This is a genomic window from Fibrobacter sp. UBA2449 (genome assembly GCF_002342555.1).
Taxonomy (GTDB): Bacteria; Fibrobacterota; Fibrobacteria; order Fibrobacterales; family Fibrobacteraceae; genus Fibrobacter.
On sequence record NZ_DDQF01000020.1, the window covers coordinates 115344 to 319800 of the forward strand.

181 protein-coding genes, 3 tRNA genes, 1 other RNA gene and 1 pseudogene (1 of these 186 running past the window's edge) are annotated in these 204457 nt (G+C 52.9%); 113 read left to right on the forward strand and 73 right to left on the reverse strand.

Annotation, left to right across the window (positions count from 1 at the left end):
- Positions 1 to 864, forward strand: the final stretch of a protein-coding gene (locus tag B4B27_RS13315) for an efflux RND transporter permease subunit (protein ID WP_290727131.1). The gene continues 2196 nt to the left of window position 1, outside the view; 864 of the gene's 3060 nt are visible here — the last part of the coding sequence; the start codon falls outside the window, past its left edge; the stop codon is at positions 862 to 864.
- A gap of 6 nt (positions 865 to 870) precedes the next feature.
- Here B4B27_RS13315 and B4B27_RS13320 read toward each other — a convergent pair whose 3' ends face one another.
- Positions 871 to 1626: a TrmH family RNA methyltransferase gene (locus B4B27_RS13320; RefSeq protein WP_290727326.1), complete on the reverse strand. Its 756-nt coding sequence runs from the start codon at positions 1624 to 1626 to the stop codon at positions 871 to 873.
- Positions 1627 to 1696: 70 nt separating this feature from the next.
- Here B4B27_RS13320 and surE point away from each other — a divergent pair, with 70 nt between their 5' ends.
- The 7 genes from surE to B4B27_RS13355 all read left to right on the forward strand — a co-directional run bounded on the left by surE (position 1697) and on the right by B4B27_RS13355 (position 12696).
- Entirely contained in the window at positions 1697 to 2500 is an 804-nt protein-coding gene (surE, locus tag B4B27_RS13325) for a 5'/3'-nucleotidase SurE (RefSeq protein ID WP_290727132.1), read from the forward strand.
- Positions 2501 to 2521: 21 nt separating this feature from the next.
- On the forward strand, positions 2522 to 5206 hold the full coding sequence (gene gyrA, locus B4B27_RS13330) for a DNA gyrase subunit A (RefSeq protein ID WP_290727133.1): 2685 nt from the start codon (positions 2522 to 2524) through the stop codon (positions 5204 to 5206).
- A 204-nt stretch (positions 5207 to 5410) separates the two neighbouring features.
- Entirely contained in the window at positions 5411 to 7294 is a 1884-nt protein-coding gene (locus B4B27_RS13335; RefSeq protein WP_290727134.1) for a glycoside hydrolase family 11 protein, read from the forward strand.
- A 303-nt stretch (positions 7295 to 7597) separates the two neighbouring features.
- Positions 7598 to 9217 carry a glycoside hydrolase family 11 protein gene (locus B4B27_RS13340; RefSeq protein WP_290727328.1) on the forward strand — a complete coding sequence of 540 codons (1620 nt, stop codon included), beginning with the start codon at positions 7598 to 7600 and terminating at the stop codon, positions 9215 to 9217.
- Between the two features lie 161 nt (positions 9218 to 9378).
- Positions 9379 to 10404, forward strand: coding sequence for a hypothetical protein (locus B4B27_RS13345; protein ID WP_173381490.1), 1026 nt, complete (start codon positions 9379 to 9381; stop codon positions 10402 to 10404).
- 15 nt (positions 10405 to 10419) lie between these two features.
- The gene (locus tag B4B27_RS13350; protein ID WP_173381491.1) at positions 10420 to 11682 is read left to right on the forward strand and encodes a CsgG/HfaB family protein; all 1263 of its coding nucleotides are present in this window, start codon (positions 10420 to 10422) and stop codon (positions 11680 to 11682) included.
- Between the two features lie 72 nt (positions 11683 to 11754).
- Positions 11755 to 12696, forward strand: a complete 942-nt coding sequence (locus B4B27_RS13355) for an outer membrane beta-barrel protein (RefSeq protein WP_290727135.1) — start codon at positions 11755 to 11757, stop codon at positions 12694 to 12696.
- Between the two features lie 130 nt (positions 12697 to 12826).
- Here B4B27_RS13355 and B4B27_RS13360 read toward each other — a convergent pair whose 3' ends face one another.
- Both B4B27_RS13360 and dapA read right to left on the reverse strand, forming a co-directional pair.
- On the reverse strand, positions 12827 to 13495 hold the full coding sequence (locus tag B4B27_RS13360) for a hypothetical protein (RefSeq protein ID WP_290727136.1): 669 nt from the start codon (positions 13493 to 13495) through the stop codon (positions 12827 to 12829).
- An 8-nt stretch (positions 13496 to 13503) separates the two neighbouring features.
- Complete coding sequence (gene dapA, locus B4B27_RS13365; RefSeq protein ID WP_073114919.1) at positions 13504 to 14460, reverse strand: 4-hydroxy-tetrahydrodipicolinate synthase; 957 nt, start codon at positions 14458 to 14460, stop codon at positions 13504 to 13506.
- Between the two features lie 117 nt (positions 14461 to 14577).
- Here dapA and B4B27_RS13370 point away from each other — a divergent pair, with 117 nt between their 5' ends.
- The 11 genes from B4B27_RS13370 (at position 14578) to B4B27_RS13420 (ending at position 25594) form a co-directional block, all read left to right on the forward strand.
- Positions 14578 to 16143, forward strand: coding sequence for a peptide chain release factor 3 (locus B4B27_RS13370; protein WP_173381494.1), 1566 nt, complete (start codon positions 14578 to 14580; stop codon positions 16141 to 16143).
- A gap of 79 nt (positions 16144 to 16222) precedes the next feature.
- Positions 16223 to 16618: a hypothetical protein gene (locus B4B27_RS13375; protein ID WP_173381495.1), complete on the forward strand. Its 396-nt coding sequence runs from the start codon at positions 16223 to 16225 to the stop codon at positions 16616 to 16618.
- The gene (locus B4B27_RS13380) at positions 16618 to 17790 is read left to right on the forward strand and encodes an OmpA family protein (protein ID WP_290727137.1); all 1173 of its coding nucleotides are present in this window, start codon (positions 16618 to 16620) and stop codon (positions 17788 to 17790) included. Before B4B27_RS13375 ends, B4B27_RS13380 begins: the two co-directional genes overlap by 1 nt.
- Before the next feature lie 8 nt (positions 17791 to 17798).
- Positions 17799 to 18005, forward strand: a complete 207-nt coding sequence (locus tag B4B27_RS13385; protein ID WP_290727138.1) for a type II toxin-antitoxin system Phd/YefM family antitoxin — start codon at positions 17799 to 17801, stop codon at positions 18003 to 18005.
- 257 nt (positions 18006 to 18262) lie between these two features.
- The gene (leuA2, locus tag B4B27_RS13390; RefSeq protein ID WP_290727139.1) at positions 18263 to 19834 is read left to right on the forward strand and encodes a 2-isopropylmalate synthase LeuA2; all 1572 of its coding nucleotides are present in this window, start codon (positions 18263 to 18265) and stop codon (positions 19832 to 19834) included.
- 12 nt (positions 19835 to 19846) lie between these two features.
- Positions 19847 to 20185: a hypothetical protein gene (locus tag B4B27_RS13395; protein WP_072811330.1), complete on the forward strand. Its 339-nt coding sequence runs from the start codon at positions 19847 to 19849 to the stop codon at positions 20183 to 20185.
- Between the two features lie 26 nt (positions 20186 to 20211).
- Entirely contained in the window at positions 20212 to 21126 is a 915-nt protein-coding gene (locus tag B4B27_RS13400; RefSeq protein WP_290727140.1) for a fibrobacter succinogenes major paralogous domain-containing protein, read from the forward strand.
- 143 nt (positions 21127 to 21269) lie between these two features.
- A complete protein-coding gene (locus B4B27_RS13405) occupies positions 21270 to 22211 on the forward strand; it encodes a fibrobacter succinogenes major paralogous domain-containing protein (RefSeq protein ID WP_290727141.1) in 942 nt (313 codons plus the stop codon).
- Positions 22212 to 22227: 16 nt separating this feature from the next.
- Positions 22228 to 23553 (forward strand): pyridoxal phosphate-dependent aminotransferase, encoded by a 1326-nt coding sequence (locus tag B4B27_RS13410; RefSeq protein ID WP_290727142.1) that lies wholly within the window; start codon positions 22228 to 22230, stop codon positions 23551 to 23553.
- A gap of 47 nt (positions 23554 to 23600) precedes the next feature.
- Complete coding sequence (locus B4B27_RS13415; protein ID WP_290727143.1) at positions 23601 to 24704, forward strand: glycosyltransferase family 4 protein; 1104 nt, start codon at positions 23601 to 23603, stop codon at positions 24702 to 24704.
- Positions 24705 to 24955: 251 nt separating this feature from the next.
- Entirely contained in the window at positions 24956 to 25594 is a 639-nt protein-coding gene (locus B4B27_RS13420) for a hypothetical protein (RefSeq protein WP_290727144.1), read from the forward strand.
- 123 nt (positions 25595 to 25717) lie between these two features.
- On the opposite strand, the gene B4B27_RS13425 is transcribed toward B4B27_RS13420, so the two are convergent.
- Positions 25718 to 26311: an FKBP-type peptidyl-prolyl cis-trans isomerase gene (locus tag B4B27_RS13425; RefSeq protein ID WP_290727145.1), complete on the reverse strand. Its 594-nt coding sequence runs from the start codon at positions 26309 to 26311 to the stop codon at positions 25718 to 25720.
- 38 nt (positions 26312 to 26349) lie between these two features.
- Between B4B27_RS13425 and B4B27_RS13430 the strand changes: the two genes are divergently transcribed.
- From B4B27_RS13430 to B4B27_RS13500, 15 genes are all read left to right on the forward strand, one after another.
- Positions 26350 to 27078 carry a metallophosphoesterase family protein gene (locus B4B27_RS13430; protein ID WP_173365448.1) on the forward strand — a complete coding sequence of 243 codons (729 nt, stop codon included), beginning with the start codon at positions 26350 to 26352 and terminating at the stop codon, positions 27076 to 27078.
- Between the two features lie 4 nt (positions 27079 to 27082).
- A complete protein-coding gene (locus B4B27_RS13435; RefSeq protein ID WP_290727147.1) occupies positions 27083 to 27544 on the forward strand; it encodes a 23S rRNA (pseudouridine(1915)-N(3))-methyltransferase RlmH in 462 nt (153 codons plus the stop codon).
- Positions 27545 to 27679: 135 nt separating this feature from the next.
- A complete protein-coding gene (locus B4B27_RS13440) occupies positions 27680 to 29341 on the forward strand; it encodes an endo-1,4-beta-xylanase (RefSeq protein WP_173365450.1) in 1662 nt (553 codons plus the stop codon).
- Positions 29342 to 29377: 36 nt separating this feature from the next.
- A complete protein-coding gene (locus B4B27_RS13445) occupies positions 29378 to 29560 on the forward strand; it encodes a hypothetical protein (protein WP_290727148.1) in 183 nt (60 codons plus the stop codon).
- Positions 29561 to 29562: 2 nt separating this feature from the next.
- Positions 29563 to 29889: a stress response translation initiation inhibitor YciH gene (locus B4B27_RS13450; protein ID WP_290727149.1), complete on the forward strand. Its 327-nt coding sequence runs from the start codon at positions 29563 to 29565 to the stop codon at positions 29887 to 29889.
- A gap of 76 nt (positions 29890 to 29965) precedes the next feature.
- Positions 29966 to 31504, forward strand: a complete 1539-nt coding sequence (locus tag B4B27_RS13455; protein ID WP_173365453.1) for a hypothetical protein — start codon at positions 29966 to 29968, stop codon at positions 31502 to 31504.
- An 85-nt stretch (positions 31505 to 31589) separates the two neighbouring features.
- Positions 31590 to 31662: transfer RNA gene (locus tag B4B27_RS13460), tRNA-Arg, on the forward strand.
- Positions 31663 to 31851: 189 nt separating this feature from the next.
- Positions 31852 to 33357: an alginate O-acetyltransferase AlgX-related protein gene (locus B4B27_RS13465; RefSeq protein ID WP_290727150.1), complete on the forward strand. Its 1506-nt coding sequence runs from the start codon at positions 31852 to 31854 to the stop codon at positions 33355 to 33357.
- An 8-nt stretch (positions 33358 to 33365) separates the two neighbouring features.
- The gene (locus B4B27_RS13470) at positions 33366 to 33602 is read left to right on the forward strand and encodes a helix-turn-helix transcriptional regulator (RefSeq protein ID WP_173365455.1); all 237 of its coding nucleotides are present in this window, start codon (positions 33366 to 33368) and stop codon (positions 33600 to 33602) included.
- Positions 33602 to 34930: a TldD/PmbA family protein gene (locus B4B27_RS13475; RefSeq protein ID WP_290727153.1), complete on the forward strand. Its 1329-nt coding sequence runs from the start codon at positions 33602 to 33604 to the stop codon at positions 34928 to 34930. The genes B4B27_RS13470 and B4B27_RS13475 overlap by 1 nt, the downstream gene beginning before the upstream one ends.
- A gap of 157 nt (positions 34931 to 35087) precedes the next feature.
- Positions 35088 to 35537 carry a hypothetical protein gene (locus B4B27_RS13480; protein ID WP_173381509.1) on the forward strand — a complete coding sequence of 150 codons (450 nt, stop codon included), beginning with the start codon at positions 35088 to 35090 and terminating at the stop codon, positions 35535 to 35537.
- Positions 35530 to 36654, forward strand: coding sequence for a squalene/phytoene synthase family protein (locus tag B4B27_RS13485; RefSeq protein WP_290727156.1), 1125 nt, complete (start codon positions 35530 to 35532; stop codon positions 36652 to 36654). Before B4B27_RS13480 ends, B4B27_RS13485 begins: the two co-directional genes overlap by 8 nt.
- A gap of 15 nt (positions 36655 to 36669) precedes the next feature.
- Positions 36670 to 37299: a signal peptidase II gene (gene lspA / locus B4B27_RS13490; protein WP_290727157.1), complete on the forward strand. Its 630-nt coding sequence runs from the start codon at positions 36670 to 36672 to the stop codon at positions 37297 to 37299.
- Between the two features lie 2 nt (positions 37300 to 37301).
- Positions 37302 to 38579 carry an RluA family pseudouridine synthase gene (locus B4B27_RS13495; RefSeq protein ID WP_290727158.1) on the forward strand — a complete coding sequence of 426 codons (1278 nt, stop codon included), beginning with the start codon at positions 37302 to 37304 and terminating at the stop codon, positions 38577 to 38579.
- Positions 38580 to 38597: 18 nt separating this feature from the next.
- Entirely contained in the window at positions 38598 to 40025 is a 1428-nt protein-coding gene (locus B4B27_RS13500; protein ID WP_290727159.1) for a UDP-N-acetylmuramate--L-alanine ligase, read from the forward strand.
- Positions 40026 to 40138: 113 nt separating this feature from the next.
- Here the strand turns inward: B4B27_RS13500 and B4B27_RS13505 are convergent, their stop codons facing one another.
- Positions 40139 to 41134, reverse strand: a complete 996-nt coding sequence (locus tag B4B27_RS13505; RefSeq protein WP_290727160.1) for a diguanylate cyclase — start codon at positions 41132 to 41134, stop codon at positions 40139 to 40141.
- 78 nt (positions 41135 to 41212) lie between these two features.
- Here B4B27_RS13505 and B4B27_RS13510 point away from each other — a divergent pair, with 78 nt between their 5' ends.
- Complete coding sequence (locus B4B27_RS13510; protein WP_290727161.1) at positions 41213 to 42466, forward strand: amidohydrolase; 1254 nt, start codon at positions 41213 to 41215, stop codon at positions 42464 to 42466.
- 10 nt (positions 42467 to 42476) lie between these two features.
- Here B4B27_RS13510 and B4B27_RS13515 read toward each other — a convergent pair whose 3' ends face one another.
- Genes B4B27_RS13515 through nadB form a run of 3 tightly spaced genes read right to left on the reverse strand, consistent with a single transcriptional unit; the run spans position 42477 to position 45810 of the window.
- A complete protein-coding gene (locus B4B27_RS13515) occupies positions 42477 to 43169 on the reverse strand; it encodes a CvpA family protein (protein ID WP_173381512.1) in 693 nt (230 codons plus the stop codon).
- An 18-nt stretch (positions 43170 to 43187) separates the two neighbouring features.
- Positions 43188 to 44210 (reverse strand): serine/threonine-protein kinase, encoded by a 1023-nt coding sequence (locus tag B4B27_RS13520; protein ID WP_290727162.1) that lies wholly within the window; start codon positions 44208 to 44210, stop codon positions 43188 to 43190.
- Between the two features lie 16 nt (positions 44211 to 44226).
- Positions 44227 to 45810, reverse strand: coding sequence for an L-aspartate oxidase (gene nadB, locus B4B27_RS13525; protein ID WP_290727163.1), 1584 nt, complete (start codon positions 45808 to 45810; stop codon positions 44227 to 44229).
- Between the two features lie 119 nt (positions 45811 to 45929).
- Between nadB and B4B27_RS13530 the strand changes: the two genes are divergently transcribed.
- The 3 genes from B4B27_RS13530 to B4B27_RS13540 all read left to right on the forward strand — a co-directional run bounded on the left by B4B27_RS13530 (position 45930) and on the right by B4B27_RS13540 (position 50044).
- Positions 45930 to 47855 (forward strand): peptidylprolyl isomerase, encoded by a 1926-nt coding sequence (locus B4B27_RS13530; protein WP_290727164.1) that lies wholly within the window; start codon positions 45930 to 45932, stop codon positions 47853 to 47855.
- Positions 47856 to 47931: 76 nt separating this feature from the next.
- Positions 47932 to 48004, forward strand: a tRNA-Glu gene (locus B4B27_RS13535).
- A 72-nt stretch (positions 48005 to 48076) separates the two neighbouring features.
- Positions 48077 to 50044 (forward strand): FISUMP domain-containing protein, encoded by a 1968-nt coding sequence (locus tag B4B27_RS13540; protein WP_290727165.1) that lies wholly within the window; start codon positions 48077 to 48079, stop codon positions 50042 to 50044.
- An 18-nt stretch (positions 50045 to 50062) separates the two neighbouring features.
- Here the strand turns inward: B4B27_RS13540 and ligA are convergent, their stop codons facing one another.
- Positions 50063 to 52234 carry an NAD-dependent DNA ligase LigA gene (ligA, locus tag B4B27_RS13545; protein WP_290727166.1) on the reverse strand — a complete coding sequence of 724 codons (2172 nt, stop codon included), beginning with the start codon at positions 52232 to 52234 and terminating at the stop codon, positions 50063 to 50065.
- 67 nt (positions 52235 to 52301) lie between these two features.
- Here ligA and B4B27_RS13550 point away from each other — a divergent pair, with 67 nt between their 5' ends.
- The 6 genes from B4B27_RS13550 (at position 52302) to B4B27_RS13575 (ending at position 63477) form a co-directional block, all read left to right on the forward strand.
- Complete coding sequence (locus B4B27_RS13550; protein WP_290727167.1) at positions 52302 to 53177, forward strand: hypothetical protein; 876 nt, start codon at positions 52302 to 52304, stop codon at positions 53175 to 53177.
- Positions 53174 to 54499, forward strand: coding sequence for a hypothetical protein (locus B4B27_RS13555; RefSeq protein ID WP_290727168.1), 1326 nt, complete (start codon positions 53174 to 53176; stop codon positions 54497 to 54499). Before B4B27_RS13550 ends, B4B27_RS13555 begins: the two co-directional genes overlap by 4 nt.
- Positions 54496 to 55332 (forward strand): FISUMP domain-containing protein, encoded by an 837-nt coding sequence (locus tag B4B27_RS13560; protein ID WP_290727169.1) that lies wholly within the window; start codon positions 54496 to 54498, stop codon positions 55330 to 55332. Before B4B27_RS13555 ends, B4B27_RS13560 begins: the two co-directional genes overlap by 4 nt.
- A gap of 253 nt (positions 55333 to 55585) precedes the next feature.
- Complete coding sequence (gene gltB, locus B4B27_RS13565; protein ID WP_290727170.1) at positions 55586 to 60010, forward strand: glutamate synthase large subunit; 4425 nt, start codon at positions 55586 to 55588, stop codon at positions 60008 to 60010.
- A 15-nt stretch (positions 60011 to 60025) separates the two neighbouring features.
- Positions 60026 to 61390: a glutamate synthase subunit beta gene (locus tag B4B27_RS13570; protein ID WP_290727171.1), complete on the forward strand. Its 1365-nt coding sequence runs from the start codon at positions 60026 to 60028 to the stop codon at positions 61388 to 61390.
- 8 nt (positions 61391 to 61398) lie between these two features.
- On the forward strand, positions 61399 to 63477 hold the full coding sequence (locus tag B4B27_RS13575; protein ID WP_290727172.1) for an NAD(+) synthase: 2079 nt from the start codon (positions 61399 to 61401) through the stop codon (positions 63475 to 63477).
- A gap of 84 nt (positions 63478 to 63561) precedes the next feature.
- Here B4B27_RS13575 and B4B27_RS13580 read toward each other — a convergent pair whose 3' ends face one another.
- The gene (locus B4B27_RS13580) at positions 63562 to 64968 is read right to left on the reverse strand and encodes a cellulase family glycosylhydrolase (RefSeq protein ID WP_290727173.1); all 1407 of its coding nucleotides are present in this window, start codon (positions 64966 to 64968) and stop codon (positions 63562 to 63564) included.
- A gap of 515 nt (positions 64969 to 65483) precedes the next feature.
- On the opposite strand from B4B27_RS13580, the gene B4B27_RS13585 reads away from it, so the two are divergent.
- Positions 65484 to 66263 (forward strand): GGDEF domain-containing protein, encoded by a 780-nt coding sequence (locus B4B27_RS13585; protein WP_290727174.1) that lies wholly within the window; start codon positions 65484 to 65486, stop codon positions 66261 to 66263.
- 1 nt (position 66264) lies between these two features.
- On the forward strand, positions 66265 to 67410 hold the full coding sequence (locus tag B4B27_RS13590; RefSeq protein WP_290727175.1) for a GGDEF domain-containing protein: 1146 nt from the start codon (positions 66265 to 66267) through the stop codon (positions 67408 to 67410).
- 76 nt (positions 67411 to 67486) lie between these two features.
- On the opposite strand, the gene thiC is transcribed toward B4B27_RS13590, so the two are convergent.
- From thiC to B4B27_RS13610, 4 genes are all read right to left on the reverse strand, one after another.
- The gene (gene thiC, locus B4B27_RS13595; protein ID WP_290727176.1) at positions 67487 to 69199 is read right to left on the reverse strand and encodes a phosphomethylpyrimidine synthase ThiC; all 1713 of its coding nucleotides are present in this window, start codon (positions 69197 to 69199) and stop codon (positions 67487 to 67489) included.
- Positions 69200 to 69244: 45 nt separating this feature from the next.
- Entirely contained in the window at positions 69245 to 71104 is a 1860-nt protein-coding gene (gene ilvD, locus B4B27_RS13600; RefSeq protein WP_290727177.1) for a dihydroxy-acid dehydratase, read from the reverse strand.
- 116 nt (positions 71105 to 71220) lie between these two features.
- Positions 71221 to 72816 (reverse strand): glycosyl hydrolase family 5, encoded by a 1596-nt coding sequence (locus B4B27_RS13605; RefSeq protein ID WP_290727178.1) that lies wholly within the window; start codon positions 72814 to 72816, stop codon positions 71221 to 71223.
- A gap of 90 nt (positions 72817 to 72906) precedes the next feature.
- Complete coding sequence (locus tag B4B27_RS13610) at positions 72907 to 73101, reverse strand: hypothetical protein (protein WP_290727334.1); 195 nt, start codon at positions 73099 to 73101, stop codon at positions 72907 to 72909.
- On the opposite strand from B4B27_RS13610, the gene B4B27_RS13615 reads away from it, so the two are divergent.
- The gene (locus B4B27_RS13615) at positions 73030 to 73575 is read left to right on the forward strand and encodes a DUF5662 family protein (RefSeq protein ID WP_290734827.1); all 546 of its coding nucleotides are present in this window, start codon (positions 73030 to 73032) and stop codon (positions 73573 to 73575) included. The genes B4B27_RS13610 and B4B27_RS13615 overlap by 72 nt on opposite strands.
- On the opposite strand, the gene B4B27_RS13620 is transcribed toward B4B27_RS13615, so the two are convergent.
- Genes B4B27_RS13620 through hisS form a run of 5 tightly spaced genes read right to left on the reverse strand, consistent with a single transcriptional unit; the run spans position 73572 to position 81423 of the window.
- Positions 73572 to 74855 carry a THUMP domain-containing class I SAM-dependent RNA methyltransferase gene (locus B4B27_RS13620; protein ID WP_290727179.1) on the reverse strand — a complete coding sequence of 428 codons (1284 nt, stop codon included), beginning with the start codon at positions 74853 to 74855 and terminating at the stop codon, positions 73572 to 73574. The genes B4B27_RS13615 and B4B27_RS13620 overlap by 4 nt on opposite strands.
- A 29-nt stretch (positions 74856 to 74884) precedes the next feature.
- Positions 74885 to 76735 carry an MBOAT family O-acyltransferase gene (locus B4B27_RS13625; protein WP_290727180.1) on the reverse strand — a complete coding sequence of 617 codons (1851 nt, stop codon included), beginning with the start codon at positions 76733 to 76735 and terminating at the stop codon, positions 74885 to 74887.
- A gap of 9 nt (positions 76736 to 76744) precedes the next feature.
- Entirely contained in the window at positions 76745 to 78481 is a 1737-nt protein-coding gene (locus tag B4B27_RS13630) for a GDSL-type esterase/lipase family protein (protein ID WP_290727181.1), read from the reverse strand.
- Positions 78481 to 80109 (reverse strand): hypothetical protein, encoded by a 1629-nt coding sequence (locus B4B27_RS13635; RefSeq protein WP_290727182.1) that lies wholly within the window; start codon positions 80107 to 80109, stop codon positions 78481 to 78483. The genes B4B27_RS13630 and B4B27_RS13635 overlap by 1 nt, the downstream gene beginning before the upstream one ends.
- Positions 80110 to 81423 carry a histidine--tRNA ligase gene (gene hisS, locus B4B27_RS13640; protein ID WP_290727183.1) on the reverse strand — a complete coding sequence of 438 codons (1314 nt, stop codon included), beginning with the start codon at positions 81421 to 81423 and terminating at the stop codon, positions 80110 to 80112.
- Between the two features lie 92 nt (positions 81424 to 81515).
- On the opposite strand from hisS, the gene B4B27_RS13645 reads away from it, so the two are divergent.
- Entirely contained in the window at positions 81516 to 83417 is a 1902-nt protein-coding gene (locus B4B27_RS13645) for a CBM35 domain-containing protein (protein ID WP_290727184.1), read from the forward strand.
- 451 nt (positions 83418 to 83868) lie between these two features.
- Here the strand turns inward: B4B27_RS13645 and B4B27_RS13650 are convergent, their stop codons facing one another.
- Positions 83869 to 84393 carry a hypothetical protein gene (locus B4B27_RS13650; protein ID WP_290727185.1) on the reverse strand — a complete coding sequence of 175 codons (525 nt, stop codon included), beginning with the start codon at positions 84391 to 84393 and terminating at the stop codon, positions 83869 to 83871.
- Positions 84394 to 84470: 77 nt separating this feature from the next.
- Here B4B27_RS13650 and B4B27_RS13655 point away from each other — a divergent pair, with 77 nt between their 5' ends.
- The gene (locus tag B4B27_RS13655; protein ID WP_290727186.1) at positions 84471 to 85343 is read left to right on the forward strand and encodes a sugar phosphate nucleotidyltransferase; all 873 of its coding nucleotides are present in this window, start codon (positions 84471 to 84473) and stop codon (positions 85341 to 85343) included.
- A 2-nt stretch (positions 85344 to 85345) separates the two neighbouring features.
- Positions 85346 to 86140 (forward strand): RNA methyltransferase, encoded by a 795-nt coding sequence (locus B4B27_RS13660; protein WP_290727187.1) that lies wholly within the window; start codon positions 85346 to 85348, stop codon positions 86138 to 86140.
- Positions 86141 to 86143: 3 nt separating this feature from the next.
- On the opposite strand, the gene B4B27_RS13665 is transcribed toward B4B27_RS13660, so the two are convergent.
- Positions 86144 to 87388: a vWA domain-containing protein gene (locus B4B27_RS13665; RefSeq protein WP_290727188.1), complete on the reverse strand. Its 1245-nt coding sequence runs from the start codon at positions 87386 to 87388 to the stop codon at positions 86144 to 86146.
- A 209-nt stretch (positions 87389 to 87597) separates the two neighbouring features.
- Between B4B27_RS13665 and B4B27_RS13670 the strand changes: the two genes are divergently transcribed.
- From B4B27_RS13670 to B4B27_RS13680, 3 genes are read left to right on the forward strand one after another with little or no spacing between them, the layout of a single operon-like run.
- Complete coding sequence (locus B4B27_RS13670; protein WP_290727189.1) at positions 87598 to 88677, forward strand: ABC transporter permease; 1080 nt, start codon at positions 87598 to 87600, stop codon at positions 88675 to 88677.
- A complete protein-coding gene (locus B4B27_RS13675; protein ID WP_290727190.1) occupies positions 88670 to 89524 on the forward strand; it encodes a patatin-like phospholipase family protein in 855 nt (284 codons plus the stop codon). The genes B4B27_RS13670 and B4B27_RS13675 overlap by 8 nt, the downstream gene beginning before the upstream one ends.
- A gap of 1 nt (position 89525) precedes the next feature.
- The gene (locus tag B4B27_RS13680; protein WP_290727191.1) at positions 89526 to 90569 is read left to right on the forward strand and encodes an ABC transporter ATP-binding protein; all 1044 of its coding nucleotides are present in this window, start codon (positions 89526 to 89528) and stop codon (positions 90567 to 90569) included.
- A 23-nt stretch (positions 90570 to 90592) separates the two neighbouring features.
- Here B4B27_RS13680 and B4B27_RS13685 read toward each other — a convergent pair whose 3' ends face one another.
- The 3 genes from B4B27_RS13685 to B4B27_RS13695 all read right to left on the reverse strand — a co-directional run bounded on the left by B4B27_RS13685 (position 90593) and on the right by B4B27_RS13695 (position 95014).
- A complete protein-coding gene (locus B4B27_RS13685) occupies positions 90593 to 90763 on the reverse strand; it encodes a hypothetical protein (protein WP_173366685.1) in 171 nt (56 codons plus the stop codon).
- A 167-nt stretch (positions 90764 to 90930) separates the two neighbouring features.
- Positions 90931 to 92595, reverse strand: coding sequence for a diphosphate--fructose-6-phosphate 1-phosphotransferase (locus B4B27_RS13690; protein WP_290727193.1), 1665 nt, complete (start codon positions 92593 to 92595; stop codon positions 90931 to 90933).
- 202 nt (positions 92596 to 92797) lie between these two features.
- Positions 92798 to 95014: a CotH kinase family protein gene (locus B4B27_RS13695; protein ID WP_290727195.1), complete on the reverse strand. Its 2217-nt coding sequence runs from the start codon at positions 95012 to 95014 to the stop codon at positions 92798 to 92800.
- A 213-nt stretch (positions 95015 to 95227) separates the two neighbouring features.
- On the opposite strand from B4B27_RS13695, the gene B4B27_RS13700 reads away from it, so the two are divergent.
- The 17 genes from B4B27_RS13700 to B4B27_RS13780 all read left to right on the forward strand — a co-directional run bounded on the left by B4B27_RS13700 (position 95228) and on the right by B4B27_RS13780 (position 115060).
- Entirely contained in the window at positions 95228 to 97174 is a 1947-nt protein-coding gene (locus B4B27_RS13700) for a polysaccharide biosynthesis protein (RefSeq protein WP_290727200.1), read from the forward strand.
- Between the two features lie 10 nt (positions 97175 to 97184).
- The gene (locus B4B27_RS13705; RefSeq protein ID WP_290727201.1) at positions 97185 to 99083 is read left to right on the forward strand and encodes an OmpA family protein; all 1899 of its coding nucleotides are present in this window, start codon (positions 97185 to 97187) and stop codon (positions 99081 to 99083) included.
- Positions 99084 to 99093: 10 nt separating this feature from the next.
- Entirely contained in the window at positions 99094 to 100278 is a 1185-nt protein-coding gene (locus B4B27_RS13710; protein ID WP_290727203.1) for a DegT/DnrJ/EryC1/StrS family aminotransferase, read from the forward strand.
- A 56-nt stretch (positions 100279 to 100334) separates the two neighbouring features.
- On the forward strand, positions 100335 to 101021 hold the full coding sequence (locus tag B4B27_RS13715) for a sugar transferase (protein WP_290727204.1): 687 nt from the start codon (positions 100335 to 100337) through the stop codon (positions 101019 to 101021).
- A gap of 1 nt (position 101022) precedes the next feature.
- A complete protein-coding gene (locus B4B27_RS13720; protein WP_290727205.1) occupies positions 101023 to 101883 on the forward strand; it encodes a glycosyltransferase family 2 protein in 861 nt (286 codons plus the stop codon).
- Entirely contained in the window at positions 101850 to 102746 is an 897-nt protein-coding gene (locus B4B27_RS13725) for a hypothetical protein (protein ID WP_290727206.1), read from the forward strand. Before B4B27_RS13720 ends, B4B27_RS13725 begins: the two co-directional genes overlap by 34 nt.
- A 14-nt stretch (positions 102747 to 102760) precedes the next feature.
- A complete protein-coding gene (locus tag B4B27_RS13730; RefSeq protein ID WP_290727207.1) occupies positions 102761 to 103678 on the forward strand; it encodes a glycosyltransferase in 918 nt (305 codons plus the stop codon).
- Positions 103679 to 103689: 11 nt separating this feature from the next.
- Positions 103690 to 104616, forward strand: a complete 927-nt coding sequence (locus B4B27_RS13735) for a glycosyltransferase (protein WP_290727208.1) — start codon at positions 103690 to 103692, stop codon at positions 104614 to 104616.
- Positions 104617 to 104720: 104 nt separating this feature from the next.
- A complete protein-coding gene (locus tag B4B27_RS13740; protein WP_290727209.1) occupies positions 104721 to 105839 on the forward strand; it encodes an O-antigen ligase family protein in 1119 nt (372 codons plus the stop codon).
- A complete protein-coding gene (locus B4B27_RS13745) occupies positions 105832 to 106890 on the forward strand; it encodes a hypothetical protein (protein WP_290727210.1) in 1059 nt (352 codons plus the stop codon). Before B4B27_RS13740 ends, B4B27_RS13745 begins: the two co-directional genes overlap by 8 nt.
- Positions 106883 to 107836, forward strand: a complete 954-nt coding sequence (locus tag B4B27_RS13750; RefSeq protein WP_290727211.1) for a glycosyltransferase family 2 protein — start codon at positions 106883 to 106885, stop codon at positions 107834 to 107836. Before B4B27_RS13745 ends, B4B27_RS13750 begins: the two co-directional genes overlap by 8 nt.
- Before the next feature lie 17 nt (positions 107837 to 107853).
- The gene (locus B4B27_RS13755; protein ID WP_290727212.1) at positions 107854 to 109161 is read left to right on the forward strand and encodes a flippase; all 1308 of its coding nucleotides are present in this window, start codon (positions 107854 to 107856) and stop codon (positions 109159 to 109161) included.
- 57 nt (positions 109162 to 109218) lie between these two features.
- Positions 109219 to 111366 carry a polysaccharide biosynthesis tyrosine autokinase gene (locus tag B4B27_RS13760; protein ID WP_290727213.1) on the forward strand — a complete coding sequence of 716 codons (2148 nt, stop codon included), beginning with the start codon at positions 109219 to 109221 and terminating at the stop codon, positions 111364 to 111366.
- A 91-nt stretch (positions 111367 to 111457) separates the two neighbouring features.
- Positions 111458 to 112378 (forward strand): hypothetical protein, encoded by a 921-nt coding sequence (locus B4B27_RS13765; protein WP_290727214.1) that lies wholly within the window; start codon positions 111458 to 111460, stop codon positions 112376 to 112378.
- An 8-nt stretch (positions 112379 to 112386) separates the two neighbouring features.
- On the forward strand, positions 112387 to 112557 hold the full coding sequence (locus B4B27_RS13770; RefSeq protein WP_173382260.1) for a hypothetical protein: 171 nt from the start codon (positions 112387 to 112389) through the stop codon (positions 112555 to 112557).
- Between the two features lie 82 nt (positions 112558 to 112639).
- Complete coding sequence (locus B4B27_RS13775; protein ID WP_290727215.1) at positions 112640 to 113686, forward strand: nucleotidyltransferase domain-containing protein; 1047 nt, start codon at positions 112640 to 112642, stop codon at positions 113684 to 113686.
- 75 nt (positions 113687 to 113761) lie between these two features.
- On the forward strand, positions 113762 to 115060 hold the full coding sequence (locus tag B4B27_RS13780; RefSeq protein ID WP_290727216.1) for an ATP-binding protein: 1299 nt from the start codon (positions 113762 to 113764) through the stop codon (positions 115058 to 115060).
- A 141-nt stretch (positions 115061 to 115201) separates the two neighbouring features.
- On the opposite strand, the gene aqpZ is transcribed toward B4B27_RS13780, so the two are convergent.
- Both aqpZ and aspS read right to left on the reverse strand, forming a co-directional pair.
- Positions 115202 to 115942, reverse strand: a complete 741-nt coding sequence (gene aqpZ, locus B4B27_RS13785) for an aquaporin Z (RefSeq protein ID WP_290727217.1) — start codon at positions 115940 to 115942, stop codon at positions 115202 to 115204.
- A gap of 225 nt (positions 115943 to 116167) precedes the next feature.
- On the reverse strand, positions 116168 to 117955 hold the full coding sequence (aspS, locus tag B4B27_RS13790) for an aspartate--tRNA ligase (RefSeq protein ID WP_290727218.1): 1788 nt from the start codon (positions 117953 to 117955) through the stop codon (positions 116168 to 116170).
- Between the two features lie 211 nt (positions 117956 to 118166).
- On the opposite strand from aspS, the gene B4B27_RS13795 reads away from it, so the two are divergent.
- Complete coding sequence (locus tag B4B27_RS13795; RefSeq protein ID WP_290727219.1) at positions 118167 to 119345, forward strand: iron-containing alcohol dehydrogenase; 1179 nt, start codon at positions 118167 to 118169, stop codon at positions 119343 to 119345.
- A 62-nt stretch (positions 119346 to 119407) separates the two neighbouring features.
- On the opposite strand, the gene hisI is transcribed toward B4B27_RS13795, so the two are convergent.
- The 3 genes from hisI to B4B27_RS13810 form a co-directional block, all read right to left on the reverse strand.
- Complete coding sequence (gene hisI / locus B4B27_RS13800) at positions 119408 to 119755, reverse strand: phosphoribosyl-AMP cyclohydrolase (RefSeq protein ID WP_173365530.1); 348 nt, start codon at positions 119753 to 119755, stop codon at positions 119408 to 119410.
- 2 nt (positions 119756 to 119757) lie between these two features.
- Positions 119758 to 121029: a glutamate-5-semialdehyde dehydrogenase gene (locus B4B27_RS13805; RefSeq protein WP_290727220.1), complete on the reverse strand. Its 1272-nt coding sequence runs from the start codon at positions 121027 to 121029 to the stop codon at positions 119758 to 119760.
- A 164-nt stretch (positions 121030 to 121193) separates the two neighbouring features.
- The gene (locus B4B27_RS13810; RefSeq protein ID WP_290727221.1) at positions 121194 to 124025 is read right to left on the reverse strand and encodes a glycoside hydrolase family 2 protein; all 2832 of its coding nucleotides are present in this window, start codon (positions 124023 to 124025) and stop codon (positions 121194 to 121196) included.
- Between the two features lie 130 nt (positions 124026 to 124155).
- On the opposite strand from B4B27_RS13810, the gene rplU reads away from it, so the two are divergent.
- A complete protein-coding gene (gene rplU, locus B4B27_RS13815; RefSeq protein WP_290727222.1) occupies positions 124156 to 124641 on the forward strand; it encodes a 50S ribosomal protein L21 in 486 nt (161 codons plus the stop codon).
- A gap of 3 nt (positions 124642 to 124644) precedes the next feature.
- Entirely contained in the window at positions 124645 to 124905 is a 261-nt protein-coding gene (rpmA, locus tag B4B27_RS13820; protein WP_163441840.1) for a 50S ribosomal protein L27, read from the forward strand.
- Between the two features lie 57 nt (positions 124906 to 124962).
- Here rpmA and ssrA read toward each other — a convergent pair.
- Positions 124963 to 125322: a transfer-messenger RNA gene (gene ssrA / locus B4B27_RS13825) on the reverse strand.
- Between the two features lie 130 nt (positions 125323 to 125452).
- On the opposite strand from ssrA, the gene B4B27_RS13830 reads away from it, so the two are divergent.
- The 4 genes from B4B27_RS13830 to B4B27_RS13845 all read left to right on the forward strand — a co-directional run bounded on the left by B4B27_RS13830 (position 125453) and on the right by B4B27_RS13845 (position 130137).
- Positions 125453 to 127075: a cellulase family glycosylhydrolase gene (locus tag B4B27_RS13830; RefSeq protein WP_173382820.1), complete on the forward strand. Its 1623-nt coding sequence runs from the start codon at positions 125453 to 125455 to the stop codon at positions 127073 to 127075.
- A gap of 218 nt (positions 127076 to 127293) precedes the next feature.
- A complete protein-coding gene (locus tag B4B27_RS13835) occupies positions 127294 to 128133 on the forward strand; it encodes a TIGR02147 family protein (RefSeq protein ID WP_173365535.1) in 840 nt (279 codons plus the stop codon).
- Positions 128126 to 129628: a LamG-like jellyroll fold domain-containing protein gene (locus B4B27_RS13840; protein ID WP_290727223.1), complete on the forward strand. Its 1503-nt coding sequence runs from the start codon at positions 128126 to 128128 to the stop codon at positions 129626 to 129628. Before B4B27_RS13835 ends, B4B27_RS13840 begins: the two co-directional genes overlap by 8 nt.
- Positions 129625 to 130137: a PAS domain-containing protein gene (locus B4B27_RS13845; protein WP_173365537.1), complete on the forward strand. Its 513-nt coding sequence runs from the start codon at positions 129625 to 129627 to the stop codon at positions 130135 to 130137. The genes B4B27_RS13840 and B4B27_RS13845 overlap by 4 nt, the downstream gene beginning before the upstream one ends.
- Before the next feature lie 113 nt (positions 130138 to 130250).
- Here the strand turns inward: B4B27_RS13845 and B4B27_RS13850 are convergent, their stop codons facing one another.
- Complete coding sequence (locus tag B4B27_RS13850; protein ID WP_290727224.1) at positions 130251 to 132371, reverse strand: glutamine synthetase III; 2121 nt, start codon at positions 132369 to 132371, stop codon at positions 130251 to 130253.
- 197 nt (positions 132372 to 132568) lie between these two features.
- Positions 132569 to 133459 (reverse strand): FKBP-type peptidyl-prolyl cis-trans isomerase, encoded by an 891-nt coding sequence (locus tag B4B27_RS13855; protein ID WP_290727226.1) that lies wholly within the window; start codon positions 133457 to 133459, stop codon positions 132569 to 132571.
- A gap of 262 nt (positions 133460 to 133721) precedes the next feature.
- On the opposite strand from B4B27_RS13855, the gene dapF reads away from it, so the two are divergent.
- The 3 genes from dapF to B4B27_RS13870 are packed head-to-tail and all read left to right on the forward strand — an operon-like array spanning position 133722 to position 137347.
- Positions 133722 to 134591 carry a diaminopimelate epimerase gene (dapF, locus tag B4B27_RS13860; protein ID WP_290727228.1) on the forward strand — a complete coding sequence of 290 codons (870 nt, stop codon included), beginning with the start codon at positions 133722 to 133724 and terminating at the stop codon, positions 134589 to 134591.
- Positions 134591 to 135799 carry an LL-diaminopimelate aminotransferase gene (locus B4B27_RS13865; protein ID WP_290727229.1) on the forward strand — a complete coding sequence of 403 codons (1209 nt, stop codon included), beginning with the start codon at positions 134591 to 134593 and terminating at the stop codon, positions 135797 to 135799. The genes dapF and B4B27_RS13865 overlap by 1 nt, the downstream gene beginning before the upstream one ends.
- A 27-nt stretch (positions 135800 to 135826) precedes the next feature.
- On the forward strand, positions 135827 to 137347 hold the full coding sequence (locus B4B27_RS13870) for a sigma 54-interacting transcriptional regulator (RefSeq protein WP_290727230.1): 1521 nt from the start codon (positions 135827 to 135829) through the stop codon (positions 137345 to 137347).
- Here the strand turns inward: B4B27_RS13870 and B4B27_RS13875 are convergent.
- The gene (locus B4B27_RS13875; protein ID WP_290727231.1) at positions 137344 to 137907 is read right to left on the reverse strand and encodes a manganese efflux pump MntP family protein; all 564 of its coding nucleotides are present in this window, start codon (positions 137905 to 137907) and stop codon (positions 137344 to 137346) included. The genes B4B27_RS13870 and B4B27_RS13875 overlap by 4 nt on opposite strands.
- A gap of 150 nt (positions 137908 to 138057) precedes the next feature.
- Between B4B27_RS13875 and B4B27_RS13880 the strand changes: the two genes are divergently transcribed.
- The gene (locus tag B4B27_RS13880; RefSeq protein ID WP_290727233.1) at positions 138058 to 138759 is read left to right on the forward strand and encodes a hypothetical protein; all 702 of its coding nucleotides are present in this window, start codon (positions 138058 to 138060) and stop codon (positions 138757 to 138759) included.
- On the opposite strand, the gene tsaE is transcribed toward B4B27_RS13880, so the two are convergent.
- Both tsaE and nspC read right to left on the reverse strand, forming a co-directional pair.
- Positions 138756 to 139178 (reverse strand): tRNA (adenosine(37)-N6)-threonylcarbamoyltransferase complex ATPase subunit type 1 TsaE, encoded by a 423-nt coding sequence (tsaE, locus tag B4B27_RS13885; RefSeq protein WP_173382667.1) that lies wholly within the window; start codon positions 139176 to 139178, stop codon positions 138756 to 138758. The genes B4B27_RS13880 and tsaE overlap by 4 nt on opposite strands.
- Complete coding sequence (gene nspC, locus B4B27_RS13890; protein ID WP_290727234.1) at positions 139179 to 140306, reverse strand: carboxynorspermidine decarboxylase; 1128 nt, start codon at positions 140304 to 140306, stop codon at positions 139179 to 139181.
- A gap of 105 nt (positions 140307 to 140411) precedes the next feature.
- Between nspC and B4B27_RS13895 the strand changes: the two genes are divergently transcribed.
- From B4B27_RS13895 to B4B27_RS13910, 4 genes are read left to right on the forward strand one after another with little or no spacing between them, the layout of a single operon-like run.
- A complete protein-coding gene (locus B4B27_RS13895) occupies positions 140412 to 141173 on the forward strand; it encodes a hypothetical protein (RefSeq protein WP_290727235.1) in 762 nt (253 codons plus the stop codon).
- A gap of 9 nt (positions 141174 to 141182) precedes the next feature.
- Entirely contained in the window at positions 141183 to 142160 is a 978-nt protein-coding gene (locus tag B4B27_RS13900; RefSeq protein WP_290727236.1) for a FecCD family ABC transporter permease, read from the forward strand.
- Entirely contained in the window at positions 142157 to 142906 is a 750-nt protein-coding gene (locus B4B27_RS13905) for an ABC transporter ATP-binding protein (RefSeq protein ID WP_290727237.1), read from the forward strand. The genes B4B27_RS13900 and B4B27_RS13905 overlap by 4 nt, the downstream gene beginning before the upstream one ends.
- Before the next feature lie 9 nt (positions 142907 to 142915).
- A complete protein-coding gene (locus B4B27_RS13910) occupies positions 142916 to 143830 on the forward strand; it encodes a TraB/GumN family protein (RefSeq protein ID WP_290727239.1) in 915 nt (304 codons plus the stop codon).
- On the opposite strand, the gene argH is transcribed toward B4B27_RS13910, so the two are convergent.
- Entirely contained in the window at positions 143831 to 145255 is a 1425-nt protein-coding gene (argH, locus tag B4B27_RS13915; RefSeq protein ID WP_290727240.1) for an argininosuccinate lyase, read from the reverse strand.
- Between the two features lie 137 nt (positions 145256 to 145392).
- Here argH and bioA point away from each other — a divergent pair, with 137 nt between their 5' ends.
- The 4 genes from bioA (at position 145393) to bioD (ending at position 149339) form a co-directional block, all read left to right on the forward strand.
- Positions 145393 to 146703 (forward strand): adenosylmethionine--8-amino-7-oxononanoate transaminase, encoded by a 1311-nt coding sequence (gene bioA / locus B4B27_RS13920; protein WP_290727241.1) that lies wholly within the window; start codon positions 145393 to 145395, stop codon positions 146701 to 146703.
- A 1-nt stretch (position 146704) separates the two neighbouring features.
- Positions 146705 to 147478: a 6-carboxyhexanoate--CoA ligase gene (locus B4B27_RS13925; RefSeq protein ID WP_290727332.1), complete on the forward strand. Its 774-nt coding sequence runs from the start codon at positions 146705 to 146707 to the stop codon at positions 147476 to 147478.
- Between the two features lie 68 nt (positions 147479 to 147546).
- Positions 147547 to 148677, forward strand: a complete 1131-nt coding sequence (bioF, locus tag B4B27_RS13930) for an 8-amino-7-oxononanoate synthase (protein ID WP_290727242.1) — start codon at positions 147547 to 147549, stop codon at positions 148675 to 148677.
- Complete coding sequence (gene bioD / locus B4B27_RS13935; RefSeq protein WP_290727243.1) at positions 148674 to 149339, forward strand: dethiobiotin synthase; 666 nt, start codon at positions 148674 to 148676, stop codon at positions 149337 to 149339. The genes bioF and bioD overlap by 4 nt, the downstream gene beginning before the upstream one ends.
- A 9-nt stretch (positions 149340 to 149348) precedes the next feature.
- On the opposite strand, the gene B4B27_RS13940 is transcribed toward bioD, so the two are convergent.
- Both B4B27_RS13940 and B4B27_RS13945 read right to left on the reverse strand, forming a co-directional pair.
- Positions 149349 to 150734 (reverse strand): SGNH/GDSL hydrolase family protein, encoded by a 1386-nt coding sequence (locus B4B27_RS13940; protein ID WP_290727244.1) that lies wholly within the window; start codon positions 150732 to 150734, stop codon positions 149349 to 149351.
- A gap of 25 nt (positions 150735 to 150759) precedes the next feature.
- Complete coding sequence (locus tag B4B27_RS13945) at positions 150760 to 152436, reverse strand: glycosyl hydrolase (protein WP_290727245.1); 1677 nt, start codon at positions 152434 to 152436, stop codon at positions 150760 to 150762.
- A 169-nt stretch (positions 152437 to 152605) separates the two neighbouring features.
- Here B4B27_RS13945 and B4B27_RS13950 point away from each other — a divergent pair, with 169 nt between their 5' ends.
- Entirely contained in the window at positions 152606 to 153454 is an 849-nt protein-coding gene (locus tag B4B27_RS13950; RefSeq protein ID WP_072809215.1) for a TIGR02147 family protein, read from the forward strand.
- Complete coding sequence (locus B4B27_RS13955) at positions 153451 to 154677, forward strand: hypothetical protein (protein ID WP_290727246.1); 1227 nt, start codon at positions 153451 to 153453, stop codon at positions 154675 to 154677. Before B4B27_RS13950 ends, B4B27_RS13955 begins: the two co-directional genes overlap by 4 nt.
- A 7-nt stretch (positions 154678 to 154684) precedes the next feature.
- On the opposite strand, the gene B4B27_RS13960 is transcribed toward B4B27_RS13955, so the two are convergent.
- Complete coding sequence (locus tag B4B27_RS13960; RefSeq protein WP_290727247.1) at positions 154685 to 155566, reverse strand: LysR family transcriptional regulator; 882 nt, start codon at positions 155564 to 155566, stop codon at positions 154685 to 154687.
- A 162-nt stretch (positions 155567 to 155728) separates the two neighbouring features.
- On the opposite strand from B4B27_RS13960, the gene B4B27_RS13965 reads away from it, so the two are divergent.
- The 5 genes from B4B27_RS13965 to B4B27_RS13985 all read left to right on the forward strand — a co-directional run bounded on the left by B4B27_RS13965 (position 155729) and on the right by B4B27_RS13985 (position 160754).
- Entirely contained in the window at positions 155729 to 157963 is a 2235-nt protein-coding gene (locus B4B27_RS13965; RefSeq protein WP_290727248.1) for a DUF4419 domain-containing protein, read from the forward strand.
- Between the two features lie 135 nt (positions 157964 to 158098).
- Positions 158099 to 158638 (forward strand): flavodoxin family protein, encoded by a 540-nt coding sequence (locus B4B27_RS13970; protein WP_290727249.1) that lies wholly within the window; start codon positions 158099 to 158101, stop codon positions 158636 to 158638.
- Between the two features lie 17 nt (positions 158639 to 158655).
- Positions 158656 to 159810, forward strand: coding sequence for an alpha/beta hydrolase (locus B4B27_RS13975; RefSeq protein ID WP_290727250.1), 1155 nt, complete (start codon positions 158656 to 158658; stop codon positions 159808 to 159810).
- Positions 159811 to 159984: 174 nt separating this feature from the next.
- Positions 159985 to 160140 (forward strand): hypothetical protein, encoded by a 156-nt coding sequence (locus tag B4B27_RS13980; RefSeq protein WP_173352310.1) that lies wholly within the window; start codon positions 159985 to 159987, stop codon positions 160138 to 160140.
- A gap of 2 nt (positions 160141 to 160142) precedes the next feature.
- Complete coding sequence (locus B4B27_RS13985; RefSeq protein ID WP_290727251.1) at positions 160143 to 160754, forward strand: hypothetical protein; 612 nt, start codon at positions 160143 to 160145, stop codon at positions 160752 to 160754.
- A 22-nt stretch (positions 160755 to 160776) separates the two neighbouring features.
- Here B4B27_RS13985 and B4B27_RS13990 read toward each other — a convergent pair whose 3' ends face one another.
- From B4B27_RS13990 to B4B27_RS14020, 7 genes are all read right to left on the reverse strand, one after another.
- Positions 160777 to 161391: a hypothetical protein gene (locus B4B27_RS13990; protein WP_290727252.1), complete on the reverse strand. Its 615-nt coding sequence runs from the start codon at positions 161389 to 161391 to the stop codon at positions 160777 to 160779.
- Positions 161392 to 161994 (reverse strand): hypothetical protein, encoded by a 603-nt coding sequence (locus B4B27_RS13995; RefSeq protein WP_290727253.1) that lies wholly within the window; start codon positions 161992 to 161994, stop codon positions 161392 to 161394.
- 56 nt (positions 161995 to 162050) lie between these two features.
- Positions 162051 to 162467, reverse strand: coding sequence for a hypothetical protein (locus B4B27_RS14000; RefSeq protein ID WP_290727254.1), 417 nt, complete (start codon positions 162465 to 162467; stop codon positions 162051 to 162053).
- 15 nt (positions 162468 to 162482) lie between these two features.
- On the reverse strand, positions 162483 to 162629 hold the full coding sequence (locus B4B27_RS14005) for a hypothetical protein (RefSeq protein ID WP_290727255.1): 147 nt from the start codon (positions 162627 to 162629) through the stop codon (positions 162483 to 162485).
- A gap of 130 nt (positions 162630 to 162759) precedes the next feature.
- Entirely contained in the window at positions 162760 to 164097 is a 1338-nt protein-coding gene (locus B4B27_RS14010; protein WP_290727256.1) for a BspA family leucine-rich repeat surface protein, read from the reverse strand.
- Positions 164098 to 164179: 82 nt separating this feature from the next.
- Positions 164180 to 165268, reverse strand: a complete 1089-nt coding sequence (locus B4B27_RS14015) for a M16 family metallopeptidase (RefSeq protein ID WP_290727258.1) — start codon at positions 165266 to 165268, stop codon at positions 164180 to 164182.
- 41 nt (positions 165269 to 165309) lie between these two features.
- Entirely contained in the window at positions 165310 to 165474 is a 165-nt protein-coding gene (locus B4B27_RS14020) for a hypothetical protein (protein ID WP_173381149.1), read from the reverse strand.
- Here B4B27_RS14020 and B4B27_RS14025 point away from each other — a divergent pair.
- Positions 165473 to 166348 carry a hypothetical protein gene (locus B4B27_RS14025; RefSeq protein ID WP_290727261.1) on the forward strand — a complete coding sequence of 292 codons (876 nt, stop codon included), beginning with the start codon at positions 165473 to 165475 and terminating at the stop codon, positions 166346 to 166348. The genes B4B27_RS14020 and B4B27_RS14025 overlap by 2 nt on opposite strands.
- A gap of 169 nt (positions 166349 to 166517) precedes the next feature.
- On the opposite strand, the gene B4B27_RS14030 is transcribed toward B4B27_RS14025, so the two are convergent.
- The 12 genes from B4B27_RS14030 to B4B27_RS14085 all read right to left on the reverse strand — a co-directional run bounded on the left by B4B27_RS14030 (position 166518) and on the right by B4B27_RS14085 (position 175435).
- A complete protein-coding gene (locus tag B4B27_RS14030; protein ID WP_290727263.1) occupies positions 166518 to 168371 on the reverse strand; it encodes a hypothetical protein in 1854 nt (617 codons plus the stop codon).
- Between the two features lie 206 nt (positions 168372 to 168577).
- Positions 168578 to 169036: a hypothetical protein gene (locus B4B27_RS14035; protein WP_290727265.1), complete on the reverse strand. Its 459-nt coding sequence runs from the start codon at positions 169034 to 169036 to the stop codon at positions 168578 to 168580.
- Positions 169014 to 169634 carry a hypothetical protein gene (locus B4B27_RS14040; protein ID WP_290727267.1) on the reverse strand — a complete coding sequence of 207 codons (621 nt, stop codon included), beginning with the start codon at positions 169632 to 169634 and terminating at the stop codon, positions 169014 to 169016. Before B4B27_RS14040 ends, B4B27_RS14035 begins: the two co-directional genes overlap by 23 nt.
- Positions 169635 to 169642: 8 nt before the next feature.
- Positions 169643 to 169912: a hypothetical protein gene (locus B4B27_RS14045; protein ID WP_290727269.1), complete on the reverse strand. Its 270-nt coding sequence runs from the start codon at positions 169910 to 169912 to the stop codon at positions 169643 to 169645.
- An 86-nt stretch (positions 169913 to 169998) separates the two neighbouring features.
- Entirely contained in the window at positions 169999 to 170784 is a 786-nt protein-coding gene (locus tag B4B27_RS14050) for an amidohydrolase family protein (RefSeq protein WP_290727271.1), read from the reverse strand.
- Positions 170781 to 172229, reverse strand: coding sequence for a radical SAM/SPASM domain-containing protein (locus B4B27_RS14055; RefSeq protein ID WP_290727273.1), 1449 nt, complete (start codon positions 172227 to 172229; stop codon positions 170781 to 170783). Before B4B27_RS14055 ends, B4B27_RS14050 begins: the two co-directional genes overlap by 4 nt.
- A 3-nt stretch (positions 172230 to 172232) precedes the next feature.
- Positions 172233 to 172685: a hypothetical protein gene (locus B4B27_RS14060; RefSeq protein ID WP_290727275.1), complete on the reverse strand. Its 453-nt coding sequence runs from the start codon at positions 172683 to 172685 to the stop codon at positions 172233 to 172235.
- A 13-nt stretch (positions 172686 to 172698) separates the two neighbouring features.
- A complete protein-coding gene (locus B4B27_RS14065; RefSeq protein WP_290727276.1) occupies positions 172699 to 172893 on the reverse strand; it encodes a hypothetical protein in 195 nt (64 codons plus the stop codon).
- A gap of 86 nt (positions 172894 to 172979) precedes the next feature.
- The gene (locus tag B4B27_RS14070) at positions 172980 to 173123 is read right to left on the reverse strand and encodes a hypothetical protein (RefSeq protein WP_290727277.1); all 144 of its coding nucleotides are present in this window, start codon (positions 173121 to 173123) and stop codon (positions 172980 to 172982) included.
- Positions 173124 to 173247: 124 nt separating this feature from the next.
- The gene (locus B4B27_RS14075) at positions 173248 to 173871 is read right to left on the reverse strand and encodes a hypothetical protein (protein ID WP_290727278.1); all 624 of its coding nucleotides are present in this window, start codon (positions 173869 to 173871) and stop codon (positions 173248 to 173250) included.
- A gap of 43 nt (positions 173872 to 173914) precedes the next feature.
- Positions 173915 to 174298: a hypothetical protein gene (locus B4B27_RS14080; RefSeq protein WP_290727279.1), complete on the reverse strand. Its 384-nt coding sequence runs from the start codon at positions 174296 to 174298 to the stop codon at positions 173915 to 173917.
- Between the two features lie 471 nt (positions 174299 to 174769).
- Positions 174770 to 175435: an MmcQ/YjbR family DNA-binding protein gene (locus B4B27_RS14085; RefSeq protein ID WP_173348403.1), complete on the reverse strand. Its 666-nt coding sequence runs from the start codon at positions 175433 to 175435 to the stop codon at positions 174770 to 174772.
- 154 nt (positions 175436 to 175589) lie between these two features.
- Here B4B27_RS14085 and B4B27_RS14090 point away from each other — a divergent pair, with 154 nt between their 5' ends.
- The 8 genes and pseudogenes from B4B27_RS14090 to B4B27_RS14125 all read left to right on the forward strand — a co-directional run bounded on the left by B4B27_RS14090 (position 175590) and on the right by B4B27_RS14125 (position 182099).
- Complete coding sequence (locus B4B27_RS14090) at positions 175590 to 176780, forward strand: Bcr/CflA family efflux MFS transporter (RefSeq protein WP_290727280.1); 1191 nt, start codon at positions 175590 to 175592, stop codon at positions 176778 to 176780.
- Positions 176781 to 176819: 39 nt separating this feature from the next.
- Positions 176820 to 177302, forward strand: coding sequence for a cyclophilin-like fold protein (locus B4B27_RS14095; RefSeq protein ID WP_290727281.1), 483 nt, complete (start codon positions 176820 to 176822; stop codon positions 177300 to 177302).
- Between the two features lie 162 nt (positions 177303 to 177464).
- Positions 177465 to 178262, forward strand: coding sequence for a hypothetical protein (locus B4B27_RS14100; protein ID WP_290727282.1), 798 nt, complete (start codon positions 177465 to 177467; stop codon positions 178260 to 178262).
- Positions 178263 to 178308: 46 nt separating this feature from the next.
- Positions 178309 to 178725: pseudogene (locus tag B4B27_RS14105) on the forward strand (Rrf2 family transcriptional regulator); the annotation flags it as partial.
- Positions 178726 to 178756: 31 nt separating this feature from the next.
- Positions 178757 to 179578 carry a protein-ADP-ribose hydrolase gene (locus B4B27_RS14110; RefSeq protein ID WP_349678261.1) on the forward strand — a complete coding sequence of 274 codons (822 nt, stop codon included), beginning with the start codon at positions 178757 to 178759 and terminating at the stop codon, positions 179576 to 179578.
- Positions 179547 to 180446, forward strand: a complete 900-nt coding sequence (locus B4B27_RS14115) for an SIR2 family NAD-dependent protein deacylase (protein ID WP_290727285.1) — start codon at positions 179547 to 179549, stop codon at positions 180444 to 180446. The genes B4B27_RS14110 and B4B27_RS14115 overlap by 32 nt, the downstream gene beginning before the upstream one ends.
- A 149-nt stretch (positions 180447 to 180595) precedes the next feature.
- Positions 180596 to 181213, forward strand: coding sequence for a flavodoxin family protein (locus B4B27_RS14120; RefSeq protein WP_290727286.1), 618 nt, complete (start codon positions 180596 to 180598; stop codon positions 181211 to 181213).
- Positions 181214 to 181229: 16 nt separating this feature from the next.
- The gene (locus B4B27_RS14125; RefSeq protein WP_290727288.1) at positions 181230 to 182099 is read left to right on the forward strand and encodes a phosphatase PAP2 family protein; all 870 of its coding nucleotides are present in this window, start codon (positions 181230 to 181232) and stop codon (positions 182097 to 182099) included.
- A gap of 20 nt (positions 182100 to 182119) precedes the next feature.
- Here the strand turns inward: B4B27_RS14125 and B4B27_RS14130 are convergent, their stop codons facing one another.
- Both B4B27_RS14130 and B4B27_RS14135 read right to left on the reverse strand, forming a co-directional pair.
- Positions 182120 to 183331, reverse strand: a complete 1212-nt coding sequence (locus tag B4B27_RS14130) for a carboxylate-amine ligase (protein WP_290727289.1) — start codon at positions 183329 to 183331, stop codon at positions 182120 to 182122.
- Between the two features lie 48 nt (positions 183332 to 183379).
- Positions 183380 to 184885 (reverse strand): RimK family protein, encoded by a 1506-nt coding sequence (locus B4B27_RS14135; protein ID WP_290727290.1) that lies wholly within the window; start codon positions 184883 to 184885, stop codon positions 183380 to 183382.
- Positions 184886 to 184959: 74 nt separating this feature from the next.
- On the opposite strand from B4B27_RS14135, the gene B4B27_RS14140 reads away from it, so the two are divergent.
- Both B4B27_RS14140 and B4B27_RS14145 read left to right on the forward strand, forming a co-directional pair.
- Positions 184960 to 185033: transfer RNA gene (locus tag B4B27_RS14140), tRNA-Pro, on the forward strand.
- Between the two features lie 277 nt (positions 185034 to 185310).
- Positions 185311 to 185769 (forward strand): hypothetical protein, encoded by a 459-nt coding sequence (locus B4B27_RS14145; protein WP_290727291.1) that lies wholly within the window; start codon positions 185311 to 185313, stop codon positions 185767 to 185769.
- Between the two features lie 13 nt (positions 185770 to 185782).
- Here the strand turns inward: B4B27_RS14145 and trmFO are convergent, their stop codons facing one another.
- The 10 genes from trmFO to B4B27_RS14195 form a co-directional block, all read right to left on the reverse strand.
- A complete protein-coding gene (trmFO, locus tag B4B27_RS14150) occupies positions 185783 to 187114 on the reverse strand; it encodes a methylenetetrahydrofolate--tRNA-(uracil(54)-C(5))-methyltransferase (FADH(2)-oxidizing) TrmFO (protein ID WP_290727292.1) in 1332 nt (443 codons plus the stop codon).
- Between the two features lie 57 nt (positions 187115 to 187171).
- Positions 187172 to 187627 carry a hypothetical protein gene (locus B4B27_RS14155; RefSeq protein WP_072812152.1) on the reverse strand — a complete coding sequence of 152 codons (456 nt, stop codon included), beginning with the start codon at positions 187625 to 187627 and terminating at the stop codon, positions 187172 to 187174.
- A 10-nt stretch (positions 187628 to 187637) separates the two neighbouring features.
- Positions 187638 to 188690, reverse strand: coding sequence for an IMP cyclohydrolase (locus tag B4B27_RS14160; protein WP_073113878.1), 1053 nt, complete (start codon positions 188688 to 188690; stop codon positions 187638 to 187640).
- 120 nt (positions 188691 to 188810) lie between these two features.
- The gene (locus B4B27_RS14165; RefSeq protein WP_290727295.1) at positions 188811 to 191540 is read right to left on the reverse strand and encodes a CIA30 family protein; all 2730 of its coding nucleotides are present in this window, start codon (positions 191538 to 191540) and stop codon (positions 188811 to 188813) included.
- Positions 191541 to 191693: 153 nt separating this feature from the next.
- Complete coding sequence (locus B4B27_RS14170) at positions 191694 to 192515, reverse strand: NifU family protein (RefSeq protein WP_290727297.1); 822 nt, start codon at positions 192513 to 192515, stop codon at positions 191694 to 191696.
- A 42-nt stretch (positions 192516 to 192557) separates the two neighbouring features.
- On the reverse strand, positions 192558 to 194876 hold the full coding sequence (locus B4B27_RS14175) for a DUF748 domain-containing protein (protein WP_290727299.1): 2319 nt from the start codon (positions 194874 to 194876) through the stop codon (positions 192558 to 192560).
- Between the two features lie 42 nt (positions 194877 to 194918).
- Positions 194919 to 195773, reverse strand: coding sequence for a YdcF family protein (locus B4B27_RS14180; RefSeq protein ID WP_290727300.1), 855 nt, complete (start codon positions 195771 to 195773; stop codon positions 194919 to 194921).
- Positions 195774 to 195784: 11 nt separating this feature from the next.
- Complete coding sequence (gene rimI / locus B4B27_RS14185; RefSeq protein WP_173381184.1) at positions 195785 to 196225, reverse strand: ribosomal protein S18-alanine N-acetyltransferase; 441 nt, start codon at positions 196223 to 196225, stop codon at positions 195785 to 195787.
- A gap of 26 nt (positions 196226 to 196251) precedes the next feature.
- Positions 196252 to 196938: a tRNA (adenosine(37)-N6)-threonylcarbamoyltransferase complex dimerization subunit type 1 TsaB gene (tsaB, locus tag B4B27_RS14190; protein WP_290727302.1), complete on the reverse strand. Its 687-nt coding sequence runs from the start codon at positions 196936 to 196938 to the stop codon at positions 196252 to 196254.
- Positions 196935 to 197969, reverse strand: coding sequence for a D-alanine--D-alanine ligase family protein (locus tag B4B27_RS14195; protein ID WP_290727304.1), 1035 nt, complete (start codon positions 197967 to 197969; stop codon positions 196935 to 196937). The genes tsaB and B4B27_RS14195 overlap by 4 nt, the downstream gene beginning before the upstream one ends.
- Before the next feature lie 165 nt (positions 197970 to 198134).
- Between B4B27_RS14195 and B4B27_RS14200 the strand changes: the two genes are divergently transcribed.
- Genes B4B27_RS14200 through B4B27_RS14225 form a run of 6 tightly spaced genes read left to right on the forward strand, consistent with a single transcriptional unit; the run spans position 198135 to position 201964 of the window.
- Positions 198135 to 198464, forward strand: a complete 330-nt coding sequence (locus B4B27_RS14200) for a hypothetical protein (protein WP_290727305.1) — start codon at positions 198135 to 198137, stop codon at positions 198462 to 198464.
- 11 nt (positions 198465 to 198475) lie between these two features.
- Positions 198476 to 198826 carry a hypothetical protein gene (locus B4B27_RS14205; protein ID WP_290727307.1) on the forward strand — a complete coding sequence of 117 codons (351 nt, stop codon included), beginning with the start codon at positions 198476 to 198478 and terminating at the stop codon, positions 198824 to 198826.
- A gap of 24 nt (positions 198827 to 198850) precedes the next feature.
- Positions 198851 to 199996: a tRNA guanosine(34) transglycosylase Tgt gene (gene tgt / locus B4B27_RS14210; protein ID WP_349678264.1), complete on the forward strand. Its 1146-nt coding sequence runs from the start codon at positions 198851 to 198853 to the stop codon at positions 199994 to 199996.
- 8 nt (positions 199997 to 200004) lie between these two features.
- Positions 200005 to 200334, forward strand: coding sequence for a hypothetical protein (locus B4B27_RS14215; protein WP_290727312.1), 330 nt, complete (start codon positions 200005 to 200007; stop codon positions 200332 to 200334).
- 44 nt (positions 200335 to 200378) lie between these two features.
- Complete coding sequence (locus tag B4B27_RS14220; protein WP_290727314.1) at positions 200379 to 201485, forward strand: DUF2156 domain-containing protein; 1107 nt, start codon at positions 200379 to 200381, stop codon at positions 201483 to 201485.
- Between the two features lie 2 nt (positions 201486 to 201487).
- On the forward strand, positions 201488 to 201964 hold the full coding sequence (locus tag B4B27_RS14225) for a hypothetical protein (protein ID WP_290727318.1): 477 nt from the start codon (positions 201488 to 201490) through the stop codon (positions 201962 to 201964).
- Positions 201965 to 201985: 21 nt separating this feature from the next.
- Here the strand turns inward: B4B27_RS14225 and B4B27_RS14230 are convergent, their stop codons facing one another.
- From B4B27_RS14230 to B4B27_RS14240, 3 genes are all read right to left on the reverse strand, one after another.
- On the reverse strand, positions 201986 to 202570 hold the full coding sequence (locus tag B4B27_RS14230) for a flavodoxin family protein (RefSeq protein WP_290727320.1): 585 nt from the start codon (positions 202568 to 202570) through the stop codon (positions 201986 to 201988).
- Positions 202571 to 202709: 139 nt separating this feature from the next.
- Positions 202710 to 202922, reverse strand: coding sequence for a hypothetical protein (locus B4B27_RS14235; protein ID WP_290727322.1), 213 nt, complete (start codon positions 202920 to 202922; stop codon positions 202710 to 202712).
- A 99-nt stretch (positions 202923 to 203021) separates the two neighbouring features.
- Complete coding sequence (locus B4B27_RS14240) at positions 203022 to 204434, reverse strand: AAA family ATPase (protein WP_290727324.1); 1413 nt, start codon at positions 204432 to 204434, stop codon at positions 203022 to 203024.
- Positions 204435 to 204457: the final 23 nt, after the last annotated feature.

Below are 204457 nucleotides of genomic sequence, written 5' to 3' on the forward strand. Positions count from 1 at the left end.
TATGGCGAATTTTACAAGGACGGACGCCAGTACGATATTATCGGTGCGGTGGGTTACCAGTACAGGAGCATGCCCGAGAACATCGCGATGCTCACGGTCAAGAACGCGAAGGGCGAACTTGTGAGTCTCGATAACTTCATCACGTTCAGCGAGCAGTCCGCATCGCCGTCGCTCCCGCGATTCAACCGATTCAGCGCTGCCACCATCCAGGCGGGCCTTGTGCCCGGCAAGACGATTGGCGACGGCGTGGAAGAGATGCGCCGGATTGCGAAGCACTTGCTGAAGGATTACCCGAGCGTGAGTACCGCATTGAGCGGCTCCTCCAAGGAGTTCGAGGAAAGTTCCAGCGGTCTCTATATCGTGTTCCTGCTTGCGCTTGCGCTTGTGTTCCTGGTGCTTGCGGGGCAATTCGAAAGTTTCCGCGCTCCCTTCGTGATTTTCTTTACGGTGCCTCTCGCACTTGCGGGCGCGCTCGCCTGCCTGTTCATTACCGGCCAGACGCTCAATATCTTTAGCGAGATTGCGCTCATCTTGCTTATCGCGCTCGTGACGAAGAACGGCATATTGATTGTGGAATTTGCAAACCAGATTGCGGCGAATACCGGGTGCTCTAAGCTCGAGGCGGCTCGGCTAGCGGCAGAACGCCGCTTCCGCCCAATCCTGATGACAAGCCTGTCAACAGTATTGGGCGCGGTGCCGCTCATCATGACCGGCACGCCCAGCCGCATCGCGATGGGCATCGCCATTGCGGGTGGCCTCACGTTTGCCACGTTCCTCTCGCTGTTTATTGTGCCTGCGGCCTACAGCTTCTTTGCGGGCAAGGTCGATGCGTCGAATGCAACCGACGCATCGAAGATGGCTTAGGGAAAGCTATTCCTTACAGTCGGTCCTGATCTTGAATGCCATGATGGCGAATGCGCCCGCGACGTTCATGCTCGCCTTGCGGCCTGCCATCGGGATGGTCACCTTCATCGTCGCTTCGGCCATGAGCTCGGGGGCGATTCCCAGTTCTTCGTTTCCGAGGAGGATGAGTCCCTTTTTGGGCCACTTCACATCGTTGATGCTCGGGATGTCTTCGCCGGTTTCGAGCGCGATGATTTCGTAGCCGTTGTCCTTGTGCCACTTGACGCAGTCGAAGGGGGAGTCCCAGCGCTTGATGGGAATCCATGCCTGGCATCCGCGGGCGGCGCTTTTTACCGTCACGTGGTCGGGTCCGCAGCTGTAACCGCTCAGGTGGACTCCTTCGAGCCCAAAACAGTCGGTGCTCCGGATGATGGATCCCACGTTAAAGGCGCTGCGCAAGTTGTGGACGAGCACCGCGAAGGGGAGGGGCTTTTCGTTCGGGGTTTCGCGGTCCCCCGGTTCCTGTTCCAGGTAGACGTCGCGTTCGAATCCGAGGCCTGCCCTTGTGCGGAACGTCTTGTACAGGTCAATCATCTGGGCCTGGTTTTTGCCTACGAGACGCTCTGTTTCGGGGAGCTTCATCCATCCGGCGTAGGTCTCGAATTCGCGCCTTGCGCGGGCCACGTCGTCGCCCAGTTGGAGTATGATGACGCGCAGGAGTTCCGCCATGCGTTTTGCCTTGGAGGTCTCCTTCATTGCGAGGAATTTCGGTTTGGTATACATCACGTAAAAAGCTAGAAAAATATGCTGATTTTTCCTTAAAATTTCCTGTTTTTTCTATATTTCCGATGACATGCAGAACACGCAAAAACCACGCGTCCTCATCTCGAACGATGACGGGATAAAAAGCGGCTATATGCTTGCTTTGGCGAATGCTCTTGTGCCCATAGCGGAGGTTTACGTGTTTGCTCCCGAAGAAGAACAGAGCGGTGTCTCGCATGCCTTTACGGTACGTCGCGGGCTCTCGGTAAAAAAGGTGAACCTGGGGAAGGATTGTTCCTCTGTTGAAGCCTATTCGATGTCCGGGACTCCTGCTGATTGTGTGAAATTTGCCCTCGGGCATTTTGCCTCCCATGGTCTTTCTACCGAGGGGGCCGGTCCGGGGCCCTTTGACGTGTGTTTTTCGGGTGTGAACCAGGGTGAAAATTCCGGAGTCTCCTCGCTTTACTCGGGGACGGTTGCCGGTGCGCGCGAGGCTGCTCTCTGGGGGGTTCCTGGCATTGCGCTTTCGCTGCACGGGGTGACGCCGAACATGCTTGAATTTGCAAAGGTGTTTGCGGAGCGGGTCGTCCAAAATCGCCTGTTTGAAAAAATCCCCGCAGGAGTCTTCTGGAACGTGAATTTTCCAAAGGCCACTGCCGAAACATTCAGGGGTTTCAGGGAAGCAAGAATGGCCCTTGGAATGTTTACGGACCACTACTCGCATGAGGGTGGACTTTGGCAACTGGATGGCGACAAGTTGTGGGAAAAACAGCCCGAGGATAGCGACGATTACTTGCTCCATCAGGGCTACGCGACGATTACGCCGCATCGCATCGACCAGACCGATGAAAAAAGTTTAGAAGTGATAAATAAAATGCTTGCCGGGAACGGCTAGGCAATAACTAGAGGATAGAGAATGTCAGAAGAATTGGTTCCAGGATCGCAGTTCAAGAGCCTGATTGAACAGGACATGCAGGATAGCTATCTGCGCTATTCCATGAGCGTGATTGTCGCGCGTGCGCTTCCCGATGCACGAGACGGCTTCAAGCCGGTGCATCGCCGCGTGATGTTCAGCATGCACAAGCTGGGCGTGGTCCCGAACAAGTCGACGGTGAAGAGCGCCCGTATCGTGGGTGATGTCATCGGCAAATACCACCCGCATGGCGACTCGGCTGTCTACGAAACCTTGGTCCGCATGGCCCAGGACTTCTCGCTGCGCTACCCGCTGGTGTTCGGCCAGGGAAACTTCGGCAACATCGACGGTGATGGCGCAGCCGCCATGCGTTACACCGAAGCGAAGATGAACAACGTGGGTGCCCTGATGCTCGAGGATCTCGAAAAGGATACCGTCGACATGGGCCCGAACTTCGACGAAACCCTCGAAGAACCGCTGGTGCTGCCTTCCGCGCTTCCGAACATGCTCGTGAACGGAACGACGGGTATCGCCGTGGGTATGGCGACCTCGATGGCTCCGCACAACCTGCGCGAAATCGCCGCTGCAATCCATGCGGTTGCCGAAAATCCCGAAATCCCGGGCGAAGATCTGCTCCAGTACGTGAAGGGTCCGGACTTCCCGACGGGCGCCATCATCTGCGGTCGTTCCGGTTTCCGCGAAGCTTACCTCACGGGTCATGGCCGCGTGCGCGTGCGCGCCCGTACCGAAATCGAAACCGATTCCAAGGGCAAGCCGCGCATCATTGTGACCGAAATCCCGTACATGGTGAACAAGTCCGAACTCTGCAAGAAGATTGCGGACCTCGTTCGCGAAAAGCGCGTGGACGGCATTACCGACATCCGTGATGAATCGGCGAAGGATGTGCGCATCGTGATTGAACTCAGGCGCGACGCGGTGGGTGAGGTTGTCCTGAATAATTTGTTCAAATACACGCAGTTGCAGACGACCTTCAGCATCTACAACCTCGCGCTCGTGAATAACCTGCCGAAGCTTTTGACCCTCAAGGATCTCGTCCAGATTTATATCGATCACCGCATGGACGTGGTGACCCGTGCTACGCAGTTCGATTTGAACAAGGCGAAGGCTCGCCTGCACATCATCGAGGGACTTCGCATCGCGACCCAGAATATCGACGAGGTCGTGCAGATTATCAAGTCGAGCAAGACGACCGAAATCGCGAAGCAGAGCTTGCAGGATCGCTTTAATCTCGACGAAATCCAGTCGCAGGCGATTGTCGATATGCGACTCTCCCAGCTTACGGGCCTCAACCTCGAAAAGTTGGAAGCGGAATACAACGAACTCATCGCGACGGTTGCCGACTTGGAAGATATCCTTGCCAAGCGCGAACGCCGCATTGCGATTATCCTCAAGCGCCTCGATGAAATTGTCGACAAGTACGGTGACGAACGCCGCACCACGATTGGCGAATCTGTGGACGATAGCGACTACGAAGACCTGATTGCCGAAGAGGAACAGGTGATTACCCTGAGCAAGGAAGGCTACATCAAGCGTCTTCCGATCGATACGTTCAAGGCCCAGAACCGCGGCGGCAAGGGCATCATCGGTGCCACCCTCAAGGAAGAAGACAACGTGGATCAGATTTTCACGGCGTCTACCCACAGCTACCTGCTTGTATTCACCAACAAGGGGCGCGCCTACTGGACCAAGGTTTATCGCCTGCCCGAAGGCACGCGTAACGGCAAGGGCCGCCCGATAGTTAACTTCGTGGGACTTGTCGAGGGCGAGAAGGTACAGGCGATTGTTCCGGTGCGCAAGTTCGGAGGCTATTTCTGCCTCGTGTTTGCGACCAAGAAGGGCGTTATCAACAAGATGGATTTGACGCTGTTCAGCCGTCCGCGCAAGGCGGGCGTGAACGCCATCAGCCTCGACGAAGGCGACGAACTCGTGAAGGTTCAGCTCGTTGGCATGTCCGAAGAAGAATATAAGGCTTCCTTGAATGCCGGTGAAGGCGACGATAACGCGCCCGAAGCCGAAGTCACCGATGCGCCGGAAGTCGAAGGCGACGACGCCGACGATTTGGAAGCCCGACCGATTCCTAAGGACTTGCTGATGCTTGCGACCCGCAATGGTCAGGCCGTTACATTCCCGATTAGCTGCTTCCGCGCCATGGGCCGCGGCACGCACGGCGTGAAGGGCATTACTTTGGCCGAAGGCGACGAAGTGATTTCTCTCCTGTGGCTCAAGGCCGGCAACAAGATTGTGACCATCACCGAAAATGGCTACGGCAAGCGCAGCGAACCTTCGACCTACCGCATTACCCGTCGCGGTAGCAAGGGTGTGCGCAACTTGAACGTGACCGACAAGGTGGGCGCCGCCGTGTTCGTTGAAAGCGTTGCAGACGACTACGACTTGATCATTACCAGCCGCGAAGGCCAGGTGATTCGAATCAAGGCTGCCGATATCCGCCTCACGGGCCGTAACGCCCAGGGCGTCAAGGCGATTAGCCTCCGCGATGGTGACGTGGTGCAAGATGCGACTGCGCTCCCGAGCGTGGAAGACATCGAGCAGGATAGCGCCGAGGCGAAGGAAACCTTCGATCACGTGGAGGGTGTCGAAGTCGACGACGACTCCGTCGAGAAGGTTGACCCCGCCGATGCCGCTCCCGAAGTTCCCGTCGAAGAATAACTCCGGCAATACATGTAACATATATTAACAAAGGCGCCTCCGGGCGCCTTTTGTCGTGAAATAAGTTTACAAAAACTGCCCGAATTTTGACAAATTCGGCGTTGAAATTTACAACAACGCTTTGTATATCTTGTGTAAAAGAAAAGAACGTTTTCAATATAAATTACAGATAAGGGATCGCGTCGATTCTTTATAGGAGTAATTATGAAGAAATGTTCTTTGGCCGGTATCGGCCTTGCCATGACGCTGGGGTTAGCGGTATCGGCTTTCGCTGCTGATGCCTGCAACGACAACATGGGTCATACAGGAAACGGCTCACAAGTGAGCGGCAACAGGGTGGGTTCTATCAATGGGACCCCTTGGGGCTTTGAACAGTGGTATCAGGGTGGCAACGCCTCGATGACCTACTACAGCAATGGTACGTTCAAGGCCAACTGGAGTGGTTCTAGCGACTACCTGACTCGCGTGGGCTACCAGTACAACGGCAACGGCATCAGCCACAAAACAAAGAACTTTGCGGTCGACTACAAGTACACCAAGAGCGGTAACGCCCAGTACGGTTACATCGGCGTTTACGGCTGGACCAAGAACCCGGAAACGGAATACTACATCGTGGACGACTGGTTCAGTAAGCCGAGCGAACAGTATGTGGGTGAAAAGTTCGGCGAAATCACGGTGGATGGCGCCAAGTACTCCATCCACGCGTTCCTCCGCCAGCAGGAACCCTCCAAGTCGGGCACTTCTACGTTCGTGCAGTTCTTCAGCATTCGCGAGACTCCGCGTCAGTGTGGCCATATCGACATTTCTGCCCACTTCAAGAAGTGGGATGAACTCTTCACCGGCCAGCAGAAGCAGCTTCGCGGTTCGAAGGGCGGTGGATCTGCTTCGCTCAAGTTCGGTAACGTGACCGAAGTGATGCTCATGACCGAAGCGGGTGGCAATGCTACGGGTTCCGTGGACTACACATACTTTAATATGGTCGACAATGCTACGCCGTCGCCGACTTCTAGCGCCTCGTCGAAGTCTAGTTCCTCCGTGGCAAAGTCTAGCTCTTCTAAGGGTGGGACTGCAGTTTCGGGCACCATCGACGCCTGCAAGGACGCTATGGGCCATGAAGGCCAGAGCAAGACGGACAATGGCCGCAATAACTCAAGCTCTACGGGCAATATCGGCTCCACTGGTTACCATTACGAAATCTGGTACCAGGGTGGCAACAACTCCATGACCTATTACGACAACGGAACCTACACCGCCAAATGGAGCGGCACAAACGATTTCCTTGCCCGCGTAGGCTTCAAGTATGATGAAAAGCAGACTTATGAACAAGTTGGTCCCATCGATGCTTACTACAAGTGGAGCCACCAGGGCAGCGCAGGCGGTTACAACTACATCGGTATCTACGGCTGGACAGTTGACCCGCTCGTAGAATACTACATCGTGGACGACTGGTTCAACAAGCCGGGCGCAAACCTCCTCGGCCAGAGAAAGGGTGAATTCACGGTTGACGGCGATACCTACGAAATTTACCAGAATACCCGCTACAACGCCCCCTCTATCAAGGGCGACCAGACCTTCCCGCAGTACTTCAGCGTGCGTAAGAGTGCCCGTCAGTGTGGCCATATCGACATTACGGCTCACTTCAAGAAGTGGGAATCCCTCGGCATGAAGATGGGCAAGATGTACGAAGCCAAGGTACTCGTAGAAGCGGGTGGTGGAACGGGTTCGTTCGACGTGACCTACTTCAAGATGACCGACGCCAAGCATCCGCTCCCGCAGCCGGAACCGGAATCTAGCTCCAACGTGGCCAAGTCCAGCTCCAGCGGTAGCGCAAAATCCAGTTCTAGCCGTGGCGGGTGGAACTGGGGCCGCAGCAGTAGCTCTACGGATGCTATCCCGTTCATGACCCAGGCTCTCGCGACTATGGATGGCCAGTTCATGGTGTTCGACATGCAGGGCCGCTCTCTTGGCGCAATCGACGTGCCGGCCGGTTCTACGGTTGCTTCTGCCATCAAGGCGAAGTTCAAGAATACGGGCATCTACCTCGTGAAGCAGGGCAAGACCTTCCTCCGCGTGAAGGTGACTCCGTAAAAAACGCTTAATCTTCAGATACTCCTGAACGAGATTCCCTGCGAAAGTGGGGAATTTTCGCTAAAAACGGCAATTTTTTGCACGTTGCGCGTTGTTTTTTGCAACAACGCCTTTTTGTTGGTTGTATTCCAGTTTGGAGTGTTCCGATATATCTTTAGGGCAGAAACCTAAACATTCAGGAGTTAGAAAATGAATAGGAGTATTGCAAAAATTGCAAAGATGGGGATTGCCATAGCCGCAATTTCGTCATCCATTTCTTGGGGGCAGACCACCCTTAACTGCTCTAATGGCCAATCCCAGAAAATGGGTAGCGGCGCTGGCTATGATTACGAACTCTGGAGCCAGAATGGTGCCGGCAACGCAACTATGACGCTTAACCCGAGCACCGAAAATGGTGGTGCATTCTCCGTTGAATGGAGTGGTACTATCAACATGTTGGCCCGTTCCGGAAAGCGTTGGGGGTCTAACTCCACTGTTACCGTACAGAATGTGGGTAATATTACCTCCGAATTTGAAGTGGAATGGAGCTCCACCGACAACGTGAAGTATGTCAGTGTCTATGGCTGGGGCTATTACGACCAGCAGGACATTCCCAGTGGTTTCAGCAACGAAATTGAATACTACATTGTCCAGGATCGCGGAAGCTACAATCCTACCCAGGGCGGTAAAAAGTTCGGTTCTGCAGTTATCGATGGTATTAGCTACGATTTCTATACGACCGACCGTATTCAGCAACCTTCTCTTTCGGGTACCAGCACCTTTAAGCAGTATTGGTCCATCCCGTCGAATACGAGCCAGCATCGCACCAAGGGCACCATTTCTATTTCCAAGCACTTCAGCGAATGGGCTAAAGTGGGTATGAAGATGGGTAGACTGTATGAAGTTGCTTCCATGAAAATTGAATCCTACACTGGAAATACGGGCACTGCAAAAGGTCATGCTACCGTTAAGAAGAACCTGCTGAAAATCGGTGGCAGTGCCGATGAACTTGCCCTCAATGTAACTGCATCTCCGGCTGCTGCAGGTACTGTGACAAAGAGCCCGAACGCTAACTATTATGCTCCCAAGACAACTGTTCAGCTCACCGCCAAAGCCAACGAAGGCTGGAAATTTGTGGGTTGGGAAGGTGCTGTTACCGGCTCTACCGAAACCATTTCTGTAACCATGGACAAGGAAAAGGATGTGGTCGCCAAGTTTGAATTGGTCGGCGAAACCACAGTGAACCTTCTTAAGGATGGTGATTTCCCGAGCAGCAGCGTGATTTCTACAAACCAAGATGCATCTTGGTTCCTGGGTCAGGGTTCAAACTGGGGTAACTCTGCTGCTAAGACTTCTGTTTCTGGTGGCACGGCTACGGTTAACGTTACCACTATTGGTTCAGAACCTTACCAGCCGCAGCTTGTTCAGTACAATCTGGCTCTTGATAAGGACATGACGTACAAGCTGTCCTTTAAGGCTAGCGCTGATGTAGATCGCAAGATTGAAGCTACTTTCCAGCAATCCGTAGACCCCTGGGGTGCATACGCCACTAAGGAATTTGACATCACCACTACGGAAAAGGAATACTCATTCATCTTTACTATGGAAGAAGCTTCTGATGATGCCGCTCAGTTTGCCTTCAACTTGGGACAAGCTACAGGTTCGGTCAAGTTTAGTGACGTCAAGCTGGTCTTCACCACTGCTAAACCGGGTTCCGAAAACGGTCCGGGAGACGATACGACGACTGTTATTGCCCAGCAGCTCCGCATGGACTATGCGCAGACGGTCAGTGTCTTTGACATGCAGGGCAAGTTCATGGGCAAGGTGGAACTCTCTGCGGGCACGTCGCTCAAGGATGCCGTCGCTGCAAAGTTCCAGAAGTCCGGCATCTACATGGTGAAGGGCGCCATGGGCGTCCAGAAGGTCCGTGTGGTGAACCGCTAGTTTATAGCATACTCCCTCTTTCTTTTGAAAATCCCTGCCTTCGGGCGGGGATTTTTAAGATTATGGGGGATGCCTTTTATTTTCAATGATTAGCTATTGACGGCAAGTAAAAAAAAACTTAAATTCAGAATAGCTTTATACCCTTTTCGAAAGAGGCGTGTATGAAAAAAATATCGACTTGTTTCCTGGCGTTGCTGGTGACGCTCGTTTTCGCTGTTGCAGGCTTTGCCTACGATCTCACGGGCGGCGGATACGGCCAGGTCCAGAAGAATCGTCCTTCCATTGCGTTCGTTCTCACCACGTGGGAAAAGAAGGGAATCGCCATTTCCAAGACGACAACCCAGGATACCAAGGTCCAGGGCTCCCGCGAGGAAGCTTCCGAGGAGGGATTCGACGGCTCCAGGACCGATATCGAGACGAACAATCGTACCCAGACCGATGTCACGATTGGAGTCTTTACCGAAGATATCTGGAAGAAGATTCCTGATGCTCAGATTGTCGACAAGTTCCAGCAGCAGTTCGTGAAGCAGCAGTTCAACGTGAAGGCTTCCGATCTCGCTCGCAACATCGCGCTTGCGCCCTCGCTTGCCAAGACGGGGGTGGATCCTTCGGACCGAGCCGCCGTTCGCAAGCTTGCCGAGAAGGAAGGTGTGAATTTCGTGGCCCGTGGCGAAGTGGCGGTCATCAGCTACCAGCGCGCATCGGGCAACAAGATCAAGGCATCGCTCCAGATTGGCGTCGAAGTGGTCAATGTGAATTCCGGTGAAATCGTGGCCACGTTCTCCAATGCGGTGCACACGGTCGCATCTACCATGGAAGTTGCCCGTAACGGCGGCATCAACAAGGCGGCAGTCGTCGCTGCCCGCACTCTTTCCGAACAGGTCCTGGAGGCCTGGATTAGTGCCGCGGACAATGGCTCGCAGTACACGGTCGAACTTCGCAACATGAAGTCGGCCCGCAGCCAGAGGATGCCGTTTGAAAAGGCTCTCAAGGGTATCGCGACGCTCAACTCGCAGACGCAGCCTCAAAAGGATATCGTGACCTACGCCGTGACGTTCAGGGGCTCCAAGAGCGACCTCGGCATGGCGATTCTTGAAGCGATTGGCGACAAGCCCGGCTTCGACGAAAAGTCCTTCGAGGGTCCGAACGACGACGAAGGCAAGATTGTATTTGAATTCCTAAAATAACGGAGTATCCTCAGAATGAAAAAGACATGGCTAGCCCTGCTCTCTGCAGCCACATTTGCTCTCATATCTTGCGCCGCGACAGGTCCGCACGTAGATGCTTTCAACCGTGCCCAGAAGGCGTATAATGATGGCAAGGACGACAAGGCTATCGAAGAGGCTCTCAAGTCCTTGAAAATCAAGCCCGACTATCAGCCTGCTATTGACTTCCTCAACAAGACGTTTGACGATGTGGTTTCTGCGAAGAACGACACGATTGCGATGTTCAAGAAGCGCGATGACCCGAACCCGAAGCGCTGGGACAAGATTGTTCACATGGAAGAGCAGAAGGCGGAATACGCAAAGCAGATCAAGCTGATTGCCCGCCGCAACGAGAAAATCAAGTTGAGCGTGGACTTCAACCCGAGGGATCTTAAGGTTGCAAAGGATAGTGCCGCTGCTTCGCACTATGCTGCGGGTCTCGAAAAGATGAACGGCCGTAACAAGTCCGACCAGCAGCAGGCCGCCATCCATTTCCGCAAGGCGTTTACCTACCACGATGATTACGAGGATTCCAAGAGGCTCTATGCGGAATGCAAGAAGCGCGGAACCGTACGTGTGGTCGTGGACCCGTTCAAGAACGACTACAGCGGCCGCATGGACGCAGCCCTTATTTCGGAACTCCAGAAGAACAAGGAAGCTTCCGAGTTCCTGCTGTTCCTCACGCGAGCCGACCTCGATCGCCTGCTCGACGAACAGAACCTGAGTTCTTCGGCAGATTTCCAGGATAGCGAAGGCGAGGAGATGATGGGCAAGCTCCGCAGTGCCGAATACCTCATCGCGGGTTCCATTGAGAAACACGTCTGTTCCGATGATGAACGCGACGTGGAACGCGACCGCGAAGAGAAAGAAAACACCGCGCGCGTCCAGTATGGCAGCCACCAGGAATGTGAAACTCTGAAGAGCGGCAAGCGCCGTTGCTACAACGTGCCCGACTACAAGACGGTCTATGCGCACATCGTTATCGACTCCCTGACCAAGAAGGCTTCGACCTCCGGCTTTATCCAGATTCTCGATTTCGCGACGGGTGAAATCAAGAAAAAGTCAGACATTCGCGTGGGCGTGCTCTCGTCGGGAATCGTTGCCGGTTGCACGGGTGCGCCTGAAGCGTACAAGCCGGTGTGCAAGCATACGACGATTACGCTCCGCGCTTGCAGCGAGATGAACGACCAGATGACAATCGACTTCGCGCGCAAGTCCGTGAACGAGATTGCGAAATTTACGAAAGAATTCAAAAAGTAACATTGGTTCCGAACAACCTTTTTCTAAATTTTACATTCAACAACAATACCCCCCCTTTAAGGAGAGATCATTATGAAGAAGATGTTCCTGTTCCTTGCTGCCGCAAGCCTTGTTAGCGCGACGGCATTTGCTCAGGATGACTATGACTACGGCGAGGACTACGGTTCTTCTGAATCCGCACCGGCGTCTGAAGACGGCTATACTGACATGGGTAGCAGCGACGAATCGACCTCCGACAATTCCGGTTCTGACGTCGAATACAAGAGCATGGACGACGAGAGCAAGAAGACCAGCCGCACCGAAGGCGAAGGCGGCTCCGTTTTCGATAAGCCCTACAACCTCGGCTGGAATGTCGGTGTCGGTTTTAGCGGCTTCTTCAGCACGGAAGTTTGCATTCCCAATATTCCGGGCTCCTGCGATGACTACGGTGGAGACCTCTTCGGTGGCGCTATGGAGTTCGGTGGATCTTTGAACTACCACTTCAACAACAACCTCAGCTTGATTGCCGAAGCGAACATCGACATTCGCTTCTACATGGCCAACCTCGGTCAGTTCCGCATCTCTGGCTATGACGATTACGGATATTATGGCTCCTACTACAGCGACGTGACTGTGGATGCCTTTGTCTTTGGTCTCCAGGTCCCGGTGCTTGCCCGCTACAATTTCACCCCGACCATCTATGCCGAAGCCGGTCTGCAGTTGGAACTCAACCTCGGCACGAGCATCAGCTTCTCCGACGAAGACGGCACGGAAGTGACTGGCATGACGGAAGAGATGATGGGTGACAAGTGGATCTACAATTACTTCGATGCCCAGTCCTTCGTGGCTTCGATTGTCATCGGTGGCGGTACCACGATCGATATCGGCAAGTTCTATACCGATGTTGGCGTCCGCGTCATCATCGACTTCCTGCCTTACATCAAGCTTGATGACATGTTCATTAACGCTGGTTACGAAGAAAGCTCCGCCAAGTCCTGGCAGATCCAGTTCTACATGAACCCCTGGTTCAAGTAATCGGCTGACGATTCAGGAATTCGGCCCCGCTTCGGCGGGGCCTTTTCGTTTGCTGTTGCGATGGTTATTGCTGCAATAAAAAACACCCTCGCGAGGGCGAGGGTGTAAATATTTGCCTTGAAGCGGCCGCTTACTTCTTGTTCTTCTTGGGCGGGTGCGCGGCAATCTTCTTTGTGCCCTTGGCCTTGGCTGCCTTTTCGCCGGCTTCGTAAACGGCCTGAGCCTGACGGAGAGCGTCGGTCGGGTCGATTTCGATAGCTTCGGAAGCCTCGTCCACGAGTTCGGCGAATTCGTCGTACCAGTCGGCGAAGATTTCCACTTCGAGGTGGTCGACGCCCGGAACCGTGAGGCGTGCGCCGCAGGCTTCGCCGATGCGGTCGAGGAACTTGGCCATCTGCGGCTTCAACAGCGTGAGGTCAAGACCGTCGAGGTCCTCGGGTTCAAAGTACACAGCATCGACATCGCTGTCGTCGTCCTTGGCCTTCTTTTTGCCCTTGCCGCACTTGCAGTTTTCGCCGCACTGGCATTCCACGTTCTCGTTGCCGTAGAGTGCCATGTATTCGTCGTCGTCCATGCCGCTGTCGTAGTAGAACTCGTCGTCTTCGAGGTAGAGTTCTTCAACGAACACGCCCTTGGCGCCAAGCAGTTTTGCGGCTGCGATGAATTCCTTGAGGTCGCCGCCGAAGTAGCGGGTCGTTTCCGCTTCCTCGTTCAGGGTCTGGACGGGAATGGGGGAGAGCTTCTGCTTCTTGAGGTAGTCGCAGATTTCGTCAGTAATGGATTTCTGAATCTTAGCCATGGGGCCTCCTATACGTGATACTTCTTCAGGCTTTCGGCCTTTTCGTTGATGAGCTTCATGATGCGGGCCACGGCTTCGTCACCGCGGGCGGTATCCTTCACGCTGGTCATCGGCTGGAAGAGCGGGCTGTTGAACATCGTTCCTAGCGGAATCGGGTTCTTGCGGCAGAAGGTCGCTTCCACGTAGTCGCGGGCGGCGTCCTGCAGGTCGTCGCACTTCTGGAACTCGCCCTTCTGGAAGGCCTTGTACAGGTCTACGAAAATCTTTGCCGCTTCGGGGATGTTCGCCGTTGCGCTCACGAGGCCCGTGCCGCCCATTTCGAGCATGTCGATGAAGAATCCGTCTTCACCGCTGAGCACTGCGAAGTCGTTGTTCTTCGTCTCGTTAATCACGCGCTTCGTGTCTTCATGGAACTTTTCGCCAATGCGGAAATCGACCGCCTGCTTGAGTCCGATGATGTTCTTGTCTTCGGAAAGGGCGATGAGGGTGTCGGGGTGGACGTAGCTGGCGGTACGGCCCGGCACGTTGTAGATGATAATCTTCGCGCCCGTTTCGGAGCTCAGCGTCTTGAAGTGCTTCTCGATGCCTTCCTGCGAGGGGTTGTTGTAGTAACCCGTGACGCAGAGGACCGGGACTTCCGCAATCTTCAACACTTCTTCGATCATCTCGACGGATTCGCGGGTGCAGTTGCTGCCTGCGCCTGCGATCACGGGAACACGGCCGTCCACGTAGTCGAGCGTGAACTTGATGATGTCGAGGTGCTGCTTGTGGGTGACTGTCGCACTCTGACCCGTGGTACCCACAGGGAGAATGCCGGAAACGCCGGAAGCGATAAGGTCGTCAATCATCTTTTCCATCTTCTTGTAGTCGACGGAGTTGCGGAGACACTTGGGATCGTCGTCCATCAGCGGGGTGAACAACGCGGGGAAAACACCAGTAAGTTGAGAAGCTTTTGTAATCTGCATAGTGTCATAAATATACTAAAAGGCGAGAGTCGCGGCAAAAGCTATTTTGTTTTTGATATGGATGGCCGCGAAAAAAACTATATTTGTCGCCTGATTACAATAACGGGCTTTTGAACCATGAACGCAGAAATTGAGAAACGCCGCACCTTCGCCATTGTCAGCCACCCGGACGCGGGTAAGACCACCATCACCGAGAAGTTCCTGTGGTACGGGAACGTGATTCGCGAGGCGGGCCACGTTCGCGCGAAGGCCAACCGCAGCTACACCGTGAGTGACTGGATGAAGATCGAACAGCAGCGCGGTATTTCGGTCTCGAGTTCCGTTTTGAATTTCCCGTTCGAAGGTTGCATGTTCAACCTCGTCGATACCCCGGGGCACCAGGACTTCTGTGAAGACACCTACCGCGCCCTGACCGCTGTGGATGCGGCCCTCGTGCTTATCGATAGCGTGAACGGCGTGGAAAAGCAGACCATCAAGCTCATGGACGTGTGTCGCATGCGCCACACCCCGATTATCACGTTCATCAACAAGATGGACCTCGACGGTCGCCATGTGCTCGACCTGCTCGACCAGATTGAAAATGTCTTGCACATCAAGACGGCCCCGTTTACGCTCCCGATTGGCGTGGGCAAGCTTTTCAAGGGCGTGTATTCCATTGCCGAGAATACGTTCCATACCTTCAACAAGGAAGAAGGCCACCAGGAAATCATCCAGATGGAAGGCCCGGACGATCCGCGCCTCGTGGAAATGTGCGGCGAGAACTGGGTGAACCAGTTCAAGGAAGAATACGAGATGGTCACGGGCGGTATGGATCCGTTCGACCACGAGAAGTTCCTGAAGGGCGAGATGTGCCCCGTGTTCTTCGGTTCTGCGGTGAACAACTTCGGTGTGCGTCAGCTTTTGAACGCTTTCGCAAAGCTTGCGCCGCCCCCGATGGTGCGCGAGACCGACAAGCGCCCGGTGAGCCCCGACGAGGATGCCTTCAGCGCATTTGTGTTCAAGATTCAGGCCAACATGGACCCCAAGCACCGCGACCGTACGGCCTTCCTGCGAATTTGTTCGGGAAGCTTTACCCGCGGGGAGAAGGTTTTCCATGTGCGCACGGGCCGCGAAATCCGCCTGGCCGCCCCGACGGCGTTCCTCGCGAAGGACAAGGAAGTCATCGACCACGCCTGGGCGGGCGATATCGTGGGTATCAACGACCCGGGACTGTTCCGCATCGGCGACACGCTCACGGACGGCGAAAAGATGAACTTCACGGGCATTCCTGACTTCGCTCCGGAACACTTTGCCCGCGTTACTTTGTTGAACCCGCTCAAGTCGAAGCAGATGGCGAAGGGCCTTGCCGAACTTAGCGAAGAAGGCGCAACTCAGTTGTATGAACCGCTCAAGTCCGCGATTCCGGTTATCGGCGTGGTGGGCGAGCTGCAGTTCGACGTGCTCAAGTTCCGCCTGCAGAGCGAATACGGCGCCGACGTTTCGCTCGACCGCGTCCCGGCCCACGGCATCCGCTGGGTGTCGGGCCCCGAGAAGGATGTCGGCAAGTTTGCCGAGGAATACGCGATGGACTGCATGATGGACAAGGAAAGGAACCTCGTGTGCCTTTTCCCGAACGAGTATCGTCTGAACCTCGCGATGAAGAATTACGAGAATTTGAAGTTTGCCGAGACGTCGCAGGGTTAACCCTTGCGGGTTCCGGTGGTCTAGAGCCGCTGTTCTTTACTATATTGTTGGGTGATTGGTTTAAATAAAGGAGTTCTCTATGAAATTGAGATTTTTTGCAGCGGGCGTAGCCGTTACGGCGGTTGCCCTGCTGTCTGGTTGTGCCGGAAGCGTAAATGCGACACGGTCGATTGAATATGCATCTGCCAATAAGGCGATTGCCGAGGAGGCGAAAGCGGATCCCGCACAGGTCGAATCGACAAATGCGAAACTCGATTCCGCAAAGGCCTTGCAGGCAAGTGGAGAAGACGAGCAGGCTGCCGCCCTTGCCGAACAGAGTGCCCTTGAATACAGGCTTGCCGTTGCGACGGCCGAGCGCGATGCGGCAAAGAAGGAAGATGAACGCGTCGAGAAGGAACTTCGTGGCGATGTCGAACGCAAGCTCATCTACCAGAACATTCTTGACCAGGAAACGAAAAAGGCGGAGGCGAAGTAATGAAGACAAGGAATCTGTTTGTTATTACGGCCCTGGTGGCATCCGCTTGCTTTGCTGCCGAAGAAGCCAAGGCCGAAGCTCCTGCTGTTGAAGCCCCTGCAGCCGAAGCCCCCGCTGCAGAACCGAATGCCGTTGAGGCGTGCAAGGCGTCTATCGATGCGGCGTCCAAGGATGTTCCCGCAAATGCCGTTTCTGCAAAGTATTCTCTCGCAGCCGCAAAGGCTACTCTCGCCGACCTGGAAGCGGCGTTCAATGATGACCCCGAATCCGATGGCGTAAAGGCTCTTGCGAACAAATGCGACATGACGGCGAAAATTGCTGCGGTCCAGGCCGAAACGCAGGCTCTTCGCAACCATACCGCCGAGAACTGGGAAAAGCGTGCAGCGACAGCGCGCTCCATTGAAGCCATTCAGGAACAGATTGGCCAGGCCCGTAGCGGTAAGGTAAACGACCTTGAGGCTGAAAAGGCCAAGATGAAGGACCAGGAAGCCCGCCTCCAGGCCGAAATGCAGCAGAATCAGGAAAAGTTCCAGGCTGAAGCAGCCGCCAAGGAAGCGGCTCTTAAGGCCGCCAGCGAGCGCGAAGCCAACCTCCAGAAGCAGCAGGCTGCCTTGCAGCAACAGCTTGAAGCTGAGAAGAAGGCCCTTGCCGAGGAGCGCGCGAAGGCCGAAGCCCGCCAGGCCGAAGCCATGAACAAGCTGAACGAACTCCAGTCCAAGCTCATCCAGGTGACGAAGGACGCCCGCGGTATTATCCTTTCCATGTCCGACATCCTGTTCGACGTGAACAAGGCATCCCTCAAGGCCGACCTCAAGACGAGCCTCGCGAAGGTTGCGGGAATCCTCTCCGTGTACCAGCAGTTCAACGTGTCTATCGAGGGGAACACGGATAACACGGGTTCTGCCGAGCATAACATGAAGCTCTCGCAGCAGCGTGCCGACAACGTGAAGAACTTCCTCGTGGAACAGGGCATTGACGCTGGCCGCCTTACTGCCAAGGGGCTCGGGATGACCATGCCCATTGCCGACAACAAGACGAAGGAAGGTCGCCAGAAGAATCGCCGCGTGGACCTCGTCATTCAGGACAAGGCCCTGCAGAATGCTGAACCTGTGGCTGAACCCGCCGCTCCTGCCGAAGGTGCCGCTCCGGCCGCTGAACCTGCAAAGAAGTAAGGTTCCGTATGGCAAAGACAGTCACCGCCATGGAGGCGAGGCAAAACTTCGGCAACTTGCTGAACCAGGTCTCGCTCTCGCAAGAAGAAATCGTGATTGAACGTGCGGGCAAGCCGCTTGCGCGCCTCGTGAACGTTTCATCTTCGCGTTCCGGCGGTGAACTGGACTTTCGCGATATCGGCAAGCTCCCGAACGGCATCTGGGAGGAACGCTAGATTGCGGGCGTCTCGAAACAGCCCCTTGCCACGTAGCCTAAAACTTTGTATATTCTATAGCATGAGAAAGATCCTTAACCTTCGACTTCTACTTGGCATCGCCCACGGAGCGAGGTTTTAGGCTATTTCGTTTTAAATAGGAATTAACTTAAAGGGCCCGCTTCCGTGACGAAGCGGGTTCTTTTTTATGGCAAAATGCTATTTTTGAACAGGAAAAAGAACTTTGCGGCGCATGGAAGCCGGCAAGGAGATGAAAAATGAGCAATGTAAGTGCCGATATGGCGAACAGACAACCCTTCTTTTACGATGTCACCCTGCGTGACGGCAACCAGGCTCTTCCGAAGCCCTGGAACAACGCCCAGAAAAAGGACGTATACCTGCAGCTCTTGAAGCTCGGCGTGCAGGGTGCTGAAGTCGGCTTCCCGGCTTCGAGCGAGATGGATTTTGAATCGTGCAAGGAACTGGCGCAGCTCACCGCGAAGATGGCCGAAGAAGGCGACGAGGTGGCAAAGCGCGTGGTTGTCTCGGGCCTGGCCCGCTGTGTGGAAAGCGATATCCAGCGTTGCTGGGAGGCGGTTCAGTTTGCGCCGCACCCGCGCATCCATACCTTCCTTGCGACAAGCCCGCTCTCGATGGAGCACGTGCTGCACCTGACCCCCGAACAGGTCAAGGAGAAAGCGGTTCATTGCGTGAAGTTTGCCAAGTCGCTCGTTGGCGACAAGGGCGATGTGGAGTTCAGCGCCGAGCATTTCGGTGACTGTCTCGAAAACATGGATTTCGTGATTGACGTGCTGAAGGCCGTGGTCGAAGCCGGTGCGACGACCATCAATCTGCCGAATACGGTGGAACGCTACCGTCCGTTCCTGTATGTGAACCAGATCAAGCAGGTGTACGAGGCGCTCCCGAAGGACGTCACGATTTCGGTGCACTGCCATAATGACCTTGGCATGGCGACGGCTGCGACGGTCGAAAGCTTCTTCGTGGGAGCAACCCAGCTGGAAGTCGCACTGAACGGCCTGGGCGAACGCTGCGGCAACACGAATTTCTACGAAGTCGCGGTCGCGCTGCACAACTCCGGCGTGAATACGGGCCTGCACATGGAGCGCATTTACGAAACGGCCATCCTGATTTCCCAGTGGTCGGGTATCAGTATTTACAGCCGCGCCCCGCTGATTGGCGCCGAAGCCATCGTGCACCGTAGCGGCATCCACCAGGATGGCGCCTCCAAGACGAAGGACATGAAGAAGGGCGCCTACCGCCCGATTGACTACTCCATCATCGGCCGCCACCAGAACGACGCCCTGAGTTTCACGAGCCAGAGCGGCCGCACCGCCGTGTACGAGATTATCACGAAGTTCGGTTACAAGATGACGCTCGCCGAAGCCGCCGAACTGCAACCGATCCTGAAGGCCTACAGCGAAAAGGAAGGCGAACTCAGCGCCGAGCGCGTGCTGGACGTGTTCCGCGAGCAGCGCGTGAACGTGAACGGCCGCCTGGTGTTCAACAACATCGAGGTCATCCCCGACGAGAACCGCTTCATTTTCCACTTCAAGAAGGATGGTGAACCGCTGGTGAGGTCCATTACGGCAGAAGGCCCGATCGAGGCCGCCCTCATGCTCATGCGCGAAATCGGCATGCCGGTAGAACTCGTCAAATACCGCCAGCTCGTCGTTCCCGAGAAGGACAAGTTGTGGGCGGGCCGCGGGCTTAGCCGCATGCTCCTGAAGGCGGGCGATGTCGAGGTCGAAGGCCGCGGCGTCTCTAGCGATACGCTCAAGGCCAACATGCGTGCCCTCTTCGGCGGCGTGAACCTGCTGTATAAGAAGTAATTCGGAGGCCCCATGCTCGAACAACTCAAGCGCCCTTTCAAGAGACACTACGAAAAGTACCGCTCCAAGCTGGACGGCTTTGTAGGCCCGGTTAAGGAATCGGCGTCTAAGTTGCTCGCGATGCTCCCGAAGATGGAAGCCTTTGCGGGTTCCGAGGACTTGGGCCAGGAATCCGACGGCTCCACCTCGGGCGGCAAGCCCGGCCTGCTAGCCAAACTCAAGGATTTCAAGAAGTCCATCAAGGGTCTCTCCGACTTCCAAAAGCTCATCCTGTTGACCATCGCCGTCGTGCTCCCCGCGGGTATCCTCATCGCGGTGGCGTTGGCTGGCATCCTGCGCCGTAAGAAGTAGTTTTTTTGTAAAGAGGAGGAGAAAAAATGAAGTCGGTTTCAAGGTTGTCTTTGTGGAAGTTGCTGGCCCCAGTCGGGGCTTTTGCTTGCACAATGCTTGTCGCTTGCGGAGACGATGGAAGCGATGTCTTCCTGACGCGCTCTGACACGGAGTCTTCGGATGTTTCGTCATCTTCCGCCCAATCATCCTCGTCTTCGGACAGGTATTCTTCGAGCGTGAGGTCTAGCAGCGCTCGCTCCAGCAGTAGTATAAGCGTGGCTTACGCGGAACCTTGTAGAGACGAGTACTTTGATGATTGCGAATACGGAACCCTGGTTGACGAACGTGATGGGCAATCCTACAAGACCGTAAAAATCGGTGACCAGTGGTGGATGGCCGAGAATTTGAATTTTGCCTACCTGCAGCCGACCGAAACTCGAGATTCCTCCAGTTTTTGCTACGATGACGATGCTTTGAATTGTGAAAAATATGGTCGCTTGTATTTATGGGGCGCAGCGATGGACAGTGCCGCTATTTATAGCGATGACGGCATAGGATGCGGGTATATTCACGATTGCAATCCCGCTGAGAGGGTGCAGGGTGTTTGCCCTCAGGGTTGGCATGTGCCTACAAGGGCTGAATTCATGGTTCTTTATGAATCCGTAGGCGGTTATGACGATAATGTTGTTGCAAAGAAAAAATTGATGGCGGTCGATGAATGGCGCGACTGCGGTGCTGGGTGTACAGACTCCTACGGGTTCACTGTTCTGCCCGTAGGCTATTTCGATGAAAAGTATGAGGACTTGGGCAGCAATGCGCTTTTCTGGAGTTCTACTCCATATGATGAGGGGTCTTCTACTGATAACGCCTACTATATGTATGTCAATTTTTATATGGGTTTTGGTACTGCTGACAAAGATGATGCCAACTCTGCGAAATCGGTCCGTTGCTTAAAGGACTAAACTTGATGCTCTCTTCCCGTTTGCCTAAAGATCTTTCTCCGTCGCCGTTTTTTGTGTTCTGTCTAGCTATTTGTTCCATTGTCGGAATAAAGTAACGCTCAGTAGTGAACTTATTGTATATTTACGGAAAAAAGGAGGATTTTGTGAAAAAAAGTCTTTTGCTACTTGGAACCGGCATCTTCTTGACGGCGCTTTTCTCCGCTTGCGGCGATAACGGTTCGTCTACGGATGTTGACGATTCGTCTTCCAGTGTCGCAGACGACAACGGATATTCGTCATCTTCCGTTTGGGCATGGGATACCCTTCCAGCGGCACTGCAATATATGGCAGATTCGCTACCCGAAATGAATCCGACGACGCCACCTTGCAAGACGGATAGCACGGATACTTGCGAATATGGATCCTTGACTGACGATCGTGATGGTCAAATTTACAAGACCGTAAAAATTGGTGACCAGGTCTGGATGGCGCAAAACCTGAACTTCGAAACGGGGAACAGCGTTTGCTTTGGAGACGCCGATTCCAATTGCGTTGAGTACGGGCGCTTCTATACATGGGCGGAGGCGATGGATAGCGCCGCCGTTTTCAGTACGAATGGTGAGGGTTGCGGGCATGAGCATGAATGTTCGCCGACTTACCCCGTACAGGGCATTTGCCCCGAAGGTTGGCATTTGCCTACAAGGGATGAATGGTGGATTTTGCTTCGAGCTGTGGTTGACACGAGTTTTAGAGGTAATCAGTTGGATACCGCTGGTTCCATGGCAGGAATGGTGTTAAAATCAACGAGTGGCTGGAACGCTAGCGAATATGGCGGATGGTACATCCCCTGTAATGATTCGATTTTTTGTTTTGTTCCTAGTGGAAACGGAACGGATGAATATGGGTTCACGGCATTGCCTGTAAGCAAACAGTCTTTGTTGGGGGAATGGGAATATGGTGATGATGCCTCCTTCTGGAGTTCTTCGGAGTCTGATGAAATTCCTGGTTGTGCTGGTGTAATGGGGCTGACAGGTGCGTATTTTAAGGCTTCGCTGTTCGACTCTAGAATGTATAATCGAAAGAGTATTCGTTGCCTTAAGGACTAGCTATTAATCACTTCCTATGCTTTCTTCCCGCTTGCCTAAAGATCTTTCCCCATCGCCGTTCTTTGCCGAATTGGAACGCGCGAAGGCCGATGTGTGTGCGGAATGTGCAGGCTCAAACGCGCTCCCGTTTATCGACATGACGGTAAGCAGCCCGGTCAAGGCTGGCTTGCCGATTGACTTGGATGCAGCGGTGGAGGAGACGCGCAAGGATTTCGGTTGCTGGAATCCGGATGCGGCGGGGTGGAAGTCTGCACGCGAGGCGGTGGTGGAGTACTATCGCGAACGCGGCGGTAACTTTACCGCAGGCCAGATTATTCTGACTGCTAGTACGAGCGAAGCATACTCTGTTTTGTTCAAGACATTCTGCGATCCGGGCGATGTAATCCTCACGCCGATGCCGGGCTATCCGCTGCTCGATACGCTTGCCCAGCTGGAACATCTGGAATGTGCACCGTACTTTTTAAAATTGCAACGGGAGAAGAAAAAAAAGATCCCCGCCTGCGCGGGGATGACATCGGGCGTGGATTTTCGATTCATACTCGATACCGACAGCCTGTTGGCAGCTCCTGAGAAAGCGAAAATCCTGCTGCTGGTCTCTCCGCACAACCCGACGGGGCATTGCGTGTCGCGCGAGGAATGGAATGCGGCGGTTCGTTTTTGCGAAGAGAACGACATGATTCTCGTGGTGGACGAGGTTTTCGGCGATTACGGTTTTTCGCCGGAGGTCCGCCGTAGTTGGGAATACCTGATGGGCGGAAAGAGAGATTCCCGCCTGCGCGGGAATGACTGTGGGCGAGAGTCTCTTTGGGATGCGGGCGGCGGCGATTTCATCAACCTTCCCGAAGACGGCCCCAAGTGCCCCATATTCTGGCTGAACGGCTTAAGCAAGGCTGTAGGTTCCCCGCAGCTCAAGCTCGGTTGGATGGTTTTCTACGCGCCCCGCGAACGCTTTGAAGAAATCCGCGCGGCACTCGAATTCGTGGAAGACGCCTACCTGAGCGTGTCCGCCCCGGCGCAGGCTCTCGGCACCGCGCTCCTCAAGCAGTCCGCCGCCTACGAATCGCGCGTCAAGGGACGCCTTTTGCAGAACTGGCAGACCCTTCGTGAAGCCTTCCCGTCCAAGTACTGCCCCGAGGTCCTCGGCGGCTGGTATGCGGTTATCCGCCTGGGCGAAGACGACGAGGAACTCACACTCCGTTTACTCCGCGAAAAGCACGTGCTGGTGCAGCCCGGGTTCTTCTTCGACTTTGACGAAGATGGCTGGGTGGTTATCTCGCTCCTGCAGGAACCGGCGCTGTTTAAGGAAGCAGTAGCGAGGATGCGCTCGCTTGCGGATTCCTAGTACCTGAAAATTTGTATATTACACGCGGAAATTGAACAGGTCGTAACGTGGAAAAGAAAAAGATTTTGCTTATCAACTGGCGCGATATCAAGAACCCGGAAGCGGGTGGCGCCGAACTGTACTTTCACGAGATTTTCAAGCGCATCAACGCCCGCAACTACGAGGTGACAGTCCTTTCGCATAGCGTGAAGGGCCTGCCCGACGAAGAGGTGGTCGACGGCATGCGCACCATCCGCACGGGCAACAAGTTCCTGTTCAACTACACGGCGCACCGCTACGCCCGCAAGCACCAGCACGAATACGACCTCATCGTGGAGGACTTGAACAAGATTCCGTTCTTCACGCCGTGCAACACGAAAGTCAAGCGCCTTCACATGGTGATGCACTTTTTCCGCAAGTCGATTTTCCGCGAGGCGTTCTTCCCGATGGCGCTTTACGTGTACCTGATGGAACGTGCGGTGGCGCTCTTCTACAAGAACGAGAACTTCCTCGCCATTTCGCAGAGCACTGCCGACGAGATTGCCGACATGGGTATCAAGGCCAAGTGGATCGAGGTGGTGGAGCCGGGCATCGATACGGAATACTTCCACCCGACCGAGAAGAAGGCCGACCCTCCGGTGATTTCTTACGTGGGTCGCCTCATGAAGTACAAGAACGCGCAGTTCGTGATCAACGCCATGCCGCGCCTCCGCGAACTGGTGCCGGGCGTCGTACTTGAGGTCGCGGGTGGCGGGGACTACCGCGCCGAACTCGAAAAGTTGGTGGACAAGCTTGGCGTGCGCGATTCCGTGAAGTTCCTCGGGCGCGTCTCCGAAGACGAGAAACGCGACCTCCTGAGCCGCTCCTCCCTGTTCATCAACCCCTCGTTCAAGGAAGGCTGGGGCATCAACAACATCGAGGCGAACCTCTGCGGCACGATCTCGATGAGCAACAACGTCGCTGGCCTCAAGGATTCCGTGGTGGACGGTGTGACCGGCCTCTTGTACGAGAATGACGACCCCGAGGGCTTCTGCGAGAAGGCCGCGGCCGTTCTGCATGACAAGGCCCGCCTTGCCGAACTCGAAAAGAACGCCCGCGAGCGTGCCCTGACCATGAGTTGGGACGCAATGGCCGAAAAAATGGAAAAAGTTGTTGAAAAAGCGTTTGTATAACGTTTTTTGACACAAAATTTTGTTAAATTTCCGCCCGTGATTGCCCCCTGCGGTTCATCGCTGCGGCGAAAACCGCCCTGCTCCAGATTCCTGAGCCGGACTCAAGTCCGCTGGATAGGAGCCCCTGGCCGTCAAGCTTCCCTAGAAGCGCTATTAAGATGGCCCTAAACTACACACACTCGCAATCACCCCTGCGGCGGGTCTTTTCCAGCCTTCCGTTGTGGCTTAACCCTTATTTATGAGGTGCCCAGATGGAAACATACATCGCAATTGCTCTGTCGCTCGTCGCAGTGATTCTGAGCATCGTTATCCTGACTAAGGTTAACAAGGTTCTCGACAATCTCCATACTCCGATTGTTAAAAAGCTCACCCCGGACATGAACTTGAAGCCGAATTCCCGTCGCCCCGTAAGCGCACAGGACATGGCTCAGCGCGGTGACCGCAACAACAAGGACCATGGCAAGGATCGTCAGAACAACAAGGAAGCTCGCGGTGACAAGCAGGCCCAGCCCGCCCAGAACCGTGACCGCAACGAACAGCGCTCCGACCGTGGCCCGCGCCGTGACCGCCGTGAAGGCCGTCCCGACCGTCCGCGTCGTGAATTCAACAAGCCGGCTGCCGAAGTCGCAGCTCCTGCCGAGGCCGTCCAGGCTCCGGCCGCCGAAGCTGCCGCTCCCGTTGCAACCGAAGCCCGCCGTCCGCTCGCTCCGCGCATCCCGGTTGAAACTCCGGCTGCCCCTGCCGCTCCGGCTGTCGAAGCTCCTGTGGCCGCTCCCGCAGCCGCCGAAGCTCCGGTGATTGCCACTCCGACCGAGTTCGACCCGAACAAGGTCCGCTATGGCCGTCGCAACGTGATTAAGAAGCTCCCTGAGCTCGCTGACGAAGCATAATCGCGGTAGCCAAGCGCACAACAGGCGAAAAGCTTGAAAAAAGTCCCCTGGTCCTAGACCGGGGGACTTTTAGTTTGTGCGAAATACGGTGGTGTAGGCTACAGGCGCCTGCAGGCCTGCGCGTTAGAATTTTTCGTCGTAGCGGTCGCTGTAGCCGTCGTCGTAGCCGTCTTCATAATCGTCGTCGTCCGGGAATCCCGATTCGAGTTCCGTGAAGCTCGGTTCTTCGATGGAGACGACCTCCACCTCGAAGGTGAGGTCCTTGCCCGCAAAGGGGTGGTTCCCGTCTACGAGTACGGAATCGCGGTAGATTTCCTTGACGATGAAGATGCCGTCGCTTTCGTCGCTGTCGAGGTTGAGGTCTTCAACGAATTCGTCGGCGGTATCGGGCAACTGGAATTCGCGGATGTCGTTGTCCATGAACATCTCGAGCTCCATCCCGAGCCAGAGTTCACCCACGTCCTGGAGTTCTGCCTTGGGCACCTTCATGATGAGGTCGTCGCGGTAGGGGCCGTACCCGAGGTTTGCGGGAATGTCGACAGAAAACCTTTCGCCGAGCTTTCGACCGGCAAGAGCGGATTCGAGCCCCGGGATGATGTTGTTGTACCCGTGAATGTAGACAAAGGGGTAGGAGGCGGGAATTTCTTCGAGAATACGTCCCTTTTCCTTGAGTACATAGGCGATACTGACCTTTGTCCTGTCTTCGATAACTTCCATACGCGCGCAAATATAGATTTTTTTGCTACATTGCTGCCATGCTTTACGGAATTTGCTCTGACATTCATTCCAACGCGACGGCGTTCGAGGCGGTGCTTCAGTCCATGGAAGAAAACGGGGTCGAAAGGCGCGTCTGCCTGGGCGACCTGGTGGGCTACGGTGCAGACCCTGACGAATGTGTAAAACTCGCTCGCGAAAACATGGATATCTGCCTTATCGGAAATCACGATAGCGTGGCCATCAAGTACGAATCGAGCGTCGGGTTCAACCCTTATGCGAAACAGGCAATCGACTGGACACAGGCGCACCTGAGCGAAGAATCGGCGGATTACTTGAAGGCGCTTCCTTATATCCGTGAAGAAAATGACATCACGTTTGTGCACGCCTCTCCGCTTTCGCCTGCGGACTGGGTCTACGTGACCGACCTCGAGGAGGCGCTTGAGGCGTTTGACCATTTCCGTGGCACCTACTGCTTTATTGGCCACACGCACAGCCCTGTGATTGTCGCGAGCCGCCCGATGGCCATCCCCAAGATTTTGGACGAGTACGAATACACCATCGTGAATACGGAGCGTCTGCTCGTAAACGTGGGAAGTGTCGGGCAACCGCGCGACCGCGACTGCCGCGCCTGCTGGTGCCTTCTCGATACCGAGACCAAGTGCGTGAGGCTCATCCGCGTAGAATACGATGTGTTCCAGACGCAGGAACGCATGCGCAAGGCGGGAATGCCGAGCTTCCTCATCGACCGCCTGAGCGTGGGCCGCTAGCGCCATGAAATGGGTCCTCGCTGTTTTCGGTAAGGCCGGTTCGCCGTTTATCGCGGACGAGGTGGACAAGTACGTGAAGCGCTTGCGGGGCGGCATGTTTCCGCTCGAGGTCGTGGAACTCAAGGAATCAAAACTCGATGACCGCGTGCAGTCGCTTGCGCAGGAGGCCGCGCTATTCGAGAAAAAGTTCCCGAAGTCGGAATACCGCCGCGTCATCCTTTCCGAAGAGGGCAAACTCATGGATACGGTAAAGCTTTCGGACACGCTCCGTGACCGCTTCTCGGGCAATATCGTGTTCTTGATTGGGTCCGCCTACGGGATCGACGAGAGCCTGAAAAAGACGGCGGACCTGCTGCTGTCGCTTTCGCCTCTGACGTTCACGCACGACCATGCCCGTGTGATTATGGCAGAACAGCTCTACCGCGTGCAGATGGTGATGCAGAACCACCCGTACCATCACCGATGATACGGGCTTGATACACTTGCTACACTTTGATATTTTTATAAAACACTTCTGTTTTTTCTTGTAAACGAAAAAAGGCATTTTATAGGGTGAACGTTGGTTTCCACAATCTATATTGTGCTAAAAAAGAGGTTTACTATGGATTTTTCGAAGACTGCGACTGCCCTGGCTCTCTCTGCCGCTTTTCTTGCTGCGCCCTCGATGGCGAAGAACGTGCTGAGCAACGGCGATATGGAATATGGAGACGGGGGCTGGTACCTGTGGAACAATCCCGACGGTCCGGCGAAGGTTGAGATGCAGCTTGCCAAGCCCGGCCTTGGATTCGACGGCTCGCAGGGCGTTAAGGTGGTGGTGAAGGATCTTCCTAAAATTTGGTGGGGACTCCAGCTGCAGCCGCCCCAGTGGCTGGCCGATTCAGCCTATTACACGCTCACCTTCAAGGCGAAGGGCAACATGCCTATCAATGCGGTGGTGCAGGGCGGGCCGCCCGACTATCGTCAAAAAGAAAGCGGGAGCTTCCAGCTTACCGACAAGTGGCAGACGTTCTCGATGACCTTCCTTGCCGACCAGAAGGGTTATGGCCTCAACAATGTGACGTTCCATGTAGGCCTGCAAAAGGGCTGGCTGCAGATGGACGATGTGGAAATCGAGAAGTCCGAGGCCATGGATACGGCCTGGTACAATAATGCGGAAACCCGCATCGATAGCCTGCGCAAGGCGGACTTCACGGTGAAGGCGGCTCCCGGTTCCCAGGTGTCCGTAAAGCTTGTCGAACATGCGTTCCCGTTCGGAACCGCCCTCAACATTACCACGAGCGACAAGAGTGACAGCATCGAGAACTGGTACAAGGGCGAAGCGAAAAAGCTCTTTTGGCATGCGGTGAGCGAGAACCAGTTCAAGTGGCCGGAATACGAACCCAAGAAGGGCAAGATTCTGAAGGACGAGATGTACCGCTACGTGGATTTCACCAGGGAAAACGGCTGGAAGCTGCGTGGACATGCGCTCATGTGGGGCCACCAGGGCTATGGTTTCGACAAGCACTACTCCAACCCCAAGAATGCGAAACAGTGCAAGGATTTCGCGAAGTTCCTCAAGGCCCGTATCGAGCGCGACCTCAAGGAATACAAGGGGAAAATTACGGAATATGACGTGTGGAACGAACCTCTGCATGAATCTTACACGTTCAATACTTGCGGCTGGGGCATCCTTGACAGTGCGTTTGTCTGGGCGCACCGTGCCGACCCGGACGCGAAACTCTACATCAACGAGTATAATGTCGTCGCGGCAGGGGAGACGGACCGCTACGTGAGCCTCATCAAGGGAATGCTCGCCCGTAAGGTCCCTGTCCATGGAATCGGCGTGCAGTGCCATTTTGGCCTGCGTCCGGTTGTGCCGGGTCTCATCAAGGAACGTCTCGACAAGCTTGCGAGCCTCGGGCTTCCGATCAAGGTGACCGAATTTGACGTTGGCGACTGGCAGGTAGGCATGAATGACCCCGAAGAAGTGCAGGCAGAAAAGTTCGAGACCTTCATCCGTACTGCGTTTAGCCACCCCGCTATCAACGGAATTGTGCTCTGGGGATTCTGGGACAACCGCCACTGGGTCAAGAACGGAGGCATCGTCGCCGCTGACGGCCGCGAAAAACCAGCCGCCAAGCGTGTCTACGACCTGTGGCACAAGGTGTGGACTACCGAGGCGACGGTGAAGGCCGGTGCGGACGGTGTCGCGAAGTTTCGCGGGTTCAAGGGCAGGTACAAGGTAACTGCCGACGGCAAGACGTTCGATTTGGAAGTGAAGTGACATCGCTTCATTTGCGGAAAAACTATATTGTGGGGCATGAAGCATCTTCCCGGCATTCTCTTTCTGCTCGCCATGCCCTGCTCGGTTTTCCTGTTTATCAAGGTTTCCGACAAGACTGGTTCCGATATCCTGGCCCTTGTTTCGGCGGTGGCGTTCTACGTTCTTGTCGGGCTCCTGGTTGCATTGGTCATGAACCGTAAATCTTCGGACAAGGAGTAGCCATGTCTATCGAAGAACGTTCCACGCTCGTTTTTGCGACCGGGGTCGGCCGCGTCAAGGAAGAAAAGCCGAAGGTCGAGCGCCCGCAGGGCGACGGCGTCGTGCGCATTCAGTTAAAGCGCCTCGGGGGCGGCAAGATGGCAAGCGTCGTCTCCGGAATTCCGCTCGATGAAGACGAACTCAAGGATCTGGCTCGCGGTCTCAAGCAAAAATGCGGTGTCGGAGGCTCCGTGAAGGACTTCAACATCGAAATCCAGGGCGACAAACGTAATATTTTGAAAACAGAACTGGAGAAAAAGGGCTTTACGGTCAAGCTCTCCGGTGGCTAAACACGCTGTTTTTGCTCTGCTTTGCTCTTTTTCGGGGAAAGTTGTCTATATTTTATTCCTGTAAAGGAATTAAAAGATGACAAAGACCTTTTTAAAAGTTTGTGTTGCCCTGGCTGCGGTTGTCGCTGCGGCACAGGCACAACAATTCAGCTCGAAGTATTTTGACTGCTGGATGGAGAATGTCGCGCACGTGAATGCGGACGAAATCCAGCGCCTTGGAATCAAGACCTATGGCGATGCGTGGATTTGCGGTTGCTTCAATGTCGAGGACACCGAAGGCGAGGACTGGCAGGAGGGCGAAGTGCTCACGAAGGTGAACAAGGTCTGGGACCTGCCGCCGTTCGAAATTTATCCCTGCCGCGCGAAGGACTGCAGCGATACGAGCGAGACCTACAACAAGAGTCTCGACCTCTGCGTCGACCACCTGAACAACAGCAGCTTCAAGCTGTCCGATTTCAAGGAGGGCGGCAAGGTTCATGATGCAATCGCTCAAAAATTCCCCGAGTCCAAGAAAAAGGCGAAGAAGGGGGAGGATTCCAATCTTACCGATTTCGGCAAGTATCTCGATGAACGCAAGGACCGTTCCGATAGCGTCCTCTGCTTTTTCCAGTATCATGAACGTCCGGGGACGGAACGTTTTCTGGACTGGGACAAGAAGGGGGTGTTCAGCATCTCCGGGCTCCCCGAAAAGCTGCTGCCCGAATCCATCGGGAGTTTCCCGGACTACAGCGATGTGCGCTGCAAGGACGGAAACGAATGGTCGGGATTCCTCGTGAACGGCTACATTGAGAACGTGATGCACGTGGATGCCGAAGGCAAGTTCCACGGTCGCGAGACGGGTTACGGCAACGACCTTACGCTCCCGGCGCGTCAGGGCAAGGATTTTGGCAAGGTCCTCTATACGGTGGACTATGTCCACGGAGTCAAGAACGGTACGGCCAAGTTCTACCGCTACAGCGCGATGGACAATCTTAGCGTGACTGACAAGAAACTCCATAAGAAGCTTGAAAAGTATTACTTCCTCCATCTCGAAGTGCCTTACCGCAAGGGCGCTGTACATGGCGTAGTCAACATGTTTTCGCACAAGGGCTTCCTCATGGCCGAAATCCCCTACTGGGATAACACGATTCATGGCAGGGTCGTGGTCCACTACCCGTTTGTCGAAGACGTGAAGGCGATTGAAGCTGCCGACAAGAAGGAACTGAAGCGCATTTCCAAGATCAAGAAGAAGAAAGACAAGGAAGAGGCCATGGAAGCCTTCAACAAGATGAAGGAAGAGCGCGAGAAGAACAAGCCCAAGGACAAGGTGACCATCGATTACAAGAAGGGCAAGCTCAATGGCCCGAACGACCTCGGATACTCCTTCGGCAACTACCGCGACGGTAAACTCGATGGCAAGTACATGACCTTTACCGTCAAGGAAACTTGCTATGAATGGATTCCGGTAAACGGGGTTGAGGGAATCGACCCCGAAACGACCAACAAGGTTTGCTTGACTGAGAAACAGGACAAAAAGAGCTGGGGCACGTTCCGCAACGGCGAACTCCAGGGCCTTATCGAATGTGCGAACGGAATCAAGGGCAAGGAGAACGTCGACTGCGACCACGCGTACTAGGCGAACTTTCGCCCCGATGACAAATCTGGCTCTTTTAGTTATATTTGTCGCGAACTTGAAGAACCGCATGGTTCTAAGGTTGCATGCCTGGTTAGTTTAACAGGATAAAACGCGTCCCTCCTAAGGATGAGCTCCGCGTTCGAGTCGCGGACCGGGTATTACGCTGGTGGTTGATTCCACCAGCGTTTTTGTTGTCATCCCCGCTATACGATACTTGGCAACTTGTTGCCATAGTAGAGTTATCCTCTTTGGGGAGAAGGCGGGCGGACAGCACTTAGAGCTATGCTCTTTAGTGCGCGTGGCCACCATGGTGGGGATCTCGCAAATTTTTTTTCTAACTTTACATCGTGAAGAAAGTTTATCTCGTTATCGTAGTTCTATTTGCTTTGTTGTTGCTGCTGCCGTTTACGGTGCAGACCGTTGCGGATTTGCGTGGCGATAAACGGTTTGTTTCTCTCGATATTTTCAAAGATGTTCTTTATACGCCGTTCGTGCGCGAGTCGCGCATGGAGATGCTTTCGGCAAGGCTCGATAGCACCTGGAGGACCGCCCGTGAATCCATTGCTGCTGGTTCGGAAACCGCGGACGCTTTGGAACCGGTCATCGGTGCGCTTTCGGACTTGGAGGCGGTCGCGCTGACCGTCAACGCGTATGCGTCGCTCGATACCGCGGAGGCGGGCTACAAGTTGCTCAAGCAGGCGGACACGCTGCTGGCAAGCCTCGAGGATGAGCCCGAAAGTTTCAAGGTCGTCGATTCGACTCTCAAGGCGGTGGTGGGCGAGTTCGGGCATTTCTCGGTTGTGCGGGCAATTTCGGGTGTCAAGCATTACGGCGTATGGACGAGCCGCTACCTGCGGGCTTTCGAGAAGAAGGTTGAAGACGAGAATGCGCTGGTGCTTGCGGTGCGCCCGCGTTACCAGCTCGCGGTGTGGAATATCTTTAACGATCCGGGCGAGAAGGTGGTTCTCGGTGCGGGGGAAGACCGCTGGCTATTCTACCGGCAGGACGTGGAATTCCTGGTGCAGCCGTCCCCGCTGGATGTGCGCAGTGCAAAACTGGATAACCCGATTGCAGCGATTGAAAAATTCCGCGACCAGCTGAAGGCGAAGGGCGTGGAACTCCTGGTGGTGATTACTCCGGGCAAGCCGAGCATCTATCCCGAAAGGCTGACCGGCGCATCCCCGGTCGCAGGCTTTAACAGCACAGGCCACGGCAAGGCGATTCTCGATTCGCTCGCACGGCTCGGGCTCCATACGGTGGATTTGTACACGCCGCTCCTTGCCGCGAAGGCTGACGATGCTAAATTTGGACCGCTCTACCTGAACGACGACACGCACTGGACTCCGCGCGGAGCTGAACTTGCGGCAGGCGTGATTGCGGGCAAGGTGAGCGAGATGGCGGACGCGGGCATCGTAGATATTGGCGAACCGTCTATGGAATACGTCGCATCTGATTCCGTTGCCGACCGCATGGGCGATATCGGCGAGATGAGCGGACTCAACAAGTTCGGCGTGTTCAAAGTGCAGAAGGTAATCGGGCATGTGGTTTCCGATTCTTCACATATCCCCTTCAAGGACGATTTCCGCAAGGCAAAGATTTTGATTCTCGGAGACAGTTTCAGCCGCATTTACCAGACCGATTCGCCGGTGAACGCCGGATGGATTGCGCACTTTGCGAAGAATATGAACCGCCCGGTAGCGAGCATTGTGAGTGATGGCGGCGCTTCGACCTTGGTGCGCGAGAAACTTGCCCGCAAGGCCGGCGTACTCAAGGGCAAGAAATTGTTAATTTGGGAATTCGTGGAACGCGACCTCCGCTTCGGTGCGGAAGGTTGGAAAGACGTGGAATTATAGAGGTCTTTATGGCAAGGCATGGAACCCCCACTCCGGGGCAGGCTATTCTGGAAGGTATCGAGTGGCTCAAGATGGACAAGGCCGAATTCGCGCGCCGCATCGGGGTGCCGATGGAAACGCTTGAAGGCTTGATTGCGGGAACGGTGGAAATCACCCGCGAACTTGCCGAATCGCTCGAATCCGTGACGGGTAGCCCTGCGGCCTACTGGCGCATGCTTGCGTCTAAAGCAAAGAGGAATGCATAATGAATATTACCGATGCCGTTTCTTGTATGTGCGATCTCGCGATGGGCGAGGCGGAACAGTTTGACATTATCGCTTCGAATTCGCATTCCGAAGGCTTGTCCGTTTTCCAGGGGCAGGTGCAGAATACCGAAATTTCCGATTCCGTAGGGCTTGGCCTCCGCGTGATTAAGGATGGTCGCCCCGGCTACGCGCATACCGAACGCCTCACGAAAGAGGCAATTGCGCAGACCATCAGGGATGCCGTATGCCATACGCAATGGACCGAGCCCGTGAATATCAAGCTTCCTTCGCCCGCCAAGATTCCGGAAGGAAACCCAAACTACAATCCTGCGCTCGAAAAGCTTTCGCTTGCAGAGCTCAAGGATTTTTGCATTGAGCTGGAAAAGGAAACATTTGCACGTTCCAAGGAAATCGTGAACATCCCTTATCTGGGGGCGGACTTGAACCGCGAAATCTCGATAGTGGCGAACAGCAACGGGCTTTTCTACACCGACAGGGATAATTCGGTTTCGGTCGGGGCGGGGGCCGTAGCCATACGCGACGGCATAAGCAAACTTGGCAATTTCGTAAAGAGCAGCCGCGACTGGAACGAAATCTCGATGAAGGAAATCGCCGACAGGGCTGCGACGTATGCAACGGAACTTTTCGGGGCAAAAAAGATAGAAGGCGGCAAGATTCCGGTAGTGTTCTCGGAACGTATTGCGGGACGCTTTATGAACATGTATGCGTCTCCGTTTATTGCGGAATCCATGCAGAAGGGAACTTCGCGCCTTGCGGACAAGGAAGGCTTGAAAATTGCTTCGGACAAGTTTTCTCTGTGGAGCGATCCGAATTCCGAAAACTTCTGCAACAAGGTCTACTTCGATTCCGAAGGCTCGCTCACGCGCCGTGTGGAAGTCGTGAAGAACGGTATTTTTAACGAGGCCCTCTACAATCTTGAAACCGCAGCCAAGGCGGGTCGGTCTTCGAGCGGGAACGCTGCGCGCGGTTTTGGTTCCAAGATGGGCACGACTTTTTGGAACATGTTTGTCCCTGCGGGTGAGGCCTCGACGGCGGAACTCCTCAAGATGTTCCCGAAGTGCCTTCTGGTCGTGCGTCTCGAAGGTGGATCCGGCTGCAGCGCCGTTTCCGGCGAGCTCAGCATCGGGGCGCACGGGTTCTGGTGCGAAAATGGCGTCGTTCAGCACCCGGTTGATGGGGTGACGCTTTCCGGGAACTTCTTCGACATTATCCAGAATGTCGTTGGAGTCGGGAACGAGTATTATGACCGTTTCTCCGGAATCAAGGTCCCCGCTCTCGCCATTTCGGAACTGGCGGTTAGCTGCTAGATTGTCGTTTTTGACTGTCGGTTTAATTTTTTAAATTTACTCTCGTATGCAAATTCTTGAAAGTATGGATTATTGGTTTTGGTCCCCGCTTCTTTTTTGGGTCGGGCTTTATTTCTGGTTTTATCGAGTTTCCTACCCGACTTATCTCAAAAAGCAGATGAAAAAGGGTCACAAGTGGGCGTTCGTGCCCGAATGGAAGGGCTATTGGTTTGTCTTGGATGTCGTGTGGACATTGCTTGCTGCGCTAGCGTCTGTCCTTCCGGTCGCATGGGGACTGGTGAAACTGGGCGATTTGCCGTGGTTCTACGGCTTTGCTTCCGTCCCCCTGTTTTTGCTCTTGGGCTTAGTCCTTTGCGGCATGGCAAAACGCCGGACGGGGGAGCTTTTCCAGTCTGCATATTTCCTTGAATACCGCAAGGTGCGCTACGAGACCGAAATCAAGGGCAATTTCCGCAGCGAGGCCGATGTCCACAACCGTACCATCTGGAGCTTTACCAAGAAGCTCAAGAATGCGGAAGCGCACGGACGTCTTTGGAAATATGTGAACGCCATGGCGAAAACCAAAAAGATTCCGCCCGACGTATATGCGGAGACCACCTATGTCTAAGAATATTTTGGACACGCTCGGAATGGGCGAGGAAGTTTTGGACGGGAAAAAGGCCTGGCAATATGCCGAGGAAATTTTGCTTCTCGTATCGAGGACGTTTGCGCTCAACATCAACGTGTTGAAGGGAAAACTCCACAAGAGCATCCTGCTTGCCTACCTTTACCTCCGCATTGCCGATACGGTGGAAGACGACCCCGACATGAACGCATCCGAGAAGGAAGAATTGCTCGGGCTGTTTGCCGACATTTTCCGCACTCCCGACTTGAAGGAGGAGGCTGTTATCGCATTCGAGGCGGCGCTCCCCGAAAGCTGGCGCAAGTCCGAACACCCCTACATGAACCTCTGTCTGCATACGCATGTGGTGGTGCCTCTGTTGAAGGAATTGCCGGAGGTCTATGCGGCTCCGGTCCGCGATGTCACTATCGAGATGTGCCGCGGCATGGCGAAGTTTGCCTTGCGTCAGGAGGCGGCGCTGAGCTCGGGATGGTTTACGCTCGAAAGCGTCGCCGATCTGGACGAATACTGCTACTATGTGGCGGGTATCGTCGGAAAGCTGCTCACGAACTTGTTCGCTGCGGATACGTGCCTGATTGGAGACGCCCGCAAGGCTCGAATGCAAAAGCTCGATGTGAGCTTCGGGCTTGCGCTCCAGGTCGCAAACATCGTGAAGGACTGCGTGGAGGATTCTGCACGTCGCGTGTGCTTTGTTCCCGAAGAAATCTGCCGCCGTCATGGCTTTGCGCATTCATACGAGATGTTTGTTGCTCCGGCCGGTGTTTCTGAGGAAGTGAGGGCCGATTTTGATGCACGCCGCGCTGCCGTGATGGGCGAACTTGTCAAGAAGGCGTGGAAGCATCTGGACGATGCGATTGCCTATACGAAACTTGTGCCGAACTTGAAGATGCGCACGAGGCTCTTCTGCCTTTGGCCGCTGTTCATGGCTGCCGAAAACATGAAGCTCATTGGTGACGGCTCGGGGCTTTTCGTTTCTGACAAGAAGATGAAGATTTCGCGAGATACGGTGAAGAAGATTATCAAGTCTACTTCGACGCATTTTTATTCGGACGGGTGGATTGAAAAATCCTACAGCAACTTGAAGAAGGAGGCGGGCGTCTAGTCGCCCGGTGTATTGATGAAGTTCTATAACAAGTGGCCGTTCCATATTGGTGTAATCGTTTTTAGCATTGTTGCCGACCAGTTGACAAAACTCTGGACTCTCGCTCGCTTTACGAACGAGACGGGCGCACCGAACCACGACATCATCAACGTGATTGGCGAATTCGTGCGCTTCCAGCTGGTCTTTAACAAGGGTGCCGCATTCAGCAGCCGCCCGCAGGACCTGATGCCGTTCTTGCCTCCTTGGCTGTTCTTCTTGCTGATTTCGGTTGTCGCGACTGTTGTACTTTTATGGTTTTACAAGTCCATCGACAAGCGCGACTGGATGAGTCGCTTGGGCGTGGTGATGATTCTCGGCGGAGCCGTCGGAAACTTCATCGACCGCATGCGCCTCGGCATGGTTGTCGATTTTATCGATTGCGACTTGCCCGACTTTATCATGACACGTTTCCCGACGTTCAACGTCGCGGATTCCTTCGTTACGGTAGGTGTTGCCATCGTGATTCTGTCGCCTGTTGTTTTGAAGAAACTGCATAAGCAGATCAAGGAAGAAAAGGAAATAGAGAAACAGAAACTTGCCGATTCCAAGGCGCCCGAAGCTAACCAGGAATCGCAGGAGTCTGATGCAACCGAGCCGAAGGATTAGGCATGAACTACCTCGTACAAGAAAAACATTCCGGAGAACGTATCGACAAGTTCCTTGTCGGCGTCATGGAGAACGTTTCCCGTACCGACGTGCAGAAGTTGATTGCCGCGGGGGAGGTGAAAGTCGGCGGTGCTCCGGCTTCCAAGAATTTCCGCGTGGAGACCGGCATGGTCGTCGTCGTGGAAAAACTTATCGAGAAGCCTTCGAGTACGCTCGAACCCGAGGATATCCCGCTAGACATCGTGTACGAGGACGAGGACATTGTCGTGCTGAACAAGCCGCGCAACCTGGTGGTGCATCCGGGGAGCGGTGTGAGCAAGGGAACGCTTGCCGCAGGGCTCCTGCATCATTTCAAGGACAATCTTTCGGCAGTCAACGGCCCGCTTCGTCCAGGTATCGTGCACCGCCTGGACAAGGATACGCCGGGCCTCATGGTGGTGGCTAAAAACGACGCCGCCCACAGGCATTTGGCGCACCAGCTCGAAACCCGCACGCTGCACCGCACCTACAATGCGCTTGTGTGGGGCTGCCCGCGCGATTTGGAAGGCTGCATTGATGCCCCTATCGGTCGCAACCCGAAAAATCGCCTGAAGATGGCTGTGGTGAAGGGTGGCAAGGAAAGCCGTACGCATTTTGTTGCAAAGCAGTTCTTTGCGATTGCTACTTTGCTCGAACTGCAGCTCGAATCGGGCCGCACGCACCAGATTCGCGTGCATACCCGCTATACGGGCCACCCGGTGGTGGGCGACCCGCTGTATGACGGCCGCGAGGAAAGCTTGAATCGTGTGCCGCCCCTGATGAAGGAAATCGCGGAGAAAATGTTGGAAATAGCTCCGGCGCAGCTCCTGCAGGCGGTGAAGATTGAACTCATCCACCCGCGCACGGGCAAGAAGATGAAGTTTAAGGTTCCGATGGAAGAACCTTTCGCGAAGGTGCTGAAACTCCTGAAAAAGGAATGCCCGGCAGATGCGCCCGTGTTCGACGAGGAAGAAGGATTCCATGAGTTTGATGCGGACATCCGCTTTGACGAAGGTTTCGATGACGAACTCGATGAGGAATCGCTCGACAAGTTCGATGAATGCGTCTTCCCGGAACTGAAGGAGCGTAAAACCCGCGCCCAGCGTCACGCAGAGAAGGCTGCCACGGCCGCGCACCGCAGGGCGAAAGCGGCTGAACGCAAACTCATCAGGCAGATGAAGTCCGCGCGTCGTAAAGGGATTTCTGCCGAGGACTTCGTGGAACCCGGTTACGAACCCACGATTGACCCGGATTTGCTTTAGTTTTTAAGGTCTTGGACGATGACTGATTCATATTTCTTTATCGGTGTTGCGGGCGTGGGCATGAGTGCCATCGCGCAGTACTTGGCGGGCAAGGGAGTCGCGGTGAGCGGGTCCGACCGTCAGTTCGGTGAATTCCTTGCGGGCAAGTGCGAAAAGCCGCTCGTGATGGGTCAGCTCGAAGATTGCGGAATCAAGTGCTTTGCGCAGGATGGCTCGGGCATTGTCGCGGGCCTCTCTGCCGTGGTGGTGAGTACCGCCATCGAGGATACGAACCCCGACTTGAAGCGCGCGAAGGAACTCGGCGTTCCTGTTATGCACCGTAGTGAAATGCTCGCGAAGATTTCGAAGGAAGCCCGCACGATTGCGGTGAGCGGGACGAGCGGTAAAAGCACCGTGACCGCGATGATTTACCACATCCTGGAATACGCCGGATTGCAGCCTTCCGTGATGACGGGCGCTGGTCTCGTGAACCTGCAGGCGCAGGGGAAGATTGGCAATGCCGTCAGTGGCAAGGGCGAATGGCTTGTGGTGGAAGCTGACGAGAGCGATGGAACGCTCGTGCGCTATGAGCCGGAAATCGGCTTGATTTTGAATGTGGACAAGGACCACAAGGAAATGGATGAACTGCAGGAAATCTTCCTCAAGTTCAGCCACAATATTCTGGACAATGGAAAGATTTTGATTGTGAACGATGCGCACCCGCTGGCAAAGAAGTTCAGCGCGGGCCGCGAATTCGATTTCGGGTTCGAGAACTACGTGGGCGTGCAGGGCACGGACTTCAAGACCGCGGGTACGCATATCAAGTTCCGCGTGCGCCACAAGGCGGAACTCGTGAATTTCGAGGTACCGCTCCCGGGCAAGCACAACATGGAAAATGCGCTTGCGGCGACCGCCGCCGCGCTTCGCGCCGGAGTGTCGCTCCATACGTGTGCCGATGCGCTGGCAACTTTCCCGGGCGTGTTCCGCCGCCACCAGATATTGGGAACGTTCAATGGCGTTACCCTCGTGGATGACTTCGCGCATAACCCGGCAAAGATTGCGGCAAGCATCAGGAGTGCGCAGGACTTTACCGAGGGCCGCGTGATTGCCTGGTTCCAGCCGCATGGCTTTGGGCCCACGCGCTTCTTGCGGCATGACCTCGTGGAATTTATCGCGAAGACGCTCCGCCCGAAGGATTTTGACTTCGACCGCGACAACGACATGATGTTCTTCAGCGAAATCTACTATGCGGGCGGTACCGTCACGCGCGATATAAGTGCGGGCGACCTTGCAGACGACCTGTTGCTGAAGGGCTGCGAAGCAATCTACATCGAGAACCGCGACGAGTGCGCGAAAAAGATGGTGGAATGCGCCCAGCCCGGCGATACCATCTTGCTGATGGGCGCGCGTGACCCGAGCTTGCAGGCGTATGCGCAATCGGTACAGAAACTCCTTGAAAACAAATAAAGATCTCCGCCTTGGTGGCCACGCGCACTAAGCAACAAGTTGCCAAGTGCTGTCCGCCCGCTTGCGCGGGGATGACATTCAATGAACTGAAGCTTTGGCGGCTCTTTTTTCGATTACAGTAAATTGAACTTGCCGCCGCCGAGATTCTGACAGACGCGGTTCCTTCCGTTTTCTTTTGCCTGGTAGACGGCCTGGTCGGCGCGTTCGATGAGGCTTGCGACGGTGTCCCCGTCAACGCGTTCGGCAAAGCCGATGCTCACCGTAACAGGGATGACGTTTCCGTCGGGGAGCACCACGCTCATGTTTTCCATGTTGCTGCGGATGCGTTCGGCGATAACCTTCGCGTTTTTGGTCGTGGTTCCGGGGAGGAATACGGTAAATTCTTCGCCGCCGTAGCGCACGGGCATGTCGGAGGGGCGGAGGCTGTGCACTAGGGTCCTTGCTACAGAGATAAGCACCTGGTCACCGGCGAGGTGGCCGTAGGTGTCGTTCACGTTCTTGAAGTGGTCGACATCGATCATGAACGCGGTGAGCGAGAAGTTGCCAATGTTGCTGCGGTTGATTTCGCGCGTGTACATCTCTTCGAGCCAGCGGCGGTTGTGGAGCCCGGTCATGGGGTCGATCTTCGCGAATTCTTCCATGCAGCGGATGTGGTACTGTTCCTCGCAGACGACCTTGTTGTTGTTGCGGAGCCTCTGGCTCAGGATATGCAGGAAGTTCAGGCAAAGTTGGTGTGATGCGTGGACCATGACCGTTGCCACGTCTGCCGGGATGATAAGGAGCTTGCTTTTTTCCTTGGCGCTTACGGTTGCGCTAGGCTTGATGTCGTCGAAGATGGACATTTCCCCGGCGCAGTGTCCGGGTTTGATGGTGTCGGTGAATTCTCCGCCCTGGGATTCGAGCTTGACTTCGAGAAGGCCTTCCAGGAGGATAATCAGGCGTTGATTCTCGAGTTCCGGGTAGATGAGCTTGGTTCCCGGTTCGACAATTTCAGTCGAGCAGGAAAGGAGAAAGCCCGCCAGTTTTTCGAACTGCACGTTCTTGAAGATATCCAGATTGTAGAAGGTATTTCTGGAAATGGGTAGTGTTTCGAGTTCGTCGTAGTTCATAGGATTATTATATATTTTATTTTGCGATATAGAATAGCATGGTATATAAAAATAGGCTTTAAATTGAAAAAAATACTTTTGAAATCGGCCCTGGTCGAGACGGAATGCGATAAAACGTCGCGAAAGGACATTGTTATAGGGGACGGGCGGTTCCTGAAAATAGCGGATGCGGCTGCTCCGGCAGATGCCGATGGGGCCGAAATTGTCGATTGCTCGCATTTTGCCGTGCTCCCGGCGTTTTACAACGGGCACACGCATGCGGCCATGACCCTTTTGCGCGGGTATGCCGACGATATGCCGCTCCAGAAGTGGCTGCAGGAATACATCTGGCCGTTCGAGGCCAAACTTACGGGTGACGATATCGACGTGGCTTGTCGACTTGCCCTTCTCGAGATGATTAAGTCGGGTACGGTTTTCTTTGCCGACATGTACTGGCATCGCGAACGTACCATCAAGGTTGTCGGGGAGATGGGCATACGCGCGGCGGTGGGCGTGACGTTTGCGGAATCGCTCATGACGGCAGAACAGATAGAGGGCAATTTTAAGTTCTTGGCTGCCCATACGGGTGAATCGGATCGCATAAGCCTTACGGTTGCTCCGCATTCCGTTTATACGGTGGGCGAGACGCTGCTGAAGCGCTGTGCCGACTTTGCCCGTTCCGAAAATTTCATAGTCCATACGCACCTCTCCGAAACGAAAAAGGAACTGGAAGATTGCGAAAGACAGTACGGGTGCAGTCCGGTCCGCCTGTTGGAACGTGCGGGAATGCTCGGTTCGAACCTCGCTGCGGCGCATTGCGTTCATCTCTCGGATGACGACATGAAGGCTTTCGTGGATTCGGGCGCGACGGCGGTATTGAACCCGAATTCGAACTTGAAACTTGCAAGCGGTATCCCGCCGATTGACCGCCTGTTGCGTGCCGGTGCAAATGTCGCCCTCGGTACGGACGGCGATTCTTCGAACAACAACCTCGACATGCACGAGGAGATGAAGCTTGCGGCGTTGCTTGCGAAGGTGCAGGGTGGCGCGGAAACTTTGCCTGCGCACGACGCGCTTAGAATGGCGACGGTGAACTCTGCGCGCGCCTACGGGCTAATGGATGCCGGCGAAATCAAGGAAGGCTACCTCGCGGATTGCCTGCTGGTCGACCTGAAGAACGAGCGGATGGTGCCCGGCCACAACCTGGTAAGTAACTGGGTGTACGCTGCCGACAGCAGTTGCATCGATTCGGTTGTCTGTAACGGAAAGTTCGTAATGCGTGGCCGCCACGTGGATGGCGAAGAAGAAATTGTGCGTGAAGCCGAAGCCTGTGCGAAACGGCTAGCCTATTAAGGCATGCCGCTTACTTGTCCGCCTTTTCCTTGACCTTGGAAACGGCGGAGTCTTTTTTTGCGTCAATCTTCTTGACTAGGGAATCCTTCTTTTCTTCGATTGCTTTTACGGCGGCTTCCTTGGCCTGCTCTGCGGCCTGGACGGAGGATTCCTTGACCTTTTCGACGGCTTTGTTCGTTAATTCGTTGCTGAGCTTCTTTGCCCTTTCTTCGGCCATTCCCACGAGGTCAACTTCCTTGGACGAGAATCCGAACAATTCGATGTTCCTTTTGTAAAGGCTGTAGGCGATAGCGTCGTTGCGAGCCTCGCGCAGGTCGCCGGAAACGGGCAGGATGTGGAGGATGGTCAGCAATACGAAACAGATGAGCCATCCCTTGCATAAACCCAGGATGCCGCCAAGGATGCGGTTTGCTTTTCCGAGCGAGGTGTCCTTGATTTTTTTTTCGAAGAAATGCCCGACGACGAACAAGGTGAGAAACGGGATGAGGAACCCGAGGCAGATGCAGACAATCCTGACGGTGAAACTGCCGATTTGCAGGTTGGACGCAATGGTGTTTCCCAGGAGGTCGTACGAGAAATATGCGCCGGCGATGGCGGTGGCCCAGGCGAGCACGCGGAACAACCCTTTCAGGAAACCGCGCCACACACCGATGAGTGTCAAGACGAGAATGCAAATGAGGCTGAATATGTCAATCCAATTCATAGTGACCTTTAAGTTCTTTTAGATGCTTGAAATGAGCAAGAATGCGCCTGCTGTAACTGCGATGGAGGACAGTGCGGTAATCGCGATAATCAGTTTGGACCTGTTTGCATATGTTTCTGGCTCGATGGTTGTTTTTTCGCCCTTCATGGTGGAGTTGACCCAGTCGGCGAGGTAGGGGGTAAGGTCGCGCGGGTAAATTCGCATGATGCGGCTGAGCTCTGCGGCTGCGTCGGCTGCCGAAAGAGGCCTCTTGGAGGGCTTCTTTTCAAGAAGACGCGTGATGAGCTTTACCAGTTCCTTTGGTGTGTTCGGCGGAAAAGCCTTTTTGCCAATGACCATCCTGCGGATATTCTGGAATGTCTCGTTTAGCGACTGTCCGCGGAATACGTTTTCGCCAAGGAGCATCTCGCTTGCGATGATGCCCATGCTGAAAAGGTCAGAAGCGGGCGTGGCATCGTCTCCGACGGTCTGTTCGGGACTCATGTAGGCGCCGGTGCCGATTTGCGAGCCTGCCATGGTGAGCGTCATGTCGTCTTCGTAGCGTTTGTCGACGTGTGCGACGCCGAAATCGAGCAGGCGGATTCGGCCGTCGCGGTCAATCATCATGTTCGCGGGTTTCAGGTCGCGGTGGACGATGCCCGCACGGTGCACGGCGCTCAATGCGAGGAATATCTCGTGGAGGATCGCCATCACGACCCATACGGGCGGACGCTTGCACACATCGAGGATTTCGCGCAGGTTCTTTCCCATCACGAATTCCATCGAAAGCGAAAGCTGGCCGTCGGCTTCTTTCCAGAGGGCGTAAGGAACGACGATGGCGGGGTGGTTGAGGTGGGCGAGGATGGTCGCCTCCTGCTGGAAGCGGTAGATGAAGGAATCCTGGTCCAGAAGCTTCGGGACCATCTGCTTCACGATGACCATGCGGTCGAGCGACTCGTCGTGACAGAGCCATACGTTTCCCATGGCTCCGTGCCCGAGCATCTGCGTCGGCGTGTAGCCTCCGATTCGCTTCGGCAATGCGTCCTTTGTTTTTTTTGCCACAGCCATCTTGTCTGCCCTACTTCTTGTCGTTCAGGTAAATCGTGTGGTGTTTCGTTTTCGGGTCGGGATTCGGGTAATCGAGGATGTAGTGCAGTCCGCGAGATTCCTTGCGGTGGAGCGCCGCAATCAGGATCATCTTCGAAACCTGGAGAGCGTTCAGGAATTCGATGAAGTAGAAGTTGTCCGTCTCCTTGTTCTTGACGGCGGCGTCCACGTCCTTTTCAAGCCCTTCGATAATTTTGAGTCCCTGGTTGAGTCCTGCGACGGTGCGGACGATTCCGCAGTGTGTCCACATTGTATCCTGGAGGATTTTTTTGCGCTTGTGCCAGTAGGCGCCCTTCGTGAAGGTGACGTGCTCTTTCTTGTTGGATTTTTTCACGTCGATCTTCGCATTGAGAAGTCCGCTTTCGAGGATGTTGTCGACGGCGCGGATGGCAAAGACGACGCTTTCGAGAAGCGAATTTGAGGCGAGGCGGTTTGCGCCGTGGACGCCCGTCGCGGCGACTTCGCCGCAGGCGTACAGGCCCTTGATCTCGGTCCTCGACCAAGTATCGACCAGTACGCCTCCGCACATGTAATGTGCGGCGGGCACCACGGGAATCCACTCCTTCGTGATGTCGATTCCTGCATCGAGGCACTTCGCGTAGATGTTCGGGAAGTGGCTCTTGATATCCTTCGGGGTGCGGCCGGAGAGGTCGATAAACATGTTGGGCTTGCCGAGCCGCTGCATTTCGCTGTGGATGGCGCGGGCCACGATGTCGCGGGGCGCGAGCGAATGGAGCGGGTGCACCTGGTTCATGAATTCTTCGCCCTTGTAGTTCTTGAGGATGCCGCCGAATCCGCGCACCGCTTCCGAAATCAGGAAGGGCTTCTTGAGGCTCGGGGCGTAAAGGCTTGTGGGGTGGAACTGCATGAATTCGATATCCTGGAGGGCAGCGCCAGCGCGTGCTGCAATCGCCATGCCGTCGCCACAGCTGTCGGGCGGGCACACGGTGTACTGCCAGATACGGCCAGCACCGCCGGTCGAAAGGATGGAAGCCTTTGCAAGCAGGTCTTCGACAAGGCCCGTCTTCTGGTGGATAATCTTTGCACCCACGCAGCGCTTGTTCTTGCCTTCGCCCTTGCAGATGAGGTCCTTGATATAGCAGTTCTCGATGTAATGGATGTTCTTGTGCTTGTGGAGCTCGGCGAGGAGCGCCCGCATGATTTCTTTGCCGGTGAGGTCCGCCGCATGCAAGATGCGGTGGTGGCTGTGGCCGCCTTCGAGGTGCAGGTCGAACTGTGTCTTGTCGGCGGGCGAGGGGGTGAACTGCACGCCCCACTTGACGAGCTGCTTGATGGTCGCGGGCCCGCTCTTGGTGAGGATGTTCACCGGCTCTTTTTTGCAGAGGCCGGCTCCCGCTTCGAGCGTGTCGTCAATATGGAACTTGAACTTGTCTGTCTTTTCGGTGACGGTCGCGATGCCGCCCTGTGCGTAGTTCGATGAACCATCCGGCTTTGCGCCCTTTGTTAAAATAACGACCGAGAGGCCTTTTTCTGCCGCGTGAATGGCGGCGGAGAGGCCGGAAATGCCGGCCCCGAGGACTAGAATATCGTACATGACCAAACTCCGTTGGTTGGTTTTATGTCCCAACGATAGAAAAAAAGAGCCTTCTTGATTATATATCGCATTTATTTGTTATATTTTGCCCCGACAAAAATTTCTATGGAGTCTAATCTATGTTAACGTGGATTAATGAAAAAGCTAAATGGGTCATCGTCATTTTCGCGGTGGGTATCGCTGTCGGTCTTCTTGCCATGGACCGCGTCCCCAAGACGGCGCAGAGCTATCCGATTGTGGAAGTGAACGGCCACAAGGTGTCTTCTGTCGAATTTGATACCCGTATCAAGATGATTCAGCAGAACCAGAATGGCGAACAGCACCTCGATGACGAACAGTATGCCCAGCTTCGTAACGACGTCCTTCGCTCATTCGTCCGTCAGATCCTGCAGGACGAACAGATTGAAAAAGCCGGACTGGCAGCCTCGGTTGTTGAACTCAAGGCCGAATTCAAGAACAATTCCAATGCTGTCCGTAGCCGCTTGGTGCAGGAAGCCCAGTACCGTCTTGCCGCTATCCAGCAGCAGGCGACTTCCCAGGAAGACTTGATGCAGCGCAGCCAGGCCTACATCGCCAGTCTTCCCAAGTTCATGGTCGATACCGCGGCCACCAAGGAAGATTACGAAGCTTGGCTCGAAACTCCCGAAGCTTTCAAGTGGGGCTCGATGCTCCAGATTGAAGAAGAACTCAAGACCAAGAGCGTTCCGATGCGTCAACTTCAAGTGCTGGTCGGGGCTTCCGTCCATCCGACTTCGCTCGAAGCCAAGTGGTCGGCCAACCGCCGCCTGACCGATTTCGATGTTGATATCGCTTTCGCTTCCAATAGCGATTTTGCCGTTGCCGACGATGTCGTCGATACCGCCATGGTGAAGGGCTACTTCAACGCTCACCAGGATAGCTTCTTTGTCGAAAACGATGCAGTGAAGTTCAATTACGTCGTGCTTCCTGTTGCGGCGACTGCCGGCGACGAGGAACGCATCCGCGAATACGCGATGACGATTTACTTCCAGCTTGCCGACACGTCCTCGACGGCTGATTTCGAAGAAATGGCCCGCATCTCTTCCGAGGACCCGGGCAGCGCTGCCAACGGCGGCATCCTGGAACAGCCCGCAGGCAAGGGTCTTTTCGTGCCTGAATTCGAGAAGGCCGCTCTCGCCCTTGATTCCGGTGCCATTTCCGAACCGGTTCGTTCCCAGTATGGCTACCATATCATCAAGAGCTTCGGCAAGACGACGGATTCTACCGGTGCCGTGACGGCCAAGGTCGGCCACATCCTGCTTGTCGTGAACGCATCCTCCGAAACGATTGACAGTCTCGAACGCATCCTGACGGGGATTAAGACCGAAGTCGATGCCGGAAAGGATTTTGCCGCTGCCGCCAAGGAACGCGGACTTGAAGTCAAGGAATCTGAATGGATTGGCCACAACGGAAGCATTTCCGCTGTCGGATACCTGAGGGGCCTTGTCTCGTATGCTTGGCCCAACGAAAACCTCCCGGACGAAAGCGGAATCGCTTCTCCGGTTCTCAAGAACAGCAAGTATGTCGCTTTGGCTGTGAAGGCTAAGGAACTCAAGGCTGGTGCCCGCGACCTGGATATGCATTTCGATGCTATCAAGAACAACCTGAAGGCCAAGAAGTCTGCCGCTGCCGCTGCCGCCTATCTCAACTCCGTCGCCGCCAAGGTGAAGGAATGGAAGGGCGCTGCCGATTCTACAAAGATCGAGAAGGTTAGCCTCCAGAACCAGAAGTCTTCTGCTGAAGGTTTCGTTCCCGGATTCGGTTATGCGAGCACGAACCTCTACAAGGTGCTCAATGGCCAGAAGGTTGGCGAATGGGGCCCGGTCATCGAAACGGAACTCGGTGCTGTCATGGTCCGCGTGAACAACAAGATCGAACCGGAAGCCTCCGCTGTCGAAACGGCCGTCAAGGACGAAGTTGAAAACAGCAGCCGTTTCGTCGGCATGACCGTGTTCAACGAGTTTGTCGGCAATCTCGAAAAGGGAACGCCTGTAGAGAGCAACCTGGACCTCTTCTACAAGGAATAAAAAAATTGCGTCGGCAGGTTCAAACCTGTTGACGCGGGTGTAGATTTTTTCTATACTTGTGCCGCTCGGCACACTTGCCCCTATCGTCTAGTGGCCCAGGACTCGGGATTCTCATTCCCGCAACAGCGGTTCGAGTCCGCTTGGGGGTACTAAAGAACTCATTTCGGTGAGTTCTTTATTTTTTTTGTGAAAATGGTGCTTTATTAAGTTATTTTATTTGCATGAAGAAGAAAGTGATAATTTTTGTGCTCTTGATGTCGACTGTGCTTTTTGCGGTTGAACCGATGCCGGACCTGGTGGACTCGCGAGACAAGCAGGTCTACAAGACGGTGCAGATAGGCGAACAGCGCTGGATGGCCGAGAATTTGCGCTTCAAGCTCAAGGGAACCGAATGCTACAACAAGCAGGAAGTGAATTGTGTGGAATATGGCCGCCTTTATACATGGGCGGCGGCGATGAGGCTTGTCGATTATTACAATTCCACATCCATTACCAAGCTTAAAAAGCGCGTGCACGACGTTTGCCCCGCGGGTTGGCATGTCCCGACCAACAAGGAATGGAAGAAGATGAAGTATTTTGTGGGCAAGACGGGAAAGAGCGACGGTGTGGGCATCAGCCTCAAGTCCAAGGATGGCTGGGACCGGGAATTGCGCCTGCCTTTCGGAAGCGACGAGTTTGGCTTCAATGCCCTGCCTGCCGGCGAAAAGTATTTCATCGGCGAGTTCATGGACAAGGGGGCGTCGGCCCAGTTCTGGGCGGCAACCGAGTACGATGCGGGCGGAGCTTATTTTTGGCGCTTGACATACGACTCCAAGTCATTCGACAAGGTTCTCGATACCAAGGACAACGCTGTTTCCGTCCGCTGCGTCGAAGACAAACTCTACAAGATCAAGGAGCCGCCTCCGCCTCCGGTTGTCGTGCAACCCGAGGTCATGAAGGTGCAGAACAGGGAAATTTACGCGATACATATCGGTGACCAGGTGTGGATGGCCAAGAATCTGGATGTGGATGTTCCGGGAAGCTTCTGCTATGGAGGCGATTCGGCGAACTGTGCGAAGTACGGCAGGCTCTACACCTGGGCTGCGGCGATGAAACTCCCGAACGACTACTCGGAATTGACTGCTCGCGATTCTGTCAAGCGCGTTCATCGAGGCGTGTGCCCTGTCGGCTGGCATGTGCCGAGCATCTATGATTTTGAGCGCCTGAATGCGTATATTCAGGACATAGATGACGCGGTGGCCGTGGGAACAAACCTCAAGGCGCGCGGTGTGTGGCCGGAAACGGAAAATTCGATGCCCGGTGAAAACGGGTTCGGTTTCAACGCGTTGCCGTCCGGTTTCTTGCCCGCTGTCTCTGCGTTTACCGGAAGGGATTCTGCAACCGGATTCTGGAGTACGGCCGAGAAGGATTCCGTGTCGGCCTTCTTCTGGTCGCTACGCTATGATGGCGACGACCTGTTGCGCGACAGTTCAGGAAAGGCAGCTGCCTTCCCGGTGCGCTGCGTGATGGATCCGCCCGGTATCGATGAAATTTACGACAGCACGGCGATTTACGATTCCCGCGACGAAAACCACTACAAGACGGTTCTCATCGGGAACAAGAGGTGGATGGCCGAAAACCTGCGCTTTGCCGCTCCCGGAAGCTTCTGCTACGAGGACAAGGATATTCGGTGCCGTAGCTACGGTAGGCTTTATCCGTGGCATGTGGCGATGAGACTTCCTGCCGACTTTATTGTTAATCCGGTCGAGGGCGCAATCCTGGAAGAACATCAGGGAATTTGCCCGGTTGGCTGGCATGTGCCTTCGCAGAAGGAATGGGACGAACTTGTCTCCAGTATCGCTCAGATTGGGAAGGGGAGTGTCGCTTCCGCGATGAAGATGCGCGAAGGCTGGGTCCGTGGCGGTGCGCCCATTACAGAAGTTTCTGGCTTTAACGCGATTCCTGCGGGGGCGCGCTACAGCGACGGCGAATTCATGGAACTCGGCTCCAGCGCCTATTTCTGGGAAGCGTCCGGCGGTGGGGACGTAGGCGCTGCCTACTGGAATCTCATCAACAGCAAGGATGAGCTGATGCGTGCGGAAGATTTTGAAAGCACGTCGTTTTCCCTGCGCTGCGTCCAGGATACACCTAGAGAAGCCGTGAATGATTCTCTGTTGCAGATGATGTCGCCGGAGCCTAACAAGCCTTGATGAAATAGCGAATCGGGCTTAGAATAAACTTAATTGACCGTTGGCGTCGGCGGCGGTTTTTTTGCTACCATCTTTTTCGACATTGGCGGAATCGGGGGGTTCGCCGCTATCGCCGCTATCGCCGCTATCGCTGTTCGCGATTTGTGCGAGGAGCCACGCCTCGTCGTGTACGGGAATCCCGAGTTCATTCGCCTTGGTGAGCTTAGATCCGGCGGCTTCGCCCGCGAGGACCCAGCTCGTCTTCTTGCTTACGGAACCCGATACCTTGCCACCGTTCTCTTCGATTAGCTTGCGGGCCTCATCGCGGTCCATGCTCGGGAGCGTTCCGGTGATGACAGCTGTCTGCCCCTGGAACAGCGTCTTCACGATGCCCTTGAATTCGGTGGGACAGCCGAGCGCAATGAGTTCTTCGACCTCGTTGCGGTAGCGTTCGGTGTGGAAGAAGTCGTAGACGGATTTCCCGATGCGTTCGCCCACGTCCGTTACGTTTTGCAGGTCTTCGACGGTGGCGGCGCGGATTTTATCGAGCGTGCGGAAGTGCTTGGCGAGATTCCTGGCGCTGGTGCGGCCCACGAAGCGGATGCCGAGGCCGTGCAACAGGTTTTCGAGGCTACGCTCCTTGGAGGCTGCGATGGCGTCGTAGACATTCTTCGCACTCTTCTTGGCCATGCGTTCCTGCGATTCAAGGTCTTCGAGCGTGAGGCGGTACAGGTCCGGAATGCGCTTGATTTTGCCCGTGGCAATCAGGCTTGCGATGAGGGCGGGGCCGAGGTTTTCGATGTTCATGGCCTCGCGGCTCACGAAATGTTCGAACAGGCATTGCACCTGCGCTGCACAGTGCATGTTTTCGCAGCGCAAAATCACTTCGTCGTCGATGTGGGTGAGCGGTTCTCCGCAAACCGGGCATTTTTCGGGTGCCTTTACGGGTTCGGCTCCGATAGGGCGGAGTTCCTTCTTGACGTCGGTGATTTTTGGGATGATTTCGCCGCCCTTCTCGACGCCGACGGTGTCGCCGTAATGCAGGTCCAGGCGTGAGACTTCGTCAAAGTTGTGGAGGGTGGCGCGTTTGACGGTGGTGCCCGCGAGGCGCACGGGGGCAAGGTTCGCGACCGGCGTCACGGCCCCGGTGCGGCCCACCTGGAATTCTACGGAGAGGAGCGGTGTGTAAGCGCGCTCGGCCTTGAACTTGTAGGCGATGGCCCAGCGCGGGCTCTTGCTTGTGGTACCGAGGGCACGCTGCATGGCAAGGTCGTTCAGCTTTACGACCATGCCGTCGATTTCGAAGGGGAGGCTGTCGCGGCTCGCTCCAATCTGCTCCGAAATCTTCATGATTTCATCGGTGGTGTCGGCAGTCCAGTAGTCGTTGGTGTGGAATCCGAGGCGCTTGAGCTGCAGCAGGTTTTCTTCGTGGGTCTTGTTGTTGCTCTGCGGAATGTGGTAGGCAAAGAAGCGCATCGGGCGCGTCTTGCATTCGGCGACACTCTTGAGCTTGAGCGAGCCCGAAACCGTATTGCGCGGGTTCTGGAAAATCTTCTTGCCTTCCAAGATAAACTGCTCGTTCAGGCGTTCGAAAGCTTCGCGCTCCATGTAGACTTCGCCGCGTACCTCGAATGTGCCCTGCGGGATTTCGCTCGGGTCAATCTTCAGCTTCTTCGCGTCAAAGTATTCGGGAATGTCCGCAATCGTAAGCGCATTTAAAGTCACGTCGTCGCCCTGGGCGCCGTCGCCGCGGGTGGCCGCCTGCTTCAAACGTCCATTCTCGTACACGATGGAGAGCGAAACGCCGTCGATTTTCCGCTCGCAGATCCAAGTGTGAGGTGCGAGGTCGCGACCTTCGGTCGCTTTGGGGTTTGAGGTTTGGGGTTCAAGGGCTGAAATTCCGTCCTCTGCTGCTTTCACGAATTCCGCCATCTCTTCGGCGCTGTACACGTTCGCGATGCTCAGCATCGGCACGGCGTGCGCGACCTTCGCAAAGTCGTTCGTCAAGTCGCTTCCAACCCGCTGCGTGAGCGAACCCTGCCCGCGCAGTTCCGGGTATTTCGCCTCGAGCGCTTCCATCTCCTTGAGCCCGAAGTCGAAATCCTGGTCGCTCATAGGGGAGACGCCTTCCTTGTAGTAAAGGCGGCTTGCTTCTTCTAGCTGTTTTTTCAGCTCGAAATACCGGGTGAGGTCAATCTCTTTCTGGTCCATTTTTATTGTCTCTTTTCGTTTTAAATATAAAAAAGATAGGGGAAAAATTATATTTTTTAAACAAACTATGCGAAAGATTTGCCTGCTGATTGTATTTCTTTGCGCTTTTGCCGCATGGGCGGACGATTATGTTGTTCTGTCGCCCAGTTTTGTACCGCAGGCGCTTTTGGCAAGGCAAATTGCTCCAGGAAGTTCGCGCATCTTTTCGTTCTCGACTTCTATTGGATCTTGTGATTACTGTAATATAACGGGGAATATCGTTAGCACTAGCGAGGATTTGCAAAGTCATTACTCGCGTGACAAGGTTGATGGGTCGAGCTTCCGCTTCGAAATGAACCTGGTCGATTTCAAATGGCCCAGAACAAAAAATACCGCGGGTGCGGAACATTGGGCAGGCCATCGTCTTGGTGGCGGATTGTTTTTGAATGCCTATTATTCTGCCCTTTTGAAAGTGGGTCTTTATCCCATGGTGGTTCAGTGGTTGGGCCCCCTTTATCTGGCGGCGACGTACGATCTGTCATACGGATGTTATTTTGGTTATGACGAAGATAATGCCATGACGACCGATGTCCATGAGAGTTTGCTTACGGGTAGCCTTAATGTCGGCGGCGGAACCATGGTGTTCATGAACAACCACGGCCTGGGCGTTGGACTCCATGGAGGACTCCGTCAGATGCACATTATCAATCCCGGTTCCCGCGTCTATACCGGTACCGACTACCGTACGGGGAATCGTATAGATCCGGCCCTTCAGGATGGCTACCATGTCGAGGACTGGATTTATTATTATGGTATTGATTTTGTTGGCTATACAAACATCCCGTTGTTAAAAGAGTCTAACACCAAAAATCATCAGGGGTATATATTCTCTTTCGAAATGGGAACGCGTCCGGACGATAACCCGCTTATTTATTGGGCTTTTTCAATGAGTCTGCTCTTATGACGGTCGGATTGAAAAATAAGGCGGCCCTGTTGTTGCTCCTTTTGGTTGCTGCATGTCTTGCTGGTTGCAGTTCCGTGATGCGTCCGCCTCCCGCGGCGGCCTATATGGATAGCTATGCGAAAGATGGTGCGGTCGGAAGTTTCGGATTGTCATATTATGCGGGCGACCTGGAAAATGGCAGACACGAGAACAATTCCTACAGCCATTACAGCTATGCCGAGTGGTGGGGCGACGTGAACCTTGCCAGCTATATTAGCGGAGGCTATTTTACATTTGGGCTGGGTTACCAGACATTTTCTCCGTTCATGCAGATGGGTTTTGTCTCTCCCTATTTGGGGCTTACGGCTTGGAGCAACATGAACGCGATTGTCATACCCGCAATAAAATCCGATGAGCGCGGTGCGCTGTGGCGTTATTCCGGCGGCGGAATGGCGATAGAACAGATTCCGTTGAACGACAACTGGAAAATCGGTTTTACGGAACACGTTTCTAGGAACGGCCGCGAAGTTTATTTTGTCGATGAAGACTGCTATTCGTTTGATTGCGGCATCCCGGTTCCGCGGCACCGCTTTTACACGGAAGTTGGCGGCGGATTCTATGTGTCAAAGAAAATTGGGAACGACAGCAGGGTTTCGCTGGAATTCCGGTATGGCCGCGACTTGGATGAAGACCGGAACCGCTTTGCTCTGACTTTGGATATCTGGTCATCCACCACGGCAACACTCGGCGGAAACGACGTGATGCGTTCGATGGCAAAAAAGAATGCCAAGAAAATGAGGGAAATTGATGCAGTATATGCCGACAGCTTGCGGGATGAAAATGGGAAAATCGATTCGCTGCATACCATCAAGCGTCAGTGGTTCCAGATTCCGGATTCCTTGAAAACCATGTCGCTTGCGGAACATCCGAGCGATTCCGTGACTGCGGTTACGTCCAAGGGGATCTGTTATGACGAAGGTTCCAGGAGTGTATGGCTCAAGCAGGATTACGGGAATACGGCCTACAGGGTGCCCGTCGATTCTTTCGATTATTGTCAACAGATGGAACGCAAGGTTCTTTTCTGGCCATCTTTGTTGGTCGGGACGTTGTCCTTCTTGCCTGGGGCTCTGGCGACCAATAGTGGTGTAGGGGGACTCATGATTGGCCTTGGAGTTTCTGTGGCTTATTGGGCCGTTTCGAATTTTGCGCTTGATCCCGAAGACCTCGTGCCGAAGGTCTATCCGGAATTGTGTTCCGAAAAACATTCTAGGGAAAATGTTCTCGCTTGGCTGAAACAGTACCCTTGCCGAAGCGAAATGCAATCGCAGGAGGCGGGAAAATGAGAGTGAATGCGAAATTCCTCTTGCTGGCCTTGTGCGTCTTGATGCTTGCCGCATGTCTCGACGAAGGTGTTGCGCCCAGGGATATCCGCGGGGATAAAAGGTACGATATCCCGGCCTCCAGTTCGAGCGTTGCCTCGAGTTCTTTTGTGCCCCAGTCGTCGAGTTCCAAAGAATCCTTATCGAGCTCCGAAGGAACTTCATCGAGTTCCCTTGAATCGTCTAGTTCTCAGCAATATACCGTCGGATATATTGCCCATGACGGTGATGCGGATTACAAGTTCACGTCCTTTATGGGGTTCACCTGGATTGCGAAAAACGAGGTCTCGGATTGCTACGATTTCTGGAGGTCCGACTGCGCGGATTCTTTGGGGGTCTGCTACGACATGGATGAGGAGAATTGCGCAGAGTACGGAAGGCTTTACACCTGGGCCGAGGCGATGCACCTGCCGGATTCGTGCAATTACACGCAGTGCGAATATTCGGAGAAGCAACGGAGCGTATGCACCGCTGGCTACCATGTTGCGACCTACCAGGATTGGCAGAATCTGGACTTTGTATTGGAAGAATCATGGGACTTTGAGAAGATGTCCTATTATCTGAAATCTTCTGACGAGTGGAACGGCGTAAATCAGTTCGAGTTTAACATATTGCCCGGCGGCTACCTGCAAGACGACGGATCGTTCGAGGGGCTAGGGGAGGCGACCCGGTTCTGGGCTCCGCATGATGGTGGGTTGTCGAACTTTATGTTATTTGACAATTCGGATAGCGCGACTTTCGTAACCAAAACACCGCCGGGACTTATTCGTGCCTATATCCGCTGCGTGCATGACTAGGAAAACGAGGGGGTATTCTCTCTTTTTCTTGTTTATTACGGAAATTGTAATAAACGCTATTTCTTTTACGTTTTTTGAAATTGAAAATTTGACTGAATTATAGAATTTGGTTTCTATTTTACATTTTATTTCCGCTTTTTCAATAATTGGCGGGTTGTACCGAGATTTGGCACGGTTTTTGCAAAGTCCTTTCGCAAAAATAGGATTAATGTGCGAATTTGAGAATGATTCGCAAATTTAGAAAAGGACGAGTATGAACGCTCAAGCTCTTTACGACCCGATGAACGAACACGACGCCTGCGGTGTCGGCCTGGTCGCCAATATTAATAATGTAGCCTCGCACCAGATTGTGCTGCAGGGCATTACTGTTTTGAAGAGGCTCATGCACCGCGGTGCAGCAGGTGGAGACCCGGAAACCGGCGACGGTGCGGGTCTCTTGCTTTCGATGCCCCACAAGTTTTTCCGCAAGGTGAACTCGGAACTGCCTGCCCGCTATGGTGTGGCGATGTTCTTTGTGGAGAATACGCTTGCGGCGGATGCCTTTGACGTAAAGATCAAGGAGATTGCCGCTGCCGAGAGCATGCCGGTGCTGAACTTCCGCGAGGTGCCGGTGAATGCCGACAAGATCGGTCGCACGGCCCGCGAGACTTTGCCTCATATCCGCCAGGTGTTCTTCGACGGTTCCGCTTTCGAATCCGACAGCGCGTTCGATATTAAGTTGTATGTTGCTCGCCGCCTGATGGAAAAGGCCTGCAAGGGCTTGTATGTTTGCAGCTGCAGCCGCCGTAGCATCGTGTACAAGGGCCTGCTTTTGGCAAGCCAGATCGAGGGCTTCTACAAGGACTTGAACGATCTTGATTTCGAGAGCCCGATTGCGCTTGTTCACCAGCGCTACTCCACGAACACGTTCCCCACATGGCCCTTGGCGCATCCGTTCCGCTACCTCGCTCATAACGGCGAAATCAATACCCTGCGCGGAAACCTCAACAGCCTGCGCGCCCGCGAGCCGCACCTGAAGAGCGATATTATCGGCGATGACCTGCAGAAGCTTTTGCCGCTCGTTCCGGCGGGGCAGAGTGACTCGGCCAGCCTTGACAACATGTTTGAGCTCCTCGTCGCTGCGGGTCGTAGCCTTCCGCATGCGATGATGATGCTCATGCCGCAGGCCTGGGGCAAAAAACATTACCTGGGTCGCGACGTGCGTGGGTTCTTCGAATACGAATCTATGCTCATGGAGCCGTGGGATGGCCCTGCTGCCGTGGCGTTCAGCGATGGCGTGAATGCGGGTGCGATTCTCGACCGCAACGGTCTTCGTCCGGCACGTTACACTCTGTGTAAAGACGGTCTTTTCGTGATGGCGTCCGAGACGGGCGTGCTTGACCTCCGCGATGACGAGGTGGAAGAAAAGGGCCGCCTCAAGCCCGGCGAAATCATTTATCTGGATTTGGAAAATCACCGCATCTTGAAGAATGCGGAAATGAAGGCGCAGGTGGCGAGAGCCAAGCCTTACCGCCGCTGGGTTGCCGAGAACAAGATGAGCGTTCGCGGGCTCTTTAGCGAAATCAATCCGTCCGACGTTCCCGAAGATATTCTGGTGCAGCAGAAGCGCTTTGGCTATTCTGCCGAAGACCTGAGCGTCATCTTGCAGCCTATGGCCAAGAACGGAGCAGAGCCGATTGGCTCCATGGGTAATGATGCCGCGCTTGCCGTGCTTTCGGACAAACCGCAGCCGCTGTTCAACTACTTCAAGCAACTGTTCGCTCAGGTGACTAACCCGCCTATCGACCCGATTCGCGAAGAGCTGGTGATGAGCCTTACGACATACATCGGGAACCACGGCAACATTCTGGAAGAAACTCCGGAACAGGCTCACCTGATTAAGATTCCGCGCCCGATTGTGACGGAAGATGAAATCCGCCGCTTTGAAAATATCGGCGACAAGGCGTTCAAGGCGAAGGTGCTCAAGATGCAGTTCCCGCTGGGCGGTGACGGTTCCGTGCTGGAAGCGGCGCTCCAGAACCTCGCCGGCGATGCCGTGCGTGCCGTGCAGGACAACTACGACATCATCGTGCTTTCGGACAAGAACATTGACTGGGGCTACGTGCCCATGCCTTCGCTCCTCGCGACGGCTTGCGTGAACCGTGCCCTGGTGGAAGCGGGTGTTCGCCCCGAAATCGGCTTGATCGTGCAGAGCGGTGAAGTGCGTGAGGTGATGCACTTTGCCCTGCTCCTCGGTTACGGTGCAACGGTCATCAACCCGTATCTTGCCTTCGAAAGCATTACTAACATGTGCCACAACGGCGACCTGGATGTGGACCCGGTGACGGCTGCTGCAAATTATGTAAAGGCTGTTGATAAGGGACTGCTCAAGATTATGAGCAAGATGGGTATCTCCACGCTCCGCAGCTACCGCAGCGCCCAGATTTTTGAAGCCGTGGGCTTGAATCACGAGCTCATCGAGAAGTTTTTGCCGGGTACCGCAAGCCGTATTGAAGGTATCGGCCTCGAGGAAATTGCCCGCGAAGTGGGCGAGCGTCAGAAGATTGCCTTTGCCGATGCAAGCAAGGTTCTGCAGTCGGGCGGCCAGTATGCATTCCGCAAGGAAGGCGAAAAACACCTGTGGACTCCGCAGTCTCTTGCCGCGTTCCGCCAGGCGGTGCAGGGAGGCGATTACGAGAAGTTCAAGGTCTATAGCAAGCTGATTAATGACCAGTCCGAACGTCAGGCAACGTTGCGCGGTCTATTCAAGTTCAAGAATGCGACCCCGATTGACATTAGCGAAGTCGAAACTCGAGAATCTATAGTGAAGCATTTTGTGGCGGGCGCCATGAGCCTTGGCTCCTTGAGCCCCGAAGCCCACGAGACCATCGCCATTGCCATGAACCGCATCGGTGCCATGAGCAACTGCGGTGAAGGTGGCGAGGACCCTGACCGCGATACTCCGGCCGCTAACGGCGATATCCGCAGTTCTGCCATTCGCCAGGTTGCTTCGGGCCGCTTTGGCGTGACCATCGACTACCTGCGTCATGCGAAGGATTTGCAAATCAAGATGGCTCAGGGCGCAAAGCCCGGTGAAGGTGGCCAGTTGCCGGCCCACAAGGTGAACGAGTTCGTGGCACGTATCCGTCACTCCATCCCGAATGTGTCGCTGATTTCTCCTCCGCCGCACCATGATATTTACTCCATCGAAGACTTGGCGCAGTTGATTTACGACTTGCGCAATGCCAACCCGAAGGCCCGTGTTTCCGTGAAGCTCGTATCCGAAGTAGGTGTGGGTACGATTGCCGCGGGTGTCGCGAAGGCTCATGCCGACGTGGTGCTGATTTCCGGCCACGATGGCGGTACGGGTGCATCTCCGCTGACCTCCATCAAGCATGCCGGCCTCCCCTGGGAACTGGGCATAGCCGAAGCAGAACAGACGCTGGTGCTGAACGATTTGCGTGGACGCATCAAGCTCCAGGTGGATGGCCAGCTCAAGACGGGCCGCGATGTGGTGGTGGCCGCCCTCCTCGGTGCCGAAGAATTTGGCTTTGCAACGAACCTGTTGGTCAGCCTTGGTTGCGTGATGGACCGTAAGTGCCATACGAACCAGTGCCCCATGGGTATCGCCACGCAGGATGCGGACTACCGCAAGCGCTTTGCGGGCAAGCCCGAGTACGTAGAAAACTTCCTCTTCTTCATTGCTGATGAAGTCCGCGAGATTCTTGCAAGCCTTGGCCTGCGCTCGTTGGCAGAAGCCTGCGGCCGTAGCGATTTGCTGGAACGCGACGAGGCGATTGCCTTCTACAAGGCTCACAACCTCGACTTCTCCAAGATTTTCGAGACCGTGGGTGGCGGCATCAAGTCCTTCGACAAGAACTTCGTGAAGGAAGAACTGGTGAACTTCGACCGCCGTGAACTTCTGCCGTTCGTGGCCGATACGCTTAAGAGTGGCAAGGCTGTAGAACTCTGCACGGTGGTGCACAACGTTGACCGTACGGTGGGTACGGAACTTTCCGGCGAGGTGGATGAACGCTTTGGCGTGAAGGGCCTTCCCGAAGATACCATCAAGATTCACCTGCAGGGTGTCGCGGGCCAGAGCTTCGGTGCGTTCCTCGCTCCGGGTATCACCCTCGATTTGCAGGGTGAAGCCAACGACTTTATGGGCAAGGGCCTTTCGGGCGGTAAGATTATCGTTCGCCCGCCCAGCAATGCAAGCTTCAAGGCCGAAGACAACGTGATTGCGGGTAACGTCATCGGTTACGGCGGAACTTCGGGCAAGATCTTCATCAACGGTCTCGCTGGCGAACGCTTTGGCATCCGTAACTCGGGTATGCTCTTGGTAAGCGAAGGCGTGGGCGATCACGGCTGCGAATACATGACTGGCGGTCGCGTGGTTGTGCTCGGTCGCGTGGGCGTGAATTTCGCCGCGGGTATGACGGGTGGCTTTGCCTACGTCTACGATGAGACGGGCCACTTTGACCTGAGCTGCAACGTGGATTCCGCCGATTTGGAAAGCGTACTTCCGGGCACCGAGAGCGAAAGCGAACTGCTCGATATCATCAAGCAGCACGTTGAAGCGACGGGCAGCGAGAAGGGCAAGCGCATTCTCGAGAACTGGAATAGCGAACGTCCGAAGTTCGTGAAGATATTCCCGGTGGATTACAGGAACGCTCTTTTGAAGGCCCAAAAGGCATAGGGATTTGAGGTTAATATGCAGGAAATCAACCGAATTGCAGACATCTACCGCCCTGTCGAAGAGCGTGTCAAGGACAACAACGAAGTCGAGCGCAAGCTCACCTCGATCGAGGTCATCAATCAGGCGGGCCGCTGCCACACATGCGGAATCCCGTTCTGCCATGGTGCGGGTTGCCCCCTCGGTAACCTCGTCCCCGAATTCAATGCGGCTGTTGCCGTGGGGAATGCGGAACGCGCTTACGATATCATCAGCAAGACGGCGTTCTTCCCGGAGTTCACGGGCCGCGTTTGCCCGGCGCTTTGCGAATCCGCCTGTACCGGCAACGTACATAACGATCCGGTGATGGTGCGCCAGATCGAGAAGTTCATCATCGAGACCGCCTTTGAGGAAGGTCGCGTGGTGCTCCCGACTGCAGAACCCAACGGCAAGTCTGCCGCGGTCATCGGCTCGGGTCCTGCAGGCTTGTTTGCTGCCGAGGCGCTCCGCCGTAAGGGCTATGCTGTCACTGTTTTCGAGAAGCAAGCGAAGGCGGGTGGCCTGCTGCGTTACGGCATCCCGAACTGGAAGCTTGACAAGTCCATTATCGACCGCCGTATCGCCTTGCTCGAAGCTGCCGGAATCAAGTTTGTCTACAATACCGAAATCGGTAAGGACATCGCGGCGGAATACATCCATAAGAATTATGACGAAGTGTTCCTTGCAATTGGAACGCCGAATGCCCGCGACTTGAAAATCCCGGGCCGCGAAGCCGAAGGTATTTTCCTTGCTCTCGACTTTCTGCACGGTGCCGAAATGCCGGGTGAAAAGAATCCCGAAAAGTTCAGCGCCAAGGGCCGCAAGGTCTTGGTGATTGGCGGTGGCGATACGGGTAACGACTGCGTGGGTAAGGCCATCCGTGAAGGCTGTGAAAGCGTGCTCCAGGTGGAATTCATGCCCAAGCCTCCCGAGGAACGTTCCCCGTCCACGCCGTGGCCCGATTGGCCGTACATGCTGCGCACCAGCTATGCCCAGCATGAAGGCGGTGAGCGCCGTTGGAATGTTTCTTCCAAGCAGTTCATCGTGAAGGACGGTCGCGTGGCTGGCGTGGAAGCGGTTCGCGTGGAATGGGAAATGTCCCCGCAGGGTCGCCCGCTCAAGCCGAACGAGGTCCCGAATTCTACCGAAGTCATCGATACCGACCTGGTGGTGCTCGCCATGGGATTCACCGGCGTGCCTGCCGAAGGCATCGTGAACGACCTGGGCCTGCAACTCACCCCGCGTACGGCGATTATCGCAGATCCTGCCCGACACATCCATGCGGTGGGCGACTGTGCGAATGGCGCCTCCCTCGTGGTACGCGCCATGGCCGACGCGAAGGCGAAAGTCGCGGCGCTCAGGTAACGGTTTATATGTTCGGATTTTACCGGTTCGCATGTGTTTCTCCGGTGTTGAAGGTGGCCGATACCGCCTACAATACCGAAGAAATTATCAGGAGCGCGAAAATTGCTGCCTCTAACGGGGCGGCTTTTGTCGTTTTCCCGGAACTTTGCATTACGGGCTATACTTGCGGCGACTTGTTCCACCAGGAACTGCTTTTGCAGAACAGCACCCGTAGCTTGCTGAAAATCGCGGAAGATTTAAAAGATTGTGACTCCGTGGTTGCTGTGGGGCTGCCTCTCCGGATTTTTGGTCGCCTATATAACTGCGCCGCCTTTGTGCAGCGCGGCAAGGTGATTGCGGTAACGCCCAAGATACACTTGCCGAACCAGCGTGAATTCTACGAGAAACGTCATTTTTCCAGCGGGCGCGATTTGTTGCGCGGGGCATGTGGCGCTTCGGCAGGGAGTGTTGCGGGCACCGTGACGTGCTTTATAGAAGGCGCAAGCGAAGTACCTATCACAAATTTCATCACCGTGAGCGGCCGCGCATCTGGCGGTCTGAATTGTACATCTAATAATCTGAATTGCGCTTCTTGTAGCGATGGTTCCGAGGTCCGCGTAGGTGTGGAACTTTGCGAAGACTTGTGGACACCTGCGCCACCCAGCGGGGAGCTCGCCCTTGCGGGTGCGAACGTCATCGTGAATCTCTCTGCAAGTGATGCGCTGGTAGGCAAGCGCGATTACCGCAGGAACTTGGTGATGAACCAGTCGGCGCGTTGCATGGCGGCTTACGTGTATGCCTCTGCCGGAGTGCACGAATCTACGACGGACATGGTCTTTAGCGGTCATTTGATGATAGCAGAAAACGGTAGCATGCTCGCCGAAAGCAAGCCGTTCTCGCGGGAAACCGAAATCGTGTATGCCGATGTGGACGTGGAGCGTCTGAATATGCAGCGCCTGAGTGAAGGCAGCTTCCAGGATTTTGACAGCCGTGCCATTATTGCGCGGGCGGCGACTCTTGAAGGCTTGCGTGGTTGCGATACGCTCCAGTACCGTTGTGTTTCGCCGACGCCTTTCGTTCCCGGCTCACTTGAAACCCGCGATACATCTTGCACCGAAATTTTCAACATACAGTGCGCGGGGCTTGCCAAGCGCCTAGAGGCGACCCGAAGCAAGCGTGCTGTAATTGGCCTGAGTGGCGGGCTCGATTCTACGCTTGCGCTTCTTGTGGTTGCGGAAACATTCAAACTGCTGAACCGCCCTGCAAAAGAAATTCTTGCGCTCACGATGCCCGGATTCGGGACAACACATCGCACCAGAAACAATGCGGTTGAACTTGCGAAACTCCTGGGCGTGGAACTCCGCACCGTCGATATCCGGAAGGCATGCCTCCAGCACTTTGTCGACATCGGGCACGACCCGCAAAAGTTTGACGTGACTTACGAGAACGTACAGGCCCGCGAACGCACGCAAATCCTGATGGATATTGCGAACAGCGAAGGCGGGATTGTCATTGGTACGGGAGACCTCTCCGAAATTGCGCTTGGCTGGAGCACCTACAATGCCGATCACATGTCCATGTATGCGGTGAACTGCGATATTCCCAAGACCCTCGTGCGCCATATCGTAAGCTGGTATGCCGACCGCTCAGTTCAAAACCTGAATCAAACCGGCGCGGAACTTTCCCCCAGCGAAACCGGCGCGCATCTTGAAACCCGCGAAAAAGGCGCAGAACTTGCCGCAGTCCTCCGTGACATCCTCGACACGCCCGTCTCTCCGGAACTCTTGCCCGCCGATTCAAACGGCCAGATTGCGCAAAAGACGGAGAGCATTCTCGGTGCTTACGAACTCCATGACTTTTTCCTTTACCATTTTGCGAAATACGGCGCCTCTCCCGAAAAGCTCCGCTACCTTGCGAAATACGCCTTCAAGGGCAAGCATACTGACGAAGAAATCGACAAGGCGCTCGCCATCTTTATCAGGCGTTTCTTTACGCAGCAGTTCAAGCGCAGTTGCATTCCCGACGGCCCGAAGGTCGGTACCATCTCGCTATCGCCTCGTGCCGACTGGCGCATGCCCAGCGACGCGAGCGCTTCTGACTGGCTTTAATACGGTGCTCCTTGCTTAAAAAACATAGAAAATCCCGGAGGCCGTAGCCTCCGGGACTTCTCTCTCTTTGGTGTAAACAATGTCTTAGCGGACCTGGAAACGGACCTGCTTCATGTTTGCGCCCTGGCGTACACGCACCAGGTAGGTTCCTGCCGGGAGCGTCTCGAGGGCAATCCCGTTGATACCCGATGCGAGCAGCATCTTCTTCTGCAGGCGGGAATTGCCGAGGATGTCGAATACGTCGATGCTCGTCTCGCCGCTGGCGGTCGACTGAAGCATGAGCGTGCGGTTTACGACGGACACGTTGAAGCGGTCGCTGTTCATGTCGAACGAGATGGCCGAAACGGAGGAAGAGCTTTCGGGAACATTGGCCTTGCAGGCGGTGTAGCTTGTGGGGTTGGAGGCAAGGTAGCCCTTGACCATATTGCCGGAAGTGGTGTACTGGAGCGAGTTTTTGGAGGAAGAACCTTCAAAGGCGGCGGTTCCTTCGCTTACTTTTGAAGCACTCCAGTTTGCCCATGAAAGCTGGTTCCCGTCCATCCAGTTTTGCCAGCTTGTATTGCGGCTCTGGTCCGGGTTGCCACCGCCGTCGGCATTGGCGGTACCCCATTCCGAAACGAATACGGAAAGACCGGCATCGATTGCCTGCTGTGCGTTGGCGCCTTCGCAAGGAGTGTTCCAGGACGTCTGCCCGCTCCAGCAGTGGGAATTGGCGTAATAGTGGAAGGTGTAGGCGATGTTTTCGCCGGAGACGGTATTGCCGATGGCCTCCTGCGGATTCTGGTCGTACTGCCTGTTGCCCACGAGAATCAGGTTGTCGGAATACTGACGGATAACGGGCACAATCTTTTCGGCGTAAGACTTAATCGTGCTCCAGGAAATGTCCTTGGGCTCGTTGAAAAGTTCAAAGATGACGTGGTCGTACTTGCCCCACTTCTGGGCCATTTCGGTAAAGAACTTGGTGGCGTTGCTCACCTCTTCGTTGGCCTGGTGCGAATGCCAGTCGATAATGACGTAGATGTCGTTTTCGATAGCGGCTTGCACGACGGTGTTCATGATGTTCGTCTGGAATTCGGGGTTGCTTGCGTAGCCGGTGATGTGCTTCGACTTGTCATCGCCGCAGCTTTCCGTGCCGTCGAGACAGCCCCACCAGTCGTCGCTGGTCGTTCCCATGGCGGCGCGCACAATCTGGATGTTCATGTCGCGAACCATGGTGGATATGCCTTCGGGAGTCCAAAATTCGGTCGCCTTGGGAACCATGCTCCAGTAAAGGCTCATGCCGCGTACCTGCACTTCCGCTCCGTCCTTCACGCCATCACAGCTGCCGTAGATACGGCCCTTGCCCTGGGAGTTCTTGCCGGTCATCAACTGACCGTACTGGCTAACGGGCCCCACGCGGGTCGGGGCAATAGTCTGTGCGAGGGCCGAAGCGGCGAGCGCAGATGCCATTGCGGAAACGAGTGCGATGCTTTTGAAAATAGAATGCGACATGCAAACCTCCATACATTGTCTATAATATATCTGCATTTGCAGAATTTGGACCAAAAAAACCAAAAAAAGGTGTTTACGCAAGAAAACGAGTGATTTTCCGCATATTTCTCAAAAAAAGATGTTTTTTTTAATAAAAACTTTTTATTATTAAAATGTTATTTGGGTCTGTGATGACTTTTTACGTGACGATAAATGTCCTCTGCTCCATCATAATCGTAATCATGATCGTTATGATGAAGTTTGGGGTTATGCATGAGACTGAGCAGAAGATATTCTTCAATCTCTGCGTCCAATGCCTATTGTTCTTTTTCCTGGATGTTTTCTGGGTCCTGCTGGACGGTGCTGGTTTTGCTGGGGCTAGAACGTTAAACCTGTGCGTGAATGCGGCCTATTTTTCACAGCTAGGAATATTGTGTTTCTTTTGGAGTCGGTATTCCTTCTTCCTTGCCGAGTATAGGATTCGTTCGACCGATCTGCGCATCCTTTATTGTTCTCCACTGTTTATCAATGTCGCGATGTCTGTCGCCTCTATTTGGACGGGCTGGTTTTTCAATGTCGATGCGGATGGGCGCTACCATCGCGGCGACATCCTCTTTATCAATGTCCTGCTGGTATTCCTCTACCTCCTGACATCGTTCTTTGTGGCCTTTTTCATGGTCAAGCGCAAGAAGAACGTGGTAAAGAAAAACCGCCTTTATGCAGTGTCTGCGCTCGGCGTCATCCCTTTTTTGACCGAAATCCTTCAAATACAGCTTCCTGGTCTCTCCATCATCTGTGCGGGAACGACGATTGGCCTTATTGTGGTCTTTGTCGAAATCCAGAAGGAGATGATTTCCATCGATCCTCTTACGAAGCTTAATAACCGTAACCAGGCGAGCCTCTATTTGGATGCCCGTTTCAAACAGACGGTGCCCGGCAAGCGGCTTTACCAGTTCGTGATGGACCTTGACAAGTTTAAGCAGATCAACGACCATTATGGCCACATAGAAGGTGACCGGGCCCTTTTGGCGGTTGCCAATGTTCTTAAAGAAGTTTGCGGCCCGAGGGGGCATTTTATATCGAGATTTGGCGGTGACGAATTTGTCGTTTTCGCGAATCTTTCTACGGACACGGCGGCGAAGGCACTTTGCGAAACTATTTCGGCAAGGCTTGCCGAGGAGTCTAGCGGTTTCCCCTTTAAGCTGTCGATGAGTTTTGGTTTTGCTTTCCGGAATCCGGGCGAAAGCGAGCAGGAACTGTTTGCCAGGGCGGATTCTGCCCTCTACGAAGCCAAGACGGCGAGGGAGGCCGGCTAGTATGTTCCTGATGGGTTATGCCGAAATCATCCTCTTCTGCATCGCGGTTGTGTTGGTGATGCTCCTGGCGCTTCGCTCCAGCATGAGCCGATTGGCAAACCGGAATATTCTCTCGCGCCTTTTTTTGCTGGTAATCTTTTCTCTCGTCCTGAATCTTGTAACGAAATGCCTTGCCGGAACCGATTTCCGGTGGGGCAATGCTTTGAATTCGATACTCAGCTGCGTCTACCTGGTATCCTGCCTCTGGGTGATTTTCATGAGCTGGAGGTTCGTTGGATACACGATGGAACTGGACTTTTGGAACAATCGTCGAAAGCTTCTTCTGTACGCAATTCCGAGTCTCGTCGGGTCCGCCTTCTCGATTGTTAGCATCTGGACAGGATGGGTATTCTACATCGGGAATGGGACTATCTATACGCGCGGCCCGCTGTTCGTTGTGTATGTCATTTGTTGTTACCTGTACTTGGTGTGGATGAGCCTCGTTGCGGGGCGTCGCATCTTCATGAAACGCTATTACGCAGACAGGTTGCTCTATTTGTCCCTTTCGTCCTTTGGGGCGTTCCCGATAATCGGTGTGCTGGTGCAGGTCCTCTATCCCGACATTCCAGGGGCGGCATCAGCCATGGTGCTTTCCATGCTTCTTGCGTTCCTTACGACGCAGTCGCGCATGATTTCTACGGATCCGCTTACAAAGCTCAACAACAGGAACCAGCTGAATGCGTTCCTGGATGCTAAGCTCAGGCAGCCAACTTCGGACAAGGGACTCTACTTCTTTGTGCTGGACATTGACAATTTCAAGTCGATCAACGACAATTTTGGTCACATGGAAGGTGACCGAGCTCTTAATTTAGTTGCAAAAATTTTAAAAAAGACGTGCGGCCCGAAGGGGTGCTTCATCTCCCGTTTTGGTGGCGATGAGTTTAACCTCGTGGCTACGCTCGGTGGTCGCGAAACTCCGGCAGATATCTATGCCCCGATTCGAGAGGCGCTTGCCTTGGAATCTGAATCTCTGCCCTACAATCTTTCGATGAGCATCGGTTATGCCGAATGCCTCGGCAATGGCGAGATGCTTCCCGACCTTTTCGCCCGAGCCGACGATATGCTTTACGCCGAGAAGAAGGCGAAGAAGCAAAAGAAGGAAGAGTAGGCTTTCTTGCGAATAAATAAAACCCTTTGACGGATGTCTAAGGGTTTTGGGTAAAAGGGTGAAGTGTCCCGGGTGTCTAGACGTCGCCCACTTCGCCGGTCTTGACGAAATTCCGCACGGCACGTGTAATACGCATTGAACAGAAATTCGGCCCGCACATGCTGCAGAAGTGGCTGGCCTTGGCCTGGCTGCCGGGGAGCGTCTTGTCGTGGAATTCCATCGCCTTCTCGGGGTCGAGCGATAGCGCGAACTGGTCGTTCCAGCGGAAGTCGAAGCGGGCGCGCGAAAGGGCGTCGTCGCGGAACTGTGCTGCGAAATGGCCCTTTGCAAGGTCGGCCGCATGGGCGGCGAGCTTGTAGGTGACCACACCTGCGCGCACGTCGTCGCGGTCGGGGAGCCCGAGGTGTTCCTTGGGCGTCACGTAGCAGAGCATCGCTGTGCCGTACCAGCCGATTTGTGCCGCGCCGATGGCCGATGTGATGTGGTCGTAGCCGGGTGCGATATCGGTGGTGAGGGGGCCGAGCGTGTAGAACGGGGCCCCGTGGCACTTTTCGAGCTGGCGAGCCATGTTGTCCTGAATCTTGTGCATGGGCACGTGACCCGGGCCTTCGATAATCACCTGCACGCCGTATTCCCAGGCAATCTTCGTGAGTTCGCCGAGCGTGTCCAGTTCACCGAACTGGGCCGCGTCGTTGGCGTCCGCGAGGCTTCCCGGACGCAGACCATCTCCCAAAGAAACGGCAACGTCGTAGGCGGCGAGAATCTCGCAGATTTCGCGGAAATGCGTGTACAAGAAGTTCTGCTGGTGGTGGCGCATCTGCCAGAGGGCAAGGATGGAGCCTCCGCGGCTCACGATACCCGTGGTACGCTTGGCCGTGAGCGGAATATGTTCCAGCAAGAGGCCCGCGTGAATCGTGAAGTAGTCCACGCCCTGTTCCGCCTGCTCAATGAGCGTGTCGCGGTACAGTTCCCACGTGAGTTCTTCGGCTTTGCCGTTTACCTTCTCAAGCGCCTGGTAAATAGGCACCGTTCCGATAGGTACGGGGCTATTGCGGATAATCCATTCGCGTGTTTCGTGGATGTGCTTTCCGGTGGAAAGATCCATCACGGTGTCGGCGCCCCAGCGCACGGACCAGGCCATCTTTTCGACTTCTTCTTCAATAGAAGAGGTGATGGCGGAGTTGCCGATGTTGCTGTTGATTTTCGTGAGGAAGCGGTTGCCGATAATCATCGGTTCGCATTCCGGGTGGTTGATGTTCCCCGGCAGAATCGCACGGCCCGCGGCGATTTCGTCGCGCACGAACTCGGCGGTAATGGGGGAGCCTTCAATATTGATTTTACCCTGAGCTTGTAACTCGTCAAGGCGCTGGTTTTCACGTATTGCTACGTATTCCATTTCCTTGGTGACAATACCCTTGCGGGCGTAGTCGAGCTGCGTCAAGTGGTGCCCGGCCTTCGCGCGGAGCGGGTGGTGTTCCGCGTTAAAGCGCAAATGGTCGAGTTCGTGGTTTGCACGGCGGGCGCGGCCATAAGCCGACGTCATGTCGTCCAGCTGTTCGGCGTCGCCACGTTCCATAATCCACGATTCGCGGAAACGTTCGATGCCCTTCGTCACGTCGAGCTTGGCATCTACATCGCTGTAAGGGCCACTCGTGTCGTACACGGGAACCACCGGCGTTTCGGGGTCCTCGGTCAAAATTTCGCGCATTCCCACGCGGATGTCCGGGTACATCTTGCCCGGAACATACACCTTGCGGGAATTCATAAAAGGCTTAAGGAGAGAATCCATTACTTTTCCTTAATGTCATCCCCGCGTAGGCGGGGATCTTTTAACTTACTTCACACCAATCAGAGACAGGTCACGCACGGCACCCTTGTCGGCAGACGATGCCATGGCGGCGTATGCCTGCAGGGCCTTGGACACAACGCGGTCGCGGTGTTCCGGCTGCCAAGCCTTGGCGCCGCGGGCTTCCATTTCCTTGCGGCGTTCGGCCAGCTCTTCGTCGGTGAGCTGCACGTTGATGCTGCGGTTCGGGATGTCGATTTCGATGACGTCGCCCGTGTGCACGAGACCGATGTTACCCTTGTTGGCCGCTTCCGGAGAAGCGTGACCGATGGAGAGACCGCTCGTACCGCCGGAGAAGCGTCCGTCGGTAAGGAGGGCGCAGGACTTGCCGAGGTGACGGCTCTTGAGGTAGCTGGTCGGGTAGAGCATTTCCTGCATGCCAGGACCGCCCTTCGGGCCTTCGTAGCGGATGACGACCACGTCGCCAGCCTTCACCACGTTCGGGTCGAGAATGCCCTTCACGGCATCTTCCTGGCTTTCGAACACCACGGCGGGGCCGGTGAACTTGAAGATGGATTCATCGACGCCGGCGGTCTTCACGATGCAGCCGTCGATTGCGAGGTTACCGTACAGAACAGCGAGGCCGCCGTCCTTGGTGTAGGCGTGTTCGCCGTCGCGGATAGCACCCGTGGCGCGGTCGAGATCGTGGTCGGGGTACATGAAATTCTGAGAGAAGGCGACCAGGTTGTACTTGCGACCGGGGCCTGCGAGGTAGCGCTGCTTGGCTTCGGCTGTGGGGTTGCGCTTTAGGTCGTTCACTTCGAGAGCTTCGCCCATGGTCTTCGCGTGGACGGTCTTTGCGTCCTTGTGGAGGAGTCCCATGCGGTCGAGTTCACCGAGAATGCCCATGATGCCACCGGCGCGGTTCACGTTTTCGATGTGGATGTTGTGAACGGTCGGGGCCACCTTGCAGATGCACGGCGTGTTGCGGGAGAGGCGGTCGATGTCCTTCATGGTGAAGTCCACGCCTGCTTCCTGGGCCACGGCGAGCAAGTGGAGCACCGTGTTGGAGGAACCGCCCATGGCGATGTCCAAGCGCATGGCGTTTTCGAAGGCGTCCTTCGTGGCGATGCTACGCGGGAGAATGCTGTCGTCGTTCAAGTCGTAATACTGGTGGCAGAGTTCCACGATGCGCTTACCGGCGGCTTCGAACAGCTTCTTGCGTTCGGCGTGGGTCGCGACGATGGTGCCGTTGCCGGGCAAGCTGAGGCCCAAGGCTTCGGTGAGGGAGTTCATGGAGTTTGCGGTGAACATGCCGGAGCAGGAACCGCAAGTGGGGCAGGAGTTCGCTTCGATGGCGGCCACTTCTTCGTCGCTGATGGTGCTGTCGGCGGAATCGATCATGGCGTCAATCAGGTCGAGGGCGCGGTCCTTGCCGTCCTTCGTGGTCACGTGGCCAGCTTCCATCGGGCCGCCAGAGACGAAGATTGCCGGAATGTTGAGGCGCATGGCGGCCATGAGCATGCCCGGAGTCACCTTGTCGCAGTTGGAGATGCACACGAGGGCGTCGGCGCGGTGGGCGTTAGCCATGTATTCGGTGGAGTCTGCAATCAGGTCGCGGCTCGGGAGGCTGTAGAGCATGCCGTCGTGGCCCATGGCGATACCGTCATCGACTGCGATGGTGTTCATTTCCTTGGCGACACCGCCGGCGGCTTCAATCGCGCGGGCGACCACCTGGCCCAAGTCCTTCAGGTGAACGTGGCCCGGAACAAACTGGGTATAGCTGTTCACCACGCAAATAACGGGCTTACCAAAGTCTTCCACCTTGGTTCCTGTTGCGTGCCAAAGGGCGCGTGCACCGGCCATTTCACGGCCTTCCATAGTCTTGAGCGAACGAAGTTTCGGCATAATTATTCCTTTTGTATTTTGCGGGTTTCATTATCCCGCGACCATTATAAAATATGCATAAATATAAAAAAAGACACCCGATGGGCGGGTGTCTCAGAGGTAAAAACGTTAATAGATTAGAACCTATTCTTCAATTCCTGCGGACATTCAACTTCCCTGTAATTGTGGAGCGGGTTACCTGCAGCTTCCATCCAGTTGGCCATGAACAGGCAGCCTTCCTTGGCTTCAGGATCGTTTGCGAACGAAGAGTTGCACTTGTTGGTAAGGCAGCTCTTGTAGGTGGATGCCTTGTAGCCCGAAGATTCTTCGCATTCTGTCAAAAGTCCACCGTATTGGGCGCCCTGGGAACCCCATCCCATTTTCTGGGAGCAGCCGTTAAAGATTCCGTAGCCGCCGCCCGGGATCATCACGTCGAACTGGCCGCCGGCCACGTCGTAGCCAACGTTGTTAGACATGACGATAAGGTGCTTACCCTTGAGTTTCGAGTGGTTGTCCGTGGCGTATTTGCCCTGGCCAGTAAAGGCGAGATCGAAGCATTTGCCGCAGTTGCTCTCGCCACCCGGGGTGGCTGCAAAGGCGAATGCCAAGGTGTCGTTAATGACAACGGGGAACTGGCTTCTACAAATGCCTGCATCGCCACCGTCACACATGCTTCTTGCCGATTTGTCGCTAATCTTGTTTCCCCTGGCGTCGCAGGTGCTTGCTGTTCCGCCATGTTCAGGCCATGCGCAGTGGGGCTTGCAGCAGTCCCAGTAGCGCGACGCGTAGCCGGAGCCGCTCTTTCCGCCATTTATATATTTGATTTGGTACGTGCCATTGTTGCCGCCCTGAGAGCTGCTCGAAGACTTCGCGCTGGAACTCGAGGATTTTGCACTGCTAGAGCTGGACTTTGCCGAAGAACTCGATTTGGCGCTGCTCGAAGACTTTGCGCTGGAGCTGGACTTCGGCTGCTGAGTCGAAACGCCCATATTCTTGCAATCCTTGCCGGTCGGATCCCAATAGCATGTAATAGTGCAGGACTTGTCGTAGGCGTACTGTTCGTCCTTGGGACCCTTGAGGCTAGCGTAGTGCTCGACGCACTTGTTGGAAACGGCGTCGAAGCATTGCTTTTCGCTGCACTGGCCGCTCGGGGTAGCAGCGGAGGAGGTCGGCTGCTGCTGTTGCTGGCTGGAGCTGGAGGATTTGGGCTGTTCCGGGTTGGTTGTCGCGGAAGAAACAGGATTAACCTGAGTCGCCGAGCTGGAAACGACAGGATTCTGTCCACCTTGGTTCGGATCCTGGCCCTGGTTCGGATCGGTTCCCTGGTTTGGGTCGGAACCCTGGTTCGGGTCAGTGGTCGGAACAATGGGGTTGCCGGCAAGGTCGTAAATCGAGCCGTCGGGGTAGATAATGGTCTGTTCCGGGGTAATTACCGGGAGCTGAGAGAGGTCCGGGATAGTCGCAATGGTTGCTCCTGTGGCATCGATAACCGCACCTGATGCCGGGTCGTACGAGCCGACGGGGGATCCCGAAGCGGTCGACACGACAAACCCAGCCTCGGTGGGCGTAATGATGTAATTTTGGTCGCTGGAGAGAATCCAACTGGGGATTGTGACAGCAGCGAATTGATCTCCTCCTTGCGGGGTGGGAGTCGTAATCTGGTCGTCAGTGCAGTTCCACGTGCACACCAAGGCGCATGCAACTAGCAGAGATTTGAAAAAAGGAGATTTCATTTTTTTACCTCATGTTTGCCCAAACATTCCCGCCAAAAATACATATATAAAGTGTAAAGAGATGTAAAAAAAAGATTAGCGTGACACATGTCAAATCAAAGTGTTCTCCAGGTGTTCCTGCGGGGTGAATTTTCCCATTTTTTTTACATTTTTTTGCTGAAAAAAGCTATTCTTTGCCCCGTGAGTTTTCATCCGTTTAGGCATTTTGTTACGATTACCAGGCACCGGCACGAGGTCATACGTCTGTGTTTCCAGGCGGGCATCGGTTTCCAGGGCTTGTTTCACGATCTGTCCAAATATAGCCCGACGGAATTCATTCCCGGTGCAAAATATTATACGGGTAACCAGTCGCCTAATAATGGCGAAAGGAATGACAAGGGCTACAGCCTCGCCTGGATGCATCACAAGGGTCGCAACAAGCACCATTTCGAGTTCTGGTACGACTACGAGATGGCGACCAAGAAGATTGTGCCGATGGACATGCCCGACCGCTACATCAAGGAAATGTTTTGCGACCGTGTGGCGGCTTCCAAGACCTACAACAGGGCTGCCTACACGCAGGAATCCCCGCTGCTCTATCTGACGCGCAGTTCCGCTCACGAGAAAATGACCAGAAAGACCTATCGCAAGTTGCTCTATCTGCTGCAGATGCTTGCGGAGAAGGGCGAAAGGGAGACGCTTCGGTTTATGCGCCGGACGCAGGTGCTTCCGGAAGCGGATGTTGCCGAGCCACTTGGAACGGAACCCGCGAAACTTTAAATCCTTGCAATTATCGCATTCAGGGCGAAGCCGCCATGGCTTGTGGCGATGCTCTTGGCCTCGGTGTTCTTGTCGGGGTCTAGCGCAGGGCATTCGCGCAGCAGGTTTGCGGTGCAGGTGTATCTTGAACCCGGCCGTGTGTCGTCCTTGGGGGCAAGGATGGCGACGGTAAGCGCTTTGTTGAACGGGGCCAGGTCGCGGGCGAGCTCGGCGAGTCGGCGGCCGATGTGCGTGTAGAGTCTAGGAGCGTCAAAGTCGAGCCGTTTGCCGTAGGGCGGGTTCAGCAAGATGACGGGCTGCGATGAGCTTGAAGCAGCATCGGCGATTTCTGCGGCTGTGTAGCTGAAAAAGTCGCGGATTTGTGGGTCGAGGACCGGTGCAGGGCCGCTCGGAGCGACCGTTGCGAGCGGGCTGCATTCCACATTGTGGCGGATGATTTCGACGGCCTTTCCGGAGATGTCGCTAGTGACGATATTGACGAACTGGAAAAGCCTGCTCGCAGGTGGCTCATGGCTTGTGATGAATTTCCACGTCGTTTCCTTGAATGCGGGCTGGTGCTTCAGGGCAAAATCGCGGCAGAGGCCCGGTATAAGGTCGTTTGCCTGGTAGGCGGCTTCGAGGCTGAACGTCCCGCTTCCGGCCATCGGGTCGATGAGCGTGATTGCGCCGGATTGTGCGGGGGCGACTGCCATTCTTGTCGCCTCGAAGAGCATGGCGGCGGCGATGGTCTCCTTGAGCGGGGCGTCGTTCACGAAGCGCTCGTGACCGCGTTTGTAAAGTTCTTCGCCCGCGAGGTCGAGCCATAGCGTGCAACGGTCGTCTACAAGCGAGACAAAGAGACTTTGCGGGGTGCTCGAGGCGGGGAGAATCTTGTCGATGCGTTCCGCGACGGCATCGCTGTGGTACAGGCGCGAATGTTTGCAGGAGACGTGGATATCGACGCGTGCCGGGCCCTTGTTGTCTAGGAAAAGCTCCCACGGAATTTCGTTGGCCTTCTTTTCGAGGTCGCGGAAGTTTTCTGCCTTGAAGTCGGCGATGTGCATCAGGATGCGGTTGGCGATGCGGCAGTAAGCCACGATTTTCCATGCGTCGACGAGTTTAGCTGTAAATTCGACCTTGCCGTCCCCGACGACGTGGAAAGTAACAGAATTTTGCATCTCGCGGACAAACGTCTGCTCGAACCCAAGCGGGACAACGGCCAAAAAGCGGTGAGGTTTTCCGATAACCTGCCGCTTGAGCCTTTTTTCGAATGCGCGATTCTCTTGATATAGTTCTTCCACGTCGCTACACTCGAAAACTATCGTCTAAACTAGAACTGGAAGTAGATGAACGGGCAGCTATCCGCGCTCATGAACTGGTAAATCAGGAAGATGATGAACGCTGTCGAAAGCACCATCAGGGGGATGGGCTGCGATGCGAACGCGATGCGGTAGCGGCTCTTCCACTTCTTGGGAACCCAGTGGATGAGCATGCCCGCGATAAACACGAGGATGATGTTGATGTGCTGCCAGGCGATGGTTCCGATTGTGTCCCACCTCCAGGCGGTACCCATCTGCTGCACCATGTTCTTCGCGGTGTTCCAGGCGACCTCGTTTGCCTCGGCGGGGTCGAGGTTGGAGCCCGCGCGGAAGAAGAGTCGCGTGAAGGTGATGAACACGAAGGTGAGCGTCACGTTCCATGCCACATAGAGCCAGTGGTACGTCTTCTGGCTAAAGAGGCGGAAGATGAGTACGGAATAGATGCCGAAGAACAGCACGCCGAAATATACCGCGGTAATCGCGAAGATGGCGATGTGGTAGTTCTTGAAGATGATGGCGCTAGCCGCGAACAGGATGAATGCGGCGCTTGCACGGAAGGTGAGGCTGCGCTTGCACCAGATCTTGTTGAACACCTGGCCAAATCCGTTGAGGCCGCCCCAGATGATGAAGTTCCAGCTTGCTCCGTGCCACCAGCCGCCCACGATTTGTGTGGCCATGGCGTTCATGTTGGTGGTGATGAACTTGCGGGAATCGGGCTTGAAGTACGCGTAAATAGAAATGTAGAGGAACAGTGCGACAAGGGCGATTGCGACCCACACGCTGCCCGAAAGCATGATGGCCACAAGGCTCAGAAAGCCCATCCAGAAGAAGGTGCCGAGAGTCGCGTTGCGGTTGCCGCCCAGCGGGATATACAGGTAATCGCGCCACCAGCTGGATAGGCTGATGTGCCAACGGCGCCAGAATTCTGTGGGGGAGAGCGCCTTGTAGGGGCTATTGAAGTTTTGCGGCAGGCGGAAACCCATCAGGAGGGCGACGCCGATGGCGATGTCGGTATAGCCCGAGAAGTCGGCGTACACCTGCAGGGAGTATGCGAAGAGCGCGATGAGGTTCTCGAGGCCCGTATAAAGTAACGGCTGATCGAACACGCGGTCCACGAAGTTTGTCGCGAGGTAGTCGCTCAGGATAATCTTCTTGCCGAGGCCGTTCAGAATCCAGAATACGGCGATGCCGAAGGTGCGACGCGGGAGAAAGTACGGCTTGTAGAGCTGCGGGACGAACTTGTCGGCGCGCACAATGGGGCCCGCGACGAGCTGCGGGAAGAACGAGAGGTAGAAACCGAAGTTGAGGATGTTCGTGACGGGCTTGATTTTACCGCGGTAGATGTCGATGCAGTAGCTCATCGCTTGGAACGTGAAGAACGAGATGCCCACTGGCAAGATGATTGTATCGACGAGCGAGTGCGTGCCGAACATCTTGTTGCTTGCGGCGGCAAAGAAGTTGTATACATGCAACTCGATGCCGGTAAAGTCGCGGAGTGCGTCGAGGAAGAAGTAGGAATACTTGTAGTAGCAGAGAACGAGCAGGTCGATGATGACGACGATAATCATCAGGAACTTCTTTTTCCAATGCGCCTGCGCCTTCTCGATCCATTTGCCGATAAAGAAGTTCGCGACCACGCAGAAGAGGAGAATGCAGACGTAGCTGCCGCTTGTCTTGTAGTAGAAGAAGAGGCTTGTCGCAAACAGGAATGCGTTACGGAGCAGGAGTTTGCGGTGGACGAGCGAGAAGACGGCGAAAACGACCGCGAAGAAACCCCAGAAGTAGAACTGCGTAAAGAGTAGCGGGCTGTTCGGGTCGAAAGCAAACGTGCGTGTGAGATAGGGGATTATGTAATCGAGCATGTTGAATCGTTATTTCTGGGTAGAATCGGCCGGGGCTGCTGTAGTCGTGTCTGCCTGGACTTTGGTTGTGTCTGGGGTAGCCTTCGAGGTGTCGGCTTGAGCCTGCGTCGAATCGGTAGCCGGGACCTCGGGGACGATGGGCTCCAGTGCGGGAAGTTCGGCGATATGCTGCTGGTAGGCATCGATGAGAGCCTTGTAGAACATGTCGCCGAGCAGGTGGTATCCTGCCATCGTAAAGTGGACTTTATCTTTTTTGGCGAGACTTGCCTTTTCCCATTTAGCCATGGAACCCAGGCCGCCCATCAGCGAAAATTTGTCCCAAACGCCAGCTTGGTATTTTTCGGCGAGCTGGAAGAATGCCTTGCGGGCCTGTTCGCCAACCGGATGTTGCACGTAACGGCGACGGCGCACCTTGCGGTACATGTCGTTGTTGGTTTCGAATATGAATGCGACGTTCGGGTTCACGCGCTTGATGCGTTCAATGAGCGTTTCGTAGTTGTTGCGGAATGCCTTTTCATCGAATTTTTCGACATTCGCGTCATTGATGCCAATCGCAAAAATGACAAGGTCGGGCTTTAGGAATGAGAGCTCCTTTTCGAAAAGAGGGCAGACGTTCTCGAAATAATGCGGCAGGCGGGCGCCGTTGATACCGACATTCGTGTAGATAATTCCCGGATAGTCGGATTCGGAGATGACGCCTGTCAACGTAAAACGCGGGCGCACCGCAGACATTGTTTTTGATAAAGTAATCAAAGAATCACATACGACAACCTGCATGGAATCGGCCTGCGTTTTCTTGGTCGAGTCGAGAATGTCCGCACAGGCGGCAAGCATGCTCTTCTGGGATTCTTCGCGTTCTAGACAGAGGGTGTCCATGATGTCGCAACCACCCTGGAACATGGAGTCTGCGGAGGCTTCGGCTGGTTCCTGGGCGACTTTTTTGTCGTTCTTGGCTGCGCTTGAATCGGTTGCCGTCGTATCGAGGTTCGCACGGAAAATGGAATCCTGAATAAGTGAATCGACGACGTATTGCGTGACGTTCGCTTGCATTGCCGAATCTGCCCAGCGGAAGGCGAAGTTCAATGTGTCGATAGGGCGGGGGCTCTTGAATACATAGCTCTGGGTGAGCGTGTCAAGTTCTCCGTAGATGTCTGTCGAGTCGACCACGAGGACCGGAACGACGTTGTTGCTGTCACTGTAGCCGAAGAGGCGGAATTTAGTTTCTGCGTAAATCGGAGCCGAGTTGTACTTGTCGAGCAACAGCGTGAATTCGGCACGGGGATCCGAGGTGCTGACTGCAATTCCGAGAAGTCCGAGCGGCTTTTTTACTTCACGGAGCACGTTCTTGCTCATGTCCCAGATGCCCTTGTACTGCGAACCGTAGCTCGAGGGCGTGTTTGTACGTGCTGCGGAATATGGGAAAATGAATCCACGTCCGGCAGAAGAACCAGGATATTCCTTGACGAGCCTATCGCGAATGCGACCGGAAATGACATCGGCTTGCAGATGCGATCCGCCAATGTGCATAATCTTGACTTTACCCTTGTTTTCGAATACGAGCGAGTCCATTTTTTTGAAGAATGTCTCGAATGCATCCTTTCCCTTGGGGAATTGGATGTAGTTCAAGGTAGAGTCGATAAAGTCGTATTTCGTGTATTCGATGGCGTATTTAGCGGGTGTCGAAACTGGCGGTGCTGCAAGGAGCGCTGTTGCGAATGCTGCGAGGAACAGAATAACCTGTTTCATTATTTGCCCTCCGCGGTCGATTCGACTTTTTCTTCGATTGAAGATGTGTCGGCTGGTTTTGCTGCAACGGCGGCTTCCTTTGCCTTGTCGAGGCTGTCTGCATAGCCTCGAATGTCCTTCAGCTTCGCATCGTCAATCTTGTGCTTGTCGCGGAACTTGAAGTAGTCGTAATGCATGCGCAGCGCGTTGCAGAAGAGTTCGCCCATGTAGGCAGCCCCCCTGCGGCTGAAATGGATGTAGTCGGCGCCGGCGAGCGGGGGCGACTGCTTGACCCAGCTTCTCATGGAGCCTTCTCCGCCCATCACGCGGTACATGTCCCAGTAGGCGGCGCCATTCTCGAGAGCGACTTCGCGGAGGGTCGCAATGGTGAGGGCCAATCCGGGGTAACTCTTGATTTTTCCGTCTATCTGCTTGGCCATGTCGGCAGGGCCGATAAAGACGATGTCTGCATCGGGATTCGCTTTTTGGATGGCTTGAATTTGACGGGCGATGAGCTTCTTCGTGTAGTCGACATTGTTCTTGTTGAGGCTCGGAACAAGGTTTCCGCCGTATTCCATGATGATGAGACGTGCGTTCATGACCTTGTACGATTCGGCAAGGAGCTGTTGGTCCATCCTGTGGAAGATTGTTCCCGAGCTACCGCGCATGGCAACGTTGTCCACGGCGACACCATAGGGACCATCTACGGAGATGGCGTAGATTTCGGCATTTCCGCCGAGGTAAATCTTCGCGTTCGATGTTGTGTCGGGGAGCTTCCAACTGAACACGCGGAGCTTTTCGTACTTATCGTCCGTGGGAGCCGGAGCATCTACGAATTTCTTCTTGCGTTTTTCCTTGTCGGTTCCTTCGTTCTCGATGACGGTTGTTTCGTAGGCGAGGCGCACCTTGAGGCTTCCGCGCTTGCTTGCGAGCACCTTGATGTTGGAGTAGCCGCCAACGTGTGGGAAATCATCCTTCTTGTTTTCGCGCTTCTTGATGCCGATGACGGCGCTGCCTTCGAGTTTGCTGACCTGGGCGAGCGGGCCGTAGCGGTTGTGGTTGGCGCGGTCTTCTTCGGGACCAAAAAGCAGGAAGCGGGTAAGGTCTCCGTTGTTCCAGACGCTTGTCGATTGCGATGGAATGTTCAGCACGGCAGGGAGCATGCCCGGACCGCCACCGCCGAATTCTGTTTGCAGTGCTTCGCGGATGGTGGCTGAAATACGGTCTTCTTCTAGCTGAGAATCGCCGTAGTGCATGATGTGAACCACGTTCGAATCGATTTTCGCAAGCTCAAGATGCAGGAAGAACCGATCAAACCACGTGGGGTCGTCGCCGGGAACGTCGAAGCGGGTGCGCCCGTTCTTGAAAAAGTCCTCGTAGAATTTCAGCGAGTCGGAAAACTCGGCAAATTCCTTCGCCTGCGTGGCGGCCATCATTTCTTCGATTGCCTTCTGCGGGTCGTTTTCGACGGCAGCTTCCGGATGGTCCTTCTTTTCGGAAGGGTCCTGCTTTTCGAAGATGTCCGTAAGGGCAGGGAACCGGAATGTTGTGTCGGCGATGGTTATCCCGCTTGCCGGGTAGAGCCACGCCATGAGGCCTAGCACGATGAACAGGCTTAAAATGCTGAGGAATGTTTTGAAAGGCGTCATTTATGCTTTTTTCGGTTCAATGTTCATCTTGCTGCGTTCGACAATCGCGTCGGGACTGCCCACGAGCATTTCGCCCACGCGCATGTCCTTGTACTCGAATTCGCCTGCGCCGGCCTTGGAACCGTCCACGTAGACGACAATCTTTGCGCCCTGGTAGTTCGCCTGGTCGAGCTGCTTGCCCATCTTCATGGGGGCGAGCGGGTGGCTTACGGAGCAGTTTCCGTACTTCGCGTCGCGGAACATCTGGGCGGTCTCGAAGACCTTCTTCATGTCATTCGTGAAACTTGCGATGTAGAAGTCCACGCTCTGCTTGGGGCTGGGGAGCAGGTTGTGCTCGGCGAGCAGGTCGGCCAAGACCACGTCGCCCATGCCGAATCCCACGCCCGGGATGCGTTCGCCGCCGAGCTTTTCGGTGAGGCTGTCGTAACGGCCACCGCCAGCGATAGCACGCATGGATTTGCCCTTGTCGAACACCTCGAACACGATGCCCGTGTAGTAGGCGAGGCCGCGCACGATGGAGAGGTCGAGGTTCACGCATTCACCGTAACCGGCTGCAGTCAGCGTGGCGAATAGGTCCTCGATTTCGGCGAGGGCGGCGGTCGCGTTTTCGCTGTGCACCTTGGTCTTGACTTCTTCGATGCTCTTGCAGCTCATGAAGTCATCGAGCTGTTTGATCTGCGTTTCGCTGAGGCCTGCTTCGGTGAGGGCCTTTGCGAATGCTTCGGGCCCGATTTTCAGGCGGCGGTCAAGCACCGGGTAAACGAGCGCCGGGTTCGGAGCGCCAATCTCTTCGAGGTAGGTGGCCAACAGCTTGCGGCTAGAGACTCCAATCGCAAATTCGCCGTCCTTGAGGCCGAACTTGCGGAGCATCGTCGCGATGGAGGCCAGCAGGTCGGCTTCGGCGTAGATGCTCTCGGTGCCGATGATGTCCATGTTCAGCTGGAAGAACTCGCGCAGGCGGCCCTTCTGAGCCTTCTCGTAGCGGAAAAGGCGCGGCATGCTGAACCACTTGAAGGGTTTCTTGAGTTCGCGGGCCTTCTGGATCACGAGGCGGGCTAGTGTCGGGGTCATTTCGGGGCGGAGCGCGATTTCGCGGTCGCCCTTGTCCTTGAAGTTGTAGAGCTGGCTTACGATTTCTTCGCCGGACTTGCCGGTGTAAAGCTCCAGATGCTCAAACATCGGGCCTTCATACTCTTCGTAGGCAAAACTTTCGGCGACACTGCGCCAGGTATCGAAAATGTAGTTCTGGATGCGTTGCGCTTCCGGGTAAAAATCGCGCGTGCCCTTGGGCAGCTGGGGGATAGAAATGCTCATAGTGTCACACAATTTAGAAATTTTTGCGCAATGTTTGCGCAAACGCGGTCAAGGATATATATTCATAGGTTGAAAAGAAAGGGAAGGTGTTTATGGAAAAATCTTTCGTTAGGGCAATGCGCATTATCTGCGCTTCTGCACTTGTTTCGTCTACGGCGGTAATCGCCAAGCAGGTGAATGTTTCTACCGTCGCCGACTTGACTTCGGCTACTTTGAATGCCAAGGCGGGGGATACCATCTGGGTTGCCCCGGGCAAGTACGAACTGCCAACCTCCAACTGCAAGAACGACAAGTTCGTGAACGAGACTGGTCGCGATTGTGGCCTCATCTGGCTCGGTGCCGACGGCACGAAGGCCAATCCCGTTGTCCTTGCCGGTTCGGATCCTGCACATCCGTCAGAGATTTTCAGCTCCGATTACAAGCACAACTACGGCGTTCACGTAACGGGAAATTATGTTGTTCTTAAAAACCTCAAGATCCATACCTTCAGCAAGGGCGTGGTATTCGACAATTCCGTCGGGGCCCTGATGGAAGACTGCGAGGTGTACCACACGGGAAATGAGATTGTCCATGTTCGCGATTCCAGCCAACAGGTGACACTGAACCGCAACTTTATCCACGGTTCTGGCTATGAAATTGCCAAGTACGGTGAAGGCATCTATGTCGGAACCTACAATACGGGGTGGGCCTCTTCCCAGCAGGCCGACAGGGATGCTGGCTTTTGGGGGACTGACGCCTCACAACATCGCTATAGCGGCTATGACTGGCGCGTGAACGATACGAAAATCACATGCAACATCGTCAGCGGGACTACTGCCGAGAACATCGACGTGAAGGAAGGAACGGTCAGGGGATTTGTCCAGGGCAATATGTTCATTGGGGACAGTCTTGATTACAACGGCGAGGTGTCCTATGACGACGCAAATATCGACATGAAGGGCGCTTCTTGGACTGTTACCGGAAACTACTTCTATAATTCCCAAAAACAGGGGCTGCCTTATTACAATCCCCATTTCAACTATTTTGTGGAAGAAGTGGTGATGCCGTCAAACGGGAATAAGGCTGGGAGTAATATTGAAAAATACGAGAAAGCTGTTGGCTACGTGGTCAGCGTCGACAAATACGCGCAGAACGGCTGGTGCGACAACAGCGCAATCGATTCGAATGACTGCGTAGAAAGCAAAAATACCGTGGTAGAGGAAATACGGGAAGTTCGCAACGACTGCGAGGAACTTTTCAGAATTCCGACGTCCGAGATCGTATATTCGTCGAGCTTTACGCCGCCATCCAGCGCGTCGGTCAATCAATCCAGTTCCTCGGTCAGCCCGTCCAGTTCTTCGGCGGGGAATGAATCCTATGAGGCCGTGCGCTACGAGGCGGAGGCCGCGACTTGCACCGGGTGCACCGAGAAGACGAATGATGCTGCGTCGGGTGGCAAGTATATGCGTACCGAAACGACGGGCAACATCACGTTCAATATCAGTGTCCCTGCGGCCGGGAAGTATGAGGTTGTAATCCGCTTCAGCAACACCGCTTCAAACGCCAAGACTCAGGATATCCATGTAAACGGGACGAAGGTCAAATCCCAGGAATTCCCGGTAACGCTTGAAGGGAACTTGGGTGGGGCCGCAGCTGCCTTTGAGGATATGCCGGTGCAGGTGTCGCTCAACGCGGGGGCCAATACCTTCGCCATCATCAAGAACTGGGGCCATGTGGATGTGGACTATATCGAGGTGAAAGTGCCTGGTGGGTCTACGCGGGTTGCGGGCTTTACGCCTGTGGCGGGTGTAAAATTCCATGTGCAGGTGTCGGGTCGCAACGTTCACGTATCGGGAACGGACGGCGCTCCTGTCGCCATCATGGATATGCAGGGCAGGGTGCTGCGTTCCGGCTATTTGCAGGGACGGCGCGGGCTCGATTTCCAGGTGGAACGGGCCGGCTCGTATCTTGTGCGCGTAGGCTCTGCGGTGCATCGCGTGAATATCGCCCGGTAGGGGAAGGTTCCTCGGGCGAACTGCTGTGCTCTAGGCGCGGTTTTGGGTGCGTCTCGGGGAGTTTTTGCGCGAAAATAGAACTAAACTACGCAAAAATGACCTTTTAGTCCTATCTATGGGCGCTTCAAATGCGTCGAATTCAAAAAATGTAGGACTAAATGCGCCAAAAGTGGCGATTTAGTCCTATCTTTGCGACGGTTTGACTCTCTTGGAGAATACTTTTTGTGCGAAAGTGACCTGTTTGATAGGACTAAAAAGGGTGAAAAGTGGGTTTTGGTACTATCTAAGGGCGTTTCAAAGGCGTCTAATTCAAAAAATGTAGGACTAAATGGATAAAAAGAGGTGGTTTAGTCCTATCTGGGGGCCTTTCGGGCGCATTTCGGACTTTCGGTGTGCATTTCAGGGCGCATTTCGTGCGCAGTTCGTGAGGCGTCGGCGCCTTGCTCTATAGCTACCAGGCAAATAAAAATGCAAGTGCTGAAATGAATGTTGCAAAAAGGACTAGGCCTTTGTAGTTTCGTTCTTTTATACAACGGTAGCCGTACTTGAATGGGGCCAGATAATAGAATTGCAACTGCGTTTTGAACATAGAAACAAGGTCGTTTTTAGAGTCATCCCGAGGATTATTCTTTTGCTCACTGTCGTACATAAATCCCAAGACCCCTAAAAAGGGAATGCATATTAAAAAAACGAATGCAACAAAATAAGTGGAGTTGAAGTTTATTATGTCCGGATATTCAGCAATAAATGCGTCTCTCGTTATCACGGTAAGACATGTAATTCCTATTGTGAATAAAATAAGCGCTGCGACATAGCGCTTGGAATACAGTCGTGTCTTGAGCGGGAGTTTTTTTTCGTCGATCTCGACTGTCTCATCTTTTTCGTTAGAAGATTCTTTATGAGGCTTTGACGCTCCGCACCAGGGACAGCGGGGCTCAGAGAAATTGTAATGCTCACCACAGTTCGGACAGAACATTACAGGGAATCCTTATTTAGGTTGAGTCTTCTCACAGTTTTGAATATACATTTTTTTATTTTTCTACATTTGAGGCAATGGAAAACTGTTCCCTGAATGTCTTGATTCTGGCGGCGGGACTCGGGACGCGGCTCCGCCCGCTCACGAACGATGTGCCCAAGCCGCTCGTGCCCGTGGTGGACGCTTCGATTCTCGATTTGCAGGCCCGCAAGGCGCGTGCGATTGGCGATGTGCGCCTGCATGCGAATGCGCATTACCTGGCGGAACAGGTGGTCGCGGCGGGCGAGACTCTCGGATTTGAGAAAGTTTGGGTGGAACAGCCCGAAATTCTCGGGACGGCGGGGCCGCTGCATCGCATTTATGCTGCAGGTTACCGCGGTGGCCTGCTCGTGATGAACGGCGACGCCTACTGCAGTTTTGATTTGAAGGCTTTCGTGAGCAACGCGCAGACATTGGCCGCGCAGCCGGACGGCCCGCAGGTAGCGCTCCTTGCGGTGGACTTCCCGCAGGTGAACACCTTCCGGGTGGGCGCTGACGGTCGCTTGGCGGGCATTGCCGGGCGGTTCGGCGCTACGGAAGGCACCCCTGCGACGTTTTCCGGCGTATCGTGGTACAGCGACGCTGCCCTCTCGCGCATACGGGAAGGCGAGTTTGATATACGCGAATTCTGGAAGCAGGAAATTGCCGCAGGCCGCGCGCCCTTCGTGGACATGAGCCAGCTGAATGCCACCTGGATTGACATGGGGTCGCCCGAGGGCTTGATGCATGCGGTGGAGGCGCGCCTTGAGGAACTGGGCCGTAACCCGAACGAAGCCGTCGTCGTACCCGGCGTGGAACTGCCCGCGGGCGTGAAAATCAGGCACTCCGTGATTTATGCCGGCGCACAAATTGCCGAAGGCGAAACAATTGAGAACGAAATCCGCGGGAAAGGGTTTACCTGGAAGGTTTAGTTATGCGTAAATTTAGAGTTGTCCTAGTAGAACCGGAACATCCCCATAACGTGGGCTTTGTCGCGCGCGCCATGCACTGCTACGCCCTCGACGAACTTTATATCGTCTATCCGAAGCGTGACAAGGTGATTGAAAATTCCTATCACACGGCACCGAACAGCCACGAGGTCCTGGACAAGGCGACCATCGTGCACAAGTTCGAGGACGCTATCGGCGACTGTTCCTGCGCGGTCGCGTACAGCCGCCGCATTTTCGCAAGTTCCATCAAGCACACGATGGTGCAGAACCTTTCGGAATTGCTCCCCGAAGACGGTACGATTGCGCTCGTGTTCGGGCGCGAATCCTGTGGGCTTGCGCTCGAGGAAGTGAACGCCTGCACGTACCAGTGCGAAATTCCGGTGCCGGGGCTCATGAGCCTGAACCTGGGGCAGGCGGTTTCCATTGGCCTGTATGAACTCTGCCGCAGCGGTGCGCTTGCGAACGGGGAAGGCCGTGCAAAGCGCGGGACGAAGGGCGCGTGCGAGACGGCTCCCGCGACTATCCAGCAGATTGACGGATTCAAGAAGTTCCTCGACCGCTACCTGACGGGGCAGTACCACGACCAGGCGTGGCGCGACAACTTCCTCAATACGCTTGTGCAGCGCCTGCACCCCACGCGCAACGAACTTTCGGCTCTCTTCGGGCTGTTGCGTAACTTGGCGGGAAAGCCTGCGCGTCTCGAACGTGCTGCAGATAAAGCCGCTGCCGAAAAGGCTGCGGCGGGATCTGTCAAGTTTGCCGAAAAAATCGAAAAATAATGTTTATTCGATGTACTTCTTTATGAGTCTTGCCATCAGGTCGGCGAGAATTTCCACTTCGAAGTCACCAACGGAAGCTTCCATGTGATGGTTTCCGATGCCGCTGTCGTCCGTGAGGAACACGTAGGTGCCGCCAGTCGCGAGGTCAAAGAACCTCAGCATGAATTCTGTAGGCTTGTCTACGCCGCTTGCCGCCACGGGGATTAGCTTGATGCCATTCTTGGCGAAGAGCTTGATCGATTTCTGGAGGCTCTTGATAATCTTATCTTCGTGGTGGGCTGGAGCGTCGAGGATGAAGAAGGCGATGCGTGCGCGTGCCGATTCGTTCCAGGAAAGATTCTGCAGCGCAGTTTCGAGAGCGGAGTGTACCGCTTCGGGGGTGTCGCCGCCGCCACCTGCATTTTGCTTGCTTATGAATGCCTGCGTCTTGGAGAGATCGCTGGAGAAATTGTCGTAGCGCGTGAGGTAGTCGTCCCCTTCGTCACGGTAGACTACCGCCGCCGTACGCATGTCCACATTGTTTCCCGATTTGGCGTTCTCAATGATGTTGTCGAGGTCTGATTTGAGAAAGTCGATTTCGTCGCCCATGGAGCCCGTGGCGTCCACGATGAAGGCGATGTCGGCCTTGGCTTCGGCCTGCTTGGCTTCGCTTACGACAAAGTTGATGTTGAGCTCTTCGTCGCCCTTGGCCGTAATTGCGAGCGGTTCCGTGTAGTCGACTCCGTCAACGCTGAGCGAATATTCGGCGGTGGAATCGTTCGTGGCTCCGCCAAACAAGTTAATCCAGCAGTATGCAAAGCCTGCGTTATCGGTCTTGGCCGCAAATTCTACATCGCCATCCTTGAGAAGTTCGATGGAAACGTTCGCGATGCCGACGCTGTCTTCATCGATAACTTTTACTGCAACGAGTTTCTTCGGGTAAAATTCCCAGTATTCCGTATGTTTGTAGAACTCGTTCTCGTTGAGAAGGTCGGTCCAGAATTTCCAATTGTCAAGGTCGTTCCATTCGCCGGCCGTGAGCAGGCCCGAATAGGTTTGATTGCCTTGTTCGACTTCCGCACCGCCACCTTCGCCAATGGCCCCACCTTCGCCGGGGGCTTCGCCACTGAAGCCATCCTTGGCGATGGCATCCCCGGAGAATTCGGTTGCGCCGGCCATATCCCCACAGCAATCGTCCGAGTTGTCACTGCAGGACATGCAGAGCGATGCAAGTCCCGCCATTAATAAATACCCGAATCCTTTTTTCATGTCGATTCCTCCTATTTATACGGTTCCCGAGGGAAGTCTATGTTAATTTTATGTTTTTTATGAAACAAATTCAAGATATTTTTTTGGCAAAAACGAATGTTTTTATAAAAATTTGTGGTCAAGTCTTTTTTATGAAACGTATTGTTTCTTATGTCGATAATGCTTCTTTTTGAAAAAAAAAGATTGAACTTTTTTTATATTGTTGTATCGTGAAAATTCGCTTATCCACAGAGACTTTGAACCGGCTGAAGCGCTTCCGCAAGAACAAGCGGGCGTTCTGGTCGCTGGTGGTGCTTGTGGTGGCGTACTTCTTGTCGCTCACGAGCCCGTGGACAGTGAACGACGAGCCGCTCGTGTTGCGTTACGAGGGCAAGACGTATTTCCCGGCGTTCGTGCGGTACAGCGATGCGGATTTTGGCGGGGAATACCAGACGGAAGCCGATTACGGCAAGCTTTTCGAGGCGGCTCGCGAGTGCGAGGAAGATGCCGCCGAGGGCTTTACCCGCGCGGGCGGATGCCCCGAGGTTTGGGCGGTTATGCCGCCTATTGCGCATGACCCGCTGAAGGCGGACCTGAGCGAGGACGGAGCGCCCCCGTTTGCGCCGAGTGCAAGGCATTGGCTCGGCACAGATAGCAATGGTCGTGATGTTTTGGCGCGCCTGATTCACGGGTTCAGGATTTGCATTAGTTTTAGTTTGTTGTTGACTGTCCTCGGGACGTTCCTCGGGATTGTCATCGGCGGTATCCAGGGCTACCTCGGCAAGTTCTGGGATATCGGCATGCAGCGTATGATTGAAATCTGGTCGTCGCTCCCGATGCTCTACGTGGTGATTTTGATTGGAAGCATCTACGGGCGCAGTTTCTGGCTCTTGATTCTAATTATGGCGGCGTTCAACTGGATTTCGCTCAGCTACTACATGCGCGCGGAGTTCCTCAAGTTGCGTGGGATGACTTACGTGCAGTCCGCGAAGGTTCTGGGCATGGGGCACAGGCATATCTTTTTCAAGGAAATTCTGCCGAATGCGATGACGCCCGTGGTGACGCTGTTCCCGTTCACGCTCATTGGCGGTATCGGGAGCCTTACTTCGCTTGACTTTCTGGGATTCGGCCTGCAGCCGCCCACGCCCAGCTGGGGCGAACTCATGAGCCAGGGCCTCAACAACCTTTACGCACCGTGGATTTCGGTGAGCACGGTCGCCGCCCTCTTTGTGACGCTGCTCCTCACCACGTTTGTGGGCGAGGGCGTGCGGGATGCCATGGATCCAAAATCGGGAGATAGGTATGTCTAAAAAAGGATTGGTTCTCGAAGGTGGCGCGATGCGCGGCCTTTTTACCTGCGGCATTCTCGATACGTTCATGGAAGAGGGAATTGACTTTGATGGTGCTGTGGGAATTTCGGCAGGAGCCTGCTTCGGATGTAATCTCAAGTCAAGACAACCTGGCCGTGCCTTGCGCTATAATTTGCGTTTCGCTGGAGACAAGCGCTATTGCAGCTTCCGCTCGCTATTCCAGACGGGCGATATCTACAATGCGGACTTTTGCTATCACAAGATTCCTCAGGAACTGGACCCGTTCGATTTCGAAACCCTTAAGAAGAATCCGATGGAATTCTACATGGGGGCAACCGATATCGAGACTGGCAAGGCGGTTTTCCCGAAACTCATAGATGGAAGCGACAAGGATTTGGAATGGATGCGTGCTTCGGCCTCGATGCCGCTTGCCGCGAAAATCGTAGAAATTGACGACGGTAAGTACATGGATGGCGGAATTGCCGATTCTATTCCGCTCCAGTTCATGCAGTCTGTTGGCTATGACCGTAACATAGTCATTCTCACGCAGCCCCGGAATTACGTGAAGGGTCCGAACAAGCTGATGCCACTAATGCGATTTATCTATCGCAAGTATCCAAAGTTTATTGAAGCGATGGCTCATCGCCACGAGATGTATAATGCCGAGACACGATTTGTATTCGAACAGGAAAAGTTGGGGAATACGCTTGTCCTTTGTCCCGAAGCCCCACTTGGTATAAGCCGTATCGAAAAAAACCGTTCAGAACTCCAGCGTGTGTATGACATGGGTAAAAGGATTGCGTCGGAACGGATGAATGAAATCAAGAATTTCATTTCGAGGGATTGACATGGCTGAATCCTCAAGGAAGGTTGTTCTCTCGGTTGACGGTCTTTCCGTTGCGTTCGGTTTTGACAAGAAAGGAGCCCCGCGTGATGGGATTCCTCCGCTTCAGGTGACTGACAAGATATCGTTCGATATTCAGGAGGGCGAATTTTTTGCTTTGGTGGGCGAGTCGGGTTGCGGCAAAAGCGTGACCGCCATGAGCATCTTGAGGTTGCTTCCGCAGCCGAGCGCACGGATAGTAGAGGGGGCTGTCTTTTACAACGATGTCGGCGCCGATGCGACTCCTGTAGACCTTGCAAAAATTCCGCTGAATGAATTGCAAAAAGTTCGAGGTGCGGGCATTGCATGCATTTTTCAAGAACCGATGCAAGCGCTGAATCCTGTTCTGACCATCAAGAAGCAACTGCTAGAAGCGTTTTCTTTTGGAGCAAAATCGGAATCTCCTCTTGCCGAAATCAAGGAACAGCTTGCTGCAGCTGGTTTCAGCGATCCGGATCGTGTGCTGGAAGCCTATCCGCATGAGCTTTCGGGCGGCATGCTCCAACGCGTATGCATCGTGATGGCGCTGCTTCCGAAACCGAAGCTGATTATTGCCGATGAACCTACGACTGCGCTTGACGTGACGGTCCAGGCGCAGGTGCTTGCGGTTTTGAAAGACATGGCGAATCGCACGGGAACAGCGGTCCTGCTGATTACGCACAACATGGGAATCGTCTCGCAATATGCAGACCGTGTAGCCGTGATGTATGCTGGCCGCATTGTGGAGTGTGGGCCTGTTCGTGAAGTAATCGATAACCCGCTGCACCCGTATACGCAGGGGCTATTGTCTGCGATTCCTGAGAACCATAACGACATGTGCAATCTGCGCTCCATCCCGGGCTCCGTGCCGCATCCGCGCGATTTTGTGAAGGGCTGCCGTTTTGCAGACCGCTGTGAAAAATGTGCTGGATTGTCTGCCGAAATTCAGGAGAAATGCCAATCGCAGGAACAGCCTCCGCAAGTGGGCTCAGAACATTTTGCCTATTGTTATTCCTTGGAACATACCTAAAGGCGCAGTAAAAAATTCCTGCACTATTTGAGGTTGTATTTTTCCTTGATTGCAATACGGTCTTCTTCGGAGAGATTTTTCAGATAACTTCTCCAGCCGGGGCAGAAGTTGATGTGGAACCGCCAAAAACGCCCGATGAGGGACTTGGGGTTCTTGTCATACTGGGCTCGGATTTTACAATTTGCACAGGCCATAGTGTAGCTCCTTTTTTATAAACATAAAAAATCCCTGCAGAGAACTGCAGAGATAAAAAATCAAGACGAAGTTTATCGGAGGATGGATGCAAGGCGTCCGTGCCCCGTAGCGTATAATAATACGTGAGGGGCGCGGCAACGAAGCAGACGCCTCCGAGAAACGAGTCTTACTTCACCTTGAGGGCGCCGCGTTCCAACTTAATCGTGAAGTTGGTAACGTCGCACACTTCGCTCGGACCCCAGTACTGGATCGGACCCGGGTAGGTGTAGCTTTCTGTCTTGGCCCAGACTTCGCGGTTCTTGGCGAAGAACTTGAACGGAGCACCGTCGAGTTCCACGAGAGCCTTCTGGATCACCGGCTTGTCGGCACCGTGACGACGTTCGATGTTCATCATCATAGTGATAGGAATGCCACCGGCAGTCCACTTTTCGATACCCTTCGTGAGGTCACGCACAGAGCTCATGTAGCCGTTCATCTTGTTGAAGGCGAGCACAGAAGCGGTGAAGCCGAGGCTGTAGCAGTAGTCGGCGTCGAAGTTCGACGGTGCGGCGCAGCGTCCTTCGTAACCGAAGAAGTGGTTGAGAGCGCTGAACTTGCCCTTGAAGTTCTTGCGGCTCTTGAGTTCCTTCTTGACCATCTCGATGATGAGCTTTTCGGTTTCGATGAGGGAAACCTGCACGTTGCCGTGGCTGTCGCGGTCGAGCATCAGCTGGCCCTGAGTGGTAGAGGGGAGGCTCTTGAGGACTTCGGCAGAAGCCTTGGAAATCCACTTGCAGAGCAGTTCCACCTTGGCGGCGGTGTCGAGGCCTTCGACTTCCTTCTCGTGGTGGGCGAGGGCTTCAGAGAGTTCGGAAATGAGCACGCCGACATCCGGGATGAATTCGAGGAGGCCTTCTGGAATCAGGCAGACGCCGAAGTTCTTGCCGTCAGCAGCACGGGCAGCGACGATGTCGGCCACGTACTTGATGACCTGCTTGAGCTTCATCTTCTTGGCCTTGACTTCTTCAGAAATCAGGCAGATGTTCGGGTGGGTCTGGAGAGCGGCTTCGAGAGCAATGTGAGAAGCGCTGCGGCCCATGAGCTTGATGAAGTGCCAGTACTTCTGGGCGGAGTTGGCATCGCGCATGATGTTGCCGATGAGTTCGGAGTAGGTCTTCACGGCGGTGTCGAAACCGAAGGAGGTTTCGATGTATTCGTTCTTGAGGTCGCCGTCGATGGTCTTCGGGCAGCCGCAAACCACGCAGGTAGCGCCGTTGGCCTGGAAGTATTCACCGAGGACAGCAGCGTTGGTGTTGGAGTCGTCACCACCGATGATCACGATAGCGTCGAGCTTCTGGGCCTTGGCAACGGCCATGCACTTCTTGAACTGTTCTTCAGTTTCGAGCTTGGTACGGCCGGACTGGATGATGTCGAATCCGCCAGTGTTGCGGTAGGCGTCCATGATCTTTTCGTTGATCACGATGAACTTGCCGTTCTCGAGGCCGGAGGGGCCGCCGAGGAAGCCGAGGAGCTTGGAATTCTTGCTGATGCTCTTGATACCGTCGAAGATACCCGCAATCACGTTGTGTCCACCAGGAGCCTGGCCACCGGAAAGGACAACGCCCACGTTGAGAGCCTTGCCGGCCTGGGCCTTGGCGGCCTTCTTCATGCCGATGTACGGAGCGCCGTAGGTGTTCGGGAACAGGGCCTTGATCTTGGCCTGGTCACGGACGGACTGGGTGGGCTTGCCCTTCACGAGAGCAACTTTGAGAGCGCCGTCGCGGAGAGCGGCGGGGAGTTTCGGCTGGTAGGCCTTGCGAGCCTTGCCGAGGACGGACAGATTGTCAGCCATTGTTTCTTCCTTTTGAATTTTCGCACAGTTAGAAAACCGCGCGGTTTCGGGTTAAAAAATTTTGCGATTAAAATATAGAAAAAAAAGACAAGGGAGGGCTGTGCCCTCCCTAAAACCCTCCCGACACTCAATACTCCGTCCGATTCTCGGGCGGAGTATTTTCGTGAGCACCTGGCGGTGCGAGAATACGAGAATGTGCTGGTTACTTGAACTGTGCGGTAATGGGCTGGCCGTTCGGAGTGAACTTGCGCGGGTTTTCTGTCGAACCGTCGCTCCAGCCGGTAAACACGGAGCCGTTGCTCGGCACTGCCTGCAAGAGCAGTTCGTTACCCGCGTAGAACTTGCCCTGGTAATTGCTCTTCGGGAGTTTCATGCCGTCAACCGTCACGCTGCCGCTCCCGCTCACGTTGATGCTCACGTTAACTGCATTCTGCAGGCCAAAGTACTGCTCCATTTCCTGGCGTACGGTCTGGGTGCGGTTCTGGGCATACTGAATAAGGTCGCTACCGTCGGGAGACCAGCGGAAATTGCCCTGGTTGCGCGGCCATCTCTGCTGGTCACGCTGCTGCTCGCTCGCGGGAATTGCAGCCATCATCTCCTGCACCTTCTTCTGCACATTTTCGTAGGTCAGGTAGTTGTCGAGCAATATACATGCGTTGTTGATGAACAGGCGCTTGAAATCGTTGTTGTCGAGAAGCTTGTTGAGCATCTGCGCGGGGCCCTGCTTTGCGCCGCCGAAGCCCCATCCGCCGCCGATATCCCAGCCTCCCATGCCGGGGAACTGGCCCTGACCAGGCTGTTGCTGGCCGGGGTTCTGCTGGCCGCCCTGCTGGCTGTTGTCCCTCGTGGCAGAGCCCAGCGCCCACTGGAACATGTTCTGGCTCGCTACGTCAAACCCGCTGATACCCGGCGAGAAACCGAACCCGTGGTCGGTATCGAACGCGACAAACTTGAACGGATTGCCGTTGCCACCCCAGGCGCGGATGTTGTTTTCGGGCCAGTCGCCGTTGTGGAAGTAGAATTCGGCGAGCATGTACTGCGCGAAGCTGTTCATGTTGACCTTCTGCTTCATTTGTTCGTAATTCTGGTTGTTGTCGCCGGCAAAGTTGCCGTTGATAATCTGGTTCGCAATGTTCTTGTATTCGTCGGCGGAGGCCCCCTTGGTGCCGCTAGCCTCGGCGCTGTTGCCCTTGATGTTAATCATGTTGATGGACTTGCTGTCGATACCGTAGTTCGTCTCGACAAAGCTCCTGTTCAGGCGTTCGCGCAGGTCGTGAATTCCGAAGTATTCGCCGTTGTAGAACACCACCACCTGCAGGCTGCGCTGGTAATCCACGTCGGTGCCTTCCATGAGGCTCGTCAACATGGCGTCGCCGATGTAGTCCGTCCAGAAACGGTTGCCGTTGTTGCGCAGGTTGAAGCTCTTCATCTTCTTTGCTTCGGGGCGCGTCTTGAAGAACGAGTATTTGAGCACCTTGTCGCCCCATTCGTCGTTGTCCATCTTGATGGCGACGCTCTTCTTGGGCTTGTAGCGGCTCCAGTTACCGATAAGCGAAATGCCTGCATCGATTTCCCACGTCTTTTCGGTGGTGGAACTGCCCTTCTCGAAGTATTCTACGTGCACGGGAAGCGAATCTTCGCACCAGAAGTTCGCCTTGAAGCAGGGCTCGGAGCACTTGGAATTGTTGTTGTCGCTAAGGTTTACACCCATGCTCATCTGGTTGAAGTTCGGGTTGTTGCAACGGAGCTGGTTCATGGGGCCGGTCGCGTAAAGGCCGTCGGTCGAGTCGAACATGTCGTGGTGATTCACGGTGAGTGCTACCACCGGCATCGAGACGTTTTCGCCGATAAAGTATGTCTGAGTCGTGGTGTCGGCGGGCTGGCCGTTCACAAATTCGCTACAGCGCACTACCGTATTCTTGGTAATCGCCATCGCCGAGGTAATCGCCTGCGAACCCTGCGTGGGGAACGATCCGTCGAACGTGCACTTGATTTCGCCACCCTTCGTGGGGGTCGGCGGGTCGATGGTCAGGTTAGAGTAGAAACCCGCCTTGGGGAGGAACGTCGCTTTTGCCTTGTGGTTGTCGTCGTATTCCTTGAGGCCGACGGAAGAAGACATGGCGATTATCTGGGCCGACGAACTCGAAATACCGGGCTGGGTCGCGCTGGAAATGCCGGGCTGGGCGGTGCTTGATTGCGGATTGACAGGGCCCGTAGCAGAACTGAGCGGGTTTTGTTGTCCCTGGCCCTGGTTCGGGTCGCCCTGCTGGTTGAGCGGGTCTTCCGGATTTATCACGGGGATGGAGTCCTGGATGCCTCCGTTCGGGTCGATGGGATTTGCGTTTGTGGGCTCGTCTGAACATGCTGCGAAGAATGTGGCTGCGGTTACAAACGAGAGAAGAGCGAGTTTTCTTTGCATAATTGACCTTGACGCTAAGACGCCCTAAGTCCACACACCATCCCTTAAATTAAAAAGATTTCGCCAATTTTGACGATTGTTAACGGATTCTTTACAGTTTTTGAAAGGCAAAAAATGGGGTGTTTTGACGCAAATCACACTCATTTCCAAAATGGCGTAACATATCTTCCCGATAATCGAAAATGTTTATATCTTGGAGGGGCCCAAAACACGATGAAGAAAGATATATCCGAGCTGTTTACCAATTTCAGGCTCCGGAAGCGACTGCTCGCGCTTGCGGACGGTTTCATCGTCGTTATTGCGGGACTGCTCGCGAATTTCCCGATTCCCATATATGCATCGCGAATCGGACGCCCTGAGCTTTTCTCGTTCATGTCGACGTGCGTGGTATGCTGCCTTGCCGCCCTCCTCCTGGTAGGTGCATACAACAAGCTTTGGCGCTACTTCTCGCAAAAGGACTACCTGGGTTGCATTATCGGTGTCGTGCTCGGTTATTCCGTCGCTATTGGCCTCTACTATATTATTACCGGGGTCTCGTATCTGCGTTTCTCGGCACTTTCGTGCCTGCTTACCATTGTGGGCATCTGCCTGTTCCGTTTCATGTTTCGCGATGCCTTCTTGACGATTGCTGAAGTCGGCCGCAAGGATGCCGAACGCAAGCGCACCATGATTATCGGCGCGGGCGAGGCGGGGAAGCTCCTGATTACCGAAATCAACAGGCTCTCTACGGGTGCCGCGAGCAGTGTCGAATCGAAAATAGAGCCCGTGTGCCTTATTGACGATGACAGGAACAAGATAGGATCCACGGTCTGCGGCATACTTGTTGCGGGCGGATCGCGCGATATTGTGAAGGTCGCGAAAGCAGAGAAAGTGGAGCAGATTATTTTTGCGATTCCCAGTTGCCCCTCCAAGGACCGCCAGGCGATTCTCGCGATATGCAGCAAGACGGGGCTCCCGGTGAAGGTGCTGCCGTTTATCGGTAGCCTGCTCGATACTTCAAGCATTGGCGACGGCTCTACAAGCTTTGTGGAGCAGATTCGAGATATCAAGTTCGAAGACCTCCTGGGGCGCGACCCCGTTACCTTCGACAACAAGGATGTGCGCGGCTTTATCGAGGGCAAGGTCTGCATGGTTACGGGCGGAGGCGGCTCCATCGGGAGCGAACTCGTGCGCCAGATTGCGAAATACGACCCGAAGCGGATTGTGCTTGTGGATATCTACGAGAACAACGCCTACGAAATCCAGCAGGAACTCCTCATGGAATACGGGAGTGCGCTTGACCTGGTGACGCTTATTGCGAGCGTGCGCGACTACAACCGCATGAACCAGATTTTCAAGAAGTACACGCCCGATGTGGTGTTCCATGCGGCGGCCCACAAGCATGTACCCTTGATGGAAAATAGCCCGATGGAGGCGATTAAGAACAACGTTGCGGGGACTTTCAACGTGGCGTTCCTTTCGCTGTTCAACAAGGTCAAGAAGTTCGTGATGATCAGTACCGACAAGGCGGTAAACCCCACGAACGTGATGGGGGCGTCCAAGCGCTGCTGCGAGATGATCGTGCAGTATCTTGCCCAGCACAAGAGGAGCGGAACGGAATTTGTATGTACGCGGTTCGGAAATGTGCTCGGCAGCAACGGGAGCGTGATCCCGCTGTTCAAGCGCCAGATTGAGCAGGGAAGGCCCGTGACGGTAACGCATCCCGATATCATCCGCTACTTCATGACGATTCCCGAAGCAGTGAGCCTTGTGCTCGAGGCGGCCAGTATCGCGCACGGCGGCGAGATTTTCGTGCTCGACATGGGTGAACCCGTCAAGATTGTGACGCTTGCCGAGAACCTCATCCGCATGTACGGGAAGGTGCCTTACAAGGATGTCCCGATAAAGTTTGTTGGGCTCCGGCCTGGCGAAAAGATTAAGGAAGAACTCCTGATGGACGAGGAAGGCCTGCAAAAAACCGGCAACAAGCTCATCTTTATTGGAAAACAGCTTGAAATTGACAATGGCAAGTTTATTCCGCAGCTTCGCAAGCTCAGGGATGCGGCCTTTGCGAACGACGAGGCTGGAACCGTGCGTGCTTTGCACGAGATCGTGCCTACTTTTGTCACCCCGGAACAGTACAACGCGGCAGAAAAAGCTAAATTTGGTCAGTCTTTTTAACCTGAATGTTATGAAATTACGTTTTTTTTCTGTTTTGGTTTTGGGGGTTGCAGCGGCTTGCCTTGCCCAGACTGGCCTTATGGGTGGTTCCGACGGTGTTCACCAGATTAATACCCAGACGCTCGGTAGGGGGCAGGTCATTGTTGGTACGGGTGGAAATTTTGCGATTGACCCGTGGGCGCTTTCGCGTGGGGGAGTCTTCTATGACGATGGCGAAAGGAAAAAGCTCCAGCACCTGAAGGTTTCGGCGACAGGTAACTTCTTCGGCGCGGTCGGGCTCACCCGGTTCATCGATATCGGTGCCGCGCTCAACATCAACTACGACAGGTCGTATGCGGGCAGCTACTGGGAAGCGGCAGGCAACATCAGGCAGGGAGACCTGGACCTTTGGGCCAAGGCGCGTGCACCCTTCTTTAGCGATTCGAGCGTGTTCAGCCTGGCCGGACAGTTTGAACTGTACCTTCCGATAGGCGTCCGTTCCATTGGTATCCGCCCACGTCATGCGTGGTATATCCACGGGAAGGGCGAGACGCACCCCTATACGGCGGGCGAAGTGGTCGTCGGGATGAGCGCCGTGACGACTGTCGACTTGACGAAGGTGAACGTTCCCTTGCGCTGGAACGCGAATATCGGGTTTGTCTATGCGAACGAGGGCTCGAATACGCTGGTTTATGGCACCGGTATCGACTGGGACATGTTCAAGTGGATGACCTCCTTTGTCGAATATAGCGGCGAATTCCGCGTAGAAAACAATGGGCTCCCGATTGATTTCTGGGAAGACCCGATGACCTTGACTCCGGGTCTCAGGTTCCATCTGCCGTGGAACTTGGAGCTTTCTGGCGGCATCGATTTCTCGGTGCGCATGCTCCGGACGCTCTATGACCGCGACAAGGAAATGAAGGATGTCGATAAGTGGACTATCGGCTACACCGACCAGAAGGGATATAAAAAGACGTATGGCTACACGCCGGCCCCGACGTATGCCCTGACAGGACTCCTGACGTGGAAGTTCGGCATTGCGGACAAGGCTTCCGAACGCCAGTGCCCGCAGGGACTCCCGCCCGAAGAGCCGCGCGACACGGTGACCGTGGCCCGCACGGATACGATTGTGCATGTGGACACCGTATACACGGTCGATACGGTGGTGCAGAAGCAGTCTTACGTGAAGGTGGATTCGCTGCCGGATAGCGACAACGACGGCGTTTCGGATGACCGCGACAAGTGCCCGGATACGCCTGCGGGAATTACGGTGGATACGACGGGTTGCCCGCGCGACTTCGATGGCGACGGCGTCCCCGATCACAAGGACATGTGCCCGAACACGCAGCCGAACATCGGCGTCGATTCGACGGGTTGCGCCATGGACGAGGACCGCGACGGTGTTGCGGACACGAAGGACCTGTGCCCCGCGACTCCGAAGAACGCTCCGGTGGATACGACCGGATGTCCGATGGATTCTGACCGCGATGGCATTCCCGACTATCAGGACAAGTGCCCGAACACCCTACGTGGCGTGAAAATCGACAAGAAGGGTTGCCCTGTCAACAAGCGTGAAGACCTGGAAAGGCTCAAGAAGGGAATCAACTTCAAGAGCGGCTCCACCGTGCTGACCAAGGCGAGCTACAGGACTCTCGATGACATTGTGAAACTGCTGACCAAGTTCGACGACGTGAGCCTTGAAATCCAGGGCCACACCGATAACGTTGGCGGCGACGAATATAACGAGAACCTTTCGCAGGGCCGCGCCCAGTCGGCGGTTGATTATCTTATCCGCAAGGGAATCCCGGTCGAGCGTCTCCGTGCGGTTGGCTTTGGACCGCGCAAGCCCATTGCCGACAACAAGACCAAGAAGGGCCGTGCCAAGAACCGCCGCGTGGAACTGATTCCGTTCTATAAGGATGATCCTTAAAGGAGAGTCGATGCGTTTCGAGAAGAGAGTCTGGCTTGCTAGCCCCACCATGCATGGCGATGAACTCCGCTACATGCAGGAGGCCTATGAGACCAACTGGATGAGCACCGTCGGGAAGAATATCGACGAGGTGGAATGCCAGGTGGCCGAGAAGGTGGGCGTGAAGTATGCCGTAGCGCTCTCGGCGGGGACGGCGGCGTTGCATTTGGCTACACGGCTTGCGGGAGTCCGTTTGTTCGGAATGCCCAAGGCGGGCGAGGGTACGCTGCGCGGGCAGAAGGTCTTCTGCAGCGACATGACGTTTGCTGCGACGCTCAACCCGGTGGCCTACGAGAACGGCGAGGCCGTTTTTATCGACAGCGAACGCGATACCTGGAATATGGATCCCGTGGCTCTGGAAAAGGCCTTCGAAATTTATCCGGACGTGAAGCTGGTCGTGCTTGTTCACTTGTATGGAACGCCCGCGAAGGTTGACGAGATTCGCGCAATATGCAAGCGTCACGACGCCCTGCTCATCGAAGATGCCGCCGAAAGCTTCGGGGCTAGCTACAAGGGAGTGCAGACCGGAAGTTTCGGCGACTTCAACGCCATCAGCTTTAACGGGAACAAGATTATCACCGGTTCCAGCGGCGGCATGTACCTTACCGACAGCAGGGAAGATGCCGACCGTGTGCGCAAGTGGAGCACGCAGAGCCGTGAACCCGCGCCGTGGTACCAGCACGAGGAAATCGGCTACAATTACCGCATGAGCAACGTGATTGCGGGCGTGGTGCGCGGGCAGTTGCCGCACCTCGAGGAACACATTGCGCAGAAGCGTGCCATTTACGAGCGATACAAGGCGGGCCTTGCCGGGCTCCCCGTGCAGATGAACCCCTATGACGCGGCGAATTCCGTGCCGAACTTCTGGCTGAGCTGCATGATTATCGACGAGAATGCGATAGGCGAGGGTAGAGGCAAGGCGACGCCCGCGAAAATCCTGGAAAGCATTTCTGCGATGAATGCCGAAGGACGCCCGATATGGAAACCCATGCACATGCAGCCTTTGTATGCGGGCCATGCCTTCGTGACCGCCTCGGGAGATGACGTCGGTGCCGATATTTTCGCCCGCGGGCTCTGCCTCCCCAGCGACAACAAGATGACCCCCGACCAGCAGGATGCCATTATCGCTACGATCAGGGAGTGTTTTGAGGGGTAGCTGTCATCCCCGCGAAGGCGGGGATCTCCCAGAAAAACTTGTTATATTGAATTAAAATGTACTCCCGCTTCCTTAAACGCCCGATTGACTTTTGCTGTGCCCTGGCGGCAATCTGCTGCCTGAGCCCGCTGCTTGTGGCCCTAACGATCCTCGGTGCAGTCAAGATGAAGGGGAATCCGTTCTTCACGCAGCCCCGTCCCGGGAAAGACGAAAAGATTTTCAAGCTCGTCAAGTTCCGCACCATGACAAACGAGAAGGATGCAAACGGCAAGTTGCTCCCCGATGACGTGCGCCTTACCGCGTACGGAAAGTTCCTGCGCAGTACCAGCCTCGACGAACTCCCCGAACTCTTCAACATTTTAAAAGGCGACATGGCAGTAATCGGCCCGAGGCCGCAGCTCGTGCGCGATATGGTCTTTATGACCCCCGAACAGCGCAAGCGCCACACCGTACGGCAGGGCCTGAGCGGGCTTGCCCAAATCAACGGCAGGAACGCCGTGACTTGGGAAAAGAAAATCGAGTATGACCTCGAGTACATCAAGAAAATCACCTTCCTGGGTGACGTGAAGATAATACTCACTACGCTGAACAAGGCCTTTATCAAGCGTTCCGACATCACCGAAGAGAACTGCGATACCGCCACCGATTTGGGCGACTATTTGCTGGCAAACGGACGCATCACCCGCGAGGAATACGACCGCGGCCAGGAAGAAGCGAAAAGGCTTATTGCGGAGGCCGGGTAGCATGTCATCCCTCGTCTCCATAATCATGCCCAGCTATAACACGGCTCCGTACATTGCCGAGTCCATCAACTCGGTAATCGCGCAGACCTATGCCGACTGGGAACTGATTATCGTTGATGATGCTAGCACCGACAACACCGACGAAGTTGTCGCTTCCTGTCATCCCCGCGAAGGCGGGGATCTTTCATCGCGAATCCGCTACCTCAAAAACGACCGCAATCGCGGTGCCGCCTACAGTCGCAACCGAGCCCTCCGCGAAGCCAAAGGCAAGTGGATTGCCTTCCTCGATAGCGATGACCTGTGGGCACCCGACAAGCTCGAAAAGCAGATAGCCTTCATGGAAAAGAACGGCTATGCATTCAGCTACACGCGCTATGGGGAAATGGATGAGGACGGCAAGCCCACGGGAACGATTGTTGGAGGCCCGAAACGCATCACCAAGACCGGAATGTATAACTACTGCTGGCCCGGCTGCCTCACCGTGATGTACGACCGCGAGGTGGTGGGCGATATCCAGATTGCCGAAATCCAGAAGAACAACGATTACGCCATGTGGCTCAAGATATGCCGTAAGGTCGATTGCTACTTGTTGGATGAAAACTTGGCCCATTACCGTAAACGCGGCGGCTCGATAACACACTCCTGTCATCCTGGAGCCGAAGGCGATAGGATCCATAAGGCCCCTGAGCTTGCCGAAGGGACGAAGTCAAAGGATCTACTTCGTCACTTATCTCTTATCAAGTGGCACTACAAGCTTTACCGCGAAGCCGAAGGAATGAACCCGGTCGTATCCCTGTTTAATACAGGCCGCAACCTCTTCTTTGGCGTATGGAAGAAGATAAAGTACGTGGGGAGGGGATGATGACTGCTGAAAACAATCATATTCCCGGTTGGAAATACTATAATCATGCGGCGATTCCGACAACGGCTCCGCATGAAAATCCCGATTTGACTCCGCTTAAAGATGGACGTATCTGGCGTATTGAAGACAAAAAGCCCCTGCTAGTTCGTTATACGACTGACTGGGATTGTGGATATGATACGGGATGGTGGTATTTGATAAAGGACGCCCCATTTGATATCAGTACTTTGTCGAGTAACTCCCGAAAGCATATTAAGGAAGCTTTTCGAAAAGTAAGAGTTGAAAAGATTGACCCAAAAGAATATGTCGATGCTCTTTATGAATGCTATCATCAGGCGTATTTGGGGTATAAGCAGGCTGACAACGAGGATTCGTACGATTCTTTCAAACTGCGGTGTGAAAAATCCGCGTTGCTGGGGCTTGAGTTTTGGGCGGGATTTTCGCAAGATTCAGGGAAACTTGTCGGATATCTGATGCTCGGGCCTCATGAGGATTGGGCTGAAATTTACACATCAAAATTCCATCCCGATTACTTAAAACTCCGTGTTTCGGATGCACTATATGCGTTTGTTTTAGATTATTACCTGAATGGTCAGAAAAAAAAATATGTTTCTTCGGGATCGCGTTCCATAAACCACGTGACCAATACGCAGGAATACAAGGAACAACATTTCGGCTATAGGAAGTGCTATTGTCGTTTGCACGTTCTTTACAGGCCTTTTTATAAGTTGATTTTTAAGGTATTGTTCATGTTTCGTGGTCTTATTTCTGTTTTGGGTGGTAGATTTACTTTAGCTCATCGTATAGTTGCTGTTCTTAAGATGGAAGAAATCGCAAGGAAATCTTGCCGGCGCGATAGTTAAATGGTTGGCTGTATATGAATATCTGGGATAGATTGAAAAATGCATATGCATCCGGTGGATTTAAGGAGATTGTCCGTAAATCTTTTTTCCATTACATCTATCGTTTTAACAGTCGCATAACAAAGGCTTCCGTAAATCGCAAAAAATTACAGTTTGGCCTGAATCAGTCTGATAAGCGAATGGGAAAAGTGGTTGTTTCGCTGACTTCTTTTCCGCCTCGTTTCGCAAATATCCATTTAACTTTAAAAAGCCTCTTGTTGCAAACTGAAAAACCCGATAAGATTATTGTTTATCTAGGTTCCGATTCTTCGCGGGAGCAGTTCACGAAGGAAATGTTGGTTTTGGAACAATATGGTGTTGAATACCATATTGATAGTAAGCGAAACCTAAAATCTCACAAGAAGTACTTCTATGCAATGCAGGAATTTCCCAATGACGTGGTGGTAACTGCAGATGATGATGTTTACTATCCGTCAAATTGGCTCTCTAGCTTGTTGAAATCCTACAGGAAATTCCCGAAAGCGGTGAGTGCCCGCCGGGTACACCTTATGAAGAAAAATGGGAAAGAATTGGCTTTTTACAATTATTGGGAAGACCAGTGTCGTCGGGTAAAATTACCGAGCTTCTCGCTCATTGCTACAGGTTGCAGTGGAATTCTTTATCCGCCGCATTGCCTCAAGTCTGAGGCGTTTGATGAAAAGATCTTTATGGAATTGTGCTTTGAGGCGGATGATATCTGGCTCAAATGTATGGAAGTTTTGAACGAAATTCCTGTTGTATGGGCTAAAAATTGGGAGGTGGATCCGATTGATGTTGCCGATTCTACAAACGGAACACTTTCGAGCTTGAATGTAGACTATCGTAAGAATGATGCGTATTTGCACAATGTGATGGATTATTTTAAGATTCCTGTAGAGAAATTTTTTCGATGATGGGGGTGCTTGTGAAGAATATTGCTATCGTGATACTGAATTACAACACCTTTACCGATACTGTTATATGTGTAGATTCTATCAAAAAGTTTACTAGACAGAATTTATACAAAATTTATATCGTAGATAATGCCTCTCCGGATAAATCTGGCGAACTGTTGTTGGCGAAATACGATGGCGATTCGGAAGTGATAGTTCTTTTGTCCGAAGTCAATAAGGGCTTCTCCGGTGGCAATAATATCGGAATTCGAGCTGCATTAAATGATGGCTATGAGTATGTTTATCTTTTGAATAGCGATATCATTTTGGAAAACGATGCATTTGCTATGATGCAAGAGGCATTTGAACCAAAAGACGATATTGTTGTTGTTGGACCTTCTATAGTCAACAGTTTAGGAAATTACGCCCAGTTTGCTAGGCATGGCGTTACGTTGACAACATATTGTACAGGCCGCCGAATTCTCTTCAAACTTTGTCCTCGATTGGGGAGGCGCTTGCGCCATTATGAATTTTCGCATGATGAAGATTTTGTGTTTGATGGTATGCTGAATGGCTGCTGCTTTGGCATGAAGGCTGATTTTATTCGGGAAAATAACTGTTTGGATGAGAATATCTTCATGTATTATGAAGAAGATATTTTGGCTCATGTGATGCATAAGGCTGGTAAACGTGCTATTATCGCTTCCAAAGCAAGAATTATTCATAATGAAGGAGTTTCCACAAAGAAGAGCAGCGTTGATCGCTTGCTTTTTACTAGGTTTTACAGGTGGACTTCGGTTTTATATGTTTTGAAGAATTATGCGAATACAGCCCCTTTGATTTGCAAGATGATTTCGTTCTTGAATGTGGTGGAATGGCGTCTGCTTGCAAAGCGAAACCAAGCCTACAAAGAAAAATTACAAGCTTTTATTGATGAAAATGGAAGAGTTTTGAAATAGTTATGCGACTATACCAAGTGGCTACATATGTCTATTTCTTGGTCTGGATTGTGCTAGCGGTTTTTTCGTATATCTATAATTCTAACTTTATTTATGAGCCCTTGTTGATATTCCTTACTGGAACGGCTTTGTATTATACTTATGTAGCTGTAACGAATTACAAATTGCCTCTCTATTTTAAAGGGGCCCTATTATTTGTTTTTATTCTTTCACTTTATGGCATATTCCTTATCATTGTTGGCGATGAGATATATTGGCAAGCGACTGGGCGATTTTTAAGAAAATACCTCTATATATTATGGCTTATTCCCGCCATGTTGTCGTTTGTTCCTGTATATATTTTTACAAGTAGAGGGTTGATTACGGAGCGTGAAATGAAAATCCTTTTCCTGATTTTCTTTGTATGCGGAATCAATTCCTACTATGGCGGCCTTGAACAGCAAATTGCTTACGCTGCATTGATGATGGAAGAGGAACAGGAAGAATTTACCGTTTCGAGCGTGTATCAATTATTGAGTCTGCTGCCTCTAGTGATATTATTTAAGAAACATCAGATTTTGCAATTTATTTTCTTGGGGGTGATCTTTATTTTTTTAGTGTTGAGTGCGAAAAGAGGTGCGATTATACTTGGTGGTATTTCTGCGTCTTTGCTTATTTTGAGCATGTTTGTTGAAAGTTCGCTTACGAAGAAAATTTCCATTTTCTTTGTATCGATTGCTCTGTTTGTTGCGATTTACTTATTCATCAATCATCAGATGGAATCTAGCTCCTATTTTGCATCAAAGGTGCAACGTACTTTTGAAGGTTATACCAGTGGCCGTGATGAATATGCCAAGCATATTTTGGATTATTACAGGAATAAGTCAACAACTTTCCAAATGTTTTTCGGGATAGGTGCGCAAGGTACGCTTGTGGCCAATGAGTCTTTTGCACACAATGATTGGCTTGCTATTCTATTGGAACAAGGAATTTTTGGTGTGTGTATATATTTGCTCTATTGGATTGCTTTTGCTATTACCTGGATTAAATCTCGGGTGAATTTCGAAGCCTTTGTTGTGATTGGCTTGCTGTTGTTGATTGGTCTTGGTAAATCTGTATTTTCAATGTACTACTTGCCCATTTCTTCCGAAATGATGGCTTCGTCTTGTTTCTTTGCAATGGCTTTGGGCTTTTATATGGCGAAGGCCTTCCCGCAAGAAGAGGAGGAGGCTTCTGATGAGTAGTTCCAAGAAAATATATGTTTTTTGCCCGAATGACTTTGTAACTGGTGGCCCTGATGCGCTCCACCAGATTGTCTACTACTTGAATCAAATCGGGCTTGAGGCGATTATTGTTTATTACGCATTTACCTCAAAGCATGTTTACGCCATTCCCGATGCCTATAAGGCTTACGTTTCTGGTTTTATAACTGAAGACGATTTTGTTGATAGTTCCGAAAATATTGTGATTTTGCCAGAACATGCCGTAGATAAGCTTAAATTCCTTAAAAAATCAAGAGTGCTTATCTGGTGGTTGAGTGTCGATAACAATACCAATAGGAGTTCGTTCCTTTGGAAGGTGTTTTTCTTTGCGACATTGCCTGCAAGGGTGGTCAAGAACTGGCATTACTACAAAAAGCGCTTTGGCGAGGCCATTGTAAAGACCCTGCAAATGAAGAAGTATGATTTCAATGCGGAGCCGGAGAATGTAGAACACCTTTGCGCATCTCATTACGCCTATGATTTCGTCTCCAAGAGGTCCAAACATAAGACTTCTCTTTGTATTGAGCCGATAAGCAAGATTTTTCTGGAAAAATTTGATGAACAGAAGGGGCTCCTTGATTCTACCCAGCGCTCGGATATAATCCTCTATAACCCGCGTAAAAGCGGTGCGTTTGTCCAGAGGCTAGTTGAACTGGCTCCGGACCTGAATTTTGTGCCGTTGAAGGGCTTTAGCCAAGACCAGCTCATTGAAAAGTACGTGACCTCCAAGTTGTATGTCGACTTTGGCCCGTTCCCTGGTGCAGAACGCATCCCCAAGGAGGCGGCCCTGTTCGGTTGCTGTGTTATTACGGGGCGTAACGGTGCTTCGAACTTCTATGGGGATGTTCCTATACCCGATGAATACAAGTTTGCGGACTATGCTGGGCAAGCAGATTTGATTGTTGCGAAAATTAGGGATGTTCTGAAAAACTACGAGACCAAAAAGCCTGACTTTGAAGAATACCGCAAGACTGTCTTAGCCCTTGAAGGTAACTTCAAAAATTCTCTGAAAGGATGCTTGCAAAATGGTTAAGGGTCTTGTGTCTATCATTGTGCCGGTGTACAATGTCGAAAAATATTTAAGGGCTTGCCTGGATAGCATTCTTGCGCAGACCTTCTCTAATTTTGAACTTATCTTGATTGATGACGGCTCTAAAGATGGCTCGGGGGCGATATGCGATGAATATGCATCAAAAAATTCCCGGATCAGAGTCCTGCATAAAGAAAACGGGGGTGTCTCAAGGGCCCGAAATACGGGGCTGGACATGGCGCAGGGTGAATTCGTCACGTTTATCGATGGCGATGATACCGTCGACGCGGACTATATCGGGCTGATGTACCGTGAAATGGTTGATAACGGCTACGATGTGGTTCGGCTCTCATGGGAACGTGGTGGGGTTAACTATACATACCACATAAAGTTCAATAGTGAAGGGTGCTGCCTTGTAGATGGTGACACAATCCAAACCTTGCTTTTGTGTACCAATATATGGGGACTTTTTAGGGCAAACCCGCAAATCCGTTTCAATGAGACTCTCAAGAACGGGGAAGATTCCTTGTTTGTGATAGAAAACTTCGTGAAGTCGAATCGAAGGATGCTCCTGGTCAACAAGCCTTACTACCATTATACCATTGTGGAAAAGTCTGCGTCAGATATGTCTCCGACAGAACGCCTTGTTGCCCATAAAAAGCTATTGAATGAAGTCCTCAAGATGAAGGACATATATCCACGAATAGAATTCCTTGTAAAAAGGCATGCGCTTTCGGATTATTTCTCGGTAATGCGTTTTATGATGGATAACTCGATTCAATCAGATAACGGCTTTACGTTTAAGGAAATAGAGTCCGAAGTTAAGGCATTAAGGAAGGATGGCATTACTTTTACCAATGTAAAGGCTGAATTGAGGTTTTTCCTGTACCGTTACAGGTTGATTTGGCTCTTTAAGTTGTTGTCGCGTGTTAGAAAATTGTTTAGGTAATAGAGATTTTTAGGTATATGTTCACGCATAAGGTCGCAAAGAATGCTTCTTGGATAATAGGCTGTCGTATAGCACAGGCTGTTATCGGCCTTGTTGTGGGAATGTTGACGGCTCGGTACCTTGGTCCTTCAAATTTCGGTGTGATTAACTATGCTGCTTCGCTGGTTATGTTTGTGACGCCGATTATGCAACTCGGCTTGAACGATGTGATGGTTCAGGAATTGGTCAACAATCCCGAAAAAGACGGGGAAATTCTCGGAACCTCGATATTGATGAGTTCGCTGTCGGCGATATTCTGCGCTGCAGGCCTGTTCGTTACGGTTTCGTTCCTTAATGCGGGCGAAACCGAGACAATCATTGTATGTTGCCTGTATAGTACAATCCTCATATTCCAGGCGGCAGAATTGACTCAGTACTGGTTCCAGGCCAAGTACCTCTCCAAGTATACCTCCTTGGCGGCCTTTGCCGCATATATGGCCGTTGCGGCCTATAGGGTGTACTTGCTTGTTTCGGGGAAGAGCGTCTATTGGTTTGCCGTGTCAAATTCTTTTGCGGCAATCCTCATTGCGGGCTCTTATTTCGTGCTATACAAAAAGAATGGTGGAGGTTTGTTCAAAATATCCCTGTCGACAGCCAAGAGGCTTTTTACCAAGAGTTATTTCTACATCTTTGCTGCTTTGATGGTAGTTGTTTTTGCACAGACTGATCGCATTATGATTAAGAATATGTTGGGGAACGCAGAAACTGGTTTCTATTCTGCCGCTATTACTTGTGCGGGGATGACGACCTTTGTTTTTGCTGCGCTAATTGATTCGTTCCGGCCGCTTATTTTTGAGAAAAAAAAGATAGGCGGCGAAGGTTACGAGAATAGTGTCACGTCCCTCTATTCCGTGATAATTTACCTTGCCTTGGCGCAAAGTGTAGTCATGACTGTTTTTGCTCCGTTTATTATTAAAATTTTGTATGGCGCGGCCTATGCTCCGTCAGTCGGGGTGTTGCAAATTATTGTTTGGTATACCACCTTCTCTTATTTAGGCTCTGCCAGAAGTATCTGGATTTTGGCAGAATCTAAACAGAAATACCTTTGGTTAATCCATCTTTTAGGGGTTGTTGCAAATGTCGCGCTTAATTTCGCCCTGATCCCTCTATGGGGCATTAATGGTGCGGCTGTAGCCTCTGTAATTACCCAGTTTATTGTAAATATCGGCTCTGGGTGGATTGTCAAGCCGATTCGCTTTAACAACGTCCTTATTTTTAGGGCTCTAAATCCGAAATACCTAAAGTTGATTGCGTCTCGGTTGAGAAAAGGGTCACAAGTTGGCTAAGAAGAATCCTTTTATTGACTTTCTTTGTTATTTTTATCTTAAAAGTGTGAGTTTGCTATGACTACTGAAAAATCATCAAAAGCGGATTCAGTCAAAAATCCTTTATCTCAAGAATCTGTTACGATAATGGATTTTTTCGCTCTTCTTTGGAAAGAAAAGTTTAAAATTATTATTATCGCGATTGTGTCGACCTTGTTGGGTGGCGTCTATGCTATGTGGGTGCGCCCTTCGTACACGAGTGACGCTTTGCTTCAGGTAAATGTTAAGGGAGCGAGCAGTAAATCGACAAAGGCCTTAGGTGAGATGGGGGCGGTTTTGGATTTGGCTAGCCCAGCCGATGCTGAAATTGAGCTTATCAAGAGCCGTATGGTTTTGAGCTACGTGGTGGCTGCCGAGCATGTTCATTTATGGACTATTCCTGTTGGCTCTTGGGATCGGTTGATGCATAGGGAAGGCCGCATGGACTTGGATTCTCTCCGGATTCCTCCGAAAGTTCGTGCCAAAAAGTGGATGGCCGAGGTAAAGGGTGATGATTCCTATTCTGTTTTTTCTCCGGATGGGAAAAAGGTTCTTGATGGTAAGGTGGGTGAAGTATTTACGACTCCGTATGCCGGCGATACACTTGCCATTCGTGTGAATTTTTTGGAAGCTCGTGTGGGGCAGAAGTTTATCTTGGTGCAGGGGTCCCCGTTGGCTGCTGAACGTGCGTTGGCCAGTGGCTTGAATGTCCATGAAAAGGGTAAGCAGACGGGCATTATCTCGGTCCGCTATAGCCATCGTTATCCAGATCGTGCTGCATCTATTTTGAATACAATTGCGAAAACATATCTGCGTCAAAATGTAGAAATGCGCAGTGCTGAGGCAGAAAAGACACTGGAATTCCTTGAAGGGCAGTTGCCGGGGGTTAAGACCAAGTTGGATAGCGCCGAGAAGGTTTTGGCGGACTATCGGCATAAGGTCGGTTCCGTTGATATTGGCGGTGAGACCAAGGCGCATCTTGACAAGGAAGGCCAGCTGCAACGCCAGATTATGCAGTTGGAACAGGATCGCCAAGCAGCGATGCGCTTATTCAAGGCGGAACACCCAAATGTGCAGACTATTGTCAAGCAGCAGAGCAAGTTACGAGCGGAATTGGCTGTGCTTAAGAAGGATGCTGAAAAGATGCCGCTTACGCAGCAAGAGGTTAAGCGCCTGCAAGAAGAAGTTGCGGTAAACAATGAAGTGTATACAAATATGCTTAACAACATTCAACAGTTGCGTGTGGTTCGCGCTGGTGAAGTGGGAAATGTCCGTATTGTCGATTTCGCCCAGGTGGAACAAAGCCAAAGCAAACCGAATAAGTCGCGTATTTTGATTGCAGCCTTTGTGGCTGGTTTGATTTTGGGATTACTTCTTGTTATCGTTATTCGTGTGTTTAAAAACGGCGTTCGCAGTGCTTCCGAAATCGAACGCGAAACTGGTCTCAGCGTGTTTGCAAAGATTCCGCAGTCTCCGAATAAGTTATTGCGTGGTCACAAGCACCTGCACCACGGTGCTCCGTTCGTGCTCCAAAATACTGAAGATAAAGTAAGCGAGTCGTTCCGTTCGCTGCAGACGGCCTTGATGTTTCTGATGCCGAAACCGGAACATAGCGTTGTGCTTGTAATGGGGCTGATTCCTGGTGTGGGAAAGAGTTTTGTTTCGCTGAACCTGGCGGCGACGGTTGCCGCTAGTGGCAAGAAGGTGCTCCTGATAGATGCCGACATGCGCCGTGGCGTAATCCATAGCGGGGCAAAGTTTGGCCTGGCCGATGTGCTCCTGGGCCTTGCTACGCTCGAAACGGCGATAGTCCAGAAGCATGCCGATAATTTGTTTGTAATGAACGCGGGCAAGACAAAGCTTGCCGCTTGCGAACTACTCCGTAGCGATGCCATGGACAAACTCCTTAAGGAAGCCCGTGAAAAGTTCGACCTGGTAATCGTCGACACTCCACCGTTGAACTTGGTAACCGATGCTGAGTTGATTTGTCCCTTGGTGGATTTCTCGCTTTTCGTGCTCCATTATGGTCGCCATAGCATGGATGAAATCAAGGAAACTGTCGAACGCGTACGTCGCTATTCGGACAAGCCCGCCGCTATCGTGATGAACCACTGCGAACGCGAACCTGGCCACTATGGATACGGCTACGGGTACTACGGTAAGGGCTATTACGGCAAAAAAGCGTGATTTTTGTGTGATGCTCGACACTTTACGGAAATATTACATTTTTCTATATTTGGCCTAAATCTATAGGTTGAATATGAATTTTTCCCAAAAAATGGCCGTTTTGGCACTTTCGTTCGCTGTCGTGGGCGTTTTTGCCCAGGAAGAGGGCGCTATTCTTGGCGAATATGGCGCAATTACCGTTAAGATGCTTAATGGCAAGAAGACGGCACTCATTAGCGGTACCTCGACGGAAACGGTCGAGATTGCGGAAGATGTCGAGGTGGATTCCATCTATTACGATCGTGATTATTCGGGTGAATGGGGCAAGCCTGGTACCTTGATGCTGCCTTTTGATTTCCCGAATGGCTGTCTTTCTGAATTCGGTCAGATTTACGAAATGACGGGGATTGCATTTAATGGTTCCTCGGAAACTTGGCAGATTGATACGAAAAACATGGGCAGTAACGGGGATTTTTCCGCCAATAGGCCTTATTTCGTGCGTCCCAATAAAAACCAGGTTGTTTTTCCTGCATGGTGTGCTGGTAAAACAACCATGAAGAAGACGGTCGGTGCCGATACAAAGTTCTCTTTCGATAACTGGGAATTTCGGGGCATGTATTCCTATAAGACTTGGGATGAGGGAGACTCTGATATTGGTCGTGTTTATGGCTTTGCTGCAAAGGAAAAGGAAGTTGATGGCAAGACCATTAAGCAGGGCCAGTTCGTGAGGGTCAAGGCGGGTGCCTATATCCGTCCGTTCCGCGGCTATCTGATTTACAACAATAGCGCCGTTCTTACCAAGAGCGCTACGAATTCTGCAACCGCCTCTATCGATGTAGAAGATCTGCCTTCCACGATCGAGGTTGTTTTCCATGATGAAGATGAAACCACTGCAATTTACATGCTGAACCCGCACACGGGCGAGTTCTCAACGGCGACCGGCTGGTTTGACATGAAGGGCCGCAAGCTTGACAAGAAGCCGACCATCAAGGGTACCTATTTCCACAACGGCAACAAGGTTATCATCAAGTAGGGGTGGATATGAATTTGAAGTTTGAAAAGAAAGAATACGTTGCCCCGAAGCTCACTTTTATCGATATGCGCGGTGACATGTACCTGCTCGCTGGTTCCGGTGGTGACGGTCCCGATGCCGATGACTACGACGACGAACTCGGATTCAACCTGAACGAAGGTGCAGACCGTATCGCATAACGATTCTACGAGGCGTACGCGTCTCTTCTTTACACTCCTGCGATTTGCCATAGGGGCTTCGCGGGAGTTTCCTGTTTTTGGGGTGGGCGATATTTCTGCCGAAGACTGGGAATGGCTATACAGGCTGTGCGGTCGGCAGTCGCTTTTGGGTGTTGCCTTTTATGCGATTCAAAAGCTTTCATCAGGGAAGCCCGAAACTCTCGGGATGCCGCGCCAGCTTTATCTCAAATGGTATTACCAGGCTGAGGGCATCCGGTCGCTGAACGAGCGGCATTATGCGTGTTCTAGCGAGTTGACTCAGAAGTTTGCTGCGGAAGGCTGCCAGACGTTTATCCTCAAGGGGCAGGCGAACTCCCTGCTTTACCCGGACAAGTTTATCCGCCAGACGGGAGATATCGACATCTGGGTTTCCGGCGGGCGAGAACGTGTTCTTGAGCTGTTCCGGAAGATGGACTTGCTAGAAGATACAAAGATCTCTAGCCACGACGTCCTTCTTCCCAAGAACGTGTTCGGGGAAGAGGTCGAGGTTCATTTCGGGTTCGGGGTCGACCGCTGCAGCCCTTTTGCGAACAAGCGCATGCTCGCATTCCTTGACGCGGAATCGCATAACTTGACGCCTGTGCCCGAGGGCTTTTACGTCCCTTCCAAAAAGTTCGCGCTGGTCATGCAGCTCTCGCATATCTACAAGCACATGCTGGGCCTCGGGGTAGGGATGCGCCAGCTGGTAGATTACTTCATGCTGCTTCAAGCATCGTCGAGTGAGGAACGTGCCGAGATTGCCTCGTTGCTCGGGTCCATGAACCTGCGGCGATTTGCGGGGGCGCTCATGTGGGTGCTTTCGGAATGTCTCGGGCTAGAAAGCGAGTTTTTGCTCTGTGCGCCCGATGCCCGCCGCGGTCGCGTTCTCCTTCGTGAAATCATGCGTGACGGCAACTTTGGGAAATTCGCGGATCGGCGTCGCGGTTCTGTCTGGCGCTGGTGGCTCAAGAACCGCCTGCGTCTGCTGACGTTCCTCCCGTTCGATTTCTCCGAAGTTTCGTGGTTCCTGCTGCGCTACTGGGCTTCGTTCGTGTTCCTGACGCCCCAGCGCATTCTGGCCCTCCGCCAGTATAAAGAACGTCACAAATAGATATGGCGTAAAAAATATGCCAATTTTTTATAAAATTGGCTTGATTTTTATGCCAATTTTGTGTATATTGTTGATATGGAAAAAGTAATTGCCGAAATTTTGCGTGAATTTTATGAGAATGGCGTGCCGACAGATGTTTGCCGTCGCCCTGTAGAATTTCTCGAAAAAAAAAGAAATGCCACTTCTATTATCGGTATGCGTCGCACTGGGAAAACCTATATAACGTACCAGCGTATGCACGAACTTATTGATGCCGGTTTGCCTCTGAATCGAATTGTTTATGTCAACTTTGATGATGAGCGTTTAAGGGGTATCAAGGTGGACGATCTCCATCTTATCGGTGATGTGCATGCGACAATGTTTCCTGAGGCGGCTCGGGAAAAATGCTGGTATTTTTTGGATGAGTTACAGGATGTTGATGGCTGGGAATTTTATGCTCGACGTCTAATAGATTCTGCGTTGGTTCAACTATGTGTGACCGGATCTTCATCTAAGTTGCTTTCATCAGAGGTGGCGACTCAACTTCGTGGTCGATCTTTGGATATGGAGGTCTTTCCTCTGTCTTTTTCGGAATTTCTGCAATTTAATGGGATTTTTAAGAATGTTCCTGAAAAACCATTTTCGTCTAGGACTAGTGGTTTATTGCGTAATGCCATGGCTCGATATTTGGACGAGGGTGGTTTCCCTGATATACAAGGGGAGAATGTTCGTGTCCGGAACAAGTTGTTGCAGGAGTATGTGAATGCCGTTGTATTTAGGGATGTTATAGAACGGCATGAAATTTCGAGTGTGCAGGCGCTTCGGTATACTTTAGATTATGTTATCCATAATTATGCGCGGAAAGTTTCGACTCGTGCCATCTCTGGCACGTTGAAGGCAATGGGGATTTCGGACAATCGTGAATATATTTCTAATTATCTTCGCTATTTAGCCGATGCGTATCTCATTTATCCTGTATCTATAAGGACGGATTCTGTTTCGGTGCGTAGAACAAATCCTGATAAATATTATATGGTTGATACCGGGGTTGTTCGTGCAATGACTCCAAAGAATGATGCTGAAAAAGGGTGGCTTCTAGAGAACCTTGTTTTTATGCATTTCCGGCGTGGAAATAATAAAATTGAGTATTATATCAATCGTGCTGGCGGCGAAGTTGATTTCCTTGTTACGAATCTTGATACGAAATCTAGGCGACTCGTTCAGGTTGCTTGGGATATGGAACAGCAGGACACGTTCAAGAGAGAGATAGATGCGATTCGTTTGGCGAAAGAAGAAATTAAAGTGAAAAATTGCTGCATCGTTACATGGAATTCGGAAGCCATATTAGAAAATGGCATTAATGTGATTCCAATTTGGAAATTCTGTCTCGAATAATTATGTAATAAAAATGGCGGCCCAACTGTTGCCAGATGGGGCCGCGCTTTTTTTAGAAAGATGCTCGCCTTCTCCCCAAAGAGGATAACTCTACTATGGCAACAAGTTGCCAAGTATCGTATAGCGAGCATGACGATCGCCTTACTTCTTTTCGCCCTTGCAGCACTTGCATTCGGCCAAGCACTTGTATGCAACGCCGCCGATGACGCCGCCCAAAATCGGGGCGACCCAGAAGAGCCAGAGCTGCTTGATGGCGGCCCCGCCAACGAACACTGCCATTGCGGTAGAGCGGGCCGGGTTCACGGAGGTGTTGGTCACCGGGATAGAGATGAGGTGGATGAGCGTGAGGCAGAGGCCGATGGCAATCGGGGCGAAGCCTGCCGGAGCTCGGCCGTCGGTAGCGCCCATAATCACGAACAGGAAGATGGCGGTGAGCACGGTTTCTATCAGGAACGCGCCGCACATGCCGGTGGTCTTGCCGCCGAAGGCGTTCACGCCGTTGGTGAGCGTGTCGGACCAGCCGTTGGTGGCGAATGCGCCAATGCCTGCGTTGGTGAGGTCGGGCTGTGCAATGCAGTAGAGCACTGCCGCAGCGACGATACCGCCGATGACCTGGGCCACGATGTAGGCCGGAGCTTCCTTAGCGGGGAAGCGGCCGCCGGCAACCTGGCCCAGCGTGACAGCCGGGTTCAGGTGGCACCCCGAAATGTGACCGATGGCGTATGCCATAGTGAGAACGGTGAGGCCGAATGCGAGCGACACGCCCACGTAGCCGATACCGGTGGTCGGAACGCCGCAAGCAAGCACGGCGGCACCGCAGCCGCCAAACACAAGCCAGAAGGTGCCGATAGCTTCGGCAATGGCACGAGTAGTAAGTTTCATAAACATCTCCATAGTTTGGGGTTAAAAGTTGTGCCTTAATTTAGCAAAGCGAATTGCATGAATTCAGCAAAAAAATGAGAAAAAAAGTTTTCGTGAGAAATCGCACAAAAAAGCCCCGCGTGGTTCGCGGGGCCTTGGCATACGTTGTTTGGCGAAAAAATATTTGCTTCCATCGCATCTTTGCATGGCAAAGATGCGCCTTTGGCAAACTGTGTTTGCCAAAGATTATTTCGCCTGTTTCGGCATCTGCACGGAAATGTGGATGTCCTGCAGCTGCTGGAGGTCCACTTCGCTCGGGCACTGGTCCATCGGGCTCGAAGCACTGGTGTTCTTCGGGAATGCGATGTAGTCACGGATAGACTCTTCACCTTCCATAGTAGCAACAACGCGGTCGAGACCGAAGGCGAGACCACCGTGCGGAGGAGCGCCGTACTTGAAGGCATCGACGAAGAAGCCGAACTTGGTCTTCACCTGTTCTTCGGAGAGACCGAGCAGGCGGAACACCTTTTCCTGGACTTCAGGGTTGTGAATACGGATAGAACCACCGCCGATTTCCACACCGTTAAGAACAAGGTCATAAGCTTCGGCGTTGCAATCCTTGAGGTTGCCGCTGAGCATCATGTCCAAATGTTCCGGAAGCGGGTTGGTGAACGGGTGGTGCATGGCCATGTAGCGGCCTTCGGTGTCGCTGTATTCGAACATCGGGAATTCGGTAATCCACACAAATTCACGCTTCTTCGGGTCGCGGAGACCCTTGATGCGGGCGACTTCCAGGCGGAGCTGACCCATAGCGGTTGCTGCAACCTTTTCGGGGCCTGCGATGAAGAACATCATGTCGCCGCACTTGGCACCGACGGCGTCGCGCAGTTCGTTGAGCTGTTCGGTCGTAAAGAACTTGCCGACCTGCGTTTCCACTTCGTCATTTTCCTTGACGCGCATCCACACGAGGCCCTTGGAACCGTACTTGCCCACGTAGGCGGTGAGTTCGTCTATCTGCTTGCGGGTGAAGTCAACGCAACCCTTGGCGGCGATACCGCGAATCTTGCCACCGGCGGCAACGCAGTTCTTGAACACGCCAAAGTTGGACTTTGCACCGATTTCAGACACATCGTGGATTTCGAGGTCGAAGCGGAGGTCCGGCTTGTCGCTCCCGTACTTGAGCATGGCTTCGTGCCACTTCATGCGGCGGATCTTCTTGGGCGGTTCAAAGTCCCAAACCTTGCCGAGAACTTCGGTCACGAACTTGTCGAACATTTCCATCACGTCGTCCTGGTCCACGAAGGACATCTCGACGTCAATCTGCGTGAATTCCGGCTGACGGTCGGCGCGGAGGTCTTCGTCGCGGAAGCACTTGGCAATCTGGAAGTAGCGGTCCATGCCGGCAATCATCAAAAGCTGCTTGTACTGCTGCGGAGACTGCGGGAGGGCGTAGAACTTGCCCGGGTTCACGCGGCTCGGCACCAGGTAGTCGCGGGCGCCTTCCGGAGTGGACTTGCAGAGCACCGGAGTCTCGATGTTTTCGAAACCGTTGGCGTAGAAGAAGTCGTACACGGCCTTGAGGAAGCGGCTCTTGAGGAGGAGCTTCTTCTGGATCCACGGACGGCGGAGGTCCAGGTAACGGTACTGCAGGCGCAGGTCGTCGTTTTCCTTGCACTCTTCGTTAGGGTCGTTGATGGCCAAGGGGGAGGTGAGGGCCGCGTTCAGGATTTCGATGGAGTCAATCTTGACTTCGATTTCGCCCGTGGCGAGCTTCTCGTTAGCGTTGCCTTCTTCGCGGGCGTAAACCTTGCCGGTCACCGTAATCACGTATTCGTTGCGGAGCTGTTCGGCGGTCTTCATCACGTCGGCATTGTAGTCCGGGTTGAAGACGATCTGAGTCTTGCCATACTTGTCGCGGAGGTCAACGAAAATCACACCACCATGGTCGCGGCGGCGGTCCACCCAACCGGCGAGTGTTACGGTCTGGCCAACATCTGCCTTGCGCAGCTGGCCGCAGTTATGAGTACGTTTCATGTTAGTATCCTTGGATAGTTTTTTTTTCGGGTGTAAATATAGCAAAAGAGTTTGGGGCGAGTGAGGCGTAAAAACAAGGAAAAAGTGTAGAAAAAGTGGGTCCGATATGATGAAATCAGGATGTTTCCCCCTGTGAACAGAAAAATGGGAGAAACTCCCGCTTTTGTCGTCAAAATCTTGTATTTTTAAGCAAAAAACATAAGGATGGAACATGGATAATTTCAACTTCTACAGCCCCACAGAATTCGTATTCGGCATGAACCGCGAAAACGAGTGCGGTGCGCTTGTCAAGAAGTATGGCGGCACGAAGGTGCTGATTCATTACGGTGGTGGCTCTGCGGTACGCTCCGGCTTGATTGACCGAGTGAAGGCGAGCCTTGACGCTGCAGGAATTCCGCATGTGGAACTGGGTGGCGTGAAGCCGAATCCGCATGATTCGCTTGTGTACAAGGGCATTGAGATTGTCCGCCAGAACGGTATTGACTTTATCCTTGCGGTGGGTGGCGGCTCTACGATTGATAGTTCCAAGGCCATTGCGATGGGTGCTGTTTACGATGGCGATTTCTGGGACTTTTACGATGGCAAGGCCTCGGCGGCGGCAGCGCTCCCGATTGGCGTGGTGCAGACGATTGCGGCTGCCGGTTCCGAAGGTAGCGGCGACTCCGTGATCACCAAGGAAGATGGCATGCTCAAGCGCGGTGCAAGCAGCGAACATATTCGCCCGAAATTCGCGGTGCAGAATCCGGCGCTCCTTTGCACGTTGCCTGCTTACCAGACGGCTTGCGGCATTACCGATATCATGGCTCACGTTTTTGAACGTTACTTCACGAACACGCTGGAAGTGGAAATTACCGACCGCCTGTGCGAAGCGGTGCTCCTCACGATGGTGAAGGAGGGCCCGCGCGCCATTGCCGACCCCGCCAACTATCAGGTGCGTGCGAACATCATGTGGGCGGGGACGGTAGCCCACAACGGTGTTGTGGGCTGCGGGCGCAGTCAGGACTGGAACAGCCACGCCATCGAGCACGAACTTTCGGCACTTTACGACTGCGCCCATGGCGCGGGCCTTGCAGTCATCATGCCCGCCTGGATGGAATACGTGGTGGACCACAACGTGATGCGTTTTGCGCAGATGGCGACGCGCGTGTTCGGCTGCGAGATGAATTTTGAAAACCCGAAGGCCACCGCCCTCGAAGGCATCAAGGCATTCCGTCGCTTCCTGCATTCCATCGGCATGCCGATTAACTTTGCAGAACTCGGCGCGAAGGAAGAGGATATCCCGAAGATGGTCGAAAAACTGAACCCGGGCGACGGCTGGGGCTTTGTTCCGCTCAAGGCGAAGGACGTCACCGCGATTTACACCATTGCCGCCCACGCCTCTCTTGATTGACCCGCAAAGAAAAATATTTAGTCGCTACTTTTAATATTTAGGACGAAAATTTTAAGCGAAAGTTAATCGCATTTCTTGAAGAAGCAGCTTCTCGCTCCCGTGTGGCAAGCCACTTGCGGACCCTGCATGCGGACTTTGAAGAGCAATGCGTCAGAGTCGCAGTCGGCGGCCCATTCAACGACCGTCATCACGTTTCCGCTCGTGTCGCCCTTGTGCCAGTATTCCTTGCGGCTGCGGCTCCAGAATACCATCTCGCCGCATTCGTGTGTGCGGCGGAGCGCTTCCTCGTTCATCCAGGCCATCATCAGCACATCGCCCTTGTCGGCGTCCTGCACGATTGCCGGAGCAAGTGCAACACCGTCCACTTCGACTTCGAACTTGATTTCTTTAATCAGGTCTTCGAATTTCATGATTACGCCCTCACCTGGCCGTTGCCGCGCAGAACCCACTTGTAGGTGCAGAGGCTTTCTACGCCCATCGGGCCACGGGCATGCAGCTTGTCGGTAGAAATGCCCACTTCGGCGCCCAGGCCGTATTCGCCACCGTCTGCAAAGCGGGTGCTGGCGTTCACCATCACGCTGCTGCTGTCCACGTTGGCGACAAAGTAATCCTGCACGCTAGCGTCTTCGGCGACGACCGCTTCGGTGTGGCGGCTGCTGTTCGCTTCGATGTGGTCGCAGGCCTCGGCCACGTTGTCCACGAACTTGACGCTTGCCTTGAGGGCCAGGTATTCGTGGTGGTAATTGCTGTCATCGCCGATGTCCTTGATACGGCTGTCGTGGCTCTGGGCGTCCTTGTTGCCGAAGAGTTCCACGCCACGGTCGGCGAGGCAGTCGAGCAACTTTTTCACGTTGGCTGCATCAATGTGGCGGTCGATAATCACGCATTCCATGGCGTTGCACACGCCGGTGCGCTGCGTCTTCGCGTTGATGAGGATGTTCACCGCCTTTTCGATGTCGGCGGACTTGTCCACGTACACGTGGCAGATGCCGTTGAAGTGCTTGATCACGGGAATCTTGCTCTGTTCCACCACGGCGCGGATCAGGCGTTCGCCGCCGCGGGGAATCACGAGGTCAATACAGTCGCTACGCTGCAACAGCATGCCCACCAAATCGTGGCTCGTTTCGGTCACGAGCTGCACGGCGTCTTGGTCGATGCCTTCTTCGGCGAGAGCTTCGTGGAAAATGCCCGCGAGGCACTTGGCGGAATTCAGCGATTCCTTGCCACCGCGGAGGATTACGGCATTACCCGCCTTGAAGCAGAGGCATGCGCCGTCGATGGTCACGTTCGGGCGGCTTTCGAAAATGAAAAATACGGAGCCGATAGGCACGGCCACGCGGCTAATCTTGATTCCGTTCTTGAGTTCGCGGCTCTCGAGCACGCGGTTCAGCGGGTCGGTAAACGCGGCGATTTCTTCGGCGCCCTTGGCCATCGCTTCGATGCGGGCGTCGTTCAAAGTCAGACGGTCCATCTTGGCGTCATCGAGCTTGCCGGCGGCAGCTTCGAGGTCAAGTTTGTTTGCCGCAAGGATTTCCGGCTTTTTCTCGCGGAGCATTTTTGCCACGAGGTTGAGCACGGTACTCCGCTTTTCTCCGGAGAGCGTGCGCAGGTTCTTGCTTGCTTTCTTGGCGTTCTGGGCCAGAAGATTTGAATATTCGTCCAAGTTGGAATAATTTTTCAGCATATTTTTAATATAGAAACTTGATTTTAGTCACGCTTTTGTGTATTTTACTAATACAGGTTTGTTTTTACCCGCGACAAGGTCTTGTAGTCGCCGGTATCGGACTTGGGTGTATAGACCCAGTGCGTTTCTCTCCGCACTGGGTCCTTTTTTGATACTTTTTACGACTAGAGCTGGCTTACGATGGCCGTGAACAAGGCGTCGGCGAGGGCATTCGTCTCGAGGCCTTCGAACACGCTGAACTGATTGAAAACAATCTGTCCTGCACCGAACGGCAATTTCTGCAGGTCGACTCCCGTCTTGATTTCGCCATCCTTGATGCTTACGGAACGAGCGTATACGGTTGCACCCGGCAGTTCGTTCAGCGAAAGTCCCGGCATCACGGCTGCAGCATTGTGGTCTAGCACGCTCTTGTTCCCGAAAACGGGGAGGAGCGCCGAATCCTTGGGGAGGTAGTGCAGACTCGTGCCGTTGGCTCCCGTGCTCCAGTGCGCTTCCACCGTAAAGTCGAAGTTGTGGCTCTGGTTCAAGAAGTCGATATCTTCCTGCGTCATGTCCGAAAGCAGGAGCGTCTTTCCGCCGTTCTTGGTGACATCGACAATCTTGTTCAGGATTTCATCGGGCCAGGAACTGAGGTTCGCTGTGAAGATGATCTTTTCCGGACCGCTGAGGGCTGCGAGAGCGTCGCTGGATTCTTCACTGTTGTCGAGGAAGCAAACCTTGCTCATGGCGCTCTTCACGTCGGCCTGCTCAATGACAATGAGGTCTTCGGCAGAGGTGTTGATTTCTTTGCCGTTGTCCTTGAGCGAAATGCGGATTTCGTATTTACCGGTCTTGCGCGGAACCATCAGCGTGCAGATGCCAAGCTGGGTGAGGCTTGTCTTGCCGGCGGGTTCCTCCGGTGTCAGGCTCTGCGAGGCTAGCGACTTGCCGCTCTCGTCCACGAGGTTCACGTCGACGGAGACATTCTCGAAGCGGTCGTTGTTCAGGAGTGTGAGCTGGAAGCTGACCTCGCTCTGCGGTGCGACCACGTGTTCCAGTTCGCTGACCAGGACACGGCTCCTTGTCGTAATCGCCTTGCAGAAGGATTCGATGCCCTTGCTCTTGCGGTTTTCGTCGCAGATGCCGCTGAAATCGACTCCGTAGTCGGCCCACTGGCTAAGGAAGAATCCTGAAATTTGAGGATTGCTCTGGAATGCGGTAATCTGGTCGAGCTTGCTCTTGGTTGCGATGCTGTTTGCGTCCTTGATGAATGAATCGACGCTATCCCAAACGGAAAGACCGGATTCCTTGACGAAAGACTCGAGCAGCTTGTAGAAGTTCTTGACTGCCTTCTGGTTCTTGATGCCACGGGGACCCTTGATATTGGTCGCGCTCTTCGGGAGGAGAGTGTGGTTCTTGAGTGTCACGAGCATCTTGTTTTCGATTTCCGTGGCGTTTTCGTCTTCGTCCTGGAAGTGGCTGTCGCCGAGTCCAGAATCCGGAACCATCAGTTCTTCCTCGTCCTTGTTGAAGCAGTGGGCGAGGTAGTGCGAGTAAGCGGCGTTCGGGTTCATCTTCGGATTTACGGCAAGTGTCGCAAACTGCGAGATGCGGTCGACGGAAACAGGAAGCAGCTTGCCGATGTCCTTGTGGAAATTACCTTCGTTGTCGATGTAGATGCTGTCCAGGTTGCTGATGGCCGGACGCGTCATGTCGATGGGGCTGATGGCGTTCAGCAATTTGTTGCCGTTCTGCAGCATGAAGGTCCCGTTTTCGGAGCCCATGACCCATGCGACGATACACGGATGGTGGTGCTGTTCCTTGACAATGTCGCTGATAAGCTTCTTGGCGTATTCAAGTCCGCTGGGGGTCGACTTCATGGTGTGGATGGGGAATTCCTGGAACACCAGAAGGCCGATGGTATCGCATATGTCGAGGGCTTCCGTGCTGAGAGGCGCGCCGCAGCTGCGGATGGTGTTGAAGCCTGCGTCTTTTACGGCCTGAAGGTCCTTCTTGAGGTTCGGGTTGTCGGTCGTCCAGAGCCCGCCTTCGCTCCACTGCTGGTTGTAGCAGACGCCCTGGATTTTCACGATGGAATCATTCAGGTAGAAGTCGCCCTTGAGGCAGTCAAACTTACGGAAGCTGAAGGTGCGCATGACGGGGAAAGAGTATTCCGGGTCCTTGCCCTTGCCGCCCTTGATTTCCATCTGGACTTCGACGGCGAACATGTTGGGGTGGTCCGGGCTCCAGACGCACTTGCTGCGGTTGAAGTCCTTGATGCCGAGCACGATGCGCAGCGTCGCGTTTTCCTTGTCGAGCTTGGGACTGTCCTTGAACCATTCGTAGACGTCGCCGTTCGGGTTCCTCATGAGGATGCGGAGGCGTGTGTTGAAACCGCGGGGGTTGTTGAAGCTGATTTCAAGCGCTACGCGTTCCTGGTCCATGTCGGGCTCGACATGGAGGTCGGAAATGAAAGCGGCGTTTCCGAGGATGAGGTCCACGTGTCCGAAGATACCGCCGAAGGGGTACTGGTTCCAGGGGAGGCCGACGGGCATTTCGCCGGGGTGGGCAAAGCGGTCGTTCGCGCCTTCGTGGGTTTCTCGGCCGAAGTCAATACGGCTGTTGGCTGCACCCATGTTCGCGACGCGGATGCAGAGGATGTTTTCTTCGCCGAGCTTGATGGCCTTTTGCGTTTCGAGGACAAAGGGGGTGTAGGCGCCGAAGTGGTCGCCGAGGAGCTTGCCGTTGAGCCATACGGTCGCGTGAGTCGCGATGCGTTCGAACCTAAGGAATATGCGCTTGGTGACCTGTTTTTCGTCGTCAATAGTGAATCTCTTGAAATAGAAAGCGCAGTCCTGCGACATCAGAAGCTTTTCGAATGACCTTTCCCAGATATGCGGAACGGTTACGGTCTCCGTGTCTTCGGGATAGGTGGCGTACCAGCGGTTGGAAATACCGGAATCTTCAGTGTCCCATTTCATCTGCCAGTCGCCGTCAAGGCTCATAATCTTGTTCATTCGGGTGTCCTTTATGAAAATTTCGTGGAAAATTTAGAAAAAATTGGCCGATAGGGGGTCAAATCCCTTTACAATTCCTTGAATTTTGCTACATTTGGAGTCCCAATAGCAACCAAAAAGGATTACAAAAATGTATTCTATTGTTGAAACAGGTGGTTTCCAGTATAAAGTCGAGCTGGGCAAGGCCTACAAGGTCCCCACTCTTGACGCCGCTGTTGGTTCCGAACTGGAGCTCAAGTCCGTTCTTCTTTTCGCAGGAAAAGAAGTGCAAATCGGCACCCCTGTCCTGAACGACGCCTCCGTGAAGGTCGAAGTGCTTGCCCACGGCAAGTACGACACCGTCATCGTTTTCAAGAAGAAGCGTCGCACCCGTTACGAACGCCGTAACGGTCATCGTCAGGGCTATACCGAGGTGCTGGTTACGGAACTTCGCTCCGGCGCAGAATCCGCAAAGGTCGATTCCAAGGTGATTGAACGCAACCGCGCTCGCGTGGCCGCGCTCGCCAAGCAGAAGGAGCAGGTCAAGCCCCTTACTCGCAAGGAAAAGATTGCCCAGGGTATCGCAAAGCCCGCCAAGGTCAAGAAGAACTCTCTGCGCAAGGCTAAGGAGGCTTAATCCATGGCACATAAGAAAGGTCAAGGTTCAGTACGTAACGGCCGCGACAGTAACGCCAAATACCTTGGTGTTAAGAAGTACGCGGGCGAAACCGTCAAGGCTGGCAACATCATCGTTCGTCAGCGCGGTTCTCACTTCCACAGTGGCGTGAACGTGGGCATGGGCAAGGATTTCACCTTGTTCTCTCTCGTCGATGGCAAGGTGAAGTTTGAACGCCTCGATGCTAAGCGTCAGAAGGTCTCCGTCTATCCGGAAGAAGCCTAATCTGATCTGGAATCGGAATTGAAAAACCGGACGCAATCGCGTCCGGTTTTTCGTTGTTTCTGGAGGTGAGGGGAGTCGAACCCCTGTCCAAAATCACGTCCATGTCCATTCCTACAAGCTTTCCCTTCGTATTTAAGGTCTCGCCTTGTCCACGCCCAAGAAGGTCGGTGCAGATTTCGGCCAGCCTAGTGAATCTCGGACTCTAGCCCCAGGCATGCGAGAATCCTATCCCATATTTCGTCCGGACGTTCATCCCGATGGGAGCGGAATGAGGCCCGGCGTTGCCGCTAATTAGGCAGCGAGTGCGTAGTTTTCGTCAGCACTTATTTTTTTTCAGACTTTTTTACGAGTGCCCTCGTCTGAGACCTCGGCTTGCAACTAACACTTCGGTAACCCTGTCGAAACCAGATCACCCCCGGTGTATTTCCCAAATATACAAATTTATCGTCAAAAAGGGAAGATTTGTAAAGTTCCATCTTTAATCGCTCAAAAAAGGCGGTATTTATATATATTTATACACGAAAAAATGATTTCGGAGAAAAGAAGTATGAATTTAGCGAATGCGAAGCCGGGTTTCTTTGTCCAAGGGCGCTACCTTTACAGCAAGGACAACGAGAAGGTGGTTCTGCGCGGAATCAACCATATGTTCATTTGGACTGATCGCGAAGGCAAGACCATTCCCGAAATAGCAAAGACCGGCGCGAACTGCGTCCGCATTGTCTGGAACACGCGCGGTCGCGTGAGCGATCTCGATACGATTGTGGGCCTCAGTATCGCAAACAACATGATCCCGATTGTTGAAATTCACGACACGACGGGCAACTGGGACCGCCTGACGGAGGCTCTCGACTTTTGGCTCCGCGACGAGACGTTACAGATGATCTCGAACCATCAGGAATACCTGATCTTGAATGTCGGCAACGAACCGGGCTCGCATGAAGTCGAATCCGAGGAATTCTTCTCTGCGTACAATATCATCGTGACGCGCATGAGGGCGGCTGGAATCCGCATTCCCATCATGATCGATGCCGATTACTGGGGCCAGAACGAAAAGAACCTGCTTTCCGTGGGGCCGCGCCTGTTGCAGGCGGATCCGGAACACAACCTTATTTTCTCTATCCATATGTGGTGGCCCAGCGAACGCCACGATGCCAAGGCGACTGGCTTTGCTACGGTCCAAGATCGCATCACGGCTTGCCTCGAAAAGTCCGTCGAGATTGATCTGCCGCTGGTGGTGGGCGAGTTTGCCCCGATTGCGGCGGGAGACGTCAAGGCGATTCCTTACAAGCATATCATGTCCGAATGCGAACGCCTGAATATCGGCTGGCTCTGCTGGAGCTGGGGCCCGGGCAACTTCGACAGCACCGAGATGGACATGACCGAGCACGGCTCGTACAACACGCTCGTGGGCTGGGGTCGAGAGGTGGCCGTGGATAGCCCGCTCGGAATCCAGAATACGAGCGTCATTCCGATGTTCATCCAGAACAAGGACTATACAACGGGCTCCCTTGGCGGTGGTGCGAACATCATCGAGAACGGGGACTTCTCTGCGGAAAATCCGCTCGATTGCTGGACTACCGACTTCTGGGGCGGCAAGGCGAACGTCCGTGTGGAAAATGGAGAAGTGCATTTCGATATCGAGCAGGCGGGCAAGGAGACCTGGGGCCTCCAGTTCAAACAACACCTGACCTTGCGCAACGGCGTCACCTATATATTCAGCATGCGCGCGAAGGCGGCTAAGCCCCGCACCTTGAATGTGAATATCAAGCGCGATTCCGAGGAATATACCCCCTATGCCAACGGCCGTATACTCGACTTGAGTACGAGCTGGCAGAACTTCAGCTGGAAGTTTACCATGAAGGAGGACACCGACCCCGATGCGCTCCTGATTTTCGACATGGGCGGTACCCCGATCTCGTGGACGCTCGCCGACATCAGCCTGGTGCAGGCCCGCAGCGTGGCTGACCGCTTGAACCGTACCTTCCAGCGCAACGTGCAGAAGAACTCCGGCTACTTCAACGCCCCGAACGGGCCTTGGGAACTCCACCTTTACAACGCCCAGGGCGAGCTCGAGGAAGTCCTCGACCGCGGCAAAGGCGGGGAAGGAATGCGCAGCTACCCGAAAATCGAGAAGGGCGGCATCATGGTCGTAAAAGACGTCCAGGCCTAGTTTCTTGGCTTGTAATTTTTGACGACGGGAATCACCTAAATATTCCTTTTCGCAATATTCTAGTGTGGAATATCATTCGTTTTCGACAAGTGTGTATCATGATTTTTTGCTAAAAAATGGTTGTTTTTTATAAAAATGTCGAATTTTATGTAAATTTTTAATTTTTGTATCATGAATCTATTGCGCGACGCGAAAAAAAGATATATATTCAAAAATGTATGAAACCTGTGATGGAATACCAGAATTTTCGCTTTTTCGTGCGCGACTACTACGCCGAACGGAAGCTCCGTTCCGGCTTTACGTGGCGTGATTTTGCGAAAGCGGCCGGTTATTCCTCCCCGGTTTTCCTCAAGCTTGTTTGTGACGGCAAGACAAACCTGAGCGAAGTCGGCATCGAACGTGTGGCAGAAGCCATGGGCCTTGTCGGCGCTGATCTCAAGTATTTCCGCGCCCTCGTCAACTTCAATCAGGAAAAGGATGCCGCCCAAAAGAAGTCCCTGTTCAAGGAACTTCGCGCTATTGCGAAAGAAAACGCCTTTACGCTGGTGGGCGAGGACCAGTACGATTATTACGAATCGTGGGTGAATCCCGTGGTTCGCGAACTCGCCCCGCAGATGCCGGGAGCCACGCCTTCGCAGATGGCCGACAACATCGCCTTCGACATGCCGACCTCCGAGGTCAAGAAATCCCTGGCGCTGCTTCAGAAGGTAGGGCTCCTGAACAAGGATTCCGACGGGAATTTCGAACAGTCCTCTAAGGGAATTTCGACCGGCAACATCGAGGTGGCTAGCCTTTCCGTTCGCGAGATGCACCGCCAGATGGGTGAACTCGCTGTCCGTGCGCTTGACGAAGTGCCCGTGCGCGAACGCGACATTTCGGGCCTCACGCTGGGGATTTCCGAGGATGCTTTCTATCGCATCTCGAAAGAGATTGAAGATTTCCGCCGTCGCGTGGCCGCTATCGTAATGCAGGACCGCGGTGACGAACGTGTCTATAGGCTGAACGTGCAACTGTTCCCCCTGACCAAGGAAATCAAGAAGGGGGTGGAAAATGTTTAGGAGAACCTATCTTGGATTGTTCGCTTTCGCCTTGATGTGTGCGGGATTCGTCGGTATTTCGACTGTCGGCTGCTCTGACGGAAGAATTTCCGGAGGCGTGAGCGAAGAGACGAACACCGTCGCTGGAATACTTGTGGACGGTTCGGGCAAGGCGGTTGCCGGCGTTCCCGTGTGCGCGATGCACTTCACGGTCGATTCGATCGTTTTCAACGATACGACGGATAGCGATGGCAAGTTCGGATTCCCGTTGATGAAGCGTGGACAGTATGGCGTCAGCGCACGTCGCGATTCCATGTCCTATTATGAATCCGTTGATTTCGAAGGATCGGAAATCGAAATTGCCGCAAAGCTTCAAAAGACGGGAGTTGTGGAAGGCAATTTCCACTTGAGGCTCGATACGGTGTCAGCCGGAATCAAGATTGGAATTCCAGGATCCCCGTGGCAGACGGAGACGGAAGAAGACGGTTCCTTCGAATTGAAAAATGTGCCGCTTGGTGTTCAGCCGCTATTGGCGAAATCTCCGGATCCGATTCATTTCCAGGATGCCATCTACGTGGTGAGCGTGGGCAAGAAGTCGTCCAAGTTCCGTGGGCCGATTCCGACAGGACTGTTTGACATCTTCGCTTCGAAGGCTACCGAAAGCGAGAGCGAACCCTCGCACAGTACCGACACGTCTAAATCCGCCGGCGAACCTTTCAATGGCAATGATTCCTCGCTAGTGGGGGCTTTGCCGACAACTTCTTCGGACGAAATAGTGCGTGATGCCGACGTAGTTGCCTCCAAGAGCCTCCAGTTCCCGCTTTCTCCGGAGTTCGGGCTTCGCAGCTGGTGGTCGATGGATTTCTTGAGCGAAGTGGCGAAAGACACGAAAAAGGTGGGCGATGCGCGCGGCTGGACGGAAGGAATCCTCCTCTATGGAGTTGATTCGCTAGAAAATGGCCCTTCGCAGAAGGCCCTTGCGCTCTATGGAGCCGATGAATTCGGTGTTATCGAGAATGACCGGGGCATACTGGACAGCGCAACCGCGTTGACGTTCGAGGCCTGGATTTACCTGTCTAAGCTCAAATCCGGTGAGTATCGCAAGAACATCGTTGGAAAGCTTGGTTTCGGCTCGCCCGAAGACAAGGACGTGTTCAGTATCGCCGTGCTGGATGGGGAATGCGGACGCGAGGACATTTCTCTTGGGTTCTTTATCGCGGATGGTTCTTCGAGCGGCTTTGAATGCAGCGATGCGGTGTTCTCGACTTACGAAAACTTTGACAAGTGGGTGTATGTGACGGCAGTATGGGATGGGAAAACTTCTTCGCTCTACATCAACGGAAATCTCGCTTCGCAGAAGAAGGTGTCTGTTGAACGCATCGGAGTTTCTTCTGAACCGATTTTCTTCGGTAAGGAATCCATGGATATCAAACTGGACGATGTGCGGCTGAGCACCACGGCGATTACCGCGTCGGATGTGCTTTACCGCTACTATCTCAAGGGAGGTGCAATATGATGGCCGAAAATGAAAACAATCTCGATATCGCGCGCTTCGAGGTCAACCAGAGCGGGCGAATCCTCTCGGGCAACAAACGGTTCTGCCGTATGTTCGGGTTCTCCGAATCCGAAGTTGTGTGGCACTACATCACCGATTGTTACCGCTATCATGGTGACTGGGAAATGTTCAGCAGCTGCGAAAACCTTTCCCAGACGAAGTTTATCTTCCGCATGCGTAACCGCAAGGGACGTAGCTTCAAGTGCTGCCTCTCTCGCGAAATCGTCCAGGATGCCGATGGAAAGATTACGTTCCGCAACACGGTCAGCCGTCTTGGCGAACCCGTCTTGGCGAAGGAGCAGGCTCCTGCGGAAGAAACACGGTCTGTGGTGTTCCTTTCCAAGTGCGCCCATTGCGGAGAGCATGTGCGCGTGAATACCCTTGCCGAAACCCGCATGCGTGTGCTGTGCGACAATTGTGCCGCGAAGGCCTATCCTGAGGCTTTCAATCTCGCTGCCGCGCAAGTGTAAAAGCATTCTAGACAACTTCGTCCTTCATAGAGTAATCCTTAAAAAGGCCGTGCATCAAATGATGCGCGGCCTTGTTTCTATTGAGCAATAAGGAGGAGTATGCTTATGAAGGTCTAGTATATAAACAACATCTCCCGGTACTTCGGCAGGGGCCATTTTTCGTCGGGGACGACCTTTTCGAGCTTGTCCACCTGCACGCGGAGATCCGCCATCGCTTCGAGAATGTTCTCGTGCTTTTCACCCAGGGCCTTTTCCATGCGTTCGATTGCAGAGGCGAGGGCCTTGTAGCCTTCTCCCAGTTCCTGGGCGTAGGAATCCACCGCGGCAAAGCCCTGTTCCTTGGCCATGGCGTTGGTCTTGAGGGCAGCGCTGTAGGCGCAGAGCACCTGCGGCAAGATGACGTTCTTCGCGATGTCGTCGGAAATCTTTCCCTCGATGTGGATCTTCTTGTGGTATTCTTCCAGGTTCACTTCGTAGCGGGATTCCAGTTCGCGCTTGTTGAACACGCCGTACTTTTCGAAGAGGGCGACGTTTTCGGTCTTGTTCAGGGCCTGGAGCGCTTCCATGGTGGTGCGGGTGTTGGGGAGGCCGCGCTTGGCTGCTTCTTCCACCCATTCGTCGGTGTAGCCGTTGCCGTTGAAGATAACGCGCTTGTGTTCCTTCACGATCTTCTGCAGCAAGGACTGCAATTCTTCATGGAACTTGTCGGCCGGAACCTTTTCGAGCTTGTCGGCGATGATGTCGAAAGCTTCGGCAACAATCGTGTTCAAGATGACGTTCGGTTCGGAGCAGCTCTGGCTAGAACCCGGTGCGCGGAATTCGAACTTGTTGCCGGTGAAGGCGAACGGAGAAGTACGGTTACGGTCGGTTGCGTCACGCGGGAGAGGCGGCAGCGTGTCGGAACCGAGCTTCATGACGCCAGCCTGCTTGCTGGACTTCGGGTCGCCCTTTTCGAGCTGGTCGATAACGTCGGCAAGCTGGTCGCCGAGGTACATGGAGATGATTGCCGGAGGCGCTTCGTTGGCACCGAGACGGTGGTCGTTGCCTGCGCCGGAAACAGCCATGCGGAGCAGGTCGGCGTGGGTATCGACGGCGTAAATGACCGCGCAGAGCGTGGTGAGGAAGATGGCGTTCTGGTGCGGGTCCTTGCCCGGGTTCAAGAGGTTCGTCTTGCCGTAGTTCACCGACCAGTTGTTATGCTTGCCGGAACCGTTGATGCCGGCAAACGGCTTTTCGTGCAGCAGGCACACGAGGCCATGACGGTCGGCCACCTGGCGGAGCACTTCCATAATCTGCATGTTGTGGTCGCAGGCGAGGTTCACTTCCTCGAACATCGGGGCAAGTTCGAACTGTGCCGGAGCGACTTCGTTGTGGCGGGTCTTGGCCGGAATGCCCAGCTTCCAGAGTTCCTTTTCCACGTCGTTCATGAAGTTCAAGATGCGGGCAGGAATGCTACCAAAGTAATGGTCTTCCATCTGCTGGTGCTTTGCCGGAGCTGCACCGAACAGCGTACGGCCGGCCTGGTACAGGTCGGGGCGCTGCAGGTAGAAACGCTTGTCAATGAGGAAGTATTCCTGTTCGGCACCGAGAGTGACGGTGACCTTCTGCTGGGCCACGCCGAACATGCCCATGAGGCGGTCGGCGGACTTCTGTAGGGCCTGAATGGAGCGGAGCAGCGGAGTCTTCTTGTCCAAGGCTTCGCCAGTGTAGCTACAGAAAGCAGTCGGGATGCAGAGCGTGGCACCGTTGCCGTGGCGCTTGATGAATGCCGGAGAAGTCGGATCCCAAGCAGTGTAGCCGCGGGCCTCGAAGGTGGAGCGCAGGCCGCCGCTCGGGAAACTGGACGCGTCCGGTTCACCGACGATGAGGTTCTTGCCGCTGAAGGCCATGATGGCCTTGCCGTTTTCGGGTTCCAGGAAGGAATCGTGTTTTTCGGCGGTGGAACCGGTGAGGGGCTGGAACCAGTGCGTGAAGTGGGTGGCGCCGCGGTCGATGGCCCACTTTTTCATGGCGTGTGCGACTTCGTTCGCGATGCTCGCGTCAAGGGGTGCGCCTTCGTCGATGGTGGCGAACAGTTTCTTGCAGATGTCCTTGGGCAGGTAGGCGCGCATGGCCTCCGCGTTAAAGACGTCCTCGCCGTAAAAGTCGAGACTTGCGGGTGCTGCGGGCATGTTTGCGCCCGCGGCTTCGCTCGCGATTTCCTTGATGGCTTTCAGCCTGTATTCGTTGCTCATGGCAATCTCCTATGATTTTTGATTTCGGTGCCATGGATGCAAAAATTGTGCCAATATGGGTAAAGCGATATTTTTAGCACGGAATCGGTAAAAACGGCCGATTACATTAATTTGATTTTTTCCAGAAAATGAAAGAAAATTTTTTTAATTACAAATAATGTAAACTACATCGCTGTGTGGGCGACTGCTTTTTTTTATTAAGGGGCGTGCGTGTCGAGCAGTTCCATTTCGAAAACGAGGACGCTGTGGCCCGGAATCTTGGGCGGCCGTCCGTTCTCGCCATAGCCGAGTTCGGGTGGAATCCAGACCATGACTTTTTCTCCCACCTTCATGAGTTCGAGCATCTCGGTCCATCCCGGAATGACTGCGTCAATCTTGAACTCGAGTGGTTCGCCGCGGTCGAATGAGCTGTCGAACTTTTTTCCGTTGATGAGTGTGCCCGTGTAGTGGACCTTGACGATGTCGGTGTGGCCGGGGGTCGCACCCTTGCCCTTGGCGATGACCTTGTACTGGAGACCGGATTTGGTTGTCACGATGCCTTTGGCTTTCTTGTTCTTTACGAGAAATTCGTCATTGGCGCGCCGCCTTTCTGCATCCTTCCGCTTGGATACGTCCAATAGGATTGCATGTGCTTCTTCGTCGCTCATCAGGTACTTGGCGGAATTTTCCTTGAAACGAATCTCGAAGGCCTGGCAGAAAATATCGATATCGAGGTCGACAGAATCGCGGGCTACGACTTGATCATGGACCTGTTTGCCGAGGTATGCGCCCAATGCGTAGCCGACCGTGGTTCCCTTGTCGAGGAGTGTCTCGGATAGTTTTTGCTTTTCTTCCTGCGCCACGTGCTGTAGATTGCGGAGTGCCTTGTAGATGGCGTCCTCCTTCATCAGGTAGTGTGCGGTGTCCTGGCGAAAATGGATCCTGAATGCCTCGAGGTAGAGGTCCAGGTTAAAGTTGACGGAATCTCGGGCCGTGAGCTGGCTGTGGGCGCTTTTGGCGAAGAATGTTCCGAATGCGTAGCTGACGGAGTCCTTCTGCGTGGCGAGGGGTGCTGCTATGGCCAGGGCGAGTATCAGGTTGGAAAACATATATTATCTGTGGTGCGGGGAGCAGGGATGTCGTAAATATAACTCTTTTTTTTGAGAGGACGGGCCTTTTGGTTTTGTATATAACTTTTACAGAATTTGTAAAAACTAACGATGTTGTTTACATTTTATGTAAAAGTTTTAGAGCCTTGAAATTGACTTTTTTAATAAAAAACATCATTTTGGGGTTGAATATAACATTTTTTGTAAAGTTGGCATAATTTTTGCATTTGAAGGGCAAACGAAACCCTTTATAAGGTATATAATGACAAAATTTTCAAAATGGACCGGTCTCGGCAACGATTTTGTGCTGCTGGAGCCGGGAGAGTCGCCGGATTATGGCGACGGCTTTGAACAGCGTGTAAAGAAACTCTGTGACCGCCGCTTCGGTATCGGTGCCGATGGAGTCGTCATTGTAACACCGATGGACAGCGAAGGCTGCCTAGTACTCGACGAGGCGGGGGTCGGCCCTGCGTCGAAGTCCGCGCCGAACGGTGTGGATTTCGAGATGCGCATCTTCAATGCCGACGGTTCGGAGGCGGCGATGTGCGGTAACGCTACCCGCTGTGTCGCGAAGTTCATCGTGAGCCGCGGGCTTGCAAAGCCGGGTCAGAAAGTTTTCAACCTGCATACGAGAAGCGGGCTCGTGAAGCCGGCTCTCTTGAACGATGGCCGCGTGTGCGTCGACATGGGGAATCCGAGGGATTTTCTCGGGAGCATCAAGCTCACGGCGGACTGCTTTGACTTTACTGCAGAAACAGTCTCGATGGGGAACCCGCACGCAGTCATTTTCGTGGACGACATCGAGAAGATTCAGCTGGAAGATTGGGGGCGCGTGCTCGAATGCGACAGGCAGTTCCCGGACCGCTGCAACATTGAATTCGCGCAGGTTTTGCCTGCAGTTCAGGGGGCGCCCACCCAAATCCGCATGCGGGTTTGGGAACGGGGTTGCGGCGTTACCATGGCCTGCGGCACTGGTAGCTGCGCAACCCTCGTTGCGGCCCAGCGTACGGGCCGCGTGGGCGTAGAAGCCGACGTGATTCTCGATGGCGGAACGCTCCACATCAAGCACGAAAACGATGGCTCGGTTCTCATGACCGGCCCCGCACAGGAAGTTTTTAGAGGAACCATTTAATGAATGCGTCTATCATCAATCCAAACTACGACTTGCTGCCCGGCAGCTACCTGTTTTCTACCATCGCCAAGAAGATCTCCGAATACCAGGCCAAGAAACCCGATGCCGATATCGTGCGCCTGGGTATCGGCGACGTGACTACGCCGCTTATCCCTGAGGTCATCAAGGCCATGCACAAGGCTGTTGACGAGATGGCCGAGAAGGGGAGTTTCCGCGGGTATGGGCCCGAGCAGGGCTATGACTTTTTGCGCCAGGCGATTGTCGCGGGCGAGTACACCTCCCGCGGTATCGAGATGGATCCGGACGATATCTTCGTGAGTGACGGTTCCAAGTGCGATGTCGCGAACATCCAGGAACTTTTTACAGAAAATGTAAAGATTGCCATTCCGGACCCCGTCTATCCGGTCTATCTGGACTCCAACGTGATGGCGGGTCGTGCCGGCGTGTTGCAAGATGACGGACATTTTTCTAAGGTCACCTACCTTGCGTCGACTGCCGAGAACAACTTCCAGCCCGACCTGCCCAAGAACCCGGTGCAGATGATTTACCTGTGCAGCCCGAACAACCCGACGGGTACGGTGCTCAGCCGCGAGACGCTCCAGAAGTTCGTGGATTACGCCAACGAGAACGGGGCGATAATACTCTTCGATGGCGCTTACAACTGCTACATCCAGGACGAGTCGCTGCCCCATTCCATCTTCGAGATTCCGGGTGCACGCACCTGCGCCATCGAGTTTAGGAGCTTCAGCAAGACTGCCGGCTTTACCGGCGTGCGCTGCGCCTACACGGTAATCCCGCACGAACTTTCGAAACTCCATTCCATGTGGAACCGCCGCCAGTGCACCAAGTTCAACGGCGTGAGCTACGTGACCCAGCGAGCAGCCGAGGCCATTTACAGCCCGGTCGGCTGGCAGCAGACGAAGGCCGTTATTGCGGGCTACATGAAGACCGCGGGCGTTATCCGCAAGGAACTTGCCGCGGCGGGCTACACGGTGTTCGGCGGCGAGCATGCCCCGTATATCTGGTGGAAGATCGAAGGCGGCGAAAAGTCCTCCGATTTCTTTGACCGTCTGCTTGCCACCTGCGAAGTGGTAGGTACACCCGGTAGCGGCTTTGGCCCCTGCGGCGAGGGGTACTTCCGCCTGACCGCCTTCGGCGACTACGAACGCACCTGCGAAGCCCTCAGGAGAATAAGGGAAAAACTTTAATTTTCGAGGAATTTCTATTTTATGTCCATGCCCATTCCTATAGGCTCAGAAATTTCGGTCATCCAGAAGATTAGCGTCGCCATCATTCATGAGCGCAATGTGGAAAAGTTACTCGAGAATGTGCTTGGCATTCTTGAATCCGAGCTCGGCATGTTGCGCGGCACTTTCGCTCTCCTATTTGGCGACACGCTCAAGATTGAAGCCTCGCGCGGTCTTGACGAATCCGAAAAACAGAAAGGCCTGTACCGCATGGGCGAGGGCATTACGGGCCATGTGGCCGAACGCGGCATCAGCCACGTGATTCCCGACCTCCGCAAGGATTCCCGGTTCCTGAACCGCACCGGAAGCCGCCATTACGAAAGCCAGGTGGCCTTCATCTGCGTCCCGCTGATTCATGACGGAGTTGTCATCGGAACGCTTTCCATAGACCGCCCCGTGGATGGGGCCACCGATCTTGACCGCGATGTTGCCTTGCTCGAAATTATCGCCAACATTACGGGCGATGCCGCCAACGAATGTATTGAGCTGCACAACGAACGCGAAGCCATGCTGGAAGAGAACCGCAAGCTCCGCGACATGCTTTCCAACAATCCGGGCGACCTGGTGGGTAACTGCCGGGAGATGCAGCAGATTTACGAACAGGTACGCCAGGTAGCTCCCAGCGACGCTACGGTCCTGATCCGTGGCGGTAGCGGTACGGGCAAGGAAATGATTGCGCGTGCCATCGTTAACCTTTCTTCAAGGAAGGACAAGCCGTTTATAACGCTCAACTGCGCGGCCCTCCCGGAAAACCTGGTGGAAAGCGAACTTTTCGGCCATGAGAAGGGGGCGTTCACGGGTGCCATGAACCGCCGCATCGGCCGTGCTGAAGCAGCTAACGGGGGCACGCTCTTCTTGGACGAAGTCGGTGACCTTACGATGCAGACGCAGGTGAAGCTGTTGCGCTTCTTGCAGGAACGCACCTTCAGCCGAGTGGGGAGCAACGAGGAACTCCATTCCGACGTGCGCTTCTTGGCCGCGACGAGCCGCAATCTCGAAGAACTGATAGCGCAGGGCAAGTTCCGCGAAGACCTTTTCTACCGCCTGAACATTTTCCCGATTTCGATGCCCGACCTTGCGAAGCGCAAGTCCGACATCATCCTGCTCGCGGAGCATTTTATCGAGAAGATGAACCTCCGCTACAGCAAGAAGGTTGCGCGTCTTTCGACAACGGCCATCAACCTGCTCATGAGCTACCATTGGCCGGGCAACGTGCGTGAACTCGAAAACTGCATTGAACGTGCTGTGCTTACGGCGAGTGACGACTGTATCCACAGCTACAACCTGCCGCCATCGCTGCAGACGAGCCTGAGTGTCGGGAACGACGGGACGGTTTCTACGAAGATTGCCCCGCTCGAGGTGATGATGAACAATTACGAACGCGAAATCATTACGGAAGCTATCAAGCGCAACAACGGGAACCTCTCTGCCGCCGGTCGTGACCTGGGCGTGTCTCCGCGCATGATGAACTACCGTATGAACAAACTCGGCATCAAGTCCGGACGCTAAAACAGCATCTTTACGCCGATGCCTATCAGGATAATCCCCGCGATGATTTCGGGGATTTTTGTCTTGAATCTCTTGGCGGCGTGGCGTCCGATTTCGTAGCCGATGACACCCATGGCGAAACTCGCGAATGCGATGGAAGATGTCGCGATGGCCATGTTCGCGTTGATGAATGCAAACGAGATTCCCACTGCGAATGCATCGATGCTTGTCGCGACCGAGAGTAGCAGGATGTTGGCGACGGTGAGGTTCTTGGCCGCGATCTCTTCGCCTTCCTTTTCTCCGGCATCGCCGTGGATGGCTCCCCACATCATGCGTAATCCCAGGATGCAGAGTATCGTGCAGGCGATGGGCGTGCCTACGGAGCTGAACCAGCGCTCGGCGAAACTTCCGAGGAAATACCCGAGGAGCGTCATTCCGCCCTGGAAAATGCCGAAACTTACCGCCTGGAGCAGCGCTCGGCTATAGCGGATTCCCGACTTGGAAAGCCCTGTAGCGATTGCGACAGCGAAGCAGTCCATGGCCTCTACGATCGCGACGATGATGATTTCAACGATTCCCATTTTGGATTTTTCTTGTGTCGGGGCTAAAAATTAGAAAATATGCGATGGAATTGGGTGTTCCATGTCACTTTTTACGGATTTCATGTTGCGCCCTTGTTCATTTCTTGAAAAAAAGGTTATTTTGTAAAAAACGTATAGCGGAGGTTCCCGATGAAAAAAATTGCTTTTTTGCTGTTCGCGTGCTCTGTCGCGTTTGCGCAGGTCGATGATAGTGGCTATGAAGAAGTCGGGAATGAAGAGGTTGCCGCTGGTGCTGATTCTTCCGTCCAGGCGCCCGCTCCGCAAGAGGAACCGATGGCGACGCCTCTGCCGCAAGAAAGCGCCCCACCTGCACCGGAACCGCCTGCGCGTGTGGAACCTATCGTCTATGACGATACCAAGGCGGTACAGCCTGCTGCTCCGAAAGAGGAATCCTGGGAGGATGCCTGGCAGAAGAGACGTCAAAATGTCAGCGTCTTTTTTGGATTCCTGCCGCTCTCCTCTTGGCTGGATATCATTATCCATGCGGCGCATAAAGACGATCGTGACCCGGATGTAATCGCCTATTCTCTCGGCTACGGTTTCGAACTGTTCTACCTTTTGGAAGTGGGGGTCATGGTCGACTATACGACCGTGGACAGTCACGCGATTATCTCGGTCATTCCGAGAATCAAGCTGAACTACCTGAACTTCAAATATTTCAGGCTCTATTCCTATGCAGGCATTGGCGGCGTGTTCTGGTATGACGGCCACGGACTGATGTTCAATGTCGGTGTTCTCGGCTTCGAATTGGGAGGCCCCATCTCCGTGTTCGGCGAATATGGGTTAGGGCAGGCCGGAATGCTGATCTGCGGTGTCAAGTACGCTTTCTAGCCGTTTTTCCTGTCGAACGTTTCGAGCTTCACCTCGCGGACATTTTCCGAGATGATTTCGATGGTTATCTTGTGCGTGATGTCGCCGGTATCGCCGTCGAGCCTTTCGGGCCATTCGATGAGCGTGATGCCTTTTGAAAGGTAGTCGTGGTCCAGGCCGACTTCGTAGAGCTCTGCGCCCGGTTCCAGACGGTAGAGGTCGAAATGGAAAAGGGGAGGCTCGTTCGGGTATTCGTGCAGGATGGTGTAGGTGGGGGAACAGACGGAACCTTCAAAACCGAGTCCCTTACAGATTCCTCGGCTCATTACCGTCTTGCCGGCCCCCAGGTTCCCGTATAGGGCGACCATGTCGCCCGGCCTGAGCGATTTGCCGAATTCCACGGCCCAGTTGTAGGTCTCTTCTTCGCTATTGAAGGTCATCTACAGTTTGTCCTTGAACTGCTCGTACGTGAACTTGTGTAGCAGGTGGAATTTGCCTTCCATGTCGAACTTGCCGATGCTCGGGTGCCTTACCCCGTTGAAGAAAGTAGTCTTCACCATGGTGTAGTGGATCATGTCCTCGAAAATAATCCTGTCGCCGACCTTTAGCGGGTTGTCGAAGGAAAAGTCCCCGAGCTGGTCGCCCGCAAGGCAGGAACATCCGGTTAGTTTGTATGTAAACTTCTTTTCGCCGGGCATTCCGGAACCCGTAACTGCAGGCCTGTAGGGCATTTCGAGGCAATCGGGCATGTGGTCGCTCACAGAAATGTTCAGGATGGCGATGTCCATTTCGTTGTGGACGATGTCCTCGACCGTAGCTACCAGTTCGCCGGTTTGCCAGCCGACCGCTTCCCCCGGTTCCAGGATGACTTCGACTCCAGGATGGCGCTGCCTGAAACTGTTGATGATGCGCACGAGGTCGTCCCTGTGGTAGTCCTTGCGTGTGATGTGGTGGCCGCCACCAAAGTTTACCCATTTCATGCGGTCGATGTACTTGCCGAAGTGCTGTTCGAAAGCCGAGAGAACACCTTCGAGTGCGTCGGCGTCCTGCTCGCAGAGGGCATGAAAGTGAAGCCCTTCGATTCCATCCAGGAGTTCCGGTTTGAATTCTGCCTCGGTGACGCCGAGTCTCGAAAACCTGCCGCAAGGGTTGTAGATGTCGGTTTCTACGGTCGAAAATTGCGGGTTGACGCGGATGCCGGCGCTCACGCCTGCGGCAAGGGTCTTTGCCTTGAACCGCGCCCACTGGCTGAAGCTGTTGAAGCTGATGTGGTCGGCAAGCGAGAGGATCTGGTCGATTTCGTCATTGCCATAGACTGGGGCGAATACGTGGACCTCTTTTCCCATTTCTTCGCGGGCAAGGCGAGCTTCGTTGAGGCTCGAGGCGGTGGCTCCGGGGAGGTAGCGTGCGATGAGCGGGAAGGAACGCCAAAAACTGTAGCCTTTGAGGGCGCAGATTATCTTGGCGCCAGTTCTTTTTTGGATATCGTCCAGGATTTCCATGTTCCGGACGAGCCTTTTTTCGTCTAGAACGAAGCAGGGACTGGGGACTTGGGTGTAATCGAGCATGCCCCAAATATAAAATTGTGCCCCGTTTTTGTGTAGACTGCTTTTTTTTGCCGTTTTTTGAGTTGACCGAGCCTTTTTTTTAACTCTTTAACTAAATTTTAGACGATGATTTTGTCTATACATAAGTGTATTTTTGCAGCGTTTGTATCCCTTGCTTTTGCGGGGGTGTCTTTTGCACAACAACCCGTCGACTCTGTCGTCGCATCCCGTGGCGCACAGGGGACTCTCGACGAGATGATTCAGCACAAGCTGGATTCCTTGAACTCCGCAAACCAGTCCAGTGCCCCTAAGGCTAATTCCGATAGCCTTGCGAAGGCGAAGGCCGACAGCGTGCGCAAGATGATCCAGGCGGGCAAGTATGTCCAGCGTGCCAAGTACGACAAGAGTAACTTCGACCACTGGAAGGTCGATACGCTTTTCCAGAAGAAGGTCAAGGACCAGGTCAACGGCGTGTGGCGTACTCCTATCGTGGCTCACGGCCACGCATTCCGCGATGCCGAACTCCAGTTCAACATGAACGACACGCTCACGGGTGCCACCCGCACCTATGCGTCCGCCGACCGCTACCAGAAGACGGGTGACTACGCTTACAAGGCCCGTTACCGCTTCGACAACGATTCTTCCATGGTGACCCGTGAAGTGTTCCGCGACCGTCAGGTCATCCGCTGGGACTACGTGACCTTCAAGATTGCGGGCGATACGCTCAAGCACAACCTGAAAAAGCTCGAGTTCCGCGACCTGAACGATAACTGGCTTAACGCACTCCAGGGCTTCGAGAACGTTCCTCCCGAGAACTACGTTCGCGACCAGAAGGCTTCTGACGAACTCAAGAAGCAGGATCAGGCCAAGGCTAAATCCAAAAAATAAGGGCTTTTGATGAAACGGATAGCCCTCTGTTTCGGGACGCTTTTTCTAGGCGTTCTGTTTTTTTCTGTCTGGACGCTGGTGTCCGGTCCGGTCGACGTTCCGTTCTCGAAATTACTCGATTCGCTCATGTCTCCGGATTCTTCAATGGTGTCGCGGATCCTTTGGGAGCTCCGCATCCCGAGGGTGGCGGCCGCCGTTCTTGCCGGAATGTCGCTTGCGGTGTCGGGCCTTTGCCTCCAGACTGTGTTCCGCAACCCCCTGTGTGGACCTTTTGTGCTTGGCATCAGCAGCGGTGCAAGTTTTGGCGTGGCGCTTGCGCTGCTTGCGGGAATTAGTATCGGACATTTCGGGACGCTCGGGGCTGCATCTGTCGGTGCGCTCGTCGTGACGCTAGTGATTATCGCGTTCGCATCCAGGTTCTCTCAGAGCTCGGTCTTGCTTGTGGCGGGACTTTTGCTTGGCTACTTTATCGATGCCCTGGTGAGCCTCCTGATTGCCGGGGCCGAAGGCGAAAGCCTCCAGGTGTATGTGGCATGGGGCTTCGGGAGTTTCGGGCGGCTCACGCTTGACGGCATCTGGGTGTTTGCCCTGGCGGTCGCGGTCGGACTTTTGCCGGTGGTCCTGTCCATGCGCTACCTGAATTCAGCTCACCTGGGCGATGAATTTGTTCGCGGACTGGGCATCCAGGTCGGGCGTTCGAGGCTTTGCGTCCTTGTCGGTTCGAGCATTCTCGCCGGCGCAGCGACGGCGTTCTGCGGGCCTGTCGCCTTTATCGGAATTGCCGTGCCGCACTTGTCTTATCTGATGTTCAGGACAACGAACCATCGGGTTCTTCTGCCGGGCTCAGCATTGTGCGGTTCGTTGCTCGCGTTGGTAGCGGGTATGTTTCCGCAATGGATTCCTTTGAACGCAGTGTTGAGCGTTGTTGGTGTTCCTGTTATTTTGTATGTACTCGTGCGCGGGGCGCGGCAGGGGAGGTCGCTATGAATTCTGCTGATGAACTCCTGCAAGTCGAGAATTTGCTTTTTGGCTATCCGGGACGGGAACCGTTTACGTCGGCTTTCGATTTCGAACTGCATGGTGGTGAAGTCGTTGCCTTGATGGGCGAAAACGGATGTGGCAAGAGTACGCTTTTGAAGACGTTTGCTGGCCTATTGTCCCCGCGGGGCGGGACGGTCCTGCTTTGCGGCAGGACCGTTTCAGCCGCGCGCTCGGCCGACCGCATGTCGGACCGCGAGCGTGCGCGGCTGGTGGCGCTCGTCCGCATGGGCGTCGCGCCTCCCGCCCGCATGACGGTGCGCGAGTTCGTTAGCCTTGGCCGAACGCCTTATTCGGGAATCCTCGATGGAAGAAGTGCAGAAGACGAAAAGTGCATTTTTGATGCGATGGATCTTCTTGATGTCTCGCGCTTTGCGGATCGTGCCATTGCGGAATTGAGCGACGGCGAACGCAGCCGTGTCTTCTTGGCTCAGGCGGTCGCGCGGGAGGTGCGCGTCCTGTTGTTGGATGAGCCTAATGCGTTTCTCGACATTCCGCGAAGCCATGCGCTCTTCCGTACCCTCCGGTCGTTGGCGCATGACCGCAACATGGGAATTGTTGTGTCGACGCATTCGCTCGAATATGCGGAAAGGTACAGCGACCGCATTCTCGTCATCGACGGTGGTGCGCTCCATGCAGCCCCCGCATCCAATGCCCGTGCCGAAGGTCTCTTCGGCTGGACGGGCGAATTCTAGGTGTTAAATATGAAAATCGTTTTGTTCAGTCTTGTATTCGCGTTGTTCCTGATAGGATGTTTCTCATTCAATAGCGACAGTGCGCAGAAACACCTCTTTTGGAAGGTCTCGGATTCCAATTCCAGTGTCTATCTTCTCGGAAGTGTGCATTTTGCGGATTCCTCGTTCTATCCGCTCGCTTCCGAGATAACGGATGCGTTTGAACATTCGGACGAACTGGGTGTCGAACTCGACATGAGCGATACTTCCGTTGTCAAGGAAATTATGGTGCTTTCTGCGCAGCGCGGTCTGCTCCCGGATAGTGAAAGCCTTGACAAGATTTTACCTGCGGATGTGCAGAGCTCGCTCGATAGCCTCTGCATGGCGTGGTACATTCCGTTAGGGACGTTCAACCCATACAGGCCTTGGGCAGCGGCAATGACCTTGAGTTCCGTAGCCATACAGCGAAGGGGCTTCCATCCCGAATATGGAATAGACCTTTATTTTCTCATGGCTGCCCGCAAAATGGGGAAACCTATTGTTTCGCTCGAAACGGTAGAAGAACAGGTCAATGCGCTTTCGGGCGAGGGAATCCCAGATTCTCTGGGCATTTACTACATGAGGAGTACGCTGCGCGATATGCCGCTGCTCGATTCGAGTATCACGCTGATGATGCGTGCGTGGAAAACCGGCGATGTCGCAATGTTCCGCGATGCTATGGAATTGGAATCGCACCCGAAGGATGCTCAGGATTCGCTTCTGACAGAGGAACTCAACGAGCGCATCTATACTTCGCGTAACCGCAAGATGGCAAAAACGGTCGAAGGCTTGTTGGCCTCCGACCGCAAGGTCTTTATCGTCGTAGGTGCGGCGCATCTGGCAGGGAAGGACGAAAACGTCATAGAACTTCTCCGCGCCAAGGGCTTCACTGTCGAACAGAAGTAATTACTTCTTGAATTTCTTCAAGATCGCGGCGGCCTTCACGAACTGCTGCTTCACGGATTTGGGACCGGTGCCGCCTTCGATGTTACGGCGACTTACGCTGTATTCGAAGGTGAGGGTCTTCTTCATCTGCTTGACGTTCGGAACACCGGCGCTGGCCCAGGCCTCATCAGAGAGGTCCGTGAATTCGAGGCCTTGGCGGGCGGCTTCGCCGACCAGGCTACCGACCACGTGGTGGGCATCGCGGAACGGCACGCCAGATTCGACCAGCAAGTCAGCGAGGTCGGTGGCCAGCAGCGCCGGCAGCATCTTCGCGTGCATCTTGTCGAAGTTGAAGCGGGCGCTTTCCAAAGCTTCCTTCATCACGCGGAGAATCACCTTCACGTTATGGACGGAGTCGAAAACCGGTTCCTTGTCTTCTTGCAGGTCGCGGCTGTAGCTGAGCGGTGCTCCCTTCACCAGAGTATAGAGGGCGCTGAAGTTACCGAGCATGCGGCCGGACTTTCCGCGGATGAGTTCCATGGAGTCGGGGTTCTTCTTCTGCGGCATCATCGAGGATCCGCTAGAGAATGCGTCGTGCAGGGTGAGGTAGCCGAATTCGCTGGTGCTCCAGTTCACAAAGTCTTCGGCGTAGCGGCTCATCGTGTTCGCGATAATGGCGAGATCGGCTTCGAATTCGAGCATCATGTCGCGATGGCTCACGGCGTCGATGCTGTTCGGGCTAACGCCGTTGAATCCGAGTTCCTTCGCGACGAGTGCGCGGTGGTAGGGGAATGCGGAACCGGCCATGGCACCGCTACCGAGCGGGAGTTCGCTGTGCAGTTCCAGGAAGTTGTCGAGGCGCTTCACGTCGCGGCTCACGGCAAAGAACATGCTCATCAGGTAATGGCTGAAATAAATCGGCTGTGCCTGCTGCAGGTGCGTGTAGCCCGGCATCATCTTGCCGAAGTTTTTCTTGGCAAGGTCCAGCACCGTTTCCATAAGGTTCACTTCGAGAACGCGAATTTCGGCAGCGCGGTGACGCATGTAGAGCTTGAAGTCCGTGCAGACCTGGTCGTTACGGCTACGGCCTGTGTGAATCTTCTTGCCGAGTGCACCGATGCGTTCGGTGAGCACGCGTTCCACGGCCATATGGATGTCCTCGTCGGATTCCTTCCACAGGTTCTTGCCGGCCTTGTAGTCCTTGAGGATGCTCTCGAGTCCGTCGCAAATCTTCTTGTAGTCGGTCTTGCTTAATACGCCAGATTCCACCAGGCCCTTGCCGTGGCCGATGCTTCCTTCGATGTCTTCTTCGATGAGTTCGGCGTCGAATTGCAGGCTGAAGCTCAGGTCCACCATGCTCTGCGCCATGCCGCTAGCGAAGCGACCTGTCCACATGTTGGTCTGGGTGCCTTTTTTCGAAGTGTTTTTTCCGTTGGTCTTTGCCATGATTAATGTCCTTTTGTTTTTCATGCGCAAATATAGAATTTTATTGTTTCTCGTATGTCGCCGCTGGTTTATAGCCTTGATATGCAGGAACCCCGAAGATTAAGAAAGTGTCTCTTTTTTCTATATTTTTACGTGAAATGAAACAATTATTAGATTTTGACAGCGAGCATTTGTGGCACCCGTATGCAGCGCTGAAAAATACTCCCGCAAGATTTCTTGCCAAGACAGCTCACGGAACAACGATAGAAACGGCAGACGGCTTGAAACTGATTGATGCCGTGTCTAGCTGGTGGTGCATGGCGCACGGGCATAATGCACCTGAAATTGTCGATGCGATCCAGAAGCAAAGCGAAAAGATGTGTCATGTGATGTTCGGCGGTTTTACGCACGAGCCTGCAATTGAGCTTGGCGAAAAGCTGGTGAATTTTTTGCCCGAAGGACTCGACAAGATTTTCTTTGCGGATTCGGGAAGCATTTCTGTGGAATGTGCCGCCAAGATGGCAGTGCAGTATCAGTATTCCCTCGGACATTCGGAGCGCTGCAAGTTGGTCGCCTTGAAGGGCGGCTACCACGGCGATACCGCTGGGGCGATGGCGCTTTCTGACCCGGACGGGATGCATACGCTTTTCCGCGGAATCATGCCGCACCATTATTTTGCGGAACGCCCGAACTGCCGTTTTGATAGCGCCTGGGATGACAGCGATTTTGTTTCGATGGAACGCGTCGTCGAAGAACATAAGGATGAAATTGCTGCCGTAATTTGTGAGCCCGTATTCCAGGGCGGAAACGGCATGTGGCTTTACAATGCCGGATATCTCAAACGACTCCGCGAACTCTGCGACCGTTATGGAATTTTGCTGATTCTAGACGAAATTGCCGCTGGCTTTTACCGAACGGGGCCGCGATTTGCGATGATGCATGCGGGAATAAAGCCGGATATTATGTGTATTGGCAAGGCGCTCACGGGCGGAAGCATTACGATGGCGGCCTGTGTTGCGTCCGAGAAGGTCGCCGAAACGATTACGAACAGCAAGATTCCTGCATTCATGCATGGTCCCACCTACATGGCGAACCCGCTCGCCTGCGCTGCGGGAATCGCTTCGTTAACGTTGTTCGAAAACCGTGATTATGCGAGGGAGGTTGCTCGAATCGAAGCTCGCCTCCGCGCCAATCTGGAACCGCTCCGTGCGCTTGAAAATGCGGCGGATGTGCGTGTTCTCGGCGCTATCGGAGTTTTGGAACTGAAGGCGAAACCTTCCGCAGACGACATTCTGCGCGTGATTCGCGAAACCGGCGTGTGGCTCAGGCCTTTCTGCAATTACATCTATACGATGCCTCCGTTCATTACGACCGATTCTGAAATCGACCGCATCTGCGAAGCCATCAAGATGATTGGCGAATGTGAACCCGCGCCTATCGTAGAAGGCGAAGACGAATTTCATGAGTGATATGGATTATTACAGCTTGAAAATGCGTGCCTCGCAGCAAGTGGGCGAGGGCGAACTGAAACACGAACAGCATATTTCCGGCGCAGAACGCATTGTAAATCGGGATTCTGTTGAGGCTGTTTGTACGGCGATGGTGCGTCGGGCCATGACGCATTCCAAGGGCGACCCGGATTTCATCAACGTGAAAATTGAGAAGATTCACGAAAGCGATATCCAGATTTTGAAGGCCTTGCCGGTGACGCGTGTAGACGTGGAAACATGGCAGGAAGGGTTGGAGAAGGCGTTTGGACTGGTCAGCAATGCCGTTGCAGAATGTGACGGAAGCCGCGAAGACCTCATCAAAAAATTTGCCCAGAAACTTCCTGAACTCCTGCGCGAGACCTTCCCGATGCGCGGCGCGATGCTGTACGATATCGCGACGTGCGAACGCCTGGAACCTGACCACGAACGCGGCGTGCGTGCGACTTATATGGATGCGCTGCATTCGAGCGAAGTGGACAGTTGCAAGAATCACTTTAACGAAGCCATCGTGCTTGCGACCAAGGTGGCAAACGCCCCGGGGATGGTTGCGGAATTTTGCGTGAGCGACGACCCGAACTACGTGACGGGCTATGTGGCGAGCAAGGAACTCGGCTACGTACGCATCATGAAGATGAAGGAAATGGGCGACGAAAACGGAGGCCGCATTTTCTTGTTCGATTCGCGCAGGGCAAGTGCCGAAGAATGTATCGAGTACTTGCAGAAAAAGAAAATTTTGGTGGATGTTGGGGCATGAGTCACATTCTTGACATTTTTACAAAAGACACTTTGGAAACGGCTCGGGCGAATAACACTTACCGCTCAATGCGCTTGATGGAAACGCCGGAATCGTCGCGCGTGAAGATTCGCATGCCCGACGGCGATTCGCAGGAACAGATTCTGCTGGCGTCTAATTCTTACCTGGATTTGGCGGATGTCGATGAACTTAAGCAAATGATGGCCCAGGCAGTTTTGGAGTGGGGTACAGGTAGCGGGGGAGCCCGCCTTACCACGGGCAACAAGACTCCGCATCAGGAACTGGAAGAATTTATCGCAAAATTCAAGGGCGAAGAATCGGCCATCACCTTCAATACGGGTTACATGGCGAATGTCGGTACGATTTCGGCTTTGTGCGGCAAGAACGACTTTATCTTTAGCGATGAACTGAACCACGCGAGCATTATTGACGGAATTAAGTTATCGCGAGCCAAATGCTTTGTTTACAAGCATAACGATATGGCGGATTTGGAACGGGTTATTAAAGAGTCTAGGACGGAACAAGATGCGCGGACCTTTCGTGGGCTTATCGTGACCGATGCTGTTTTTAGCATGGATGGTGATCTTGCGAACTTGCCGGAACTTCTGCGGATAGCAAAAGACAATGATTGTCTCTTGATGATTGACGAGGCGCACGCCACGGGAGTGCTCGGCAAGACCGGGCGAGGCCTTGCCGAACACTACGGCTGTGCTCATGCCGACGTAACCGTCGGTACATTGAGCAAAGCTGTTGCCGCCGAGGGCGGCTTCGTGGCGGGCAAGCAGCAGCTGATTGATTTCCTCCGCAACAAGGCCCGCAGCTTTATTTTTACAACAGCGATGGCTCCTGCCGTTGCCGCGGCCGCCTGCAACAACTTGCGCTACATCGATGCGCATGCTGAACGCGTGCAGAACTTGCGTGATAACGTGAAATTTTTCTGCGATGCCTTGCTGCATGAAGGCGTGAACGTCGTCCAGTCCCCGTCTGCGATTGTTCCGATTGTCATCGGCGACGAAGCCTGCGCGCTTAAAATATCCGCAGCGCTTCAAGATGCGGGAATACTTATCCCCGCAATTCGTTACCCCACTGTTGCCAAGGGGCAAGCCCGCCTACGCGCAAGCCTGATGGCCACGCACACGCACGAACAGCTCCAAGCCGCCGCAACAGTAATTGCGCAAGCAGTAAAGGAGTGTGTATGAGTAAAGGATATTTCGTCACAGCCACCGGAACGGATGTCGGCAAGACCTTTATCACCGCCCTTCTCGTTAAAAAGTGGCGCGATTTCGGCATCGATGCGGGCTACTACAAGGCCGCCCTCAGCGGCGCAGAACTCCGCGACGGCAAATGGGTCGCCGGTGACGCCGACTATGTGAAAAACATTGCAAATCTTCCCGATACGCAAGAACAGCTCGTGAGCTACATCTATAAAGAAGCCGTCTCGCCACATCTCGCCGCCCGCAAAGAAGGCAACCCCGTAGAACTTTCGAAAGTCCAGGCTGATTTTGAAGCGGCTTGCGCTCGCCATGAATTCATTTTTGCCGAAGGCAGCGGGGGAATCATTTGCCCCATCCGCTACGATGATCAGAAAATTTTCCTCGTCGATATCATGAAGACGCTGGGCCTTCCGCTGCTTGTCGTAACGACGGCGGCCCTCGGCTCCATTAACGCTTGCGTGCTCACCGTAGAATACGCCCGTAGCCGCGGCCTTGATGTTCGCGGACTCATCGTGAACCGCTATGGTTGTAGCGGCAACCTGGAAATGGAAGACGACAACATCCGCATGATGCAGGATTTGACAGGTCTCGAAATCCTTGCAAAAGTGAAAGACGGCGACACCGATTTAGGTGTGCAGCCGTTTTAGTCTGGTGGTTTATTTTACGATAACGTTCGCTTCGAATCGGATCCCGTTGCCGCGAATGATTGCAACGTATCGTCCTGCAGAAAGGTTGTCAAATCTTACTGCTCCATAAGATGTTTTGCTTTGGGCAAGAACTTGACCTAATGGCGAAATCAAGATAATGTCAACGGAATGGCCGATTGTATTGATGATGATGCTTTTGCCCTCCGAATAAATGTGGGGGAGGGAAATGTTTCTTTTTTGCGAAGCAAGGCTGTTTGAGGAATCGCCAGAAACAATTCCTGAAGAATCCTGTTTGGAGCTGTCTGCTTTCGTCGTGTCGCCCGCGGCATACAGCGGGGCGAGAGCCTCTGCCCATAGGTGGTGCATCGCCTGCCCGCCCTTCTTGTCGCCGTTCGGGTGAACGCCGTCGCTTGCGAGCAGTTCGGGGTGTTCCTTGAAGTAGGCAAAAAAGTCGGGACCCTTCGGGAGGTTGTTTTCTTCGGTCAGGTTGTCGACGGCCTCGAGGAATGCGGGGTTCACCTGCCAGCCGGCCTTGGAAGAATCTGTCGCGATAATGCGGGCGATAATCGGGGTGATGCCGTGCGCCTTCGCCGAATCGATAATCGTCTGCATGTTCTTCTTGTATGTGGCGAGGTTCCAGTCACCACCACCCCAGGCATCGTTCGTGCCCATCTCGATGGCCCAGAACTTCACGTTGCCTGCGTACTCCAGGTATTCGCCCAAGTGCTCGACGACCTCGGAACTGTTGATGCAGCCGATGCCTCCGCGGAGCATGGCGGGCGTGTATTCCGGGAACTTCGCGTGAATGATTTGCGCCGTCGTGGAGTCGGTATCCTGCTGCTTGATTCCCATCTGGCTGATGCTCGTGCCCATGAAGAACCACGTGTCGGTTCCGTCCGCGCTCATGTCGAATGCCTCGATTTCGAGAATCTGGCCCACGTCGCCTTCGCTCACGAACTTGAACCACGACTTTCCCGCAAATTCGATGTCGACGCCGCGCGCCATCACGGGATTGTTCTTGACGCTTGCCGCCTCGACCCAGTCGCCGTCTTTGCCGTCGGTGGAATTCGCGGAGGTCATGATCTTGAAATTCGAAAGCGCGACGCCGCTATGCCCGCAGCCGCTCGTAAAGTTGGTCGCCCAGGCGCAATCGCCGAACGATTCCCAGTTGATTCGCAGTTTCGTGGGACCTTCGCCCACGTTCAGCGCGATTTCCTTGGCGTTACTGCTCTTCCAGTTCGTCAGGTAACCGTCTGTTAAATAATCGGTCGTTGCCGCCCCCGTATGTGCCGGCAAACCGCCAGAAACCAACTTGTTCGGGACTATGGCGTTTGCCAAACCAACCCAGAAAAACACAGTGGAGGCGACAACGACTTTTTTGTTCATGTATCCCATACACACATCCATTTTTTTTGTCCAGTTATTTCTTGAGGTAAAGCGTATTCACGACGTGGCCCTGCACCTGCTTGCGGATGACGTAGCGGCCCTGCGGAAGCCCCTGCGTAGTGAGTCCCACGTAGTGGCCGTTCATGTCGAAAATTCCGATGGTGGTTGCCGTCCCGAGCAGGCGCGGTGCGGTCGCGATGCGGGTCGTGCCGGAGTCGGGAGGCGTTACTGTCGTATCGGGAGTGACGTCCGCCGTGTAGTTGTCCCAGCCGGGCATGTCCTCGAGAGAAAGGACTCGTTCGTCGTCCATGTTGCTCTTCCACACGGCGTCCTTCGTCTGGCCGGGCCAGGTTCCGCTCCAGGTGCTATACCACGGCATCCACCAGCTCCATACCGCTTCGTCGGTATGCATGTTGTTCACGTCGGGGATAGGCCCGTTTTCGCTGAGTGCGAGAATCTTCGTGCCGTTCGATGCGCTCTTGAACTTGTCGAAGGCGCTTGCGTTGCTAGAATGGTCGTTTGCGCTGTTGTAGATGTCGATGGAGAGCACGTCGTAATATTCGCTGCCCGGATTCCAGGAGGTGACGGTACTCCCTTCGGGGTTGAACACCCAGATCATGTTCTTCACGCCCTTGACTTTCACCATGCGGTCATAGACAAGGCGATAGAGGGCGGCGAACTGGTCGCCCGAATTGATGCTCCACCAGAACCATTTGCCGCCCGCTTCGTGCAGGGGGCGGAAAATGCCCGCCACGCCTTCTTTCTGCAGTTCGAGGAAGTAGTCGGCGATGTGGTCGATGTCGGCGATGATTCCCTTGTAGGCTGCACTTTCGGTGTTCCATTCGGTAGTGCCGGCCTTGAATCCGGTCGCGAAATCGAAGGTCGTGTATCCCTGGCCGTTGTCTGCGCCCTGGATATAGAACGCGTCATCCTTGTCCAGCGGGTCTTTCCAGTGCCAGGTGAATGCGGGAATGCCGCCAGCCTTCCAGAGGCCCTTTGCAATGGATATCGCCTTGTTGGTGTATTCCATATTCCAGCTTTGCGATGCACTCGGACCTGTTGCGAAAAGGAAGTCGAGGCCGACAAGTACCGGGTACTTGCCCGTGCGCGTGTAGATGTACTTCACGTCGTCGTGGGTCTTGAAGTCGGCGCCCAGGGTGTATCCGCTCATGTCGCCGGTCATGATGCCGCTAATCGTTTTTTTGCCGAAGTTCTCGCGCAAGAAACTGTAGAGCTTCACGGCGCTTTCGGTCGCATTCGGGGTGACCGGGGTCGCGGAGAGCTTGAAGGGGGAGGATTCGTAGGGTTCCACGTCGATATAGTCCACGCTAATCCAGCCCCAGTACTTTTCGAGTGAGATGGTGTTCGTGCCCGCCTTGAGCGTGACGACGGTCGAGACGTCGGACCAGTTGGAGGTGCCCTCGAAGTCGACGGTACCCGAGGTGGCGCCGTTGACCACGATGTAGTTCGCCTTGAAATCGCCCGCCTTGTAGCGGATGGTCACCTGGTACTTGCCCGCCTTTTCTGCGGTGACGCCCGCGAAGGTGATGTTGCCTTCCTGCATGTCGGCGTAACCCGTGCCCGAGACGCCCGAGGCGTTGACATTTTTGGCACCTCCGGAGAGCGTTGCCGATTCCGCCTCGTACTTGGTGGCAAATGCCGCCGTCGAGACGCACAGACCGAGAATTGCGAATTTAAGGCCGATATTCATTAGAACTCCTTGGTTATACTGAATATACCTTGTTTTGCGGGTTGCCGCCAGCAAAATGTCCACGGGTGTGGACAAAAAAGTCAACATTGTTGTGAAAAAATTTACAAATTGACCCGAAAAAATTGGAAATTTAATAGCGAGAAACTATATTTATACCGGCAGGCCCGCCATGTTTTCGAAAAACAAGATCAACATATACGACTATTCCGACTACCGCAAGTTTTTGCAGGAGTTCTACGAACTGGAAAAGTCGCTGGACCCGACGTTCAGCTACCGCGTGTTCGCCACTGCGGTCAATATGGATGCGAGCCTCCTGGTAAAGATTTTGCAGGGCAAGCGCCACGTTTCGCCCAAGTGCATCGAGACGTTCGTGCAGTTCTTCCGCTTCAAGGAGGCGAAGGCGGAGTATTTCCGCGAGATGGTCGCCTACGGGAAGGCGAAAACCGACGAGCAGGTGCGCAAGCATTTCGAGACGCTGCAGAAGATGCGCCCTGCCGCCTGCCGCGAGCTGGACGAGGCCCGCTACCGCTATTTTCAGCAGTGGTTCTACCCGATGATACGTTCGGCCCTCGACGTGTTCGACTACCGCGGCCCGCAGGATGCCGCAAAGCTTGGCGAGAGCAGCGTCCCGAAACTCACCGCCACGCAGGTACAGGCCGCAGTAGACGCGCTGTTGCAGCTCGGGCTCGCGCATACCCGCAAGGACGGCCGCGTGGTGCCTACCGAGGCCCACCTCAAGACGAAGGAACACTGGCTGAGCGCCTGCATCAGCGACTACCAGGCGAGCATTGCGGAACTTGCCCGCAAGTCCATCGCCGATACCCCCAAGGAAAAGCGCGATATCAGCACGCTCACGATGGCGCTCGACTCGAAACAGATTGAAAAAATCCGCGAAATCCTCGCCGAGACGCGAAAATCCATCGTAAATGTGGTCAATGCGATGCCTTCGCAAATTTGCGACAGCGTTTATCAGTTAAATTTCCAGTTGTTCCCGATGATGAAAAAGGAAGAACGATGAGATTATCCCAGGAGTTTAGGAACAGGACACTTTTTTGCATCGCATTCGGCCTTGCGCTGGTTGCGTTCTCGGGCTGTTCCGACAGCGGGTCCGAGACTGCGGGAGCCACGAGCGAGACGACGAACGGGATTGCCGTCATTGCGTTTGACGGGGCGCACAAGCCTATACCGCAGGCACGCGTTACGCTGTACCAGCGTTCTGGTGCCGTCCCCGTGGAAAGCCCGTCCGAAGATATAACGCAATTCCTCCCGTCCCATGTTTCAGCGCTGGAAACTGCCACTGCGGATGATTCCGGAATGGTGCAGTTCGAGACTCGACTGGACGAGTGCCAGAATGCAAGGTGCTATGTCGAAGGAATTGCCGGCGAGGACTCCTCGCTCATGGTGTGGACAAGGCTCAAGGCTGCGGATTCTACGATGAATGAAATCGAGCTTCTGCCGTCCGTTTCGCTAACAGTGCGTTTTGGTGCCGCCGCTTCTGATTCTGCGGTTTCGGATGTCTCCTTGATGCTCGATGCAACTCCCTATTGGACCAGGAACGAAGGTGGCGAGTTTGTATTCTCGCACGTCCCGTCGGGAAAATATACCGTTCTTATGTGGAACGAGCCCGTTGCTGACGTTTCGCTTGATGCGGGTACTTCCGTCGATACGCTCATGCACATTTGGGATTTGACCCGCGAATTCGTCTTCGAGGATTTTGACGATGGCGACAGCCTGAACAACCTCGCGAAGACTTACAAGAACTACGGCTGGTACTATATCGCCTCGGGTACGGCAACCTGGATCAAGCCCGATTCTGCAGGCGGATTCGGCAGTGCCATCGTGGACGGTGACCGCGGGAAGTACCTTTCGCTGCAGTTCGACCTCGGCGATTCCGGCTACGTGCTTCTCGGCACGCATCTCGGGCTCGACACGGGCTATTATGACCTGAGCGCGCTCACCGCCATCCGCATGAAGGTGCGCGGGGATTGCGATTTCAGTTTCGCGCTGGAACACTACAAGGATCTTGGCGACAACAACTTCCAGAAATCGCTCTGGCACGCGACTGCCGACACCGCCTGGAAGGAATTCGTGTTCAGGCCCGGCAACGAAAAACTCAACGCATCCGTCTACCAGGTGGAGTGGAAAAATATCGCCCACGAAATCGGGTTCGTGAGCATCTTTGCCAGCAGCGGCAGTTTCCTCGAAATCGATGAAATCGTCTTTGAAGGCGTAGAATTCTAGCTTCTGCCTATTCCTCCAGCACGTGCCGGAGCGTGTCGAGGAAAAGTTCGCCCGCCCGCGTGAACTGCTGGCCCCGCCGCCAAATGATGTACATGTTGGTGGTGAGCTCGGGCATGAGCGGCCTGAAACACAGGCGCGAACTGCGGCTCGTATCCACCAGGCCGTCGAAAGTGAGCAGGTAGCCCGTGCCTTCCTTTGCAAGCACCGAACCGTTGTACGAAAGATCCAGCCCCACAATCACGTTCAGCCTCGAAATATCGTCGCCGAACCATTTCGGCAAATCCGCCACCATCGCCTGGCGCGACGCCAACAGCGGCTTGTCGAGCAAGTCCTTCGGCTCAATGAAATCCCGCTTGGACAAAGGATCGTCGCGGCGCATCACCACGCCCCAGCGGTCCACCGAACGCACCGCAAGGCAGTTGTACTTTTCCAAATCAACGTTGTCTACAACTACCGCGAAATCAAAAATGCCCTTGTCCAGCTTTTCCAGGGCGCGCTCGCTGTCGCCCGAATATAAGTTGTACTTAATCTTCGGATAATCGTCCCGGAGAATCCCGATGCACTTCGAAAGAAAATTCACGTTCCGCGATTCCGCGCAGGCGATGGCGATTTCACCCACCACCTCGTCTTCCTTCAGCGACTTGAAATCCTGCACCGTCCTGTCCGCCATCGAAAGGATATCCTCCGCACGCTCCCGCAAGAGTTCCCCCGCAGGCGTCAGCCGAATCGCGTAATTCGTGCGCTCGAAAAGCTTCTCGCCCAGTTCCTCCTCCAACTCCTTGAGCTGGCGACTCACCGTCGGCTGCGTCACGCAAAGATTATCCGCCGCGCGCGAGACATTCCCCAACCGCGCCGCCTCCAGAAAATACCGCAAAACTCGAAGTTCCATACCCGAAAACTAATAAAATTCAAGCCCCGCAGGTATGAAATTGTAAAAATAATGCCCGGAAGGAATAACTGATTGATTTGATGGTGGGGGAGGTGGGGACTAAAGTCCCAGCTTGTAGCTCAATCATTTTTTCAACTTTCCGGTATTTTATATATTCAAGGTATGATTAGACCCTTTTTTATATGTTTGTTGTTCTTCGCCTGTGCTATATTCTCCCAGGAAGATTACGTCATTATTGTCAATAAGAATGTTCGCGACTCTGCATTCCGCGAAGAAACAATTCCTGTATCTCAGGGTGGTTTCTCGGAGTATTTTGTTGCGGAAGCTGAAAATGGAAAAAACACCGGCGAGGTGCTGGTAAAAGCCTATTCCGATTCCATCAGTCCCTTCGTTAAAGAACTTTCTGCAAAGCCCGGTTTCCTTAGCTTGGTATCCATGGCCTTCGCCAGGCACTACTCCTTGGAGATTTCTCCCGATGATATCTGGCTCATGATTTTGGATGGCATTCGTATTCACGTGAAAGTCCATCGTGAATCATTGAAGGACAAGTTCGTTGGTTCGAACGCCGACACCACGGTGAAGATCCAAAACGACAAATTGTCTTTTGAGTCCTCCCCGAAAGAATGGAATGCGGTCATTGACGGTCTATTTGCCTCTTTGCAGACAAAACTTCCCGTTGAAACAGGGATGCCTATGAAGACTCGTTTCTCCACTACAAACGACGTGGATTTTACCGTGTCTAGCTCCATGGCTCTTGCGGTGGCTTCGGAATATTATTCCTATCACGTCTATACCATGTGCGGTATTCCCAAAATCAAGATTAAGGGGACCAAGGAAGACTGGATCAAGTTGAAGGATGCTTACAACCAGCTAGCAGCCCGTCTGAATTTAAAGTGGTGGGCCGATGAGCTGAACCCGGTGCTGGAAGAATTCATTAACGCTCATGGCGGTAGTAGCAATCTTGATTTTTGGAAGGATATTTTCAAAAGAAATGATCCCAAGGGTTGTGGCAATCCTAAATTCAACGGCTGGATTTCGAAGTTTTTCCCTTACACCACCGACTTCGAAAATAAGTTTCATCAACGCGTGAAGTGGAATGAACAAATGGATTTTAATGAAGTCCCCAAGGGAATTACTGATGTTAATATCCAATGGCATTATATAGGGAAAACTGTTCCCCTAAAACTTTACACGGGCTTTGTCGGTGTTCAATTTGACAAAGCCTCGAAAATGCTGAAGGCTGCTCGCGGTTACGCCCTTGTTTCCCTGTGTGGGTGGTGTAATCAAGAAAATGTTGCAAAGAATCTGGAGTATATTCCCGGTAAGGCTATGCGCCTGCAAGAAGTTCTTGCTATTGCAGATTCCATGAACATCGTCGGTCAGGATGGCGTGGCCTTTGCGACCAATGACAAGAATGACCTTCAGGAATTCGCAGCAGCCTTCGAATATGAACAAGAGTTTCCTGAAGAACAGGAAGGTTATCGCAAATTTCTAGATAAACAATTTCACAAAAGTCTTACCATGAATTATTACCGCAAGGGAGAGCTTATTGAACATACTGTTTTTTACGGCTCGGCCATGGCCTCCCTTCATGGGGTTGGATCTTTCCGAGATTCCAGCGCCGTTAAGGAATTCCTGAGCAAGCATAATATTTCGACAAAGGGTTTTTCCCTAGAACTAGCGGAGAACAAGTCTCTTCCAAAAATGGAAGTTTATGTCACTGACTTAACTGCGGAGAAAAACACGTTGAAGACAATGCGAGAGTCCTTCAATGGAATCAATGAATATAAAAACGCATTTTCTAAAGCGATTGAATTCAGTTGCGGTTGGCGTTTGCAACAGGCTCTTCGAAAATATTACAAGGATGAATTTAAATTGTTTGTAAAAGCGGAACTTTCCTTTGATAAAAAGGGCAAAGTCACAAAAGTCAAGTTGAACACAAAAAACGCTATGTACAAAGATTTCCTAAATGATGTAAAAACAGCTCTTTATTACGCATATCTGCCTCAAAAGGTGCGTAGCAACATAGGTAACGATATTCCTGTTCAAGGCACTATAAAAGCCGAGAAAATTATAATCGCGTTTACTCAGGACCATCAAATGGTTTGCAAAAAAAATGGACAGGATGCAAAGGATACTGTTGTGCTGAAAGGGCATATAGAAAAGGAAAGGGAAACGGGGGAAAGCAAAAAGCCTTGTAATGAAATTTCCTTTTCTCGGAATGTTGCCACGGGCGGTGTTTCCAGCTACAACTGCTATGAGTATAAGAACATCAACGGTAACATTAGAAAATGGTTTGTGTATTCCTTCAACAAAGAAGACTTTGCGGAAGACCCCACTCGCGTCATTATCCCGCAAATCCCCGTTTGTTTCGAGGAAGTTCCCTTAGAAAAATGACCTCCCCATACTTGACGTAGAAATTTACAAAATTATATGCCTTATAAGCATATCTAGTTATGAAAACAAAGTATTTGCAATATCTAAAAAAAGAGGTATATTTGAACATGTAAAGACTTCAACCGAGAGGAACCTATGAAAAAAGTATTGGTCTTGTCCAGCAGCTTGCGCAAGGGGAGCAACTCCGAAACCCTGGCGCAGGAGTTCGCGAAGGGTGCCGCCGAGGCGGGCAACAAGGTGGAATTCGAGTCGCTGCGCGGCAAGAAGATCGGTTTCTGCATGGGCTGCCTCGCTTGCCAGAAGAAGGGCAAATGCGTCATCAAGGACGACGCTCCCGCCATCACCAAGAAGATGGAATCGGCTGATGTCATCGTGTTCGCGACGCCGATTTACTATTACGAAATGAGCGGCCAGCTCAAGACCATGCTCGACCGCGCAAATTCCCTCTATTCTAGCGATTACAAGTTCCGCGAGATTTACCTGCTCACGTCTGCCGCCGACACCGACGCGAAGGCCATGAACATCGCGAAGCGCGGCATTGGCGGGTGGATAGCCTGCTTTGACGGCGTGAAACTCAAGGGCGCCCTCTGCGCCACGGGTGCCGAAAGCGCCGGCGACGTCAAGAAGAATTCCTCGCTCCTGAAAAAGGCGTTCACCATGGGAAAGAAAGTTTAACAACAAGGAGATGACTCATGAAATCCAAATTCTTAAAAGCGGCGTTTGCCGTGGTTTCCGCATGCACCCTGATGGCGTGCAACACTGCAACAGAAACTGCTCCTGCAGCACAACAGACAAAGGAAGAAAATATGAACAAGCTCACGCTCACCGCCGAATGGGACAAGGTTTTCCCCAAGAGCGACAAGGTCGAACATTCCAAGGTCACTTTCAAGAACCACTTTGGCATTGAACTCGCTGCCGACATGTTCGTGCCCAAGGACACGAGCCTCAAGGTGAACGGCAAGTTCCCCGCCATCGCAGTCTCTGGCCCGTTCGGAGCCGTCAAGGAACAGTCCAGCGGCCTTTACGCCCAGCAGATGGCGGAACGCGGATTCCTGACCATCGCATTCGACCCGAGCTTCACTGGCGAATCGGGCGGCGAACCGCGCTACATGAACAGCCCGGACATCAACACCGAAGACTTCATGGCGTCCGTGGACTTTCTCTCGACCCGCGACAACGTTGACCCGGAACGCATCGGCATCATCGGCATTTGCGGCTGGGGCGGCATGGCGATTAATGCCGCCGGCATCGACACCCGCGTAAAGGCGACGGTTGCTTCGACCATGTACGACATGAGCCGCGTATCCGCAAATGGCTACTTCGATGCGGCAAACAACGCCGATGCCCGCAACGAGGCCCGCAAGGCATTGATGGCCCAGCGCACCAAGGACTTCAAGAACGGCACCTACGACCTGGCCGGCGGCGTGGTGGACCCGCTCCCGGACGACGCTCCTTACTTTGTCAAGGATTACTACGCCTACTACAAGACCCCGCGCGGCTACCACAAGCGCTCCCTCAACAGCAACAAGGGCTGGGCCGCCTCCGCAGGCACCTCGCTCATGAACACCAAGCTCCTCGCATACGCCGACGAAATCCGTAACCCGGTGCTCATCATCCACGGCGAAAAGGCCCACAGCCGCTACTTCGGCGAAGGCGCATTCGAAAAGATGACTGGCAAGAAGGCGGACGTTCCCGCAAAACTCGACGCCACCAAGAACTGGAGCAAGACCGTCGGCAATAAGGAACTCCTCGTTATCCCCGGAGCCTCCCACGTGGACCTCTACGACAACCTGGAAAAAATCCCCTTCGAAAAGCTGAACGAATTCTTCAAGACGAACTTGAAGTAAACAAAAGACACAAAACCGCGACGATTCTCGCTGCTGTCCAAGGTCACAAATTGTGACCTTGGTTGCTTTTTGTCATTTTTTGCCATTTTTAAATGCTATTTTAGGGATATGTGCGTAAATGCCATATTGACAATTAGACATTCAAAACCTATTTTTAAGCAGAGGAATAAACCTATGGCTGTGGCAATAAGATCCATACCAACGCTTCAAGGGGAAGACGCTGAACGTTTTCTCAAGGAAGCAGAATACGCCGAAAAGAACGAGCGTAAACAGGATTTTGGAGATAAAATTCTGCTCGTTAGGAATTTCCTCCGCGAACAAGGTTTCTAGACATGACCCTTGCCGAATTTTTGAACCGATGCTCCTTTGCTCGGCTTTCTCTGGAATTGCTGCAAAGTTGCAACCCCTTCAAATGCGGAAATGAAGACCTTGACGAATTTTTCAGAGAGGATTTTCGACTATACGGTGAAAAACTTTTGGGAAAGACTTATGTCTTTCGTCTAAGAGAGCGTCCCGAAAGCATCGTTGCTGCATTTACAATATCAAACGATTCAATTCGAATCAAACAACTTGCTCCTGAAGACAAGGCGAAGATTGAATATGTCACGGAGAATGGCGAGAAGAATCTTCGCCGCTATCCCGGAGTTTTGGTCGGTCGTCTGGGGACGAATATTGAATTTGCCAAACAAGGTTTTGGCTCTGCAGTAATGGACTTCATCAAAGCTTGGTTCCGTAGCGACGAAAACAAGACCGGTTGCCGGTTTATCATCGTTGATGCGATCAATAAACCGGAAGTCATTCATTACTATCAGAAAAACAATTTCAAATTCCTTTATAGTTCCGAAATTAACGAAGCAAGGGCTCTTGGAATCAATGTAAAAATGCTGGGCGAAAAACCTTTGCATACGCGTCTGATGTATTTTGATTTGATTGATATTAAGTAAAAACAAGAATTGTAAAGCGACGTTATCCTTCCTCGTCCAGTTCCGGCTCGTACTTGTTTTCTACCATCAAGGCCAGCTCCAGTTCTTCGTTGAACTGTTCCAACTGGCTAAGTGCCACATTGTCCAGGTCAAAACTGACAAAGGCGGGAACCCCGTCTTCGCTCATGTTGGCAAGCAGGTTCAAGATGCGTTTGCGGCGCCAGCGGGGCATGTCGGTAATGGGGTATTCGTGGAGCCTGTCCAAAAAGGAACCGGGGCAGTAGTCCATCGCCTCTGAAAGTTTTTTCTTGAGCTTCTTGCGGTACTTTTCGACTTCGTCTTTTTTGCCTACCCGCGGAAGCTTGCGTACACCGGGCTCGATTCCTTCTAGCGCGAAATTGTCTACTGCAAAGGATACCGAGTCGAAGGTTATTTCGCCCCTGCGCAGGAATAACCAGCACGTTGTAGAATCACCTTCGGCATCGGTATAGGTGACGGTTCCTCGCTTGACGTGGCGCTCGTTGCCGACAACCTGGTCCATAGGCATGTCACGCCCGTTAATCTCAAATGTTACCTTGAAATTTTTCGTAGGAAACTTTTTGACGATGTATTCCCGGATGTAATCCGGCAGCCACTGGTGCTTGAACAGGTTCAGCATTTAAGCCTCCTTTTGTTGGGCATTGTATTCTTCAAGTTGCAGTGTATGGACCACGTTTTCTATAGGGAGGCTTTCATCTTCCATACTTCCGAGGCCCTGGTTCGATACATTGATTGATGTGACCAAAGCATTTCCAAAGGAAGTCACATTCATATCAGCCTTCGTGGTCGAACTCCCAAACTGATGACCGCACGAGCCGCAGGTCATAGCAACATTCTTTACCCCCGAAAGAGGGCTCCCGCCCCCGCCAATACAATAGGCAGTTTCGTGGCACTTGGGACATTCCCCCTGAAATGCCGGATTTTCCCACAGGCGAAGCAATCCACCCAAGAAAGCGACAGGAACATCCCACGCACCTGTATAAGCAAGTCCAAACCGGATACCGTCTATGTGGCAACGGGCCATCTCGATATCGGCACAAATACGGTCCCTGTTGCGAATGAACAGGGGCACGCTTTCGCGAAGAATTCGCTCGTGGCGCTTCTTACGGGCCTTGTAGATGTCTGCAATGGCCCGTTCTTCCATATGTAACGCCTGCTGGTCATTGCTGACGGTAGGCATTTCCACATCGTATGGCATGCGCCTGTAGTAATGTTCTTCCATAATGCGGTTTCCCTTTTTTTGTTGCACATTTTATTATGTGATTTAAATTCCCTTTTTCAACGGTATTTGTGAATCTTTGTCGAATGTGTAGTGTCGGCTTTTAGCAATACTCCTTTGCTTTGGTTTATGTGCCCCTGAATCCAGATGTAATGGATTACATTGTGGGCTGCAATCAGGCTATCGACAGCCTCGCGGGAGACTCCTGTAAAGTCAAAAGGACGACATCCGTAACGAATCCGTTTTTCAAAGTCTATCAGTGAGTCGCCATGCATTTCGAATCTATTTGTGATTTCAAATTCGGTATTTTCCCAGCTGATAAACCCATCAGGGCAGTGGAATGAAAATTCCATCAAGGTTTCTTCGTGATCCCTCCGAAATTCGAAAAAGGCTGTCGTGATGGTCACGGAAATTAGCAATCCTACGCATACCCAGAACCAGGAATTCTTAAGAGTCGCTTTTGAAATGAGTTTCATTTCCATCCCCTTTGTTTAAAGCTTTTTTATAAATTCCGCAAAACCCTCTTTGATAAGAACCTTTATTCTTGGGTCAGAACTATTTTCCTGCTTGAGCTTATCAATAAGCCTCTTATAACCGGAGTTAGGTAAATCTCTATCGGAAATCGGTTTAGATTTCATTGTGTCCTCGCATCAATAACGGAAATGTTCGCATTCCCCTATTCTTATATCGTCAATTGCGGAGAGATTGTAAAAAAAAACACCACCCGATTGAATCGAGTGGCGTTATGTAGTTGATTTTTGTCCAATTCTAATGTTTTGCCGGAAAACGCCCAGTGTATTTTGAATTTTTGAACATGTCGGTTGTATCCGTGTCGCTAGAGATGTTCCAATTGCTTATGTCTCCGTTGAAATCAGAATAACTAAACATGCCTTCCATATCAGTTACATTAGACACATCCCAGTGACTAATATTTCCATTAAACATCGAACCGAAAAACATGCCTCCCATATCAGTTACACGGGCTACATTCCAGTAACTGATATCGCCATTGAACTTTGAACCATGAAACATACAGTTCATATCAATTACATTAGACACATCCCAGTGACTTATGTCGCCATCGAAATATGAACAAGCAAACATATTGTTCATATTAGTTACATTAGACACATTCCAGAGACTGATATCGCCATCAAAAGTTGACCCCTCAAACATACAGCTCATATTAGTTACATTAGACACATTCCAATGACTTATGTCGCCATTGAACGATGAATGATCAAACATGAAGCTCATATCAATTACATTTGATACGTTCCAGCGACTTATGTCGCCATTGAACGAAGAATTTGCGAACATGGCGTTCATGTTGGTTACACTTGACACATCTATAAAATTCAGGTCCGCCTTTTTACCCAATATTCCAATAGCTCCTGCGACAATTTTTTTTACGTTGTCATCAGTCGCCTTTACAGGTAAAAGTATTGGCATGTTTTCAAATTTAATTTTACGATAACCAAACATTTCCGTTATTTCTGTTTTATCAATGGACAATTTCCATGAGCTTAGATCTCTATCAAAAGAATGACATATAAGAAACATATCGCTCATGTCAGTTACATTAGACACATTCCAGTGACTGATGTCACCATTGAACGAAGAATCCTCAAACATATGGCTCATGTCCGTTACATTTGATACATCCCACTTGCTGATGTCACCATTGAAGGGACTTGTTTCAAACATGTAATTCATGTATTTAACACTGGACACATTCCAATTGCTAATATCACCATTAAACATACAGTGGCTAAACATGTAACTCATATTTGTTACATTCGACACGTCCCATTCACTAATATCGCCATTGAACTGACTGTCCCTAAAAAGACCTCCCATATCAGTGACATTGGATACATCAATGAAATTCAGGTTACATTCATATCCTTTTTCTCTGATTGTTGCGTAGACAAGTTCCTCTAATTGATTTCTGTCTTGTACAACAACCCTTTCATTATTTGCAAAGGATCTATGAGTTAATTCCGCTGCTTCGCGTGCCCTGTATTCAGCAATAATCTCTTCACATAGTTTCAGTTTTTGGGCTTCTTCGTTTGACATTGGTTTTTCGTTATTTTCGTTGCTCATGACCTGTTTCCTTGCAAAAATGTGGCGATCCTGTTCGATTTTTAAAGAAATCTATATAAAAAAGCACAAAAAAAGGAAAATTTTACCCTACAAATGGGCAAAAATTCCCTTGACAAAGGTATTTCTTCGTTATTTCGATAAATTCGGGGTATTCGATGCCCCCAAAATCATGCTCGTAGGTTATCATGCCCTTACGGACAAGGTCGTTACAATTGCAGTAGCGCAAAATGCGCGAGGCCTTCTCAATCGCTCCGAAATATCGTTTGGTCCTTTCGAAAAGATCCTTGGTCAGATAGCGCTCTGGGTTTTCAAGAACGTCCGACATACAGCACATCACCTTTTCGGTATTCCTGGCAGCGGTTGCTGTCCGAAAGACAGGGATTCCCGCATTGCGGAATGTTCCCAAGGAACCGGCACAACCATAGACAAGTCCCTCCTTCGTGCGAAGTTGATTCAACAATATGGCCTCGTCGCTAGCCGCGAGCATGTTTGTGGCAAGCAGCGTTGCTGCATAATCGCGGTTGCCTACGATTGGCTCCGTGCCGATGAATACAATAGAATTGTATTCGTCATCGTCGTTTGACTCCGGATTTTCTGGCATGTTCCAAACACTTCTGTATGGGGCGATTTGCCCAAACCGTCTGCTCTCCGAGAACTCAACTTCCGGGAAATGAACCCTACGTGGCCCCACATAGACAATTCGGCTGGGGCGGGCTACAAGTCGTTTGTAATCCTTCTTGAACTCGTCAAACGTGTAGGCTCGAATATCTTCAAGCACTCCTTCGGGCCCGTGGAGTCCGTAAGTTTCCAATGTGGCGCGACCGAGGGTCCGTTGAAAAGCATCCACATTCATCAGCTCCACTTCGTTGATTACGGCACTCCGCTCGCTTTCAAAATCTTCTTGTGTAAAGCGGTCTGCATCGGAGTTTACTATTTGCTGCACGATGATCGGGGCCTGCTTTTCCAGTTCCTCGGCAGTCCCGGTAAACGAGGCGTTTACCATCTCGTAGTTTACGCAATAGTCGTTTTCGATACCGTTCTCGTGGAGTATCGGCGCAATCGGGTCCATCGCCTTGCCAATCATGTGCTCGATAAGGTGACACGAGCCATGCTTGCCGTCCGCCTCGTCAAGAGGCGAGAGATTGTCGTAAACAACATGCAAACTCGCCATTTCAAGAGGATTTATTTCTTGTATGATCATTTTGCCCGCTTTTATATTTCGTCGTCCCTCAGCATGTTCGACCCTGCACTTCTAAAGAGTTCCCGCATGAACTCGTCGTAGCCGGGTTCGCCCTTCATCGGATGGCGCCTGATGTTGCTGGTTGTAGGTTTGCTGTTCTGGTCGAGTTCCTTCTTTTCTTCGATTTTGTTATCCATGTTGGACTCCTTGTTTTTTTTGTGTATTGCCGTTCTGTTGCGTCGCTTTACATATATCGTCACAATGACGCGATTTGTAAAAAAAAACGTGCAATTTCAGCTTGAATTACGCAGCCGTCGTAACAAGGGAATTGAAATCCATTCCTTTTTCGGCAAGCATGCGGACGAGCTTCTTACGGTAGTTGCCGGTGCTTGCCCGAGTACAGCCCATGAACCTTGCGACTTCGGCATCGGATCCCTTGAAGCCCTGATTGCACACTTCTTGACAGGTCTCAAAGTAGGCTGCAATTCTGGGGGCGCTGGCAGCAATGTTCTTGATTTTGAGGATGGCGTCTCTCCTGAAGCAATCGCCCTCGACATCTTCTTCATTTGGAGTTCTTTCCAGCAGGGCGGCAAAAGCGTCTTCTTCTGCAAATTCTTCGGAAGCATTTATCTGCATTTTGGAACTGATTTTTATGCGATCGTCACGTTTGGCGTTATCACGCTTGTCGGCGGCGAGTTTCCAACAGACCTTCTGGGCGATATACGCCAAGAATGGCACGCCAAGATTTTGGTCGAAGTTCATGACCGCCCCGCAAAAAAAGAGGTATGCGTCCGAGGCCAGTTTCTCCCGGCGATCCCTAGGCGAATCCCCGATCATGTCGAAATCGGAGTTTATGCGATAGGATTTTCCGACCATATTGCCCATGACGGTGTCCCCTACAATTTCCCAAAGAAGTCTCAGGGCACCCGAACAAATGCGCCCATTTTGTGCATTTTGGGCAACCTCTACGAGGCTATTGATGTTCATCTGGGTGGACTGCGTGCCGTTGTGTTGCGTCATGAACAACTCCTTTTAAGTGTTAAAATGGCGATTTTACGCAGAAATCGGTAATTTCCTAGCAAAAAGACACGATGTATCCCCGGGTCCCCTCAATCGGGGGATCTTTATAACACGGGCGTTTGCAGAGGAAAATTATTTGATTCTAATCACCGCTATTTATTATGTGATTCATTTGACATTAAATGTCAAAATGCAGCAAATACGACAAAATCAGATGAATCTATTCCAGGATTAGGATATTATCCGCTACCGTCAACCGTGGCAATTTTTTCGTGGGCGTAGAACGAGGCAATTTCGTTTGGCAAAATTTATCAAGGAAACTTCTTAGCGCATTTTGCAAATGAATAACAGCGTAATTTTCGACATCGTCAACAAAGTAGCTGTATTGCACAGTACCTAGTTTTGTCAAACCATCTAGTTTTGCTATCGGGAATAGTTCGGTTTTTTTCTTATAGCCTTCCTCATCATTCTTGCCATAGGCGTTTTCATAAAGTGCGGTCATGATATTCGAAGACCATTCTGGCATATCCCCGTTGCGGAGCGCCATATCGAGAATCGAACAGTTTGTAAAGCTCGGCTTTCTCTTGTTCTTGAATGCAGGTTCATAAAGAAACTTGTAGCGGCTATTGAATTTACGGTTGGCGTCACGACCGTCAGTTACACTGTTTTTTTCGTAAAATTCAGAGTAGTCTTCGATAAAATCGTAGCGGTCGTATGCGTTCGGAAAAATAGAAACGAAAACCGCATAGGCGATGGAACCATATTCTTGCGGGAAAGATTGTATTTCACCGACAGAAATGCTGCTTAAAAGCAATAGCAGGTTTTCTGGATTCTTAAATAGATTCGATTCTGGCAAAGCTCTTGTACGCACAGGCGAATCCTTCGCAAGTTTCCTCATGTCGTTTGCATACTTCACCAGTCTTTCTACTGGGCCGCTGATTCCGTATCCCTTGCCGTTTCCAAACATCGCTTTGATAAGGCTTGCCGCAAAAGTGTCTGCGTATTCAAAGCCCCTGGCGGTCAATACTTCGCGGCCATCCCTGTTGACGAATTTATGCGGCTTGAGTTTTGGTAGGTAGATCTTGTTGTAATATTCGTTCGCCTCGCGAATCAGACCAAAATCGTCGATATAGGTGATTGCTCCGTTTTTCGCTATTTTTGCTCGCCCCGTAAAAAATGTCAATCTGCCATTCCCGTCACATTTCGTTATCTCGGCGAGAACATGAGCCACCATCACGGACAAGTCTTCGATTTCAAGCCCCTTTACCCCGTGTTTCAACTTATCGTAGCTTTCCCAGAAATTTCGGTTATCCGCAAATAATTCCCAGTTCTTGATTTTGGGATTTGGAAATTTTCGGTAAATGATGCTCAGGGCGTCGATGATTTCTTTTTGTTTGGCGGCAGAATAAAACTGTTCCCAAGAAGATATGCCTAATGGCGTTTCCTCCTTATCGGCCCAGTCTTCGGGCAAGCTAGTTTCCGTTGCAGATATTTTTTGCACAGGGATGGCGGCTTCGTAAAGGATGGGGAGGATTGCGGACATTTCGTCTGTTGAGAATTGAACCTGATAATGGTTGCGAACCAGGATGAACCTAGGGCCAGCTTCTCCAAAAACTCGCTTCTTCGATTCGTCGCATTTCGTCATATTGTCGATTTTTGCGAGGATTGACGCCTTCTGCCGGCCTTCGGTTTTCGATTCGGCAACCAAAGCGTAAAGGGATTGCCAAGCGCTTGTTTTTCCTGGATGTTTCAGAAACTCTTCTCGGCCGATAATGCAGCCTTGCTGCGGAAATAGCCAACCAAAGCGAGGGAACCTACGGTTGCCCGTGCGCCTGGAACCGCACAGTTTCAAGATTGCGTTGTCTTCGGTCGGTTCTTCATAATCGCGACGCAAACATTCTTGTGCAAATTCGATATCCTTATAGAAAACAAACATCCGTTCATGGGTTTCCTTGCTGACATCCCAGGAACTCCTCGCATATCCTCCATTTGCATTCAACTGCTTGTCGCCCCAATTAAAATAAGGCTTGGGTGCAATTTTCTCGAGAATATTCCAGATGTCCTGCTTGCTCATAAAAAAAACTTTCAATACATTTATTATGTGATTTGATAATAGCAAATGGATTAAATGATGGCTACCCCCAAAACGATAAATCCCGCAATAACAAGCAAAAGCGACAAAACGGCAAAAAATACCTTTATAGTGGCCACCACAAGGAGCACAAGTAGGCATAAGGTCACGATGCCGACAATCATTGCTAAAAAGAGAGTTTCCATAACCTATTGCTTAGCAGCGGCAAAGCATCCTTCGCCCGTGATGGCTACGAAAATGTCTTTCCCGAGCATCAGGGTGTCGCCCGCCCCGATGTGATAAATTTTCCAGATCTCGTTTCCATCGAAACGGTCATCGTGGCAGTGTTTGTAAGGCGGAGTCGTTTCGCGGCATTCCGTATAGGTGTAATTTAGGCGTGTGTCGAAACACCTTTCGAACTCAGAAATCCGATAACAGACCCGCAGCGGATCGTCCCTGTTTTGCAAGACCTTTACACGAAAATCACCTTGCGTTTCCTCAGAAAGCGCCGTCCGGTTTAGACAATGGATCTTTGTAATGCTGTTGAATCTGGCAGAAACGAGCGTGTCGAAGCGGTTCTCCCTGTCGTGTGTCGTAGCGCAGGCACAAATAAGCAGGGCAAGCGCAAAGGCGATGATAAATTTTTTATTTGCCCATCTGTTTCCCATACACGCTCCCCGGTCGCTCCCACTGGTCCCATCCGTAGCCTGGCTTCAGCTGAATCCAGTCGTATGTGTCGCGATACCTTATCTGGTTCTCGTATTTCTTGTCGAACCTGTCCAGGACCTCCCTAGTATTCGATAGGGTCTGTCTGATTGGGGCTCCATCTTCGTAATATATGGTCTGGTTTTCCTTCGGCTTGAACCAGTATTCTCCAACCACGTCGAACCCGCCGTTGACGGTAGCCAAAATGTCCGGGCAATTCTCGCGGTACACGTCGTTGGTCAGAAAATTGCCGCCCATGTCAGGGTATGACCAATCGTAGGCACAATACAGTCCGATAATCTTGCCGTTCTCCTCCATCGCCTGTGCTTTCGCAAGGTGCAGTATGAGAATGTTGTCACATTGTCCGTCACTGTTCACTGGGAAGTTAATCTGTCCGACATAATGGCATACCTCCTTGTCGCCAAGGTCGATTATGGCTCCCGGATGGTTCCATGCAGTAGAATACATGGAATTTGTGCGGGCGAAACGCCACACGCCGGTCGGCTTGTCGGCAAAAGCTAGGGTCGAAAGTGCGAGTGCTAGCAGAAGAACTCTTTTCATGGTGAACCTCACTGATGGGCAAGTTTTTCTTTTTCAAATACTTCTTGAAATTCCTCAACTGTCAATTTTTCAAGGCTATTGAACATTTCTCCTGAAACGTCAAATGAAGTGGCCAGTTCTCCATATTCCGGAGTGTAGGCAATGTCAGGGATGGTCATCCCGCCATGTTTTTCGGGATGCCGCTTCTCGTCGATGTTGAACCAGTATTCATACTGGCCGAAACCATCTTCCTTGGTGGTATATGGCAGGATAATCGCTTCAAGTTCTTCTAGGGTCATGCGGGCCTCCTTTGCGTGATTTGGGCTTTTGGACGTTTCGCAAATGTATATCGCTTTTGGCATCGGATTTGTAAAAATTCATTCCGTCATGGCGAGGAGCGATTGCCCCGAAGCAATCTACTCGCATTTTCCCACGAAATTTTCTTCCAATCCTTACCCGCAATTTGCTTGCTCGTTGCAATTCGTGCCCGCAAGTGCCGCGGAAGGGAACTTTTCAGATAACGCCCAGGGATGGGAGAGTCTGTCCCGAACAAAATTCGATCAATAAAGTCCTGTTCACGCGCAACATGAATAAGATTTCGCAGCTGATTATGCGGCATAAAGGATGTATCAACATAAGCGTTCGGATTTTTCATCAAAACATAAATTGTTGGAGATAGCGGGCGTCCATGTGCAAGAATTACAGGAACATCTCTATAGATTTTACAAATATGTCCAAAATTTCCTGCATTACACCATTCGTTCTTTTCGCCCGTATGGACTTTCACAAACAGTCCCAATTCCCTCGCAATTTCAAAGACTCGTCTAAAGCATTTGTCCGACGCAGTAGGTATCCATTTCTCGGAATCACCGTGAATTTTCAACCCACAAATTTTGCCACCCTTTTCACTCATATATAAAGACAAGTCTCGCGAACGCTTCAGCATATCATGAGTCACCCACAAAATAGGCTTGGCGCGCCCTTCTGAAAGTTCATACATAGCGATACGTTCTTCTAGCAGAAAATTAGGGTCATCCGTAACGACAGTACTGGTACTAGAATAGGCAAAATGCATAATGCCAGCCAAACTCAGCGTGCGTAATATTCGAGGCGGCGTGTAATAGTCGTCAAAATATTGTCCTATATGCACATGAAAATCGAAAAGTTTCATCCCTTTCTCATTTTTGCCTTAGCTTCTTCAACCAATATTCTATTCAGGTGCGCAGCCTTACAGAAGTGACGAGCCACTTTCAAATAATCACCTCCACTTTCGTTGAAATTACGAACAAGACAAGCTGCACAGAACTGTCTGTCTTCGCAATCATAGCATTGCGGAATGGCAGATTTGGTAAGATTACGGAGCTTATTTAATTGCGGAGACTTTTCCCAAATATCCTTGATGGGTTGTTCGCGAACATTACCACACGCCATACCCTGCCAACCGCTGCACGGATACACTATGCCATCACTTGCGATACAGAGATTATCCATACCTACACCGCAGAACGGTTGCTTTTCCCATTCCTCCCGTGATACAGGACAAATAGGTGTTTCAGTGAAATCAAGATAATCCTTATCAAATTGAATAATGTCTTTAAGAAGTTCCTCAGTTTGTTCCATAGACAAACGTTCTGTAAGATTGTCCGTGGTAAAATCGTAACGAGCCATCATCACATAATCCGTTTGAGCCTTGCAGTTACGTTCGTAAGCGTATTTCAGCACTTCCTTGTAAGAATGATAATTCGTTTTCATCACAGGGCAACTGATTTGCACGGGAATATTCGCTGCAATTAGAGCATCAATGGCTGCTTTGGTCTTTTCACAAGAACCTTTAAGTTGCGTGATATGGTCATGTTCTTCAGGAATGACGCTATAGAGTGAAGTTTGAACAAGTCCTGGATTGACTTCTTTTAAAACTTCAATCATTTTTGGGGTGATAAGTGTGATATTAGAAAGTATTGTAAAACTAAAATCCAATTCGCGGGCTTTTCGAAGAATTTTTTCTGCATCAGGATGAGTAAAAAACTCTCCCCCAGACAATGTCAACCCCAAGACACCTAAATCATACAACTGTTCAAGAACATTTTCGATTACTTCGTATGGCAACACCATATTTTTCAATTCATGCGGAATGTAACAGTGGATGCATCGTTCATTACAGCGGTTGGTTGTCTCAATTTGGCAACTATGAATTTGCGGATGCTGACGATAATAACCAAAAAGTAGTTCCTGAGTATCGGTATAGAGTTTTTCATCATCTGTATTCTGTTGCGCATTATAGGTAAACAGAGTTTTCGGATTTCCTGCATAACTGAAGTGAGTGTCTTTAGCAGCACACTCTTTGGCTGTATTTCCAGAAATCAAGTAGCGGTCGTCAACCAAGGAATCCAAAAATTCCAGCAAGTCCGCTTGAACATCTGATGGAGAAACATCTTCAAAATATTCACACGCCCTTACAGCTAGAATTTCTAGATTTTGTGGCTCACGAGAAAGAACATCAAGAAAAGCACGACCTTCCTGAGTGTAGGTGCGGTCGTGTTTGGTGAGCTGACTATAGATATAGCCATACTCACCAATGGAACGAATAAATGTATCACGAGATAGACGATAGAACATGTTCTACGATTCCTGCATTTTTACTTTTTCAACAAAAAATGCTTCTATTCTATTTTTTAATCTTGGGCCAAATGTTCGAACATGCTCTTTTTTATTCTCAACAGTGTAAACACAATATTCCTTATCTTTATAGGCTATAATTTCTATTTTGGCAATAATTTTCTTCTCGTTTTTTTTCAGCATCAGTCCATAAGAATGTTCTAAGGGACTAGATACATTTTTATTGCAAATTTGCAATTCATAATCGCCCATTTTCTCATTCAGCAAAATTCTATTGAAGTTGTTTTTTACAGAACGCAAAAAATTTGATATCGTAGTTAGCTTTTCGTCCATTTTTTTCTGTTGCAGAATTCTTTTTTTCTCTGCGGTTTCATAATTCTTCATTTGACTAGACTTTTTTTGCTGTCGATTTTTCGAAATTAGCTGAATTTGATCTGCTATTGATTTTTTTAACATTATCAACTCCTTACTAATGAACAATTATTCCATTGTCTTTTAATGAAATAAAGCCCTGTTTTTTTAACGAATCTAAAGCGTCATCAACAGATAAATCCGAAGAAATTCCTTGCATTAATTTCCACTGCGAAATTTGAGCGTCCGTGACAAACCCTTTTTCTCCTTTAAGAAAACGCAATAATTTTTCTTCTAATTCAGTCTGTGTCATATATATTCCTTTGAATCCAATTAGGGGAAAAATATTTCCTAAAGCAGGGCACGAACGCCTTGCCATAGGAAATAATGCCTATTATTTTACGAAGCTCGATCGCACTTCTTGCAATTGAATACCGGATGACCGGCACTTTCTTCAGGGCATCCAGCAGCGAAGCTTCCGGTCGGGTTGTTCTTGGCGATAAGTTGGGGCTTCTTGTAAGCCATTTTCTTTTGTTGTTTCATAATATACCTCATGAGAGTATGTTATCCCGCTGGATTGTTGCGCACCATGCCGCGCGGGTTTCGGTACGGTGTGTTTTGCGTTTGCAAAAGGTTTGAGAGGGGCCTTTCGACAGGCTCAGGGACATTATTCATCATCCATTGCTGCCGGGGCTTCCTTGAATTTCTTCGGCCAGAAGTTCCACAGCAAGAAGAATACCGCTGTTACTACTTCGGCAACAATGAATAGCATTGATCGTGTTTCGGAAGCCGCATCACTGAAAAAGAATGCACACGAAGCCATAAGAACTGCAAGAAACAGTAAACAAGTGACAATCCTTATCAGGACCAAACCAAATTTCAATAAGAAATACAGCATCACTGCGGTCATCATAGCCCAAATGACGATGCTGTATTCCTTAAAAAAGTCCTTGTACGACGGAAAAACCTGTTCGCTAAAGACCAACAATAGGGTCGCCGGTAAAAAAGCCAAAACCGCCGAGAAGCAAATGCGGACAAACGCCTGTTTATATTTATGCGTGGAATATTTCGACGCATGGCAGGGGAATGCCATAAGCCAGGTTATAAAAGCCCCAGCCGTCTTGAAACCTTTTTTGTCGATAAGGCCTTGGGCTCGTGCCTGTTCTTCTTTGTCCAATAATCCTTTCACAAGGCGCATGTGAATGTTGATTATCTTGCTGTCGCACCAGCTGAAAAATTTCCCGATTTTCTGGACAAAACTGGGGCGTTGGTTGAGTTCTTCGTTTTCCATAGGCAATATTCTTCCTGTTAAGTTTTTAGGAGTCCGCCCCTGCTCAGCAAGGAACCGTGCCAAATTTTGTATGGATACAAAAAAGGCGCAGATCGTTGCGTTTTTCTAGCCGAGGCTCTGCATTGCCCAAGAACGATAAACACAAACGACCCACGCCCCAAATGGGCTGTTGCCCTTGGTCTACACGACCAAAAATCAGCCGAATGGCTGATACGACAATCTGAAGCATACCGCAATGCGGCATGCCTGCGTGAGCGTTCGCCTTGTCCCCGTTCTTGTGAAATTTGCAGATTTCGGCCAGAGAACAAGAGCTAAACTCTCTATTTCGTACTAAAAATAACATAAAATAGTCTAAAAAGCGCACGAAAGTGCAGAAAAATTCTTTTTTTTCGGAAAAAAGGCGTTTTTTCTCAAATGTGTATTCCATAATCGGCTCTTCCTTGTAGTTTGGACGTACCCTGTCATAGTATTGCTTTTTGCACGGGAAATGTAAAAGGCTACGTCCAAAGCGTTAAAGACATCTTTTACAATTTTCGACGGGGAAATGGAAATCTTAAAATTTGACGTTTTTCGCCATTTTCGGTTCAATTAGCCACTAGCGATGACTTTAGCCCGTGCATACCGATGAAAATGGTTTTTTGATTATAGGAATTATCGACTTTCTGAAAACAGGTGCCGGCAAACTTTTGGGCTAGCGTATAAGGCTTCACAACGCGTAAAAAGCATAGTGAGTCATAGCAAATAAGTATTAATTGTTTATGCAATTATTTTTTTCGGTGGCATAAACATATATTTAAGCCAAACGCCTGGTACACAACCTTGTGGGCCACAACTTTGTGTACTTTTTGGTGCACAACCTTGTGTACCGATGAAAAATAATGTGACCTTGGTTGCTTTTTCACGCCAGCGTATAGCTTTTATCCAGCAATTTCTTGATTTCGGTTAGCGGCACCGTCCCGTCAAGGACGACCGTTACCCAGCTTTTCTTGTTCATGTGGTATGCGGGGAGGTAGCCGGGCTTTTTCAGGAGTCCCGGCAATTCCTTCGGGATTATCTTGAAGTTCGCTACTTCGATAATCTCGTCGCCCTTGAGGCCAACTTTTGATTTTTCGACAGTCCCCAACAGGCAATACCATTTCTTGTTTTTGTGCTTGCGGATGGCGGCGAATTGCGGAAACCGTTCCCACAGATATTCGGGCTTGTCTCCGTATTTTTGCTCCGCGTAGCCAATCAGGTCGTTCGCTGATCTCCTTTTGAAAATCTGCGTCTCGAAGCATTCGCTAATGAATTTATCTGTAATGGCAGAAACTTCTTTGCGGATGCGGCCCACGAGGGCCCCCTGCACTGACAGCACCGAAAACAGCAGGTATTCTTCACCGGAATCGTTATCGAACACCTTGACTGAAACCTTCTTGCCTCGTCCCACTCTGATTTCAAGACGGAATTGTCCGCCAAGTATTTCGCGGACGAGCGCATAGTTAGGCCCTTCCTTCGTGAACCCGAAAGGAATGAGTTTCTTGACAAGAAGTTTCTTGCCATTGAATTGTTCTTCGATGCCTGTCACGATCGAAAAGATAGATAATATCCTTGCCAACGGAAAAATTTTTTCCTAAATTCGCTTGCGAAATCAACGTGTAGCGGTCCCGCATAAGTCCAGTTGTAAGGCTTTGCGGGCTTTTTTTTATGGCGATTCCGTGCGGTTTCGCCAAGAGGAATTTATGAGCGGAAAACAGAAATTCACTTTCCTTATGTTGTTGCTTGGGCTGCTTTCGGCGTTTGGCCCCTTCGTGACTGACCTTTACTTGCCGGCCCTCCCGAGCCTTGCCGATTATTTTGCGGCAAGCCCCTCGATGGCACAGTTGAGCCTCACCATGAGCATGCTCGGGCTTTCGGTGGGGCAACTTTTTGTAGGCCCGCTGAGCGACAAGTACGGCCGCAAAAAATTGTTGCTAGTTTGTCTGTTGCTTTTTGTCTGCGGGACTGTCGCCTGCATTGTCGCGCCGAACATCGTAACCTTCAACGTGTTTCGTTTGTTGCAGGGCATGGCTGCGTCTGGCGGAATCGTGATAGCCCGTTCCATTTCGGCGGATTCCTACCGTGGTCCCGTCCTCACCAAGTTCCTTGCCATGGTGAGCGCTGTGAACGGAGTCGCCCCGATTATAGCCCCGGTGCTGGGCGGATTCTTGCTGAATTTCATGAGCTGGAAAGGGACTTTCGCGGTATTGCTTCTGTATGGTGCTCTGCTGCTCTTTATGTCAGGGAAATTCCAGGAATCGCTCCCGGTAAAACGCCGCAGCAAAAAGTCTGTCTTGGCAAGTTTTAGCTTGTACGCAAAAGTATTCAAGAACCGCACCTACGTATTGTATTTTCTGGTATGCACGTTCCCGATGATTATCTTGTTCGGGTATATCGCCTCTTCGCCGTTTATCTACCAAAAAATCTACGGCCTTTCGCCTGTCGGCTTTAGCCTGTGCTTTGCGTTGAACGCGTTGTTCACGGCGTTCGGTTGTGCGCTTTCGGGCAAGGTCGGCAACGAATACAAGGCCTTGAAAATCGCTGGCGTGGGAATGCTCGTTTTCGCAATTGCCGTCGCTGCCGCCCTCATGACGCACGCTTTACTCCCGCTTCTGCAAGTCGCTTTCATGGGGCTTACGTTCATGTTCGGCATGAGCCAGCCTCCGGCAACGGCCTTGGCATTGAACGCCGAACGCGCAAATGCAGGCACCGCAGCCGCAGCCATCGGGGCATCGGGCTTCCTGATGGGCGGAATTGTCTCCCCGCTGGTGGGCATGGGGGACATTGCCGCAAGCGTCTCGATCGTCCTTGTAGTGGGGGCCGTTTTGACGCTTGTTTCGGTTCTCGCTGGCGGTTCACTATGCGCAAAAGGCATAGTGAGTCATAGCAAATAAGTATTTTGAATTGCTTGCACAATTATTTATATTGTGTGTATGCGAAACATTGTCCTTATAGCGTTGTTCTTTCTCGTGGCCTGCAGCGATGCGGCGAGCCATTCGACGCAACCTGAAACTCAGACGCCGAAATCGTCCGCCAATTCATCCGCTCAAACGGAGGCTCCCGTGAAACTCAAGATCCATGTGAACGATACCGCCTTCACGGCAACGTTCGAAGAAAATTCCTCCGCCAAGGCCTTCGCCGAATTTCTCATGCAGGGCGACATGACGCTCGACATGCACGACTACGGCAGTTTCGAGAAGGTGGCCGACCTGCCGCGCAGTTTCCCGCGTAACGACAAGCAAATCGACACCGATGCAGGCGACATCATCCTTTACCAGGGCAATTCCATCACCATCTACTACGACAAGAATTCCTGGAACTTCACCCGCCTGGCCCGTATCGACAATGTGAACAAGAAACGCCTCCAGCAGATCCTCGGCAAAGGGAACGTGAAGGCGACATTTTCGGTGGAATAAACAGCGAAAGCTCTAACTAACCCATGTTTTTTTGTAATCAAATTTTTACTTTAAATTTCTAGTTGTTCTATTGACATTACAATGATAATTGGATATATTTTGTGTTGTAACAATTAAAGAACAACAAAGATAAAAAACGGGCTTGGCCCAAGGAGATTCAAAATGGAAAAGAACAACTTCAAGACCGTAAATCTTGGCAAGGGCGTCGTGGAAATCTACGATTTCGGGGCGGTCAAGCTGCATGCCTACAAGACAAACGACCTGATAACCGACGAATGTTTCTTGCTGGAAAAGGACGGCAAGATGTTCATGGTCGAAGCCCCCTGTTTCTTCGACAACATCAAGGAACTGGAAGCCTACATCAAGGGCCTTTCGGTAGAATTCGTGGGAACGGTGATTGCCTACCATGGCGCGGGCGCGACCTTCATGAAGGGGGCTCCCGTGTACAGCACCCGCCATGCCGACGATTACAACCATAACGGGGGAGGTGCGGCCCTGGTCAAGAATTTCACGGTGGCTTTTGGCGATGCTTTTGACAACTCCATTTACGCGACGACAGACTTTATCGAAGGCGAGACTCTGAATCTTGCGGGCATCGACATGCGCGTTGTCGCGACCCAAGAGGCATTCGATATCGAATTTCCCGAAATCAACGTTGTCTACACCCACATGATGGGCCACGACGTTCATTCCATCGTGGCGGGGAGCAAGCACGCCGATGCCATCATCGCGCAGCTCACGGATTACATCGACCGCGGAATTTCCCTGATTCTCACGTCGCACTACACGGTGGAAAATTTGGAAGATGCCCGTGCTAAAATCCAGTACCTGAAGGTGATGAAGAATATCGCCCTCAAGAACGTGAACCCGGCGGCATTCAAGAGCGCCATGAAGCAGGAATTCGCGAACTACTCCGGCGAAAACTACCTGGACATGACGGCGGGAATGTTCTACAAATAGACCAAGATGCGTGTGAACGCAGGCAACAATTGTTAAATTGTGGATTATGAAAGTCAGCGTTCGTTTTACGGCAGCGGTCCACACCTTGCTTTGCATCCACTTCTTCGAGGGGGCGGAGCGGGTGACCTCGGAATTCATATCGGGCAGCACCGGCGTGAATGCGGTCATCATCCGCAAGGTTCTTTTGCAGTTGCAAAAGGCGGGCCTGGTTGAGACGGCTCCTGGCGTAGGGGGCTCTCACCTTGCGCGTCCTGCCGACAAGATAACGCTCCTGGATGTCTACAAGGCCATCAACGATAACGACGAGGAACGGATTGTCTTCAGTTTCCACCCGGAACCGAATCCGCTGTGCCCCGTAGGCAGGAACATCCATCGCCTGTTGGACCCGGCCCTGAATTCGGCGCAGACGGCGCTGGAAATGGAACTGGAGAAGACGACTCTGAAGGGCCTCGCCGCACAACTCAAGACCGTCCCTGAACCATCCGGGAGGAATCATGAATCAAGCAGAGCGCAGACTATTCCTGATAAAGTATCTATTGGCGGAAAGTCCCAGGTACAGCGGCACGACCATCCCCGCGGACGCCGAAGGACAGAAAATCCTGTTGCGTTCCTTGATGAACGTGCGGGAGGCCGCCCCCGCAAGCGATGAATTCTACAGGATTCAGGACGAATACCTGCAGGAATCCATCCGTGACCGCGGAATAACGGACATCGCGGACATTGAAAGTATCGGCAGGCGCTTCAGCGCGGGTGCGCCGGACTTGTTTGGCGATTCCCTGTTTTTGTGGCGCGGCGACATCACCACTCTCAGGGTGGATGCAATCGTGAATGCGGCCAACAGCGGTATGACGGGTTGCTGGCAGCCTTGCCACAGCTGTATCGACAACTGCATCCACACTTTCGCGGGAGTCCGCCTCCGTAGCGCTTGCGACACCCTGATGAAACGGCAAGGGCACCCCGAACCCACAGGACAGGCGAAAATCACGCCGGCCTACAACCTGCCCTGCAAATACGTGCTGCACACGGTGGGGCCAATCGTGGGCTACGGCCTTACGGAACGGGACTGCAAGTTGCTGGAATCGTGCTACAGGAACTGCCTCGATGTTGCGGCCCGGAACGGCGTGGAATCTATCGCCTTCTGCTGTATTTCTACAGGCGTATTCCGGTTTCCGCCGGAACGCGCCGCCCAAATCGCGGTGGATACGGTGCTGGAATGGAAACGCCGTACGCAAAACCCCATGAAGGTTGTCTTCAACGTTTTCAGTGAAAAGGATGAGGCTATCTATGCGCGGATTTTTGAAAAAATCAACGGATGATTTTTCTGCCGAAGTATCGAGACTGAAAGAGGCTCTGACAAGGGCGGATGCCGTCGTCGTGGGCGCGGGCGCAGGACTTTCGACATCGGCGGGATTTACCTATTCCGGGGAACGATTTGTCAAGTACTTCGCCGACTTTTCTGTAAAGTACGGCTTTTCGGACATGTATTCCGGCGGCTTTTTCCCTTACGGGACTCCCGAAGAAATGTGGGCCTTCTGGAGCCGCTATGTCACGATAAACCGCTACATGGCCGCCCCGAAACCCGTCTACGAAAATCTCCTGAAAATCCTACGGGATAAGGATTACTTTGTCCTTACCACCAACGTGGACCATTGTTTCCAGAAAGCGGGCTTTGACAAGGAACGGCTCTTTTACACCCAGGGCGATTTCGGGCTTTTCCAATGCAGTAAGCCATGCCACCTTTGCACCTACGACAACGAAAAGCAGATTCGTGCCATGTTCGACGCCCAGGGATTTTCAAAAGAGACGGGCTTGTTCGGCGCCATGACCGTCCCTGCGGAACTGTTGCCCAGGTGCCCCATTTGCGGCCGCCCCATGTCCATGAACCTGCGTTCCGATTCCACCTTCGTAGAAGACGACGGCTGGCACCGTGCTGCAAAACGTTACCGCGAATTTCTCGACAGATGTAACGCCATGCGCGGCGGAAACGTGCTGTTCCTGGAACTGGGCGTAGGCATGAACACCCCCGGAATCATCAAGTACCCGTTCTGGCAAATGACCGCCCTGAATTCGAACGCCACCTACGCCTGCATCAACTACGGACAGGCCTACGCTCCCGACGACATCGGACCCCGCTCGATAAGCGTCGACAGCGATATCGGCGAGGTGGTGACGTCTCTCTTCTAGTGCTCTAGTCGGTGTTCCCGTCGCAAACCAGTAATTATAAAAATTTCCGAACCGTAAAATCGTTAATTCTAGCCGTAATTTTGCAATTGTGAATCGGTATTTTTTTATCTAATTTATACCTAAGAAAGGTAGCCCAAAAGGAACACTCCATGAAAAAACTCGCAAGAATTTTCATCCCGGTCTTAACGCTTGCGCTTGCCTTGATCTCCTTGGTGGGCTGTGCCGAGCGCAACAGGGCCGACCAGAACGCCGATGTGGATTTCTCGAAAAAAGGCGATGTGCTGGTCGTGTATTTTACCTGGTCTGGACATCTGCGGAGCATGGCGCACTGGATTGCCGACGAAGTCGGAGCCGATTACGCCCGCATCTTGCGCAAGGAAGAATACCCTGTTAGCTACAACGAGACCGCCGATGTTGCCAAAAAGGAAAAGGACGGAAACATTTATCCCGAGATAAACCTCTTCCTGAGCAACAAAGAAATGGATCGTTACAAGACCGTGTTTGTTGGCTTTCCGGTCTGGTGGTACGACGTGCCGATGCCCGTGATGACATTCCTGAAGCAGGCGAACTTGCAAGGCAAAAACGTCTATGTGTTCTTCTCTCACGAAGGGTCGTCCGATGGTGCAGGGAGCCTCCTTACGCTCGAAAAGCTGATGCAGGCGAAGGGTGCTGCATTCGACAAGAATACCGCCCTTTCTGTGCGCGGAAGCAAGGTCAAGGATTCCGAAACCGTTGTCCGCGATTGGGTGAAGGCGCTCTCGAAATAATAAACGAGGTCAAATCTTGATTTTTCGTCTAGACAAAATAGCGCTTCGTTGGATGGTGGTTTTGGCTTTTGCCTGTGCCACGGGTTCCGCTGCTGTCGAAGCAGATTCCGTAACAACCTCGGTGACTGTCGATACCGCGCCAAAACTTTCCCCGTTCGATCACCTGGGCCATAACATGTTGCTGAGTGCGTTCGGCTGGCCGCTCGGGTTCCACATGCTCGGCGGTGCGCTTACGTACAAGTTCTCGATGGAAAACAACGACCTGATGGTGGCCCGTTTTGCGGCCCGTCAGGACCAGCTCACGTACGGCATCGCGTTCACTCCCGGCATGATGATGGGGACGTTCTTCCCGATTCTTGTTCCGGGCTACATGTACTTTATCAGCGACAACCGCGCGCTGAACAACACCGGCGCCGTCGCCGTGCAGGCCACCGCCGTGGCGTTCCTCTACAACAATATTCTCAAGGCGATTTCGGCACGCGAACACCCTGATGCGGAACTCAACAGCGGCGAGCGTTCCCGCGATTTCAAATGGGGATTTTTTAGGCGCGGAGTCTTTTACGGCTGGCCCTCGGGGCATTCTATGACCAACGCGGCCATGGCCATGAGCATTGCAAGTTACAACCGCGACAAGCCTCTCGTCGTGGCAGGCTGCGCCCTGTATGCAGGCTACATCGCGACAAGCATGGTTCTCGGCGCAAAAGGGGAGGCCCACTGGTTCTCCGACGCCGTCGCGGGCACCCTGATGGGAACCTCCATCGGCTGGTACATCGGCAGCGTGTTCTACAAGGAAAAAGTCGGCGAAAAGCAGACCCCGCCCAAGGTCACCATCGCCCCGCTATTTTACGACGACACCAAAGGCGCCGTGCTCAGCGTGAGAATTTAGGGATTTACTTTTAAGAAGGCCTATTCTTCAATACCGTAGAGTCGGTTGTGGGCGAGGCAGTCGGCGAGTTTTTTGTATTCGGAAACAAAGGCTTCGCGGCTCGGGGCATCTCCGAGTGCCCGGTAGAGCGCGCTCGAGAGTGTTCCGCGGTCGAGCATCTTTTCCATGGTGCTTGCGGAAACTTCGGTGAGTTCGTTTTTTACCATGGCAAAGATGTGTTTCCAGAGTTCGCCGGCTGTGCATTTTCCGCTCATGCCGAAAACAGAGAGGTATTCGGGCCAGTCGATGACGGTGTCCTCGGCATCGCGGGAGGTTGCAGTAAGGAGTGCCGAGAGGCGTTCCGTATCAAAGTCGCGAAGATTCTTGCCCGCAATGGCCTTGAGCGTCGCAATTTCGAGTTCCACGATGGCGATGTCCGCGTTTGGGCATTCCTGGATGTCCACGAGCCGGATTTCGATGGCTCCGCGGTCAAAACGCGCGATGGCCCCGCGGCTGTTCAAGAAGAAATGGTTCAGAAGGTGCTCGGGGTCGTAGGGCGCGATGGCCTTCTTGACCTTGTCGAAGATTTGCCTGTTGTATTCGTCGTAGGTGTATGCCTTTTCGGGAATCACGAGGCCCGCGATTTCGGGAACCTTGTCCTGGTTGTGGCGGTAGACTTCGATGCGGGCATCCTTGAAGCCCGTGTACTTGCCGTCGAGGTAGGGGCTGCTCGCGGCTATGGCGGGGATGAGCGGCAAGAGCAGGCGGATGGCCGCATGGAGCTCGCCGAATTCGTCGTCACCGTCGAAAGAGAGGTTCAGGTGGGTGCTCTGCAGGTTCGCCCAGCCGTGGCCCTTGCAGTTGAAGATGCGGTCGTATGTCTGGTAGATGTCGTTGCAGTCGTAGGGCCAGAGCTGCATCTCCGAGGGGTCCATGAAGGGGTGCGCGGCGCTTGGCAGTAGCATGGCGTTAATTTTTTCGAGCTTCTTGTTCGCGCGGCGGATTTCGTGGAAGAATCGTTTGCCGAGCCCGTCGAAGGTGGACTTGGGGTGTGCGCACTTGAATTCGAGCACATGGCTCACGAGTTCGTTCGAAAGCCCGATATCGTCGTATTCCACGTCGGAAAGCTGGTTGCCGTCCTTGTCCTTGCCGAGGGGGATGTCGGCGCGGGGCAGCACCTGCAGCGTTTCTCGGTCCACGATCATGAATTCCATTTCGACGCCGAAGCGTTCCCAAATTTTAAAGTTGCTCATGACAATCTCTCTTCGTCAAATCCTTTCAGGGCTCAGGATGACGTCTCGTTAATAATTCCAAAAGTCTTTCTCGTGCTGGATGAGCTTGTGTTGCGCGGCGTGCATGCGTTCCTCGATGCGGTGGCGCAGGCTCCTCATGATGGTGAGGTAGAGCTTCTTCTTGCCCACGAGGTCCTCGATGCCGTGGTCGATACTCGGGTTGTCGTTCACCTCGATCACGACCGGGTGGCCGTTGATTTCCTTGAGGTCCACGCCGTAGAGCCCGTTACCGATGAGGCTTGAAACACGGAGCGCCGTCTTCACGATGCCGTGGGGTACGCTCTCTATTGGCAGACAGTCCCACTTGCCGCAGGTACCCTGCTTGTCCTTGCTGTCCCAGTTGTAGATTTGCCAATGGTTCTTGGCCATGTAGTACTTGCAGGCGTAAATGGGCTTGCCGTCGAGGATGCCGATGCGCCAGTCAAAGTCGGTGGGCGTGAATTCCTGCGCGATAAGCAAGTCGCTGTGCTCGAACATCGTGTCGAGAATCTGCTCCAGTTCTTCCTTGTTGTTCGCTTTCTTGACGCCCATGCTGAAACTCGAATCGGGCGTCTTGATGACCATGGGGAAGCCGAGTTCCTTCGCAAGCGTATGGCGGTTTTCGCTGTGCGCGATGATCGTCTTGGGCGCAGGAATCTTGCCTACGGTCATGAGCTCTTGCAGGTAAACTTTGTTTGAGCAGCGCAAGATACTGTCGGGGTCGTCGATGACTGCGATGCCTTCGCTCTGGGCGCGGCGCGCGAACGCGTAAGTGTGGTGGTTCACGTTCGTCGTCTCGCGGATGAATATGGCGTCGAATTCGCCTACGCGGTGGTAGTCCTTCTTGGTGATGAGCTCCACGCGGAATCCCGTATCCTGCGCAGCCTCGATGAAGTTGTGGATGGCCTGCTTGTTGCTCGGCGGTTCCACTTCGTCGGGATTCACGAGGATGCCGAGGTCGTACACGTAGTCTTCGCTCTTCGCGGAGGTGTAGCGCGTCTTCTCGAAGTACTCGATGGCGAACTGGTCCACCATCTCCTTGTGCGTCTCGGGGATTTCGTCGACGCTGATGGGGCGGATGCTCTGGATGAACCACTTCTGCTTGAATACGAACTTGGCGCGGAGCAACGGGGCCTGGAAAATGCGGTAGAGTTCCTGCGAGAGTTCCAGGTACTGGGCGCTCACGTTCTGGCCGAAGTAGATGGAGAGCACGAATTCGGTGCCGGTCAGCTTGTGCAGGCTCTTCTGGATGAGTTCGTCGATGTCGTCGCTGATGATTTTCACGACGGCCGGGGCCTTGAAGTCGCGGATGTTCTTGACGTTCGGGATGACCTTGTGGCCGCGCGCCTCGGCAAGCAGGCTCACGTAGTATCCCTTGCTCTGGTAGCTGTAGTCGCGGCACAGGTTGAATACGCGCACGCTTTTCTGCGTGGTGAATTCCGGGTTGGTGAGATAGTCTTTTGCCGATACGATTTCGGCTTCGGGGATGTGGAATTTCCAGTTTTTTGGATTGTTGACGACAATGATCTTTTTCATAATCTGTATAAAAATTATGAAATAAAAGGGTGCGTGGCTAGGGGTGAATTTTTTTTACTATATTTGGGTTCGCTCGGGGTGTAGCTCAGCCTGGTAGAGCGTCTGCTTTGGGAGCAGAATGTCATCAGTTCGAATCTGGTTACCCCGATATCAAAAGGGACCCCTTTATGGGGTCCCTTTTGACATCTTAGGACCAGATCGAACTGATGAAATCAGTTCGGCAAAAACGCCGATGAGCGAAGCGAATGTAAAGGAGTTTTTGAGCTTATGCGTTAGCATAAGCCCGTAGGGCGGCGCGAAACGAAGTGACAAGCCGCAATCTGGCTCCCCCGATAGGGTTAGGGGCAATCTGGCTCCCCCGATAGGGAAAGGCCACTTAGGGGGTCTTTTATTATATTTGTAAAAGTTTTTATTAAGGGACTATAATGAATTCTCAAAAATTTTTCGGTTTGGCGGCAATCGTGGCTGCTTTGGGCCTTCTCGCTTGTGATGATTCTAGTACATCTGCGGAAGACGCCTCTGCTCCGTTCGAAATTGCACCTTCCGAAATAGGGTGTAACGTGACTTATGGTAATGATTACGTTTCTCTTGTAAACGTGACTGAAATATCCAAGATTTCTCAAGTGACGACTTTTAAGGGCGAGTATGCGGTTGAAACAACGACTTACAGGTTTGCTGAATCGGCTCCGCAGTCGGCCGTAGACAAAGCTTGTGCGAATGAGAAAGAAAACGCGTCTTCACAAGATAAGGTTACGTGTTATTCTAGAAAAGTTGAGGTCGTCAAAACGTTATGGAGAGGCTCAAACAGTAAAATGATTGTTTCTGCCTACCTTAACTCGGTCGGATCTTCTTACGAAGCTAAATGCGAGCGCATAAAGCAGTAATCTGCTCCAAAAGCTAGACGATTTTCCTTTCCGCAATCCACTTGCGCACGGCTTCTTCGGCTCGAGCCGCAAGGATTTCTTTCTTGTTCTTTTTCTTGAGGCCTTCGTGGTTGGGGAGGAGCCCGAAGTTGAAGTTCATGGGCTGGAAGTCCTCGTTTTCTTCCACAAGGCGGTTCATGAGCGATGCGATGCAGCTCTCGTTCGGGAGCGGGTCGGCATGCCCGTGCAAGATTGTCTGCGCCATGTTCCAGGCGGCATACCAGCCGGTTGCGACCGCTTCGGTGTAGCCTTCACTACCGGTAATCTGGCCCGCAAACCATGTGGGCGGGATTCCCTGGGCGCAGGGGAGGTCTGGACGCAGGCGCAAGGTTGCGTCCAGGAACTTGGGCGATTCGATAAACGTGTTCCTGTGCATGCAGCCGAGGCGGGCAAAACGGGCGTTCCGGAGGGCGGGAACCATCGTGAAGATTTCCTTTTGCGTGCCCCACTTGAGGCGCGTCTGGAAACCCACCATGTTAAAGAGCGTCTTCTGCTTGTTTTCGGCGCGGAGCTGGATTACCGCATACCACAGGTGGCCGTTATTGCCCAAGCCAAGCCCGATGGGGCGCATGGGGCCATGCCGGAGCGTCTCGTAACCGCGGCGGGCCATTTCTTCGACGGGCAGGCAGCCCTCGAACAGTTCTTTCTTCTCGAAGGGGCGCGGCTCGACGGCTTCGGCTTCGCACAGCTTGCGCACGAATTCGGCGTAGGTTTCCTTGTCCAGCGGGCAGTTGATGAAGTCCGCCGTTTCGCCCTTTTCCCAGCGGTTCATGTAGAAGGCGTGGTCAAAGTCGATACTGTCGGTCTCTACCACAGGGGCTATTGCGTCGAAGAAATGGAGGCGCTCGCTACCCAGGCGCTTGAAGATATCGTCGGCGAGCGCGTCGCTGGCCAGCGGCCCCGCCGCAACGAGGGTAGGGCAGTCGCCTTCAAGGCTCGTGACTTCTTCGCGGTGGAGCGTTATGTTCGGGCTTTCCGCAATCTTTTTTTCCACAGATTCGCTGAAGATATCGCGGTTCACGGTCAAGGAATCGCCTGCGGGTACGGCCGCCTCCCGGGCGCTATCCAGCAGAAAGCTCCCGAGCATCGTGAGTTCCTGTTTTAAAAGCCCGTGTGCGCTCGTGACGCCCAGCGCCTTAAAGCTGTTGGAACAAACTAACTGCGCCAGGTGACCGTCCTTGTGGGCGGGAGTGTTCTTGACCGGGCGCATCTCGTACAGGTCTACCTTGAAACCACGGCTCGCCAGTTGCAAAGCCGCCTCGCAGCCTGCGAGACCACCACCGATAACACGAACTTTATAGGTCATTCTTCCTACTAAATCCTTTCGTCTTTCGTCTGTAGGACCGTAGGTCCGTTCTTTCGTCTAATTGGCCACCACTTTACGGTAACTTTTCGCGTTTCCAATCCAGAGCTTCACGAGCAGTTCCTCGAGCGAGGCGGTAGACACGCATTCCGGGTCGGCATCCTGTATTTCGTCCGAAATCAGGTTCGCCTGCGTCAGGTTGAGCATCCCGTAGTACATCGCTTCCATCAGTTGCGACGCGAACTTCGGGGAAATGTTCGCCACGTAGTCCATGTCGTTGAGCGGCGGCAACTGCTTGTTGTCGGGGCTGAACTGGTCGAGGTTGTCCATCGTCCACATGTCGGCGGCCTTGCCCATGTCGGGTGTGGGCGCAATCTTCAGGAGTTTTTCCTTGTATTCGCGCCACTCGACATCGGTCGTGCGGCCTGCTTTGCGGACAGACTTCAAGAAGGAGAGGACCGCGTAGTAGAGGTCCTTTTCCTTCTGGTTCGTTTCTTTCTGCGACACGGGAGGCATACGCAAACCCTTAGTGGCGGAAGTGCCTCATGCCGGTGAACACCATGGCCACGCCAAGCTTGTCGCAGGCTTCGATGGAGAGGTTGTCCTTCTTGGAACCACCCGGTTGCACGATGTACTGGACGCCAGCCTTGGCAGCGGCTTCCACGTTGTCGGGGAACGGGAAGAAGGCGTCGGAGCCCATCACGACTTCGCTGAACACCTTCTTTTCCAGAGCCTTGAGACCGGCCTTGTCGATGCACTTGCCCTTTTCGTTGAAGAACTTCTGGGCGGCCTTCATGCGGGCCACGTTGTCGCGGACGCGGGGCTGGCAGAGGCGGAGGTTAGAGTCAATGCGGTTCGGCTGGCCGGGGCCGAGGCCGATGACCTGGAAGTAACCGCGGGCGTATTCGTAACCCATGACGATGGCGTTAGACTTCGTGTGCTTGGTCACGATCCAGGTGAAGCGGGCGAGGGCTTCCTTGTTCTTTGCGAACTTCTTCTTGGTGACGCATTCGAACTTTTCGTAAACGTCCACGTCGCGGTCCTGAACCAGCATGCCACCGATCACGTGCTTGTACACCTTGCAGCGGGTTGCCTTCTTGATCTTGCCCACTTCAAGGAGACGAATGTCCTTGGACTTGTTCTTCAAAAATTCCAGAGCGTCCTTGTCGAATGCTGGGGCGAGAAGGATTTCAACGAACTTGCCCTTCAGGAATTCGGCGGTTTTCAGGTCCACCTTCTTGGTAACGGCAATCACGGACCCGAAGGCCGACACCGGGTCGCCTTCCCATGCGGCTTCCATGGCGTTGCGCAGTGTCTTGCCGGTAGCGAGTCCGCACGGGTTCATGTGCTTCACGATAACGACCGCATTGTCGTCGCAGAATTCGCGGGCCATCTCGAGGGCGGCGTCGGCGTCAACAATGTTGTTGTAAGAAAGTTCCTTGCCCCAGAGCTGCTTTGCGGTGGCGAGGCTTGCTTCGGTGCAGGTCGGGTCGCGGTAGAATACAGCGGACTGGTGGGAGTTTTCACCGTAGCGCATCGGCACGGGGTCAACGAATTTCAAGACGAGTTCTTCGGACATATATTTTCCTTTTGGAGTTTTTACACCCTCAAATATAGAAAAAAGCCCCTGGCAGAGCGCCAGGGACTTTTTTATGGTTACTAGAAACACTGAATAAAATTCAATGTTTCTAGTTCGGAATTACTTGAGCGTAATGCGGGCAGACTTGACGGTACTGCCGGCCTGCACGCGCACGATGTAGCTGCCAGCCGTCAGGTTCTCGAGAGAAACCGTATGGGCACCGGCGCTCATCTGTTCGGAGACGCTCTTGACGCTGTGACCGGTCATGTCGAACACATGGACCTTCACATAACCCGCCTTCGCGACGGAAATATTGAGGCTAGAACCCTGGGCGGCAAGCTTGATGCCCTGCGTGGAGGTTCGGGCGATACTCTTTATTCCGACGGTCGTACTGACGCACTTCAGGTCGTCCACATAGAGATAGTTGAGCTTCGGCTGATTTTCGGAGTTCTTGTAGCCGATGACTTCCCAGGCCATTTTCTTGATGTTGGACTTGTTCAGCTCTACGGGCACACCCCAGGACGGCTGAATCAATTCTTCCCAGGGAATAACAACGGTCTTCCATTCTGCGGAATCAAGCTGCCTGCGCTGGTGGAAGGCGTAGTCCTGAACCTGACCGTCCTGAACCTTGAAGGTGTGGCGGCTTCCCTTGTAACGGTAAGAAATGGCCTTGCACGAACTCAAGTCGTATCCAGTAGAGGTATCGGCCATCATGTTGATGCCAAGAGCCACAAAAGGAGCCTCTTCGTAGGTACCCTGGTTCCATACAACGCCCTCGAGACCGATGAAGCCCTTGGTCCCGTTGGTCGGGTCCTTTGTTCCCGGGAACACGACGACATAGCCTGGAAGTGCCGGATCGTAGACGTTCGTGATGCTGGAAAGTCCGCCCGGTTCCTTGTCGGTATAGGCATACCAGGTGCCTGTCGTGTTGAGAATTTCGTCGACATCTTCGACGTCATCGATGACGAAGAGGTCGCTAATCACAACAGAAGAAGAGACCGGCGGCTCGATGGCTAAAGAGGAACTCGAGCTTGTGGGGGTGACGCTGGAGCTGGAATTTGCCGAAGAGGAGGATTTTGCAGAAGAAGAAGACTTGGCGGAAGACGACGATGTCGGAGTGGTGGTTCCGGAAATGGCAGTGATGCTAACGCCGTCGCAACGTATATCATCGACATAGAGATAGTCGTAAAGCGGCTGAATTTCAGAAGCCGGACGATCAACAACACCATTCACTTCCCATGCCAGACGTTTAGCCTTGCCCAGGTTCTTGCTCAGGTCCATAATCTGCGGATTACTCCAAGTGGTATGCTGCTGGAACATGTCCATAGTCAATTCTGCTGTTTTCCATTCGCCGGAAGCTTCTGCCTCGGCATAGTGGAAGTTGTAGTTGGTAATTGGAGAAATCTCGATACGGAAGTTATGGGCTGCACCTTTGTATTTGTAAGAAATTGTGGAGCAGTTCGCAAGTTGAGCGAATTCTGAAGTATCCTTCTTGAAGTTTAGGCCCATGGCGACATACGGAGCCCAAGAATACGCACCCTGGTCTATGTAAATTTTTTCCAATGCGGCCATGTATTTGGATTCATTTCCATCCTTGGCTGGGACAATCACGTCATAGGTTTCTTTTCCAAAGTCGTTTACCCATTTCTTGTTGGAAATCTTTGTTGCTCCGTTTTCATCGGCGTCAGACCAGGCAGACCAGAAACCGCCTGTATAGGTATAGCGGTCACCATCTTCCATGTCGTCGATGATGTTTGTGGTAGCTCCGTTTGCAACACCCTGGGAGAATCCGGATTCGGCAGAAGAAGAGCCGAGGCTGTTTCCGAGGCCGCAATCCTTATAATTATGGCTACCGGCGAGGTATCCCTTCACCATGTTTCCGGAAGTAGAATACTTAAGTCCCTGGTTCAGGGTGAGGGACGTAAAGGCAGCGGATTTTTCGTTGATGGCAGAAGCAGACCAGTTTGCCCAAGAAATGCCATTCTGGTTCATCCAGTTCACCCAGGACTGGCTTGAGCCAGAGTTAGGCTCGCCGTTACCATCGGCAGAAACGGTTCCCCACTCAGAAGCGAACACGGGGACACCATTTGATATTGCCTGTGCAGCACGTTCATTGTAGCCTCCGTTACCCACAAAATGCGTCGCTGCATAGAAATGGAGTGTGCAGGCAAAATTCTTCTTCGAGTCCTGGATTCCGGCAGAAGCACACTGTTCAGGGTGGCTGGACCATTCAGGGCTACCCACGAGAATCAGGTTGTCGGAATACTTGCGGATGATGGGAATCACCTGGTTTGCATGATAAGCGACCGTGCCCATGTCGGCGCCGTTCGGTTCGTTCCACACTTCGAAAATCACGTTGTGGGTCTTGCCAAATTCTTTGGCAGCCCATTCGAAAAACTCCTTGGCCTCGGATGTGTAACCCTGGGCACTTTCGATATGCCAGTCAAGGATGATGTAAATATCGTTTTCGACGGCTGCATAGACCATCTTCTTGACCATGGCCTTCTGGTCATTTGCGCCACCTGTGGTATAGGAACGTTTGTGGCTATCGAATTTTTCATCGGCAACGCCCAAGGCGAAACGGATAACTTCAATCCCCATGTCATTCACCATAAGGCCCATGGCCTGGGATGTGTAGTACGCAAGTGCGCTATCTGCAGCGGAACTCCAGAAAAGGCTCATGCCTTTTACCTGGACTGTTGAATTGGTGTACTGCGGGCAAGTGCCGGAGAGCTTGCCGCCGTTGGCCTTAAGCGCACCGTAGGTACTCACGGGACCAACTCTAGTCGGGACAACGGCCATTGTCGCCGTCGCAGCAACGAGCATCATTGTTGCAAGAATTTTTTTCATTTGACATCCTCTATTTTGGGGTTTACACCATCCCGGAATGAAAAATAACTTTATATGCTGTAAAAGCATGTAATATTTGCAAAACACGCAAAAAACGCGTTTTTTACCGCGCTTTGAAAATATGATTTTACAGGATATTCTTTGGAAATTTGCCTAGAGCAGGCTTGCTGGCGGATTGTTGTCGTCAAGGCCGGGGAGGTTCGGGTTCGGCGCGATGTTGTCGAGCGGGTCCTCGGGTTCGACAATCAAGTTGTAGTAAACGTTGTTCTTGAGTTCGTCCTCGATGTAGAATAGCGTGCCGCCCATGGCGGAACCGCAGCCTGCACAAGCGCCCTGGTAACGAATCTTGAGGCGGTTATCTTCCGTGAGGTCGAGAATTTCCACGTCTCCGCCGTCGCCCTGCAGCATGCCGCGCACGGACTGGTGCAGCCAGGCTTCGATTTTCTCAATTTTCTCGTGCTTCGCGAGCGCATTCCATTCGGCGTCGGCTTCGGCGCGGCCTTCGGCGGTCTGCGTGCGGTACTTGATACGCTCCATTTTCTCGCGCACCAAAATGGCGGTCGCCTTCTTTTCGGGGTAGGCTTCCAGGACTTTCTTGATGAGCGTGTTCATCTGGCCAATCTCGGGCGCATTTGCCGGAATGGCGGGGGAGTCGGGCGTGTCGCGCAACTCCTGTTCCAGGCTCTCGGCGGTTATGGCGCATGCCTCGTCGATGGTCGCCATCTGGATTTTCTTGCAGAACGTGTCGGCTAGAGCCGTGAATATGGGTCCGCCGTAGGTGAAAAAGCGGGTCTCCAGAATCTTGTCGCATTCGGGGTCCACCATTAGGTAGACCTTGAGGCTTGATTCCTTGGCATCGACCAGGGCAAGTCCTTTTTCGTCGGCTTCAATCTGGAAAATAGCACCCCTGTACTTGGGGGCCTTCGCTATCTCTTGAACCTTGCTGGAGAGGTTCGCACACAAATCTTCGCTCATAATGACGCCAAATTTAGCAAAAGCATTAAAATAACGCTGGGTTTACTGCACGTCTATGGTCACCTTGTACATCGGTTTGCCGCGGTAGCTGCTCAATGCGTTTGCCGGCGCGGTTATAACCTGGACATTCTTCTTGGTGACGCCTTTCTGTTGCGTGAGTACTTTCAGAAGGTCTTCGTTTCTCTTTTTCGCAAGTTCGGAGAGTTCTGCGCGGAGGGTCTTCGCGTCGACCTTGTCCCCGTTTTCCTTGAGGTAGGCCTGGAACCCTTCGTCGCTGTCCTTCATTTCGAGGATGGCACGGTGGTCAAGTTCGGTCAGCTTTTCCTTGCCATGCGTCTTCTTGTAGTATTCCGTCTTGAACTTTACGGTGCGGTAGGCGTCGGTTGTCTTGCGCACGTTGTAGTATTGCGTGAATATGAGCTTCAGGTTCTTGTCCTTCGAAAGTGCTTCCGTCATCTTGGATGCCTTCGCGTATTGTTCGCTCGTGAATGTGGCGCTCGTGGCGTCGATAATCACTTCGTCGTTCTTGCCGAGATCGAGCCCTATTGCTCCCGCGCCCGTGGCAGCGAGGTTACCGACAATCTTGAGGGGGGATATCGCAACCTTGATAAGCAGGTTCATCACCGTCTTCCAGATGATTTTGCCGATGGAAAACTGCGGATCCTTCATGTTGCCGTGAACAGGGATGTCAAATTGAATCTTGTCGTCCTTGTCCTTGAGAATGTAGAGGCCAACCTTCATCGGAACTGTGAATTCGGGATCCGAGTTCGGGTCCTTGTCGCCCACGTCGATGTTGTAGATGTCAATGGTGTTCTTGCTGTCTAGCTCGAAGTTCTTGATCTTGTTTTCGCTTGCGAAAGCGAGTGTGCCGGCACTGAGCGGGTAGCCCGTGTAATGGTGGCTGTAGTTGCTGAAGTACTTGAGCGCGAGGTTCTTTACGCTGATATAGGCATCCATCGTGCCGAGGTTGTTGAGTGCGCCCTTGTACTTGACTGCGAACTTGCCGCCTTCGGGGAATGCCGCAGAAACGTTGATGGCGCAGGGTGTGTCGAAGTTTATGTTCGAACCGTTTACGGTAATCGCGCTTACCGTGTAGTTGAACGGCTTTGTAATGGAATGGTCAGTGGCGCTAACCTTCGTATTCTGGACAATCAGGCGATCGATTTTGGCCTTAAGCTTCTTGGCGGGTTCCTTCGATTCATCTTCTGATTTCTGTGCAGTGGAATCTACGGCCAGTGAATCTGTGCCGCCAAGCACCAACTGTTGGTCTGCTGCAAGTTGTGCACTGTCAGGTTCGTCGGCAGATCCTTTTTTCAGAAGTACGTCGATATTCGTCTTGCCGTTCTTGAAGAGGTCCAAATGCGCAAAAGCCCCGTCGACCACGACGGAATCCACATGGAAGTTGTTCTCGTTGATGTTTGCGCGTGCGATGCCTACGCCTACATGGTTCACGCCGAGCGATTTTCCGCTCGTTTCGGTGAGCTCGATGCCGTCTACAGAAATGGTTCCCTTGATATTCGAGGAGAGAATATCGTTCAGGTTGCCCGCAAGGTTCATGTCGACAGAGAGCGAACCCTTGAAATCCTTGTAGTTGATAAAGTCGTTCAGATAGGGCTTAGCGCAGGCGAGCGCGAAATCCTTGAGCGCAACATTCAGGTTGAAATCGTTAGTTGCCGCGTTCGCTTCCACTTTCACGTTCAAGTCTCCGCCGTCGGCGAACTTGAGGCTGAGTCCTACATCGGTCTGCTTGTTGCTCAGGTAAACGGCGGGAATATTGAGAGAGAAATCTTGCAGATGGATTTTAGAACCGATTTTCGTATCCTGATAGATGATGTTGCCCTTCTCGAACATGATATTTTCGACAGAGATGTTGAAGGGGAGGCCTTCTGCGATTTCTGCCGCATTTACCATTCCCGCAGAATCAGCGGCGACGCTATCGGCTACCATGGCAATGGAATCGGTCGACGTCGTATCGCCCTTGGCTAGGAATTCGAGGATGTCGGTAAAGTTGAATCGGTCTCCGTGTTGCAAGACGCGCGCGTAAAGTCCTTTTAGGTAGATTTCGCTCACAGCGACCGTTCCCGTAAGCATCCTCAGCGGGTCGGCGTTCACACGGAACTTGTCAAAGGAGATGAACGGGGTTTCCCCATCTTTCTCGTAGACGGCAAGGCTGTCGATTTCGAGTGTGAAATTGAACGGATTCAGGCTGATGCTTTCGATGGCAACCTTGCGTCCGATTAGGTCTTCGGAATTGTTGACGATATAGCTCCTTGCAACCATGGGGGCAATCTTGAGACCGGCAATGACAAGAATTGCAAGCGAGGCGATGACGATGGAAATGATGATTAGAGCTTTCTTCATACGAATAATTTAAAAAAAGGAAGTTTGTTTGAAATCTGCAATCTAATTTGTACTTGTTGAATCTGCCTTCGCATTGAGGGAATCCGTTTTTGCGGAGTCTTTGGGCTGTTCGTTAAGAGAATCCAGCTTTAAGGGTTCTTTTGTGGGCTCCGGGGTGGCCGAGGGAATCAAGCTTTGTAAATCAAGAAGGGGACTTTCTTCTTCGGCCTTGGAATGGATTTTCCAAACATTTGTTGAGTCTTTTTCGGTAAGGGGCGTGGCTCCTAGAAGGTCAAAACAGGAAACTGCCAACGCGAACCACTCCCGAATCCACATCTTGCGAGATTCCCGATTGAAAAGCCACGTGTCCGGATTGTATACGTGGTCATGAATATCGGCTGTCAGGTAAACGGGCGATTCCCCGGAAAGTGTTTTGAAAATTTTCGCAACACGGCGAGTGGCCGGGGCTGAGGTGACCAGAAGGACCGTGTCGGCCTTATGTTTTTTTAGCCATGGAATCACTGTTTGGGCTTCGAACAGCGTAGAAGGATCGTCATGGTGCACTATAAAAATTGCTTCGGGATTAAATCTCCCTTGTGTCATGAAATCTTCTACATAAAAATCAGCGTTGCTTTTGGTGCGGTAGACACGGCGTCCGAGAATCATTACCGAATCGACTTTTCCCTGGGCCATGAGATCGGCTACATAGTCGTTCCTTTCGAGATTGGCGGACTGTCCATCGAGAATGACTGCCCATTTTACATGTTCGAATTCGTCGTCCTTGACAAGCCAATGTCCGCTCATTGTAACGGTCGCATAGATAAAGACTGCGGCAAGGGCCACCAGGATGCCAATAAGCACAAATATTTTCTTGTGGCTCTTGCGGACATTCTTGTCGTTCATGAGAATCTTGGACAAACTAGACTCCTTTATGTTGCTTTTACGTATAAAATTGCATTTTCACCGTCGGCATAATACTTCTTGCGCTCTGCGTAAGGCTCGAAACCATGTTTTTCGTAGAAGCGGCGGGCTTTTGTATTGCCTTCACGCACTTCGAGGAACATTTTATCGCCATTCTCGAAATCAAGATGCGCAATGCCAGCGTTCAATAGCGCAGTGCCGATTCCTGCGCGCTGGTGCGAATCATTTGTAGCGATACTCAGGAGTTCGCTGTCCGGTCCCATCAGGTGGAATATGGCATAACCAAGAATCGGGGTGTGAAGCGCCGCCGCAACGTAAACGACGCACAGGGCGTAGTTCGCCGTGATTTCTGCAATAAACTGCCGCTCGTTCCAGTCCTGGAAGGCAAGCGCCTTCTGGATTTGAAGGACTTGCGGCAAGTCATCAATTGTCATTTCGCGAACGGGCATCGGCAAACCTTCCGCAAGCCCGCGGGCTACGATTTCAGCTTTTCGAAATAGGACGGCTGAATGTAGTTTGCTTCCTGAATGAGCGACGGTTTTACGGTACTGAACAGCGGGGCCCACATGTCGAGCGGCTTGCCCGTATCGGGCGAAACGCTTGCGCCAATCTCTGCAAAGGCGTCCTTGAGCGCTTCGTCTTCCTGTGCGGGGGCGTCCGCGACAATCGCCTTGACTTTCGCGTTCTTGATGCGTTCGATAACCTCGGGCGTCTCGATGAAGAATTCCTCGCCGTTCAGTCTCATGTACCAGAACCCGGTGCGCGCGCGGATAATGACTGCAATCTCGGCGCATGCAGGGGTGTTGCCCGCGACATCGTGCGCAAAACAGGCAAGCGCCTGCAGGGTCGTGACCCCGTAGAGTTCGCGCTTCCCGCTGAAGCAAAGCCCCTGGCAGAACGCCACTCCGGTCCTGAGCCCGCTAAAGGAGCCGGGCCCGAGCGTCACCATCACGCGTTTCACGTCGTCGAGAGTCGCGCCCACGCGCGTGAGCAGCGTATCGAGCGATTCCCCGAGAATTTCCCCGCGGGCCTCCGTGTTCACGATTTCCTCGTAAACGCGAGTGCTTGCATCCGTAGTTCGCGCATTCACAGGCTGGCCGCTGGTCGCAACCGCCATCGAGATGCCCTTCCGGGAAGTATCTACGTATAAGTCAATAGTCATCTCTTAATCGTGAGGCTCTTGTCGATAATCATGTCGATGAGCTGGCTGTAGGTAATGCCGTTGCAGGCTGCCTGAGCCGGGAGAATCGACGTGGGGGTCATGCCCGGGAGCGTGTTCGTCTCGATGGCGTAAATCTGGCCGTCCTTCGCAATGCGCACGTCCGTGCGGCTGTAGCCTGCACCGCCGAGCGCAAAGTGGGCGTTCTTCGCGAGTTCCTGGATGCGGGCCGTAAGTTCGGCAGGGAATTCCGCGGGAGTCACTTCCTGGCATTCGCCGTTGTACTTCGCCTCGAAGTCGAAGTATTCACGGGTCGTCATGCGCATCTCGGTGGGCGGGAGCGGTTCTTCGCCTTCGATGTAGCCGCAGCTCGCTTCGCCGCCGGCAATAAACTTCTCGCACAGCAGGCGGTTGGAATCCTTGAACAGGTCCTGCGCAATCTTGCCCGCTTCGTCCATGTCCTTCGCGATGCCGATACCGATGGAAGAACCTCCCAGCGGGTCCTTGATGACAAGCGGGAACCCGAGTTCGTCGGCGACGCTCACGAGCGTGTCGCCCGTAAAGTCGTGCTTCCAGATAACGCGGTACGGCGGGGTCGGGATGCCGTTTGCGCGGTAGATTTCCTTGGACTTGATCTTGTCCATCGCGAGTGCCGAGGCAAGCAGGCCGCAACCCGTGTACGGGATGCCCCAGTTCTCGAGCATTGCCTGGATGTGACCATCTTCGCCCCACTTGCCGTGCAGTGCCAAAAACGCGATGTCGGCAGCCGGGAGTTCGGAGAGGGCGGGGGACTTCTTGGTGCATGCCGCGGAGCCTTCGAGGCTACGGAAGTAGTTGACCGAGAAGTTGTCCTTCTGGTACGGGGAAAGTTCGCGGGCGGACCAGTGCCAGGTGCCGTCCTTGTCAATCAAAACAGGGTGGATATTGTAGCGTTCAGGATCCATGGCGCGCACCACGCCGGTGCCGCTGACTACGGAAACATCGTGCTCGGTGGACGGGCCACCCATCAGGACCAATACGCGTAAGCGGGACATAAAAAACCTCTTTGAAAATTGTATGCCATAATTATAGTAAAAAGCTTTTTGATAGGTTGAGGGGGCGTTCTAAAATCCCCATCTTTCGTTTTTTGACGAAAAAAGTGACCTAAGACGGGAAAAATGTATATTTTACAAAGACGAAATCCCATAATGCGGGCGAGAATGGATATTGAATACAACATTTCTGCGCGAATTCTTGCGAAGGGCGGGACTGTCAAGATCCCTGCCGACGAAATCCTCGGCGGCGTAAGGCCTGCGGACTTTACCGCAGACGCTCTCGCGGCTTATTGTTGCGAAGTTTCCTCCCGCAACGCCTGCAAGGTCTATGCGTGGCTCGACCGCGAGGAATACGGCAACGCGAACGTTTTCAACGGCGGGTCCGATTACGAGGTCGTGAACGAGGAATGCATCCTGGTCATTTGCGAGAACGGCGAAGAAATTTTGCGAGAACGAACCAACCACTGGAACGGGAAAATCAACGAAATCCTATAGCGCGGACTCAAATGAAAATCGAACGCAGAAAAGTCGAACGTGTGGGCGAGTTTAACCCCAGAACCAAGGCGAGGCTCGTCGCCCTTTTGGGACTTTCTGCGGCATTGTCCGTTCCGGCGGAGCCTCAGGGTAGCGATGCTGTTATTCCTGCGCCCCCGACGGATTCAACAAACACGATCACGCAAGATTCTACCGTTTCTTTAGAGAAGGATTCGACATCCTCTGAATTAGGAAATTATGATTGGAGCGAATCTCCCTTAGGGGGGATTATGGAAGATTCTTATGATGAAGAACTCACCGATGAAGAAATAATTAATAATGCTATTGATGCAGCACTCGAACGGAATTATTTCAGGCGATGAATTTCTAGATTCGTTGATGTGGGTATATCATTGAACCAGAATCCCTTCGAACTCCTCAAGACAAGCGACAAGAGCAAGGCCCGCCGCGGTCGGCTCCACACGGCTCACGGTGACATAGAGACGCCAATTTTTATGCCGGTAGGCACTCTTGCGAGTGTGAAGGGACTTTCGTCGCGGGACTTGCGCGAAATGCAAGCGCAGATCATTCTCGCGAACACCTACCACCTGTACCTGCGCCCGGGCACGGAACTCGTGGCCAAGATGGGCGGCGTGCAGAAGTTCATGGGCTGGAACGGCCCGATGCTCACCGACAGCGGCGGATTCCAGGTCTGGAGTCTCAAGGACCTGCGCCACATTACCGAAGATGGCGTGGAATTCCAAAGCCATCTGGACGGTTCTCGCCACATGTTCACTCCGGAATCGGTGATGAAGGCCCAGCGCGAAATCGGCGCGGACATCATCATGGCTTTTGACGAATGTACGCCTTACCCGAGCACCGTCGAAGAGGCGTCTCAATCGCTCGACTACACACTGGCCTGGACAAAGCGAGCGATGGAATGGCTTGAAAAGAACCCGCCGCTTCACGGCTACCCGCAATTCTTTTTCGGAATCGTGCAGGGCGGCATGCACAAGGAACTCCGCAAAAAATCCATCGAAGCGCTCAAGGAACTTGGCCCCGACGGCTATGCGATGGGTGGCCTTTCCGTAGGCGAACCCGTAGAAACCATGTACGAGATTGCGGATTTCTGCACCAACTACCTGCCAGAGGACCGCGCCCGTTACGTGATGGGGGTGGGCACGCCCTGGAACCTGCTTTCGCTTGTTGCCCGCGGGGTCGACATGTTCGACTGCATTTTGCCCGCGAAAAACGCCCAAGACGGCCTCGTTTATACCAGCAGGGGAGTGCTCCGCTACAAGAACGCCAAGTTCGCCGATGACGACCGCCCGCTTGATCCGGAATGCGATTGCCATTGCTGCAGGAACTACACCCGCGCCTACGTGCGCCACCTGTTCAAGACCAAGGAACCCCTCGGCTGGACGCTATCGACGTTGCATAACCTGCATTTCTACCTGCACCTGATGCAACAGGCCCGCGACCACATTGAAGCCGGTGATTTCGAGGAATGGTCCGCACAAATAATCCCGCAACTCCAGCGCGACGCAGAATAAGGTTTTTTATGTCGATCATCATCGTAATCGTCATTATGTATGCGTACACTTTTCTAGTGTCCTTTCTATTGATTCGTCTAGTTGCCTGGAGTTATAAGTTAAAAGAAAAAAATACCCTGATTCAAATGGCGTTTAAAATTTTCTGGGCCTTGTATGTGCCTTTTTCTTCGGTTGTAATTCTGTTTATAGGCAAAAAAGCGGAATCACAAGATGATGGAGCATTACATGCCATAATATGCCTAATCATCTACATGTTTGCGTTTGTGTATGCACTCGCAAAGTATGATCCAAGAGCACATGAGAAAATTTCATTCCGGTTTAAGAAAAAAGATAAATAAGGAAATCCGCTCCTTATGCCGTAAAAAATTGTATTTTCTAGAAGATGATAAACTTTAAGGCTCCAGAACTTTCTGACCGGACTGCGGCGACAAAGGCCGTAGCCGATTCGGGCTATACCGGCAGTGACGCGAGCTTCGCGAACATTTTCCTGCTACGGCAAAAGTACGGCACGCAGATTGCGTTGCAAGATGGGTTCCTTTTCCGCTACTATAACGGAGTTGGGAGCCGTCGCGGGTACGCTTTCCCGCTGGGGGAGGGCGATGCAGCGGCGGCGCTTGCACTTATTATCGAAGGTGCTCGTGAGTCGGGCCGTCCGCTGGAATTCTGCCTTGTAGACGAGCCTCGGGCACAGATTTTGCGGGAATATTTCAACACGAATCGCGTCGTTGAAACGGATGGAACTTCTGGCAAGGAATGCGCCGAGCCTCTACTCCGTTTCGAAGAAAATCGCGGCGACAGCGACTACATCTATTCTGCCGAAAGTCTTGCCACTTTGGCCGGAAACCTGTACAAGAAAAAGCGTAACCACGTTTCTCGATTTAACAGGACTTATTCGAACTACGAAATTCGTCCGCTTACGCCGGAGAATTTTGCAGACGCGCTCACAGTCGAAAAGAGCTGGCTCAATATCGAAACCTTGGGCGAATCCAGCGATACCGACAGCGAATGCACCTGCGAATGCCGCGAAGCCGCCTGGGCGGAACGCTCCGAAGATGAAAAATCTAGGCTCTCGGAATACTGCGCCATCCGCGAGGCTCTTGAAAACTTTGATGCTCTCGGCTTGAAAGGGGCGGTCTTGTATGTCGAAGGCAAGCCCGTCGGTATGACCATGGCTTCAGAAATTTTGCCCGGCGTCTGGGACATCCACTTCGAAAAAGTCATCGACGAATACGCCGAAAACGGCGGCTATGCGATTATTAACAAACTATTTGCCGAGCGCCTCGTGGCTGCGGGCGCGAAGTTCATCAACCGCGAAGAGGACATCAACATCGAAGGCCTCCGCAAGGCAAAACTCTCGTACTACCCGCAAACTATTCTCAACAAAACGCACGTTACAAGTCATCTCGACCTTCATTGTCATCCCCGCGACCTTAATTGTCATCCTGAGCGAAGCGCGCAGCGCGAAGTCGAAGGATCCTGTCCGGAGTAAACATGCTTTCCTCCATCCTCTCTAAATCCAGTTGCGCCGCCTGCAAGTTCTGCTGCTCCTTCCGCAGGCAGAGCCTCTGGGAAACGCCGCTGTTCCCGCCCGAAGTCGTTGAAAAACTCAGCAAGCCTAACGAATACGGCGTGGTGGGGGAGTTTCGCGACGGTCAAATTGTCCTTGGTGGGTACAAAACCGCCGCCCCCGAAGAAGAAGTTCCCTGCACCTTCCTGGACCCGCACAAAGGCTGCGTTTTAAAGCCCGAAGACAAACCCTTCGACTGTTCCATCTGGCCGCTCCGTATTATGCGTAAAGACGGCGAACTCGTCATCGCGCTCACGCCCACCTGCCCGAGCGTCGGCGCAGTTCCAAGTCAGGCTCTCGTCAATCTCGTAAAAAACGGTCTCGGCGATAAAATTTTTGAATACGCCAAGACGCATCCGGAAATCATCAAGGAATACCGCGAAGGTTTCCCGATAATTTAATCCGATTGCGTTTTCACGCCTTTAATGCGAACCAAGTGACAAGGCAATCTTCTTGCACTTGGCAATTTCTTTGGGCGTTAGGCCATTTCGCTTATGGGTTCCGCCTTTTTGAATCACACCTGCAATCTTGAATCCGCTCCAGCAGAGGATTTCCTTGAGCGCGCGTACAGTCCCCGCCGACTGCTTGAAAATCAGGTTGAATGGCCATTGGGTAGTACATGTCGTAACAATGACGGCCTTCTTTCCCTTTAACAGTGGAATCGGGTAATCGCGTTCGCTGTGGTCCATCATGCCGTAAACCCAGCGGTCGAAAAGCATTTTGAGTTGCCCGGTCATGTTGCCCCAATAGCAAGGCGAACCGACCACTAGGCCATCACATTCTTGAACCATGCGCAGAATCCGTTTCGCATCGTCTTCCGGCATCACGCAATCGTGAGCGCTACGGCATTTCATGCAACCGATACACGGGCGAAATTCCAGTTTGCAGACATCAATGATTGTCACCTCGGTGCCCTTTTCGAACAAGGTATCACCCATGATATTCAGCATTTGGCTGATGTTTCCGTCTTTGCGCGGGCTCGCATTCAAAATGACCACTTTTCTCATCGTGTCTCCATCCAAAAGAAACGTTCTTCTATAAAACTTTCCCTTGTTAAACACCCCTGAATCTAGAAAATGTCACTTTTAAAGGAATTAATACAATTAATTCAACATTTTTCCCGCCATGTTTCCGCCCAAACATCACTTAGGCGTTCCATTCCGTTTGCATCAAAAAATCCAATAAGCCGACAACTAAAATTCCGTCATCGTCGTAATGCGGCTTGACAATATCCTTCAGTATTTCGGACGCTTGATTATCATATTTAATATTTTTGCTACTTTTGTTTGTTTTTGGAAAAATATATACCTGATTTTTCATAAAATTGCAAATTCTATTTAATATTTCTGCTACTTTCATCAAAAATATTAAATAACAGGCAGTTTACGCAAAAACACCCTACAGTTCCCACTAGGGCGCGGCCCTTCAAAAAAATTGCCAGCCCCAAAGAGTGAATAACTACTTGAACAAGTCGTCCAGCGTGATGGTTGACTGAATCTCGTTCCAGTAGCCGCGACGGTCTAACCCGATTGTTGTAATCAGCGTCGTGTGGATAGCCTTATTGGGCTTTGTCACTTCGTTGAAAGTTGAAATGCGGTTAACCAGTTTTTCGTATTCCTCTTTTTCTAGTCGATAAGGCTTGTCTGAGTATTTCATTTCGCACAGGTTTATGGTATCGTCTCTGCGATCGATGAGCAAGTCGATTTGCGTGCCGTCATGGTCGCTGTCGCCCTTGTAAAGCCACGAGCACACATTGGTTGAAACGCCCGATATGCCGAGAGCCCTCTTTATTTGAGGAAGATGCCACAGGCAAAGCCGTTCGAAGGCTAATCCGAGCCATGTGTTTTTTTTAGGGCTTTTATTAAGGCTCGTCCAGTAATCCTCGGTTTCAGGAGAATCTTTTACGAACTGAAAGTGGAATAAGGTGAAATTGTCCACCAATTGGAACTGTGCGTCTCGATTTTTTTTGCCAAATGCGCGGAATTTTCTGATGAACCCGCATTGCTCAAGGTCGGTTAATACTGTCGAAAAAGTGCTGTTGTTTGAAAGGTTGCTTTTTTCCAGGAGTTCGCTGCGATCCATGCCGGACCTAGTGCTTGAGAGAATCGAGATGATTTTCAGATAAGGATCGGGCTTCTTGAACAGCGATTGGTAAAGGGCACGAAATTCGTCTTTTAGCGGAGCGCTTGGCGCAAAGAACATCTTGTCAATATTTTGCGAAAGGCTTAGGTTGTTTTGCAGGAAATTCCAGTAATAGGGGATTCCTCCGAAAATCATGTAAGCTTCGGCGATGTTTCTATAGCTGAGAGCCAGGTGCTTTGCCTTGCAAAACTCTTCACATTCTCCTAGGTTGAATGGTTGGAGATAAATGCTTCCTGTCAGCCTGTTGTATAATCCTCCGTGATTTCGAATGATGTTGCTTATAATCCAGGAAGTTGCGCTTCCGCAAATGACGAGAATCAATTTTTTCTGGGCACTCGCCCAGCCATTCCAGAAATGTTCCAGAGCAGAAATAAACCGTGATTTCGGTGTGTCAAGCCATGGAAGTTCGTCGATGAAAATAACTTTTCGTTCATCCTTGCGTTGTTCGATAAGTTCTTCGAGTTTATGAAATGCTTCAAACCAACTCTTTAGCTTGTTGCATTTCTTCAGACCGAACTTGATTAGAGATGCTCGGAATTGCTCCAATTGTTCCGTTAAGGTCGAACCGGATATTCCTGTATGATAAAAGGTGAAATTGCTGTTAAATGTCTCGCGGACAAGATAGGTCTTGCCTACGCGGCGACGCCCATAAACGGCTACAAATTGAGCCTCTTCCTGTTCGGCGTATCGCCTAAGTTCCTTGATTTCGTTGTTCCGACCTATTATCATTGGAAAATCTCCGTTTTATAAAA

Coding starts and splice junctions, on each gene's coding strand:
- B4B27_RS13335 (WP_290727134.1), top strand. CDS start 5,411: ATGAAGAAATGTTCTTTGGCCGGTATCGGCCTTGCCATGACGCTGGGG.
- B4B27_RS13865 (WP_290727229.1), top strand. CDS start 134,591: ATGAATGCGTCTATCATCAATCCAAACTACGACTTGCTGCCCGGCAGC.
- B4B27_RS13625 (WP_290727180.1), bottom strand. CDS start 76,735: ATGCTCGATTACATAATCCCCTATCTCACACGCACGTTTGCTTTCGAC.
- B4B27_RS13320 (WP_290727326.1), bottom strand. CDS start 1,626: ATGTATACCAAACCGAAATTCCTCGCAATGAAGGAGACCTCCAAGGCA.
- B4B27_RS14010 (WP_290727256.1), bottom strand. CDS start 164,097: ATGAGCAACGAAAATAACGAAAAACCAATGTCAAACGAAGAAGCCCAA.
- B4B27_RS13990 (WP_290727252.1), bottom strand. CDS start 161,391: ATGCTGAACCTGTTCAAGCACCAGTGGCTGCCGGATTACATCCGGGAA.
- tsaE (WP_173382667.1), bottom strand. CDS start 139,178: ATGACCTTCAATAGCGAAGAAGAGACCTACAACTGGGCCGTGGAATTC.
- B4B27_RS13665 (WP_290727188.1), bottom strand. CDS start 87,388: ATGAAAAAAGGATTCGGGTATTTATTAATGGCGGGACTTGCATCGCTC.
- B4B27_RS14080 (WP_290727279.1), bottom strand. CDS start 174,298: ATGGAATACACATTTGAGAAAAAACGCCTTTTTTCCGAAAAAAAAGAA.
- B4B27_RS13845 (WP_173365537.1), top strand. CDS start 129,625: ATGATGGCCGAAAATGAAAACAATCTCGATATCGCGCGCTTCGAGGTC.
- B4B27_RS14030 (WP_290727263.1), bottom strand. CDS start 168,371: ATGAGCAAGCAGGACATCTGGAATATTCTCGAGAAAATTGCACCCAAG.
- B4B27_RS13955 (WP_290727246.1), top strand. CDS start 153,451: ATGAGATTATCCCAGGAGTTTAGGAACAGGACACTTTTTTGCATCGCA.
- B4B27_RS13530 (WP_290727164.1), top strand. CDS start 45,930: ATGTTAACGTGGATTAATGAAAAAGCTAAATGGGTCATCGTCATTTTC.
- B4B27_RS13585 (WP_290727174.1), top strand. CDS start 65,484: ATGTCTGTCGCCTCTATTTGGACGGGCTGGTTTTTCAATGTCGATGCG.
- B4B27_RS13505 (WP_290727160.1), bottom strand. CDS start 41,134: ATGAACTACGACGAACTCGAAACACTACCCATTTCCAGAAATACCTTC.
- B4B27_RS13375 (WP_173381495.1), top strand. CDS start 16,223: ATGAAATTGAGATTTTTTGCAGCGGGCGTAGCCGTTACGGCGGTTGCC.
- B4B27_RS13370 (WP_173381494.1), top strand. CDS start 14,578: ATGAACGCAGAAATTGAGAAACGCCGCACCTTCGCCATTGTCAGCCAC.
- B4B27_RS14000 (WP_290727254.1), bottom strand. CDS start 162,467: ATGAAACTCATTTCAAAAGCGACTCTTAAGAATTCCTGGTTCTGGGTA.
- B4B27_RS14195 (WP_290727304.1), bottom strand. CDS start 197,969: ATGTCCCGCTTACGCGTATTGGTCCTGATGGGTGGCCCGTCCACCGAG.
- B4B27_RS13830 (WP_173382820.1), top strand. CDS start 125,453: ATGAATTTAGCGAATGCGAAGCCGGGTTTCTTTGTCCAAGGGCGCTAC.
- B4B27_RS13770 (WP_173382260.1), top strand. CDS start 112,387: ATGAATTTGAAGTTTGAAAAGAAAGAATACGTTGCCCCGAAGCTCACT.
- B4B27_RS13630 (WP_290727181.1), bottom strand. CDS start 78,481: ATGAAACAGGTTATTCTGTTCCTCGCAGCATTCGCAACAGCGCTCCTT.
- B4B27_RS13705 (WP_290727201.1), top strand. CDS start 97,185: ATGAAATTACGTTTTTTTTCTGTTTTGGTTTTGGGGGTTGCAGCGGCT.
- B4B27_RS13605 (WP_290727178.1), bottom strand. CDS start 72,816: ATGAAATCTCCTTTTTTCAAATCTCTGCTAGTTGCATGCGCCTTGGTG.
- B4B27_RS13400 (WP_290727140.1), top strand. CDS start 20,212: ATGAAGTCGGTTTCAAGGTTGTCTTTGTGGAAGTTGCTGGCCCCAGTC.
- B4B27_RS14155 (WP_072812152.1), bottom strand. CDS start 187,627: ATGCCTCCCGTGTCGCAGAAAGAAACGAACCAGAAGGAAAAGGACCTC.
- B4B27_RS13780 (WP_290727216.1), top strand. CDS start 113,762: ATGGAAAAAGTAATTGCCGAAATTTTGCGTGAATTTTATGAGAATGGC.
- B4B27_RS13445 (WP_290727148.1), top strand. CDS start 29,378: ATGAAGCATCTTCCCGGCATTCTCTTTCTGCTCGCCATGCCCTGCTCG.
- B4B27_RS14110 (WP_349678261.1), top strand. CDS start 178,757: ATGAATCAAGCAGAGCGCAGACTATTCCTGATAAAGTATCTATTGGCG.
- aqpZ (WP_290727217.1), bottom strand. CDS start 115,942: ATGAAACTTACTACTCGTGCCATTGCCGAAGCTATCGGCACCTTCTGG.
- B4B27_RS13795 (WP_290727219.1), top strand. CDS start 118,167: ATGGATAATTTCAACTTCTACAGCCCCACAGAATTCGTATTCGGCATG.
- surE (WP_290727132.1), top strand. CDS start 1,697: ATGCAGAACACGCAAAAACCACGCGTCCTCATCTCGAACGATGACGGG.
- B4B27_RS14075 (WP_290727278.1), bottom strand. CDS start 173,871: ATGGAAAACGAAGAACTCAACCAACGCCCCAGTTTTGTCCAGAAAATC.
- B4B27_RS14090 (WP_290727280.1), top strand. CDS start 175,590: ATGAGCGGAAAACAGAAATTCACTTTCCTTATGTTGTTGCTTGGGCTG.
- B4B27_RS13360 (WP_290727136.1), bottom strand. CDS start 13,495: ATGGCTAAGATTCAGAAATCCATTACTGACGAAATCTGCGACTACCTC.
- B4B27_RS13835 (WP_173365535.1), top strand. CDS start 127,294: ATGAAACCTGTGATGGAATACCAGAATTTTCGCTTTTTCGTGCGCGAC.
- B4B27_RS13635 (WP_290727182.1), bottom strand. CDS start 80,109: ATGACGCCTTTCAAAACATTCCTCAGCATTTTAAGCCTGTTCATCGTG.
- ligA (WP_290727166.1), bottom strand. CDS start 52,234: ATGGACCAGAAAGAGATTGACCTCACCCGGTATTTCGAGCTGAAAAAA.
- B4B27_RS13980 (WP_173352310.1), top strand. CDS start 159,985: ATGGCTGTGGCAATAAGATCCATACCAACGCTTCAAGGGGAAGACGCT.
- B4B27_RS13985 (WP_290727251.1), top strand. CDS start 160,143: ATGACCCTTGCCGAATTTTTGAACCGATGCTCCTTTGCTCGGCTTTCT.
- B4B27_RS13675 (WP_290727190.1), top strand. CDS start 88,670: ATGTCTAAAAAAGGATTGGTTCTCGAAGGTGGCGCGATGCGCGGCCTT.
- B4B27_RS13855 (WP_290727226.1), bottom strand. CDS start 133,459: ATGTTTTCCAACCTGATACTCGCCCTGGCCATAGCAGCACCCCTCGCC.
- B4B27_RS14020 (WP_173381149.1), bottom strand. CDS start 165,474: ATGGATAACAAAATCGAAGAAAAGAAGGAACTCGACCAGAACAGCAAA.
- B4B27_RS13685 (WP_173366685.1), bottom strand. CDS start 90,763: ATGGCCTGTGCAAATTGTAAAATCCGAGCCCAGTATGACAAGAACCCC.
- B4B27_RS13810 (WP_290727221.1), bottom strand. CDS start 124,025: ATGAACAAGATTATGAGCCTTGACGGCGACTGGCAGATGAAATGGGAC.
- B4B27_RS14130 (WP_290727289.1), bottom strand. CDS start 183,331: ATGAGCAACTTTAAAATTTGGGAACGCTTCGGCGTCGAAATGGAATTC.
- B4B27_RS13805 (WP_290727220.1), bottom strand. CDS start 121,029: ATGCTGAAAAATTATTCCAACTTGGACGAATATTCAAATCTTCTGGCC.
- B4B27_RS14205 (WP_290727307.1), top strand. CDS start 198,476: ATGAAAATCGAACGCAGAAAAGTCGAACGTGTGGGCGAGTTTAACCCC.
- thiC (WP_290727176.1), bottom strand. CDS start 69,199: ATGGATTCTCTCCTTAAGCCTTTTATGAATTCCCGCAAGGTGTATGTT.
- B4B27_RS13455 (WP_173365453.1), top strand. CDS start 29,966: ATGACAAAGACCTTTTTAAAAGTTTGTGTTGCCCTGGCTGCGGTTGTC.
- B4B27_RS13580 (WP_290727173.1), bottom strand. CDS start 64,968: ATGTCGCATTCTATTTTCAAAAGCATCGCACTCGTTTCCGCAATGGCA.
- B4B27_RS13395 (WP_072811330.1), top strand. CDS start 19,847: ATGCTCGAACAACTCAAGCGCCCTTTCAAGAGACACTACGAAAAGTAC.
- B4B27_RS14055 (WP_290727273.1), bottom strand. CDS start 172,229: ATGTTCTATCGTCTATCTCGTGATACATTTATTCGTTCCATTGGTGAG.
- B4B27_RS13950 (WP_072809215.1), top strand. CDS start 152,606: ATGTTTTCGAAAAACAAGATCAACATATACGACTATTCCGACTACCGC.
- B4B27_RS13680 (WP_290727191.1), top strand. CDS start 89,526: ATGGCTGAATCCTCAAGGAAGGTTGTTCTCTCGGTTGACGGTCTTTCC.
- B4B27_RS13710 (WP_290727203.1), top strand. CDS start 99,094: ATGCGTTTCGAGAAGAGAGTCTGGCTTGCTAGCCCCACCATGCATGGC.
- B4B27_RS13720 (WP_290727205.1), top strand. CDS start 101,023: ATGTCATCCCTCGTCTCCATAATCATGCCCAGCTATAACACGGCTCCG.
- B4B27_RS13425 (WP_290727145.1), bottom strand. CDS start 26,311: ATGGAAGTTATCGAAGACAGGACAAAGGTCAGTATCGCCTATGTACTC.
- B4B27_RS13420 (WP_290727144.1), top strand. CDS start 24,956: ATGGAAACATACATCGCAATTGCTCTGTCGCTCGTCGCAGTGATTCTG.
- B4B27_RS14070 (WP_290727277.1), bottom strand. CDS start 173,123: ATGAAACAACAAAAGAAAATGGCTTACAAGAAGCCCCAACTTATCGCC.
- B4B27_RS13730 (WP_290727207.1), top strand. CDS start 102,761: ATGAATATCTGGGATAGATTGAAAAATGCATATGCATCCGGTGGATTT.
- B4B27_RS13560 (WP_290727169.1), top strand. CDS start 54,496: ATGAGAGTGAATGCGAAATTCCTCTTGCTGGCCTTGTGCGTCTTGATG.
- B4B27_RS14065 (WP_290727276.1), bottom strand. CDS start 172,893: ATGACACAGACTGAATTAGAAGAAAAATTATTGCGTTTTCTTAAAGGA.
- B4B27_RS14100 (WP_290727282.1), top strand. CDS start 177,465: ATGGAAAAGAACAACTTCAAGACCGTAAATCTTGGCAAGGGCGTCGTG.
- B4B27_RS13840 (WP_290727223.1), top strand. CDS start 128,126: ATGTTTAGGAGAACCTATCTTGGATTGTTCGCTTTCGCCTTGATGTGT.
- B4B27_RS13555 (WP_290727168.1), top strand. CDS start 53,174: ATGACGGTCGGATTGAAAAATAAGGCGGCCCTGTTGTTGCTCCTTTTG.
- B4B27_RS13965 (WP_290727248.1), top strand. CDS start 155,729: ATGATTAGACCCTTTTTTATATGTTTGTTGTTCTTCGCCTGTGCTATA.
- argH (WP_290727240.1), bottom strand. CDS start 145,255: ATGGCAAAGACCAACGGAAAAAACACTTCGAAAAAAGGCACCCAGACC.
- rpmA (WP_163441840.1), top strand. CDS start 124,645: ATGGCACATAAGAAAGGTCAAGGTTCAGTACGTAACGGCCGCGACAGT.
- leuA2 (WP_290727139.1), top strand. CDS start 18,263: ATGAGCAATGTAAGTGCCGATATGGCGAACAGACAACCCTTCTTTTAC.
- B4B27_RS13550 (WP_290727167.1), top strand. CDS start 52,302: ATGCGAAAGATTTGCCTGCTGATTGTATTTCTTTGCGCTTTTGCCGCA.
- B4B27_RS13760 (WP_290727213.1), top strand. CDS start 109,219: ATGACTACTGAAAAATCATCAAAAGCGGATTCAGTCAAAAATCCTTTA.
- B4B27_RS14220 (WP_290727314.1), top strand. CDS start 200,379: ATGATAAACTTTAAGGCTCCAGAACTTTCTGACCGGACTGCGGCGACA.
- hisI (WP_173365530.1), bottom strand. CDS start 119,755: ATGAAATTCGAAGACCTGATTAAAGAAATCAAGTTCGAAGTCGAAGTG.
- B4B27_RS14215 (WP_290727312.1), top strand. CDS start 200,005: ATGTCGATCATCATCGTAATCGTCATTATGTATGCGTACACTTTTCTA.
- bioA (WP_290727241.1), top strand. CDS start 145,393: ATGAAACAATTATTAGATTTTGACAGCGAGCATTTGTGGCACCCGTAT.
- B4B27_RS13715 (WP_290727204.1), top strand. CDS start 100,335: ATGTACTCCCGCTTCCTTAAACGCCCGATTGACTTTTGCTGTGCCCTG.
- B4B27_RS13700 (WP_290727200.1), top strand. CDS start 95,228: ATGAAGAAAGATATATCCGAGCTGTTTACCAATTTCAGGCTCCGGAAG.
- B4B27_RS14115 (WP_290727285.1), top strand. CDS start 179,547: ATGCGCGGATTTTTGAAAAAATCAACGGATGATTTTTCTGCCGAAGTA.
- B4B27_RS14170 (WP_290727297.1), bottom strand. CDS start 192,515: ATGAGCGAAGATTTGTGTGCGAACCTCTCCAGCAAGGTTCAAGAGATA.
- B4B27_RS13750 (WP_290727211.1), top strand. CDS start 106,883: ATGGTTAAGGGTCTTGTGTCTATCATTGTGCCGGTGTACAATGTCGAA.
- tsaB (WP_290727302.1), bottom strand. CDS start 196,938: ATGACTATTGACTTATACGTAGATACTTCCCGGAAGGGCATCTCGATG.
- B4B27_RS13925 (WP_290727332.1), top strand. CDS start 146,705: ATGGATTATTACAGCTTGAAAATGCGTGCCTCGCAGCAAGTGGGCGAG.
- B4B27_RS13940 (WP_290727244.1), bottom strand. CDS start 150,734: ATGGGATACATGAACAAAAAAGTCGTTGTCGCCTCCACTGTGTTTTTC.
- B4B27_RS13590 (WP_290727175.1), top strand. CDS start 66,265: ATGTTCCTGATGGGTTATGCCGAAATCATCCTCTTCTGCATCGCGGTT.
- B4B27_RS14135 (WP_290727290.1), bottom strand. CDS start 184,885: ATGAAAAAGATCATTGTCGTCAACAATCCAAAAAACTGGAAATTCCAC.
- bioF (WP_290727242.1), top strand. CDS start 147,547: ATGCGCTTGATGGAAACGCCGGAATCGTCGCGCGTGAAGATTCGCATG.
- lspA (WP_290727157.1), top strand. CDS start 36,670: ATGAAGTTCTATAACAAGTGGCCGTTCCATATTGGTGTAATCGTTTTT.
- B4B27_RS13485 (WP_290727156.1), top strand. CDS start 35,530: ATGTCTAAGAATATTTTGGACACGCTCGGAATGGGCGAGGAAGTTTTG.
- B4B27_RS14060 (WP_290727275.1), bottom strand. CDS start 172,685: ATGTTAAAAAAATCAATAGCAGATCAAATTCAGCTAATTTCGAAAAAT.
- B4B27_RS14235 (WP_290727322.1), bottom strand. CDS start 202,922: ATGAAAGTAGCAGAAATATTAAATAGAATTTGCAATTTTATGAAAAAT.
- nspC (WP_290727234.1), bottom strand. CDS start 140,306: ATGCTCGATTACACCCAAGTCCCCAGTCCCTGCTTCGTTCTAGACGAA.
- B4B27_RS14050 (WP_290727271.1), bottom strand. CDS start 170,784: ATGAAACTTTTCGATTTTCATGTGCATATAGGACAATATTTTGACGAC.
- B4B27_RS13905 (WP_290727237.1), top strand. CDS start 142,157: ATGAATTCTGCTGATGAACTCCTGCAAGTCGAGAATTTGCTTTTTGGC.
- B4B27_RS13880 (WP_290727233.1), top strand. CDS start 138,058: ATGAAAAAAATTGCTTTTTTGCTGTTCGCGTGCTCTGTCGCGTTTGCG.
- B4B27_RS13895 (WP_290727235.1), top strand. CDS start 140,412: ATGATTTTGTCTATACATAAGTGTATTTTTGCAGCGTTTGTATCCCTT.
- B4B27_RS13380 (WP_290727137.1), top strand. CDS start 16,618: ATGAAGACAAGGAATCTGTTTGTTATTACGGCCCTGGTGGCATCCGCT.
- B4B27_RS13470 (WP_173365455.1), top strand. CDS start 33,366: ATGGCAAGGCATGGAACCCCCACTCCGGGGCAGGCTATTCTGGAAGGT.
- B4B27_RS14005 (WP_290727255.1), bottom strand. CDS start 162,629: ATGAAATCTAAACCGATTTCCGATAGAGATTTACCTAACTCCGGTTAT.
- rplU (WP_290727222.1), top strand. CDS start 124,156: ATGTATTCTATTGTTGAAACAGGTGGTTTCCAGTATAAAGTCGAGCTG.
- B4B27_RS14165 (WP_290727295.1), bottom strand. CDS start 191,540: ATGAAAAAAATTCTTGCAACAATGATGCTCGTTGCTGCGACGGCGACA.
- B4B27_RS13430 (WP_173365448.1), top strand. CDS start 26,350: ATGCTTTACGGAATTTGCTCTGACATTCATTCCAACGCGACGGCGTTC.
- ilvD (WP_290727177.1), bottom strand. CDS start 71,104: ATGCCGAAACTTCGTTCGCTCAAGACTATGGAAGGCCGTGAAATGGCC.
- B4B27_RS14230 (WP_290727320.1), bottom strand. CDS start 202,570: ATGAGAAAAGTGGTCATTTTGAATGCGAGCCCGCGCAAAGACGGAAAC.
- B4B27_RS13900 (WP_290727236.1), top strand. CDS start 141,183: ATGAAACGGATAGCCCTCTGTTTCGGGACGCTTTTTCTAGGCGTTCTG.
- trmFO (WP_290727292.1), bottom strand. CDS start 187,114: ATGACCTATAAAGTTCGTGTTATCGGTGGTGGTCTCGCAGGCTGCGAG.
- B4B27_RS13870 (WP_290727230.1), top strand. CDS start 135,827: ATGCCCATTCCTATAGGCTCAGAAATTTCGGTCATCCAGAAGATTAGC.
- B4B27_RS13970 (WP_290727249.1), top strand. CDS start 158,099: ATGAAAAAAGTATTGGTCTTGTCCAGCAGCTTGCGCAAGGGGAGCAAC.
- B4B27_RS13345 (WP_173381490.1), top strand. CDS start 9,379: ATGAAAAAAATATCGACTTGTTTCCTGGCGTTGCTGGTGACGCTCGTT.
- B4B27_RS13355 (WP_290727135.1), top strand. CDS start 11,755: ATGAAGAAGATGTTCCTGTTCCTTGCTGCCGCAAGCCTTGTTAGCGCG.
- B4B27_RS13745 (WP_290727210.1), top strand. CDS start 105,832: ATGAGTAGTTCCAAGAAAATATATGTTTTTTGCCCGAATGACTTTGTA.
- B4B27_RS13495 (WP_290727158.1), top strand. CDS start 37,302: ATGAACTACCTCGTACAAGAAAAACATTCCGGAGAACGTATCGACAAG.
- B4B27_RS13450 (WP_290727149.1), top strand. CDS start 29,563: ATGTCTATCGAAGAACGTTCCACGCTCGTTTTTGCGACCGGGGTCGGC.
- dapF (WP_290727228.1), top strand. CDS start 133,722: ATGACAAAATTTTCAAAATGGACCGGTCTCGGCAACGATTTTGTGCTG.
- B4B27_RS13765 (WP_290727214.1), top strand. CDS start 111,458: ATGGCCGTTTTGGCACTTTCGTTCGCTGTCGTGGGCGTTTTTGCCCAG.
- B4B27_RS13385 (WP_290727138.1), top strand. CDS start 17,799: ATGGCAAAGACAGTCACCGCCATGGAGGCGAGGCAAAACTTCGGCAAC.
- B4B27_RS13475 (WP_290727153.1), top strand. CDS start 33,602: ATGAATATTACCGATGCCGTTTCTTGTATGTGCGATCTCGCGATGGGC.
- B4B27_RS13690 (WP_290727193.1), bottom strand. CDS start 92,595: ATGGCTGACAATCTGTCCGTCCTCGGCAAGGCTCGCAAGGCCTACCAG.
- gyrA (WP_290727133.1), top strand. CDS start 2,522: ATGTCAGAAGAATTGGTTCCAGGATCGCAGTTCAAGAGCCTGATTGAA.
- B4B27_RS13995 (WP_290727253.1), bottom strand. CDS start 161,994: ATGGAAGAACATTACTACAGGCGCATGCCATACGATGTGGAAATGCCT.
- B4B27_RS14175 (WP_290727299.1), bottom strand. CDS start 194,876: ATGAAGAAAGCTCTAATCATCATTTCCATCGTCATCGCCTCGCTTGCA.
- nadB (WP_290727163.1), bottom strand. CDS start 45,810: ATGTACGATATTCTAGTCCTCGGGGCCGGCATTTCCGGCCTCTCCGCC.
- B4B27_RS13975 (WP_290727250.1), top strand. CDS start 158,656: ATGAAATCCAAATTCTTAAAAGCGGCGTTTGCCGTGGTTTCCGCATGC.
- B4B27_RS13570 (WP_290727171.1), top strand. CDS start 60,026: ATGCAGGAAATCAACCGAATTGCAGACATCTACCGCCCTGTCGAAGAG.
- B4B27_RS13725 (WP_290727206.1), top strand. CDS start 101,850: ATGGAAGAAGATAAAGTACGTGGGGAGGGGATGATGACTGCTGAAAAC.
- B4B27_RS14225 (WP_290727318.1), top strand. CDS start 201,488: ATGCTTTCCTCCATCCTCTCTAAATCCAGTTGCGCCGCCTGCAAGTTC.
- B4B27_RS13440 (WP_173365450.1), top strand. CDS start 27,680: ATGGATTTTTCGAAGACTGCGACTGCCCTGGCTCTCTCTGCCGCTTTT.
- B4B27_RS13960 (WP_290727247.1), bottom strand. CDS start 155,566: ATGGAACTTCGAGTTTTGCGGTATTTTCTGGAGGCGGCGCGGTTGGGG.
- B4B27_RS13340 (WP_290727328.1), top strand. CDS start 7,598: ATGGGTAGCGGCGCTGGCTATGATTACGAACTCTGGAGCCAGAATGGT.
- B4B27_RS13500 (WP_290727159.1), top strand. CDS start 38,598: ATGACTGATTCATATTTCTTTATCGGTGTTGCGGGCGTGGGCATGAGT.
- B4B27_RS14035 (WP_290727265.1), bottom strand. CDS start 169,036: ATGGGAAACAGATGGGCAAATAAAAAATTTATCATCGCCTTTGCGCTT.
- B4B27_RS13655 (WP_290727186.1), top strand. CDS start 84,471: ATGGAAAACTGTTCCCTGAATGTCTTGATTCTGGCGGCGGGACTCGGG.
- gltB (WP_290727170.1), top strand. CDS start 55,586: ATGAACGCTCAAGCTCTTTACGACCCGATGAACGAACACGACGCCTGC.
- B4B27_RS13435 (WP_290727147.1), top strand. CDS start 27,083: ATGAAATGGGTCCTCGCTGTTTTCGGTAAGGCCGGTTCGCCGTTTATC.
- B4B27_RS13850 (WP_290727224.1), bottom strand. CDS start 132,371: ATGAGCAACGAATACAGGCTGAAAGCCATCAAGGAAATCGCGAGCGAA.
- B4B27_RS13660 (WP_290727187.1), top strand. CDS start 85,346: ATGCGTAAATTTAGAGTTGTCCTAGTAGAACCGGAACATCCCCATAAC.
- B4B27_RS13540 (WP_290727165.1), top strand. CDS start 48,077: ATGAAGAAGAAAGTGATAATTTTTGTGCTCTTGATGTCGACTGTGCTT.
- B4B27_RS13645 (WP_290727184.1), top strand. CDS start 81,516: ATGGAAAAATCTTTCGTTAGGGCAATGCGCATTATCTGCGCTTCTGCA.
- B4B27_RS13350 (WP_173381491.1), top strand. CDS start 10,420: ATGAAAAAGACATGGCTAGCCCTGCTCTCTGCAGCCACATTTGCTCTC.
- B4B27_RS14025 (WP_290727261.1), top strand. CDS start 165,473: ATGTTGGACTCCTTGTTTTTTTTGTGTATTGCCGTTCTGTTGCGTCGC.
- rimI (WP_173381184.1), bottom strand. CDS start 196,225: ATGCCCGTTCGCGAAATGACAATTGATGACTTGCCGCAAGTCCTTCAA.
- B4B27_RS14095 (WP_290727281.1), top strand. CDS start 176,820: ATGCGAAACATTGTCCTTATAGCGTTGTTCTTTCTCGTGGCCTGCAGC.
- B4B27_RS13480 (WP_173381509.1), top strand. CDS start 35,088: ATGAAAAAGGGTCACAAGTGGGCGTTCGTGCCCGAATGGAAGGGCTAT.
- B4B27_RS14240 (WP_290727324.1), bottom strand. CDS start 204,434: ATGATAATAGGTCGGAACAACGAAATCAAGGAACTTAGGCGATACGCC.
- B4B27_RS13695 (WP_290727195.1), bottom strand. CDS start 95,014: ATGCAAAGAAAACTCGCTCTTCTCTCGTTTGTAACCGCAGCCACATTC.
- B4B27_RS13410 (WP_290727142.1), top strand. CDS start 22,228: ATGCTTTCTTCCCGCTTGCCTAAAGATCTTTCCCCATCGCCGTTCTTT.
- B4B27_RS13755 (WP_290727212.1), top strand. CDS start 107,854: ATGTTCACGCATAAGGTCGCAAAGAATGCTTCTTGGATAATAGGCTGT.
- B4B27_RS13575 (WP_290727172.1), top strand. CDS start 61,399: ATGTTCGGATTTTACCGGTTCGCATGTGTTTCTCCGGTGTTGAAGGTG.
- B4B27_RS14160 (WP_073113878.1), bottom strand. CDS start 188,690: ATGTCCGAAGAACTCGTCTTGAAATTCGTTGACCCCGTGCCGATGCGC.
- B4B27_RS13650 (WP_290727185.1), bottom strand. CDS start 84,393: ATGTTCTGTCCGAACTGTGGTGAGCATTACAATTTCTCTGAGCCCCGC.
- aspS (WP_290727218.1), bottom strand. CDS start 117,955: ATGAAACGTACTCATAACTGCGGCCAGCTGCGCAAGGCAGATGTTGGC.
- B4B27_RS14200 (WP_290727305.1), top strand. CDS start 198,135: ATGGATATTGAATACAACATTTCTGCGCGAATTCTTGCGAAGGGCGGG.
- B4B27_RS13875 (WP_290727231.1), bottom strand. CDS start 137,907: ATGGGAATCGTTGAAATCATCATCGTCGCGATCGTAGAGGCCATGGAC.
- bioD (WP_290727243.1), top strand. CDS start 148,674: ATGAGTAAAGGATATTTCGTCACAGCCACCGGAACGGATGTCGGCAAG.
- B4B27_RS14040 (WP_290727267.1), bottom strand. CDS start 169,634: ATGAAAAGAGTTCTTCTGCTAGCACTCGCACTTTCGACCCTAGCTTTT.
- dapA (WP_073114919.1), bottom strand. CDS start 14,460: ATGCAGATTACAAAAGCTTCTCAACTTACTGGTGTTTTCCCCGCGTTG.
- B4B27_RS14120 (WP_290727286.1), top strand. CDS start 180,596: ATGAAAAAACTCGCAAGAATTTTCATCCCGGTCTTAACGCTTGCGCTT.
- B4B27_RS14045 (WP_290727269.1), bottom strand. CDS start 169,912: ATGACCCTAGAAGAACTTGAAGCGATTATCCTGCCATATACCACCAAG.
- hisS (WP_290727183.1), bottom strand. CDS start 81,423: ATGAGCATTTCTATCCCCCAGCTGCCCAAGGGCACGCGCGATTTTTAC.
- B4B27_RS13515 (WP_173381512.1), bottom strand. CDS start 43,169: ATGAATTGGATTGACATATTCAGCCTCATTTGCATTCTCGTCTTGACA.
- B4B27_RS14015 (WP_290727258.1), bottom strand. CDS start 165,268: ATGGCGAGTTTGCATGTTGTTTACGACAATCTCTCGCCTCTTGACGAG.
- B4B27_RS13945 (WP_290727245.1), bottom strand. CDS start 152,436: ATGAATATCGGCCTTAAATTCGCAATTCTCGGTCTGTGCGTCTCGACG.
- B4B27_RS13910 (WP_290727239.1), top strand. CDS start 142,916: ATGAAAATCGTTTTGTTCAGTCTTGTATTCGCGTTGTTCCTGATAGGA.
- B4B27_RS14145 (WP_290727291.1), top strand. CDS start 185,311: ATGAATTCTCAAAAATTTTTCGGTTTGGCGGCAATCGTGGCTGCTTTG.